Origin of the sequence: Bacillus sp. NEAU-242-2 (assembly GCF_027853835.1) — a bacterium.
Taxonomy (GTDB): Bacteria; Bacillota; Bacilli; order Bacillales; family Bacillaceae; genus Bacillus; species Bacillus velezensis.
Map to the genome: position 1 here is coordinate 1 of NZ_JAPNNY010000004.1, position 226,202 is coordinate 226,202.

248 protein-coding genes, 1 tRNA gene, 2 other RNA genes, 9 pseudogenes and 2 riboswitches (1 of these 262 running past the window's edge) are annotated in these 226,202 nt (G+C 45.1%); of the genes and pseudogenes, 68 read left to right on the forward strand and 192 right to left on the reverse strand.

Annotated features, from left to right (window positions below; genetic code table 11):
• From OWN49_RS13185 to OWN49_RS13200, 4 genes are all read right to left on the reverse strand, one after another.
• A partial coding sequence (locus OWN49_RS13185; protein WP_270908852.1) for a non-ribosomal peptide synthetase occupies positions 1–2,672 on the reverse strand: 2,672 nt, incomplete at its 3' end.
• Between the two features lie 479 nt (positions 2,673–3,151).
• Entirely contained in the window at positions 3,152–4,627 is a 1,476-nt protein-coding gene (gene dacB, locus OWN49_RS13190) for a D-alanyl-D-alanine carboxypeptidase/D-alanyl-D-alanine endopeptidase (RefSeq protein WP_077722423.1), read from the reverse strand.
• 18 nt (positions 4,628–4,645) lie between these two features.
• Positions 4,646–5,614, reverse strand: coding sequence for an aldose 1-epimerase (locus OWN49_RS13195; protein WP_077723164.1), 969 nt, complete (start codon positions 5,612–5,614; stop codon positions 4,646–4,648).
• Between the two features lie 115 nt (positions 5,615–5,729).
• Positions 5,730–7,118, reverse strand: a complete 1,389-nt coding sequence (locus OWN49_RS13200; RefSeq protein WP_077722424.1) for an MATE family efflux transporter — start codon at positions 7,116–7,118, stop codon at positions 5,730–5,732.
• 228 nt (positions 7,119–7,346) lie between these two features.
• Here OWN49_RS13200 and OWN49_RS13205 point away from each other — a divergent pair, with 228 nt between their 5' ends.
• Positions 7,347–7,889, forward strand: a complete 543-nt coding sequence (locus OWN49_RS13205; RefSeq protein WP_077722425.1) for an IseA DL-endopeptidase inhibitor family protein — start codon at positions 7,347–7,349, stop codon at positions 7,887–7,889.
• 145 nt (positions 7,890–8,034) lie between these two features.
• On the opposite strand, the gene OWN49_RS13210 is transcribed toward OWN49_RS13205, so the two are convergent.
• The 3 genes from OWN49_RS13210 to OWN49_RS13220 all read right to left on the reverse strand — a co-directional run bounded on the left by OWN49_RS13210 (position 8,035) and on the right by OWN49_RS13220 (position 9,241).
• Positions 8,035–8,107 (reverse strand) — tRNA-Arg (locus OWN49_RS13210).
• Positions 8,108–8,149: 42 nt separating this feature from the next.
• Positions 8,150–8,695 carry a site-specific integrase gene (locus OWN49_RS13215; protein ID WP_003153850.1) on the reverse strand — a complete coding sequence of 182 codons (546 nt, stop codon included), beginning with the start codon at positions 8,693–8,695 and terminating at the stop codon, positions 8,150–8,152.
• Between the two features lie 315 nt (positions 8,696–9,010).
• Positions 9,011–9,241, reverse strand: coding sequence for an excisionase family DNA-binding protein (locus tag OWN49_RS13220; RefSeq protein WP_003153848.1), 231 nt, complete (start codon positions 9,239–9,241; stop codon positions 9,011–9,013).
• A 243-nt stretch (positions 9,242–9,484) separates the two neighbouring features.
• On the opposite strand from OWN49_RS13220, the gene ggt reads away from it, so the two are divergent.
• Positions 9,485–11,260 (forward strand): gamma-glutamyltransferase, encoded by a 1,776-nt coding sequence (gene ggt, locus OWN49_RS13225; protein WP_077722426.1) that lies wholly within the window; start codon positions 9,485–9,487, stop codon positions 11,258–11,260.
• Positions 11,261–11,306: 46 nt separating this feature from the next.
• Here the strand turns inward: ggt and OWN49_RS13230 are convergent, their stop codons facing one another.
• The 4 genes from OWN49_RS13230 to OWN49_RS13245 form a co-directional block, all read right to left on the reverse strand.
• The gene (locus OWN49_RS13230; RefSeq protein WP_031379059.1) at positions 11,307–12,482 is read right to left on the reverse strand and encodes an MFS transporter; all 1,176 of its coding nucleotides are present in this window, start codon (positions 12,480–12,482) and stop codon (positions 11,307–11,309) included.
• A gap of 143 nt (positions 12,483–12,625) precedes the next feature.
• Positions 12,626–12,928, reverse strand: a complete 303-nt coding sequence (locus OWN49_RS13235) for an ArsR/SmtB family transcription factor (RefSeq protein WP_003153841.1) — start codon at positions 12,926–12,928, stop codon at positions 12,626–12,628.
• 37 nt (positions 12,929–12,965) lie between these two features.
• Entirely contained in the window at positions 12,966–14,894 is a 1,929-nt protein-coding gene (gene thrS / locus OWN49_RS13240) for a threonine--tRNA ligase (RefSeq protein WP_077722427.1), read from the reverse strand.
• A gap of 645 nt (positions 14,895–15,539) precedes the next feature.
• Entirely contained in the window at positions 15,540–16,406 is an 867-nt protein-coding gene (locus tag OWN49_RS13245; protein ID WP_077722428.1) for a LysR family transcriptional regulator, read from the reverse strand.
• 118 nt (positions 16,407–16,524) lie between these two features.
• Here OWN49_RS13245 and OWN49_RS13250 point away from each other — a divergent pair, with 118 nt between their 5' ends.
• Positions 16,525–17,505: a zinc-binding dehydrogenase gene (locus tag OWN49_RS13250; protein WP_176283358.1), complete on the forward strand. Its 981-nt coding sequence runs from the start codon at positions 16,525–16,527 to the stop codon at positions 17,503–17,505.
• Between the two features lie 26 nt (positions 17,506–17,531).
• On the opposite strand, the gene OWN49_RS13255 is transcribed toward OWN49_RS13250, so the two are convergent.
• From OWN49_RS13255 to gltB, 3 genes are all read right to left on the reverse strand, one after another.
• Positions 17,532–17,684, reverse strand: coding sequence for a hypothetical protein (locus tag OWN49_RS13255; protein ID WP_176283275.1), 153 nt, complete (start codon positions 17,682–17,684; stop codon positions 17,532–17,534).
• 196 nt (positions 17,685–17,880) lie between these two features.
• Positions 17,881–19,362: a glutamate synthase small subunit gene (gene gltD, locus OWN49_RS13260; protein WP_077722432.1), complete on the reverse strand. Its 1,482-nt coding sequence runs from the start codon at positions 19,360–19,362 to the stop codon at positions 17,881–17,883.
• Between the two features lie 16 nt (positions 19,363–19,378).
• Positions 19,379–23,938, reverse strand: a complete 4,560-nt coding sequence (gene gltB / locus OWN49_RS13265; protein WP_176283359.1) for a glutamate synthase large subunit — start codon at positions 23,936–23,938, stop codon at positions 19,379–19,381.
• A 145-nt stretch (positions 23,939–24,083) separates the two neighbouring features.
• On the opposite strand from gltB, the gene OWN49_RS13270 reads away from it, so the two are divergent.
• Entirely contained in the window at positions 24,084–24,986 is a 903-nt protein-coding gene (locus tag OWN49_RS13270) for a LysR family transcriptional regulator (protein WP_025852255.1), read from the forward strand.
• A 60-nt stretch (positions 24,987–25,046) separates the two neighbouring features.
• On the opposite strand, the gene proB is transcribed toward OWN49_RS13270, so the two are convergent.
• From proB to OWN49_RS13290, 4 genes are all read right to left on the reverse strand, one after another.
• Positions 25,047–26,165, reverse strand: a complete 1,119-nt coding sequence (gene proB / locus OWN49_RS13275) for a glutamate 5-kinase (protein ID WP_176283360.1) — start codon at positions 26,163–26,165, stop codon at positions 25,047–25,049.
• A 24-nt stretch (positions 26,166–26,189) separates the two neighbouring features.
• Complete coding sequence (gene proC, locus OWN49_RS13280) at positions 26,190–27,038, reverse strand: pyrroline-5-carboxylate reductase (RefSeq protein WP_014418088.1); 849 nt, start codon at positions 27,036–27,038, stop codon at positions 26,190–26,192.
• A gap of 176 nt (positions 27,039–27,214) precedes the next feature.
• Positions 27,215–27,583 carry a replication termination protein gene (rtp, locus tag OWN49_RS13285; RefSeq protein ID WP_003153833.1) on the reverse strand — a complete coding sequence of 123 codons (369 nt, stop codon included), beginning with the start codon at positions 27,581–27,583 and terminating at the stop codon, positions 27,215–27,217.
• A 285-nt stretch (positions 27,584–27,868) separates the two neighbouring features.
• The gene (locus OWN49_RS13290) at positions 27,869–28,585 is read right to left on the reverse strand and encodes a 3-ketoacyl-ACP reductase (RefSeq protein WP_015417604.1); all 717 of its coding nucleotides are present in this window, start codon (positions 28,583–28,585) and stop codon (positions 27,869–27,871) included.
• A gap of 129 nt (positions 28,586–28,714) precedes the next feature.
• Between OWN49_RS13290 and OWN49_RS13295 the strand changes: the two genes are divergently transcribed.
• Together OWN49_RS13295 and OWN49_RS13300 are read left to right on the forward strand one after the other, a co-directional pair.
• Positions 28,715–29,020: a DUF948 domain-containing protein gene (locus OWN49_RS13295; protein ID WP_176283361.1), complete on the forward strand. Its 306-nt coding sequence runs from the start codon at positions 28,715–28,717 to the stop codon at positions 29,018–29,020.
• Positions 29,021–29,085: 65 nt separating this feature from the next.
• A complete protein-coding gene (locus tag OWN49_RS13300; RefSeq protein WP_176283362.1) occupies positions 29,086–29,847 on the forward strand; it encodes a hypothetical protein in 762 nt (253 codons plus the stop codon).
• Between the two features lie 31 nt (positions 29,848–29,878).
• Here the strand turns inward: OWN49_RS13300 and OWN49_RS13305 are convergent, their stop codons facing one another.
• The 3 genes from OWN49_RS13305 to OWN49_RS13315 are packed head-to-tail and all read right to left on the reverse strand — an operon-like array spanning position 29,879 to position 33,649.
• Positions 29,879–31,126, reverse strand: coding sequence for an RbtT/DalT/CsbX family MFS transporter (locus tag OWN49_RS13305; protein ID WP_014305179.1), 1,248 nt, complete (start codon positions 31,124–31,126; stop codon positions 29,879–29,881).
• A 47-nt stretch (positions 31,127–31,173) separates the two neighbouring features.
• Positions 31,174–32,640, reverse strand: coding sequence for an FGGY-family carbohydrate kinase (locus OWN49_RS13310; RefSeq protein ID WP_176283363.1), 1,467 nt, complete (start codon positions 32,638–32,640; stop codon positions 31,174–31,176).
• On the reverse strand, positions 32,633–33,649 hold the full coding sequence (locus OWN49_RS13315) for a 2-hydroxyacid dehydrogenase (RefSeq protein ID WP_094247881.1): 1,017 nt from the start codon (positions 33,647–33,649) through the stop codon (positions 32,633–32,635). Before OWN49_RS13315 ends, OWN49_RS13310 begins: the two co-directional genes overlap by 8 nt.
• A 122-nt stretch (positions 33,650–33,771) precedes the next feature.
• A riboswitch (SAM riboswitch) is annotated at positions 33,772–33,864 on the reverse strand.
• A gap of 146 nt (positions 33,865–34,010) precedes the next feature.
• Between OWN49_RS13315 and OWN49_RS13320 the strand changes: the two genes are divergently transcribed.
• The gene (locus tag OWN49_RS13320) at positions 34,011–36,074 is read left to right on the forward strand and encodes a molybdopterin oxidoreductase family protein (protein WP_176283364.1); all 2,064 of its coding nucleotides are present in this window, start codon (positions 34,011–34,013) and stop codon (positions 36,072–36,074) included.
• Positions 36,075–36,157: 83 nt separating this feature from the next.
• Positions 36,158–36,442, forward strand: a complete 285-nt coding sequence (locus tag OWN49_RS13325) for a hypothetical protein (RefSeq protein ID WP_176283365.1) — start codon at positions 36,158–36,160, stop codon at positions 36,440–36,442.
• A gap of 43 nt (positions 36,443–36,485) precedes the next feature.
• Here the strand turns inward: OWN49_RS13325 and OWN49_RS13330 are convergent, their stop codons facing one another.
• On the reverse strand, positions 36,486–36,701 hold the full coding sequence (locus OWN49_RS13330) for a hypothetical protein (protein WP_176283366.1): 216 nt from the start codon (positions 36,699–36,701) through the stop codon (positions 36,486–36,488).
• Positions 36,702–36,899: 198 nt separating this feature from the next.
• On the opposite strand from OWN49_RS13330, the gene OWN49_RS13335 reads away from it, so the two are divergent.
• Both OWN49_RS13335 and OWN49_RS13340 read left to right on the forward strand, forming a co-directional pair.
• Positions 36,900–37,478 carry a MarR family winged helix-turn-helix transcriptional regulator gene (locus OWN49_RS13335; RefSeq protein WP_176283367.1) on the forward strand — a complete coding sequence of 193 codons (579 nt, stop codon included), beginning with the start codon at positions 36,900–36,902 and terminating at the stop codon, positions 37,476–37,478.
• Positions 37,471–37,752, forward strand: a complete 282-nt coding sequence (locus tag OWN49_RS13340; RefSeq protein WP_102422266.1) for a hypothetical protein — start codon at positions 37,471–37,473, stop codon at positions 37,750–37,752. Before OWN49_RS13335 ends, OWN49_RS13340 begins: the two co-directional genes overlap by 8 nt.
• A gap of 382 nt (positions 37,753–38,134) precedes the next feature.
• Here the strand turns inward: OWN49_RS13340 and OWN49_RS13345 are convergent, their stop codons facing one another.
• Positions 38,135–38,881 (reverse strand): SDR family NAD(P)-dependent oxidoreductase, encoded by a 747-nt coding sequence (locus OWN49_RS13345; RefSeq protein WP_070081958.1) that lies wholly within the window; start codon positions 38,879–38,881, stop codon positions 38,135–38,137.
• A 168-nt stretch (positions 38,882–39,049) separates the two neighbouring features.
• On the opposite strand from OWN49_RS13345, the gene OWN49_RS13350 reads away from it, so the two are divergent.
• Positions 39,050–39,406 carry a winged helix-turn-helix transcriptional regulator gene (locus OWN49_RS13350; protein ID WP_014417586.1) on the forward strand — a complete coding sequence of 119 codons (357 nt, stop codon included), beginning with the start codon at positions 39,050–39,052 and terminating at the stop codon, positions 39,404–39,406.
• A 599-nt stretch (positions 39,407–40,005) separates the two neighbouring features.
• Here OWN49_RS13350 and csaA read toward each other — a convergent pair.
• The 4 genes from csaA to OWN49_RS13370 all read right to left on the reverse strand — a co-directional run bounded on the left by csaA (position 40,006) and on the right by OWN49_RS13370 (position 42,453).
• Positions 40,006–40,338, reverse strand: a complete 333-nt coding sequence (csaA, locus tag OWN49_RS13355; RefSeq protein ID WP_094246856.1) for a chaperone CsaA — start codon at positions 40,336–40,338, stop codon at positions 40,006–40,008.
• 68 nt (positions 40,339–40,406) lie between these two features.
• The gene (locus OWN49_RS13360; RefSeq protein WP_094246855.1) at positions 40,407–41,117 is read right to left on the reverse strand and encodes an AraC family transcriptional regulator; all 711 of its coding nucleotides are present in this window, start codon (positions 41,115–41,117) and stop codon (positions 40,407–40,409) included.
• 50 nt (positions 41,118–41,167) lie between these two features.
• The gene (locus OWN49_RS13365) at positions 41,168–41,734 is read right to left on the reverse strand and encodes a TetR/AcrR family transcriptional regulator (RefSeq protein ID WP_094246854.1); all 567 of its coding nucleotides are present in this window, start codon (positions 41,732–41,734) and stop codon (positions 41,168–41,170) included.
• A complete protein-coding gene (locus tag OWN49_RS13370) occupies positions 41,734–42,453 on the reverse strand; it encodes an MBL fold metallo-hydrolase (RefSeq protein WP_025852283.1) in 720 nt (239 codons plus the stop codon). Before OWN49_RS13370 ends, OWN49_RS13365 begins: the two co-directional genes overlap by 1 nt.
• 223 nt (positions 42,454–42,676) lie before the next feature.
• On the opposite strand from OWN49_RS13370, the gene OWN49_RS13375 reads away from it, so the two are divergent.
• Positions 42,677–43,198, forward strand: a complete 522-nt coding sequence (locus OWN49_RS13375; protein ID WP_025852285.1) for a hypothetical protein — start codon at positions 42,677–42,679, stop codon at positions 43,196–43,198.
• A gap of 29 nt (positions 43,199–43,227) precedes the next feature.
• On the opposite strand, the gene czrA is transcribed toward OWN49_RS13375, so the two are convergent.
• Complete coding sequence (gene czrA / locus OWN49_RS13380; protein ID WP_007407993.1) at positions 43,228–43,560, reverse strand: Zn(II)-responsive metalloregulatory transcriptional repressor CzrA; 333 nt, start codon at positions 43,558–43,560, stop codon at positions 43,228–43,230.
• A 191-nt stretch (positions 43,561–43,751) separates the two neighbouring features.
• Here czrA and OWN49_RS13385 point away from each other — a divergent pair, with 191 nt between their 5' ends.
• Positions 43,752–44,417, forward strand: a complete 666-nt coding sequence (locus OWN49_RS13385; protein ID WP_003153802.1) for a lysozyme family protein — start codon at positions 43,752–43,754, stop codon at positions 44,415–44,417.
• Positions 44,418–44,481: 64 nt separating this feature from the next.
• On the opposite strand, the gene OWN49_RS13390 is transcribed toward OWN49_RS13385, so the two are convergent.
• Both OWN49_RS13390 and OWN49_RS13395 read right to left on the reverse strand, forming a co-directional pair.
• Positions 44,482–45,018: a DUF420 domain-containing protein gene (locus tag OWN49_RS13390; protein WP_003153801.1), complete on the reverse strand. Its 537-nt coding sequence runs from the start codon at positions 45,016–45,018 to the stop codon at positions 44,482–44,484.
• A gap of 144 nt (positions 45,019–45,162) precedes the next feature.
• Positions 45,163–45,945 carry a VLRF1 family aeRF1-type release factor gene (locus OWN49_RS13395; RefSeq protein WP_176283368.1) on the reverse strand — a complete coding sequence of 261 codons (783 nt, stop codon included), beginning with the start codon at positions 45,943–45,945 and terminating at the stop codon, positions 45,163–45,165.
• A gap of 188 nt (positions 45,946–46,133) precedes the next feature.
• On the opposite strand from OWN49_RS13395, the gene OWN49_RS13400 reads away from it, so the two are divergent.
• Both OWN49_RS13400 and OWN49_RS13405 read left to right on the forward strand, forming a co-directional pair.
• On the forward strand, positions 46,134–46,637 hold the full coding sequence (locus tag OWN49_RS13400) for an N-acetyltransferase (protein WP_014305189.1): 504 nt from the start codon (positions 46,134–46,136) through the stop codon (positions 46,635–46,637).
• Positions 46,638–46,700: 63 nt separating this feature from the next.
• Positions 46,701–47,678, forward strand: coding sequence for a S66 family peptidase (locus tag OWN49_RS13405; protein ID WP_077722447.1), 978 nt, complete (start codon positions 46,701–46,703; stop codon positions 47,676–47,678).
• Positions 47,679–47,709: 31 nt separating this feature from the next.
• On the opposite strand, the gene OWN49_RS13410 is transcribed toward OWN49_RS13405, so the two are convergent.
• The 7 genes from OWN49_RS13410 to gerPC all read right to left on the reverse strand — a co-directional run bounded on the left by OWN49_RS13410 (position 47,710) and on the right by gerPC (position 53,384).
• The gene (locus tag OWN49_RS13410) at positions 47,710–48,102 is read right to left on the reverse strand and encodes a hypothetical protein (protein ID WP_172615152.1); all 393 of its coding nucleotides are present in this window, start codon (positions 48,100–48,102) and stop codon (positions 47,710–47,712) included.
• A 161-nt stretch (positions 48,103–48,263) separates the two neighbouring features.
• Positions 48,264–49,136, reverse strand: a complete 873-nt coding sequence (locus tag OWN49_RS13415; protein WP_003153795.1) for a 3D domain-containing protein — start codon at positions 49,134–49,136, stop codon at positions 48,264–48,266.
• A gap of 235 nt (positions 49,137–49,371) precedes the next feature.
• Positions 49,372–51,150 carry a DNA helicase RecQ gene (gene recQ, locus OWN49_RS13420; protein ID WP_003153793.1) on the reverse strand — a complete coding sequence of 593 codons (1,779 nt, stop codon included), beginning with the start codon at positions 51,148–51,150 and terminating at the stop codon, positions 49,372–49,374.
• Between the two features lie 107 nt (positions 51,151–51,257).
• Positions 51,258–51,443: non-coding RNA, 6S RNA (ssrS, locus tag OWN49_RS13425), on the reverse strand.
• A gap of 214 nt (positions 51,444–51,657) precedes the next feature.
• Positions 51,658–52,284: an FMN-dependent NADH-azoreductase gene (locus tag OWN49_RS13430; protein ID WP_003153791.1), complete on the reverse strand. Its 627-nt coding sequence runs from the start codon at positions 52,282–52,284 to the stop codon at positions 51,658–51,660.
• A 144-nt stretch (positions 52,285–52,428) separates the two neighbouring features.
• The gene (locus OWN49_RS13435; protein ID WP_003153790.1) at positions 52,429–52,920 is read right to left on the reverse strand and encodes a TraR/DksA family transcriptional regulator; all 492 of its coding nucleotides are present in this window, start codon (positions 52,918–52,920) and stop codon (positions 52,429–52,431) included.
• Between the two features lie 83 nt (positions 52,921–53,003).
• The gene (gene gerPC, locus OWN49_RS13440) at positions 53,004–53,384 is read right to left on the reverse strand and encodes a spore germination protein GerPC (RefSeq protein ID WP_176283369.1); all 381 of its coding nucleotides are present in this window, start codon (positions 53,382–53,384) and stop codon (positions 53,004–53,006) included.
• Positions 53,385–53,476: 92 nt separating this feature from the next.
• Here gerPC and OWN49_RS13445 point away from each other — a divergent pair, with 92 nt between their 5' ends.
• A complete protein-coding gene (locus tag OWN49_RS13445) occupies positions 53,477–53,710 on the forward strand; it encodes a hypothetical protein (RefSeq protein ID WP_032873431.1) in 234 nt (77 codons plus the stop codon).
• On the opposite strand, the gene OWN49_RS13450 is transcribed toward OWN49_RS13445, so the two are convergent.
• Positions 53,697–54,179, reverse strand: a complete 483-nt coding sequence (locus tag OWN49_RS13450; RefSeq protein WP_003153787.1) for an Hsp20/alpha crystallin family protein — start codon at positions 54,177–54,179, stop codon at positions 53,697–53,699. The two genes, OWN49_RS13445 and OWN49_RS13450, sit on opposite strands and share 14 nt — an antisense overlap.
• 70 nt (positions 54,180–54,249) lie before the next feature.
• Here OWN49_RS13450 and OWN49_RS13455 point away from each other — a divergent pair, with 70 nt between their 5' ends.
• Complete coding sequence (locus tag OWN49_RS13455) at positions 54,250–54,522, forward strand: hypothetical protein (protein ID WP_003153786.1); 273 nt, start codon at positions 54,250–54,252, stop codon at positions 54,520–54,522.
• Complete coding sequence (locus OWN49_RS13460; protein ID WP_003153785.1) at positions 54,519–54,752, forward strand: hypothetical protein; 234 nt, start codon at positions 54,519–54,521, stop codon at positions 54,750–54,752. The genes OWN49_RS13455 and OWN49_RS13460 overlap by 4 nt, the downstream gene beginning before the upstream one ends.
• Positions 54,753–54,796: 44 nt before the next feature.
• On the opposite strand, the gene OWN49_RS13465 is transcribed toward OWN49_RS13460, so the two are convergent.
• The 3 genes from OWN49_RS13465 to OWN49_RS13475 all read right to left on the reverse strand — a co-directional run bounded on the left by OWN49_RS13465 (position 54,797) and on the right by OWN49_RS13475 (position 55,843).
• Positions 54,797–55,141, reverse strand: coding sequence for a PH domain-containing protein (locus OWN49_RS13465; protein WP_003153783.1), 345 nt, complete (start codon positions 55,139–55,141; stop codon positions 54,797–54,799).
• 292 nt (positions 55,142–55,433) lie between these two features.
• The gene (locus OWN49_RS13470; protein WP_003153781.1) at positions 55,434–55,574 is read right to left on the reverse strand and encodes a DUF4025 domain-containing protein; all 141 of its coding nucleotides are present in this window, start codon (positions 55,572–55,574) and stop codon (positions 55,434–55,436) included.
• Between the two features lie 65 nt (positions 55,575–55,639).
• Positions 55,640–55,843 (reverse strand): DUF6501 family protein, encoded by a 204-nt coding sequence (locus tag OWN49_RS13475; protein WP_003153779.1) that lies wholly within the window; start codon positions 55,841–55,843, stop codon positions 55,640–55,642.
• A 182-nt stretch (positions 55,844–56,025) separates the two neighbouring features.
• Between OWN49_RS13475 and OWN49_RS13480 the strand changes: the two genes are divergently transcribed.
• The 3 genes from OWN49_RS13480 to OWN49_RS13490 all read left to right on the forward strand — a co-directional run bounded on the left by OWN49_RS13480 (position 56,026) and on the right by OWN49_RS13490 (position 60,334).
• On the forward strand, positions 56,026–57,513 hold the full coding sequence (locus OWN49_RS13480) for an aldehyde dehydrogenase family protein (RefSeq protein WP_176283370.1): 1,488 nt from the start codon (positions 56,026–56,028) through the stop codon (positions 57,511–57,513).
• Between the two features lie 95 nt (positions 57,514–57,608).
• Complete coding sequence (locus OWN49_RS13485; RefSeq protein WP_176283371.1) at positions 57,609–59,492, forward strand: terpene cyclase/mutase family protein; 1,884 nt, start codon at positions 57,609–57,611, stop codon at positions 59,490–59,492.
• Positions 59,489–60,334 (forward strand): superoxide dismutase, encoded by an 846-nt coding sequence (locus OWN49_RS13490; RefSeq protein ID WP_070081967.1) that lies wholly within the window; start codon positions 59,489–59,491, stop codon positions 60,332–60,334. The genes OWN49_RS13485 and OWN49_RS13490 overlap by 4 nt, the downstream gene beginning before the upstream one ends.
• A 40-nt stretch (positions 60,335–60,374) precedes the next feature.
• Here the strand turns inward: OWN49_RS13490 and OWN49_RS13495 are convergent, their stop codons facing one another.
• Positions 60,375–61,712 carry a sodium-dependent transporter gene (locus tag OWN49_RS13495; protein ID WP_176283372.1) on the reverse strand — a complete coding sequence of 446 codons (1,338 nt, stop codon included), beginning with the start codon at positions 61,710–61,712 and terminating at the stop codon, positions 60,375–60,377.
• A 203-nt stretch (positions 61,713–61,915) separates the two neighbouring features.
• On the opposite strand from OWN49_RS13495, the gene OWN49_RS13500 reads away from it, so the two are divergent.
• Positions 61,916–62,884, forward strand: coding sequence for a bile acid:sodium symporter family transporter (locus OWN49_RS13500; RefSeq protein ID WP_176283373.1), 969 nt, complete (start codon positions 61,916–61,918; stop codon positions 62,882–62,884).
• 27 nt (positions 62,885–62,911) lie between these two features.
• Here the strand turns inward: OWN49_RS13500 and OWN49_RS13505 are convergent, their stop codons facing one another.
• From OWN49_RS13505 to cdaS, 9 genes are all read right to left on the reverse strand, one after another.
• Positions 62,912–63,658: an MBL fold metallo-hydrolase gene (locus OWN49_RS13505; RefSeq protein ID WP_172614753.1), complete on the reverse strand. Its 747-nt coding sequence runs from the start codon at positions 63,656–63,658 to the stop codon at positions 62,912–62,914.
• Positions 63,659–63,731: 73 nt separating this feature from the next.
• Entirely contained in the window at positions 63,732–64,979 is a 1,248-nt protein-coding gene (gene odhB / locus OWN49_RS13510) for a 2-oxoglutarate dehydrogenase complex dihydrolipoyllysine-residue succinyltransferase (protein ID WP_077722457.1), read from the reverse strand.
• Positions 64,980–64,994: 15 nt separating this feature from the next.
• Positions 64,995–67,829 carry a 2-oxoglutarate dehydrogenase E1 component gene (gene sucA, locus OWN49_RS13515; RefSeq protein ID WP_015388115.1) on the reverse strand — a complete coding sequence of 945 codons (2,835 nt, stop codon included), beginning with the start codon at positions 67,827–67,829 and terminating at the stop codon, positions 64,995–64,997.
• Positions 67,830–68,056: 227 nt separating this feature from the next.
• Positions 68,057–69,973 carry a vWA domain-containing protein gene (locus OWN49_RS13520; RefSeq protein ID WP_077722458.1) on the reverse strand — a complete coding sequence of 639 codons (1,917 nt, stop codon included), beginning with the start codon at positions 69,971–69,973 and terminating at the stop codon, positions 68,057–68,059.
• 10 nt (positions 69,974–69,983) lie between these two features.
• Positions 69,984–70,874 carry an AAA family ATPase gene (locus tag OWN49_RS13525; protein ID WP_003153758.1) on the reverse strand — a complete coding sequence of 297 codons (891 nt, stop codon included), beginning with the start codon at positions 70,872–70,874 and terminating at the stop codon, positions 69,984–69,986.
• Between the two features lie 77 nt (positions 70,875–70,951).
• Positions 70,952–71,542 (reverse strand): superoxide dismutase family protein, encoded by a 591-nt coding sequence (locus OWN49_RS13530; RefSeq protein WP_057080768.1) that lies wholly within the window; start codon positions 71,540–71,542, stop codon positions 70,952–70,954.
• 83 nt (positions 71,543–71,625) lie between these two features.
• On the reverse strand, positions 71,626–72,867 hold the full coding sequence (locus OWN49_RS13535; RefSeq protein WP_077722459.1) for a C40 family peptidase: 1,242 nt from the start codon (positions 72,865–72,867) through the stop codon (positions 71,626–71,628).
• 320 nt (positions 72,868–73,187) lie between these two features.
• Entirely contained in the window at positions 73,188–74,399 is a 1,212-nt protein-coding gene (locus OWN49_RS13540; protein ID WP_077722460.1) for a macrolide family glycosyltransferase, read from the reverse strand.
• Between the two features lie 118 nt (positions 74,400–74,517).
• Positions 74,518–75,144, reverse strand: a complete 627-nt coding sequence (gene cdaS, locus OWN49_RS13545; protein ID WP_176283374.1) for a sporulation-specific diadenylate cyclase CdaS — start codon at positions 75,142–75,144, stop codon at positions 74,518–74,520.
• Positions 75,145–75,421: 277 nt separating this feature from the next.
• On the opposite strand from cdaS, the gene OWN49_RS13550 reads away from it, so the two are divergent.
• Both OWN49_RS13550 and OWN49_RS13555 read left to right on the forward strand, forming a co-directional pair.
• The gene (locus OWN49_RS13550; protein WP_077722461.1) at positions 75,422–76,783 is read left to right on the forward strand and encodes an MATE family efflux transporter; all 1,362 of its coding nucleotides are present in this window, start codon (positions 75,422–75,424) and stop codon (positions 76,781–76,783) included.
• 13 nt (positions 76,784–76,796) lie between these two features.
• Entirely contained in the window at positions 76,797–77,645 is an 849-nt protein-coding gene (locus tag OWN49_RS13555) for an STAS domain-containing protein (RefSeq protein ID WP_070081972.1), read from the forward strand.
• A 27-nt stretch (positions 77,646–77,672) separates the two neighbouring features.
• On the opposite strand, the gene bshB2 is transcribed toward OWN49_RS13555, so the two are convergent.
• The 4 genes from bshB2 to rarD form a co-directional block, all read right to left on the reverse strand.
• Complete coding sequence (gene bshB2 / locus OWN49_RS13560) at positions 77,673–78,338, reverse strand: bacillithiol biosynthesis deacetylase BshB2 (RefSeq protein ID WP_070081973.1); 666 nt, start codon at positions 78,336–78,338, stop codon at positions 77,673–77,675.
• A gap of 17 nt (positions 78,339–78,355) precedes the next feature.
• Complete coding sequence (locus OWN49_RS13565; protein ID WP_003153743.1) at positions 78,356–78,706, reverse strand: YojF family protein; 351 nt, start codon at positions 78,704–78,706, stop codon at positions 78,356–78,358.
• Complete coding sequence (locus OWN49_RS13570) at positions 78,703–78,981, reverse strand: hypothetical protein (protein ID WP_003153742.1); 279 nt, start codon at positions 78,979–78,981, stop codon at positions 78,703–78,705. Before OWN49_RS13570 ends, OWN49_RS13565 begins: the two co-directional genes overlap by 4 nt.
• Before the next feature lie 67 nt (positions 78,982–79,048).
• On the reverse strand, positions 79,049–79,945 hold the full coding sequence (gene rarD / locus OWN49_RS13575) for an EamA family transporter RarD (RefSeq protein WP_077722462.1): 897 nt from the start codon (positions 79,943–79,945) through the stop codon (positions 79,049–79,051).
• Positions 79,946–80,042: 97 nt separating this feature from the next.
• Between rarD and OWN49_RS13580 the strand changes: the two genes are divergently transcribed.
• Positions 80,043–80,507, forward strand: a complete 465-nt coding sequence (locus tag OWN49_RS13580) for a hypothetical protein (RefSeq protein WP_031379022.1) — start codon at positions 80,043–80,045, stop codon at positions 80,505–80,507.
• A gap of 34 nt (positions 80,508–80,541) precedes the next feature.
• Here OWN49_RS13580 and OWN49_RS13585 read toward each other — a convergent pair whose 3' ends face one another.
• Positions 80,542–80,781 carry a hypothetical protein gene (locus OWN49_RS13585; RefSeq protein WP_031379021.1) on the reverse strand — a complete coding sequence of 80 codons (240 nt, stop codon included), beginning with the start codon at positions 80,779–80,781 and terminating at the stop codon, positions 80,542–80,544.
• 153 nt (positions 80,782–80,934) lie between these two features.
• Between OWN49_RS13585 and OWN49_RS13590 the strand changes: the two genes are divergently transcribed.
• The gene (locus OWN49_RS13590; RefSeq protein ID WP_003153733.1) at positions 80,935–81,324 is read left to right on the forward strand and encodes a tautomerase family protein; all 390 of its coding nucleotides are present in this window, start codon (positions 80,935–80,937) and stop codon (positions 81,322–81,324) included.
• A 52-nt stretch (positions 81,325–81,376) separates the two neighbouring features.
• Positions 81,377–81,745 (forward strand): hypothetical protein, encoded by a 369-nt coding sequence (locus OWN49_RS13595; protein ID WP_077722463.1) that lies wholly within the window; start codon positions 81,377–81,379, stop codon positions 81,743–81,745.
• Between the two features lie 39 nt (positions 81,746–81,784).
• Here OWN49_RS13595 and OWN49_RS13600 read toward each other — a convergent pair whose 3' ends face one another.
• A complete protein-coding gene (locus OWN49_RS13600) occupies positions 81,785–82,126 on the reverse strand; it encodes a winged helix-turn-helix transcriptional regulator (RefSeq protein ID WP_003153729.1) in 342 nt (113 codons plus the stop codon).
• Positions 82,127–82,255: 129 nt separating this feature from the next.
• Here OWN49_RS13600 and OWN49_RS13605 point away from each other — a divergent pair, with 129 nt between their 5' ends.
• On the forward strand, positions 82,256–82,864 hold the full coding sequence (locus tag OWN49_RS13605) for a nitroreductase family protein (RefSeq protein ID WP_031379019.1): 609 nt from the start codon (positions 82,256–82,258) through the stop codon (positions 82,862–82,864).
• A 43-nt stretch (positions 82,865–82,907) separates the two neighbouring features.
• Here the strand turns inward: OWN49_RS13605 and OWN49_RS13610 are convergent, their stop codons facing one another.
• Positions 82,908–83,510 carry an alpha/beta hydrolase gene (locus OWN49_RS13610; protein ID WP_077722464.1) on the reverse strand — a complete coding sequence of 201 codons (603 nt, stop codon included), beginning with the start codon at positions 83,508–83,510 and terminating at the stop codon, positions 82,908–82,910.
• 2 nt (positions 83,511–83,512) lie between these two features.
• Positions 83,513–84,436 carry a ring-cleaving dioxygenase gene (locus tag OWN49_RS13615; RefSeq protein WP_176283375.1) on the reverse strand — a complete coding sequence of 308 codons (924 nt, stop codon included), beginning with the start codon at positions 84,434–84,436 and terminating at the stop codon, positions 83,513–83,515.
• Positions 84,437–84,621: 185 nt separating this feature from the next.
• Here OWN49_RS13615 and OWN49_RS13620 point away from each other — a divergent pair, with 185 nt between their 5' ends.
• Both OWN49_RS13620 and OWN49_RS13625 read left to right on the forward strand, forming a co-directional pair.
• Positions 84,622–84,822: a DUF3311 domain-containing protein gene (locus OWN49_RS13620; RefSeq protein ID WP_003153716.1), complete on the forward strand. Its 201-nt coding sequence runs from the start codon at positions 84,622–84,624 to the stop codon at positions 84,820–84,822.
• The gene (locus tag OWN49_RS13625; RefSeq protein WP_176283376.1) at positions 84,822–86,324 is read left to right on the forward strand and encodes a sodium:solute symporter family protein; all 1,503 of its coding nucleotides are present in this window, start codon (positions 84,822–84,824) and stop codon (positions 86,322–86,324) included. Before OWN49_RS13620 ends, OWN49_RS13625 begins: the two co-directional genes overlap by 1 nt.
• A gap of 34 nt (positions 86,325–86,358) precedes the next feature.
• Here the strand turns inward: OWN49_RS13625 and OWN49_RS13630 are convergent, their stop codons facing one another.
• Together OWN49_RS13630 and bglA are read right to left on the reverse strand one after the other, a co-directional pair.
• Positions 86,359–87,837 (reverse strand): glycoside hydrolase family 30 protein, encoded by a 1,479-nt coding sequence (locus OWN49_RS13630; RefSeq protein ID WP_167860216.1) that lies wholly within the window; start codon positions 87,835–87,837, stop codon positions 86,359–86,361.
• A 147-nt stretch (positions 87,838–87,984) separates the two neighbouring features.
• Positions 87,985–89,427, reverse strand: a complete 1,443-nt coding sequence (gene bglA / locus OWN49_RS13635) for a 6-phospho-beta-glucosidase BglA (protein ID WP_176283377.1) — start codon at positions 89,425–89,427, stop codon at positions 87,985–87,987.
• A 249-nt stretch (positions 89,428–89,676) separates the two neighbouring features.
• Here bglA and OWN49_RS13640 point away from each other — a divergent pair, with 249 nt between their 5' ends.
• Positions 89,677–90,402 carry a GntR family transcriptional regulator gene (locus OWN49_RS13640; RefSeq protein ID WP_176283378.1) on the forward strand — a complete coding sequence of 242 codons (726 nt, stop codon included), beginning with the start codon at positions 89,677–89,679 and terminating at the stop codon, positions 90,400–90,402.
• A 60-nt stretch (positions 90,403–90,462) separates the two neighbouring features.
• Here OWN49_RS13640 and ctpA read toward each other — a convergent pair whose 3' ends face one another.
• The gene (gene ctpA / locus OWN49_RS13645) at positions 90,463–91,866 is read right to left on the reverse strand and encodes a carboxy-terminal processing protease CtpA (RefSeq protein WP_176283379.1); all 1,404 of its coding nucleotides are present in this window, start codon (positions 91,864–91,866) and stop codon (positions 90,463–90,465) included.
• Between the two features lie 146 nt (positions 91,867–92,012).
• Here ctpA and OWN49_RS13650 point away from each other — a divergent pair, with 146 nt between their 5' ends.
• Both OWN49_RS13650 and OWN49_RS13655 read left to right on the forward strand, forming a co-directional pair.
• Positions 92,013–92,714: a class I SAM-dependent methyltransferase gene (locus tag OWN49_RS13650; protein WP_007407947.1), complete on the forward strand. Its 702-nt coding sequence runs from the start codon at positions 92,013–92,015 to the stop codon at positions 92,712–92,714.
• A 92-nt stretch (positions 92,715–92,806) separates the two neighbouring features.
• On the forward strand, positions 92,807–93,061 hold the full coding sequence (locus OWN49_RS13655; protein WP_003153704.1) for a hypothetical protein: 255 nt from the start codon (positions 92,807–92,809) through the stop codon (positions 93,059–93,061).
• Positions 93,062–93,104: 43 nt separating this feature from the next.
• Here OWN49_RS13655 and OWN49_RS13660 read toward each other — a convergent pair whose 3' ends face one another.
• The gene (locus tag OWN49_RS13660) at positions 93,105–93,923 is read right to left on the reverse strand and encodes a M15 family metallopeptidase (RefSeq protein WP_176283380.1); all 819 of its coding nucleotides are present in this window, start codon (positions 93,921–93,923) and stop codon (positions 93,105–93,107) included.
• An 83-nt stretch (positions 93,924–94,006) separates the two neighbouring features.
• Positions 94,007–94,705: a purine-nucleoside phosphorylase gene (deoD, locus tag OWN49_RS13665; protein WP_003153702.1), complete on the reverse strand. Its 699-nt coding sequence runs from the start codon at positions 94,703–94,705 to the stop codon at positions 94,007–94,009.
• Positions 94,706–94,840: 135 nt separating this feature from the next.
• Between deoD and OWN49_RS13670 the strand changes: the two genes are divergently transcribed.
• Entirely contained in the window at positions 94,841–94,966 is a 126-nt protein-coding gene (locus OWN49_RS13670; protein WP_003153701.1) for a hypothetical protein, read from the forward strand.
• A gap of 54 nt (positions 94,967–95,020) precedes the next feature.
• On the opposite strand, the gene OWN49_RS13675 is transcribed toward OWN49_RS13670, so the two are convergent.
• The 3 genes from OWN49_RS13675 to OWN49_RS13685 form a co-directional block, all read right to left on the reverse strand.
• Positions 95,021–95,341, reverse strand: coding sequence for a YodL domain-containing protein (locus tag OWN49_RS13675; protein ID WP_003153700.1), 321 nt, complete (start codon positions 95,339–95,341; stop codon positions 95,021–95,023).
• A 59-nt stretch (positions 95,342–95,400) separates the two neighbouring features.
• Positions 95,401–96,012, reverse strand: a complete 612-nt coding sequence (locus OWN49_RS13680) for a phosphatase PAP2 family protein (RefSeq protein WP_077722470.1) — start codon at positions 96,010–96,012, stop codon at positions 95,401–95,403.
• A gap of 73 nt (positions 96,013–96,085) precedes the next feature.
• Positions 96,086–96,259, reverse strand: coding sequence for a YozD family protein (locus OWN49_RS13685; RefSeq protein WP_003153696.1), 174 nt, complete (start codon positions 96,257–96,259; stop codon positions 96,086–96,088).
• Positions 96,260–96,376: 117 nt separating this feature from the next.
• On the opposite strand from OWN49_RS13685, the gene OWN49_RS13690 reads away from it, so the two are divergent.
• The gene (locus OWN49_RS13690) at positions 96,377–96,520 is read left to right on the forward strand and encodes a hypothetical protein (RefSeq protein WP_012117771.1); all 144 of its coding nucleotides are present in this window, start codon (positions 96,377–96,379) and stop codon (positions 96,518–96,520) included.
• Here the strand turns inward: OWN49_RS13690 and OWN49_RS13695 are convergent.
• The 15 genes and pseudogenes from OWN49_RS13695 to cgeC all read right to left on the reverse strand — a co-directional run bounded on the left by OWN49_RS13695 (position 96,517) and on the right by cgeC (position 108,280).
• On the reverse strand, positions 96,517–97,197 hold the full coding sequence (locus tag OWN49_RS13695; RefSeq protein WP_003153690.1) for a hypothetical protein: 681 nt from the start codon (positions 97,195–97,197) through the stop codon (positions 96,517–96,519). The genes OWN49_RS13690 and OWN49_RS13695 overlap by 4 nt on opposite strands.
• A gap of 145 nt (positions 97,198–97,342) precedes the next feature.
• Positions 97,343–97,642 carry a glyoxalase gene (locus tag OWN49_RS13700; RefSeq protein WP_245133882.1) on the reverse strand — a complete coding sequence of 100 codons (300 nt, stop codon included), beginning with the start codon at positions 97,640–97,642 and terminating at the stop codon, positions 97,343–97,345.
• Positions 97,643–97,942: 300 nt separating this feature from the next.
• On the reverse strand, positions 97,943–98,167 hold the full coding sequence (locus OWN49_RS13705; RefSeq protein WP_016936640.1) for a YozE family protein: 225 nt from the start codon (positions 98,165–98,167) through the stop codon (positions 97,943–97,945).
• A gap of 74 nt (positions 98,168–98,241) precedes the next feature.
• On the reverse strand, positions 98,242–98,520 hold the full coding sequence (locus tag OWN49_RS13710) for a YokU family protein (protein ID WP_176283381.1): 279 nt from the start codon (positions 98,518–98,520) through the stop codon (positions 98,242–98,244).
• Positions 98,517–99,938 (reverse strand): lysine 2,3-aminomutase, encoded by a 1,422-nt coding sequence (ablA, locus tag OWN49_RS13715; RefSeq protein WP_176283382.1) that lies wholly within the window; start codon positions 99,936–99,938, stop codon positions 98,517–98,519. Before ablA ends, OWN49_RS13710 begins: the two co-directional genes overlap by 4 nt.
• Complete coding sequence (gene ablB / locus OWN49_RS13720; RefSeq protein WP_217904183.1) at positions 99,935–100,807, reverse strand: putative beta-lysine N-acetyltransferase; 873 nt, start codon at positions 100,805–100,807, stop codon at positions 99,935–99,937. Before ablB ends, ablA begins: the two co-directional genes overlap by 4 nt.
• Positions 100,770–102,071: a peptidase gene (locus tag OWN49_RS13725; RefSeq protein WP_003153675.1), complete on the reverse strand. Its 1,302-nt coding sequence runs from the start codon at positions 102,069–102,071 to the stop codon at positions 100,770–100,772. Before OWN49_RS13725 ends, ablB begins: the two co-directional genes overlap by 38 nt.
• Entirely contained in the window at positions 102,043–102,738 is a 696-nt protein-coding gene (locus OWN49_RS13730; RefSeq protein ID WP_003153674.1) for a 3-oxoacid CoA-transferase subunit B, read from the reverse strand. Before OWN49_RS13730 ends, OWN49_RS13725 begins: the two co-directional genes overlap by 29 nt.
• Positions 102,723–103,412, reverse strand: a complete 690-nt coding sequence (locus OWN49_RS13735) for a CoA transferase subunit A (RefSeq protein WP_003153673.1) — start codon at positions 103,410–103,412, stop codon at positions 102,723–102,725. Before OWN49_RS13735 ends, OWN49_RS13730 begins: the two co-directional genes overlap by 16 nt.
• Positions 103,413–103,418: 6 nt before the next feature.
• Positions 103,419–104,750 (reverse strand): aspartate aminotransferase family protein, encoded by a 1,332-nt coding sequence (locus OWN49_RS13740; RefSeq protein WP_003153672.1) that lies wholly within the window; start codon positions 104,748–104,750, stop codon positions 103,419–103,421.
• Positions 104,751–105,017: 267 nt separating this feature from the next.
• A pseudogene (locus OWN49_RS13745) lies at positions 105,018–105,464 on the reverse strand (AraC family transcriptional regulator).
• Between the two features lie 137 nt (positions 105,465–105,601).
• Positions 105,602–105,748: a YjcZ family sporulation protein gene (locus tag OWN49_RS13750; protein ID WP_014418145.1), complete on the reverse strand. Its 147-nt coding sequence runs from the start codon at positions 105,746–105,748 to the stop codon at positions 105,602–105,604.
• Positions 105,749–105,826: 78 nt separating this feature from the next.
• Positions 105,827–106,606: a GNAT family N-acetyltransferase gene (locus OWN49_RS13755; protein WP_063636667.1), complete on the reverse strand. Its 780-nt coding sequence runs from the start codon at positions 106,604–106,606 to the stop codon at positions 105,827–105,829.
• Between the two features lie 38 nt (positions 106,607–106,644).
• Positions 106,645–107,916 (reverse strand): glycosyltransferase family 2 protein, encoded by a 1,272-nt coding sequence (locus OWN49_RS13760; RefSeq protein ID WP_077722477.1) that lies wholly within the window; start codon positions 107,914–107,916, stop codon positions 106,645–106,647.
• A 64-nt stretch (positions 107,917–107,980) separates the two neighbouring features.
• Complete coding sequence (gene cgeC / locus OWN49_RS13765; protein WP_079891442.1) at positions 107,981–108,280, reverse strand: spore maturation protein CgeC; 300 nt, start codon at positions 108,278–108,280, stop codon at positions 107,981–107,983.
• 211 nt (positions 108,281–108,491) lie between these two features.
• Between cgeC and OWN49_RS13770 the strand changes: the two genes are divergently transcribed.
• Both OWN49_RS13770 and OWN49_RS13775 read left to right on the forward strand, forming a co-directional pair.
• The gene (locus tag OWN49_RS13770; protein ID WP_003153666.1) at positions 108,492–108,923 is read left to right on the forward strand and encodes a hypothetical protein; all 432 of its coding nucleotides are present in this window, start codon (positions 108,492–108,494) and stop codon (positions 108,921–108,923) included.
• A gap of 6 nt (positions 108,924–108,929) precedes the next feature.
• On the forward strand, positions 108,930–109,886 hold the full coding sequence (locus tag OWN49_RS13775) for a CgeB family protein (protein ID WP_003153665.1): 957 nt from the start codon (positions 108,930–108,932) through the stop codon (positions 109,884–109,886).
• Between the two features lie 49 nt (positions 109,887–109,935).
• On the opposite strand, the gene phyC is transcribed toward OWN49_RS13775, so the two are convergent.
• The gene (phyC, locus tag OWN49_RS13780) at positions 109,936–111,087 is read right to left on the reverse strand and encodes a 3-phytase (protein ID WP_031379004.1); all 1,152 of its coding nucleotides are present in this window, start codon (positions 111,085–111,087) and stop codon (positions 109,936–109,938) included.
• A 315-nt stretch (positions 111,088–111,402) separates the two neighbouring features.
• On the opposite strand from phyC, the gene OWN49_RS13785 reads away from it, so the two are divergent.
• Positions 111,403–111,828, forward strand: coding sequence for an SDR family NAD(P)-dependent oxidoreductase (locus tag OWN49_RS13785; RefSeq protein ID WP_003153663.1), 426 nt, complete (start codon positions 111,403–111,405; stop codon positions 111,826–111,828).
• Positions 111,829–111,861: 33 nt separating this feature from the next.
• On the opposite strand, the gene sprB is transcribed toward OWN49_RS13785, so the two are convergent.
• Both sprB and OWN49_RS13795 read right to left on the reverse strand, forming a co-directional pair.
• Positions 111,862–112,038 (reverse strand): recombination directionality factor SprB, encoded by a 177-nt coding sequence (gene sprB, locus OWN49_RS13790; RefSeq protein WP_003153662.1) that lies wholly within the window; start codon positions 112,036–112,038, stop codon positions 111,862–111,864.
• Between the two features lie 351 nt (positions 112,039–112,389).
• Complete coding sequence (locus OWN49_RS13795; protein ID WP_232213467.1) at positions 112,390–112,647, reverse strand: DUF3221 domain-containing protein; 258 nt, start codon at positions 112,645–112,647, stop codon at positions 112,390–112,392.
• A gap of 306 nt (positions 112,648–112,953) precedes the next feature.
• On the opposite strand from OWN49_RS13795, the pseudogene OWN49_RS13800 reads away from it, so the two are divergent.
• Positions 112,954–113,186, forward strand: a pseudogene (locus tag OWN49_RS13800) (hypothetical protein).
• Here the strand turns inward: OWN49_RS13800 and OWN49_RS13805 are convergent.
• Both OWN49_RS13805 and OWN49_RS13810 read right to left on the reverse strand, forming a co-directional pair.
• The gene (locus tag OWN49_RS13805; RefSeq protein ID WP_003153660.1) at positions 113,146–113,346 is read right to left on the reverse strand and encodes a hypothetical protein; all 201 of its coding nucleotides are present in this window, start codon (positions 113,344–113,346) and stop codon (positions 113,146–113,148) included. The pseudogene OWN49_RS13800 and the gene OWN49_RS13805 overlap by 41 nt on opposite strands.
• Positions 113,347–113,497: 151 nt before the next feature.
• Entirely contained in the window at positions 113,498–113,641 is a 144-nt protein-coding gene (locus tag OWN49_RS13810; RefSeq protein WP_229873573.1) for a hypothetical protein, read from the reverse strand.
• Between the two features lie 348 nt (positions 113,642–113,989).
• Here OWN49_RS13810 and OWN49_RS13815 point away from each other — a divergent pair, with 348 nt between their 5' ends.
• Positions 113,990–114,364, forward strand: coding sequence for a YoqO family protein (locus OWN49_RS13815; protein ID WP_048367415.1), 375 nt, complete (start codon positions 113,990–113,992; stop codon positions 114,362–114,364).
• Positions 114,365–114,595: 231 nt separating this feature from the next.
• Here the strand turns inward: OWN49_RS13815 and OWN49_RS13820 are convergent, their stop codons facing one another.
• Positions 114,596–115,048: a hypothetical protein gene (locus OWN49_RS13820; RefSeq protein ID WP_077722479.1), complete on the reverse strand. Its 453-nt coding sequence runs from the start codon at positions 115,046–115,048 to the stop codon at positions 114,596–114,598.
• A gap of 343 nt (positions 115,049–115,391) precedes the next feature.
• Between OWN49_RS13820 and OWN49_RS13825 the strand changes: the two genes are divergently transcribed.
• The 3 genes and pseudogenes from OWN49_RS13825 to OWN49_RS13835 all read left to right on the forward strand — a co-directional run bounded on the left by OWN49_RS13825 (position 115,392) and on the right by OWN49_RS13835 (position 118,052).
• Positions 115,392–116,528, forward strand: a complete 1,137-nt coding sequence (locus tag OWN49_RS13825; RefSeq protein ID WP_265958217.1) for a Rap family tetratricopeptide repeat protein — start codon at positions 115,392–115,394, stop codon at positions 116,526–116,528.
• Positions 116,518–116,700 carry a hypothetical protein gene (locus OWN49_RS13830; RefSeq protein WP_003153655.1) on the forward strand — a complete coding sequence of 61 codons (183 nt, stop codon included), beginning with the start codon at positions 116,518–116,520 and terminating at the stop codon, positions 116,698–116,700. The genes OWN49_RS13825 and OWN49_RS13830 overlap by 11 nt, the downstream gene beginning before the upstream one ends.
• A 326-nt stretch (positions 116,701–117,026) precedes the next feature.
• Positions 117,027–118,052, forward strand: a pseudogene (locus OWN49_RS13835) (hypothetical protein).
• Between the two features lie 59 nt (positions 118,053–118,111).
• Here OWN49_RS13835 and OWN49_RS13840 read toward each other — a convergent pair.
• The 4 genes from OWN49_RS13840 to OWN49_RS13855 all read right to left on the reverse strand — a co-directional run bounded on the left by OWN49_RS13840 (position 118,112) and on the right by OWN49_RS13855 (position 121,427).
• The gene (locus OWN49_RS13840) at positions 118,112–118,471 is read right to left on the reverse strand and encodes a hypothetical protein (RefSeq protein ID WP_003153654.1); all 360 of its coding nucleotides are present in this window, start codon (positions 118,469–118,471) and stop codon (positions 118,112–118,114) included.
• A 211-nt stretch (positions 118,472–118,682) separates the two neighbouring features.
• On the reverse strand, positions 118,683–119,141 hold the full coding sequence (locus tag OWN49_RS13845) for an SMI1/KNR4 family protein (RefSeq protein WP_048367419.1): 459 nt from the start codon (positions 119,139–119,141) through the stop codon (positions 118,683–118,685).
• 15 nt (positions 119,142–119,156) lie between these two features.
• On the reverse strand, positions 119,157–120,956 hold the full coding sequence (locus tag OWN49_RS13850) for a T7SS effector LXG polymorphic toxin (RefSeq protein ID WP_077722481.1): 1,800 nt from the start codon (positions 120,954–120,956) through the stop codon (positions 119,157–119,159).
• 36 nt (positions 120,957–120,992) lie between these two features.
• Entirely contained in the window at positions 120,993–121,427 is a 435-nt protein-coding gene (locus OWN49_RS13855) for an SMI1/KNR4 family protein (RefSeq protein ID WP_148661873.1), read from the reverse strand.
• 262 nt (positions 121,428–121,689) lie between these two features.
• Here OWN49_RS13855 and OWN49_RS13860 point away from each other — a divergent pair, with 262 nt between their 5' ends.
• Positions 121,690–122,670 carry a thermonuclease family protein gene (locus OWN49_RS13860; RefSeq protein WP_176283384.1) on the forward strand — a complete coding sequence of 327 codons (981 nt, stop codon included), beginning with the start codon at positions 121,690–121,692 and terminating at the stop codon, positions 122,668–122,670.
• A gap of 128 nt (positions 122,671–122,798) precedes the next feature.
• Here the strand turns inward: OWN49_RS13860 and OWN49_RS13865 are convergent, their stop codons facing one another.
• Together OWN49_RS13865 and OWN49_RS13870 are read right to left on the reverse strand one after the other, a co-directional pair.
• Positions 122,799–123,119, reverse strand: a complete 321-nt coding sequence (locus OWN49_RS13865; RefSeq protein WP_070081995.1) for a hypothetical protein — start codon at positions 123,117–123,119, stop codon at positions 122,799–122,801.
• Between the two features lie 23 nt (positions 123,120–123,142).
• Positions 123,143–123,706 (reverse strand): hypothetical protein, encoded by a 564-nt coding sequence (locus OWN49_RS13870; protein WP_077722482.1) that lies wholly within the window; start codon positions 123,704–123,706, stop codon positions 123,143–123,145.
• Positions 123,707–124,079: 373 nt separating this feature from the next.
• Between OWN49_RS13870 and OWN49_RS13875 the strand changes: the two are divergent.
• Together OWN49_RS13875 and OWN49_RS13880 are read left to right on the forward strand one after the other, a co-directional pair.
• Positions 124,080–125,764: pseudogene (locus tag OWN49_RS13875) on the forward strand (recombinase family protein).
• A pseudogene (locus OWN49_RS13880) lies at positions 125,740–126,360 on the forward strand (polysaccharide biosynthesis protein); the annotation flags it as partial. The pseudogenes OWN49_RS13875 and OWN49_RS13880, both read left to right, overlap by 25 nt.
• A 40-nt stretch (positions 126,361–126,400) precedes the next feature.
• Here OWN49_RS13880 and msrB read toward each other — a convergent pair.
• Complete coding sequence (gene msrB / locus OWN49_RS13885) at positions 126,401–126,835, reverse strand: peptide-methionine (R)-S-oxide reductase MsrB (protein WP_007409536.1); 435 nt, start codon at positions 126,833–126,835, stop codon at positions 126,401–126,403.
• Position 126,836: 1 nt separating this feature from the next.
• Positions 126,837–127,370 carry a peptide-methionine (S)-S-oxide reductase MsrA gene (gene msrA / locus OWN49_RS13890; RefSeq protein ID WP_003153641.1) on the reverse strand — a complete coding sequence of 178 codons (534 nt, stop codon included), beginning with the start codon at positions 127,368–127,370 and terminating at the stop codon, positions 126,837–126,839.
• 128 nt (positions 127,371–127,498) lie between these two features.
• Between msrA and OWN49_RS13895 the strand changes: the two genes are divergently transcribed.
• Positions 127,499–127,924: a MarR family transcriptional regulator gene (locus OWN49_RS13895; protein ID WP_003153639.1), complete on the forward strand. Its 426-nt coding sequence runs from the start codon at positions 127,499–127,501 to the stop codon at positions 127,922–127,924.
• Positions 127,925–127,974: 50 nt separating this feature from the next.
• Here OWN49_RS13895 and OWN49_RS13900 read toward each other — a convergent pair whose 3' ends face one another.
• The 5 genes from OWN49_RS13900 to ilvA all read right to left on the reverse strand — a co-directional run bounded on the left by OWN49_RS13900 (position 127,975) and on the right by ilvA (position 131,674).
• On the reverse strand, positions 127,975–128,538 hold the full coding sequence (locus OWN49_RS13900; protein WP_003153637.1) for a YpmS family protein: 564 nt from the start codon (positions 128,536–128,538) through the stop codon (positions 127,975–127,977).
• Positions 128,539–128,547: 9 nt separating this feature from the next.
• Positions 128,548–129,303 (reverse strand): SGNH/GDSL hydrolase family protein, encoded by a 756-nt coding sequence (locus tag OWN49_RS13905; RefSeq protein ID WP_077722484.1) that lies wholly within the window; start codon positions 129,301–129,303, stop codon positions 128,548–128,550.
• A 77-nt stretch (positions 129,304–129,380) separates the two neighbouring features.
• Positions 129,381–129,962, reverse strand: a complete 582-nt coding sequence (locus OWN49_RS13910; protein ID WP_003153633.1) for an SCO family protein — start codon at positions 129,960–129,962, stop codon at positions 129,381–129,383.
• 99 nt (positions 129,963–130,061) lie between these two features.
• Positions 130,062–130,313, reverse strand: coding sequence for a DUF2535 family protein (locus OWN49_RS13915; RefSeq protein WP_094247854.1), 252 nt, complete (start codon positions 130,311–130,313; stop codon positions 130,062–130,064).
• 92 nt (positions 130,314–130,405) lie between these two features.
• Entirely contained in the window at positions 130,406–131,674 is a 1,269-nt protein-coding gene (ilvA, locus tag OWN49_RS13920; protein WP_031379000.1) for a threonine ammonia-lyase IlvA, read from the reverse strand.
• A gap of 184 nt (positions 131,675–131,858) precedes the next feature.
• Between ilvA and OWN49_RS13925 the strand changes: the two genes are divergently transcribed.
• Complete coding sequence (locus tag OWN49_RS13925; protein WP_077722485.1) at positions 131,859–132,851, forward strand: sigma 54-interacting transcriptional regulator; 993 nt, start codon at positions 131,859–131,861, stop codon at positions 132,849–132,851.
• 16 nt (positions 132,852–132,867) lie between these two features.
• The gene (gene trhA / locus OWN49_RS13930) at positions 132,868–133,506 is read left to right on the forward strand and encodes a PAQR family membrane homeostasis protein TrhA (protein WP_176283385.1); all 639 of its coding nucleotides are present in this window, start codon (positions 132,868–132,870) and stop codon (positions 133,504–133,506) included.
• Between the two features lie 41 nt (positions 133,507–133,547).
• Here the strand turns inward: trhA and OWN49_RS13935 are convergent, their stop codons facing one another.
• The 10 genes from OWN49_RS13935 to OWN49_RS13980 form a co-directional block, all read right to left on the reverse strand.
• Positions 133,548–134,171 carry a lysophospholipid acyltransferase family protein gene (locus OWN49_RS13935; RefSeq protein ID WP_015417675.1) on the reverse strand — a complete coding sequence of 208 codons (624 nt, stop codon included), beginning with the start codon at positions 134,169–134,171 and terminating at the stop codon, positions 133,548–133,550.
• A 15-nt stretch (positions 134,172–134,186) separates the two neighbouring features.
• Positions 134,187–134,672 (reverse strand): dihydrofolate reductase, encoded by a 486-nt coding sequence (locus OWN49_RS13940; protein WP_077722486.1) that lies wholly within the window; start codon positions 134,670–134,672, stop codon positions 134,187–134,189.
• The gene (locus OWN49_RS13945) at positions 134,669–135,463 is read right to left on the reverse strand and encodes a thymidylate synthase (protein ID WP_003153622.1); all 795 of its coding nucleotides are present in this window, start codon (positions 135,461–135,463) and stop codon (positions 134,669–134,671) included. The genes OWN49_RS13940 and OWN49_RS13945 overlap by 4 nt, the downstream gene beginning before the upstream one ends.
• Before the next feature lie 99 nt (positions 135,464–135,562).
• A complete protein-coding gene (locus OWN49_RS13950) occupies positions 135,563–136,171 on the reverse strand; it encodes a YpjP family protein (protein ID WP_031378998.1) in 609 nt (202 codons plus the stop codon).
• 262 nt (positions 136,172–136,433) lie between these two features.
• Positions 136,434–137,204, reverse strand: a complete 771-nt coding sequence (locus OWN49_RS13955; RefSeq protein WP_031378997.1) for a class I SAM-dependent methyltransferase — start codon at positions 137,202–137,204, stop codon at positions 136,434–136,436.
• A gap of 39 nt (positions 137,205–137,243) precedes the next feature.
• Positions 137,244–137,678, reverse strand: a complete 435-nt coding sequence (locus OWN49_RS13960; RefSeq protein WP_003153619.1) for a BrxA/BrxB family bacilliredoxin — start codon at positions 137,676–137,678, stop codon at positions 137,244–137,246.
• 81 nt (positions 137,679–137,759) lie between these two features.
• Positions 137,760–139,436 carry a dihydroxy-acid dehydratase gene (gene ilvD, locus OWN49_RS13965; protein ID WP_007409524.1) on the reverse strand — a complete coding sequence of 559 codons (1,677 nt, stop codon included), beginning with the start codon at positions 139,434–139,436 and terminating at the stop codon, positions 137,760–137,762.
• A gap of 258 nt (positions 139,437–139,694) precedes the next feature.
• Complete coding sequence (locus OWN49_RS13970) at positions 139,695–140,828, reverse strand: conserved virulence factor C family protein (protein ID WP_077722487.1); 1,134 nt, start codon at positions 140,826–140,828, stop codon at positions 139,695–139,697.
• A 68-nt stretch (positions 140,829–140,896) separates the two neighbouring features.
• Positions 140,897–141,505, reverse strand: a complete 609-nt coding sequence (locus tag OWN49_RS13975) for an HD domain-containing protein (protein ID WP_176283386.1) — start codon at positions 141,503–141,505, stop codon at positions 140,897–140,899.
• Positions 141,506–141,516: 11 nt separating this feature from the next.
• The gene (locus tag OWN49_RS13980; protein ID WP_061582158.1) at positions 141,517–141,999 is read right to left on the reverse strand and encodes a glutathione peroxidase; all 483 of its coding nucleotides are present in this window, start codon (positions 141,997–141,999) and stop codon (positions 141,517–141,519) included.
• Positions 142,000–142,282: 283 nt separating this feature from the next.
• On the opposite strand from OWN49_RS13980, the gene metA reads away from it, so the two are divergent.
• The 4 genes and pseudogenes from metA to cspD all read left to right on the forward strand — a co-directional run bounded on the left by metA (position 142,283) and on the right by cspD (position 144,977).
• Positions 142,283–143,188, forward strand: coding sequence for a homoserine O-acetyltransferase MetA (gene metA, locus OWN49_RS13985; protein ID WP_003153608.1), 906 nt, complete (start codon positions 142,283–142,285; stop codon positions 143,186–143,188).
• 224 nt (positions 143,189–143,412) lie between these two features.
• Positions 143,413–144,555: a diglucosyl diacylglycerol synthase gene (locus OWN49_RS13990; protein ID WP_007409520.1), complete on the forward strand. Its 1,143-nt coding sequence runs from the start codon at positions 143,413–143,415 to the stop codon at positions 144,553–144,555.
• A gap of 94 nt (positions 144,556–144,649) precedes the next feature.
• Positions 144,650–144,761: pseudogene (locus tag OWN49_RS13995) on the forward strand (hypothetical protein); the annotation flags it as partial.
• Between the two features lie 15 nt (positions 144,762–144,776).
• Positions 144,777–144,977, forward strand: coding sequence for a cold-shock protein CspD (cspD, locus tag OWN49_RS14000; RefSeq protein ID WP_003153604.1), 201 nt, complete (start codon positions 144,777–144,779; stop codon positions 144,975–144,977).
• A gap of 51 nt (positions 144,978–145,028) precedes the next feature.
• Here cspD and OWN49_RS14005 read toward each other — a convergent pair whose 3' ends face one another.
• Positions 145,029–145,211: a hypothetical protein gene (locus tag OWN49_RS14005; protein ID WP_176283387.1), complete on the reverse strand. Its 183-nt coding sequence runs from the start codon at positions 145,209–145,211 to the stop codon at positions 145,029–145,031.
• 161 nt (positions 145,212–145,372) lie between these two features.
• Here OWN49_RS14005 and OWN49_RS14010 point away from each other — a divergent pair, with 161 nt between their 5' ends.
• Positions 145,373–145,630 carry a DUF2564 family protein gene (locus OWN49_RS14010; protein ID WP_007409519.1) on the forward strand — a complete coding sequence of 86 codons (258 nt, stop codon included), beginning with the start codon at positions 145,373–145,375 and terminating at the stop codon, positions 145,628–145,630.
• A gap of 26 nt (positions 145,631–145,656) precedes the next feature.
• Here the strand turns inward: OWN49_RS14010 and OWN49_RS14015 are convergent, their stop codons facing one another.
• Positions 145,657–145,839: a zinc-finger domain-containing protein gene (locus OWN49_RS14015; RefSeq protein ID WP_003153581.1), complete on the reverse strand. Its 183-nt coding sequence runs from the start codon at positions 145,837–145,839 to the stop codon at positions 145,657–145,659.
• Positions 145,840–145,841: 2 nt separating this feature from the next.
• Entirely contained in the window at positions 145,842–146,513 is a 672-nt protein-coding gene (locus OWN49_RS14020) for a ribonuclease H family protein (protein ID WP_176283388.1), read from the reverse strand.
• 81 nt (positions 146,514–146,594) lie between these two features.
• Between OWN49_RS14020 and OWN49_RS14025 the strand changes: the two genes are divergently transcribed.
• Genes OWN49_RS14025 through sspL form a run of 3 tightly spaced genes read left to right on the forward strand, consistent with a single transcriptional unit; the run spans position 146,595 to position 147,854 of the window.
• Positions 146,595–147,275 carry a queuosine precursor transporter gene (locus OWN49_RS14025; protein WP_176283389.1) on the forward strand — a complete coding sequence of 227 codons (681 nt, stop codon included), beginning with the start codon at positions 146,595–146,597 and terminating at the stop codon, positions 147,273–147,275.
• Positions 147,276–147,281: 6 nt separating this feature from the next.
• Positions 147,282–147,674 (forward strand): reverse transcriptase-like protein, encoded by a 393-nt coding sequence (locus tag OWN49_RS14030; RefSeq protein WP_094247939.1) that lies wholly within the window; start codon positions 147,282–147,284, stop codon positions 147,672–147,674.
• A gap of 51 nt (positions 147,675–147,725) precedes the next feature.
• Positions 147,726–147,854: a small, acid-soluble spore protein L gene (gene sspL, locus OWN49_RS14035; protein WP_003153575.1), complete on the forward strand. Its 129-nt coding sequence runs from the start codon at positions 147,726–147,728 to the stop codon at positions 147,852–147,854.
• 5 nt (positions 147,855–147,859) lie between these two features.
• On the opposite strand, the gene OWN49_RS14040 is transcribed toward sspL, so the two are convergent.
• The 7 genes from OWN49_RS14040 to OWN49_RS14070 form a co-directional block, all read right to left on the reverse strand.
• The gene (locus tag OWN49_RS14040; protein ID WP_070082003.1) at positions 147,860–148,747 is read right to left on the reverse strand and encodes a 5'-3' exonuclease; all 888 of its coding nucleotides are present in this window, start codon (positions 148,745–148,747) and stop codon (positions 147,860–147,862) included.
• Between the two features lie 95 nt (positions 148,748–148,842).
• Positions 148,843–148,986 carry a hypothetical protein gene (locus OWN49_RS14045; RefSeq protein WP_003153570.1) on the reverse strand — a complete coding sequence of 48 codons (144 nt, stop codon included), beginning with the start codon at positions 148,984–148,986 and terminating at the stop codon, positions 148,843–148,845.
• 76 nt (positions 148,987–149,062) lie between these two features.
• Positions 149,063–149,320 carry a YpbS family protein gene (locus OWN49_RS14050; protein ID WP_031378990.1) on the reverse strand — a complete coding sequence of 86 codons (258 nt, stop codon included), beginning with the start codon at positions 149,318–149,320 and terminating at the stop codon, positions 149,063–149,065.
• A gap of 67 nt (positions 149,321–149,387) precedes the next feature.
• Positions 149,388–152,972 carry a dynamin family protein gene (locus OWN49_RS14055; protein WP_176283390.1) on the reverse strand — a complete coding sequence of 1,195 codons (3,585 nt, stop codon included), beginning with the start codon at positions 152,970–152,972 and terminating at the stop codon, positions 149,388–149,390.
• A gap of 182 nt (positions 152,973–153,154) precedes the next feature.
• Entirely contained in the window at positions 153,155–153,250 is a 96-nt protein-coding gene (gene fbpC, locus OWN49_RS14060; protein WP_025284905.1) for a Fur-regulated basic protein FbpC, read from the reverse strand.
• A 72-nt stretch (positions 153,251–153,322) separates the two neighbouring features.
• On the reverse strand, positions 153,323–153,829 hold the full coding sequence (locus OWN49_RS14065) for an isoprenylcysteine carboxyl methyltransferase family protein (protein ID WP_077722493.1): 507 nt from the start codon (positions 153,827–153,829) through the stop codon (positions 153,323–153,325).
• On the reverse strand, positions 153,829–154,929 hold the full coding sequence (locus tag OWN49_RS14070; RefSeq protein WP_077722494.1) for a type III polyketide synthase: 1,101 nt from the start codon (positions 154,927–154,929) through the stop codon (positions 153,829–153,831). The genes OWN49_RS14065 and OWN49_RS14070 overlap by 1 nt, the downstream gene beginning before the upstream one ends.
• A 165-nt stretch (positions 154,930–155,094) precedes the next feature.
• On the opposite strand from OWN49_RS14070, the pseudogene OWN49_RS14075 reads away from it, so the two are divergent.
• Positions 155,095–155,703 (forward strand): annotated as a pseudogene (locus tag OWN49_RS14075) (GNAT family N-acetyltransferase).
• A 29-nt stretch (positions 155,704–155,732) separates the two neighbouring features.
• Here OWN49_RS14075 and OWN49_RS14080 read toward each other — a convergent pair.
• Positions 155,733–156,041: an MGMT family protein gene (locus OWN49_RS14080; RefSeq protein ID WP_146284443.1), complete on the reverse strand. Its 309-nt coding sequence runs from the start codon at positions 156,039–156,041 to the stop codon at positions 155,733–155,735.
• Between the two features lie 221 nt (positions 156,042–156,262).
• Between OWN49_RS14080 and OWN49_RS14085 the strand changes: the two genes are divergently transcribed.
• The gene (locus tag OWN49_RS14085) at positions 156,263–156,526 is read left to right on the forward strand and encodes a hypothetical protein (protein ID WP_031378986.1); all 264 of its coding nucleotides are present in this window, start codon (positions 156,263–156,265) and stop codon (positions 156,524–156,526) included.
• A gap of 346 nt (positions 156,527–156,872) precedes the next feature.
• Positions 156,873–157,456: pseudogene (locus OWN49_RS14090) on the forward strand (DUF421 domain-containing protein).
• A gap of 204 nt (positions 157,457–157,660) precedes the next feature.
• On the opposite strand, the gene OWN49_RS14095 reads toward OWN49_RS14090, so the two are convergent.
• Positions 157,661–158,227 carry a cysteine hydrolase family protein gene (locus tag OWN49_RS14095; protein WP_070082006.1) on the reverse strand — a complete coding sequence of 189 codons (567 nt, stop codon included), beginning with the start codon at positions 158,225–158,227 and terminating at the stop codon, positions 157,661–157,663.
• A gap of 334 nt (positions 158,228–158,561) precedes the next feature.
• Between OWN49_RS14095 and OWN49_RS14100 the strand changes: the two genes are divergently transcribed.
• Positions 158,562–158,837: a hypothetical protein gene (locus OWN49_RS14100; protein WP_070082007.1), complete on the forward strand. Its 276-nt coding sequence runs from the start codon at positions 158,562–158,564 to the stop codon at positions 158,835–158,837.
• A gap of 391 nt (positions 158,838–159,228) precedes the next feature.
• Here the strand turns inward: OWN49_RS14100 and pbuX are convergent, their stop codons facing one another.
• The 5 genes from pbuX to OWN49_RS14125 all read right to left on the reverse strand — a co-directional run bounded on the left by pbuX (position 159,229) and on the right by OWN49_RS14125 (position 165,276).
• On the reverse strand, positions 159,229–160,533 hold the full coding sequence (gene pbuX / locus OWN49_RS14105) for a xanthine permease PbuX (protein WP_014305276.1): 1,305 nt from the start codon (positions 160,531–160,533) through the stop codon (positions 159,229–159,231).
• Positions 160,530–161,114 (reverse strand): xanthine phosphoribosyltransferase, encoded by a 585-nt coding sequence (xpt, locus tag OWN49_RS14110; RefSeq protein ID WP_014305277.1) that lies wholly within the window; start codon positions 161,112–161,114, stop codon positions 160,530–160,532. Before xpt ends, pbuX begins: the two co-directional genes overlap by 4 nt.
• A 99-nt stretch (positions 161,115–161,213) precedes the next feature.
• Positions 161,214–161,313, reverse strand: a riboswitch (purine riboswitch).
• A gap of 133 nt (positions 161,314–161,446) precedes the next feature.
• A complete protein-coding gene (locus tag OWN49_RS14115) occupies positions 161,447–162,949 on the reverse strand; it encodes a carboxypeptidase M32 (protein ID WP_077722499.1) in 1,503 nt (500 codons plus the stop codon).
• A 111-nt stretch (positions 162,950–163,060) separates the two neighbouring features.
• The gene (locus tag OWN49_RS14120) at positions 163,061–164,980 is read right to left on the reverse strand and encodes an ATP-dependent DNA helicase (protein ID WP_167860233.1); all 1,920 of its coding nucleotides are present in this window, start codon (positions 164,978–164,980) and stop codon (positions 163,061–163,063) included.
• 104 nt (positions 164,981–165,084) lie between these two features.
• Positions 165,085–165,276 (reverse strand): hypothetical protein, encoded by a 192-nt coding sequence (locus tag OWN49_RS14125; protein WP_003153550.1) that lies wholly within the window; start codon positions 165,274–165,276, stop codon positions 165,085–165,087.
• Between the two features lie 166 nt (positions 165,277–165,442).
• Between OWN49_RS14125 and OWN49_RS14130 the strand changes: the two genes are divergently transcribed.
• Complete coding sequence (locus tag OWN49_RS14130) at positions 165,443–165,595, forward strand: YpzG family protein (RefSeq protein ID WP_003153548.1); 153 nt, start codon at positions 165,443–165,445, stop codon at positions 165,593–165,595.
• A 58-nt stretch (positions 165,596–165,653) separates the two neighbouring features.
• Here OWN49_RS14130 and OWN49_RS14135 read toward each other — a convergent pair whose 3' ends face one another.
• The 9 genes and pseudogenes from OWN49_RS14135 to OWN49_RS14175 all read right to left on the reverse strand — a co-directional run bounded on the left by OWN49_RS14135 (position 165,654) and on the right by OWN49_RS14175 (position 173,010).
• A complete protein-coding gene (locus tag OWN49_RS14135) occupies positions 165,654–166,802 on the reverse strand; it encodes a THUMP domain-containing class I SAM-dependent RNA methyltransferase (RefSeq protein WP_094247842.1) in 1,149 nt (382 codons plus the stop codon).
• 96 nt (positions 166,803–166,898) lie between these two features.
• Positions 166,899–167,280, reverse strand: an RNA gene (gene rnpB, locus OWN49_RS14140) — RNase P RNA component class B.
• A gap of 55 nt (positions 167,281–167,335) precedes the next feature.
• Positions 167,336–167,635, reverse strand: a complete 300-nt coding sequence (gene gpsB, locus OWN49_RS14145; RefSeq protein ID WP_003153541.1) for a cell division regulator GpsB — start codon at positions 167,633–167,635, stop codon at positions 167,336–167,338.
• 79 nt (positions 167,636–167,714) lie between these two features.
• The gene (locus OWN49_RS14150) at positions 167,715–168,263 is read right to left on the reverse strand and encodes a DUF1273 domain-containing protein (RefSeq protein ID WP_070082012.1); all 549 of its coding nucleotides are present in this window, start codon (positions 168,261–168,263) and stop codon (positions 167,715–167,717) included.
• 88 nt (positions 168,264–168,351) lie between these two features.
• Positions 168,352–168,588: a spore coat protein CotD gene (gene cotD / locus OWN49_RS14155; protein ID WP_003153539.1), complete on the reverse strand. Its 237-nt coding sequence runs from the start codon at positions 168,586–168,588 to the stop codon at positions 168,352–168,354.
• A gap of 83 nt (positions 168,589–168,671) precedes the next feature.
• A pseudogene (locus OWN49_RS14160) lies at positions 168,672–168,779 on the reverse strand (hypothetical protein); the annotation flags it as partial.
• A gap of 121 nt (positions 168,780–168,900) precedes the next feature.
• The gene (locus OWN49_RS14165; protein ID WP_176283391.1) at positions 168,901–170,139 is read right to left on the reverse strand and encodes a ribonuclease H-like domain-containing protein; all 1,239 of its coding nucleotides are present in this window, start codon (positions 170,137–170,139) and stop codon (positions 168,901–168,903) included.
• Positions 170,140–170,158: 19 nt separating this feature from the next.
• Positions 170,159–172,405 (reverse strand): DEAD/DEAH box helicase, encoded by a 2,247-nt coding sequence (locus OWN49_RS14170; RefSeq protein WP_172614774.1) that lies wholly within the window; start codon positions 172,403–172,405, stop codon positions 170,159–170,161.
• A 98-nt stretch (positions 172,406–172,503) separates the two neighbouring features.
• A complete protein-coding gene (locus OWN49_RS14175) occupies positions 172,504–173,010 on the reverse strand; it encodes a PTS sugar transporter subunit IIA (RefSeq protein WP_012117833.1) in 507 nt (168 codons plus the stop codon).
• A 138-nt stretch (positions 173,011–173,148) separates the two neighbouring features.
• Here OWN49_RS14175 and OWN49_RS14180 point away from each other — a divergent pair, with 138 nt between their 5' ends.
• Entirely contained in the window at positions 173,149–173,562 is a 414-nt protein-coding gene (locus OWN49_RS14180) for a hypothetical protein (RefSeq protein WP_003153535.1), read from the forward strand.
• Positions 173,563–173,591: 29 nt separating this feature from the next.
• Here OWN49_RS14180 and OWN49_RS14185 read toward each other — a convergent pair whose 3' ends face one another.
• Entirely contained in the window at positions 173,592–173,993 is a 402-nt protein-coding gene (locus OWN49_RS14185; protein ID WP_176283392.1) for a YppG family protein, read from the reverse strand.
• Between the two features lie 186 nt (positions 173,994–174,179).
• On the opposite strand from OWN49_RS14185, the gene OWN49_RS14190 reads away from it, so the two are divergent.
• Positions 174,180–174,362: a YppF family protein gene (locus tag OWN49_RS14190; RefSeq protein ID WP_003153532.1), complete on the forward strand. Its 183-nt coding sequence runs from the start codon at positions 174,180–174,182 to the stop codon at positions 174,360–174,362.
• 38 nt (positions 174,363–174,400) lie between these two features.
• Here the strand turns inward: OWN49_RS14190 and OWN49_RS14195 are convergent, their stop codons facing one another.
• Both OWN49_RS14195 and OWN49_RS14200 read right to left on the reverse strand, forming a co-directional pair.
• Entirely contained in the window at positions 174,401–174,769 is a 369-nt protein-coding gene (locus OWN49_RS14195; RefSeq protein WP_176283393.1) for a YppE family protein, read from the reverse strand.
• 45 nt (positions 174,770–174,814) lie between these two features.
• Positions 174,815–175,060: a DUF5446 family protein gene (locus OWN49_RS14200; RefSeq protein WP_039063257.1), complete on the reverse strand. Its 246-nt coding sequence runs from the start codon at positions 175,058–175,060 to the stop codon at positions 174,815–174,817.
• Between the two features lie 205 nt (positions 175,061–175,265).
• Between OWN49_RS14200 and sspM the strand changes: the two genes are divergently transcribed.
• The gene (gene sspM, locus OWN49_RS14205; RefSeq protein ID WP_003153525.1) at positions 175,266–175,370 is read left to right on the forward strand and encodes an acid-soluble spore protein SspM; all 105 of its coding nucleotides are present in this window, start codon (positions 175,266–175,268) and stop codon (positions 175,368–175,370) included.
• 43 nt (positions 175,371–175,413) lie between these two features.
• On the opposite strand, the gene OWN49_RS14210 is transcribed toward sspM, so the two are convergent.
• Positions 175,414–176,379, reverse strand: a complete 966-nt coding sequence (locus tag OWN49_RS14210) for a DUF2515 domain-containing protein (RefSeq protein ID WP_176283394.1) — start codon at positions 176,377–176,379, stop codon at positions 175,414–175,416.
• Positions 176,380–176,420: 41 nt separating this feature from the next.
• Here OWN49_RS14210 and recU point away from each other — a divergent pair, with 41 nt between their 5' ends.
• A complete protein-coding gene (recU, locus tag OWN49_RS14215) occupies positions 176,421–177,029 on the forward strand; it encodes a Holliday junction resolvase RecU (RefSeq protein WP_003153521.1) in 609 nt (202 codons plus the stop codon).
• A 38-nt stretch (positions 177,030–177,067) separates the two neighbouring features.
• Positions 177,068–179,851, forward strand: coding sequence for a PBP1A family penicillin-binding protein (locus OWN49_RS14220; RefSeq protein WP_176283395.1), 2,784 nt, complete (start codon positions 177,068–177,070; stop codon positions 179,849–179,851).
• Between the two features lie 78 nt (positions 179,852–179,929).
• Here the strand turns inward: OWN49_RS14220 and OWN49_RS14225 are convergent, their stop codons facing one another.
• The 18 genes from OWN49_RS14225 to OWN49_RS14310 form a co-directional block, all read right to left on the reverse strand.
• Complete coding sequence (locus tag OWN49_RS14225; RefSeq protein WP_046559838.1) at positions 179,930–180,421, reverse strand: YpoC family protein; 492 nt, start codon at positions 180,419–180,421, stop codon at positions 179,930–179,932.
• The gene (nth, locus tag OWN49_RS14230) at positions 180,418–181,077 is read right to left on the reverse strand and encodes an endonuclease III (protein WP_003153517.1); all 660 of its coding nucleotides are present in this window, start codon (positions 181,075–181,077) and stop codon (positions 180,418–180,420) included. The genes OWN49_RS14225 and nth overlap by 4 nt, the downstream gene beginning before the upstream one ends.
• Positions 181,078–181,095: 18 nt before the next feature.
• On the reverse strand, positions 181,096–181,794 hold the full coding sequence (gene dnaD / locus OWN49_RS14235; protein ID WP_003153516.1) for a DNA replication protein DnaD: 699 nt from the start codon (positions 181,792–181,794) through the stop codon (positions 181,096–181,098).
• Between the two features lie 94 nt (positions 181,795–181,888).
• Complete coding sequence (gene asnS, locus OWN49_RS14240; RefSeq protein WP_003153515.1) at positions 181,889–183,181, reverse strand: asparagine--tRNA ligase; 1,293 nt, start codon at positions 183,179–183,181, stop codon at positions 181,889–181,891.
• Positions 183,182–183,315: 134 nt separating this feature from the next.
• Positions 183,316–184,497 carry a pyridoxal phosphate-dependent aminotransferase gene (locus OWN49_RS14245; protein WP_070082022.1) on the reverse strand — a complete coding sequence of 394 codons (1,182 nt, stop codon included), beginning with the start codon at positions 184,495–184,497 and terminating at the stop codon, positions 183,316–183,318.
• Between the two features lie 22 nt (positions 184,498–184,519).
• Positions 184,520–185,005 carry a cell wall elongation/penicillin-binding protein regulator TseB gene (gene tseB / locus OWN49_RS14250; protein WP_014305291.1) on the reverse strand — a complete coding sequence of 162 codons (486 nt, stop codon included), beginning with the start codon at positions 185,003–185,005 and terminating at the stop codon, positions 184,520–184,522.
• A gap of 9 nt (positions 185,006–185,014) precedes the next feature.
• Entirely contained in the window at positions 185,015–185,185 is a 171-nt protein-coding gene (locus tag OWN49_RS14255) for a YpmA family protein (protein WP_003153512.1), read from the reverse strand.
• 147 nt (positions 185,186–185,332) lie between these two features.
• Positions 185,333–188,119: an ATP-dependent DNA helicase DinG gene (gene dinG / locus OWN49_RS14260; protein WP_176283396.1), complete on the reverse strand. Its 2,787-nt coding sequence runs from the start codon at positions 188,117–188,119 to the stop codon at positions 185,333–185,335.
• A gap of 121 nt (positions 188,120–188,240) precedes the next feature.
• Positions 188,241–188,624 (reverse strand): aspartate 1-decarboxylase, encoded by a 384-nt coding sequence (panD, locus tag OWN49_RS14265; RefSeq protein ID WP_003153510.1) that lies wholly within the window; start codon positions 188,622–188,624, stop codon positions 188,241–188,243.
• Position 188,625: 1 nt separating this feature from the next.
• On the reverse strand, positions 188,626–189,486 hold the full coding sequence (panC, locus tag OWN49_RS14270; RefSeq protein ID WP_058906142.1) for a pantoate--beta-alanine ligase: 861 nt from the start codon (positions 189,484–189,486) through the stop codon (positions 188,626–188,628).
• Between the two features lie 3 nt (positions 189,487–189,489).
• The gene (gene panB / locus OWN49_RS14275; RefSeq protein WP_176283397.1) at positions 189,490–190,323 is read right to left on the reverse strand and encodes a 3-methyl-2-oxobutanoate hydroxymethyltransferase; all 834 of its coding nucleotides are present in this window, start codon (positions 190,321–190,323) and stop codon (positions 189,490–189,492) included.
• Between the two features lie 244 nt (positions 190,324–190,567).
• Entirely contained in the window at positions 190,568–191,545 is a 978-nt protein-coding gene (locus OWN49_RS14280; protein WP_003153505.1) for a bifunctional biotin--[acetyl-CoA-carboxylase] synthetase/biotin operon repressor, read from the reverse strand.
• Positions 191,530–192,720: a CCA tRNA nucleotidyltransferase gene (locus OWN49_RS14285; protein ID WP_176283398.1), complete on the reverse strand. Its 1,191-nt coding sequence runs from the start codon at positions 192,718–192,720 to the stop codon at positions 191,530–191,532. The genes OWN49_RS14280 and OWN49_RS14285 overlap by 16 nt, the downstream gene beginning before the upstream one ends.
• A gap of 4 nt (positions 192,721–192,724) precedes the next feature.
• A complete protein-coding gene (bshA, locus tag OWN49_RS14290) occupies positions 192,725–193,858 on the reverse strand; it encodes an N-acetyl-alpha-D-glucosaminyl L-malate synthase BshA (RefSeq protein WP_077722513.1) in 1,134 nt (377 codons plus the stop codon).
• A complete protein-coding gene (bshB1, locus tag OWN49_RS14295) occupies positions 193,855–194,568 on the reverse strand; it encodes a bacillithiol biosynthesis deacetylase BshB1 (RefSeq protein WP_003153501.1) in 714 nt (237 codons plus the stop codon). Before bshB1 ends, bshA begins: the two co-directional genes overlap by 4 nt.
• A complete protein-coding gene (gene mgsA / locus OWN49_RS14300; protein WP_003153499.1) occupies positions 194,561–194,974 on the reverse strand; it encodes a methylglyoxal synthase in 414 nt (137 codons plus the stop codon). The genes bshB1 and mgsA overlap by 8 nt, the downstream gene beginning before the upstream one ends.
• Before the next feature lie 22 nt (positions 194,975–194,996).
• Positions 194,997–195,800: a 4-hydroxy-tetrahydrodipicolinate reductase gene (gene dapB / locus OWN49_RS14305; RefSeq protein ID WP_003153497.1), complete on the reverse strand. Its 804-nt coding sequence runs from the start codon at positions 195,798–195,800 to the stop codon at positions 194,997–194,999.
• Between the two features lie 8 nt (positions 195,801–195,808).
• Complete coding sequence (locus tag OWN49_RS14310) at positions 195,809–196,144, reverse strand: nucleotide pyrophosphohydrolase (RefSeq protein WP_003153495.1); 336 nt, start codon at positions 196,142–196,144, stop codon at positions 195,809–195,811.
• 142 nt (positions 196,145–196,286) lie between these two features.
• On the opposite strand from OWN49_RS14310, the gene OWN49_RS14315 reads away from it, so the two are divergent.
• Positions 196,287–197,159 carry a YitT family protein gene (locus OWN49_RS14315; protein WP_003153493.1) on the forward strand — a complete coding sequence of 291 codons (873 nt, stop codon included), beginning with the start codon at positions 196,287–196,289 and terminating at the stop codon, positions 197,157–197,159.
• A gap of 23 nt (positions 197,160–197,182) precedes the next feature.
• Here OWN49_RS14315 and OWN49_RS14320 read toward each other — a convergent pair whose 3' ends face one another.
• The 33 genes from OWN49_RS14320 to OWN49_RS14480 form a co-directional block, all read right to left on the reverse strand.
• A complete protein-coding gene (locus OWN49_RS14320) occupies positions 197,183–198,358 on the reverse strand; it encodes an oxalate decarboxylase family bicupin (RefSeq protein WP_077722516.1) in 1,176 nt (391 codons plus the stop codon).
• 29 nt (positions 198,359–198,387) lie between these two features.
• Positions 198,388–199,170 carry a sporulation protein YpjB gene (gene ypjB / locus OWN49_RS14325; protein WP_017418030.1) on the reverse strand — a complete coding sequence of 261 codons (783 nt, stop codon included), beginning with the start codon at positions 199,168–199,170 and terminating at the stop codon, positions 198,388–198,390.
• 67 nt (positions 199,171–199,237) lie between these two features.
• A complete protein-coding gene (locus OWN49_RS14330; protein WP_173613007.1) occupies positions 199,238–199,831 on the reverse strand; it encodes a DUF1405 domain-containing protein in 594 nt (197 codons plus the stop codon).
• 107 nt (positions 199,832–199,938) lie between these two features.
• Complete coding sequence (locus tag OWN49_RS14335) at positions 199,939–200,706, reverse strand: menaquinol-cytochrome c reductase cytochrome b/c subunit (RefSeq protein WP_003153486.1); 768 nt, start codon at positions 200,704–200,706, stop codon at positions 199,939–199,941.
• Between the two features lie 31 nt (positions 200,707–200,737).
• Complete coding sequence (qcrB, locus tag OWN49_RS14340; protein ID WP_003153485.1) at positions 200,738–201,412, reverse strand: menaquinol-cytochrome c reductase cytochrome b subunit; 675 nt, start codon at positions 201,410–201,412, stop codon at positions 200,738–200,740.
• Position 201,413: 1 nt separating this feature from the next.
• Complete coding sequence (locus tag OWN49_RS14345) at positions 201,414–201,917, reverse strand: ubiquinol-cytochrome c reductase iron-sulfur subunit (protein ID WP_003153484.1); 504 nt, start codon at positions 201,915–201,917, stop codon at positions 201,414–201,416.
• A gap of 137 nt (positions 201,918–202,054) precedes the next feature.
• Positions 202,055–202,501, reverse strand: a complete 447-nt coding sequence (locus OWN49_RS14350) for a YpiF family protein (RefSeq protein WP_003153483.1) — start codon at positions 202,499–202,501, stop codon at positions 202,055–202,057.
• 54 nt (positions 202,502–202,555) lie between these two features.
• Positions 202,556–203,095 (reverse strand): ReoY family proteolytic degradation factor, encoded by a 540-nt coding sequence (locus tag OWN49_RS14355; RefSeq protein WP_003153482.1) that lies wholly within the window; start codon positions 203,093–203,095, stop codon positions 202,556–202,558.
• 73 nt (positions 203,096–203,168) lie between these two features.
• A complete protein-coding gene (locus OWN49_RS14360) occupies positions 203,169–204,440 on the reverse strand; it encodes a tetratricopeptide repeat protein (RefSeq protein ID WP_070082030.1) in 1,272 nt (423 codons plus the stop codon).
• Between the two features lie 318 nt (positions 204,441–204,758).
• Positions 204,759–206,045 carry a 3-phosphoshikimate 1-carboxyvinyltransferase gene (aroA, locus tag OWN49_RS14365; protein ID WP_176283399.1) on the reverse strand — a complete coding sequence of 429 codons (1,287 nt, stop codon included), beginning with the start codon at positions 206,043–206,045 and terminating at the stop codon, positions 204,759–204,761.
• An 11-nt stretch (positions 206,046–206,056) separates the two neighbouring features.
• Entirely contained in the window at positions 206,057–207,172 is a 1,116-nt protein-coding gene (locus OWN49_RS14370; RefSeq protein ID WP_071392574.1) for a prephenate dehydrogenase, read from the reverse strand.
• Positions 207,173–207,223: 51 nt separating this feature from the next.
• Entirely contained in the window at positions 207,224–208,306 is a 1,083-nt protein-coding gene (gene hisC / locus OWN49_RS14375) for a histidinol-phosphate transaminase (RefSeq protein WP_077722520.1), read from the reverse strand.
• 11 nt (positions 208,307–208,317) lie between these two features.
• Positions 208,318–209,115 (reverse strand): tryptophan synthase subunit alpha, encoded by a 798-nt coding sequence (gene trpA, locus OWN49_RS14380; protein WP_176283400.1) that lies wholly within the window; start codon positions 209,113–209,115, stop codon positions 208,318–208,320.
• Complete coding sequence (gene trpB / locus OWN49_RS14385; protein WP_176283401.1) at positions 209,108–210,310, reverse strand: tryptophan synthase subunit beta; 1,203 nt, start codon at positions 210,308–210,310, stop codon at positions 209,108–209,110. The genes trpA and trpB overlap by 8 nt, the downstream gene beginning before the upstream one ends.
• Positions 210,291–210,944 (reverse strand): phosphoribosylanthranilate isomerase, encoded by a 654-nt coding sequence (locus tag OWN49_RS14390; protein ID WP_102422758.1) that lies wholly within the window; start codon positions 210,942–210,944, stop codon positions 210,291–210,293. Before OWN49_RS14390 ends, trpB begins: the two co-directional genes overlap by 20 nt.
• 4 nt (positions 210,945–210,948) lie before the next feature.
• Positions 210,949–211,701 (reverse strand): indole-3-glycerol phosphate synthase TrpC, encoded by a 753-nt coding sequence (gene trpC, locus OWN49_RS14395; RefSeq protein ID WP_102422757.1) that lies wholly within the window; start codon positions 211,699–211,701, stop codon positions 210,949–210,951.
• A complete protein-coding gene (trpD, locus tag OWN49_RS14400; RefSeq protein WP_176283402.1) occupies positions 211,694–212,710 on the reverse strand; it encodes an anthranilate phosphoribosyltransferase in 1,017 nt (338 codons plus the stop codon). The genes trpC and trpD overlap by 8 nt, the downstream gene beginning before the upstream one ends.
• Positions 212,682–214,229, reverse strand: a complete 1,548-nt coding sequence (trpE, locus tag OWN49_RS14405) for an anthranilate synthase component I (protein ID WP_176283403.1) — start codon at positions 214,227–214,229, stop codon at positions 212,682–212,684. Before trpE ends, trpD begins: the two co-directional genes overlap by 29 nt.
• A 223-nt stretch (positions 214,230–214,452) precedes the next feature.
• Positions 214,453–214,836, reverse strand: a complete 384-nt coding sequence (gene aroH / locus OWN49_RS14410) for a chorismate mutase (RefSeq protein WP_070082038.1) — start codon at positions 214,834–214,836, stop codon at positions 214,453–214,455.
• The gene (aroB, locus tag OWN49_RS14415; protein WP_176283404.1) at positions 214,833–215,921 is read right to left on the reverse strand and encodes a 3-dehydroquinate synthase; all 1,089 of its coding nucleotides are present in this window, start codon (positions 215,919–215,921) and stop codon (positions 214,833–214,835) included. The genes aroH and aroB overlap by 4 nt, the downstream gene beginning before the upstream one ends.
• The gene (aroC, locus tag OWN49_RS14420) at positions 215,921–217,093 is read right to left on the reverse strand and encodes a chorismate synthase (RefSeq protein WP_176283405.1); all 1,173 of its coding nucleotides are present in this window, start codon (positions 217,091–217,093) and stop codon (positions 215,921–215,923) included. The genes aroB and aroC overlap by 1 nt, the downstream gene beginning before the upstream one ends.
• A gap of 71 nt (positions 217,094–217,164) precedes the next feature.
• Positions 217,165–217,935 (reverse strand): protein-glutamate O-methyltransferase, encoded by a 771-nt coding sequence (locus OWN49_RS14425; protein WP_025852698.1) that lies wholly within the window; start codon positions 217,933–217,935, stop codon positions 217,165–217,167.
• A gap of 189 nt (positions 217,936–218,124) precedes the next feature.
• On the reverse strand, positions 218,125–218,571 hold the full coding sequence (ndk, locus tag OWN49_RS14430; RefSeq protein ID WP_003153455.1) for a nucleoside-diphosphate kinase: 447 nt from the start codon (positions 218,569–218,571) through the stop codon (positions 218,125–218,127).
• Positions 218,572–218,691: 120 nt separating this feature from the next.
• Positions 218,692–219,654 (reverse strand): heptaprenyl diphosphate synthase component II, encoded by a 963-nt coding sequence (gene hepT, locus OWN49_RS14435; RefSeq protein WP_003153454.1) that lies wholly within the window; start codon positions 219,652–219,654, stop codon positions 218,692–218,694.
• A 28-nt stretch (positions 219,655–219,682) separates the two neighbouring features.
• Positions 219,683–220,384: a demethylmenaquinone methyltransferase gene (menG, locus tag OWN49_RS14440; protein WP_003153453.1), complete on the reverse strand. Its 702-nt coding sequence runs from the start codon at positions 220,382–220,384 to the stop codon at positions 219,683–219,685.
• Positions 220,385–220,389: 5 nt separating this feature from the next.
• The gene (hepS, locus tag OWN49_RS14445) at positions 220,390–221,145 is read right to left on the reverse strand and encodes a heptaprenyl diphosphate synthase component 1 (RefSeq protein WP_007409455.1); all 756 of its coding nucleotides are present in this window, start codon (positions 221,143–221,145) and stop codon (positions 220,390–220,392) included.
• Positions 221,146–221,301: 156 nt separating this feature from the next.
• Positions 221,302–221,529, reverse strand: coding sequence for a trp RNA-binding attenuation protein MtrB (gene mtrB, locus OWN49_RS14450; protein WP_003153449.1), 228 nt, complete (start codon positions 221,527–221,529; stop codon positions 221,302–221,304).
• A 20-nt stretch (positions 221,530–221,549) separates the two neighbouring features.
• Positions 221,550–222,122, reverse strand: coding sequence for a GTP cyclohydrolase I FolE (gene folE, locus OWN49_RS14455; RefSeq protein WP_003153448.1), 573 nt, complete (start codon positions 222,120–222,122; stop codon positions 221,550–221,552).
• Positions 222,123–222,308: 186 nt separating this feature from the next.
• Positions 222,309–222,587: a non-specific DNA-binding protein Hbs gene (hbs, locus tag OWN49_RS14460; RefSeq protein WP_003153447.1), complete on the reverse strand. Its 279-nt coding sequence runs from the start codon at positions 222,585–222,587 to the stop codon at positions 222,309–222,311.
• A gap of 374 nt (positions 222,588–222,961) precedes the next feature.
• Complete coding sequence (spoIVA, locus tag OWN49_RS14465; RefSeq protein WP_003153438.1) at positions 222,962–224,440, reverse strand: stage IV sporulation protein A; 1,479 nt, start codon at positions 224,438–224,440, stop codon at positions 222,962–222,964.
• Positions 224,441–224,625: 185 nt separating this feature from the next.
• On the reverse strand, positions 224,626–225,360 hold the full coding sequence (locus OWN49_RS14470) for a hypothetical protein (RefSeq protein ID WP_077722529.1): 735 nt from the start codon (positions 225,358–225,360) through the stop codon (positions 224,626–224,628).
• Between the two features lie 19 nt (positions 225,361–225,379).
• Positions 225,380–225,583, reverse strand: a complete 204-nt coding sequence (locus OWN49_RS14475; protein WP_003153435.1) for a DUF2768 domain-containing protein — start codon at positions 225,581–225,583, stop codon at positions 225,380–225,382.
• A 318-nt stretch (positions 225,584–225,901) separates the two neighbouring features.
• Positions 225,902–226,202 carry the end of an NAD(P)H-dependent glycerol-3-phosphate dehydrogenase gene (locus OWN49_RS14480; protein ID WP_003153434.1) on the reverse strand. Its footprint extends 737 nt past the window's final position, so 301 of the gene's 1,038 nt are visible here — the last part of the coding sequence; its start codon lies beyond the right edge, outside the window; the stop codon is at positions 225,902–225,904.

Below are 226,202 nucleotides of genomic sequence, written 5' to 3' on the forward strand. Positions count from 1 at the left end.
GCCGCCTCACGAATGCCGTCAATTCGCCGGATCGCCGCTTCGATTTCTCCCGGTTCAATCCGGTAGCCGCGGACTTTCACTTGTCCGTCTGAACGCCCGAGCCATTCAACAAGGCCGTCTTCTGTCCAGCGTGCGATATCGCCCGTCTGATACATGCGTTCTCCCGGATAAAACGGATCATCGAGAAAGCGCTCCTCCGTCAGCTCAGGGCGGTTCAGATAGCCCCGGGCCACCCCTGTCCCCGCGATGTACAGCTCTCCTGCCACGCCCGCAGGCTGGATGGTTCCTCCGCTATCTAATACATACAGACGGGCACCCGGAACGGGTTTTCCGATCGGAAGCCTTGTCCGTCCGCTGTCCCGTTTTCGGTCACAGACGTAAAACGCCGCATCAACCGTCGCTTCCGTCGGTCCATAGCCGTGAATGAGCACGGTCTCCGGCAGAAGATCGGTAAACCGGGCAGCCGTAAGCGGGGAAAGAGCTTCCCCTCCGGCAAACACGCGTGTCAGTGTTCTGCCGAGGCGTGTTCTTGTTTCTGCAGGCTCTGTTTCCAGCGCGTCTAAAAAGCTGTTGACCATCGCCGGAATAAAATGCGCGGTCGTCACCTTTTCTGAGGCAAACACTTCAATCATCCGCACAGGATCTTTCTCCCAGCCGGCAGGAAGCAGATACACGGAGGCGCCTGACATCGTCCACCAAAACAATTGCCAGATGGAGGCATCGAATGAAAAGGATGATTTCAGCACGATAATGTCCTCTTCCGTTAACGGAAACTGCCCTTGCATCCCTGATAAAAAGGCGGCGGCCTGACGGTGTTCAACAGCCACTCCCTTCGGTGTTCCCGTCGAACCTGACGTATAAATGATATAAGCGAGCGAATCAGCATCCGCTTCTTCAGAGACAGCCCCTGTCTCCGCCTCACTTGTCAGAGAAGAAAGAGACGCTTCTAGCGTTTCACCGGAAAAACCGGAAACGGATAACCCCCGCTGTGCAAGCAGGAGACAAGCGCCGCAGTCATCGAGCATATAGCGCAGCCTGTCCTCAGGATACTCCGGGTCAAGCGGCACGTAGGCGCCGCCCGCTTTTAACACGGCAAGCACTGAAATCACCATCTCTGGCGAGCGTTCAGCGAGCACACCGACCACGCTTTCTTTGCGGACGCCTTTTTGGCGGAGCCGAACAGCGAGTCTGTCTGTGTACCGGTCAAGCTCGGCGTACGTCAGCATACCGTCGGGAAAACGAAGCGCCGGACAATGCGGCGAAAGCGCGGCGCGGCGGGTGAACAGCCCGTGAAGCGTCGGGGCCGGCGGTTCAGCCGTTTCTGTACGGTTAAACGCAGTTAACACCCGTTTCTTTTCTTTTTCATCCGCCATATCAATATGCCGAATCAGCCGGTTTGGATTTCTAACGGCATTTTCAACGATCGTCAGCAAATGAGTTTGAATCCGTTTAATCGATGTTTCAGTAAATAAAGCGGATTGATAATCAAAATTCAGCTCAATCAACCCCGTATCTGTCCGCTCCTTAATTAAAATGGACAGCTCATTTGCCGTATGCCCGCTGAAAAACATCGCCGTTTCATAATCGAAGCCCTCCGCCTGATGCCACGCGAGAGGCTGGTATTGCATCGAAATCCCGATGATATTTTGCAGATCGTGATGAACCTGCCTTAATTCATTGACAAAAAGATTGTAAGGATATTTCTGGTGCCGCATAACAGACAGCTGCTCTTTTCCTACGCTGCGGACAAAGGACAGGAACTCCGCATCAGGATCTGCCGTCATTCTGATCGGCAGTGTGCTGACGAACATGCCGAGCATATCCTTTTCGAGCCTGGAGCCCCGGTTTCCGTAATAAGTGCCGATGGCAATATCTTTTTTAGCCGTCAGACGGCTGATGCATATGTATAACGAAGCCATAAACAGAGAGATGATGCTGATATTATTTTCTTTGCAAAAACGCCGGATAGATTGTTCTAAGGAGTGAGAAAGAGTGATTGTATCTCTGGAAGCCGCAGTGCTTTGTCTAAGATGAGAGGTTCGTTCCGCCAGTGAAAGGTGTTCCGGAACGGTTCGGTATGTTTCAGTCCAAAATGAACGGTCCTTTTGAAAACGGGAAGACTGTAAGTATTGCTGTTCTTTTTCCATGTAGCTGAGATAGGAAGGCCTGTGATGTTCAGCTAAATCCTCGCCCCGCATGATCTTTTGGTAGATATCAATGAGCTGGTTGCCGAGCAGGTTGAGCGAGATGCCGTCCATGATAATATGGTGAAATTTTGAATAAAGCCAAACTTCTTCGTCTGACATGACAAGCAGAGTAAATTGATACAGAGGTGAATGAAACAGCTTGAACGGAACACGGGTCTGCGTGTCAATCCATGCGTCCCGCTCTGAGTTATCAGTATGAGTAAAATCAACAGTCTCTAGAGAAATCGGCCGATGCCCGGCCAGATACAGCTGGGGTTCTGATCCGTCCCCTTCTGTCAGTTGAAACCTGAGCGAATCATTTTGCGAGATAGAAAAATCTAAAGCATGGCGCAGTACGTCAAAATCAATGTCCCCCCTGAATTTGACGCATGCCGCGAGATTGCAGATACTTGTGCCCGGTTCGAGCAGCTCGGTAAACCACACTCTTCTTTGTGCGTGAGTTAAAGAATAAACAGTGTTCTTCAATGGAATCCCTCCGCTTCAATTTAAGAGGATAAGAAAGTGAAATAATTACAATTAAATTTCGACAGCATATGACTAAATCATCCATATAAGCATTATTTTAAAACATATTTTAGAAATCACAATAAAAAATTAAATTTTCTCTAACATTTTTTAGAATATAGTATATATTCCTCACTTCATTTCTTCATTTCTATAATCTTTATACCATGTAAAACGGTATGTATGCACACTGAAAACTAGTTCTTAAACACTATAATAAGGAATAAAATGTATAATTAATTGCGATTTTAAAAAGGTTTTGCCTCCTGAAAAGAAGTTTCATGTTAGAAAATGAAAAATCGGTGAACAAGTAAGAAAGTAGTATGTAAAAAAAAGGAAGTATATTACGATATTACTTTTTGAAAAGATTGATTCGTAATCGCAATATAATGTTTTACAGACATCAAAAAAAGCCGAACCCTCTAAGGATCCGGCCCTTCTTATTGATTTGCCAGCACGACTGCGATTTTGTCTTCAATGTCTTTTCCGTCATCTTCGTCAAGCAGCCCGTTTTGAAGCACGGAAAAAATAAGCGTATCTCCTGTTTTTGTGTCTGCATAGCCGGCAATCGAACTGACTGATGTTAGTGACCCGGTTTTCGCTTTAATTTTGCCCTCTGCCGGAGTATTCTTCAGCCGGTTCCGAAGAGTGCCTCCCGTCATTCTGTCGCTTGCACCGGCGACAGGGAGCGAACGAAGGAAAGCCGGGTACCACTTTTCTTTCTGAACCGCATACAAAAGCTCTCCGATTTGGCCGGCGGATACGCCGTTAATATGAGAAACGCCGGATCCGTCTCTTGCAATCAATTCATCCGGATTCAGCCCGAACGATTTGAGCTCCGATTTCATCACGTCCAAGCCCTTTTCCCAGCTGCCCTCCCCTTTTTTCACTTTTCCCATTTCCTTGATCAGAATTTCGGCGTGCCCGTTGTTGCTCAGTTTCATAAACGGGATCAATAATTCTGAAAGAGGCATGGATGTCCGTGATGTGACAAGCTGGGTGCGGTGCGGCATTCGCCCTGTTCTGATTTTCCCTTTTACAGTTATACCCTGTTTAGTAAGCGCTTGTTTCCATAAATCTAAAGCATAGGACGACGGGTCCCACACTGCCGCCCATTCTCTTGCCTTTGCCGAGCCGGCAGGTATGGTTCCCTTTATCGTAATCACATTGCCACCGTGCTCCCGTTCAACCGTCAATTCTTTCTTTTCATCAGAAGCGACGGTTTTCACTTCATTTTTCACACGAACGACGTCCGTATGGGGAGAAATCGAAATACGCGGCTTTTTACCGGGCTGTTTCGCCGGGGTGATTTCAGCAATCACCGTTCCGGTATCATAATCTTCATTTGGGGAAGCAGTAAGAGCTGATACTTGCGCGCCATAATATTGGCCTTCATCACTCCACGGAAGATCAACTGAATACCTGGTATCGTCATACCACGAATCATCCCCGACCAGATCTCCTTTAATGACATGGATGCCTCTGGCTTTGACCTGTTTAGCCATCTTCTCAAAATCAGAAGCCATTAGGGTCGGATCGCCTTTTCCCCTGAGATAAAGGTTTCCGCGCAGCTGTTTTCCTTTCACGGCGCCGTCTGCCCGTACTTCTGTCTTAAAGGTGTAATCTTCTCCGAGAACGGAAAGCGCCGCAGATGCCGTCAGCAGTTTCATCAATGATGCAGGCCTCAGCCGCATATCTTCCCGGCTGCCGAACAGCACCTCCCCTGTTTTTGCTGACCGGACACTGACGCCCGCTGAAGCCCCCTTTAAAGCGGGTTCTTCATCCAGAATGTGTTCCAGCTCTTTTTGCAAAGTATTTTTTTGTTCAGCCGCCTTAGCCGCATCATCAATATAAGGAACTTCGGCAATGATCAAAAGCAGAATCACCGCGCACAAGCGTTTCACATATGTTTTCAATGTTATCCCGCCTCTTTCCTATTCTTCGTCATGCAAAATGGTGATCCTGGATGACGCAGCCGCTTCTTCGCCCGGTTTCAGAATCTGAAGCCCTGTCAGTGATGCAGGCTGATTCAGATTAAAAGCATCTGTAACGGAAGTATAAGGCTCAAGACTGACAAACCCCTGCTTTCCGTCGCCGTTATATACCACCCAATGCTTGAAAGACGTGTCCGCTTGATACAAAACGGATAATTTCTCATTCGGATGATAAATAACAGCTTCGTTATTGCCGCCATTCCGTCCGGAAGAAAGAAAAACATCGTCAAACTGTTTATTTTTCAAAGACATCCCGTGACGGAACGCTTCTTTATCAGGCACATCCAATAAACGGCCTGTCGGTACGAAACGTTCATTTAATTCCCACATGCGGTCAGCCGTCAAAAATAGACGGGATCGCTCTTCATTGAAAACAAATGTGGAATGATAGCCTAGCCCCCAAGGAAAAGCCTCCGTTCCCTTATTCATAATCAGCGCCCGCTGCGTAAACACATTGTCTTTTAATGTATAGGTCATCCGGACAATGACATCGTGCGGAAATTGTTTATGAACACGGGGAATCTTTGAAAGATCAATTTCTGTTTCGACTGTCATTCCATCGCCCTCTTCTTTCGCTGCCGCCGCTTTCCAATGCTGATTGTGAAGAAAGCCGTGAATATGATTATGTTTATCCTCTTCGTTTATCTCGAATTGATACGCGCGCCCGTCAAAACGAAACGTCCCGTCCGTAATCCGGTTCGGCGGGAATAAAACGGGAATGCCGTACAGCATCGGTTTTTTGAGGAATTCCTCCGCAGTTTCCGGTTCTCTCAGAAGCCGCATACCGGTTCTTTTATCCCGAAGCGATATGACATTTGATCCCCACTCCGGCACAATGATGCATTCAGCCTGATCAGTCTCCGCCTTTATGGCTGAAACTCCTAAATAAGTCGTATGTTCAATCGTCATAAGCACCTGCCCTTTCCTTGTTTTCTAGCATGTATAGGAATTCCATTTTCTAAACTCATTTTCCTTCTCTAAAAAAAACATCGCCCGTATGAATTGAGCGATGTGCGGTAAAACCTTATTGAATCAGCCGGGTAATCTGTTTTTTCTTCCATACAAACCGGTAATATCCGTATTGCAGCAGCAGGCTGACGACAAAAGCCGCCGGATAACCGACCCAAATGCCGAGAATGCCGAGATTCGTATAATGAGAAAGAATAAAGGCCACAGGCACTTCAATTCCCCAAATCGCAAAAATGCTGATAATCGTCGGCCATAACACCGTACCGCTCGCCCGCATTGTTGCTGAAACAATCTGAGCGTGACCGAAAATCAAATAGCTCCAAAGGGTAATCATAATCAGATTGCGGGCAATGCGGAGTGTATCCTGATCTGTTAAAAACAAAGCCAGTATCTGCCGGGAGAAGGTGTAAATCAGCACAATCAAAACCCCGCCGATCAAATAATTCAGGCCGATCCCGACTTTGATGACCTGCTTCAGCCGGCCGAATTGATTAGCTCCTATGGATTGGGCGGCAAAAATTGAAACGGCGATACCGAGGCTTACCGCCGGCATCTGCACATAACTCGCCACTTGGTTGACAACCCCGTAAGCAGCCGTCGCGTTTGATCCGTAATGATTGACAAATGAAATGACCGCAATTTCAGAAAGTGACACGAGAATCATATTGATGCTCGACGGAATCCCGAGACGGAGTAAAAGCGCGAGCAGCTTTTTGTCCATTTTAAGAGAACGGAGCGCAGTCCGGTCAAATGCCAATGGATGTTTCCTTTTCCGCAAATAAACCATGAGTACGATAAATGTCACGATGTTTGAAATCACGGTTGCATACGCCGAACCGTAAATGCCGAACTTCGGAAGTCCGAAAAGCCCGAGAATCAATAAGGGCAAGAGCCCGATGTTTATGACTGTACTGACGATTAACGTATAAAACGGAGTCTTTGAATCTCCCGTTCCGCGTAAAAATGTCGTATACGCAAAATATAAAAACATCAGCGGCATTGCGCAAAACAAAATGCGCGCATATCGGACACTGACATCTATTACGTTTTCCGGCGTTCCCATCAGCCGCAGAATATCAAGCGTAAACACACTGCCGACAACTGCCAGAACAACACCGAGCATAAAGGTAAAAGTCAGTGTAGTGCCGACAATCGCCTTCATCCTCTCTTCGTTTTTCGCGCCGTAAGCCTGCCCGATCAGAATGGAACTTCCCGAACCGATTCCGATCGTAAAGGAGATCAGCAGAAAAAACAGCGGAAAAAAAGACGATACGGCGGCAAGCGCATCAACTCCGAGCCACCTTCCGACAAATACCATTCCGACCAATTGGCCGACAGATTGCAATACATTGCTTAAAAGCAGCGGCACTAAAAACAGTGACATCGATCGCCAGACAGACTGGCCGCGGCCTTCCGCTGTTTCTAAATGATCTTGTACTTCCATATGTAGGACTCCTTTTTTGATTTTCTTCCATTTTATTATTCAGCAGACAGCTTGTAAAAACCTTTTGTTCAATGAAACTCTTTATCTTTTTCTCACGTCTTACATGGAAATAAACCATAAAAATAAAAAGTCCGGAAAATATTTCTGAAAAGGTATTGTAATCTTACCGTAATTATTGTAACATTTGTAACATAAGAGAAAGAGATTGATTGAAGGAGAGATTATATCATGAAAAAATGGCTATTATTCCTCACTACTATTACATTGATTCTGTCATTGGGCACTGCGGCGACCGCCAAAAATGCATCTAATGACCTTACACAAAAACAAGCACTTCAACTGGCCCTGTCAGCGAGAGAACATTTCTGGAACACGATGAGCGGCGGTGCGCTTAAATCAAACGCAAACTGCACATCTGAACCGTTTGAATATCAAAATCTTCAATACGTCTTTATGTGCAAAGACCTCGGAACAAAAGCGAAAGCCGTAAAATATCTGACACCCGCTTTTACAAAGCAAGCGATTGACAAAGGGCTCAAAGATTACCACTTCACTGTAAAAGACGGCAAATTGGCTGTTCCGGTCGGCGACGGAGATAACCTCCTGAATTGGAAAAAAGCAAAAATGACTCTTCTTTCTAAAAAAGGAAGCGTTCAAGCATACCGCTTCACTGTACCGACTCTTGACGGTTCTCCGTCAGCAAAACGCGATGTAACATTCGTAAAAGAAAACAACGTTTGGAAAGTCAATCAATTTGATGCTGTCATATAAGAAAAAGCCCGCTTGCTTACAGCGGGCTTTTTTCACATCATTTCCACCAGGTTCTTGCAAAATATTAAACTCAAAAACCCCTTGTATAACAAGGGGTTTTCTGTTTTGCCGACATTATTAATATGCGCCTATCTTATACAAAAAACGCTCTAGGAGAGATTCGAACTCCCGACCTGCAGTTTAGGAAACTGCTGCACTATCCGCTGTGCTACTAGAGCCTGCTTCTATTATAGTAACGCTGGCGGCCGTTTTTTTCAAGCCTACAGCCCTCCGAACACTTTATAGGCGGCTCTCGTCGTATCTTCATCTATTCCGATATAACGCATTGTAATAGACGGAGAAGAATGATTCAAAATCCTCTGCAGTTCAGCAATGTCTTTTGTCCTCTGATAAAAATGATACCCGAACGTCTTTCTAAGCGTATGCGTCCCGATTTCCTCCAATCCGCAAGCGGCTGCCGCTTCCTTTAATATTCTGTATGCCTGAATCCGGGAAATAGGCTTATTCGTCCGTTTCGATTTAAACAAATAGTCATCCTCTTTCATGTCTTTTGTATAAGCGTATATGTCGGCCTTTAAAGACTCCAGTATCAGAATTTTTCTTTTCTTTCTCGTTTTGCTTTCGGTTGCCCACACATGGTCTTTGTTCCTTACATCCCTCACGCGAAGCGGCAGAACATCAGAAATCCGCAGTGCGCTGTTCATGCCGAAAATAAATAAAAAATAATCACGATCACTTTTCTTCATTAAATACTGTTTGACTTCCTGGATCTTCTCCAAACTTCGGATCGGCTGTACGATATGCATCAAAAAACTCCTTATAATTGGTAAAGTAACATATTGAGCATTATGTTACTATTATAGCCGAAACCTGTTGAATGATAAAGGATGAAGGGCCTTATGTAACATAATATACATAGTGTTACATAAGGGGAATAAGGCACGCAGTTTCATCGAAGTCTTCAAAAACATCATTTTCGACCCGATGACGGGATTTTAAATCAATAGAGACTCACGGTATTAAAAAAGAAAAACAATGCCCTTAAAACAAAATCTGAGCATTCGTTTTTTTGTGAGCAACCGAAAAAAAATGAAAAAAAAGACACAATATGAAATTGTGTCCTAGTCTTCATCTTTTACATCAATGTCTTCAGGAAGCGGCTCATTTAAAAACTCTTGAATCATTTCCTTATATTTTTCCAGCTGTTCGAGATGGGTTTGAAATTGTTCCTTGTTGATTAAATATTGCTGTCCGTCATGTACGGCCCTTATTTTATTCGTCAAAACAAGATTGTGCACATATTCTTCAGGAAGACTGGTAAACTCAGCTGTCTCTTTGATCGTTAAATACATGGCTCACGTTCCTTTCATATGTCATGTGAGTGAATTCTGTTTTGTTTATTGTAGCTTATTTTTTGTCTTTATGCTTGTTTTACAGCTTTTTCAGTCCGGTTTCCCATTTAGCCTATTTGAGACTGATTACATTCACACAGAAACCCCAACTTTTTGCACACCGGACTATTCCGTTTGTCACTTGTGAAAACAGCACATTTTACTTACTCTATAATTGTAAGCGGAAAACAAAGGAGGCAGACTATGAAAAAGAAAAAGTTTATGAATCTCTGTTTTATCGTTCTGCTCAGTACTTTGCTCGCGGCCGGAAGCATCCCTTATCACGCTCAGGCTAAGAAACACCCGTTTTCCTATGACGACTACAAACAGGTAGATGTCGGCAAAGACGGCATGGTTGCCACCGCCCATCCTCTCGCTTCACAAATCGGTGCCGACGTGCTGAAAAAAGGCGGCAATGCAGTTGACGCCGCGGTTGCCATTCAATTCGCATTAAACGTAACTGAACCTATGATGTCGGGAATCGGCGGCGGCGGATTTATGATGGTTTATGATGCGAAGACGAAAGACACCACCATTATCGACAGCCGGGAACGCGCACCGGCAGGCGCAACACCGGATATGTTCCTTGACGAGAACGGCAAAGCCATCCCTTTCTCCGAACGCGTTACTAAAGGGACTGCAGTCGGTGTTCCGGGAACATTAAAAGGACTTGAAAAAGCGCTCGACAAATGGGGCACACGCTCCATGAAACAACTCATCACCCCTTCCATTAAACTTGCCTCAAAAGGCTTTCCGATCGATTCGGTTTTAGCTGATGCCATCTCAGATTATAAAGACAAATTATCACACACCGCTGCAAAAGACGTGTTTCTTCCGGACGGAGAACCTCTGAAAGAAGGAGACACACTCATCCAAAAAGACTTAGCCAAAACATTTACAGCTATTAAGTACAAAGGCACAAAAGCATTCTATGACGGTGCATTCTCCAAAAAGCTTGCGGAAACAGTGCAGGAATTCGGCGGCTCAATGACAGAAAAAGATATTAAAAACTTCAATGTGACGATTGACGAACCGATCTGGGGAGATTACCAGGGCTATCATATCGCAACTGCTCCTCCTCCAAGCTCGGGCGGTGTTTTCCTGTTGCAAATGCTGAACCTCCTGGATGATTTTAAGCTTTCTCAATATGATATCCGTTCTTGGCAAAAATATCAGCTTCTCGCAGAAACGATGCATTTGGCTTATGCTGACCGCGCCGCATTTGCCGGGGATCCAGAATTCGTCAACGTCCCTCTCAAAGGCCTCTTGAATCCAGATTATATCAATGCCCGCAGACAGCTGATAGATATTGATAAAGTCAATAAAAAACCGAAAGCCGGCGACCCTTGGGCCTATCAGGAAGGTTCTGCAAACTATAAACAAGTGAAGCAGCCGACTGACAAACAAGAAGGCCAAACGACTCACTTCACGGTAACCGACCGCTTCGGCAATGTCGTATCTTATACGACAACGATTGAACAGCTGTTCGGTTCCGGCATTATGGTTCCCGGATACGGCGTTGTGTTGAATAATGAGTTAACAGACTTCGATGCGGTGCCTGGCGGCGCAAATGAAGTGCAGCCGAATAAACGTCCGCTCAGCAGCATGACTCCGACTATTTTATTCAAAAATAACGAACCTGTCCTGACTGTCGGCTCTCCCGGCGGAGCAACGATTATTTCTTCCGTCCTGCAAACGATCCTGAACAAAGTTGAGTACGGCATGGATCTGAAAGCGGCGGTCGAAGAGCCGAGAATTTACACAAACAGCATGACATCCTATCGATATGAAAAAGGAGTGCCGGAAGAAGCCCGCACAAAACTGAACGAAATGGGGCATAAATTCGGCAGCAGCCCTGTTGATATCGGTAATGTGCAAAGCATCCTGATCGACCGTGAAAACGGCACCTTCACCGGAGTTGCCGACTCAAGCCGAAACGGAGCCGCAATCGGCGTAAACTTGAAACAATATAAAAAATAACTAGACAAAAAGCCTCGTTTCTCAAGCTGAGAAATGAGGCTTTTGTTTATTCTGCACTGTATTCAGATGAGGATTTTTCAGATGTTAACGAGGCAAGTAAAAGCACGCCGCACATCGCGATGACAACACCCGCTGATCCGATCCATGTCACTGACGCAAGAGACAGATGAGTGACAACAATGCCCCCGATGCCCGCCCCGGCCGCCATAGCCAGCTGCATCACGGACTGGTTGAGGCCAAGTAATACACCCGATGATTCAGGCTCCATCGTTGCCAAATGATACTGCTGAGCAGGTCCTGATGACCAGGCGGCGAAGGACCAAAAAATAAGCACTGCCGCCGCTCCGAAAGCAGAATGTGTGACAAACGGCAATAACATGAGCATGATAGCATGAAGCGCCATTCCGCCGGTTAATGTCATACGCGCCCCCCATTTGTCTGCACTGAAACCGCCTGCTTTAGAACCGGCAAGACTTGCAACACCGAAAATAAGCAGCAATGTACTCAGTATTCCGCTGCCGATATGAGTGACGTTCAGTAAATACGGAGAAAGGTACGTATACGCAACCGAATAGCCTCCGAGCCAAAAAAACGTAATAGCCAGCCCGACAGCCACCTTTCGTTTCTTCAAAAGAGAAAATTGCTGAATGAGCGGCACCGGTTTATCTCCTTTTATCTCAGGCAACGCGAAACGTATAATAAGCATAGCAATGATTCCGATTGCCGCAATTCCGGCGAAAACCACCTTCCAGCCGAAAGCTTCAGACACGGTTCTTCCGATCGGAACACCGATAATGAGCGCCGCCGTAAACCCCATAATGACGGTTGCGAGAGAACTTGCCTGTTTTCCCGGGGGAGCGATTTTTGCTGCGATCGTAAGCGCGGTGACCACCACAGTTCCTGCTCCAAGCGCCATGATCACCCGGGCTGCCGCAAATAAGCCGTATCCCTGTACGAGAAATGAAATGATATTTCCGATTACAAACAATCCAAGAGCATAGATCATAAGCTTCCTTCTATCCAGTTTTGCTGTAAGGGCCATCATGACAGGCGTTCCGATTGCATAAACAAGTGAAAAAATCGTAATCAGCTGCCCAGCTGCTGCCACAGTAACTCCCAAGGAACCTGCAATTTTATCAAGCATGCCGGATATCACATATTCAGACGTCCCCACTAAAAAGCTGATAATTGCCAAAATGTAAATCTTCCAGGTATTTTGCACCTGACACACTCCTTCATTGATGATTTATATAAAGATATATTGTGATATATCGATATAAAGAGTTGAACAAACAGAAACAAATCGCAATATGTCGATGTGTAATCGGAAAAAGAAACTGAATCCCTCTTCTAAAGGATTCAGCCCTACATTTCGCGCTGAAAATAATCGGCCATCGCCTTTATCGCATCTTCATCTCTTTTATAATAGGTGTATTTGCCAATCCGTTTTGTTTGGATAAGGCCTGCCCGCTGAAGGATGGAAAGATATTGAGACGCCGTTGACTGTGTCATCTGAAGCTTATCGGTGATCTGGCTGACACATACTCCGATCTCATTCATATCAATGCCATCATGCGGTGCGAAGTGACGGTCCGGCTCTTTCAGCCACTGTAAAATCTCAAGCCGTGACTCATTAGACAACGCTTTAAAAACATCAATAGGTTTCATACGCTTTATTATATCGTGATTTTACGATATGTCAATGTTATATTTCTTGAATCTCTATTTTTTGTTTTGTCTCTCTTATGATCCGGGAAATAAAATCACTCACATTCTCTTCAAATGTGTTTTCCCGCCCGTATTGCCTTACATGTACAGAATGGTGGCGGCACTCTTGATCTCCCACAACCGCAATATACGGTATTTTTTTCATTTGTGCTTCTCTGATTTTATAGCCGAGTTTTTCATCACGCTGATCGAGCTCAGCCCGGATACCCGCTTTCTTCATTTGCAGGTGCACCTGTTCTGCGCAGTCCCGGTGTGCGGTGTTTGAGACTGGGATGATTTTTGCCTGTACCGGTGCAAGCCATAAAGGGAACGCTCCTGCGAAATGTTCTGTAATGATTCCGAGAAATCTGTCGAGAGAACCGAATACTGCCCGGTGAATGACAACAGGACGGACTTTTTGGTTTTTTTCATCGATATATGTTAAATCAAATTTCTCCGGCATTTGAAAATCCAGCTGGACAGTGGCGCATTGATGGCTCCGGTTCAGCGCATCTTTTATATGAATATCAATTTTCGGTCCGTAAAATGCGCCATCTCCCCGATTAAACCGAAAACGGTATCCCTGTTCTTTTAATACTTTTTCTAATGCGCTCTCAGCCCTGTCCCACAAGCTTTCGCTTCCCATGTAATCTTCAGGCCTTGTTGACAGCTCAATATCATAGGAAAAACCAAATGCGGTGTACACCTCGTGAATCAGCTGCAGCGCCGAAGCAATTTCACTCTCGATTTGATCCTGCGTTACAAAAATGTGTGCGTCATCCTGGCAAAAAGATCTGACGCGGAGCAGGCCATTAAGCGCCCCGCTGAATTCGTGACGGTGCACCTGACCGAACTCAGCCATCCGAATCGGAAGATCACGATAAGAACGAAGCTTTTCTTTAAATATGAGCATGTGGCCGGGACAGTTCATCGGCTTTAACGCGAAGCGCTGATGATCGGCTTCTGAGAAATACATATTCTCTTTATAATGATCCCAGTGGCCGGATTGCTCCCAAAGACGCTGGTTCATCATCATAGGGGTGCGCACTTCCTGATAATGATAGGCATCCTGCTTTGAACGCAGAAATGATTCAAGCGTGTTTCGGATAAACTGACCGTTCGGCAGATAAAAAGGCATACCCGGCGCCTCTTCAGAAAACATAAAAAGTTGTAATTCCGCTCCCAATTTCCGATGATTTCTCATCTCCGCCTCTTTCAACAGCTGAAAATGTCTGTTCAGCTCCTTTTCTGAGGAAAATGCTTTCCCATAGATGCGCTGGAGCATTTTTTGATTGCTGTCGCCGCGCCAATAAGCCCCCGATACATGAGTGAGCGAAAAAGCTTTTATCTGCCCGGCAGACGCCAAGTGCGGACCCCTGCATAAATCAATGAATTCGCTCTGGCGGTATATACTGATTGTATCAGTCTGCGGAATACCTGCTAAGAGCTCAAGCTTCAGCGGTTCATGAGCAAACAGCTGCTCTGCCTCTTCTCTGGAGATTTCTTCTCTGATAATTTCCGGATTTTCCGAAATGATTCGGTTCATCTCTTTTTCAATGACGGCCAATTCTTTTTCTGTAATCGTTTCATCCATATCAAAATCATAATAAAAGCCATTGTCAATAACCGGTCCGATCCCTAAACAAACCTTCGGATACAGACGTTTTACCGCTTGCGCCAATACGTGTGCTGCTGTGTGTCTCATCACTTCCAGTCCTGCTTCAGACTGAAAACTGCACAGTTCAATCGCCGCATCCTTATGAATGCTTCTTCTAAGGTCATATAACGATCCGTTTATCTTTCCGGCGGCAGACGCCTTTTTCAGACTCGGACTGATTGATTGGGCGATCTCTTCTAACGTAACGCCTTTCCGGTATTTTTTTTGTTCCCCGTCAGGAAAAGTAATCACAATGTGTGGCTTCTTCACGGTCTAATCTCTCCTTTATTTTTAATAAAATAAAAAAACACACTCATCCCAAAGCAAGGGACGAGTGTGTGTCAGACCCGCGGTTCCACCCAAATTCCCGCCACTTTAAGTGACGGCTCATTTTTGCCGTAACGCGGCTATACGGTATCGGCTTGCTCTCGTTCACCGATACAGCTCAAAAAGCGGTAAGCTCATTCTTCGTGCCGGGAAGGTCTCAGCCGCGCCCCCCCTCTCTGTATGGCCGGTTAAAATGTCTCATGTCCTTATCATTGCTATTTTTCTTATATAAATATAAAAACACACTCATCCCAAAGCAAGGGACGAGTGTGTGTCAGACCCGCGGTTCCACCCAAATTCCCGTCACTTTAAGTGACGGCTCATTTTTGCCGTAACGCGGCTATACGGTATCGGCTGCTCTCGTTCACCGATACAGCTCAAAAGGCGGTAAGCTCATTCTTCGTGCCGGGAAGGTCTCAGCCGCGCCCCCCCTCTCTGTATGGCCGGTTAAAATGTCTCATGTCCTTATCATTGCAGATTCCTTTATACGAAAAACTTTCTTTTATTATACATAAATTTCCCGAAAAAGAAAGTTTTTTAAGAAAAACCGGAACGAAAAAAATTGGCGTACACAGCTGTTCTGTTTTCTCATTTTCCGTTCGATAATGTTTTTAATCCATTCAGCAGTGCTTCAAACGCCGATGTCAAAAATAAATCACTCCGGTAGATGAATGATATATTCATATTCCGAAAATGTTCAGGAAGCTCATGAAGAAAAAGATTTTTCCTGTTTTGAAAATAACGGACGGCTGATGCAGGCAGAAAGGAGACCCCCATCCCCGCCTGCACCGCCCCAATAATGGCTTCCAACGTACCGAATTCAATGATTTTATGTGCGGGCACTGCCTCTTCTTTCAGTATGTTTTTTATTTTGCGGCGGTGCGAACAGCCCGCGGCAAAATACAGAATCGGCTCTCGCAGCAAGTCTTGCAAACTGCCTTCCCGCTTATTTGAAACCAAGACCAATTCTTCTTGAAATACAGCGTCTTGCTCAAGATCTTCATATTCGACCGGTCCGTAAACAAAAGCGCCGTCCAGCTCATAGTGTAGAACGCGCTGCACTAAGGTATGTGTATCACCGGTTGACAGCGACAGCTGTACTTTCGGGTAGCGGCTGCAATACTCCGTGAAAAATTGAGGGAGATGGACGGCTGCCGCCGTTTCAAGAGAACCGATTCGAAGCGGGCCGTTCGGATCGCCTGCCTCTTGCGCCGTTTTTTGCGCCTCATGCAGCAATTGAAGGATTCTGTCTGCGTCTTTTAATAAGTTTTCACCTGCTGGCGTCAGCGTCATTCCCCGATTTGTGCGGTAAAAAAGCTGTGTTTGCAATTGCCGTTCCAGCTGCTGAATCCGGTTTGTCACATTTGATTGAACATAATGCAGGCTTTCTGCCGCCTTTGAAATACTTCCTTTGCGGGCGACAGCCTGAAAAATCTTTAAGTCTCCGCTTTCCATGTAAGGGCACCTTCTTGCTATGATTTTTATTGATAGCCGGCTATCAATTTTCATTTATTTACTGCAGCTGATACAGCCTGTAAAATTTTTCTCATCAATCATAAAGGAGAGAAGAATCATGAATGCCCTTATCATACACGAAAATGGCTTTGATTTCAGGCAGGCACCTGACAAAAGGCCGGGAAACGGCGAAGTAAAAATAAAGCTGAAAACAGCCGGATTAAACCATCGTGATTTGTTTTTAATGAAAAAACACGAAACCGGAAACCATGAATTTATTCTCGGTTCAGACGGCGCGGGAATCGTAACCGAAATAGGACACGGCGTCCGGTCTCATTTACTGAATGCAGAAGTCATCATCAACCCGGTGCTGAATTGGAAGACTGTTGAGGACGTACCAGCCGTCCCTGATATTTTAGGCGGTCCGAGCGACGGAACATTTTCACCTTATGTCATCGTTCCTGCGGAAAATGCCGTTTTAAAACCCGAACACCTGACTTGGGAGGAAGCGGGCGTCCTGCCGTTATCAGCATTAACCGCTTATCGCGCCTTATTTACAAAAGGACAATTAAAAAAAGGCGAACACCTTATCCTTCCGGGCATCGGAAGCGGCGTGGCAACATATGCCTTATTAATGGCAAAAGCTATCGGAGCGACAGTCAGCGTCACCTCCCGCAGTGAAAACAAAAAACAAACCGCACTGTCATACGGTGCAGACCGGGCGATTGACAGCTACGGTGACTGGAATGAGGCGCTGAATGGCGAAAAAGCAGATATCATACTTGACGGTGTAGGCCCCGCCTTATTTCAACACTATCTTGACATTATTAAACCGAATGGCCGGATCGTAACATTCGGCGCCAGTTCAGGCGATCAGCTCGGATTTCCCATTCGCTCGCTGTTTTTTCCGCAGATTCATATTCTCGGTACATCAATGGGAAGCAATGAGGAATTCGCGGATATGCTGGAATTGATAAACCGCTGCGGCATCCGTCCCATTATCGACCGCATATACCCTCTCAGTGAAGCAGCTGCCGCTTTTAACAGGATGCAGGAAGGACGGCAGTTCGGCAATATTGGCTTTCGTGTAGATGTCTAAAAAAAGGAGCGGACCCGTCCGTTTCCTTATTTGTTTAATAGCGTTTCCGCTTGAAATTCAAAATGTTGTTCTTCATCGATTAAAATCTGCCCGCAAATCGACTGCAGACACACAGAGCCCGTCACGTTTTTTAAGGCGTCATAATAAACGGCGGCGATGACTTCCGCCGTCAGCAGCACCGTGATCGACAGCTCAAGGCTTGCAAATCGTCTCAGTCTCCGGAAGAAAACAATCTCTCCGCTCTGTAAAACAAAATTCCATATTTATCTTCCATTTCCATATTTCCTTTATATGACCAATACAAGAAGAAGGAGGTTCCATTTCAATACGAAAAACCGGCTGTTCCCAGCCGGTTTTATAAATAAACCCCTTTATTTACGGTAAAACAGTGCTCCCCATTAAATAACTGTCGACTTCGCGCGCTGCTTCCCGGCCTTCATTAATCGCCCATACAATCAGGCTTTGGCCCCTTCTCGCATCCCCTGCGGCGAAAACACCGTCAACATTCGTTTTATAATCCCCATATGCCGCCTGAATTTTATGATTTGCCGAATCGACACCGAACTGTTTCAATAATGGCTGTTCTGTTCCTTCAAAACCGATGGCGATGAACACCAGCTGAGCAGGCCAGACTTTTTCTGTACCGGGCAGTTCATGAAATTCATACTTTCCGAATTCGTTTCTGACTTTTTCCATTTGGATGGTGTGGATCTCTTGTAAGCGGCCCTGCTTATCGGCCACCATTTTTGTCGTCTGAATTGAATATTCTCTCGGGTCTTTGCCGAACTTTGCCTGCGCTTCTTCATAGGCGTATTCAAGGGTAAAGACGTGCGGCTGTTCAGGCCACATATTGTCGTTCGTGCGCGTCTGAGGAAGTTTAGGATGTTTCCCGAACTGGTGCACGCTGCGCGCTTTTTGGCGCAGCGCGGTTGCCACGCAGTCAGCTCCTGTGTCTCCTCCGCCGATCACGATGACATCTTTCCCTTTAGCGTCTATAAATTGTTTGTCTTTGAAGTTGGAATCTAAATAGCTTTTCGTCGCCAGTGTTAAATAGTCCATCGCATAATGGACGCCTTTTGCTTCCCGGCCTTCAATCAGCAGATTGCGCTGCTTTTGGGCGCCTGTGCACAAAATGACGGCATCAAATTGTTCTTTCAGCTCATCTGCCGTTATGTCAACGCCGATTTCGGTATTTGTCACAAAATCTATACCTTCCTGCGTCAAAAGCTTAATACGGCGTTCGACGACATTTTTCTCAAGCTTCATGCTCGGAATGCCGTACATCAGCAGGCCGCCGGCTCTGTCGGCACGCTCATAGACCGTTACGGAATGACCGGCTTGATTCAGCTGATCAGCGCTTGCCAGACCTGCCGGGCCTGAACCGACGACAGCGACTTTTTTACCTGTGCGTTTCACGGGAATTCTCGGCTGAATCCATCCATTTTCAAAACCTTTGTCAATGATCGTCCGCTCGATGTTTTTAATTGAAACAGCCGGATCTGAAATGGCCAGCGTACAAGATCCTTCACAAGGAGCGGGACAGACCCGCCCTGTGAATTCAGGAAAGTTATTCGTTTTCAGAAGGCGCTCCAAGGCTTCTTTCCAGCGCCCCCGATAGACGAGGTCATTCCACTCCGGTATCAGATTATAAATCGGGCATCCGGAGGTAAAACCGTTGATATCAGCGCCGATTTGGCAAAACGGTGTGCCGCAATCCATACACCGCGCCCCCTGCCGCTTTGACGCTTCATCTGAAAATGGAGCCGAATACTCTTTCCAATCCTTTAAGCGAGTGAGAGGGTCCCGCTCAGCCGGTTTTTCTCGTTTTTCTTCCATGAATCCAGTTGGTTTCCCCATGTTCCTCTCCCCTTTCTTACTGTACTACCGCTTGTTTTTGATCTTTGGCAGGCGTTTGGAGGACCTTTGTATTGGCTTCAAAAGCATACATAATTGCGTCTTCTTCTGATAAACCCGCCGCTTTTTGTTCTTCGATGCTGAGGAGCATTTGTTTATAGTTTTTCGGAATGATTTTGATAAAGGTTTCTGCGGCTTTTTCCCAATTGTCCAGGAGATCTGCGGCTTTTTTGCTGTTTGTCAGCGCCGCATGCCGTTTGACCATTTCTTGCACTTCTTTGATCTCCGCCTCATCCGTCAGCTTTTCAAATGAAATCATTTCCATGTTGCATTTGCGTTTAAATGCTTTGGCATCTTCACTCAGGACGTATGCGATACCGCCTGACATTCCCGCCCCGAAGTTTTTGCCGACTTCGCCGAGAACGACAACCCGGCCGCCTGTCATGTATTCACAGCCGTGGTCTCCGATACCTTCTACAACGACATTGACTCCGCTGTTACGGACTGCAAAACGTTCACCGGCGCGCCCGTTAATGTACGCTTCCCCGCTTGTTGCTCCGTAAAATGCGACGTTCCCGATAATAACGTTATCGTGTGTTTCACAATTGAAGGCATCAGGCGCTTTCACGATGATTTTTCCGCCTGAAAGCCCTTTGCCTACGTAGTCATTTGAATCCCCGTTCAAATGAAGCGTCATCCCTTTAGGGACAAATGCTCCGAAACTCTGTCCGGCTGATCCGGTAAAATGAAGTCTGATCGTATCATCCGGCAGGCCTTCCGCTCCGTAGCGTTTAGAAATTTCACTTCCCGTCACGGTTCCGGCTACGCGATTTGTATTATTGATCTTGATTTCAGCTTCCGCTTCCTGACCGGCTTCAATTGCAGCCTGCACCGCCGGAAGAATAACCGTCATATCAAGCGACTCGTCGATTTTATGGTTTTGCGCCGTACGGAAAGTGCGTACGCCTTCAGGCTGGTACAGCAGTGTGGATAAATCAAGCTGTCCCGCTTTCCAATGCGCTTTCGCACGTTCACTGACATGAAGAACGTCTGTCCGTCCGATCATTTCATCAAGCGTCTTAAAGCCTAACTGCGCCATATATTCACGCACTTCTTCTGCGACAAACAGCATGTAATTTACGATATGGTCAGGATCGCCCATGAATTTTTTGCGGAGCTCCGGATTTTGCGTCGCGACACCTACAGGACATGTATCTAAATGGCAGGCGCGCATCATGACGCAGCCGAGAACGACAAGCGGCGCTGTAGCAAAGCCGAATTCCTCCGCACCGAGCAAGGCGGCCATCACGACATCTCGGCCTGTCATCAGCTTACCGTCCGTTTCCAATACTACGCGATCCCGTAAGCCGTTCAGCATCAGCGTTTGGTGAGCTTCTGCAAGACCAAGCTCCCACGGAAGACCCGTATGTTTAATACTCGTTTTCGGCGATGCGCCCGTTCCGCCATCGTAGCCGCTGATGACGATGACATCCGCAGTGCCTTTTGCCACACCGGCCGCAATCGTGCCGACACCGGCTTTTGACACGAGCTTGACGCTGATTCGCGCGCTTCGATTTGCATTTTTTAAATCATGGATCAGCTGCGCCAAATCTTCAATTGAATAAATATCATGGTGAGGAGGCGGTGAGATCAGCCCTACACCTGGTGTAGAACCGCGGACATCCGCGACCCAAGGATATACTTTGTTCCCCGGAAGCTGACCGCCTTCTCCCGGCTTCGCCCCTTGCGCCATTTTGATCTGCAATTCATCCGCATTGACGAGATAATGGCTCTTTACGCCGAAACGGCCGGAAGCGATCTGTTTAATCGCACTTCTTCTGTCGTCGCCATTTTCATCCGGAACGAAACGTTTCGGGTCCTCGCCGCCTTCTCCGCTGTTGCTTTTTCCGCCAAGCCTGTTCATCGCTATCGCTAAAGCCTCATGGGCTTCCTTGCTTAATGAACCGAATGACATCGCTCCTGTTTTAAAACGTTTCACGATGGACGCAGCTGATTCAACTTCCTCTAATTTTAAAGGCTTGCGGTCTTCTTTGAAGGCGAACAGATTGCGTAAAAATCCGATTCGTTCTTCATCCGCTGCTTGAGAATACTGCTTAAACAGGCTGTAATCATTTTTTCGGCAGGCCCATTGCAGCGTATGGATGGTTTTCGGGTTGAAAGCGTGGTGCTCTCCCCCGTTCCGCCATTGGAATTCACTTCCCGGATCAAGAGTTTGGCTGTAATCATCCTTGTACGCCGCTTGGTGGCGCTGTTTCGCTTCTTGCGCAATCGTCTCAATATCGATTCCGCCAAGCTGAGATGCAGTACCGGTAAAGTATTTGGCGATAACGTCTTCACCGATGCCGACCGCTTCAAAAATTTGGGCGCCCCTGTAACTTTGCACAGTTGAAATCCCCATTTTTGACATCACTTTCACGACGCCTTCTGTTACGCTCTTTCCGTATTTGCTGACAGCTTCTTCATACGGAATATCAAGCCGGCCTTCATCGATTTCCTGCTTATACGTAGCATAAGTCAAATACGGATTGACAGCATCGGCACCATACCCGATGAGAGCCGCAAAGTGATGAACTTCACGCGCTTCCCCGGATTCAACGATAATGCTTGCTTTTGTTCGCAGGCCTTGACGGATCAAATGCTGATGCAGCGCACTGACGGCCAAAAGCGGCGGAATCGGCGTCAATTCCCTACTCATTGCCCTGTCAGATAAAATTAACAGAGATACGCCTTCCTTGATCGCTTTTTCCGCTTGCTGAAACAAATCCTTCAGGCCTTTTTCCAGGTCATCGGAAAACAGCGTGCGGATGTTCTGGCTCTTAATGTCAGGGTGCACAAGTGTTTTCAGCGCATAAAACTGTTCGTTTGATAATACAGGAGTATACAATTTTATGCGGCGTGCATTTCTTTCACTCGGATGCAGCAGATCGCCTTCAGCTCCAAGCCATGTCACCGTAGAGGTCACAAGCTGCTCGCGGATCGCGTCAATCGGCGGGTTTGTGACTTGCGCAAACAGCTGTTTAAAGTAATGAAACAGTGATTGGGCGCGATCGGATAAAACGGCGAGCGGCGAATCATTTCCCATAGAGCCGAGCGGGTCCTTGCCTTCTTTAATAACAGGAATTAAATACTTCTGAATATCTTCATACGTATAGCCGAACGCTTTTTGACGGACGAGAAGATCATCGAATTGTTCCTCTTCCCGGATTTCCGGGTCAGGATTCACTTGAACCAATTCTTCTTCAAGCCATTTTTGATACGGGAATTCATTGGCGATTTCTGTTTTTACTTCTTCATCTGAAATAATCCGGCCTTCCTCTAAGTCAATGAGCAGCATTTTTCCGGGCTCCAGACGTTTTTTATGAAGAATGTTCTCCTGCTCCACTTCAATAACGCCGACCTCAGATGAGAAAATAATATGGTCATCTTTTGTCACATAGTAACGTGCCGGACGCAGGCCGTTACGGTCAAGGATGGCGCCGATCTGTTTTCCGTCCGTAAACGAAATGGCGGTCGGCCCGTCCCACGGCTCCATTAAAGAGCTGTGATATTCATAAAAAGCCCGTTTCGCTTTAGACATGTGAGTGTTTTCTGTCCATGGTTCCGGAATCAGCATCATTGCCGTATGTGCCGGTTTCCGCCCCGCCATCACGAAAAATTCAAACGCATTATCAAGAATAGATGAGTCACTGCCCTCAGCATTTAAAATCGGCAGCACTTTGTGAAGATCGTCTCCGAAGCTTTCTGAAACGAACTGCTGCTCCCTCGCTCTCATCCAATTGATGTTGCCCCGAAGCGTATTGATTTCTCCGTTATGAATCAGATAGCGGTTCGGATGGGCACGTTCCCAAGTAGGAAAGGTATTTGTGCTGAATCTTGAATGCACGAGTGAAAATGCAGATACGAAGGTTTCATCCTGCAAATCCAAATAAAAAGCGTCAACCTGCTCAGGCGTTAACAACCCTTTATAAACAATAGTCTGGCTTGACAAGCTTGCGAAGTAAAAATCAAGCTGTTCTTGAACGCCCCAATTTTCCGCCTGCTTCCGGATGACATACAGTTTGCGTTCAAAAGCAAGGCTGTCTTTCAAATCGTTTGCGGCTCCGATAAATACTTGACGCACATACGGGCAAGTGCTTTGTGCCACTGTTCCGATTTTTCCGACATTTACAGGGACGGTTCTCCAGCCGAGAACAATCTGTCCTTCCTGCTCAATGAATGCATTCACCTGTTTTTCGATCTTTTTTCTTTCCTCTTCATTTTGCGAGAAAAAGACCATTCCTACCCCGTAACGGCCTTTTTCCGGCAGCTTCATTTCTCCGCACTCTTTCTTAAAAAAAGCATCAGGGATCTGAACCATCAGGCCGGCGCCGTCACCCGTATTCGGATCACTGCCCTGTCCTCCTCTGTGATCCAGCTGGCAAAGCATCTTCAGTCCTTTTTTGACAATGTCATGTGAAGGTTTCCCTTTTAAATGGGCATACAAGCCGATTCCGCATGCATCGTGCTCAAATTCCGGACGGTAGAGACCTTGTGCTTTCGGCATTTGATTGTAAGTCATAATTCCTCTCCCCCGATCAGTTTCCGTTAATTATCGGTCATAAAATCTGACAACTTTAAATTAATTGTAAGTTTTCAAAACAATATAAACAATATATAATTTAGATCAAATACATCTCAAAATGAGATAGATGGGTGTGAACGCAATGGAATTACGCCAGCTTCGGTATTTTATGGAGGTAGCAGAACGGGAACATGTGTCAGAAGCGGCTGATCATCTGCATGTCGCACAATCCGCCATCAGCCGGCAGATTGCAAATCTTGAAGAAGAGCTGAAAGTCACTTTATTTGAACGGGAAGGCAGAAATATTAAATTAACGCCGATCGGCAAACAATTTTTAGAACATGTTAAAACCGCGATGAAAGCAATTGATTATGCGAAGGAACAAATTGATGAATATCTTGATCCGAATCGCGGAACCGTCAAAATAGGATTTCCGACGAGCCTTGCAAGCCAGCTTTTGCCGACTGTGATTTCGGCATTTAAAGAGGAATACCCGAACGTTGAGTTTTTGCTCCGCCAGGGTTCTTATAAGTTTTTAATCGAAGCGGTAAGAAACAGGGATATAGATGCTGCGCTGCTCGGCCCCGTTCCCACGGAATTCCCCGACATAACAGGCAATATCTTATTCACGGAAAAGATTTACGCGCTTGTTCCGCTGCATCATCCGCTTGCCAAACAGAAAAATATTCATTTAATTGATCTGCGCGGCGACCAATTCGTTTTATTTCCCGAAGGGTTTATTCTCCGAAACATGGCGATTGACGCTTGCAGACAGGCCGGCTTTGCGCCGCTTGTATCGACGGAAGGCGAGGATTTAGATGCCATTAAAGGATTAGTCTCCGCGGGGATGGGAGTTACTTTATTACCTGAAAGCACCTTTGCAGAAACCACACCCCGGTTCACGGTCAAAATTCCGATTGAATTTCCTCAAGTGAAGCGCACCGTAGGCATTATTAAACCAGAAGGAAGAGAACTGGCTCCGTCTGCAAATGATTTCTATCATTTTGTCATTCAATTTTTCTCCAAACTTGAACAATATCAATAAAAAACAAACCCGAGCTTCAAAACGAAGCCTCGGGCTTTTTCATATTTTTATAGATCTTTCTCAGCCGATCGGAATGGATAGTTCAACGTGGCAGACAAACGCTTCCGGATCAATGACTGATTGATCGGTCTGTTTGTGCGGCGTTTCTTTAAATGTCTTCAGCTGGGCTGAGGAATAGTTGACGATGCCGAGTCCGAGCTCTTCTCCCTGCTGATCAAGCAGCCTGACAACCGCTCCGCTGCTGAATCTGCCCTTAATCTGTTCGATATCCTGCGGTGACAGTGCCATATTTCCGTTCGCGACATCGTTGCTGCTTTTCTTTTCCATCACAATTTCGCCTTCGGGGCCGGAATTAAATGCAAGCCATTGTTCTTTGTGGTTTAACGGCAGGGTTCCTTCCGCTTCAAAATAAGTTCCTTCAGCCGCCTCATCTACCGCTTGAAGCAGAATGTCCGGGATGTTAGCCTGCCCGAGAAAGCCTTTAATACCGGAGGCCATCACAATTTTAAAAGCATCCAGTTTCGAACGCATTCCGCCGGTTCCCATTTCACTCCCGGCATCTCCCGCGCTTGCTTCTATTTCCGGAGTGATGTCGCTTACATGTCTGATTCTTTTCGCTTTCGGGTTGCTGCGCGGATTATCATCATATAAACCGTCAATGTCTGATAAAATTACAAGCATGTCGGCATCAATTAAACCTGCCACCTTCGCTGCGAGTGTATCGTTATCTCCGAATTTCAGCCGGTTGACTGTGACCGTGTCATTTTCATTAATAATCGGAATAATGCCTCGTTCCAAAAGGACGTTCATCGTATTGCGCACATTATGGTAGCGGTATTCATCGGAAAAGTCGCTTCTTGTAATTAATATTTGTGATGCGACATAACCGTGCGCTAAAAACAGCTTTGAATAAGCCTCCATTAATAATCCCTGCCCGATGGAAGCAGAAGCCTGTTTTTCAGGGAGGCCTTCTGGTTTCTGAATAAATCCGAGCTTCCGATAACCTGCCGCCACTGCGCCGGAAGATATTAAAATCACTTCATAGCCGCTGTCTTTCAGCTGTGCGATTTGATCCACCAATGCTTCCAGCTTTCTTCTGCTGATTTCCCCGTGCAGGCTCGTCAGTGAGCTGCTTCCGATTTTCACCGCGACTCTTTTGATCTTCGTCCGAGACGTCACTGTATCACTCCTGTTTTTTAACGATTATAGTGCTGCCGTTTTTTCAATTGTTTTGCTGATCTCAATAGAACGTTCGGTCGCATGTTTAATGGCTTTGGCAATGGCTTCTCCGCCGCCTTCTGACCTGAGCGCATCGAGGCCGGCTTCCGTCGTGCCGTTTGGAGAGGTGATGTTTTCCCGAAGCACATCCGGTTTTTCACCCGTTTCCATCAGCATTTTAGCAGCGCCCAATAACGTTTGCGCGCCGATTTTGCGGGACAGCCGTTTGTCTAAGCCGGCTTCTTCACCTGCTTTTTCAATAAACTCCATTAAATAATAGAAGTACGCCGGTCCGCTGCCTGCGATGCCGGTGAAAATGTCCATCTGATCTTCCTTGATCACGTACACTTCCCCGAGGCATTCCAAAAGGGATACCGCGGTTTTTGCTGAACCGTAAGAGACATGGTCTCCGAAAGCCGCAGCTGTTGCCGATTCGCCGATCATGCTGGATGTGTTCGGCATCACTCTTACAACTGGCTGACGGTCATGTAATGATTGTTGTATAAATGAGGTTGTTATGCCTGCCAGAACAGACAGGATGATTTGATGAGGTTGAATACGCCGTTTCAGCGTAGCAAGAGCGATTTCAGCATCCTTCGGTTTCATGGCTAAAATAAAGACATCAATGTCTTCGGTTTTCATGCTGTCAAAAGCAATGCCTTGAATTCCGTATTGATGTTCCAATTCAGCGAGTCGCTCTGTATTGCGGCGGTTTGTCACGCAGATGTTTTGGTTGGGAATTTTTTTTGCGCGGACCATGCCTGATATCATTCCTTCAGCCATTGATCCTGCTCCGATAAAAGCAACTTTCTTTTGATCTAAGATCGGTAACATCTCCCTTGTTCGTATTTTGTTCGTATTTTTCACACGTTTTTTATGTTACCACTTCAGGAGTCGATGTCAAGTTTGAAGGTTTTATTGATATGTATTGTTCCGAGCCTGTTATTATGTATAATGAATCACAGAACAAACCTTTAGAGCCCGGGAGGCCGGGTGCGTTCCGGCCGGATTTAAAAATTATCTGAAATGGCTTTTTCTATCAGCTTTTTGCAGCGGTCAAGCTCTGTCTTCAGCTGTTTTTTGTAAAGCTTCGCTGCTTCATAGTCTTTAAATTGATAGAGAACGACTTCCTGGAGTTTGGCTCCCTCCTTTTTCACTTTTACTTGCTTTAAAATCCCGTCATCCAAAAGTTCGTGAAGTGAACGGTACACCTCGGTATGATTCGGCTTAAAACCGATGGGTTTAAATTCCGAACGCAGCACCTCGAGAAGCTTCAGTCCGTAAAGCCGTTCCTGCTCTGTCATTGTAATCATGTAAAGCTTTAAAAAGGCTCTTTGTTTCACTAAAAAACCGGTTGAACTTCTTTTTTCTTCTTTCAATATGTGCACGCCCTTCCTTCTAACAAATTATTCCATGTACTAAATATTCTCTTTATATCCCGTTTTCCCTTTTATTGTTCGGACAGTTTGGTTTGTATTGATTTGTTTTTTGGATGCGGGGAAAAATAATCTTATTGAACATTTGGTACATAGTTTATTTAGTTTAATTATAGCTGATATCGGTTTCTTTTTCACTCTTTTTTCTGCAAAAACGGATCTTTATGCCTATTTAATCGGGTTGCGGAAACAAAAAAAGACCCGTCACGAAGACAGGTCCCCTTTTGTTTAAGGATTAGTTGACCACAAACCGGCCGTTTTGATGAAAATGCGCGGATGTAATTTCAATTGAGCAACCATATATTCTGCAAGATCCTCAGGCTGCATGACTTTTTCCGGATTGCCGTCTGTCAGATTTAATTCAATAGACATGTCGCTTGCAACCGTGCTCGGAGTCATTGCGCTGACACGGATATTGTGTTTTCTGACTTCCTGCATGAGAGATTCGGTCAGACCGAGAACGGCAAATTTAGAAGCGCTGTACGCACTTGTCGCCGCGGCGCCTCTTTGGCCCGCCGTAGAAGAAATATTAATGATATCTCCTGATTTTCTCTCAATCATTTCAGGAAGAACGGCGCGTGTCACGTGGTATACACCCATTACATTAACTTGAATGATGTCTTCCCACTCTTCAGGCGTAAGATCCAAAAATCCGCCGAATTTGCTGATTCCGGCATTGTTAATCAGGATGTCAACCTCACCGAGTTCTTCTTTAATAGAGGAGACGGCTTGTTCAACCTCTTTTTGATTTTTCACATCGGCAGCAGCGAATGATGCCTTTACACCAAGGGCTTTCACTTCTTCCGCAACCTTTTCGACATTTGCTTCTGTACGGCCGATTAAACCGATATTGACTCCTTCTTTTGCTAAAGCGATAGCGGCGGCGCGGCCGATTCCTCTGCCCGCACCAGTGATAAGAGCCGTTTTGTTTTGTAGGCTTTCCATGTCTTTCACCCTTTCTGAATGTCCTTATGTACGATTTCACATTATAAGCAGAAAAAAAACAATTAGCAAATAAAATGATTCAGCACGATCCGTAAAGGGTATCAACTGAAAAAAAGGAGTGAAAAGCAGATGATCATCATTTTGTATATCAGTGCTGCCGTTGCGGCTGCCGCATTAATTTATGCAGCCGTATCCGCCGTGCATTTTAAAAGAAACACAGCGCCTGATATAAAGAAGATTAACGCCGCGACAGCGTCTATGCAGACGTCCGTTGAAGAAATCAAAACAGAAACCCGTTTGTTATCACAAAAGCAGAAAGAACTGCAGGAAGACTTTCTTACTAAAAAAACAGCCGTGCAAACGACGGCAGCCGAAGTTAAAGGAACGCCTCACGTCCTGAAAATGCTCTGGAACGCCGGTAAAAGCGATTTATGAGCCTGCATGTCATCCGACGTTTTTGATGACACTAAGAGAAACTGGCGGATTCAAGGAGGCATAACATGATTTGCGATCGTGAGCGGCTTGCGCATTTTTTGCAGCAGCTTAAAGCATTATCATCTTCGGGAGGGTTTACAAAATCGGATTTGCTGACTCCGGAGTTCCATTTAGCCAAGGACGGATATCTGGATATGTATTATTCGCCTCATAATGAGTATATCAACCCACATGCTGCGGTTGTCATCTCCGGAATTACACCCGGTTTTTTTCAGATGCAGCGGGCTTACAAAGCAGCGGCACAGCTTTTAAAAAACGGCGAATCTCTTGAGGTGATAGCATATGAGACAAAAAAAGCGGCCGGACTTTCCGGTTCCATGAGGCAGCACATCATCGAAATGCTTAATGAATGCGGTCTGCCGGCCGCGCTTCACGTTGAGGATTCATCCCGGTTATTTGATTCAAAACGGGAGCTGCTTCATACGACATCCGTTATTAAACACCCTGTTTTTTATAAACAGAAAAACTATACTGGACATCGGCCGGCAATCAGCAGATCAGCTCTTCTCAGCCGTTATGCGCTGACATGTTTTCCGGATGAAATAGAAATGATGAAAAAGGACATTCTGCTCGTCCCTCTCGGTAAAGCAGCAGAATCAGCCTGCCGCATGCTGAAGAAGAACGGCAGAATGGGCCATGCGGTCATTCTGGAAGGCTTCCCGCATCCGTCCGGAGCAAACGGACATCGTTTCAAACAATTTCACGAAAACCAACAATCGTTACGTGAACAAATTCAGCGGTTTGCCGGGTTTCTTCAGAAGCTGTAAAAAAACGCCCCGAATTTTCGGGGCGCTGCTGTTAAGAAGCGTATTCAGGCAATGCTTTATTGTGTTTTGCCGTTTTCTCTTCAGGTATTTTGATTTGATTTGTCAAGATTGCACTTACGAAATAGAGCGCTGCGAAAATCCATACAACGCCTTGTGCGCCGACAAGCCCGATGAACGCCCAGGCAAGCGCGGGGCCGACAAATGCCGACAGGCCCGCAGCCAGATTTAACACAGACATGGCAGCACCTTTATTGCTGCCGGCCGCCGTCGGCACGATAGCCCCGATCGGAACGAACCCGGCGAGGAGCCCTCCCCATATAAAACCGACTATGCTGACGAAAAGCAAGTTCCCATGTGATACAACAGGAGCATAATATAATAAAAGAGTAAAAATGCCGCAGCCCACTCCTCCGAACCACATGACGGTCTTTTTCCAGCCGAAGGCATCGCCGACTGCGCCGAATATTAAGTTAAAAACGATATTTCCGAGAAAGATCGTTCCCCAAATTTGAAGCCATACATTTGTAGAAATGCCGTGCTGCGCCATATGCATCGGGAGGAATACCGGAAATCCGTATGTTCCGATGCTGTTAATGATCCGAATGATCCCCCCAGAGAGCACGCGCGGATTTTCAGCAAGGATGGTGATTCCCTTCATTAATTCCTGCGCCTTTTCCCGCTTATCTGCCTTTTTCTTTTCAAAGCGGTCCCTATTTAAAATCAAAGCAAAAAACGCGCCGAGGCATACCCAGAAAATTGAACTCCACAGCGTATTCAAATAGCCGAAGGATTTGATGGCCCAGCTTGAATACCAAGCACCGAATACAAACATCCCGCAGCAATATGCAATCCAGAACCAGCCGACCGCCGTACTGAGCCTGTTTTTCGGCGACCGGTAAATCACCCATGTCAAAAATGAATAGGCAAACAGCGGGTAACCCAGCCCTTTAATAAAATACGTGACATACATCACCGGCAAATTAAGATTCTCAAATCCGTATGCGATAAACGCGGCTGTTCCGATGACGTAAAACAACAGCCCCATAAACATCGTCCGCTTTGCGCCGAAGGCTTCGAGGCAGACCCCTGAAAACCACGACGCCACAGCAAGAGAAATACCGTAAACCGTAAACAAGGATGCTGATTGCTGTACCGTCAAGCCGTTTTCAACTAAAAACGGGCTGAGCCAGCCTTGTTCAAGGCCGTCCCCCATCATAAACAGCACGACCCCTAAAAATCCCCAGGCGAGCTGTTTCGGAATTCCTATTTTATTAAGCATTTTTGTTCCTCCTCAGCAATCTTTCATGTTGTCATCTCATCCCCAAGTCAGGCTTTCACCGCCGGCTGAAAATGAGTAAATAATTTTTGCGCATGTTTCCATTCTTCATATAGGAAGAGATCCGTCTGATCCGCTTCCGGCTCAATTATCTTTGTGCGGGTCGAAAGCTCTGCTTTCACACCGAGAGCTTCGTTGCAAATCATCACCGCTCCCATTGCGGATGCCTGGCTGAACCCCTCTCTCTTATAGATTTTCTTTTGAAGAAGGTTAGCAAGAAACTGCGTCAAAGCATCACTTTGGAAACCGCCGCCGCACACCTTCACATAATCTTGTGAAAAGGAAGCCGCCTCTGTTAACGCCTCATAGTTCCATTTGATTGAAAAAGCGATTTCCAGCAGTGCGGCTTTAACAAAATGGGCTCTGCTTAAGTTTTGGGACAGCGGAGCGTCAAATATAAATCCGCCTTTTGCCAGTGCGTTTTTCTCAGGCGATAAATAGGAGCCTAACGCAGAAATACAGGCATGATCATGTTTCGGCAGACTTGCGATTTCCCGTTCCATGACGCTGTAGGATTCATTCGGATAAAAAATGGATTTTAATTTTTGATAATTGAGTCCTGTTACACCCGGATTCGTTTCAAGAAGCCATTGACCTTCTTCTGTATGGCAATTCAGCCATGCATTCTCTAAACTTTCGGTTCCGGTCTCCGCTGTTATCTTTGTAATCGGCGTCGTTGTGCCGGATACGATGACGATATCTCCCGGCTTTGCATCTGCACTTTTGATGGCAAGCTGTGTGTCTCCCCCGCCTGCAATCACAGGCACTCTTTCAGAAAGACCGAGCACCGCCGCTTTCTTAAACGTTAACATTCCGACAACCGTCCCAGATCGGACGAGTGAAGGAAGAATGGCAGAAGGCACACCGAAGATGTTGCATAATTTCTCTGACCACGCCTTTTTCCTTACGTCAAACAGCAGTGTTTCAGCAGCCTGTGACGGTTCATAGCTTAAAATTCCGCTCAGCTCAAATGTCACCCAGTCACTGACGCTTGTGATGTACTTCACTTCTTTCCATAAAGACGGCTGTCTGGCTTTTAATCCGACAAGTTTCATGGCGGAAAATAAAGCGCTCGGAAGACGTCCGGTTTGCTGATGCACTTCTTCTTCTGCTTCAATCCCGCCTTCCCATTCACGCCCTCTGTTATCAATGTTGGGCAGACCGAGAAATGCCTTTTTATCTTTATTGATCAGAACGATTCCCTGCCTCTGGCTTGTTGAGGTGATTCCGATCAATGTAATATGAGGGCTCTTGGCAATAGCCTTTCTTGCCATAGCGCTGATTTGCGTCCATAACCCTTCCGGTGAGAAATATCGTCCGTCCGGATAAAGCGGATCCGTCACATATTCAATGTCTTCCCTTTCAAGCGCGGTCACTTCGCCGCCGGCAGTCACGACCGCAACTCGCGCATTCCCCGTCCCGATGTCAAATACAAGGTAGCCTTTTTGTTCAGCCATTACAGCCTCCTCCTTCCGTTTCAAGTTCTCTTTTGTTATAAAGTTCACGTATTGAGCAGGTTTGATCTTGTTTCCATTTGAAAAGCGCTTCATTTAAAATCTTCACATGATGATCTTCCACTTCAAATGTTGCGCCCGCTAAATGGGGAGTCGCGAACACATTCGGCAAAGAGATCAAATCATAATCAGAAGATTCAGGCGGTTCATGATAAAACACGTCAAGGATCGCTCCCTTAATCCGCCGTTCTTTCAGCACCCGCAGCAGCTCTTCCCTGTCTGTAACCGCCGCTCTTGACGTATTGACAAAAACAGCTTCCTGTTTCATCAATTGAAAGTGCCGGGCGCCGATAAGGCCGATGGTTTCTTCTGTGCGCGGCAAGTGAACGGAAACAATATCACTTTCAGAAAATACCCGTTCAATCGTCGTTTTTTCATACTCCCGGTTTTCATGACGGACAAATGGATCATAGTAAAGCACCTTGCAATCAAAAGCGGCCAATAGCCGGGCGATTCTCTGTCCGACAGCACCGAAACCGATAAGGCCGACTGTTTTCCCCGTCAGCTCATTTCCTCTGAATTTGACGTAAGCCTGCAAATAATCACCATTCCACTTCCCGTCCTTCAGCCACTGATGGGAAGAATACGTATGACGCAAAAATGAAATCACATTTCCGATAAACATTTCAGCAACGGCCTGGGCATTGCGGGCCGGTGTAAAGAAAACGGGGATTTTTCTTTTAGTCGCCGCCGCAATATCCACATTAGACGGCATCCCTCTGCAGACACCGATAAAAGCGGAATCCGGCAATATGTCAATAACACGCTCAGACACCTCATCAAGTTCGGTAATAAGCCCCGACGCGTTTGTCTCTTGAATCATTCGGATTAATTCATCTTCCCGATAGGCCCGGCCGTGCTTCTTCCACGGCCGGTGCACAGTCCGGCCGAACAGCTCAGTCAGCTCCTTCAGCCCCTCGTCGTGATATGGCGCGGTAATTAAAACCGTCATGGTGCAAAACATCCTTTTCACATAAATTTTTTCATAAAAAAAATCTCTTTCCTCAAAGAAGGAAAGAGATTCATATACCGTCTTTATACGCTTGAAGCGCACAAATATGTATAGACCATTCTTTCCTATCTTTCAAGCATACGCTTGCTGGAATTGGCACAATAAATGTTGCCGAGGTTTCATAGGGCCAGTCCCTCCACCTCTCTGGATAGAAAATAAAATGATGAAATTGTCAGGCTGTTTAAAAGAATAAACTCATCATAGAAAAGTCTTTCCGTGATGTCAACACTTTTTTCTGAATTGACGTTCGATTTTGAAATGTTATAATGCTTACATTATAAACAAAGAGGAGAAATGGGCTATGAATTCTGCTGCAACACAGCCGAACGGGGTCTTTAAGTCGGTGTGCTCCCTAGACTGTCCCGATCAATGCGGCTTGCTTGTGACAAAAAAAGACGGAAAAATCATTAACATTCAGGGAGACCCCGATCACCCGGTCACATCAGGGAATATTTGCAACAAAGTCAGACACATGGCTGAGCGTATTTATGATGAGAAGCGCGTAACCATTCCGTTAAAACGGATCGGTAAAAAAGGTGAAGCCGCGTTTGCGCCTATTTCCTGGGAGGAAGCAATCAATACGATCAGTTCGCGCTGGAAAGAGCTTATTGCCGAAGAAGGAGCGGAAAGCATTCTTCCGTACAGCTTTTACGGCAATATGGGAAAACTGGCGGCAGAGGGAATGGACCGCCGTTTTTTCCATCGTCTCGGAGCGAGTCATCTCGAACGGACGATTTGCAGCAAAGCCGGATCTGAAGGTTATAACTATACAATGGGAGAAGGAGCGGGTACTGATCCGGAGGAGACCATACATGCAAAGCTCTTTATTTTTTGGGGGATCAATGCCGTCAGCACGAATATGCACCAAATCATGATTGCTCAAAAAGCCCGGAAAAAAGGGGCTAAAATTGTCGTTATCGATGTACATAAGAACCAAACCGGCCGGCTTGCCGATTGGTTTATTCCCATTCGCCCCGGCACAGATGCCGCACTCGCCCTCGGTATCATGCATGTCTTATTCGACGAAAACCTTCACGATGAAGCATTTCTCACAGAATACACCGAAGGCAGTGAAGAATTAAAAGCGCATGTTAAACACTATGATCCGGAAACAGTTTCTGCTATTACTGGCGTTAAAGCCGACGATATCAGACGCCTTGCGAGAATGTACGGGGAAACCTCCCCTTCCCTTATCAGGATTGGAAACGGCATTCAGCACCATGACAATGGCGGAATGATCGTCCGCACCGTCGCCTGCCTTCCGGCTGTTACAGGACAGTGGCTCAACACCGGAGGAGGCGCAATCAAGCACAACAGCGCGGTATTAAACTATAACAGACAAGCGCTCCAGCGGCCTGATCTGCTTTACGGCCGGAAGCCGCGATCATTTAATATGAACAGGCTCGGAAGCGTTCTTTTAGAAACAAAACCGCCCGTGCGCTCCCTGTTTATTTACGGTACGAATCCCGCAGTGGTTGCGCCGGAAGCGAATAAAGTCAGAAAAGGCCTGCTGCGGGAGGATTTATTTACAGTCGTTCACGATTTATTTTTAACGGAAACCGCCAAATATGCGGATATCGTGCTCCCTGCTTCATCCGCTTTTGAAAACACGGATTTTTACACGTCTTACTGGCATCATTTTATTCAGCTGCAAAAACCGGTGATCGAACCCTACGGGGACAGCAAATCGAATACGGAAGTGTTCCGTCTGCTTGCCGGAGCAATGGGATTTACCGAGCAGGAGCTTCAGGATTCCGATGAAGAATTAATCAGACAGGCGCTGGACTTTCCCGACAATCCGTATATCGAGGATATTGATTACGAGGCGCTCTCACGCCATTCCTTTATGAAAGCCAAACGGAAAAAACCGCTTTTTCCGGGAAAGCTCAAGACACCGAGCGGAAGAATTGAATTATATTCGGAAAAGATGAAACAGGACGGTTATCCGGCGCTGCCGACACACATCCCTCTTGAGAGCGATGACGATTTTCCGCTTTTATTTGTCCCGGGACCGAATCATAATTTTTTAAATTCGACATTTTCAAATAACGAAAAACACGTAAAACTGGAAAAAGCGCCAAAACTTTTTATTCATACAGAAGATGCTGTACGCCGGAACATAGAAGACGGAGAAACCGTTAGAGTTTGGAATCACCGCGGAGAGTGCGAATTGACTGTTTCGGTCGGCGAACAGGTGCTTCCCGGCGTTGCGGTGAGCCAAGGTCTTTGGGCCGATATGGATGATAAAAAACAGCTCGTCAATTCACTCACGCCCGATCGGCTGGCGGATATGGGCGGAGGTGCTGTTTTCTTCTCCGGAAAGGTGCAGGTGGAAAAGCTCAGCAATCAAAACCGTCCGCAATAAACGCCCGGCGGTTTTGCTGAAGGCTGAATCCTTCGGCCGGCTTCACCGCATAAAAAATGATTACGTTTATTGGAGGTTGCTGTATGGATATCATTACCGGCATCGGAATCGCTTTAGCCGGATATTTCATAGGAGACGGATTGAAAAACTTTAAATCATCTGATCCTCATGAACACACTGACCACATTCTCATTAAAGAAAAAGATTTACACTATTATATTGGTTATTATTTAGGAGTAACCAAGGAAGAAGCGAAACAAATCGTGCCTGACACCTCTGACATTCCGCATATCACGAGAAACGGAAAGCGGTATGTGCAGAAGACGGCATTAAGAGAATGGCTGACTTCCATGCTGGAAAAAGAATAACAGCTGCTATGAAAAGCGGGAAGAGTTTTTCTCTTCCCGTTCATTAAGATTTGCCGCCCTGCCTCTCTTCAACCCCAAACATACGACAGATATCGTTCTTACGTAACGAAACATCCCCTTCTTTAGATTTCAAATAAAACCCTTTCTTATATAACCGTATGACTTCCTCATATGTAAGCTCATGACGAAGGAGCGCCATTAAACGCCCGTCTTTTTCATCTTGTTTATTGAACCATTCATACCAGTTCACTTTCTGCATGTCAAACACCTTCTCACTTTGAATTAATGCCTTTTCGCATTTATTATACTTATTTCCCCTTTTGTAAACACTCCGACTGCCTGTGACATTTTTGAAAACAGCCGTACCCGTCCCTATTAGTCACCATGTTGACTTATTTCCCTTTGTGATGTATATTGTAATTGTCAACATGGTGACAATTTAGATGGGAGATAATTTATGGATATTAAATTACTAATGAAGGAACTGCATTTTATACAACAAAGTTACGCATCATTATTTTCGGTTGTCAATAAGGTGCAGACTCGGGGGGACGAATACTTAGAAATGTTAACTTCCCGACAGCATATGGCTCTTATTGCTATTGCCCATTTACCGACGGAAGATGCCACACTTATGAATATCGCTAAAAAGCTGGGCACAACAAAACAAACCGCTAACAAATTAATTTCAAGCCTCGCGAAAAAAGGATATGTTCACACGGTGCCAAGCAAACTGGATAAACGTGCAATCAATATTGAGATTACCCCTGAAGGAAAAAAAGCGTTAATTTCCTGTTCAGAAAGATCCACCTATTTTTTAGCGGATATGTTTCATGAGTTCACAACTGAAGAAGTTGAAACATTCTGGAGGCTATTGCAAAAACTTTATCGTTTTGATGGTGAAGAACAGGATGGTTTTGAAGAAAAAGCACATTTGAAAGTTGAAGACCAGGCACGATTCATCTCAGATGACTATGAAGAAAAAATCATGGCTGAATTTTCAAAACGGAGATATGGGAGTGCAGACGATGAATAATATGCTTTATCGAAAAGTAAAAGAAACAGAGGATAAGATGAAGGAAAAATGCTATGAGCTGAAAGATAAAATTGATCAATTTATTTCTCACACTAAATATAAAATTCATTGCAACCGTAAACTGGACCGAGCCGGCAATTATATATCAATTGCCATTGGACTCTTTATCCTAACTGCCTCATGGCTGACCGGAACACAATGGCTGCTTTGGATAGGCGCGGCGAGTATTTTGAGTAATGCCTGTTTGCTCATTATAAAGCCTGTTAAAAATTGAAAACCTAAAAAAAAGCTCTCTAAAAGAGAGCTTTCTTTTATTAATCGTCCCAGTCTTCATCTTCTTCCCGATTTTCTTTCATCTCATGAAATCTTTCATAAAAGAACTTTATAAAATGCGCAGAATTAAGTTCTTTATAGCCACCGAATTCACTCCAAATAACAACTGGACATTCTCCTTCCCGTTACTTTAAGAACATTTATTCACAAAGTAATCTTTTTTACAGGTCATTTAGTGGTAGCCCAGGAAAATGCGAATTTACAACCTTAATCAAATTCAAACATAAAAAGTCGAATTCCCTGTCCTTTAAGGAAAACGACTTCTTCAAGTAAATCCCCATTAACCTTTTTTGGGGACGATTTGTAATCTCTGCGCAGTGAAATTATACCTGTGCTAGCCCGCCATCTACGAACAATTCAACACCCGTCAAGTAACTGCTTTCGTCTGAAGCAAGGAAAGATACAGCGTTTGCTACTTCTTCAGGTGTCCCAACTTTTCCAGCTGGAACAGTATTTCTGCTATTTTCCATTACTTCTTCAAGTGCATCACCAAAAAGCTCATCGTAGGCAGGTGTAAGAATAGCTCCTGGACTAACCACATTTACACGGATTTCAGTATCTTTTAGGTCAAGAATCCAGTTGCGAACTAGTGCTCTTAATGCTGCTTTAGATGCTCCATATACACTAAACGCTGGGTTGCCAATTGATCCAGCAGTAGAGCCCGTTACAATAATAGAACCTACTTTGTCCGGGAATAGTGATAACGCTTTTTGAACAGTAAAGATGGTTCCTTTAACGTTAATGCCGAACGTTCTATCAACCTGCTCTTCAGTAATTTCACCTAATGGAAGGAAGCTGCCGGTGCCCGCATTAGCAAAAAGAATGTCCAACTTACCTTTTTCCTGCTTTATCATGTCATATAGTTTGTCTAAGTCTTCAAGCTTAGAAATATCACCTTGAACACCGGTTACGTTCTTGCCAATTTGGTTAACAGCTTTATCAAGTTCGTTTTGTCTACGTCCCGTGATATAAACATATGCACCTTCGTTTACAAATTTTTGTGCTGCAGCAAGACCAATCCCACTTGTTCCACCCGTTACAAGCGCTATTTTACCTTCAAATTTACCCATACTTAACACTCCTTTAGAATTAATTTTATTTTATGTCTAGTACCTTTAAGTACTTGAAGAACAACTTACAAGATATAGTATCCTTCAGTAAGCACATTATCGGAAGTACCCACTTTTTTGTGATATAGTAACTAAAAAGTAATAAATGTGGAATGGAGAGCTTTAGACATGAAAAAATTTAGCTGTGGGTTTGAAGTGACAAAGGAAGTTATTGGCGGAAAATGGAAAGGTCTTGTATTATACTTTTTAATGAATGGACCAAAGAGAACGAGTGAATTAAAACGCATTATCCCAAATATAACTCAGAAAATGCTGATTCAAACACTTAGAGAGCTTGAAGCCAGTGGACTTGTGAGCAGAAAGATGTATAATCAAGTACCGCCGAAGGTTGAATATTCATCCACTGAACTTGGAGAATCTCTTAAACCTATCTTGCAGGAGCTCTGTCAATGGGGAGGCCATTATGCGGAGCAAGAGTATGCAGAAGGTGAATATGAAATTGTACAGCCAGAACAACTAAGTTAGGATTGATGTAGCTGCTGAAGTAAATGCTAAACAACTTCAATACCATCACCTGACAGATGAAGAACAGTCAGAAATAAATGAGATATTCAATTTTGAAAGTGAAGTTCTAATAAGAAGTGTCATGGACTATATTCAGGAGAACTTTGATGAAATTCAAAAAAGAGCTGTTTCAAATGTTAAAGAGAAGGTTCAGAAACTTAGCAAAAAGATAAATGAAGACATCAGTAATAACATTTAATGCCTATATGGTCTCTTCGCATGCATTTTTTACACAAAAAGACCCGGATTTTAATTCCAGGTCACACTTCAGGTCACAATTTGCTCAAATTCCCTCTTGCATTTCTCGAACTGCTTTATTCAAGATCATAAAATTTCAAACGAAACCTTACACGAAGGAATCGGGGATCGGCAAAACAAAGCCAGATATAACATATATTAAAAAATCTCTTGCATTTCCACACCCGGCATGCTATATTCATATAGCGATGAGCTGAATTGTGTAAGCCGATGCACATGCCCTTGCGGCACACACGAATGTGGCGTGTGGTGTATCGCCTCAATACGCAAAAGACGTTTGCTTCTGCAAACGTCTTTTTTTATTATCCGATTTTCGTTCCGTTCGGTACTGTCTGCTCTGGCGTAAGCAGGACAACGTCTCCTTTTTCCGGGATGCCGCCGAGAACGAGAACTTCTGACTTAAATCCGGCGATCCGCCGCGGCGGAAAGTTGACAATAGCGGTAACCTGCCTGCCCGTCAGATCATCCGGTTCGTACCGTTTTGTAATCTGGGCGCTTGATTGTTTCATGCCGATCTCTTCGCCGAAATCTATTGTCATCTTAATAGCCGGCACCTTTGCTTCCGGGAATACTTCCGCTTTTACGACCGTTCCTATTCTGAGATCGAGCTTGATAAAATCTTCGATGACTGCCATATCAAAAACTCCTTTTTTACAATCATGATATCAAAAAAAGACGCAGTTTATTTAACCGATTTTCAGGATTATTTATCAGATTGAAAGGTGTTTCGGAAGACGCGCGGCGTTATTCCCTTATGTCTGACAAACCATCTGGTAAAGGAAGACAAATTTTGAAAGCCGACCTCCTGACTGATGTCTGTCAGCCGGCATTTTGTTTCAATAAGCATTTGTTCCGCTTTCTTCATACGGAGCTCAGCAATATAAGCTTGCGGGCTTTTCCCCGTCTGCTTTTTAAACCAGTCGGAATAATACGCCGGGTGGTAATGTTCCATTGCGGCAAGCTCTTTAATTGAAAAAGTCTTTGAGAGATTTCGGCGGATATACGCAATTGAATCATTCGTACGGTTTTCTTGTATCTTTTCAGCAATATATTCTGCAAGCAGACTCAATGAATGAGCCGACTGCTGCTTTGTCTCTTCTGTCAGCAGAAACCGAATCGATGTCCAAAAAGGATCAAGCTTATTCAGTACGCCGGGGTCAAATGAACCTTTGAAAAAATATGCCGGTATGTCGAGAACAAGACATTCATTTCGCTCCAAAGAACGGAACCGATGTTCATGCCCGGGCGGAATATACAGCATTTGATCAGGTTTTAATCTGATTTCACGTCTTTCTGTCTCCAAGTCCAGCTGTCCTTCGAGCGGAAAGAGCATTTGGCAGTATGTGTGTGCATGAGAATCAAAAATATGCGAATAGGTGCGCCGCTCACAGATGATATGTTGTAATGAATCCATTTGTCCCTCCTTTTACATGATGCGTTTTTTATTTAGTTTACATAATAATATTATTGTCCCCTCATCTGTAAACCTCTTAGGAAAGCAACAACTGCAAACTTCCGGCTTTCTTTAATTGATTCGGTTAATTCAAATGCACTCTGTTTTCTCAACACGGCAAATCCGTGAAGAAGACTCCTCAGTCCTCTCGCAGCATGAATCGCAGTGTCAGACTGTGCATAACCGTTAGCTGTCAGCTGCCTGACAACAAGCTCTACAAGCAGGCTTGACAGATTCTCAATCCGGCCGTCTTTTATCTTTTGAAATGTTGCGTCATATAATCCGGGATTGGCTTCGGCGAAATTGATATAGGCATCGGCAAGAGCGAGCAAAGCCGTTTCACCCGTCAGTCCTTCTGCAGAGGCCGCCATTTTTTCATATAACATAGTTAAACCGGAGACAGCCAGCTCTGTTTTAATTCCTTGAAGGCCATTGACAAAATTGTAAAGGGAAGGCGGTTTTACGTTTAAGGACTTTGCAACGGCCGCAAGCGTCACTTCGTTCAGCCCTTTTTCGTCAGCGATACCTGCTGCGGCTCTCAATATCATGTCAAGGCTCATTCCGACTCTCGGTGACATTATGATCGGCCTCCCGGCAGGCTTCGTTCAGCTTCCTCAGCAGCCTCAGCCATCATTTCAACGGGATTGCAGAGAACATTTCCATGTCCGGCGGCCAGACTGCTTGGTTGATGAGCGATAAGCGTTCTTGCTGTTTTTACAGCTTCTTCTTTATTCCACGTAGCAAAAGCCGGAAACGGAAATTTCCATTTCAGCTTCCCTGAAACAGCAAGGCCGCCCCGTACTTGAAAGGCATCTCCGACGATCAGCATATCATTTCTCATATCTTTAAAAGCGAGGCTTCCCGGCGTATGACCGGGAGCGGGAATGACAAGTAAAGATCCGATCCGCTCGCCGCCTTTCAGCAGGCGATCAGGTTCGGTCTGAACATTTTTCGGCACTCCCCCCTTTATCGGCGTTTGTGCTTCATGCTCAAATAAAGAAGTGTCACCTTTCAGCAAGAAAGAATCCCGCTCAGAAATACAGACGGAAGCATCCGGAAATTCCGCAGCTAATGAGTCAAGCGAACCGATGTGGTCCCCGTGCGCGTGGGTGAGTAATATGTCATTCAGCGGCTTCCCAAGCTGCCGCAATGCTTGTTTGATTCCTTTATGACTGTTAGGCAGTCCGGCGTCAATCAGGGTTACTCCTTCTTCTTCTTCAACCAAATAACAATTCACCGGGAAAAGCGCTGGAAAAAAAGTCAGCTGCCAAACCCTTCCGTATTGTAAGATTCTCATCAACATCCCCCTAAAACTAATACCATTAGTTTTATTATAACTAATGCTGTTAGTTTATCAAGCGTTTCTGTCTAAATCCTGAAAAAGGCGCGGGCGCTTCTCTCATGCCAAAAAAAGAAACGCGCATACTGTGATAAAAGATGCTTTCAGCCTGCGAATAAATCAGACTACTAAAACCAGCCGGATAAGCATACACTACTCAACGGAGGGGGAGTTCCACATCATGCATATCACACTTCAAAGCATCTGCCCTGTCTTAATGATTGCCTTTTTTCTGTATAAAAAGGTGAAACGGTCCGTCGGCTTTCAGCCTTTGAAACCCCGCTGGCTTTACACAAGAATGATTTTATTTTCATTGCTGGCCGCCGCTCTGGCGTTTTTCAGCATCACACACCCGGCTTTATACGGGTATCTTATATTCGGCACTTTTTGCGGCTGGCTTCTGGTCCTGTTTGCCAAACGGAACATTTCTTTTGAAGAACGCCGCGGAAAAATGTATTTTCGCACTCACCTGTGGATTGAACTTATTCTATTAACGTTATTCCTATCGAGATTTATTTATCGCGTTATTGAAATATACCGGGTCACAGCGGACTTTACCCATCCGGAGGCATACAGCCAAACGGTCGGGGCCGATCCGCTGACCATCAGTATCTTTTATTTCATCGCAGTTTATTACAGCGGCTTCTCTTTTTATGTTTTAAAAACGAGCAGAGACCAAACCAATAACAGTCAGTACGGCTGACATCCCTGTCTAAAAAGCAGGGATGTTTTTTAATCGTGCCGCGTATGGTGAATCATTTGCTGAAGCACATCTAACACATGTTCATCCTCAGGTGAATAATAGATGGATGTTCCTTCTCTGCGTGATTTGACGAGGCGCAGATTTTTAAGAAAACGCAGCTGATGAGAAACGGTAGACTGCAGCAAATTCAGCTTTTCTGCGATATCATTTACCGCATGTTCACCCTGTGACAGCAAATGGAGAATTCTGATTCTGGTCGGATCAGACAGCGCCTTAAAAGTCTGGGCAACCAAAAATAAAGTTTCCTCATCTAAATCGACAGCGGGGTCATTCGTGTTTCCGGATTCGTGAAATTCAGTCATATACCTCACCCTTCTTTTCTCAAGTAGCCCAATTATACCAAATGTCATTTGATGCAGATACATCCTGCGCCTGACAAAAGAACCGTTATTTTAAATTTATGTTTCAAATACGGGTTTCCGCTTGGTTTCGCGCATTCATCTGTGTCATAATGAAAAAGTCATAATGCTCCTGAAATTGAGGGTGAAACACAGTGGAGAAAAAGAAAAAAGGCTGTTTCGCTGCCGCGGGTCTTATGATGATATGTGTTTTTGTCATGGTTTCCTTCTTCCTCATTCTGTTATTTTCAAATAATGAATGGCTCAAAAGTCTTCCGTTTGATGTCAAACCGATCGTGCTTGAACGGCTGACAGATTACAAACCGCTTGTTGAAGACGAGCTGGATGAAAAAGGACTCACCAAATATACATCGCTTGTACTCGGCATGATATATCAGGAGTCAAAAGGAAGAGGAAATGATCCCATGCAGTCTTCAGAATCTCTGGGTTTAAAGCGAAATGAGATTAAAAACCCTCAAACCAGTATCAAACAGGGAATCAAACAATTCACTCTCATGTACCAAACAGGCAAGAAAAAAGGCGTAGACTTGGATACGATTATACAAAGCTACAACATGGGAGCCGGCTATATTGATTTTGTGGCTGAACATGGAGGATCGCATACTGAGGAACTGGCAAAACAATACTCCGAGCAGCAGGTCAAAAAGAATCCGAAACTTTACACTTGCGGAGGGAACAAAGACAATTTCCGTTATCCCTACTGCTATGGTGATTACACGTACGCAGAAAAAGTAAAAGCAAAAACAAAAACCGTTGAACAATCCTTAAATGTAACAACACTTGAAACGCTTGAAGAGTAAAAGGCGCCCTGATGAGGCGCCTTTTTCAATCAATAGAAAAAAGCCGCGCAGAGCACGGCTTTTTTTAATAATACGGTGAGATCATTAAGTATACAATGACACCCGTCAGACTGACATACAGCCAGAGCGGCATCGTCCATCTCGCGATTTTTTTGTGGCGCTCCACTTGCATGCTGAATCCTCTGATCAGCGTAAACAGCGCAAGCGGCACGATAACGGCGGAAAGACAGATGTGCGTAATCAAAATAAAGAAATAAATCCCCCGAATAATGCCGTGGCCGCCGAATAAAGTATTCTCAGCTATCGAGTGGTACACGACATAGCAGATCAAAAACAGCAGAGTCGTCGTAAACGCCGCCAAAATAAAGCGTTTATGCGCTTGAATATTTTTTTGCTTAATCATAAAGAGCGCTGCCAGCAAAAAGATAAAAGTAAAGCTGTTAAAAATGGCATTTAACATCGGCAGAATATGAATATTGGCAATGCTGACCTGTCCCGATTTCGGCATAAAAAACAGCACCGCAATTAACCCGTTGATCAAAACGGTCAATGTCAGCACGATACCGGTATAACTTTTAGGTTTGTTTTCTGTCTGATTCATCTTATGACCTCTCTCAATTTTACTGACTATCCAAATGGTATGAGAATTCAGCTTTGATGTCAACGGTTTCGTCCGCTTCGTCAGAAATTAGACAAACTTAAGCCCTAAAAAGACCGGGTGTTTGAGACCCGGCCTTTCGTCATATTATGCTTCCTTCAACAGTTCTTCTATCACCTTATGTTCATTTTCATTCAACAGATTTTTTGGAATGATCCGATCTATCGGTTTATTCATATGCTGATCGAGAATATCGGCTGTTTCTTTGTCCCCTGCGATTACGAGACGCTCCCATTGGTGTGAAGCAGCCTTTTGATCTAGGTTTGAAGCCAATCGTTTATACAGCCTGTTTTGGTTTTCTTCGACATGGGCTTTGGCGGCGTCTTCCTCCATCGATGCGGAGCTTCCGCTTACATCCTGCGGTTTCCACGATTCATTGATGACGTCGTATTGATAATGCTCCACCCCTTCAATTTTTCCGAGTACGGTTTCTATGATCTTCACTTCATTCTGCTGGGTGAGAATAAAAGCCGTGCTCGGAAATTGTTCACGGAGAAGTTCTAATTGATCAAGGACAGCCGTTTCTTCCCAATAAAATCGTATTTCGACAGGCACCTGCAATTCAATCGTCTCCCAGATGCCGCCTTCTCCCGATGCAAAAAATACGAGACTTCGCGGCATCTCTTTACCAAGCCCATCGATATATTGATAGACGCGTTCCATGATGCGGACGAGAGATTTTTCTTCTTCCGGATCACTTACAGACAGATACTCTTTTAATCTCCGAAAACCGGTTTTCAAGGCGATTTTCCACTCTCCCCCCTGCTGATCCGGATTTCTCATATCCGTATTTACATATAAGGAAAGCATTTTATCAGGAGATTCCGTCATTACGTACTTCAATTTGCCGATGAGTGAGTCAATTGCCATTATAGATTCCTCCTTTTTCCGCTGCTCACTGTTCCTTTCCCTATCCGCACCGCCTTAAAAACGTCAATCCACATATAAACGGCAGACTTTTCTAAAAAAGTTTTTGCAAAACCCATTTACAAACCAAGACATCATTTACTACAATGGATACTTGTGTTTGACTAAGACTTTTACGCTGTGAAAGGAGTATGATTTTGTTTACTGCAGAAGAAAGAGATCAGAAAGAGCTGGAAAAAGAGCTTCATAAACTTGAATTTCAGATTTTCAGAATGCGGGAAAATCTGATAGATGTATCAAAAGACGCGCGAGTGCTTGGTATTGATCAATCGAACAATGACGATTGGATCATTGTTTCCTCGATTGATGATGGCCAAACATGTAAGATTATGCTGACTGATTGTGAATCAGCCTACCGGGGAAGAGGCTGTTTTTCACTGATCGCCTCTTATTATGATAATGCCATTCATATCGGGGACATTAAAGGGCCGCCGAACCACGGCTACGGCTCGATCTGCATGAAATTTTTAAAACATATCGCCAGAGAGCAGAATATCCCGAAAGTGACGGGCGACATCGCTAAGCGTGATTGGGATCATGTCGACCGGCTCGTTCATTTTTATGAAAAACATCAATTTGATGTCTGGATTGACAATGATACGCAATCAGGCGGCATTAAATGGGTCGACCTGTAAAAAATGATAGATAAACCCTCGTTAATATGGTGTAATAGATTAAACCATTTAAGGAGGGTTTTTTTGTATCCGGAAAAATTGAAAAAAGGCGACGGCATTCGTATTGTGTCTCCGGCCACAAGCATGTCCGCTATGTCAGATGAAAATATAAATGCCGCGAAGACAAAATTGGAGGAGCTGGGCTTTTGTGTCTCTTTTTCAGAGAATGCAAAAGAAATAAATGAATTTCATTCATCATCGATTGAATCGCGTGTACGGGATCTGCACGAAGCTTTCGCTGATCCTGACATCAAAGCGATTTTGACGACACTCGGCGGGTTCCAATCAAATCAGCTGCTCCGCTATCTTGATTATGAAAACATCAAGCGGCATCCGAAAATCCTTTGCGGCTATTCAGATATTACCGCCCTCGGCCATGCCATATATCAAAAAACCGGCCTTATTACATATTCCGGTCCCCATTTTTCTTCATTTGCCATGAAAAAAGGGCTGGACTATACGATTGACTCTTTCTTGGCCTGCTGTGCTTCTGACAACCCGTATGAGGTAAAACCTTCATCCGAGTGGAGTGATGATAAATGGTATTTGAACCAGGAGGACAGACGTTTTTATCGGAATCCGGGACCGCTCGTTATTCAACCCGGATATGCGGAAGGAACACTGATCGGAGGAAATCTATGCACGCTGAATCTTCTGCAGGGCACGGAATACTTTCCGGAGATGGAACAAGTGATTCTGTTTATAGAAGATGATCATATGTCGGACATTCATATGTTTGACCGGGATTTGCAGTCACTCATCCATCTTCCCGCTTTTTCAGCCGTGAAGGGAATTGTCATCGGACGTTTCCAGCATGCTTCAAATGTGTCTGAGGAGGCTCTGCGTACCGTCATCCGTACAAAAGAAGAACTGTCATCCATGCCTGTTATCGCAAATGCTGATTTCGGCCATACCTCCCCTTTGATGACATTCCCGATCGGAGGAACATGCAGGATAGAAGCCGGCTCAGAAGGCGGACGGATATGGATTGATCGGCATTAATACATAAAGACGGGAAAACCGCCCCGTCTTTTTATTTTGACGCCTTATGCCGCGGCGTGCGCGGAGCGATCATAATTCGTCCGCCAGCCGCTGCCGTCACCCATACGGAAGCTCCTTCATAAAAACGGCTGATCTCTTCATTATATACGGCGTGTGTCAGTTCACGTTTATCATTCGTTCCGTCTTGGTTTTTTACGTTTAAAATAAGTACAAGCTCGTGCCTGCCATTCTTCATCACGCCAGTACTTCTCACCTTTTCAATAACGGCTGGCCTTCCTCTCCCTCTGTCAAGCGCCTGAAACAGCCTGACAGCAGGCATAGACAGTCCGATAACGAGCACAATGACGAAAGCGGTGCATATACCTGCTTGAAACACTGGTGATTCTGTGAAGGCATTCCATAAACATATACATTCCGGCTCCATCAGATTCATCATCCCTTCAGATTCCGTTTTCACATCCATTCCTTATTATATTAGAGAAACGCTTTTTCTTTTTCCGCATATAACGATTATATACAGTCAAAAAAGGGAAGAAAAAAAGAACACAAAGCATTTCGCCTTGTGTTCTTCATCTCTATATGAAACTAGTCTAATACTTTAACATTTACAGTTCTGACGCCCCAGTTGTTAGCGTCACTTTTCTTTGCAACAAATACGTCAATTTTATTTCCTTTAATTGCGCCGCCTGTATCTGCTGCTGTTGCCACTCCGTAACCTTCAACATAAACCTTAGAGCCAAGCGGAATGACACTAGGGTCTACCGCGATGACTTTTGCATCAGGGTTTTTGTTTAAGTCAACACCGGTTGCCGTTACACCGGAAATGCCGCCGTCGTTAGCAGAGTAAGCAGTTGCAGTCATTGTCAGCTGCTTTTTAGGCTCTTGTTGGTTTGTATTTGATTGAACAGGCTGCTGTTTTGCTTCGACAGCCTTCGCTTCTTGTTTAGGTTGTTGTTGTTCTTGAACAGGTTCTTGTTTAGGCTGCTCGTTTTTGACAGCTTCCTGTTTCGGCTGTTCTGTCTCAGCAGCTGGTTTTTGTTCAGTTTGCGGCTGGCTGGCTTCTTGAGCCGGCTGTGCAGCCTGAGCCTGACCTTTCACATTTAACGTTGTGCCTGCGTAAATTATATCTGATTGCAAGTTATTCAAGCTTTTCAGATTGCCGACTGATGTTCCGAATTTCTGAGCAATTTTCCAGAGGCTGTCGCCCTGCTTCACTGTGTACTGCCCAGATGTGGTTGTTTCTACTGAAGAAATAGTCAGTTTCTCTCCTTCAATAATTAAATCAGAAGATAACTGATTCCATTCTTTTAAGTCCTTTAGGTTCACTCCGTTTTTTTGCGAGATCCCCCAGAGCGTGTCACCCTTTTGCACCGTGATTTCTTTAGCAGAAGCGTGAGCTCCAAATGCAGTTGTTGAAATTGCTGCAACTGCGACAAAGGACATAATCGTCTTCTTCATAAGTAAATCCTCCCTTGTTAGCTTTTTATTGGCGGCTAACAGGTGATATCGTAACATATGAAAATGTCAGTTCAATAACAAAACGATTTGAATTAGATTACAGTTCCTTTACATGAAACATTTCTCTCGCTTGGTAAGTCTTGCTGAAACCTTGATACAGCAAGGGTTTTCAAGCTTCTGATTTTTCCGGCGCCAATGAAAAACACAATGTGCAAATTTCTAAAAAAACTTTTTTTCACTCTGTTTCTCTTACATAATTTCGGATTTCTTCTAAAAAAACCGCTCCGTATTTCAATCTTTTTTGTTCCCCGACCCCTTTTACGGAAAGAAGATCCTGATCTGTTTTCGGAAGTTTCGCCGACATTTCTTTTAACGTCTGATCTGAGAACACGACAAATGGAGGCACACCCTGTTCAGCTGCAATCTCTTTGCGGAGACGCCGGAGAAGCTCAAATAATTCGTCATTTTCGGTAACTGCGGCGGCCTGTAAGGCTTCTTTTCTCGCGACTGCGCTTTTTCCAAGCAGAACGTCCCTGCCTTTTTGGGTGACCATAAGCGTCGGAAATGTGCCGTCCGCCATTCTGATATATTCATCTGAAATAAGGAATTCGATAAAATCACTGATTTCCGCTGCGGATTGATGCTTCATAATGCCGTAAGTGGACAGACTGCTGAAGCCGTTTTCCAGCACTTTTTTATTTTTAGACCCGCTAAGCACCTGCGCCACCATCGTTTTTCCGAAGCGCTCATTCATTCTGATGATGCATGACAATACCATCTGCGCTTCTTTTGTGACGTCATGGGCGGTCCTTGTATCAGTGCAATTGCCGCATGCTTCGCAAGCTTCCGCCTCATTCTCGCCGAAATACTTCAGAATAAACCGCTGCAGGCAATCTTCCGTATGACAGTAATCCACCATCTGTCTCAGTTTTTTGAGATCCTGCTTTTGTTTTTCTTCTCCGGCGGCCGATTGGTCTATTAAAAAACGCTGCACCATAATATCCTGCGGCGAAAACAAGAGCACACACTCGCTGTTAAGGCCGTCGCGCCCGGCCCGTCCGGCTTCCTGGTAATAGCTCTCCATATCTTTCGGGATCTGCGCGTGTAAAACAAACCTGATGTTGCTCTTATCGATTCCCATTCCGAAAGCGGACGTAGCTACCATCACTTGTATCTGATCGTTAAGAAACCGCTCCTGCTGGTCTTTTCTGTCATCATCCGCCAATCCGCCGTGATAACGGCCGGCATTGATGCCGCTGCGTTTTAATTTCTCATATAAACGGTCGGTTTCTTTTCTTGTCGCTGTATATATAATGCCGGCTTCGTGTTTATTTTTTTCGAGGTACCGCTCGATAAACCGGTCTTTGTTTTCGCCCTTTACTACTTTAAACGTTAAATTCTCTCTGGCAAAACCGGTATATACAGTTTGTTCTTTCTTAATATGAAGCTGCTTACAGATGTCATCATGAACCTCAGGCGTAGCCGTCGCCGTTAATGCGATGATGACGGGCGGTTCTTTTAATTCATTAAAAAGGATTTCGATATTCCGGTAACTCGGCCTGAAATCATGTCCCCATTGCGATATACAGTGAGCTTCGTCAATGGCGACAAGAGGAACCGTAATATTCTGCAGGATGTGAATGAATTCAGAAGAAGTCAAACGCTCCGGTGTGATGTAAAAGAGCCGGTAAGCCCCTTGTTTCAAACCGGTCAGACGCTCATGAATGTCACGGCTTGTCTGGGTGCTGTTAATATAAGCTGCCGCGATACCCGCTTCTTCAAGCGCGTCCACTTGATCTTTCATTAAAGAAATAAGAGGGGAAATAACGATTGTGGTTCCTTCAAACAGCAGTGCGGGAATCTGATAGCAGATTGATTTTCCGCCCCCCGTCGGCATAATGCAGACCGTGTTTTTTCTCTCCTCTGCAACTGATTGTATCGCCTGCTTTTGGCCCGCGCGAAGACTGTCGTAGCCAAAATAATGCGCCAGAAGGGATTGGGCTTTATCCAGCATATGTTGTAAAACCTCACTTTGTCTTTGATTCTTTCATTTTATCATAATGATAAAGTACGCTGCTCAAGGGCAATTCAAAATAAAAAGCCATCTCCGCAAGGGAAATGGCTTTCGCTACGTATGCCGTACGCAAGTAAGAAAGTTTTAAACCACCACTCCTCAAAGTGGGTGTTTGCAGAAGCGTTCCTGTCGTCCTCTGCAATGGAGGCATGACATTCCGGCTTCGATATAAAACTCCCTATTACAGCTTAAAGGTTAAAACTTAATTAACAATACGAACAATGTAGCTTCTCTTATATCCTACACCATCAGTCGTATTTTGGCAAGAGGGTTAATTCTTTTACAGAAAACCTTTTTTCTTTGTAAAAAATGCTTTATTCTATATAAAAATTGTTTTTTCGACAAAATATCAATATATCAATATAAGATCAGATCGAAAGCTTCCGCCAGTTTCTTCTATAATAGAAAAAACTCTCACACCCTGTAGGGGCGCAAGAGTTATGGCAATTAGAATTTTGCAGCCAGATCTTTCGCTTCTTGCAGTCCTTTTTCAATGATCGCTTGAGCGTTATCCGGTGCAGCATTATGACCTTCAACGACAACAGTGTGAAGATCTTGGACACCCCAGAAACCGAGAACGGTTTTCATGAAGTTTAATGACATTTCAAGAGATGCCATCGGTCCTTCAGAATATACGCCGCCGCGCGCGTTTAAGAGCGCTACTTTTTTATCTCCCATCAGACCTTTAGGGCCTTCAGGCGTGTATGTGAAAGTAACCCCTGCGCGAGACAGGTAATCAACATAAGTATGAAGCACAGCAGGCACTGTGAAGTTCCAAAGCGGGAATGCAAACACGACTTTGTCAGCTTTGACGAATTGATTTAAGTAAATGTCAGCAGTTGACGCTTGTTTTTTCTCTTCGTCTGTCATTTCAATTCCTTTTGAAGCTTTGAATGTTCCGTTAATCATATCTCTTCCGAGGTAAGGAAGGTTTTCTTTATGAAGATCAAGTTCGATCACTTCATCATTCGGATTGTTTTCTTTATAAGCAGCCAGAAACGCTTCGTATAATTTTACGGACACGCCTTCTTCAGCCGTACGGTCACTTGATTTTACAAATAATACTTGAGACATTCTAAATTCCTCCCGGTAATCTTTTAATATTTACTTACAAATAGTATGTTACTTTCTTTTTTATATAAAGTCAATGATTTTATTTCGATTCTGAGATTTTTTATGGAATAAAAAAACAGGTACATATGAATGTACCTGCTGCTATTATTGTGAATCCTGCTCGCGATCCAGGATTTCGTAAGTTTGTGAGCTTTTTTGATCAACGGTTTCTTTATTTGAGAGGTCTTTCACCTGCTCGTGAAATTCCCTTTCATATGACGGAGCGTCTGTTTTCACATCCCCTTCTGTTTCTCGCTGCGCTTCGACGGTCATTCTGGCGTACGGAACGGCTTCAAGTCTTTCATAAGGAATTTCTTTTCCCGTTTTCTCACAAATCCCGTATGTTCCTTTATCCATTCGTTCAAGCGCGGCGTTCACCTCATCTAAAAGATTCTGATCGACACCGTCCAGCGTCTGATTCGTGACCCTGTCCAAATAAATGCTTCCGTGATCCGCTAAGTGATTATCTACTCCGTTCGACAATTCTCCTGTGTCTTCGCTCATTGAATGATTTTCTTTTGATTCTCCCTGAAGACTTTCCTTTAAATCGATTAATTTATGATAAAGGCTGTCCTGCTGTTCTTTTGATAATGACATATTCATCATCTCCTTTTTCGTCTGTATTCTTCGCTGCATCTGTTAATACATACCCTCGAAAAAGGAGGATGAAACAATGGGGGTCAATGCTTTCTCCCCCTGATGGTGACATTGGGTGTCTGCTGCTTTGTCTGTCTTTTTTCTTTCGCAGCATCATTTTGCGGGTTGTCCCGACTTTCTTCAGCGCAGGCTTGTTTGAGCCTGTGCGCCGGTGTATGGTAAGTGGCGCCGATATTCAGCATACCGCTCAGCTCTTCTATACTCAGCTGTTCAAAATCAATATTGTATTCAACCTTGTCCACTTTGACGTGCTCAATATGGACATATGCTTTTTCCCCTTCAACCGTTTGCGGCTCAAAATGACACTTATCCTGAAGGTCATCAAGCTGTTGTTCCACTTTCTTAAGCCGGTCTAATTCTTCTTCACACACTTTTTTGAAAATCTCTTTCATTATTTTTTTCAAAGAAAATCACTTCTTTCCCCGTCACTCTTGGAAAGTTCTATGCGTCCCGCATTGCGAATATATAAACATGATATACAAAAAGGAGGCGAATCATGATGTTTTTTCCATCCGTTATCAACTTTGAGTATATAAAAATGAACGGAATCAGCGGCGGAGCGGCTTTTAACACCGGCTCTTCCATTATGGTGAGAAACACAGCCGCCAATAAAAGAAATGAAGGGTACGGTGAACAAAACGGTGATTGCACCGTTGTCGTCATCCCTATCATGAGTATCGATGATTCAGATCTGATAGATGGCACAGCGAACAAGATCAGCCTTCGATAATGATCTGGCTTGCATCCCCCAGATGTTTAGCAATCGATATATATAAAATCCCGTCTTTGAATACCGCCTGCATTCCCTTCGTACCTTGAGCGGAATGCGGAAGATCGAGTTTTTTTTCAAAATCGCCGTATTTTCCGGTCTTCTGTTTAAAATCCTGTTCATTGAAAAAGGATTTTCTCGTGCCTTTTACGACAATATATTCTCCATAGGACAAAAGCTGAACATCTTGTTTCCGGTAGCCGGGCAGATACAGCAAAAATTGGAGCTCATCATGGGTTTCCACAATATCTATAAGAGGAAAAGCATCCTCATTTCTTCTCATTTGCCCATCTCCCTGTTGAAAGGGAAAATGAGAATGGCCGTTTTGAAATGATTTCAGTTGTTCATCATCAAAAACGTTTTTCCAAAAGTCGCCGCCGGACATGTTTTGCGCCATTTCCATCCATTGCTTCATCTTATCGAAATCCATTTTTATCGCCCCCTGTCTAAGCATACGGTCATAACAGCCGGCATACACCTGTATTAAAGGAGGTTTGCCTGTGGTTCAACCAACTCCATATATCAATATTAATATTTTCATGTTGAAAATTAATTCCTTTGAAAATGCTTCAGCGGTGAATGTCGGACAAAATTTACTGGCGGAATGGCAGAATTCTGATAAAAAGAATCAGGGATACGGACAGAACTTCGGAGATGCAAGCGGCTTCATCGGCACGAACGGCAAAGTGGATGACCGGGATCAAATTGATTCTCCATCAACCTTTGAGTCTGCATGCGACAAAATCCCTGCCGGAAAAGGAGGCCCATTATGATGTTTTCGCCGGTTTTGGTAAATGTAGGAGGCTTTAAAGTAAATGCGGTCGACCGCGGTTCTTCCATTACGATCGGCCCGTATCAGCAAATCGATTATTTTTTATCCAATAAGATCAACTACGGATTCGGTGAAGAAAATGGTGATTTGGCGCCGATTTATATCCCCATCAGTTCTATCGCTGACCCGGATCTCATTGATTCGAACTCCGGAAAAACAAGCATTATATAATAAAAAGGCCATCCGCATGCATTCGGATGGCTTTTATGTGATATTTAACTGCATAAGTATTTTGTTAAGATGGCTTGAACCTCAGTCAAGTCCGTTTCTTTTGCAAATTCCAATTCGAAAGTTTTTCCCCTTGTCATTAATACAAGCCCGGTATCGGGATCAAACATTCCCGCTTCTTGAATGGCGAAGCTTTCAATTGTTTTATATGGAAGAAATACGCGCACTTTCTTTTTGGAGAACATTTTATTATCAAAGAAAATCACTCGTTTATTCGTAAAGCATATTTGGTCAACCCGCAGTTTATAAATCGTTTCGATCCGTTCTCCCTCAACGAGCAAAGCCTCCAGCTTTTTTGTGTCGGTTGATCTGCTGACAGAAAAAATTCCCAATGAAGAACCCCACTTTCTGCTTCTATACTATTGTTTTATTACAATCATAAAAAATAAGTTCTTTATCCCTATATAAGAATACGACATAGACGGCATTTAAACCATTACGAACAGATTACATTTTTAGAACGTTCATCAAAAAAGCCCTTCGCGAAAGGTGCCGCTGTTATGAAGTAATACGGTTCAGCGGAAGAAAAGGTTTCAAGAAAACGGTATTTTTTTCGAAAAGTCAGTTTTTTATTTTCGCCATAAAAAACCGCAGCTTCTCCAATGCCGCGGTTTCAACAAAACATCAACGATCCGTATCTTCAATTGTTCCTTCTTTATAGGTATCTGAAATTTGTTCCATCGTCGTGTCGGTGCCTTCTTCAGGTTGCACTTGCTGAAGCTGATCTGATGTTTTATTTTGTTTGTCTTGCTCTGTTTTTTTCATTTTGCAGCCACCCTTTATATGTAGTCTTTTTTAGTATGGCTCAGGCAAAATAAATTCATTCAGCTTTAAACTTCTTCAAAATACTCTTTGTAGAAGCCTCCGACTTTGTTTGTATTGTCTGCAACAAAAATGAATTCTTCTGTTTCATTTTTGACTTCATACTCTTTACCCGGCGTCAGCACATTTTTGACAATGTATTTTTTCGCATCTGTATGTACGCATTTGACCTTTTTGACGCTTTCTTTTGTCTGCCAATTATTATGAATCATTTATAAAACTCCTTTTCTTAATCGATAAGCTTATTGTAGCCGTTTTTTCTTGTGAATTGCAATAACGGTTATCGATTGATTTTACTGGGGGTGTTATTATAGAATGACTGTATGCGCTTACTTTGCGCGGACATCAAGATGCTCAAAACAGACCATAAAAAATTTCGGGAGGTTTGTTACGAATGAGTTCTTTAACGATGCAGATCACAAAAAGGCTGGAAACATTTTTACAGGGTACGAAGAAACTTTATATTGACGGAAAATTTGTTCCGAGCGCTTCAGGATCAACATTTGTCACACCGAATCCGGCAACCGGAGAAACGCTGATGACGCTTTACGAGGCACAGACAGAAGACATTGACAGTGCAGTGAAAGCGGCACGCAAAGCCTTTGATCACGGCGAATGGCGCACTATGCCGGCCGCTTCCAGAAGCAGGCTGATGTATAAGCTTGCCGATTTAATGGAAGAGCACAAAACGGAACTCGCGCAGCTTGAAACACTTGATAACGGAAAACCGATTAATGAAACGACGAATGGGGATATCCCGCTCGCAATTGAGCATATGCGTTATTATGCCGGGTGGTCTACAAAGATAACCGGACAAACAATTCCGGTCGCCGGCTCATATTTTAATTACACCCGCCATGATCCTGTCGGCGTCGTGGGGCAGATCATCCCTTGGAACTTTCCGCTCCTTATGGCGATGTGGAAAATGGGCGCCGCCCTTGCCACAGGCTGCACAATCGTTTTGAAACCGGCGGAGCAGACACCGCTGACCGCCCTCTATTTAGCGGAATTAATAGATCAGGCGGGCTTCCCTGACGGCGTCATCAATATTGTCCCAGGGTTCGGCGAGACGGCCGGGGAAGCGCTGACCAACCATGACGATGTCGATAAACTCGCTTTTACCGGTTCTACAGAAATCGGCAAAAAAATCATGGAAAAAGCCGCAAAAAAAATTAAACGCGTGACACTGGAGCTTGGCGGAAAGTCACCTAACATCATTTTGCCTGATGCCAATTTGAAGAAAGCCATTCCCGGCGCTTTAAACGGGGTCATGTTTAATCAGGGACAGGTATGCTGCGCAGGCTCCCGTGTCTTCATTCACAAAGACAAATATGATGAGGTCGTCAGCGAAATGGTTTCATATGCGAAATCGCTTCAGCAAGGCGCCGGCCTTCACCAAGATACACAAATCGGCCCGCTCGTCAGCCAGGAACAGCATGAGCGCGTGCTTTCATATATTGAAAAAGGAAAAGCGGAAGGAGCCAAAGCTGTCGCGGGCGGCAGCTGCCCGTTTGAAGAAGGGTATTTTGTCTCCCCGACTGTATTTGCGGATGTGGATGACAGCATGACCATCGCAAAAGAAGAAATTTTCGGCCCGGTCTTAGCCGCCATTCCGTATGATACGGTTGATGAAGTCATTGAGCGGGCGAACCGCTCGGAATACGGCCTTGCAGCCGGACTTTGGACTGAAAATGTGAAAAACGCCCATTACATTGCTGACCGTCTCCAAGCCGGCACCGTTTGGGTCAACTGCTACAATGTTTTCGATGCGGCATCTCCTTTCGGCGGCTATAAGCAATCCGGCCTCGGGCGGGAAATGGGCTCTTACGCGCTGAATAATTATACAGAAGTGAAAAGCGTCTGGATCAACCTGGAAGATTGATCCAACAAGAAACTGCTGCCTGTCAGCAGTTTCTTTCTTTTGTCATGCCGTCTTTTACATATGAATATATATGCTTCTGAAGGAGTTGAGCGAGTGTGAGCACAATTCATGAAAACGTCAGAAGCCGCCAAAAGAAAACCATCTCCCTATTAAGAGAAACGCAAAATGCGGACGGCTCATGGTCATTTTGTTTTGAAGGACCGATTTTGACAAACGCCTTTCTGATCCTCCTTCTCACTTCTCTTGGAGACAATGATAAAGAACTGATCGCTGAGCTTGCAGAAGGCATTCGCGCTAAACAGCGCCCGGACGGAACTTTTGCCAACTATCCTGATGACCGGAAAGGAAATGTGACCGCTACTGTACAGGGCTATGCCGGCTTGCTGGCTTCCGGTTTATATAGCCGTTCTGAGGCGCATATGATTCAGGCCGAACGCTTTATCATCTCAAATGGCGGCTTGCGCAACGTACACTTCATGACAAAGTGGATGCTTGCGGCAAACGGCCTATATCCATGGCCCGCGCTGCATCTGCCATTATCTTTCTTAGTCATTCCCCCATCCTTCCCGCTGCATTTTTACCAGTTCAGTACATACGCTCGTATTCATTTTGTACCGATGGCCGTGACGCTTAACAAAAGATTTTCGCTGAAAAATCCCAACGTTCCGTCTCTCGCGCATTTAGATCGGCATATGACTAAAAATCCGTTTACATGGCTTCGTTCCGATCAGGATGAGAACAGAGATCTCTCTTCTCTTTTCGCGCACTGGAAGCGGCTTTTGCAGATTCCAGCCGCTTTTCACCAGCTCGGTCTGCGTACGGCCAAAACGTATATGCTTGACCGGATTGAAGAAGACGGCACATTATACAGCTATGCGAGTGCCACTATTTTTATGGTGTACGGCCTGCTCGCTCTCGGTGTATCGCGCCACTCCCCCGTTATCAGAAAAGCGCTTGCCGGCACGAAAGCTTTGCTCACGTCTTGCGGCGATATACCGTACCTGGAAAACTCAACGTCGACCGTTTGGGATACGGCGCTTCTCAGCTATGCGCTTATGAAAAGCGGCATCTCAGATAACGATCAAATGATAACCGGCGCCGCCCGGTTTCTGCGTGAACGGCAGCAGACGAAAGTCGCTGATTGGGCCGTTCACAACCCGCATGCTGAACCGGGAGGATGGGGTTTTTCAAACATTAATACAAATAATCCTGATTGTGATGACACAGCCGCAGTGCTCAAAGCCATTCCGCGAAAACGTTATCCCGCCTCATGGGAACGCGGACTGAGCTGGCTTTTGTCCATGCAAAACAGTGACGGCGGCTTCTCTGCTTTTGAGAAAAATGTCAATCATCCGCTGGTCCGCCTGCTGCCGCTGGAATCGGCTGAGGAAGCTGCCATCGATCCTTCAACAAGCGACTTAACCGGACGGGTGCTGCACTGTTTAGGAGAAGCGGGGCTTTCTTCTGATCACCCTCAGATTGAAAAGGCCGTCCAATGGCTGATCCGCCATCAAGAAGAGGACGGATCGTGGTACGGCAGATGGGGTGTCTGCTATATTTACGGCACATGGGCAGCGCTGACAGGGATGAAGGCTTGCGGCGTGAGCCAAAACCACCCGGCCGTGAAAAAAGCGATCCGCTGGCTGAAGTCCATTCAAAACGAGGACGGAAGCTGGGGAGAATCCTGTAAAAGCGCAGAAGTCAAAACCTATGTTCCGCTTTCTTACGGGACGCTTGTACAGACGGCTTGGGCGGCCGAAGCTTTGCTGCAATACGAAAAACCTCATCATCAAGCCGTCACAAAAGGCATATCCTTTCTTATTGAAAACCGGCATTACGAAGGAGACGCTTTCAGCTATCCGACCGGAATCGGCCTGCCGAAACAGTTTTACATCAAGTATCACAGCTACCCGTATGTGTTTTCTTTGCTTGCGCTCAGCACTTTTATGAAAGTGAGTGAAAAGGAGGAAGAAAAATGAAACGGCACGCTTATCAAACCGAAATGCTGAATTGGTGTGAAACCTTGAAGGAACAAGTCATACAGCAAGGTCGGTTCGATCGCTTCGCGGCACAAATCGACCGGATTTTTCACACCCTTCAGGATGATGGATTAACGGAGGCGGAATGGTACGAACAGGCATCAGCACTTTACCGGGACATTACCGAACCGGATGAGCCGGATGAGCGCAGAGCCTATGTGCCGATCGGCAAGCATGTCCTCCCTAAACTGCCATACAGTTATTCCGCACTGGAACCGTATATTTCAAGAGAGATTATGAAACTCCATCATACAAAACACCATCAGAGCTATGTTGACGGTCTGAATAAAGCAGAACTGGAGCTCAAAAAAGCGAGACAAACGAAACAGTACGACTTAGTGGCGCATTGGGAGCGGCAATTGGCGTTTCACGGGGCCGGCCATTATTTGCACAGTATTTTCTGGTTTTCCATGAATCCAAACGGAAAAAGACGGCCGACGGGTGCGCTCTTTCAAATGATTGATGTGTCATTCGGAAGCTATTCTGCTTTTAAAGAGCAATTTTCTCAAGCGGCGAAAAAAGTCGAAGGAGTCGGCTGGGCTATCCTAGTCTGGGCGCCGCGCGCCGGGCGGCTGGAGATTTTGGCCGCTGAGAAGCATCAGCTCTACAGCCAGTGGGACGTCATTCCTTTGCTTCCGCTGGATGTGTGGGAACACGCTTATTATTTACAATATAAAAACGACCGTGCGGCTTACGTGGATCAATGGTGGAATGTCGTTGATTGGCGGGAGGCGGAGAAACGGTTCGAACAAGCGCACCGCGTGATATGGCCGCTTTATTAAAAAAGCCCCCGTCTTGAACGGGGGGCCTGCTTCTTTTGGTCTAAAAAATACCAAGCACGTGCAGAAAAACGATAATAATGGCTACAGGAGCCACATAACGGATTAATAGGAGCCAGACTGCAAACCATTTTCGTTTTATACCGGAACCGCTTTTCAGTTCGTCAAACAGCATCTGTTTCGAAATTTTCAGCGGTACGAAAACGGCAATTAAAAGCGCGCCCAGCGGCATTAAGACATTGCTGACCAGAAAATCCGCAGCGTCAAAAATACTGCGGTGAAAAATAGAAACATCACTCAAAATTCCGTACGACAGCGCCGAAGGAACCCCGACAATAAATATAGCAAGTCCCCCGATCCATGCATACCGCTTCCGTTTTGCCGAATCGCCTTTTGACAAAACAGCAACTAAAATTTCAAGCATTGAAAAAGCCGATGTCAGCGTCGCAAATAAAAACAGCAGCAAAAAGGCGAGTAAAAACACGATGCCCAACGGCATTTGGTTAAAGACTGTCGGCAGCACGTTAAATAAAAGCTGCGGACCTTGATCCGGCTTGAGGCCGAATGCAAATACCGCCGGAAAAATCGCCACTCCCGCCATCACGGCAACAAGGACATTTAATACCGTCACCGATACGGCGGATTGAACAATATTTTCTTCTTTTTCTAAATATGCGCTGTATGTAACCATTACGGACACTCCGACGCTTAACGAGAAAAATGATTGTCCCATCGCATATAAAATGGTATTGGCATCCATCGCGCCAAAATCAGGCATGAAGAAGAATTTTAATCCCTTCGCTGCATCATGCAGCGTAACGGAACGGATCATTAAAAGAATAAACAGAATAAACAGAGCCGGCATCAGCACCTGGCTTACCTTTTCGATGCCGCTGCTCACCCCTTTTGCCACAACTAAAATCGTCAGCACGATAAACAGCAGCTGACCGAAAACCGCTGCATAAGGGTTGGAAATGGTATCGATAAATAACGTATCAAATCCCGAAGAAAGCGATAAACCGCCTGTAAAGCCTTTTATAATGTAGATTAATATCCATCCCCCCACTACGCTGTAGAAGGACAATAGAATAAAACACGTAATGATTCCGAGATATCCGATCCAGTGCCACTTTTTCCCCGGCGCCAGCGCCTTATAGGATTCAACGGCGTTTTTTTGTGTTTTTCTGCCGATAATAAATTCAGCAAGCAAAAGCGGCAGTCCGATTAAAACAGTAAATAAAATAAAAACAAGCAGAAAAGCGCCGCCTCCGCTGGTTCCCGCTACGTAAGGGAACTTCCATATTGCGCCGAGCCCGATTGCAGAGCCGGCCGTAGCTAAAATAAATCCCAGCTTAGATGACCATTGATTAGCTTCTTTCACTTCAGCACTCCCAATTCATTTCAGTATAAAAATCAATTGTAAGAATATATGTCTGAATAGTCAAGAAGATATTAGTTTACATAATAATTTTATCGAAAACTTATATTTAATATTGAATTATTCAGAATATTATTTATAATGGAGTACAGAAAAGTCAGTCATATTTTCTGACTGATTGATTGGATATAAAAGGAGCTGTGTTTATGGAATGGCTGAAAAAAATAAGCGGGTTTGCGGGCCAAACCTTTGGCTTGTGGGTTATCGTCTTTGCCGGTTTGGGATTCGCCTGCCCTGATTTGTTTACTTGGATCAGTTCTTATATGACGATTTTCCTTGGTATTATTATGTTTGGGATGGGGCTTACTCTTCAAGCAGACGATTTTAAAGAATTAATCAGAAAGCCTTGGCTTGTCGTGATCGGGGTCGCTGCCCAGTTTACGATTATGCCGCTTACGGCTTTCTGTTTATCAATCGGGCTCCGCCTCCCCGCAGAAATCGCCGCGGGCGTCATTCTGGTCGGATGCTGTCCGGGCGGTACGGCATCAAATGTCATGACGTTTTTGGCGAAAGGCAATACGGCACTTTCTGTTGCGGTCACCACGATCTCAACATTGCTTGCTCCTATTGTAACGCCGGCACTTATTATGCTGTTTGCGAAAGAGTGGCTTCCCGTTTCTTTCGGTTCACTGTTTGTTTCCATTATGCAAGCCGTGCTTTTGCCGATCGTCCTCGGGGTGATTGTGAAGCTGTTCTTCAAAAAACAGGTCGGACAAGCCGTGCACGCGCTTCCTCTCGTATCGGTAATCGGCATCGTAGCGATTGTATCCTCTGTCGTCAGTGTAAATCGTGAGCATCTGCTTCAATCCGGACTGCTGATTGTGTCTGTCGTCATCTTACATAACGGAATCGGATATTTGTTAGGATTCCTGACTGCAAAGCTGTTCAGAATGGATTATGCTTCACAAAAAGCGATTGCGATAGAAGTCGGGATGCAAAACTCCGGACTGGGCGCAGCGCTTGCGACAGCGCATTTCTCCCCTTTGTCAGCCGTGCCGAGCGCAATTTTCAGCATATGGCACAATCTGTCGGGGTCTGTTCTTGCCACCTACTGGTCTAAGAAAAAAGAGAAAAACAGCGCCGAAGAAGAAACGGCAAAGATTCCGTTTTCATAACTGAACAAGGATAGGCTGCTGCAGCTCCTATCCTTGTTTATTCTGCAGATCACGAAACAGGCGCAAAAGCGCTTTTTTTACATCCCCCTGAAATAAACCTCCATGATAACAAATCAATTGGCGGATATCGTAATCGAGCAGCCGCTGCACAGAACGGACCGCATCATCCATATGTAACGTATAGCCAGGATTAGCAAGGTTCAGCTTTCCGTCTTCAATGACGACCGCATCACCTGTGATCATTGTTTTTTCGGCAGGCAGATAAAGACTGATATGGCCGGGTGTATGACCCGGCGTGGCTACAACGCGAATGCCTCCGCACCAAGGCAGCAGCTCACCGTCAGTAACTGTCCGGTGAACTGGAGCCGATTCGACTGATTGAAGCGAGCGGATGAACTGTTTTGCATAAGGCTTTGCATCCTCTGGCAATGAACTAAACGTTGATTCAGCCTGCTCAAGCCGTAAAGATTTTTTAGAGCCGTCAATATACGGCGCTTCACGCTCATGTACTGTCACGCTGATATCCGGGTGCAAACGGTGTAATGCAGCGAGTGAGCCGATATGATCTATATCGTGATGCGTTACAATGATTTTTGTCAATGAATGAAGCGACATTCCATGCCGGGCAGCAGCATGTTGAAGATGGTTTGTAAAACCGGGATATCCGCAGTCTATTAATATCGTGTCATGTTCGTCTTGCAGAAGAACCGGAGTGATTGAATGCAATTCTTCATTATATTCAAATTCGATCTCAAGCGGATAACAGCTTTTCATATAAATTCTCCCCTTCGCTCAATAAAAAAAGTACACTGCTTGTAAGGGCAGTGTACTTTTTGTCTGTCTCAAATTATCCTTCCAGCAGCAGCTGTTCCGGATCTTCAAGCAGGTTTTTAATGGTGACAAGGAACCCGACCGCTTCTTTACCATCTACAATTCTGTGATCATATGATAAAGCGATGTACATCATCGGACGGTTTTCAGAGCGCTCCGCATCAATTGCTACTGGGCGCAGCTGAATTTTGTGCATACCTAAGATCCCAACCTGAGGGCTGTTTAGGATCGGTGTTGACATAAGCGATCCGAATGTACCTCCGTTTGTGATCGTGAAGGAGCCTCCTTGCAGCTCACCTAATGTTAATTTATTGTTTCGCGCTTTCTTCGCAAGTTCGCCGATCTCTCTTTCAATGCCGGCAAACGTCAGGCGGTCAGCGTCACGCACGACTGGGACGACAAGCCCTTCTTCAGCCGCGACAGCGATACCGATGTCATAGAATTTTTTCACGATCAGCTCATCGCCTTGAATTTCAGCGTTAAGGAGCGGGAATTTTTTCAAAGCAGCCACGACGGCTTTTGTAAAGAACGACATGAAACCGAGTTTTACATCGTTTTGCTCAAGGAATTGGTCTTTACGGCGTTTTCTTAGATTCATAACAGCCGTCATATCAACTTCGTTAAATGTTGTCAGCATCGCAGAAGTCTGCTGCACTTCAACCAATCGTTTCGCGATCGTCTGTCTGCGGCGGGACATTTTTTGCACTTCAACAGGTTTGTCAAAGCTTTGCTGTGTTTTTTGAGCCTGCTGTTTCGGCTGTGCCGCAGGTTTTGAAGCCGGTTTTTCATAAGCTTCCACATCTTGTTTGCGCACGCGGCCAAGCGGGTCCCCCGTCGGAATTTGTGATAGATCAATTCCTTTTTCCCTTGCCAGCTTGCGTGCAGCCGGAGACGCTACCGTTTTGGATTTCGCTTCTGATTGTGCTTCCTGGCTGACTTCTTGTGCAGCAGGTTCAGCTTTTGCTTCCTCTTTCGTTTGTTCATTGGCTGGAGCACTTTCTGAAGGGGCGGGTGCAGAACTTTCGCCAGCGCCTTCTGTAATGGTACCGATAATTTCTCCTACTTGGACGGTATCACCCGAATCTTTCAATACCTCTTTTAGAACACCCGATTCTTCTGCTGTCAATTCAACATTTACTTTGTCCGTCTCCAGTTCAAGCAAGTACTCACCCTGTTCTACATAATCACCGGGCTGCTTTAACCATTGGGCTATCGTTCCTTCTGAGATTGATTCTGCTAATTCAGGTACCTTAATTTCCGCCATTTTTACATTTCCCCCTTAGTTTTTGCGAGTCAAGCTATCAGATACAATGCGTTCCTGTTCTTTTTTGTGGACTGTCGGATCTCCTTCTGCGGGACTGGATCGTCTTCTTCGGCCGATGTATTGGACATTTACTCCTTTTGGCGCAATTTCCGTCAGATACGGGCTGATATAACTCCATGCCCCCATGTTCTGCGGCTCTTCCTGAACCCAAACGATCTCTTGCAGGTTCGGCAGTTTGGCGAAAAGCTCCTTCGTATCTTTTGCCGGGAACGGATACAGCTGTTCGATTCTGGCAATATGAAGCCAATCCTTATCGCCTTCCATTTTGTTGAAGTGATCGCTGATATCAATTGACACTTTTCCGCTTGATAATACGACGCGAGTCACTTTTTCGTAAGCATGGGAAAGACCGGACTGCTCATAGACAGGCTTGAATCGGCTTTCGCTCAGTTCCTGCACTTCAGATACCGTATTCGGGTTGCGCAGCAGGCTCTTCGGCGTCATGATCACAAGCGGGCGGATTTCCTCACGAAGCAGCATTTTCGCTTGTCTTCTTAAAATGTGGAAATACTGAGCCGCACTTGTCAGGTTGGCCACTGTCCAGTTGTTTTCCGCCGCCAGCTGCAGGAACCGCTCGACGCGGCCGCTGGAGTGTTCAGGGCCCTGCCCTTCGTAACCGTGAGGCAGCAGCATGACCAGCCCTGATTTTTGTCCCCATTTTGCCCGTCCTGCAGATATGAATTGATCAAAATAGACTTGAGCCGCATTGGCAAAGTCTCCGTACTGCGCCTCCCACAACACAAGCGTTTCAGGCGAATACACGTTGTATCCATATTCAAAGCCGAGAACCGATCCTTCAGAGAGCGGGCTGTTATGCACCGTAAATGAAGAAGCGCAGTCGTCTAAGTGATGGAGAGCAACAAATTCTTCTCCTGTTTCGCTGTCATGCAGCACAAGGTTTCTTTGAGCGAACGTTCCGCGCTCTGAATCCTGCCCGGTCAGCCGGATCGGCGTGCCGTCTTTCAAAATGGAAGCAAACGCAAGCGATTCAGCCAATGACCATTCAACTTTACGGTCATCATCAAACGCTTTTGCACGTCTTTCCAGGATTCTTTTCAGCTTGCCGAACACGTTAAAGGATTCCGGCCAGTTGATAAGTTCGCCGTTCAGCTTGCGGAGAACATCAAAATCAATGGCTGTGTCAACGTCTGGAAAACCGTTGGACACCGGTTCCGGCAATTCAATTTCCCGTACGGCGTCTTCTTTTTTGGCGGGCACCTTTTTATAGGCGTCTTCAATTCGTTTTGTCACTGCCATTTCGATGTTTTGCGCTTTTTCCTCGCTGATCAGTCCTTCACTTACGAGTTTTTCCGCAAAGATCCGCTTGACAGTCGGGTGTTTTCTGACGGCATCATACAGCATCGGCTGTGTCGTTGACGGCTCATCCATTTCATTGTGGCCGTATCGTCTGTACCCGATCAAATCGATTAAGAAATCTTTATTGAACCGCTTCCGGTATTCAACCGCAAATTTAACGGCTGACAGGCATGCTTCCGGATCATCCGCGTTGACGTGAACGATCGGAATTTCATAGCCCTTCGCCAAATCACTGGCATATTTCGTTGATCGTGATTCATCGCTTTCAGTGGTAAAGCCGATCATATTATTGGCGATGATATGAATGGCCCCGCCGACCTGATAGCCTTTCAGAGAGCTTAAGTTCAGCGTCTCGGCGACAATGCCTTCTCCCGGGAACGCTGCGTCACCGTGAATTAAAATGGCGAGCGATTTTGTTTCATCTTGAACCGGGTACCCCTTTTGCGTTCTTGTTTCCTGTGCCGCCCGCGTGCTTCCTTCAACAATCGGATTGATGAATTCCAAGTGGCTCGGGTTATTTGCAAGCGTAATCCGCGCGCTTTTGGTTTCAGCATCCTGAAGCTGTCTGTCTGCACCGAGGTGATATTTTACATCGCCCGTCCAGCCGTAGCTGATGCCGGTCGATCCTTCAGATGGCACAAGGTCTTTATTCGGTGCGTGCTGGAATTCTGAGAAAATAATTTCATACGGTTTGCCGAGCACATGCGCAAGCACATTTAAACGGCCTCTGTGCGCCATCCCGATATTGACATTGGTTGTGCCCGCTTTCACAGACTGGGCGATAATGTCGTCAAGAACCGGCACAAGCGCGTCTAATCCCTCAATTGAGAAACGCTTCTGACCGACGAATGTCCGGTGTAAAAATTGTTCAAATCCTTCTACTTCCGTCAGTCTTTCTAAAACGGCTGACAGTTTTTCCGGTGAATTTTTCCGGAACAGTTCTCCGGATTCGACCATTTTTGTAATCCATGCGCGCTCTTCGAAATCATGCACATGGTCAAACTCGAAAGAGATGGTTCTTTTATAGGTATTGCGTAAATGCTGGATGGCTTCTAAGCCGTTTGTTATATTGGCAGGTGCGTCTTTACAGATGACAGACGCGGGTATTGCTTTCATTTCTTCTTCTGTAAGCCCGTACTCGGATAACGGAAAGAGCTCGCTCTTTTTCGGATCCTTTCTGAGCGGATTGACGGAAGCGTTCAGATGGCCATAGGTTCGAATATCTTCTGCAAGTTTAACTGCTGCTGCGATCTTTTGAATCAGATCTGCGGTGACGCGTCCCTGTTCCTTTGTTTCCGATGCCTCTTTTATTTGGCTTGGCGGAGCGCCGAGTTCGTCAAACATGTCTTTCAGATCCGGATCAATGCTGTCTGGATCTTCAGCATATTGGTCGTACAGCTCCAGTGCGTAGCCGAGGTTCGGTCCGTAAAAATCTTCCCAATTCATTCTTTGTTTCATATTATTTTGAAACATTTGAATATTACCCCCAACCTAGATAATCAAGTGATCAATTCACTATCTTGAAATAACTTTTGAACACTGTGCCCAAAATTATGTAATAAAAACGCTTCCAAGGATATTTTACCACTGATTGCGTTTGGATTCTACCTTGATTGTTCACAAAATAGTAAAAAAAACAGATCAATACCGAAAAAATTAAATCATTTTAAAATAAAAAGCGAAAAAGCATAGGAAAAAGCCTATCCTATGCTTTTATGAAGCAGTTTTTTCAAGAGCGGATACAGCACATCGGGCAGCTGATCGACATCGGGAACAAAAATACTGTACTTTCCGTACATATCCTGAATGGTTTTCATCTGGGATTCTTCTATCGCAGTATTGGACAGAAAAACATTTATGACTTCTATCCCTTTTTTTCTCGCTTCGATGACAGCCTCGCTCGTATCGACGATGCCGTTTTGTTCGTATCCGAATGCTGCCGGCTCTCCGTCTGAAAACACGATTAAAAATTTTTGCGCCTCACTCCGCCGCATCAGCTGTTTCGTCATTTGTCTGATGGCGTATCCGTCTCTGTTATCTTCTTCAGGCGCAAGCTGCATGATTAGCGGACCCGCAGCCTGCAGCAGCGACTCTTCAAACGGAATGACGGTATTGAAGAAATTCGGCTGGCTCGTTTCGGTTGCTTCGTTTGTATCCTCCCAAAATCCGACGATTTGGTGAGGGACGGACACTGATTTCAAGGCTTCATGAAAAAGAACGATCCCTCTTTTTGTTTCATCCATTTTGTCAAACATGCTGGCCGAACAATCGACAAGCAATGTAAAAACGGCGTCAATGTCTGAAGACGGGTCCTGCTTTTTATAGAAAAGGCGCGGGTTCCGTTCCGTAAAATAGCGGATCAGTTTGCGATTCAGCCGGCCTGCGTGAAGGTCGGTCCGCGGGAGTGTTTTTTTGTGCTCAAGTGTTTTTTGTATCATCTGCTTCAGGCGTTTTTGATATGATTCTATCGTTTTTGCCTGTTCTTTATAAGACTGCTCCTCTTCAGGAGACGCTTTATGAGGCGTTTGATAAACCGGGAAGGCAAATTTGTTTTCTTTTCCGTCAGCCAGCCCGGCGCCCTCATGTTCATCCTGAATGGATTCAAGCGCTTCCAGTTTGGAGTAATCCTCTCTTTTCGTCTGACGTGCGGAACCTTGAACGGAGCCGAGCGCCTGGTCACCGTCATCGCCTTCTCTGGCCGCGTCTTTCCCAAGATCTGATTTCGCGCCGTGCTCAATATCAAATTGAAGGAAGCTTTTTGACGGCGCTTCGGTTTCCCGGTGCCACGTATTCATTTTCTCTTCAAGGATCTCTTCATCTCCGTCGGAAGACTCAGGGAGCGTGAGATCGTCACTTAATGAAGGCGCTTTTTTTACGCTTTCGAATAAAGGCTCTTCAGCAGCTTTTTCGTAATCAAGTTCCGGCAGAAAAAAGTATGTGTTCAGCATATCTTTCTCAAGCACTTCATCAAGGCCTTCCATGAGGTCTTCCGTTATTGTTGCGATTTGTTCAGTAGAATCCGCCTCATACACCCGGATGAGCTGACGTTCAATATACGGTATCATCATATCAATATTTTCATGCATGGAAGGAATGCCTTCAAGCGGAGACTCAGCCGTCAGCTTGACAAACATCGCGCAATACAAAGCGTCGGTGAAAATGCTCCGTTCTAAATTCAGTGTCAGCTGCGTCGTGAAATATTTCCTGTACATCTCTCTCCGCTTCTGAAAAACACGTTTCGTTCCCGGCCGTTCTTTTTTGATCAGCTCTTCAATTCTGATATCCTCAAGCAGCATAAACAGCTGCTTGGCAAAGCTTTGGCGGGTGAAGTGCCGGTGAACGTCATTTAAAAACCCCGCAAATACCCGAAATGAGCTGCTGCGTGTCCCGACAGCGCGCAAATAGACATCGCTTTTCAGGCCGGCTTCCATATCCCCGGCTGATCGGTCTTGCCAAAAGTGGCTCATGTAAATTTTCTTTTCAAAGGGATTGTAGTAAGACTGCACGCCGTATTCCACTTCAACTTCACTGCTTCTGGTCAGTGTTTTGGCAAGATCAGTCAGCATCATGAACAAAAACGAATCAATCGTGCTGTCGTTAAATTTGATAAACTTCATTGTATATCCCTCATTCGAACAGCGTTTCTGCAATATTTCTGACAGCGGCTTTTTCCCTGTCATCGTCAAGTTTTTCCACGATGCCTCTTTCAATCGCCCGTTTCGGCGGGATGTACGCAGCCAAGTCGCACGTATCAATGAGAGCCCTGATGGATGCCGCTTCTTCTGACACTTGTCCGTTATGCGCTTGTGCGATTAAATCAGAAGACAGCGTCATAAAGCGCTCAATTAATTTCTCATCTTTTAAGACAGACTGAGAGGTCAGCACCTGTTTCAGGAGGCTTCCTTTAATATACGGAACATCAATGATTACAAAACGGTTTTTAAGGGCTTCGTTCAGCGGAACGGTGCCGACGTAGCCTTCATTAATCGCGGCGATAACACCGAATCCTTCGCTTGCCTTAATCACTTCTCCTGTAAAGGGATTTGTCATCATTTTTCTGTAATCAAGCACGCCGTTTAGAATCGGAAGGGTTTCAGGCTTTGCCATATTGATTTCGTCAATGTATAAAAAATGTCCCTCGTTCATTGCGGTTGTTACAGGTCCGGGAACGAATTCAATTGTCGCCTGCCCCTGTTCATTTTCAATCGTTTTATAGCCGACAAGCGCTTCTGCATCGAGGTCTACGGAGCAGTTGACGCTGTGCATCGGTTTATGAAAATAGTTCGAAAGCGTTTCCGCCAATTTTGTTTTCCCCGAACCCGTCGGTCCTTTTAATAAGATATTTTTTCCCATTGTCAAAGCGATGACGGCATCGAATACAATCGCTTTATCTTCGGCCTCATAGCCTGATGATCCGATTAAATCCCGGAATTCTTGGGAAACGGGATGATTTTGATAAGCCTGCAGTTTGTTTTGTATATCTTCCGGAAGTGATAGGTGCTGTAATTCTGAAGTCATAGGTGATGTTTCCTTTCCATTTGTATTCCATAACCGAGTATACTAAAAAAGCCCTTGTATACTCAATACAAAAGGGCTCATTCCCTGCGGGCGCTTTTTGTCAGGGGAGCGCAGGCGATTCTGGCTCCGGAATTTCCGCTCGGGTTTGTTAAATAATCGTCCGTATGTTCATGAATGACGAACGCGCTTCCGTCCCGGTCGAGCAGGCTGAGTCTGCTCCCTTCTTTTAATGAAGTTTGCGGCGCGTTCATAATGACATCCACTTTACCGTCAGCCCCCACTTCAAGATTGGGGAGATCCCCGGCGTGATGACCCATCGGATTGTTGAAGCCGTGTTCTTTGTTCAAAGGGTTGAACGGACCGCCGGCTGATTCGAAATCAGGTGCCTGACATGTCCCTTTTTCATAAATATGAAATCCGAGAGAAGCGCCGGGCGGCAGATGTCCCGCTGATATATGAATGTCTGACCCTTCATCATCAGATTCCCTCACTTCGATATATCCGATCGTTTTTCCGTTTTGATTGATGAGTCCGGCATGCTCACGGTATGCAGATGCTTCCAATGCGCGGCTTTCCCCATGTTTTTTGGGCGGAACAGGAGCGGGTCTCCCCCCGCAGCCGCAAAGCGTAATTGATGCGAGCATGAGAAAAAGCAAGAGACGATTCATGCTTCCTCCCCCTTATTTTTTTACCCATCAGTCTTGTCAAAACGTGAAAATGGTAAACAAAAAAAAGCCCCGAAAGGCTTTTTTTAAAAATAACTGCGCGCTCCTAAATAAGCTTTTTTCCAATATGGATTGCTTAAGTTTGAAATTTCAACCCCGGAGGAGCTTGCGTGAATAAAGTCTCCTCCGCCTAAATACATTCCCATATGAGAAGGGCCCGCTTTATATGTCGTAAAGAAGACAAAGTCGCCTGCTGACGGCTGGCTGATATGTTTCATCGTATTCCAATATCCGGCCGTGCTCAGACGGGAAACAGAGCTTACCTTATTTAAAAGGTAATAGATGTAACCGCTGCAATCGAAGCCCGCAGGCGTATTGCCTCCCCAGCGGTAAGGTACGCCGACATGTTTTTTCGCCTCGCCTATCATTCTGTCAATCTTTGACCCTGTCACCGGAGGTTCGGGAGTATTTGGCTTGTTTGGCTTTTCCGGTTTGTTATCCGGCTGACGCACAGGATCTTCTGTTTTTCCCGTTCCGTTAATCACCAGAACCTGTCCGATTTGAAGAACATCAGTTGTCAGTTTATTTTTGTCTCTGATGAGCTGAGCGGTGATACCGAACCGATTAGCAATTTTCCAGAGGGAATCGCCTGCTTTTACTTTGTAAGTGGATGGCTTCTCAGAAGGATTTGAATGAGATGGCGGTGTTGTGCCGCTGTTTCCGTTATGTGAAGAACCTTTGATCTTTAATACTTGATTCGGATACAGCATGTCTGATGTTAATTGATTCAGCTTTTTCAGTTCGGCGATGGTGATGCCGGTTTGATTGGCGATTTTCCACAGCGAGTCACCCGGCTTCACAGTGTAAGTCCCTGATGCGCCTTTATCAGGCTTTGTCTGTCTGCCGCCTCCGTCCGTGCCGCCGGCAGACCCTTTAATTTTCAGTTTTTGGCCCGGATAGATGACATCTGAACTCAAACGGTTCAGGCTTCTCAGTTCAGAAACGCTCATTCGGTATTTTTTTGCGATCACCCATAATGAGTCTCCGTATGTAACTGTGTAGGCACCCGTGCTTGGTTTTCCCTTTTGCCCCGTTTTATGTGTGCCGCTGCCGTCGGGAATGTGCAGCCGCTGTCCTGGGTGGAGTATCGTTGATTTCAGTTTATTTTCCGCCTGCAGAGCTGAAATACTTGTATGATATTTCCGGGAAAGCTTCCAAAGAGAGTCGCCGCTTTTTACTTGAATGGTTTTTGCTTCAGCGGGATGCACGGCGAAGGTTGAAGTCATTACTGCAGATACAGCCAGTCCGGCTGCGATTTTTTTCTTCATATAACGAAAAACCTCCTATTTATCATTGCTGAAAGGGACGTCCCTTTTCTTTGGACGCCGCCTGTTATGCAGGATTCATTCAGAAGTCGACATTAATTCCGATTCATTTGGTCTTAGATCATCACCAATGCCACACATTTTACATAAATTGAGAACATTTCACAAAAGACTTTGGAATCATTTTCATAACATGGCTTTTTTCCGCGACATTCCACCTTTCTTGTCTGTTTTTCATACAATTCTCTTTACGGCGTGGAAAATCCTCCCGAAAAACAATCAAAAAAAGCCCGCTTCCTTTAAAGGAAGCGGGTGACGGCTGATTACAGAACCCGGGTCTCGGCAGTTTTCACGTCTTCTGCTATCAATTCCGCTGCACGCTGTGCTCCGCCGGCCGCTTTCAGGGATTCTCCGATTTCAGAAGCTTTTGTCTGATATTCAGGATTTTCGCTCAATTCTTTTATTGCTTCAGTGAGCAGCTCCGCTGTTACATCTTCTTTTTTAAACATCTTGCCCGCGCCCGTGTTTTCCACTTGGCTTCCGACGGCGAACTGATCTGCGCCCATCGGAATGACGATCATCGGAGTTTTGTAGTAAAGCCCTTCGCTCGTACTGTTCATTCCGCCGTGAGTGATAAATAAGTCCGCTCTCTTCAGGATCTCAAGCTGCGGAACATAAGGCTTTACAATGACATTCTCAGGAATTTCATCAAGCTCCGCCGGATCAAGATGTTTGCCGATTGACATGACGGCTTTTCCGTTAAAGTTTCTGACCGCTTTTAAGCATTTATTAAACAATTCCTTCTGATTGTTAAAAATCGTGCCCATTGAAATAAACAGGACTTTTTCTCCTTCAAGCTGGTCAAACGGGAAATCCTGAGCCGCCGGCCTTTCAGTTATGGACGGACCGACAAAGAGATAAGAATCGCCAAACTCTTCTTCTTTCGGCTGAAACGCTCTTGAAGTAAATACGATGGTTTTTCTGCCGTCATTTGAGAAAATATCATACGGCGTTTTAATGTCTGCGCTGAATTCTTCATTGAGCCGGCTGACCGCTTCGGTATAAGCCGGATAATGAGATGATTCCTCTGATACAAGGTTTGTATTTGAAAACACTTCTTTAATAAATGCTTCATTCATTGCAAATGTCGTGCAAAGTGAATATGCCGGCAGTTTCAGCTTATTTCTCACAAGCCTTCCTGCCAGAAAATGATGATCATACAGGATGTAGTCGTAGGACTCATCTTTTACTTCCTCAAGAATACGGAGTGCGGCTTTTTCGGAAGTCTCAATCATTAATAGCAAAAACTCGGTAGCGTCCCGCTGTTCATCACCAGTTGCGTTTTTTCCGAATTCATCTTTTCGGAAATCTTCATATTCACGGAATTCCGCTCCGCTTGACGCGATTTTGTTCTCATATTCCTTCACGCCGTAATATACGACATGTTCCCCTTTTGCCTTCAGTTCTTTTACGACGCCTAAAGACGGATTGATATGGCCTTCTCCCGGAAAGCCGATCATCAATACATTTGCCATCTTTCCACTCCCTATTCTTTTAAATTTTATGTATATTTAAACGATAACATCAATACAGAAAAAGGTAAAGATGTTCACCTTATTAATATTAAATGGGTACAATATTCCCATTTTCTTATTATTTCGTATGAAGCGCCCGCGGCGAAACAAGCGGATACAGTCCGCCGTCTTTAGCAAAGGACATTTTCCCCGTTTCTTCTGAAACAACGAGCACGAGTGCATCAGTCACGGCCGAAAGTCCCATCGCGGCCCTGTGGCGCGTCCCGTATTTGAGATTGACATGTTTTGTTGTGAGCGGAAGCACATTGGCTGCTGATACAACCCGGTTTTCTCTGACCAATACGGCTCCGTCATGAAGCGGATTGCCGGGATAAAAAATACTCTCAATTAAAGCTGAACTGATCTCGGCATGCAGGCTGGTCCCTTTTTGTATCATTCCGTCCAGCGGATCTGCACGTTCAATCACAATCAGCGCTCCGTGCTTTTCTTCCGCCAGATGCTGCACGGCCCTCGCCAGCTCTGTATAGGAAGGCGTAAAATGTTCGATATATGACTGCAGGTAAAACGACGAAGCGACAGCCTGCATTTCCTGAAACGTATGTCCCAGTTCATCTAATTCGCAAAGAAGGCATTGGTCTTTTTCATCCAATGTCCGCAGTATCATTCCGGCATCCTCCGTAATTTGTTTCAAATACGTTTGAACGGCAGCGGTAAACGCGCTTTCCGTCATTTGAGTGTGGCGCATGTCACATCATCTCCTTTCCCTTATTTTCTGCATCGCGCGCATGGATATGCGCCGCTGTGTACACCATAATCATGAAAGGAGGCGCACATCATATGGAATTCGCACGGCTGATGCAATATATCTGCACCTTTTTAGGGGTCATTTCACTTTCATTCATTTATGCCAAGATGTTTAAAAAGCCGAAACCGGACAAAAAAGAGTAGGCCGGCTTTCATTGCTTTTTATACATAAAATGTTATAATTTCTCTCGTTAAAATAAAGAAACGGGGAACCTAAATTGAGAGAAACGAACACGATCGGCCAAAAGGTCAGACAGCTGTTACATATCTTCATTCCGATTTTAATCACGCAGGCGGGCCTTTCCCTGATCACCTTTTTGGATACGGTGATGTCAGGGAAAGTGAGCGCCGCCGATTTAGCCGGTGTTGCAATCGGTTCAAGCCTGTGGACGCCGGTGTATACGGGCCTTGCAGGAATATTAATGGCCGTTACGCCCGTTGTTTCGCAGCTGTTTGGAGCCGGCAGACGAAAGGAAGTGCCGTTTTCCGTCATCCAGGCCGTTTATGTAGCGGCCATTCTCAGTGCGGCGGTTATCCTGATCGGCTTTTTCACCGTTGATATGATCTTGGGACATTTGGGCCTGGAACCTCGTGTCCGGACGATCGCCAAACACTTTTTAGGCTTTTTATCCCTCGGTATTTTTCCTTTGTTTGTGTACGCCGTTTTGCGCTCGTTTATTGACGCACTCGGCAAAACGCGAGTCACGATGCTTATTACGCTTTGCTCATTGCCTATTAATTTTGTTTTAAATTATGTATTTATTTTCGGGAAATTCAACATGCCGGCATTGGGCGGAGTCGGTGCGGGGCTCGCTTCCGCCCTGACTTACTGGTGTATTTGCGCCATCAGCTTTTTTATCGTCTTCAGATTTGAGCCGTTTGCCGGGTACTCTGTTTTTCGGAAACTGTACCGTTTTTCTCCGTCTGAATGCAGAAAACTTTTGAAAATCGGTTTGCCTATCGGTTTTGCGGTATTTTTTGAAACGAGCATTTTTGCGGCTGTCACACTTCTAATGAGCCATTTCCGGACGGTGACAATTGCAGCCCACCAGGCGGCAATGAATTTTGCTTCCCTCTTGTATATGCTGCCGCTCAGCGTATCTATGGCCATGACGATTTTAGTCGGCTTTGAAGCAGGGGCAAAGCGCTACAGGGATGCCCGGTCATACAGCTATATCGGCAATGTGATGGCCCTTTGTTTTTCTTTATGCACGGCGGCTTTCATTTTACTGTTCAGGCCGCAAATCGCCGGAATGTATACATCAGATCCGGAGGTGCTCATGTTGACGCAGCACTTTTTAATCTATGCGCTGTTTTTCCAGCTTTCTGATGCCGTAGCAGCTCCGATACAAGGCGCCCTGAGAGGATATAAGGATGTCAACTATACACTCGGTGCGGCTTTTGTTTCGTATTGGATTATCGGGCTTCCGCTCGGTTACGCAGTCGGCACTTACACGAGCCTCGGGGCATACGGCTACTGGATCGGGTTAATTGCAGGACTTGCCGCAGGAGCTGTCGGTTTATTCTTCAGACTGATGAAGCTGCAAAAGCGTTATGTGAAAAAAATGATGATTTTATAAAGGAGGAGCAGCTATGCCAAAACATAAACTGCTGTACGATTATTTAACCGAACGGGCGGAGGACATCAGTCAGACATGGTTTGATACCCTTCATGATACGGATCCTGATTCTGTTTATGCTTCTACTGACCCGGCTGTTCTCACAAATTTGAAAAAACAAAATCTGGCGTTTAATTATCAACTCAATCGGATTTTTTCTGAAGAGAAGGAAGTATATACAGCGGCATTGGAAAAGTGGGCGTTTGAAGCCGCACGGGATAAAGAACATTTAAAAACTCCCATCCATTACATCATTCGCGAGTTTATCAGAGTTCGTGATTTGTATGTCGGCCATGTAAAGCAGTTTACCAGACTTCATTCAGACACCGTGACAGAAGAAGATGCCGAAGATATATTCCATACGCTGATTAAATCGTTTGATGTGGTCATTCATATTTTCATAGAGGAAATGTATAAAAACACAAACATTCAGCTTGAAGCGCAAAAAGAATTGATTACCGAGCTGAGCTCGCCGGTCATTGTGCTTTTTGACAATGTCGGACTGCTGCCTCTGATCGGGGATATTGACACGGCAAGAGCCAAAATGATTTTGGAGAATACGCTGCACCAGTGTTCAGAGAAGCGCATCACGCAGCTGTACATTGATTTATCAGGCGTAGCCATGGTTGATACGATGGTTGCCCAACAGCTTTTCACCTTAATTGAATCACTCGGAATGCTCGGCGTGAAAGCGACATTATCCGGAATCCGCCCTGAAATCGCCCAAACCGCGGTACAGCTCGGACTGAGTTTTTCAAATTTATCAATACGGTCTTCGCTTGCGGAAGCGATCGCTTCCGATCTGACACAAAAAAAGGGATAAGGCATTTCAGCCTTATCCCTTTTTTTATCAGTCTTTCCACGGATATGTCCAATACACTTCTTCTTCAAACCATGTCTGAAGAACCGGCTCGTTATTTTTAATTTTTTCTTCCAGCTCTCTCAGCATGCCTTCCGTTTGGGTGCGGTGCGCTTTTAAGGCATTCATTTTAATATCGGCAACCTCTTTAATATCAAGAATGACATCAGGCTTGCCGACGGCTTCCTCCCTGTTGCGGGTGATTGCCATGCAAAGCGTGCGCGGGCGGTCCTCTTTTTTCTTTCTGTAAAGCGCTCTGATGACCGCTTCGCCGCATGCATCATGATCCGGATGGACGCCGTGCTCCGGATAGAATGTGACAATCAGACTCGGTTTTACATCGTCGATAATCTCTTCCATCATATCCGCGAGCCACTCGTCATCTTCAAATTCAAGTGTTTTATCACGAAGCCCGAGCATTCTCAGGTCAGTAATGTCCATTGCTTTACATGCGTCAATCAGCTCTTGCTTTCTTAACAGCGGCAGTGTTTCACGGTTCGCGAAAAAGGGATCTCCCATGTTCCGGCCCATTTCGCCAAGCGTTGCGCATGCATACGTAACGGGAATATTTTTTTGTCTGTGTAAAGCAATCAGTCCTGCCACTCCGTATGATTCATCATCAGGGTGAGGCAGGATGACGAGTACATGTTCTTTCATGATTTTCACCCTTTTCTTTAAACTGTAAACGGCTTTTCGCTGATTTGAAGCGAAATCGCCAATTTTCCGCCCGGCAGATGCCCCGCCATTAACAAACGGTCTTCTTCATCTACTGTATACTCAGTCAAACCTTCTGCGTAAATCCAGCCCTCTTCTGTTTTCAAACCGACGCGGTACGGGCCGTTTCCTTTGATTTTCGCCTGATGGTACGTCACTTTTGCATTGCGTATATAGGCTACAACCGTCATGTTTTTCTCATTCAGATGCGCTGAATAAGAACCGGTCGTTGTTTCCAAATGGATATATACAGGACGATCGGCATATCGCTCTAAAGAAGTTTGCACATCTTCTTTTATGATCGCTTTCATAGCTGCTCCCCTCTTTCTTCTTTTAAAAATTGCAAACGCTTCGTATGTAGTTCAACCAATTCATATTTCTCAATCGGCCGCAGCCGGGAATCTACAATTCGCTGCACCGCCAGAGCAAACTTTTCCTCGGGTGACTTCCGGAGCCTCGGATGTGTTCTTTGATCAAGCAGTTCAAGATCAATCGCCTTCTCCGCTTCTTCAAGGGTTGAAGCCGGGAGAGTGCGGTTATTCCACAGTGCCTGATAGGCTTTTGCTATGTCTTTATCAGTGCCCATTGTACAGCTCCTTTACATACTCGTAATGATTATACATAATTTAAGCTATCGCTGGAAAGCGAAAGGCTTAGCGGCTTTTTATCGGCCGCTTCCATTTTATCTGTGAAAAGGTAAACAAAAGCAATGCTGCCCATATACAAATGAAGGTAAACGCTTTTTGCCCGGAAAACGGTTCATGATACACAAACACGCCGAGCATAAGGGTAATGGTCGGCGCTATATATTGCAAAATGCCGACTTGATACAGCGGCAGACGCTTTGCCCCCTCTGCAAACAATAACAGCGGCAGGGCCGTAAATACGCCTGCGAAAAATAGGAGCGCCCATGTTCCTGCCCCCAAGGAGCCAAAAGTGCTCCCGTCAGCTGTAAATCCTAAATAAATAAGTGCAGCCGGGGTAATCAAAAGCGTCTCCAGCGTCAGCCCGATCGTGCTGGACATGCGGGTTCTTTTTTTACATAAGCCGTACAGGCCGAAGCTGAATGCAAGCAGCAATGCGATATAAGGAACCGCGCCATATTGAAACGCAGATATGAGCACGGCCGCCCCGGCAATAGAAACGGCTGCTGTTTGCATCTTGTTAAGCTTTTCTTTTAAGAATAGGATGCCCAAAAGAACGGAAACGAGCGGATTAATGTAGTACCCGAGACTTGCTTCAAGCAAAAAGCCGTGATTGACGGCCCATATGTACACAAACCAATTAACGGAAATTAAAACGGAAGCGAAAAAAAGCGCCAGCAGGCCCCCTTCCGATTTCAAAAGACGCAGTTCACGCCATCCGGTTTTCCACTTCTTAAGCACAGTTAAAAGCACACACATGAAAACAAATGACCATAAAATCCGGTGAGCTAAAATGTCCAATGCGGGTATTTGTTCAAGAAGTTTCCAATAGACCGGAAACAGCCCCCACATGGCGAAAGAACAAGCGGTATAAATGATTCCTTTTCTTACGTTATTCCCTTGCACGGCCTTCCCCTTCCTTTCTGTAAACAGATTATATTATATCACGGGAAGCTTCCGGCGGGCATATACTATGTTGTCCGTTAAGAAAGGGTGAGATGCCGTGTTTGATTGGAACAGATATTTTCCCTTCCAAAATCAGTTCTCTAAAGAAACGTTTAAAAATGCTGATCCGAAAGATGTCGAGACATATGTCAACCGAGTGATGGAAAGCGTATTCGGCGCCGGTTATGCCGGACAGTTCCCTTTTCGCGACCCGATGTCCAAAAAGACCGATCCGGTCGAAGCGGAACCGCCCAAGCCGGAAATTGACCTGTTTGAAACATCCGATCATGTTTTTGCGAAAATTCCCGCCGAACAAGAGGAACTCGACCGTATCAGGATTAAGCATACGTCACACAGCCTCGTTGTAGAGAACAGCAGCCTGGGAGAAGGAAAAAAAGAAATCATACTTCCGAGCCTCGTCAAACGGAAAGGAACAAAAGCAGTCTATAAAGACGGGATGATTGAAGTTATGTTTTCAAAACAGGAAGACTACAATCTATCGGAAGTGGAGATTTTAAGATAAAAAAACGGCCCGCGCGATGCAGGCCGTTTTTTCTTTAATAAAATGGCGGATAACCGCCGGCTCCCGGCCCGAAACCGCCGTATGGGACGCCTCCGTATCCGTAACCGGCGAACCCGTACGGAAAGCGGGGTCTTGTAAAACCTGTGGCAATCACGCCTCCGAGAAGACCGCCTAAAAATCCGCCGAATAAAGGAGCGCCGAACAAAAAAGGACTTCTCGCCGGAAATCCGGCAGGACCGAAATTCCCGCGATACAATGCATGACGAGGGTACATGTTTTTCCTCCTTTATGTCTGCCTATTCTTAAGCGTATTCATAAAATGAGGAAATTGATTGGGCGGTTGTAACAACTTGTGCCTCTCTCTGATATTGCTGTTATACTTTTTTTACAAGTTGCGACATTATAAAACTGTCAGGGGGAATAAAATATGCCATTACTTCGTTTTGACGTTATTGAAGGCCGGGATGACGCAGCATTAAAAAAATTACTGGATACCGCCCATTACGCCATGGTTAAAGCTTTTGACGTCCCAGTAACGGACCGTTATCAGATCGTTCACCAGCATCGGCCTCATGAGCTTATCATTGAAGATACCGGGCTCGGTTTCAAAAGAAGCAAAGATCTTGTCATCATCAGCATTGTCAGCAAAGCGCGCACCGAACATCAGAAAGAAACGTTATATCAACTGATGGCTGATCAGCTTAAAACAGAATGCGGCATATCACCCGAGGACGTCATGATTTCCATTACAGAAAACGGGAACGCCGATTGGAGCTTCGGGCTCGGTGAGGCTCAGTTTTTAACCGGGAAACTGTAAAAGGCCTCCCCGCTTGTTCTGAATGATTGCAAACTGAATAAAAGAGGGATGTATGTTGGTTAGTGAGTTGTATCCTTGTTTGATATGCGGATTTAAAGGATTAGAGACAAATCCCGTTTATAACGGCGAATATCAAAAAACATTTGATATCTGCCCTTGCTGCGGGTTTGAATTCGGCTACAGTGAGGACCATGACGTAAGCTTAGGGTTTATTGTAACGCCTGATCATTTAATTGAAGCGGCATTTCAGTTATACCGGAAACAGTGGATTGAGGGAGGAATGGAACTATTTTCTCCAAACGATGTTCCGGCGGAATGTAAAAATGATCATTTCCTTACATTCGATGCTTTATTAAAGCAATTAAAAGGCTTGAACCTCAATCTGAACAATTTTGATATTAATGGTTTTTATGACGATTAAACATTATCATTAAGAAAAGGCTGCCTTGGGCAGCCTTTATTATTCATCACATGTGTCGTTCGCAGATCCCCCGGGCTCGCAAAAACTGTCTGCCCATTTTTGCATTTCCTGAAAAACGGCTTGCAGGGCCATGCCTTTATCAGTCAGTTTATAAATGACTTTGACAGGTGTTTCAGGCAGCACCTGACGCTCGACGATTTCATTTTGTTCCAGCTCTTTGAGCCGCTCCGCGAGCATTTTTTGGCTGATTGTCGGTATCGTTTCGGTCATATCTTTAAATCGTTTCGGCCCGTCCATCAGTACATGGATAATGAGGCCGTTCCAGCGCTTTCCCAAAAGAGAAAAAGCGGATTCCATTTTAGGACACATTGTATATCCCACGTGAGTTCATCCCTTCATCTATGAATTGACAAGTTTTTTGTGATCCATTAAAATTAGTTTTCGAGTTACATTTAGTAAGCTTCTAACTTTTCTATTATGATAACACGTTTATCCGAAGGAGGAAACATGATGACATCCGTATTAGACGTTTTAAAGGAACGCGCATCTGTTAAAGAATACGATAAAGACGCGGTCATTACAAAAGAGGAATTGACAGAACTCCTTGAAATCACAACGCAAGCGCCTTCCGCCTGGAACCTTCAGCATTGGCATTTTCAAGTCTTTCACAGTGATGAAGCAAAAGCTGCCCTGCTTCCGGTTGCTTTTAATCAAAAACAGATTATTGATTCATCAGCAGTTATTGCCGTATTAGGCGACTTAAAAGCAAATGAAAATGGTGAAGAAGTTTATGCTGAACTGGCTGAGCAAGGCAATATCACAGAAGAGATTAAACAAACGCTTTTAGGCCAGATTAACGGTGCATACCAAAATGATCAGTTTGCCCGCGATTCAGCATTTTTAAACGCTTCTTTAGCAGCGATGCAGCTGATGCTTGCCGCTAAAGCAAAAGGCTACGACACTTGCGCGATCGGCGGATTCAATAAAGAGCAATTCGTTAAGGAATTCGACGTGAGCGAGCGTTTCGTGCCCGTCATGCTGATTTCAATCGGTAAAGCCGTTAAGCCGGCGCATAAAAGCAACCGGCTGCCTGTATCTAAAGTGTCAACTTGGCTGTAAGATGAAAGAAACCCTTAGTCCGCTTAAGCGGACTAAGGGTTTTTTATAGGAATCGCTCACTGTACCAGGCTCGTGCCTGCTCGGCTTCCTGCTGTGTGAGCTGATGACCGCCCTCCTGCCATTCAAGAGCAACGGATGCATGAGCATCTTTCAGATACTGATAAAGCTCCTCCGATTCTTCTTTTGTACATAGGGGATCGCGTTTTCCCGCACCGATAAACACAGGCAGCCCTTCCATATCAGGCAGCTTCACTCCGCGTATCGGCACCATCGGATGATGCAGAACCGCTCCTTTCAGTACATCTTTATAATGAAACAAAAGACTTGCTGCAATATTGGCGCCGTTTGAATAGCCGGCAGCAATCACGTTTTCTCTGCTGAACCCGTACATTTGCGCCGCTTCATCAATGAAATTCTTTAATTCTTCCGTCCGTTCAATTAAATCTTTCTCGTCAAATACGCCTTCTTTCAGCCGCTTAAAAAAACGGGGCATGCCGTTTTCTGACACTGATCCTCTGACCCCTAGCAGACTTGCGTTCGGATCGATAAAACGTCCGAGCGACAGAAGATCATGTTCATTTCCTCCCGTTCCGTGCAAAAGCAGCAGAACATTTTCTGACGTTCCCTGTTCAAACACATGTTTCATCATCATTCTCCTTTCTCCATTTTGGGCAGAACAGCTGTAATCTGACTGCGATGCTCTTCCAGCCATTCCGGAAGCTTCAGCTCTGTTCCGAGATTTTCAAAGGATTCATCCGTCATAAAGCCCGGTTCATCGGTTGCCATTTCAAATAAAATGCCGCCGCTTTCTCTGAAATAGATTGAAGTAAAGTAAGACCTGTCAAGAATGTCAGATGAAGCAAGATGAGAATCAGCAAGAATGTCCTTCCACTCCGCCTGCTCTTTTTCGCTCGTGCGGAAAGCGACATGATGAACTGTCCCGTAACCGCCGGTACCTGCTTCTTTCGGCGCAAGGTCAACATCTATAATATGTCCGATCCGTGCCTCCGATTGCAGCCTGACAATCTGATTTTCTTCTCCTGTCTTTGAATAACCGAAGCGTTCTATGAGAAATTGAATGGTTGCTTCAGGACGGTACGAGTACAGAAGAACACCTCTCATGCCTGTGATCGCTTCTTTTTCAGTAATGCCCGAAGGAGTCCATTCACTCTGTCCGCTTCTTTCATCTTCCATTATGGCAAGCGGCAGGTCTTCTGTATCATTAAAGAGAAGGACTTGTTCAGACAGCATGATCTGTTCTTTTACAGACAAGCCGTTTTCTTCAAGCCGGCGCTTCCAAAACGCGAGTGCTCCTTTCGGCACGGAAAAATAAATTCTTCCGGCCTGCCCTTTTCCCACGGTTCCCGGGCGGCTTCCCTGAAAAGGAAAAAATGTAATGATCGTGCCCGGCTCTCCGTTTTGGTTGCCGAAATAAAAGTGATAAGTGGCCGGGTCGTCAAAATTAACGGTTTTTTTAACAAGCCGCAAACCCAGCACTTCAGTATAAAACCGAAGATTTTCAGCAGGATCTTTTGCAAATGCGGTAACATGGTGCAATCCTTGTGTATTCAATGTATTCACTCCTAAATATCTTGAGTTCGAGATATTAACTATTCTAATTTAATATGAATGAAGATGCAACTAAAGTGTTTCAGTTAAAAAAGTAATAGAATTCTTTTTTTTCTGAAAAATATCTTGTGATCTTATCTGACACCTGCTATGATAAGGAGCATTATCAAGTTTCAGGAGGAAAGTAAATGGTCAGAAAAGCACTAATTTTCGTTCTCATCTTAATCCCTTTCAGCCAGCTGGCCCTGCTGTCAGTCGCTAATCGGGTTCATCCGATCATTATCGGGCTGCCTTTTTTTCATTTCTGGCTGCTTTTATGGATCGCAGTCACTCCATTATGTTCGTTTCTTATTTATAGGCTGCAGAAGAAACAAGGAGGACTGGACTGATGCCCGCAAATATAACAGCATTGATCATTACAGCCGTCATCGTTTTAACCGTTGTCTGTATCGGCTTTATAGCCGGAAGAGACAAATCATCACGTACTTCTGTTGAGGAATGGTCTGTCGGCGGCAGACGGTTCGGAGGGCTCCTCGTCTGGTTTTTAGTCGGCGCGGACCTCTATACGGCTTATACGTTTTTAGGCTTGACAAGCACCGCCTACACAGGGGGAAGCGTAGCTTTTTTTGCAATTCCGTATTCTGTTTTGGCGTATTTTATTGCTTATTTCTTTCTGCCGAAGCTGTGGAAAGTGGCAAAAATCCATAAATTAACGACGCTTGCCGATTACGCCCGTGAGCGTTTTGACAGTAAGCTTTTGGCCAGTCTTGTCGCCATTGTCGGCGTTCTTATGCTCATTCCTTATATTTGTCTCCAGCTGAGCGGGATTCAAGATACGCTTCAGGTGGCCGGAACGGGTGTCATTAATGTCAATATGGTCGTCATCATCTCTTTTATTCTTGTAGCGCTGTATACTTTTTTCAGCGGGATTAAAGGGCCGACGTTTACGGCGATTATTAAAGACATTCTGGTGTGGGTGATTATGCTGTTTATGGTCGTCTCACTTCCGCTGATCCATTTTCACGGCTGGACGCCGATGATTCACACTTTGGCTGAAAAAGCGCCGCAAATGCTGACGATTCCGGACTCGGGGCCGAAAGGAATTCCTTGGTTTATCACAGCTTCCATCGTATCTGCGCTGGCGCTCTTTATGTGGGCGCATGCGGCAACCGGTGTATTTACGGCAAAAAGCGCAGATGCCGTCCGCAAAAACAGCATGTTTCTGCCGCTTTATAATATTGTTTTGATTCTTGTTATCTTTCTCGGCTTTATCGCGTTTCTTGTCCTGCCGGAAGATACCAATCCGCGGCTCGCTTTATTGAAGCTGATTCAAACGTCTTACGGAGGAGTCGCGCAGGGCTTTGCTTACTCCACGATCGCCCTTGCGTCATTGATTCCCTGCTCTATCATGGCCATCGGAGCATCAAACTTATTTGCGAATAACTTATATCGGGATTTGATTCACCCGAATGTGTCACCAAGCAAGCTGACGTTGATCACCCGTTCAATGGTATTTGTCGTCATCGGGCTCGCGCTTTTATTCGGTATGCTGTTCCCGACTGCGCTCGTTACCCTTCAGCTTCTCGGTGTTTCCGGCATGGTTCAGATCTTTCCGGCTATCGCCGTCAGTCTGTTTTGGAAGAATCAAACGAAAGAAGCGACAATTATCGGTCTTCTCGTCGGTCTTCTCGTCGGTCTTCTCGTGACATTTACGGTAAATATCACCCAATCCGCCCACGGTATATATGAAGGGTTTTGGGGTTTGACCGCTAACATGGCAGCCGTTATTATCCTTAACCCGTTTTTTGTAAAAAAAGCGTCTTCAAACGCCGTCAAAGACGGTTTATTCAATAAAGCGCCCTCTGATAAACTGAACCAAAAAGGCGCTTAACAGAAAGAAGCCGGCACGTAAATGTGCCGGTTTTTTACTTTTTGTGCTGCCATTTGTAGGTGGCGACGGTTTTTGCCGGGATGACGGCTTCAAACTGCCGATTTTCTGAAACGACATGGAATTTTTGTTCTGAAGATGTCTGGTTGATTACGACTGTCACAATGGATTGATCAGGATTAAGGAACGATACATTCGAGACTGTGTTTTTGGAGCCGTAATTACTTTCTATCCGCTTTGCTCCCCGGTCGATAAATTTTGAAAAGTTGCCTGTCATATGAAAGATCGGGATATTCCAATAGCGGTCAGGGTTTTTAGCATCCTGAATAAACAGCGTCGGGTCTGGGGTGCCTATCCAATGATGCGTCTTAATTTGACTGTCGAGCATCGTCACCCACGCATTGTAGCTCGACGCGCCGTTGCGGAAATACTGTGCGATCCGATCCGCCCCTGCCGTCCCCCAGACAGACCGCTCCGTTAAGTGAATAGATTGATCAGGATATCTCTTTCCGATTTCCGACATGACAGAAAGGTCACCGTCATAATCGTGAAAAGCGATGCCGTCTGCCGCCCGGTTTCCTTTTTTATCATCTAAAATCGGCGGAATATAGTTCCACGCCCCGCTCGCATTGTGATCATAAATCCAAATTTTCGTGTCAATTATGTGTTTTTTCAATTCTTTTTTCACGGCTATCGCCAGTTTGCGCTGCTGAGACGGCGGCATGTACATGCTCGGATAGTCGATTTCCAGCAATGGTTCATTTTGAAGGGTCATCGCATAAATCGGAATTCCCTGCTTTTCGTACGCCTCAATAAATTTGCGGAAGTAAACGGCCAGTGCGCCGATATATTTATCTTTCAGCTTTCCCCGCTTGAGGTTTTCATTCGTTTTCATCCAAGCCGGCGGGCTCCACGGTGAGGCGATGATTTTCAGTTCCGGATTTATCGCCAGCGCTTCCTTGATGGTTGCTGTAATGTGTAAATCAATATCCTTTTGGATCGAGAAATGACGGAGCTTAGGATCTGTTTGGCCTTCAGGCATATCGTCATACGTATAAAATTCCTGTGCCGTAAAATCAGATGTCCCGATCGTTATGCGCATAACGTCCATGCCGATACCATCTTTGGGATCAACCAATTTTTTCAGCACTTCTTTTCTTTTTGCGGGTGTCATTTTTGATAAATTATGGATTGTGGATTCTTCCAGGGACGATCCTACGCCCAACACACTTTGATAGCGGCGCGACGGATCAATATACACGGCGGCGGAGTCAGAAGCCTTCTTTTTTGTCCATGTAAGCGGTGTTTGTTCGTCTAAGGCGTATTTCACTTCCAGCGGCCCGTCATACCACGTACGGGAAGCCGGATCTTTTTCAGAACTGAACCACACCCTTACTTTGTTTTTGTCTGAAGCCTTCCGATCAGCTGCATACACTTCGGTTTGCATGCTGCTTGATATGAAAAAGAAAAACATAAGAAAAACCAGGGTCATGTGCAGACTTTTTTCAAAAAACATGAACCACCATCCCTTTCCTTATTTTTATAAGCGATTCTAAATGAAAAGCCGGACAGTCACCTCCTTCCCGCTTAAATGAATGCGCTTTCAAAACCACTGATAAAAAGCCGGCTTCACACAACGGTGAAGCCTTCCCTTTTTACACCTTTAGGATACATATGCGCCGTTTGATTCAATCACTTTTTTATACCATTCAAATGAGTCTTTCTTAAGCCGCTTCATTGAACCGTTGCCTTCATTATCCCGATCAACATAAATCATGCCGTAGCGTTTTTTCATTTCTCCGGTTGTAAATGACACGATATCAATAATTCCCCATGGGGTATAGCCCATTACATCCACGCCATCATATGTGACTGCTTTTTCCAAAGCTTTTATATGTGACGATAAATATTCAATTCTTGAAGCGTCATGAATTGAACCGTCCTCTTCTAATGTGTCAATGGCGCCGAATCCGTTTTCCACGATAAATAATGGAATCTGGTAGCGGTCGTATAAGCGGTTTAATGTGTACCGTAAACCGGTCGGGTCAATCGCCCAGCCCCAATCACTCGCTGTAATATAAGGATTTTCCACGCCGTTTGGCAATCCTCCGTTTACGACATCCCCGGTATTATCGTTTGATACGTCACTTTTTACGGTAGTGGACATGTAATAGCTGAATCCGAGGTAGTCCACTCGGCCGTTTTTCAAAATCTCTTCATCACCGTCTTCAAAGTGTATCTGATAGCCTTCTCTTTCAAACTCTTTTAACGCATAGCTTGGATAATATCCGCGAACCTGCACGTCCGGGAAGAAAAAACGCTGTCTCATCGTTTCTTCAGCCAGCATCACATCATCGGGGTGAGATGAGTACGGGTAAATCGGGACATGTGATACCATCGCGCCGATCCTGAACTCGGGATTGATCTCTCTTCCCTTCGAAACAGCCAATGCGCTTGCCAGCAGTTCGTGATGGCCGGCCTGATACATGACTTCTTTTGCGTTTTCGTTTTCTTTAACGGCGACGCCCGAGTTCGTCCATAAAAAGATCGGATTATTCACATCCATCTTATTGTTGATTTCGTTAAACGTCATCCAATATTTCACCTTATGTTTATAACGTTCAAAACACACTTCAGCGAATTTCACAAAAAACCCGACTGTTTTTCTGTTTCTGAAACCGCCGTATTCCCTCGCCAAATGCAGCGGCATCTCAAAATGTGACAAGGTGATTACCGGTTCAATCCCATGTTTCAGCAATTCATCAAACACCCGGTCGTAAAAAGCCAATCCTTCCTCATTGGGCTCGGCTTCATCACCTTTAGGAAAAATTCTGCTCCAGCCGATGGACGTTCTTAAACATTTCAGGCCCAACTCGCTGAATAATGCGATGTCCTCTTTATAACGATGATAAAAATCGATCGCTTCATGATTCGGATAAAATTCCCGCTCTTCAATTGTATCTGTTATTTTCCGGGGCACACCATGCGCGCCTGCCGTCATGACGTCCACTACACTCGGCCCCTTGCCGCCTTTATTCCATCCCCCTTCAAATTGGTGGGCGGCCAGAGCGCCTCCCCATAAAAAATCTTTTGGCAATGTCCCCATCGTGTATATCCTCCTTTATTTGACTGCCGCTTGCATGCCGAATAAATGCACTGCAGCAGCTTCAACCATCCGCTTCACAAGTGTAGAAGAATTCCTGCCTTCATTTTCATATTATACGTTTACATTATAATTGTACCGGTATAATTTATCAATACATAAACAATTATAGTTAATTTACGAAATGGCTTTTAAAAACGATTATGCTATAATTCTGAAAGAAGCGGGACAATAAATGAATGAGGAATGTATATGTTAAAATACCAGCAAATCGCGTTAGATATTGAAAAATACATAGAAGAACATCAGCTGCAGCAAGGGGATAAACTGCCTGTTCTGCAAACCTTAATGACCCGGTTTAACGTGAGCAAAAGCACAATCACCAAGTCCTTAGATTTATTAGAAAAAAAGGGGATTGTGTTTCAAGTGAGGGGAAGCGGCATTTTTGTCAGACGGAATAAAAGACAAGGGTATATCAGCCTGCTTTCTAATCAGGGATTTAAAGAATCACTTGAAGATTTTAATGTCACTTCCAAATTATTAGCGCTGGAAGTGAGAAAACCCACGCCTGAGGCTGCCCAAAATCTGAATATGCCGCCTGACGGCGACGTGTATTATGTCAAGCGAATCCGATATATTGACGGGCTGACATTGTGTATCGAAGAGTCATTTTACAACAAATCGATTATTACGTATTTGAATAAAGAGATCGTGGCAGAATCAATATTTGATTATATTAGAGAAGGTCTCGGGTTAAAGCGCGGTTTTTCAGATTTATATCTGTACGCGGGGATGTTAAATGAGGAAGAAGCGGAGTACTTAGGTCTGTTTACAGGAGCGCCTAAGCTTTGCGTTGAAACGATTTTTCATTTAACAAACGGCCAGCCGTTTGACTTCTCAAAAGTCACCTATCACTATGAGCAATCACAGTTTTTCATTCAGGCGAACAGCCACCTTTTTGAACAGGAAACGACATAAGGCGGGCTTTTCGCAAACAAAAAACACCCCATGCGCGAGCGGCGCATCGGGTGTTTTTTACTATTTCATATTCTTATTTAATGTTTCAACGGCTTTTTTCATTTGTGTATCGTTGTCCGCAAGCTGTTTTTGCAGATCCGTCATCAATTTTACCGTTGTGTCTCCTGTTAAAATGCCTGTTTGTTTCAGTTTCTCTTTTGCTTGGAATTGTTTGACTGCTTGTTCAAATGCTTTATCATACGTGCCGTTTACATTCACGCTGTACCCCAGCGCTTTCAGCATTTTTTGCGCATTGGTGACGGTCGTTCCGGAATCCCCGTATTTGTATGTTTTTTTCGCATCTAAATACGGCAGGTTCGCATATTCAGGAAGCTTAACCTGATATTGCGGTTTGATTCCTTTTTTATGAATCCACTCTCCGTCCGCTGTCAGCCATTTTGCGATTGTCAGTTTAACGGTAGAACCGTCGCTGTAATCTTTTGCCGTCTGCACGGTTCCTTTTCCGAACGTTTTCTCGCCGATCAGCGGAATTCCGGATGATTCATGCAGCGCAGCCGACATGATTTCCGCGGCGCTCGCGGTGCCGTCATTGACGAGGACGACTGTCGGTTTTGTCACTTTGCGCTCTTTCGTCGCTTTCATGACCTCTTTCGTGCCGTCTTTGTATTCGACCTGCATGATATTTTTCCCTTTATCGATAAACATGTTGCTCATTTTGATAGCTTCATCCATCAGGCCGCCCGGGTTGCCCCTTAAATCGAGAATGTATCCTTTCGCTCCTTGTTTTTCGAGGCTGTCAATGGCTGAATTCAGCTCTTTTGCCGTCGATTCGGAGAAGGATGTGATTTGGATTTCGCCGATGTCTCCTTTTTTCATTTCAGAGTACACCGTTTCAACCGGGATGGTGTCACGTTTGATCGACAGGTTCAGATCGCCGACACCCGCTCTGTGCAGCACAAGCTTGACGTTTGTTCCCTTTTTGCCGCGGATTAATGCGACGGCTTCGTTTACATTAAGGCCTTTAACGCTTTTGCCGTTGACCTTCAAGATCTGGTCATTCGGTTTAACCCCCGCTTTTTCCGCGGGTGACCCTTTAATCGGCGATACGATCAGGATGCTGCCGTCCTTTTCTTCCACTTGTGCGCCGATGCCTTCAAACGAAGCGGAAATTGTTTCTTCAAACGACTTTCCTTCCTGAGGATCCATATAAGAAGAATACGGATCATCCAGGGAACTGATCATGCCTTTTATCGCTCCGTCCACTAATTTGCTGTCATCTGTTTTTTGATAGTAATCACTTTTAATCTGCTCATAGGCTTTATTGAATTTCTCAAATTTGCTGTTCGTCAAAGCAGCCGAGCCTTGCCCGAAAATGGTCGTATTGCCCGTGATAAACAGCGTAAGCGCCGAGGCTGCGACCGCAGTGATCAATATAATAAAAAACAGTTTAAATTGCCGCTTCAAGAAAACACCACCTTTTTATTCTTACATTATTATCATAGACGAACGCTCATTCGTCAACTTCAAACGTGAGGCGCCCTTCTTTCCCGTTTACCCAAACCTATGCTTTTCTCTCAACATATGCTGAGGAAAAAAGGAGGATTCGGCCTTTGAGCAAATATTTAGAAATGCTGTCCTTATTCGGAGTCGGAGGGGCTCACCCGGGCGGGCTCGCTTTTTCCAAAGCCGTTCTCACAAAAGCGGCTCCTCCTCCTGGCGAACCGATTCTTGACGCCGGCTGCGGAACGGGACAGACGGCCGCTTATCTCGGCCACCTGCTGTATCCCGTCACCTGTGTGGATAAGGATCCCCTTATGCTTGAAAAAGCAGCAAAACGATTTGCCGCTGAAGGCTTAACCATTCCGGGCTATTTGGCGGAGCTTGAGCGGCTTCCGTTTGCTGAAAATCAATTTTCCGCCGTTCTTTCCGAATCAGTTCTCACCTTTTCAAATCTTGATTCATCGCTGTCTGAAATCCTGCGGGTCCTTAAACCCGGGGGCATGCTGATCGGCATTGAAGCTGCTTTACAAAAGCCCATGCCGGAAAACGCCATCACACAGATAAAAGACTTCTACGGTTTTACCGTATTGCAGGATGAAACGGCATGGAAACAGAGATTGCTTCAGCAAGGATTTCAGAAAGCGGATTTCATTCCCGCTGTCTATGAAAACAATGCGCAGGAGCCGACTACAGAAATGGATTTATCGCCTGTTATTCAGCCGGTTCACTACGATACGCTGACGGCTCATTACGAGCTTATGCAGACGTACCGTGAATATATGGGACACTGCGCTTTTGTCGCTTACAAGTAAAACGGCAATTGTCCTCCTGTTTTCGTCCAACCTTTTTACCGCACTCTATCATAAGCTGACATAGAAAGATAGGTTGGATAGGAGGAGAAAAGATGCAAAACTATTATCATCTTTGCCGGCAGCACCAAGGAAAAGTAGCAAGAATTACAGAACGAAACGGCAGAGTCCACGTCGGAAGAATCGTACGGGTGACTAACAGCAAAGTGTATATCACCCCTGTCGGCGGCCGTCACAGAGGGTACGGATTCGGTTATTGGGGAGGAGGCTGGGGAGGCTGGGGAGCAGCCTACGGTATCGGCCTTGGTTTCATTACCGGATTTGCGCTTGGAGGTCTGCTCTTCTGGTAATAAAAAAAGCCCGCTTTCTATTTTTCAAGCGGGCTTCTTCTCATTACACTTTCTTTACTTCATTAAAATATTCTTCAAGCGTTAATTGATGGTCATGGATGGCTTTTGCCGCTTTTTTGCCTACATAGCGTAAATGCCATGGTTCATACTCATACTTTGTAACATTTTCTTTGCCTTTAGGATAGCGGATGATAAAGCCGTATTCATACGCATGGTCTTTCACCCATTTGCCGTCCGCCGTGTTTCCGAACGCTTCATTCAGCTCATATCCGTTGCTTTTGCTGGAGATGTCCATGGCAAGCCCCGTCTGGTGTTCGCTTTGCCCCGGATATGCGACGGCTTCTTTCGCCTTTTTTTCACCTTTCAGACTGACTTCATTATCGAAAATAACTTTCTGTCTGTCATAAGAGCGGTATCCTGAAACGGCAACCAGGTCATAACCTTCTTTTTTCCCGGCGCTGAATAGTTCCGCCAAAGCATCGGCGGCAGGTTTGCGGATATATCGTTTCTCGATCTTCTCAGTAAAAGAAAATTCGACTTTCGGGATCACGAGATCATTCGGTTTATAATCTCCCGGCAGCGTATATGTCTTATTCACGAGCGCAAGTGTATTTGTCGGGTTTTGAATGGTCTCAAGCCCGTTCACTTCTTTAATATCATTAAAATATTTGCTCTCCAATACAAAATCGCTGTTTTCTGTCTTCGTTGTTTTTTTGCTTGATGTGTCATCTGATTGTTTTGTTTCAGCTGCTGTTTTTGTGTCCTTATGGCTGTTGCCGCCTGAAATGCTGCAGCCGGTGCCCACGATTGCGGTTACGCTGAGAGCGGCAGCGAGCGAGAACCATTTAGTGGATTTCTTCATTTTACCCTTACCTTTCTTTTTTTGAATCAGGGCGATGCATAAAGAAGAGGGCTGCTTTAATCAGCATAACCCTCATCTCAAGTTTACGATACAGTATGCAGCGCCAGTTTAATCATATCATGAAAAGTCGTTTGACGCTCTTCTGCCGTTGTTTCTTCTCCCGTTAATACGTGATCGCTTACAGTCAGGATAGACAGCGCTTTTTTGCCGTATTTAGCGGCAAGCGTATATAAAGCAGTCGTTTCCATCTCTACGCCGAGGACGCCGTATCTGGCAAGCTTTTCGATTTGGGAGTCTTCATTGTAAAACTGATCGGCGGTGAATACGCTTCCGACCGCTACGGGAAGATTGTTTTTTTGCGCTTCCTGGTACGCTTTATGAAGCAGTTCGAAGTCTGCGCAAGGAGCATAATCTACACTGCCGAAGGCGACACGGTTCATCTGTGAATCCGTTGAAGACGTCATCGCCAAAATCACGTCACGCACCTTCACGTCATTACGGATGGCTCCGCATGAGCCGACTCTGATTAAGTTTTGAACATCATAGCTTTGAATCAGTTCATTCACATAAATAGAGATAGACGGAACACCCATGCCGGTGCCTTGGACTGATACTTTTTTGCCGTTATATGTACCCGTAAATCCGTACATTCCTCTGACTTCATTATAGCATTCCACATTTTCAAGATACGTTTCCGCAATAAATTTCGCTCGGAGCGGATCTCCCGGCAAAAGCACTGTATCCGCAATTTGGCCTTTTTCTGCGTTTATATGTACACTCATTTCCTTTTCCTCCTGCCTATTCAAACTCCCACCCATTGTACACTGAATAACGGTAAGAGACAATCATCAGCATGATCAGGGCGATCTTGGGCAGAATATGCGGGATGACAGCCTAAAGAAAAAGGAGTGAACATAATGGGCAAAAAACAGCGCAACCGGGTGACCGGCCAGAAAAAGAACAATCACGTGCCCGTTTCAGACGTCATTGCAGCTGATGAAGCGCATGGAAAAGAGCATTCCGCCGCTAAACGGAAGCCTTAACACTGTCTTTCCCAGACAATACGGAAGCCGGCTGAAGATTCAGCCGGCCCCGTCTTACCTCGGCTGGACGAGCAGCCGGTTAATTTTGCTCCATCCCGCAGGGTTAAGCCTGTAATAGGTCTTTCCTTTTCTTCCTTCGTCTATGAGTATGACGTCTCCGGTCGCTATGAATCTGGCTTGATAGTCGTTTGGGACCGTATCAGGCACATTAAAAACAGAAAATGCCCTTTCCAGTGCGTCTTGATGATTGTCAGCGGCCAGCTCTGTCCGATAGACGACCCTGTATCCCTTTTTCTCGCCGTAGCGGGGTGTTTGAAAAATCGTCACATCATAGGCACAAGTCTTTTTTTTAAACACGGGCAGCGATAACAGCATCAAGATCCCTCCTTCTTATTTCTTAATAGTATTAGCGTTTTTTCTCAATTTTCCTGTCTCTATTTTTGTCGAAACGGATGATACTTTTCGTCAAAGAGCGCAAAAAGCGAAACGAGGCAAAGTCCGAGACTGAATCCGGCAAGGACATCCGTCGGAAAATGCGCGCCCAAATAAATTCTGCTGAATCCGATCAGAATGACGAGAACTCCGGTAAAGACGGTGACGGCCCTCTTTCTTTTCGTGAAAAACGGAACATGCTTGATCAAAAAGTAAGCGATGACGGGATACATCACTGCCGAATTCATGGAGTGGCCGCTCGGAAAACTGTATGAGGTTTCATGGACGAGCGGTTCAAAAGCGGGTCTGGCTCTTTCAATCAATTCTTTTATTTTTATGTTTACAATCCGTTCAATGAGAAAAAGAAGCGGCAAAAAAACAACATCCGGCGTTTTTTTGTACATATACAGAGCTGCGCCTGTCAAAAGAAGAAGCGGCAAAAGCACCGCGGTCGTGCCGAGCTCCGTTATCCATAACATCAATTCATTCAGCCAGACAGACCTGATCCTGACAGCCGCTTCTATCACACGCTCATCAAAAGCCCGGACCGCTTCTATCCGGATCGCTGCTGCGAGCAAAATAAACAATGTGAAAAGACTTGCTGGCTTGTACAACGTTTTCCCCCCATGTTTCATTCTCCCGAGCTGATTGAAAAAACCGAAGCTTTTTCACTTCGGTTCCGCAGTTTCAGTCTTCATCAAGCTCTTCGTCTATCATACATTTTTCTAATAAATAATCAAAGGTGATGTCGGCTATTTCGAAGATTTCCTCTTCACTCGGTATGTACCCGCGCATAGCAAGCTGACTGTAAAAATAATCAGCTATTTCTTCTGTGTCAATCACAAGATCTATTTCTTTCATGCAAACACCGCCTCCTTTTTTATGTTTTATGAAAAAACCGTTCAAATTATACCCGAAAGTTCTAAACGTTTTGTCCGCTCATATACTTTTAAAAAACAAGCCCCGGAGGGAGAAAAGATGATGACGAAAATGATGGCTTTATTGGACGGAGATGGATTTGATATCGTATTGGAAAAAGTGCTGAAAGGAATGTCGTTTGTCATCTTTGCCGGCTGTCTGCCCTGGTTTTTATATGTCACCGTCCGTTTTTTTGCCGGCTAGCTGAAATGCTCCCGCAGGCTTTCCAGCACAAAATTCATCATATCTTTATATTCTTCGTCACCGAACAAATGATAAAGAATCTTATAATCGTTATAAATATCAAGCAGCTCATCTACAATCGATACCGCCAGCACATGCAGGGCATCGGGATCATCAGCATCGCCTTCAAACTGAAGAAGAGCAGACGCGACGGTATCCTCGCCGATCTCATGAGATGCTTCCCCAACATAGTGGACAAACAGCAGCTGATGCACAAACTGATCCATTTCATATTTTCTCAGAACCAGCGTGAGATCCTCTTCCTCCGTTTCAAGCCACTCTCCGTCTTTCAGCCGAGTCAGCTCATAAATAATATCCTCCCAGCCATCCTCTAAATATCTCCAAATTTCAGTTCTGTGACCGATAACTCGGAATAATTCCTTTCCGTAGTCCTTTACATATACGACATCGCCGATCAAAAATTCATATTCAATATCTAATTTTTCCATATCGACGATCACGCCCTCATAATCTTTATAAAGCTGGATGGACGATTCAAAATAAAGCACTTCATTATGATTGACTTCATAAAGATAATGTTTATCAATTTGATGAACCTTCGTAATGGTGCCGACGGTTCCGTACATCACGACGACCACGATGTCTCCCACTTGAAATTTCGGTTTATCTGGCTTCATGCTGTCTCCCCCTTGCCGCGGACTGTCATACGCTATCGTATGCCGGCCGCCATCATTTCGCATGGGCATGAAAACCACAGGAAATATCTATTTCTGCACCTGTTCAAAATGTCAAAAACCGCAACATGCTTGTGCGTTTTTTCACTTACCGTAACAGAAGCGTCTGATGGCATTGCGCTCTCGATCGAATGAGCAGTAACAAAAAGCGCCTGTTTTGAATGAGTTTTTGTTTATTTCTCCATGACGCAAAGATAAATACCCGGCCCGAAGGCATGTTGACAATATCACCGCCGTGATGTTCAAAATTTGCCGTGAAACACTTCATCGAAGGTGTATGGTGATCCAATTCCGGCTGCATATTCGTAATGGCTTGTTTATCATGAAGAACCAAACTCGTTTCGGCTTTCAATGAAGCCACAACTTCAATCCGCTTCAACCTTGTCACATAAAATCACCTTTTCCGTCCAAACGTCAGTGCTTCACCATAGATCATTTGATTCCTCTCACTTCATTTAAATGTTTGATGATTTCTCCGTGAAAAGAGCTCCTTACACGGAACCCCGCCTGCAGCAGGCCTGATCCGGTGAACTCTGCAGCTATACATTCTATTGCCTTATGATCCGTGCCGTCAGGAAGATTTGTTTACGTGCTGATCAAAACGGACGGCATTGCGGGATTTGATCATACGGCACCTCATAAGCGAGTGATTTCAACAGAAAAAAACCGCACAATGTGCGGTTTTTCGTCAGGCGTGATGCACCTCGGTCTCATATTTTTCCCAAGCTTCATCAAATGTCGACATCGTTTCTAAATAGTCGGCGCTCAGTTCTAAATAAGAACTGAGCTCGTGATAATCGCTTGACGTTTTCGGAAAGCCGTGATCTTCGTATGCCTGATTCGCAAACCGGCTGATTGCGTCCTGCGGTTTGGGATGCCTGTATTTCATCAAATAGTGATAAAAGGATTTCATGGGTTTCCCCTCCTGATGACTGTCTTTTGTTGTACTATTATACAATTCAAGTGTGAAATTACAACAAAAGAAGACTAGGAGAAGTCAAAATAATTCCGTTTCAAGATCCGTTCTGTCCTCATCAGCTCTTGATATGTGAGTGTTTCCGGTAATTTTTTTGCATTGACTAAAAAAAGCTGATTTTCGATTTCCGCTATGACCGCTTCCTCCTGATACGTCATGCCGCAGGAGGAACAGGCGAATGCGGGTGTTTCTGTAATTTCTATGGCTCCCGTACCGTCAGGAAGCTCCCAGTACACAGCCGCCTGACAAGCTGACGCCTTCTGATTGCCGCACCACTCGCATGGCTTCACGGCGACTCACCTCCGACTTCCGATCCTGCTTTTTGCTCTTTCTTTTGCTGTGCAATAAATTTCTTTTCTTTCAATTCATCTCTCTTTTCCCTGCGGTCTTTCAGCGTTTCATGATCAGGGTTTGATGTAAACGTTTTCCTTCTGTCGATTCTCGATACATTTTCCGGTGTGAACGAAACCTCTTTGTCCGCGAAAATGGCGCTCAGTCCGACCGGCTCGCGTTTGGCCATTGTTCCCGGAAAAACAGATTCAAAATAGTCGTCGGCTTGATTCGGGATATAGTTTTCCGGCTCGGGATAAGATGTAATCACCCCTTCGAAGTTTCTGATCACTACTTTCTCCGGACTTTGGGAGAGCAAGTAGTTCGGCTGCAGGGCGATTTTACCGCCTCCGCCCGGGGCGTCGACGACAAAGGTCGGCACGGCAAAGCCTGTTGTGTGGCCTCTCAGCCCTTCAATGATTTCCAATCCTTTTGAAACAGGCGCTCTGAAATGGCCGATTCCCTCTGACAAATCACATTGATAAATATAGTACGGACGCACGCGGATTTTCACTAAATCATGCATGAGTTTTTTCATAATCGGCACCGAATCGTTAATGCCTGCTAAAATAACGGCCTGGTTACCGACCGGAACACCTGCGTTAACGAGCTTTTCACACGCCGCAACCGATTCTTCCGTCAGTTCGATGCTCGTATTAAAATGAGTGTTCAGCCAGACCGGATGATATTTTTTCAAAATCTGACAAAGGTTATCCGTTATCCGCTGCGGAAATACGACGGGCGCTCTCGTTCCGATCCTGATAATTTCAAGGTGGGGAATGTCACGCAGTTTTTTCAAAATATATTCCAGAATCTGATCGTTGATTAAAAGCCCGTCTCCGCCGGAAATCAGGCAGTCACGGATTTCCGGCGTTTCCTGGATGTAAGCGATTGCCGCATCGAGCTGTTTTTTCGGCACCCCCATTCCGATCTGTCCGGAAAAACGCCTTCTGGTGCAGTATCGGCAATACATCGAGCATTGATTTGTCACCAGAAAAAGAACGCGGTCGGGATAGCGGTGCGTAAGACCGGGAACCGGTGAATCTTCATCTTCAAACAGCGGATCTTCAAGGTCATATTTCGTTTTGTGCATTTCTTCTGACAGCGGCACGGACTGCATGCGGATCGGACATCTCGGGTTATCGGGATCCATTAAAGAAGCATAATAAGGCGTAATGTTCAGGGGAATGGTTTTTACAGACATCCTGACGCCTTCTTCTTCCTCTTCGGTCAAATGAATGACTTTTTTCAGGTCATCGACGGTTCTTACAGTATGGGTGAGCTGCCACAGCCAATCATTCCACTTGTCTTCCGGCACATCTTTCCACAATTCAATCTCCTTCCAATGACGCTTCGGCTGAAACCATTTGTTTGTCAAACGAATTCCTCCTTATGAATGGCCAAACGTAAAGTCTTGCACCATATATTCATATTTTCGAGCCCTTCTGAAATGCGGCAGTTGTTCACAAGCCTGCCTCTGTAGCCGTATCCCGCATGATACAAAACGGCGTTCATCCCGTAAGACGCTGCACGGGCCAAGGAAAAAAGATGAATGATTCCCCGGCCAGCGAGTTCCTGCTCCAACGCTTTAAACAAGTGTGCCGTTACGGAGTTCCCCCTGTAATCTGACAGAACCGCGCAATCGGTCATTTCAGCGTGCCCCAATACCGGATTGATATCTGCGCTTGCCGCCCCAATGAGACGATCCTGATCGAATGCGGCATAATAGATGGTGTTTTCTTTCATTGTTTTTTTAATATAAAGGGAATTAAAGACAGGAGTCGGATAGGTAAGAAAAACATGTTTATATAAGTGCGATAAGCAGTCTGCATCATCTTCGTCCGCTTTTCTGAACATCAGCGTGCTTTCTGTTTGAGTCAGTCCCCGCCGCGGTGTCTCATATAAACAGTCAACAGTCGAATCTTCTGATACATATGAATCTGACCGTCTCCGTTCCTCTGATAAATAGCGCACCATCACAACAGCCTCATGCCCGTTGTAATACCCGTCTATGACACCCTCAACAATAAAAAGATGCTTGACAAATTCCGGCTCATCGCCGCGCTTGGCAAAGAAAATCACCTTTTGGGCTCCTTCTTGCTTTGCTTCTGCCAAAACGGCCGGTATAAGCGCCGTGATCTGTCCGTCATAACGAATGACCCTGATCCGCTCATTGAAACGGTCTGCATCAATCTCGGCCGCTCCGCTTTCAGCCCTCAGTTCCTTTATCAGCTCCGTCACCCCCATCTGCCACCCCGCACCATTCCATGATAAAAAGAGAAATGATTTTGACGGCATCGATTAACGCCCGGACTTCAATGTATTCATTCGCCTGATGCGCCGCCTTGACTTCTCCCGGACCGAAGACGATGACCGGTGTCTGTCCCGCGTGCTGCAAAAGCCCTCCGTCCGTTCCCCACGGGGACGCTTCACGAACTGGTTTTGCCCCTTTCATTTTCTCAAAAGAAGATTCCAGAGCGGAAATCAGCGGATGCTCATCCGGGAGATCATTCGGAAGCCACTGAGCTCCAAACCATTCTATTTCCGCGGGGTGGTGTTTAAACCATTCATCCCGGTACTCCAAATCTTTCAGCCAGCTTGCCAGCTCTTCTTTTACTGCTTCGGGCGTTTCATCCGGCGCTATTCCGCACCTGCCTTCTATCACCACACGGTCAGCTACCGATGATGGCCACGTTCCCCCTTGGACGGTGCCGATATTAATGGGAACCGGAATCGGAACGTCCCGATAAAGCGGGTCTGTGATACGGGCGTTGCGGACGTGTTCAAGCTCTTTAAGGGCTGTGATGACATGCAGGCTTTTTTCAATGGCGCTCACCCCTTCATAGCGGGTGCCGCCGTGTGCGGACAATCCTCTTACCGTAATGCGGAACCACATAGACCCTTGCTGCTTAACAAACAGCTTTAAATTAGTCGGTTCGGGAATAAGCGCCCCGTCAGCCTTGTAGCCCCTCATAACAGCCGCCAGTGTTCCCGCGCCGCCGCACTCTTCATCTACGACACTTTGAAACAGAACATCTCCTTTTAACGTAATCCCGCAGGCTTCAAGCGCTTCTAACGCAAACAAGAGGGCTGTATTGCCGCCCTTCATATCCGTTGAACCGCGTCCGTAAACTTTGCCGTCCTTTTCAACAGCGGTAAACGGTTCATACGTCCATGCGGCGGGATTTCCTTCCGGGACAACATCAATATGTCCGTTCAGTATCAGTGATCTTCCGCCCCCGGCCCCTTTCTTTACGGCTGTGATATTCGGGCTTTCATGGAAGTCTTCGCGTTCCGATACAAAATAAGGATGCTCTTTCAACTGTTTGACACTCGGCTCCCAGACATCAATATCCATGTCAAACTGTCTCAGTTTTTCTAAAACGACTGCCTGTGCGTTAAATTCATGGCCGAACGTGCTTTTTTCCCCGATCAGCCGTTTCAGCAGGCTCACCGCTTTTGCTGTGTTTTCTTCCGCCCACTCAGTGACTTTCTTTTCTAATTGATCCATGGACAGACCCCCTTTTAAGAAAACATTCTCCCAATCTGATTTCGGCATCCGTTGTTTGAATGACATCGTCTATGGTCGTGCCATTCAGCAGTTCCTCAAGAACAAAAGCTCCCTCATCTATGCTGATGACGGCTTTCTCTGTAATGATGAGATCTGCACAGCCCGCTGCTGTAAGCGGCAATGAACAGCTTTCGACCAGCTTCGGCCGGCCTTTCTGATCGGTGTGGCTCATGACGACAACCACTTTTTTCGCGCCTTGGGCAAGCTCCATCGCCCCGCCCATTCCGGGCACTTTTTTCCCCGGCACGAGCCAATTGGCGAGATCACCTGTCCTGCTGACTTGGAGCGCGCCTAAAATGGTAATATCTATCAGCCCTTTTCTGATCATGGCAAAAGACAGAGCTGAATCAAAATAGGAAGCACCCTTAACTGTACTGACAGGAAATCCGGCCGCATTGCATAAAAGCTCATCCTCCTCTCCGCGCTCCGGACTACCGCCGATCCCGAGGACGCCGTTTTCCGCCTGCAGCATTACCTCCATGCCGGCCGGCAGAAAGTCCGGCACTAAAGAAGGAATGCCGATCCCCAGGTTGACAATCATACCTGAGGTAATTTCACTGGCGGCCCGCCTCGCGATACTCTCTCTTTCCGCTATTCCCAAGCCCATCTCCACTTCACTCCTTCACTTTGCACGACACCCTCTACGAAAACGCCCGGCGTTACAATATGCTCGCTGTCAAGTTCGCCGGCAGGCACAATCTCTGCCGCCTCAGCAAATGTTCTTTCGGCCGCAGCAGCCATCAGTGGGTTCATGTTGCGCGCCGTTTTGTCAAACGTCAGATTTCCGAATTCATCTGCAATATGCGCGGACACAAAAGCGAAATCAGCCGTCAGCGCTTTTTCAACTAAATAGGACTTTCCGTCAATCGTTACGGTTTCTTTGTTTTCACAAACGGTTGCGTTATCAATGCCGATATCAGTTAAAATACCGCCTAGCCCCGCTCCGCCTGCGCGAATCCGTTCAGCAAGCGTCCCTTGCGGCGAAAATTCCACCTCAAGCGCTCCGTCAGTCATTTGTCTGCCTGCGACAGGATTTGAACCGATATGGGAAGCGATCAGCCTTTTTACCCGCTTATGAACGATAAGCGGGCCGATACCGATTTCCGGAAATCCGGCATCATTGCAGATGACGGTCAATTCTTTAACGCCGCTTTCCAAAATCGCTTCGATTAATGACGGAGGTGAACCCACTCCTCCAAAACCGCCGAACATGATGACAGATTCGTCCTTGACATCGGCAATTGCTTCATGAATATCGATTTTTTTATGAAAAATAGACATATCAGCTCAATCCTTCTTCATCATTTTTTCAGCTTCTTCTGCGGACTGGGAAAATAGATCTGACAGCTCATCCAGCTCCGCATATGAAATCGTGAATGGCGGGGCGATGATGACGGCGTCTCCTTCTCCGCTGTCAATACCGGGCTTTGCAGGGTAAATAAGCAGGCCCCGTTTTTTTGCCGCTTTAATGATTTTTTCGGTGAAGGCCTGTTTTTTCGAAAAAACGTCCTTCGTCGTTTTATCCTTAACGAATTCAACCCCGATCAGGAGGCCTTTACCGCGGACATCCCCGATCACCCCGCTGCGGTCTTTGATTTCTTCTAATTTCCGCTTCAGCATTACGCCTTTTTCCTCTGACTGCCGAAGCAGCTCGTGTTTCTTGACATAGCGAAGCACTTCAAGCGCCGCTCTTGCACAGTATGGGTTGGCACTGTACGTATGTCCGCTCATAATGACCCCGGAGCCCCGCTTGATCGTTTCAATGATGTCATCAGACGCAACAGCTGCCGCAATCGGAGCGTAACCGGCGCCTAACCCTTTTCCGAGCACCGCGATATCAGGGGCGATCCCCCAATGCTCAGAAGCAAGCATCCGCCCTGTTCTCCCGAGCCCCGTCATGACTTCATCCGCAATAAACAAAATACCGTGCCTGCGGCAGACAACCTCAAGCGCTTCATAATAACCTGCCGGCGGAGTGATGGCCGCCCCGGCTGCTCCGACAATCGGCTCTGCGACAAAACCCGCGATAAATGAGGAACCGATCCGCTGAACAGCCGTTTCCAGTTCAGCCGCCGCAGCTTTCACAAATTCCTCTCCCTTCAGCTCTGAACGATACATATTAGGCGCTGAAACGGCCGGAAACCGTTCAAGCAGCTGGGTGAAGCGGTATCTCCGTTCGTAGAACCCCGATAATGAAAGCGCTCCCAAAGTAATGCCGTGGTAACTGCCCCATCTTGATAGAAAGACGGATTTTTGGTATTGCCCTTTTTCCTGCCAATATTGAACGGCTATTTTCATCGCTGTTTCGACTGCCTCTGAGCCGCTGTTTACAAAAAATGACCAATTCAGCCCGCCCGGCAGATGATCGGCCAGAAATAAAGCCAGTTCTTCTGCCGGAGTACTGGTGAATTGCGAGCGATACACAAACGAAACGGAGTCAAGCTGCTCTTTTAAAGCTTGTATAATATCCTCCGTGCCGTGACCGATATTGCAAGTGACCGCCCCCGATGCTCCGTCAAGATACTTGTTCCCCTCCTGATCATACACATATGATCCCTTTCCATGACTGACTGACGGATAATTTGCGTCAAGCTCCGGTTTGATTAAATAGCTCCCCATATCTTTCCACCTCGAAAACCCATTTGCTTCATTGTATGAACAGATGAATAACCGCATTCTTTCCTTCAAAAAGTTTTTTGCAGAAAATACCTTTCTGTAAAACAGGCTGCCGGAGATGTCCCGACAGCCTGAAGAGCGTTCTGGAAATTCTATTACTACTGTTGATTTTATTCTTTCTTCGGTTCTGCTATTTATCTGCTCAGCTTATCATCACATCATTTTTGATCTGAATCAGTATAAGCAGAAGGCGGAAAATTCCCGTCTTCTTTACTGTATGGGAATCAATATTTCACACAAATGATGATTCACCTTTTGTAAAGTATACCTTTCGATAATGGGCTGTTCTCTGATTGATAAATTATTTTTTTCGATCTCAGAAAAAACAGTGTTCCAAAATCCGCTGACTGCCTCTTTTGTATGATCAAGCAAGAAAACAGCGTACTTCCCTCCGGAAAATGTACCGATCCGGGCTGGTTCAGGCACATGGTCTTGATTGATAACAAGACAAACATCATAGCGGCATTTCTCTTTAGGAGTACGATTCGGATGATCTTGCGGAATTCACAAAATGACAGAATGATCAAGCAGGCCATTCAATTGCGCCCAGTTTTCAAATGACTCCATCAGTTCTTTGTTTTGCTTTCCGCCATACTCTCCGACGTTTCGGAAATAAGCAATTCTGGATTCGGGTAATTCTTCAATCGTTATGTTCACATTTTCTCCCCCTTCTCCAGAAAGGCAATATGTATTAAAATGTTTTTCAAGCTGATTTTTCAGCATGGAAATAACAAAAAGCCTGCAGAAAGTGATGTTCTCTGCAGGCTGATTTTCATTATAGGATTTTTTTCAGTCTAACAAATAAAAGCCGCACCGACGATGATTAATAAAATAAACAATACAACGATCAGCACAAAAGTGCTGGTTCCGCCTCCGCAGCCGCCGTGCCCGTAACCATAGCCAAAACTGCCGCAACCGTAGCCATATCCGTATCCGTACATACGCAAATCATCCTTTCTTCTTACGATATACGGCATTGTATGCGGGCCAACTCCCAATTGGTTTATGCGAATGCCCAACTATGTAAGAAAATAATGAAAAATTGTATGCACGCGCCGAAATCTTTTGAAACCGAGTTTTTCATAAAAGCGGTTTACACCGTCCATCCCGGACGTCACAAGGTATACGGTTTCCATGCCGTTCAGCTTTGCCGCCGCCATCAGCTCATTCATCAATATCGATCCGTAGCCTTTTCGTTGGAATTGATCCAGAATTGCGACTTCTTCTATTTTTGCGGTTTTATCTGCTTTGTTGATGAAAAGCTCTCCGCAGCCGATCGGAATCGTTTGCGAGGCGTCGCTGTAGCACACGACAAGCATAACCGTTCCGTCCTTATACAAAGGATATTTCCGCTCAAGCTTTTGTTCGGCCGCCGCCTCGCCAATGTAAAGGGCATCATAGATGTTCATAATAGACGACCCGTCGGCGAGGCTTTTTTCCGTCCCCCAAGCAGTGAGCGGGTGTCCTGCCTGCAGGTCCCCATTTGCCAGTTTCCTTGCAAAAAACAGCTCATCTTCCACTACGCAGCCCTGCTTTACCAGAGTTTGTTTCAGAAGAAGCGGAAATGCGTGCTCCGGAGACGCTTTCACATGAATATAATTGGCTTGAAGCATGCCCGGAACGGACGAAAAAAACGGCAGCAGTTTGTCTAACGGAAATGTACGGTGCAGCTGAACAAAGTTATGCGAAAAAATCTGCGGCAAAAAAGGGTCCGTATATACACTGAAATGCTCGAACCTCTGAATGCCGGAAGTAAGCTCTATATACTGCTTCTCGGTTTTATCAAATTGATCGGTCATAAAAGCTCTCCTTTTCCTTACACATCCGACTGCATCTCTCAACCTTTTGTTATATTGAGATTTCTTATAATTTCATCGTACACCGGATAGAACGGCATTCCAATTGGTAATTGTTTAAATTGTTGAAAGGAAATGGGTATCGCCTTCTGATTCGCAAAAAAGCGTTTCGCTACGTCATGACTGATCGGATGGAGAACCCCTCTCAAATAAACATAAAATTTCCGTTCAATGCGAAACAGCATTCTCCCGGGCAGATGTTGAATACAGCCCGCTGTCCCCCGGCTGATCGGCGGACCGTCCGGAAGCGATTGTATTTCGGCCCGTTCTAAAGCCGGAATGTCATGCCGTTTAAATCGGTAAAAGCGAAATGCGCTATGATCAACCAGCCTTTTCTCCCCGTCTTCTATAAAATAAACATGAAACTGATCCCTGACGAGCTGAAAATTCGGAATACTGGCGGAGTCCTCTTCCTCATATTGAAATAAAAACGGATCCGGAATGACGACGGTTCGGCCTTCATATAACGTATGCCAGCGCTCGTTTACAGGCTTCCTTTTATTTCGGTCAAGCTGATATACTTTCTGATCCGTCCCCTTTACAAAGGATCCGTCGATCAGGACAGACGGAAGCGATTGATACGTGTTCTGAAATGAGTGGGGTGTTTTATAGGTCGTATCCAACACTTCTTTTATCGGCAGAAATGATGTAAATGTGTTGAGCCTGCTCCAAAAAACAGAGTCTCCGTGATTCCAATGGATAACATCTTCGTCCCAAAAGCTGCCGAACTTCTCTTTCACACGCTCAAGCAATGATCTCCGGTGCATCACTGAACAGTGATCAACGAGAAAAGCGGCCTGATCAAGCACCTCTTCAGCGAAACGATAGAAGTGGAATTGTTCTGTTCCGCGCCCGTTTACATGTATCACCTTCTGGCTGGAATAGACGGCATCAAACTCGCTGCATTGATTAAGCGCTTCCGCCATGCGGCTGAGCCTATTCGGATGAAATACGGTGTCGTCTGTCAAATAAGTGATGTATTCGCCTTCGGCCCGTGAAAGCGCATCATTAATCAAAACGGCATACCGGGTCGACTTCAGCCGTTCGGCCGGATTGATAAAACTGTTGTCATAATATATGCGATGATCTTTTATATACGTACTGATGGCAGCCGAGGTTTCTTCATTTGAATGATCATCCATCACAAACAGCTCCCAATTGCTGTAGGTCTGATGCAAAACACTTTCAATCGCCTGTTTCACAAGATCCGGTTTGTTGTAACTCGTTAAGATAATTGAGATCTTCTTTTCCATCCCATCACCCCTTCTGTAAAACGTAAAAAACGGCTCCGAAAGAGACAGAGCCTGATATCCGTTATTAAAAAGCACCCCAGCTGACGATGCTTGAAATCGCGACGTTTGATCTCGTATTATTGAGCGGATTTTGAAAAACGGCCAAATCTGACAGCACTTCTTTGACAATTACGTTCTGCAGTGTGCTGCCGTTAATCAGATTGACGCGCGGTACAGGAACCCCAAGCTCTTTTGCCATTATAAGCTGACGCCGCAAATCTGAATGATCTCCGGACGGCTGATGAGATAACAAAAGAAGAAGAAGCAGTACGAGCTGAAATTCCTCCTCAAAACCCCCGTGTTTTACAGTTTCTCCTGAATCCAAAATATTCCTCTCCTTCATTTTTTTAATCTATACAACGTATGTCATACTCTTACAATCCGCATAGGCAAACAAAGCCTGATTCGAAAATTCAGCTGTTTGATTAAATATTGAAAAAAACACAAGCAAAACGGCATTCGACTTATACCAATCTCTTCAATCAGGAATATGAATAAACGTGAGGTTGAAATTGTTAAAGGAGGTGTATGTCCGCATGAGCGAGGATCGTTTGGAGCTTAAAAAGAACTTATTGAAAACTCTTTTAGCCCCTGTATTTGACAACAGCGCTTTATCTGGCGGCACAGATGGAGGAGATAACGTGAAAAACAGCGTAAAAGAATTATTGGAATCGGCAATTGATGCAAAAGTAGATGAAGCAGCGGCGAAAGACAGTCTCAGCGCACAATCAGTATTGGGAAGCGGTATTTCATTAGCGGCGAGATGGATTTTTGCAAGAATTCAGCCCGGCACTGTCATCAGCATTGTAATGGATTCAGGAGACATGATCGGCCCGGTTCAATTTGTTTCCTTTGACGAAATTCACGGAATCGTTTTTGTTACGCAGGAAAATTCCGTTACACCGGCAGGCTCTGCTACAACATTGCTTGACGTCGACAAAGTTGAAAGTGTCACGTTCACTTCGTAACAGCATATGAACGTTTTATATATCCGTTCAGGATATAAAGGCATATACACGTATTTTGACCGCTGGATCGAGGAAGGCTTTTTACAGTCTTCCGTCCGCTTTTTTTCTGTTTCTGAGTTTGAGGAAGATACCATCCGCAGTATACGGGCATTCAAACCAGACATCAGTCTGATGATGACGGGAGACCGTATTCCGTCTGAATGGCTTCAATGGCTGAAGACAGAACAGATTCCCGTTTATCTATGGATGACGGAGGATCCTTTTTATTTCGATGTGAGCATGACAATCGCCCCGCTTGCCGATGCCGTTTTAACGATAGAACAAAACGCGCTTGATGCTTACCGGCAAATGGGCTTACAGCACGTATATTATGTCCCGATCCCCGTTAATCAGCGGCTTTTTAAGAAACAACCTGCTGAAGCCTCTCTTCACACAAATCTGCTTCTGATCGGATACCCGTATCCGAACCGCGTTGAACTGGTGAAAGCAACGGCGAAGCTTCCGTATACGCTTCGTATTATCGGGAAGGGATGGCGCAGACATCTGCCTAAAAAAATCGCCAGGCAGCAAAATGTGCTCGTAATGGATGAATGGATTGAACCCGAACATGCCGCATTATATTACAACAGCGCAGACGTGGTCTTAAACCCTCACCGTTCTTATCGGTTTGCGCTCAATCAGAACGGACGCGGCATCGAAAATACCAGTTTAAATACGAGAAGCTTAGACATTGCGGCTTGTCAGGCCTTTCAGCTGACAGACCTTTCTCCCGCGCCCCCGTTTTCATCATTTGTTTCTTACAGCGGGTTTGCGGATTTTGCGGATAAGATCCATTTTTATATGACAAACCCGGGTGAACGTAAACAAATCGCGGCGCTTAATTATCAAGAGACAGTACCGGCGTACACGTATGACCGGCTGCCGGCTGTGCTTACGGCTATCCGTTCCAAGACTTTCTCATGAAACGCTCTTCACATCAAAAAGCAGCTTGGATAAGCTGCTTTTTTCATGTTTATTTTCCGCTTCTGTCAGTCAGTTTTCTCGGGTCAACCTGTTTATTGACCTGCGGATGAAAGCCGATTTTATCAGCGATTCTTTCCCATGGCACCATTTTAAAATTTTGATTGGCCTTTTGGCCGTGATCTATATTCTCTCCGTCCTGTGCGACAAAAAGGCCGAACGGATACTCAGGCCCCAGCCCGAAACCCAGAACGTCAATTCCGTCTGTATCGCTTGTGCCGTCTGTTTCAGGCCCGTCTGTTATCTGAAAGTCCGCAACATATTTGTTCTGTCCCTGTCTTTCATAAATCGCGTAGCTGCTGTTACCCTGGCTTGAGGCAAGCAGATAACCTTTCCCGTCAGCAGCGTAGTAAATCGTCAGTCCTTCAATATCAGGGGTTAAATGCCTGCCGTCGGCACGATCGATAACCGTTCCGTTACTGCCGCCGTCCGGCTCAGCACTGAACTTCCAGATGGCCTCATCTTCTTCTGCGATATAAAGACTGCCGTATTCATCGTCTGCTGCCATTCCTTCTGTCTGAGAATTCATTTTAAACGCCCTTACCTTTTTGCCGGATATGTATCCATTTTTATCCGCATTTAATTCGTATTGTTCAAATTCGCCTTCTTTCCCTGTCACCATCGCGTAATATTTTCCTGTTTTTTGACTGTGGTACAAGCTGAAACCGTATACTTCATCAATTGCTGATGCAATCGGGCGGTCTGGATCCGTAATGCTTTGTAATGTGCCGTTTTTCCCGTCAATGGCGTAAATCTCAATGGTATTCTTTCCTTCAGACCGATTGGATGCCGCCGCAATATCGACTTTTTTTCCGTTCAACGGAAAATCATAGCGGATATCAACATTGTTCAGCTTCCCGGTATGATAGGAATGAAGCATCTTTCCCTCTAGGCTGTACACGACTAAGCCTGATTTTTTATTGGTTGTGATCAATTTGCTGTTCTGAGGATTCTTGGGGTCCAGCCAAATCGCAGGATCATCAGCTGCATCACCGGCTGTATCAACAGGCTCCGTTTCCGCCGCCGCATTCACGGTAAAATGATAAGGATCAGACAGCTTATGTTTGGCCTGGGAAGAAACCGCACCGCATGTGAGCATCAATCCGGCTGCCGCGGTTAACAAAAGTGTTTTTGAATGATTCATTTTCCATCCTCCTTTTATGAACGTGCAATTTAATTGTAAAATACATACAGGAAGTTCAGTGTTAAGTTTTTGTGAAGATTGTCCGCATGTGAGAATTTATGGAGAGAAAAAATTGACGTGGACAAATATTTAAAATGAATATTTAGTACAATGTTTTATTTGTGATTTCTATTCTATTAATCGGGTAACGCGATATGAAAGCGCATCAGATTAATGTTTTTCTCTAATTTTTGATTTATTGGTTTCTTTCATTAACTCGCTGAAATTGTTCAACATATGATGCATGGTAGAGAAACGAGAGTTGGAGGATAAGCCATGCCTAAACAGCAAGCAGTAGAGCTACAACCGTTTTTTCACGATAAAACTGTTCTCGTCACAGGCGGAACAGGATCAATCGGAAGCCAAATAGTAAAACGCCTTTTGCTCTTAACCCCTAAAGAAGTCATTGTGTTCAGCAAAGATGACAGCAAACAATATGTGATGAAACAAAAATACGCGGATGAACAAAGACTGTCGTTTGTGCTCGGCGATGTTCGTGACTACAGAAGAGTCAACCAAGTGATGAAAGGTGTTGATATTGTCTTTCACACAGCTGCGCTGAAGCAGGTTCCGACATGTGAGGATAATCCCTTTGAAGCCATTCAAACCAACCTTATCGGCGGACAAAATGTCGCAGAAGCCGCTTTGCTGCAAGAAGTGACGCATGTGATTAATATCAGTACCGATAAAGCCGTTTATTAAGATACTTACCACAAACAAATCAAAAAAAGAAGCTTACTCTGCACTCCTTTCCAAAGCAGCCTCCAATAAATGCTGAGCAAATTGTTTATAAAATTCATCTAAGTCATTACTCGCTTCATCCTGTTCTATATAGCGGATACTGTAATTATCTTTATGGACAACCTTTATTGTTTTCTTCTTTAATTCCTCATAACGTTGGTAAGGTTCCAAAACTACACCCCCGCTTTCACAGGAGTATTATATGTATGTAATGGTTCGTCTCTTGACTGTTCTTTCTTTATCAAAGCCTCGCAAGCTTGTTCAAATGTATGATCCAGCGTTCAGTACCGATCTCTTCGCATATGAATATGAGAATGCTGGCTTTATTCAAGGTGCCCAGTAATTCAAAATGTGTTCTTGACATATGCCTTCTCTGCACCTGAGTCAACAATCGTCAAATAAATCCCGGGGCAGGAATAAGCCACCGCGAATGAAGAATGACGTGAGGTTTGAAGACATTATTTCGGTTCAATATGCCGCTTCAGTTTTGCAGCGGTATTTCTGAGAATTAAAGAATAGGTACTAAATCCTTTCAAACTTTGAGATATTTGTTTTTAGCGGTGAAGATTCATTTAATTTTTTATACCAAATACGAATTTTTTGTCCTTTGCTTAAGTCATCTTTATTGTTAAGCTGACTAAGTCCCAGTAAAACTATATCCGATCTATACTTTTTAATAATCTCTTTTTCACTAAGATTTTCATAGTCTTTAACATCAGCTTTTTCATTAGGTATGAGAATTGCTTGATTCTCTCCTTTTAAAATGACATAGCCGACCATAGTTTGCTCAGCCTCCATAAAATGTTTGTTATGTTGGTTTTGACACCCTAATGTTATACATAACAAAATTAACAGCATTATAAACACTCTATACAAGTTCAAACCGCCCTTCTTGCATATTTGTAACAAGAGTAAAACACTGTTTTAGGAAATGACAGACTAAAACGACTCATTCTTATGGAACACGGCGAGGTCTTCACCAACATAGAACCGCACAATTGCATCATGAAATATTCAATTGGCTGATCAACCACAACACCTTCTTTAAGCGGTCTAATGTGGAATACGTGTAAGGAGGCGGTTTATTTGAAAAACGATCAGAAAATAACACTTGACTCTTCTTTTGCGTTATCCACTCTTATTGTCTTACTTATTGCATTGTACCCGTCCTATTCTTCTTGGTTTGTCACAATATTCTTTTTAGGATTTGCACTAATATACACATTTGAAAAAAGAGCAAATCTTCAAAACTAATTGCTATTATCTCTTATCCATTATTTATTGTTGCGTTTGTTTACAGCATAATAAACAGCATGTAATAATCCTCCCACCTAAGGCAGGATTATTTTTATCACATTGCAGCAGCTTTTGAGCCGCCTTTGTCTGTGATGTTAAAGCTGTCACTCCCGATTTTTTCTTTCGATCCTTATCTTCATAAATCGTTACATGGTCTTTTGTCATTAAAATTGCCACTGCCATCTTACATTCCTGCCTATCCTTAAAGTAAACAATTTTACATTCACCTAGAATGATCATTATTAGCTAATCCGGCTAATCAGATGACCAGCCCCCTGTAGGCAAATTAAAAGCAAATCCTAATGTTTAAACGACAGTAGCAGTTGAGTATTTGTCAAAGTTGATCGTAGACGTTGCTTTCAGTATCATTCCAAGTCTGAGTTATCTCTTTCGCCTTAACTCCTGCCCCAAAATCATAAAGCAAACCACTCTTCAGCAGAATTCCAAAAATTCCAATTTTACCAATGTTGTTTCTCAAACCTAATTCTCCCTCTGAGTGTTTTAATAATATTACACTCAGACGTTACCCTGAAAATATTCATAAAACCATATTGTATTTAATTTTTCCTGGACTGCAAATAAATCAGAAAGCTTTCTTTCTGATACTTTGATATCAATTTTATATAAGGTATCAAACAATTGTTTGATAGCTCGTCTTACTGGTGCTTGCTATATCAAGATTCCTTCTTTTCATGCTGCTCTTTTCCTTGGCCTCAATTCTTTAAAATTACGATTTTAAGTTAACTTTAAACTGCATTATGTTGAGAATATCACCTTTAATTGGTAAGCTGACACCAGATCATACTTATCCAATGAAGGTGAAATCATGAATAAAATAATCGGAATGACCGGATTAATTATCTCCTTACTTGTGCAAGGGTTTTCAGCAAGTGATTCATTGACTCATAAGATCGCCATGGCTTGTCTATTTTTGTTCTTATTGGTTTATAATTTTAACCATACTAAGGAGTTCTCTAAAAAGTCTCTCGCTATTATAGGCGCTTCCTTTGTTGTGCTGATGCTTGGAATTTATCAATTGCTCTTTTTTACTGAGGATTACTTTGAAAGGCACGGTTTGAATTTTGGGTTTATCCTCTTACTTGAAATTGTTTTAGTTATTGCATTAGTGACTGCTGCGCTGAGTTTAATTAAGCATATTGCAGACCGCTTAAGGAAAACACCTGATGGTAAAGAGCGTTGACTCTTTGCCTTTTTTTAGCTAACCACTTCTTTTTATGCCGTCTTTCTATGTACAAAATCAAACACAATATCGACTTTTGCCGGCTCTCTTCTGTCAAATGATGAATTGACTTCAGGCATTCCATCTTAACGGACTCTTCATCATTTTTTACCATAATTTCTCAAACAATTACCTTTTTTGACAATTTGCAAAAGATCAAGCGCACTGCTCTCTTTTAAGAGCTCTACATTTCTAATAGCAAGATTGGATATTGTTTGTTAATACACTCGGCCCCAACTTTTGTGTCTTAGAATTTGAAAGGCGTACTTGCACTTTAACATTTGTCATTTCAGCTGATATAGAATCAATCCTTCCAGCCCAATTAGGGCTCTCTTCCTCGGGAGTCGGATATAGTTTAAATCGCCAACTGATCTCCCCTGTTTTGAAGGCAAATCCTTCATAACCGTCGTAGCTTCCATAAGAAGATGGCTGAGGAAGGTGGACAGCAAGAATACTTATATTCGTTCTTGCAGCACTTGGCGGGTATAACTGCACTTTATAGATTAGTGCCGCACCCTTCGCATTTTTCAATTTTTGATTCACCGGTTCGAGTACTGCACTACAAGGCATTGGACTTGCTTTTATTTGAGTTGGAGAGACAATAACAGCAGCCAATAAAGGTATAACCAAGATAAATCGTTTCATCTAAATCCCCTCACATTTTTTTGTTAATTTCCCTTACTCCCGCCTTGAATATTCATCACTTTTGAATGGTTAGCTTCATTAAAAAGGCAGTACTGGAGCTACTAACGCTGCCGGTGAAGATGGAAAATCAGCATATGAATTAGCCGTTCAACAAGCAGAACATTAGATGAGTGGCTTGCCTCACTGAACGCAACAGCAAACTGATCATGTACCCTTCTCTAACGAGGGGGGTTCTATCGCATTCCACACCGAATTGAGAAATTAAGAAAAAACACCCTTCCCAACATATTACATTATGATAAAATATTACATAATCAGACGGAATACTAGGAGGTTGATTTTTTTGGAGCAATTGATCTCTTCTTCAAAGGTTGGCTTAAAAATCAATGAATGGTACAAATATATAAGATTATTCAGTGTTGCAGATGCAGAAATTCTAAAGGGTGAAGTTGAACAAGAAATAGAGCATATGGAAGAAGATCAAGATTTATTGTTGTACTACTCGCTCATGTGTTTTCGACATCAATTAATGCTTGATTACCTTGAACCAAAAACCATGAATGAAGAACGACCTAAAATTTCAGACTTATCAGAAGAGATCGAAAGTAAACAAAGCGATCTAAAAGGAATTCTTGAATATTATTTTAACTTTTTTCATGGGATGTATGAATTTGAACAGTACGAATATCTTAAAGCAATAAGTTTTTACAACCGAGCTGAAAAGAAGATATCTATTGTCCCCGATGAAATAGAGCGAGCTGAATTTCACTATAAAGTTGCTGAAGTGTACTATCACATGAAGCAAACCCACATGTCTATGCATCATATTGTTCAAGCAATAGAAACCTACAAAGCACACGAGACATACTCAATAAGAGTAATCCAATGTTCATTCGTCATCGGTCTGAATTATTTAGACATGGAGTATCCAGAAAAAGCAATACCGCATTTCATGAATGCATTAAAACAAGCACAAGAAATTGATATGCCACGGTTAATAGGACCTTCTTTGTACAATCTCGGTTTATGCTCATTTACAACAGGACATATGGAGAAGGCATTGGAGTATTTTAAAGAAGGCGTCTCAATTTATCAAAGTAATTCTCTTCACAATTCTAGCCGACTGCTTGACATACTTCTAATGTTGGCAAAAACGCACTTTAAATTATTCAACACGGTTGATGGAAAACAGGTTTGTGAACAAGGTCTTATGCTGTCAAAGGAGTTGAACGATGACGTATTAGGAAAAATGTTTGATTTTCTTATGGGTTTATTCGTTGAGAATGACAAAGAACGACTTTTTAAAATCTTAGATTACTTAGAATCAAAAGCTATGCTTTCAGATGTGGAAGACCTAGCGACTGATGCAGCAATGTATTATAATGTAAATGAAGACCATAAAGTAGCTACAGCCTTTTATGAGAAAGTGCTTTATGCCCAAAAACAAATTCAGAGAGGGGATTGTCTTTATGAAATTTAAATTTGCATCGGCTTTTATCTTTTTGGTTATCTTACTTGGGCTTGTTGGACATTATCTTCTTGACGGCCACAAAGTTTTTAAAGAAGCCCGAAGAGGCCACACAGCCAGTATCCATATCGCGCTTGATCACCATAATGACTTCTCAGCGGAACGCCGAGGGCAAACCGCATAAATGTTTTGGCACTCCCGCATAGGGGGTGTTTTTTTATGATCTGTGTTCACCTGTAGAGCTCTATGCAATGCTGTCCTTCATAGTAAAACAGGTAAGCCTTATTCATAGCTGCAACCAAAAAAAGCACAAATAAATAGTATTGCTCTAATCTTGTGTGGCAATCATACAAAAACACAAAAGGAACCGACCTAGACAGTAATGGAGGCGCACTTTTCACACCTGCAGATATTGACCGCTCATCAAAAACTGTCTGCTCCTAATCATTTACTTTGCAGATTTATTCTGCAAGTGTCTTTTTATTGTATATAAAAGATAAGGAGCGTTATATGAAAAAGTCTTATGTTTTATATGGGATTTCAGGAGTTCTAATTGGTGCAATAGTTATATTGTTGATCAATGCATTCTTTATAAATAAAGGTGAACACTCTGTACGTACTTCTAAAATTAATCCAACCGAGGATAAAATCTTTTTTATCTATTCAAATCCACTCATCAAGAAAAGCGTACTCATATCCACATCCCAAGGAGAAAAATTCAATAAACGATACTTTAAGGTACCGGATATACCATATATCCAGAAAAAAACCCCCTCTTCAGACGATATCGTCTTGTTAGCTGAACATGAACCATATTATTACACATTAAAAAACAACACCATTAAAGAACATAAATTATCCAATCCATTTGCTTTTTGGTATCAAGGAGAAGATATTTCTGTAAAAGCCTATAATGTCGACACCAATGGAAATGAACTGAAAGTAAATGATAAAAAGTTCAATAAAAAATATAGCCTGACTTTGCCTACCCTCGTAACCATGGGAGGAAGCGATGATAATGATAAGTATATTTACGTCATTCAAGGAATGTCTTTGTACGTCATTGATAGAAAAACAGAAGAGATTATTAAAACGATTGGATTAGCTTCCTATGGAGATGTATTTGATCACTCTGAAAAATATGTTGTGGCTAGCTCAGAACATGAACTAACTGTAATCGAAAAAGGATCATGGAAAGCAAAATTCATAAAATATCCTGATGATCTCGAACAAGCGGACGCTATGTATTACGACAAAAAAAGCGGTAAATTTTACGTTACATATATTAACAAATTCGGATAAACCTGCTTACTTGAGTACGATAAAGATTTTTCTTTTGAAAAATTCGATTTAAAATTTCCGTATTATGAATGCAAAGTTTAAAGATCAAAAACTTTATGTGATTTCACAAGAGGAAAACAAAAAAGGCATTGGCGGCTATATGGGGATTTTTGATATCCGTACTAAAAAGAAATTTAATGAATTTGATTTGCCTAAAAAGAAACAAAAGTGCAGGACTTTATGGTTTTAGATTAAACATCAAGAATGAGTTGCAAAGCAAAAGCCCCTTCCTGAATAGGGGCTTTAATTTTAAATTAAATAGATGTTTTATACGCGTTAATGGCTTGATTTCTCAAAAGCATATTATCTCTCGTCACCATTCCAAGATTGTATGCTTGTTTGATGATATCCAGCACTTGATTATCAGTTTCAGTTACAGCTCGTCCCCCAGTTATTCTGGACTTCCAGTAATCAAACTGGTGATTTAATTCCGAACTGCTTTTAAGGTTTTTATTATCAACTACTTTGCCATTCTCCAGCGCTTCTTTGAATTCATTAAAACCAATTGAACATTGCTGATTCGAACTAATTCCTGCACCTTCTGTCGCTAAACTGCAAAACGCTAAAAACTTCGGATCTTTCGTGATATTGTAAGAGTTATTTAGACCTTCCATAGCATTCACCCTCTCTCAAATTTTGACGGGGTGTGACCAACACCATGCTCTTTTTATTTTATGCATTTCTTATTAAAAAGATACACTATAACCAGTTTGTATTTTACAGTTTGATTATAACAGATCAAATGAAACCATTGGAAGATTTACAAAAAATTTGTTTTTTGGATAAAAACATTTTTTATAGATTACACAAGTGTAATACTTTTGCTTAAGTGTCCCAGTCTTCATCCTCAATCCAGTCGTCTTTCGCTTCTTCTAGTTCCTCTATTAAAAACTCTAGGAATGTGCTACTAACTTGTTTACCATATCCCTCTTGGTTATCCCAAAGAATGACGGGGCATTCACTATTTTTCATCTTGTTAGTATCAAGACAATAAGAAAATTCATCTACATATTCGATAACTACGAGACCATCGGAAAGGTTATAATACTTTTTATATTCATTGGTCTGCTCGACAACTTCAGCACCGTGAGAGTCATAACCGAGTATCATAGTCCCGTATGCTCCCCCTGAACCATACTCAGTCAAAAACCATTTATAGCTGCCTGGAAGGGTTACATTGAGATCCTCTTCTATTTCTTTAATCTGATCTTCAGTAACACCTCCTGTGAGAATTGAATTTTCTTTATTTTCATTGAAGAAAGTTTTCACTTTTGAATAATCCATTAAACCTTCACCTCATTATTTTTGGTTCTCAAATTGCTGAGCTCTCCATCTCCAATACTTTCTTCTGAAACTTTTATATTGTTTATCAAGTACTGGGTCATTTCTAAAACTCTGTCCATTCCCTTTCAAACCATGTAAAACATCACTGTACTTATTATGCCAGCTTTCAGGTATCTCGAGCATATTTCCAGGTTCTTCTTGAATCAAGTGATGCAAATTAATTTGGGTTCCATCTTTTGCAAACGGAGCGTTACCATTTTTCATCAGTTGAAGATTCGTAAGGCCTTTCCGATTTTTTTGATTAAGATCAATATCTTTCATTGTATATACCCTACGGCTTACATCTCTAGGCTGTCCTTTAACTTTTACCTTACCGTCTATTTCGTATGCTTCATATTTTTCTTTATTTAACCAAGGGACATTCACTTTCTGGCCTGTAAATGGCTTTCTTGTTTCATCTAATTTCTTTGCATTAATAAAAAGTTCATTTTTAAGGTTTTGGCTGTCAACCACATTGTATGGTACGTCACCCGACAGAGCAAGATCATACTTAGAGTTATAAGGAAGCAAATCTGCAATCTTAACGTCTTTAATTTTCTTCCCTGCCTGTCCTGCTTTGTTTATGACCTTCCCCGCCGCATCTGCTTTGTTAACGGCTCCTGCGCCTTTCGTTCCGACGACAGCCACAGCTGCTGAACCAATTGCATATGTCACCCATCTTGATCTGGAGTAAGCATCTCCGTTCACCATATCTTTTTGATACGATTCCTCGATTGCTGCTGAAACAGCATCATATGTTTTAACTGGATGAAGTACTGCGTTTCCCAGTGCTGACAAGGTTTCTCCCGGATCGGTTATGAAGTCCCATAGACCGGTTACCGTGTCTTTCCCGACATCATATAAACCAACGCCGGCTCCTTTTAATATATCCCAAGTCACTTCTCCGGCTTCTTCCAGCTGTTTTGCTTGTTCAAGCTGAATGACATATTGCTGCTGGGAAGGTTCAAGGCTTTCATAGCCGATCTTCTTCGCAATTTCCAAATATTCATCCGGATCAGTTACAACGTCAGCGAGCTTTTTCTTCAGATTCTTGATTTCCTGCTCTTTCGCCTCTTTCTTCTTAACCGTCAAATAAGCATCTGAATGTCTTGCAATCTCGCCTTTTTTCTTATGTATATCGCTTTCCTTGTACGCCTTGGCGTTATAGTGAAGTGGTGTTGCGTTTTTCCCTTTACCCGTGGCATTTTGGAGCTGTTGAAAGTCGGCTTGGATGAAATGCTCGTTCGCTTCGGTTTCTGCATATTCTTTCGTTAGATCATGATCAAGCTTGCCGAGCTTATGTATGGCCTCATCCCGTTTTTTATCTGCTGAATCCAGCTTTTGATCGACATCTTCTGTCGAGAAAACTTCTAGTTGAATGATATCACTGATTTCATCAAGGATACCTTTCATTTCATTGCGCTGCTCCTGCATGATGGCTTGTGATTTATTCTTCGCATGAATCAGCTCATGTTCTAAAAATGACTCTTCCACAAACGAATCGGTCAATCCGGCATCAGCTACTTTTCCTGAAATGCTGTTAAGAAAAGCAATCTTCATATCGATCAAATCAAGCCAGCTGTCTGTGACACTAGCGTGATCTTGGAAAAAAGCTTTAATGTTGTCAGCGCCTTTGCCTGAAAACTCATTGTCATCTAAGTCAGCCATTTCCTGAAAAGCTTTCCTGAGATTGATAAATTGTTCTCTAATCTGATCGTATTCTTTCGCCCGCTTTTCCGCCGCTGAAATGAACGAGGCTGCTTCAAATACTTTCATAGCTGTCTCCTTCCCACTTGATTTTATCTAAACTTTCTATTCTGAAACATATTTATAATACTCTTGAGTTTTCGGGCTCACTTCCCAGTATTTTGTTCCATTTGAAGACACTAACATGTCAAACCATACCTCAAAGTTAGAGTCTAAATATACCGTATCTTCAATGTCATCAATTGAATCTAGATACAACATATACTCTAATCCCTTATTTGATTTGTTTGTGTCAATAACATACCTGCCATCATAGTGGTATCCAATTAGGACATAGCCTTTAGGGAAATCTTGAACTTCATTAAATTCAATTATCCCTTCTGTGCTAAGAAGCTCAATACCATTAAACATTTCCATTCCGTTGTGATTGAATAGGAACTCTTTATAATCATTAGGCAAAGTTACCCCTAACATCTTTTCTAAACTATTAATTTCTTGAGGACTGGCCGGATCTCTGAATTGAAAAGCAGCGTCTTCCATGACATGCCCCCCATGTTGGAACATAGGAAAAGTTCCGTATTTAGAAACAGCATCCTTTATTCCATTAAGAGTCATGTGAATTAACTTCCCTTCTTCCATATAAATTCCCTCCTCTAATGTTTAGACCACTAAATTTTACCTCAAAACTGTATTTGAGTGTCTTAAAATGCCAAAACAGAATTTACAATCTTTGGTTTTATATTTATAATTAGGAAGGTTTGTCCGATATAGAGACAGAACAAACAAATTTGGGGGAATTACATTGAAGAAATGGTTATTAGGTATTTGCGCATTATCTTTAAGCTTTTCTTTGGCCGCGTGCGGGTCTGATTCTGATTCTTCAGATAAAACAGATTCAGACAAAGCTAAAACAACGCAGCAAGAAGAAAAGGATGTAAAAGAGACAAAGGCAGACACTCAATCAAATGACAAAAGTACTAATGACAACAATGAAAAAGCCGAAAATGCTTCAAAGAAGGATTCGTCGGATAAAAAGGCGTCTGACAAAAAGAAAAGGCTGGTCGATGTAACACTTAACAGAACAGTTGATGGGAATACGATTAAAGTAAACTATAAAGGCGAAGTCAAAACGGTTCGTTATTTACTTGTTGACACGCCTAAAACTAAGAAGCCAAACTCTTGCGTACAACCATATGGTGAGGAGGCTTCAGCAAGAAACAAACAGCTGGTTAACAAGGGAAAACTTCAACTGGAGTTTGATAAAGGAGATCGTACAGACAAGTATGGCAGAATGCTGGCTTACGTTTATGCAGATGGCAAATCAGTACAAGAAACACTGCTTAAAGAAGGATTAGCACGAGTAGCTTATGTATATGAGCCAAACACGAAGTATTTAGACACGTATAAGAAAGATGAGCAAGCTGCGAAAGATAAAGACTTGAAGATTTGGAGTAAGAATGGGTATGTGACTAATAAAGGATTTAATGGCTGCGCAACGAAACCGAAGAAATCAGTAAGTGTATCTAAGCCGGCTCAAAAGTCAGTTACAACACACCAATCCGAGACACATAAATCGAACCCCAGCAATTCAAATTCAAGCAGTTCAGCATCAAGCAGCTCTTCTAACTCTGCACAAGCCTCCCCTTCTGCTGGAGGAACAGAACACTTTGCAAACTGCACAGAGCTGAGAAAGAAATACCCGCATGGCGTACCAAGCACTCACCCTGCTTATACATCTAAGATGGATCGCGATAATGACAACTTTGCATGTGAGAAGAATTGATAATTTTAGAAGTCCTCTGAGGCTTCTTTTTTTATTTGGATACATTCAAAAAAACCACAGAGCGTGTGAAGGACTCTGTAGTCTATAGTGGCTGATTAAACCCCTATGATACATCAATTAGGATTTTATCAAAACTTTTCTTTTAAAGATAACATCATCTCTGTCTCAAATAATGCCTGCAGCAGTTCATCTATATTAATTTCGTTCTGCTTGTAATTATTCTTTTCATAAGTACGAATAATTTCTTCATATTCTGATCGATTATCTCCTTTAATGGAGCTAATTCCAAGCTCTTCACCATATCGGGTAATGAATAATTGCTTACTCATTTCTTTCGCTTTATCATTTTCATAATTACAAAATGCACCTGACAACTGGACGAGAAAAGTTTCGTCTTCAGAATTTAGGTTATTTTCGTTACACCAGTCTACAAAACGATTTCCAGTCATGGTATCACCTTTAATTTTAGTATTTAAAGAACAAGATAATCTGCAGCAAGGATGATATATTCTACCGCCATGCCAATTGTTTCAGCAACTCCTGCGCCAACTGCACCTTTAATAGCTGGTGGAATTTGTTTTCTTGCCATAGCAGCAACCTCTTTAGGAGCTCCGGTTATACCTTCGAGAACCTTACAAATTTTGTTTGTGTTTTTAATAATCTTGTTTACCGTGGACTTTCCGAACATTGTACCTAAAATGTCTTTTGCCCAAGCATTATTCGCTAGTCCTCTAATAACCTTAATCGCTTCTTTAGCTGCGGCGCTTTTAGCTCCCATAGTACTCATTTGATCTTGTGAGTTACCATTTTCGAGACCTTTTAATTCTTCAGTCGCATTTAAAATGCCTTTTTCTTTAACTGACGGGACTGAGTATTCTTTAGCAAGTTTTTGAAGCTCGGTTGGATTATAAGTAAATTGCACATCCTGTTTAGAAGTACTCGCTTTTTTCACTTCCGAGGCCGAAGCTCCAACAGTTGGGATGGCTATAACGGCTGCAAGCAACATAAAGAGAATTTTAGCAAATAGACTTTTCAATTTGAACTCTCATTTATCCCTAATTTTATTGTTTAACACATTGAACACCATACCATAAAACATTTATATTTTTTCCTGTTTTTATTATATTCGTTTAAAAAAGGTAAGGCAGTCCTACGTTTGAAACCGTTCAAAAATCACTGCGGTGATCAAATATTCATTCACAATTTAAGATATATTTACTACACAAAAAAGGCTGTTTTTGAGACAGTCTTAGATGTTTTTAATCTATATATCCGTTAGAATAGATCAAGATTCAAACAATACAATCCTTACAATATATTACGTTATTTTCGTATTCAATGTCAGACAGAATATTGTACGAATACTTCTGTTTTTACAGTAAATACAATAAAGAGGAGGTGCTGATTTTTTGGAGTTAAAAAACATCGTTCATTCTTACAACATTACAAATATTTTGGGTTATCTTAGACGCTCTCGTCAGGATATGGAGCGGGAAAAAAGAACAGGCGAAGATACGCTAACAGAACAAAATGAACTCATGAATAAAATACTGAAGCCGATTGAAATCCCCTATGAATTAAAAATGGAAATCGGGTCAGGAGAAAGCATTGAGGGTCGCCCTGTTTTTAAAGAATGTCTTAAAGACCTCGAGGAAGGCAAGTACCAGGCAATTGCTGTTAAAGAAATAACAAGACTCAGCCGCGGGAGCTACAGTGATGCGGGACAAATTGTTAACCTTCTTCAAAGCAAGCGATTGATTATCATTACACCATATAAAGTTTATGACCCTCGAAATCCTGCAGACATGCGTCAGATTCGTTTTGAATTGTTTATGGCCAGAGAAGAATTTGAAATGACCAGAGAGCGTATGACAGGCGCTAAATACACATATGCGGCACAAGGGAAATGGATTTCCGGACTAGCGCCTTATGGATACCGGTTAAACAAAAAAACATCCAAACTAGTCCCAGTCGAAGAAGAAGCAAAAGTCGTTCAATTCATCTTTAACATCTTTTTAAATGGGTTGAATGGAAAAGATTATAGTTATACAGCGATTGCTTCTCACTTAACAAAATTACAAATACCGACTCCATCAGGAAAAAAGCGCTGGAATCAATACACAATTAAAGCAATTCTGCAAAACGAAGCGTATATCGGAACTGTTAAATATAAGGTTAGGGAAAAAACAAAAGACGGTAAACGAACAATTAGACCTGAAAAGGAACAAATTGTAGTATCGGATGCACACGCCCCTATAATAGATCAAGAACAATTTCAACAATCACAAGAGAAAATTGCAAACAAAGTTCCCTTGCTGCCTAATAAAAACGCATTGGAATTAAGTGAATTGGCAGGCGTATGCACTTGTTCTAAGTGCGGTGAACCATTATCTAAATACGAAACTAGGCGAACGCGAGAAAACAAAAACGGCACGGAAAGTGTGTATCACGTTAAATCACTCACTTGCAAAAAGAATAAATGCACTTATGTGAGATATAACGATGTTGAAAATGCCATTTTGGATTACCTCTCTTCTTTAAGCAACTTAGATAATAAGACTTTAACAAAACATATCATTTCGATGATTTCTAAATACGAAGACGTAAATAGTAATGTGAAAACAAAGAAGCAAATGTCTGAACATCTTTCACAAAAAGAACAAGAGTTAAAAAACAAAGAGAATTTTATCTTCGAGAAATATGAAAGCGGCATTTACACTGATGAACTTTTTTTGAAAAGAAAAGCTGTTTTAGATGAAGAATTTAAAGAACTCCAGATTGCCAAGCATGAACTCAATGGAACTCAAGAAGCGCAATCAGAAATAGACAGTAATACAGTCAGAAACAACATAAATAAGATAATTGATCAATATCACATTGAAACAAGCACAGAGAAAAAGAACTCACTATTAAGAATGGTCTTCAAAGATGTTATCGTTACGATGACACAAAAAAGAAAAGGGCCAATTCCGGCTCAGTTTGAAATCACCCCTATCCTGAGGTTTAATTTTTCGCTTTCGATCTCACCGCCACTGATAGTTCCTCAAAATGCAGTAAATATCTTAAAAAACCGATAAAGCCGTTTCCCCGGTAAACACAATGGGGGCTACGAAGCTGTTGTCCGAGAAGCTGTTTCATCAGGCAAATCATCATGTTCAAAACCGCGGTACGGTGTTTTGTTCGGTCCGCTTCGGCAATGTGCTCGGTTCACGCGGTTCCGTTATTCCTATTTTATTTGAGCAGTTGATGGCAGGCGGTCCGCTCACCATTACGGATAAAAACATGACGAGGTTTTTTATGTCGATTGATGACGCCGCAACGCTCACCCTGCAATCTGCGGCGATTACAAAGGGCGGAGAAACGTTTATTTTTAAAATGGAATCCCTGAGGCTTGAAGAACTGCTTCACGGGTTTGAAGAATATGCGTTCCGGCATGGACTGCCGCGGCCAGCCGCTGTTGAAGTGGGAAAACGCCCGGGTGAGAAGCTTCATGAAGAACTGACCTCTCCTCATGAGACGGAATCTTTATATGAATGGGGCAATCTTTACGCGATATTGCCGGATCCCGCCAAACATCCGGAATTTCGGAAGGTCAATCTCCCCAGATATCAATCCGATCAGGCGCCGCTCATCACAAAAGACACAATCGTAAAAATTATTGAACGATTACATGAAGAAAAAAAAACATAGAAAAAAGGCCTGTCTGATAGGCAGGCCTTATTGCTGAGCTCTATTTTTCAAATAAATGCAGGCAGGCTTCATAGCCCTCTTCCTTCAGCTTGTCTTTCGGAATAAACCGGAGTGCCGCAGAGTTAATGCAATAACGGAGACCGCTTGGCCCCGGGCCGTCATTAAATACGTGGCCTAAGTGGGAGTCCGCTGTTTTGCTTCTCACTTCCGTCCGGATCATCCCGTGGCTTGTGTCCAGTTTTTCGTCAACCTCTTCTTCCTCAATCGGTTTTGTAAAGCTGGGCCAGCCGCAATGAGAATCGAATTTATCCAGAGATGTAAACAAGGGCTTTCCTGATACGATATCAACATACAGCCCCTCTTCTTTGTGATCCCAGAATTCATTTTGAAACGGCGGCTCCGTTCCGTTATTTTGCGTGACTTCATATTGCATGCGGTTTAATGATTTGATTTTTTCTTCTTTATTAAAAGCCATCTTATCTGTCCCTCCAATGCTCATCCAGAAAGCCTTGACGTCCGGAACCTACACGGTAGCGCCCGTAGTGATCAGGATTTTTCTTATAAAAGTGCTGATGATAGCCTTCCGCTTCATAAAAAGGCTCAGCCTTTAAAATGTCTGTGACGATCGGCTTTTTAAATATGCCGCTTTCTTCAAGCTGTTTTTTTGAGGCTTCAGCGATTTGTTTTTGCTCATCATTATGGTAATATATCGCCGCCCGATATGAACTTCCGCGGTCTGCAAACTGGCCGCCTGCATCAGTCGGGTCGATCTGCTGCCAAAACAGCTCGACAAGCTTTTCATACGGATAAATGTCAGGTTGAAATGTGATTTGAACGGCTTCTCTGTGTCCGGTCGTTTCACTGCACACTTCTTCATAAGTCGGATTCTCAGTATGACCTCCTGTATAGCCGGACACCACCTTTTCAATCCCGGGCTGTTCGTCAAACGGCTTCACCATGCACCAAAAACAGCCGCCTGCAAATGTGGCGATTTCTTTTTTTTCTGACATACGGGTGCCCTCCTTTGTTCATACGTGGTATTATTATATTATAGCATGTATAAACAGAATAAAAATAATTCTGCTCTCAGGGGAAGCTGAACGAATGCCACGCTGACTACATATTGGAGGTTCATGATTTGAAAGTAAGGACACAAATGATGTATGATATGGAAGCTTTGCTTCGAAAAGTGTTTAAACAAATCAGAAATGAAGTTAATGAAATTCTAGATAAAGAGCTGTCCAGGAACGAATTCACCATTTTGCGGATTCTCAGTGAACAAGGGCCTAAAAAAGTAACGGAATTCGCCCCTATTCTTGAGGTCTCCGCAAGCCACATTACCGCAGTGACCGACGCTTTAGTAGAAAAGGAATGGATCACCCGCATCCGTTCTAAAGAGGACAGGCGAATTATCAGAATCCATATTACGGAAGCCGGGGAGAAAATTGTCGATCATTTCAACCAGAAAAAAACAGAATACTTTTTTAAACGGTTTGACTGCTACTCTGATGAAGAGCTTGCGACGTTAATCAAACTGTTCAGCAAGCTAGACAAAAAACGCTGACACAAAAAAACACAAATCCCTGAAAGGATCTGTGTTTTTTTTATGAAAACTTATTGTTTCGGATGATAATAGGAAAATTCAATTTCATCCGTATCGAGATTGATTTTATCCGCTTTTACATACATGCCGTTGTCTAAAGGCATTTCTGACAGACGGATCTCGATGCTTTTATCCCCGGAATGAACGTGCACAAATGACGGGAGTTCGTAAAAGCTGTCCATATAATTCAGCACAAAGCTGATCGGCAGGCTTAATTCGCCTAATGAAAACTTCGTCACTTTCAAAACCACATCTCCGTTCTCCTGTACGGACGGTTCAAATGTGACGACCGCGTTAATGGAGGTTGAGAATGCTTTGATTTTACCTGCCACGTGCACATCGTTATTGATGTCCACTTTGTAGTCAAGCTGATTCGATGCCTTCTCTTTTAAGTACGAATTCACAAACCTGGCAAGTGATTCTTTGGAGCTTGTGATATGAAAGCCGTACTCACTTTTTGTCTGATCTTGTATTTTCGCCTGCTCTCCCGGCATAACCAATAATGTCACAATTACCGCGGCGGCAATCACATTGAGTGCGAGAAGAACAAAAAACAGCGATTTCCACTTTTTCATCATTTCACCCTATTCTGCTGGTAACCCTTGTTTTTCTATGATGCCGTATAATCGGTCGGCGATGAGTGCATACCCTTTTGCGTTCGGATGAAAATCATCATCCTTTGAAATCCGTCTGCTGCCGCTTTTTTGACTGAACAAGTCTTCAACATTCACCGCAGCGGCGTGGGGATCTTTTTCCAGCTCTTTTGCGGCGATCTTGTTCCAATCCGTCACAACCCCATTAATTTCTTTTAATTCAGGCAGCGTAAACGTGAACGGATTATACATGCTGACATACACCAGCTCTGCGTTTTCATTATATTTGCGGATTTTTGAAATGATCGCCTTGAACCGTTTTTCAAAAGGTTTCTCTTCCTTTTGGAACGGCTGAACCGTCAGCTGCATCATATTCTGGCGGAGCACCTTCATTAAGTCATTGCCGCCGATGGTAAAAAAGATATAGTCGGCGCTCTTTAATGATTTCTGCACTTTTTTATTATCAAGCTTTTCCAGCAGGTCCGACGTTTTGTCGCCCTGCACCGCATAATTTTTAATATCTACCGTTTTCACATGTCCCTTTTTCTTAAGAGACTCCGCTGTCTTGCCGACGTATCCTGAACCGTCAGGATCTCCTACTCCTTCAGTCAATGAATCACCGACCGCAGCTATGACAATATGATCTTTCGTTTTCGGTTCTTCAGCGTCAGAACCGGTGCGCTGGACAGAACAAGCTGATAAAAGCAAAGCCAGTCCGGCGATCAATGAGAACATTCGCAGCTTCAATCTGGTTGCTCCTTCCCCGTCTACTAGTGGAAAGTGTAACATGTTTTTTCAGTTTTGAAAATGTCTAATCTGCCAGTTTACTTGAGCTCCTCAGCCGCTTTGACATCTGAGAGGATATCATCATACGGAACCTTCTGCACGCCGTCATAATCTTTAAGCACCTTGCCGTCAGGTCCGACTAAATAAAAAGAAGTTTTATGTATGACCTGATCCTCTCCCTCCGGCTTTTTGACGATTGCTTTAAAGCTGTTCAGCGCAAAATCTTCAATGTCCTTTTGGCTGTAACCGGTCAGAAAATCCCAGTTGCGAAGCGAAAGCGGATATTTGGAAGCAAAGGCTTTCAGCTGTTTCGGCGTATCATTTTCAGGATCTACACTGAATGACACAATCCGCACGTCCAGGTTCTCAGCCTTCAGTTTTTTTTGCAGTTCGGTCATGTGGGCCGTCATCGGCGGACAGACTGTATTACAGTTTGTAAACATAAAATCGGCAATCCAGACATGCCCCTTCAGGCTTTTCAGTGACACTGTTTTCCCGTCTTGGTTCTGATATGAAAACGGCTCAATCTGATAGTTCAGCGGGTCTTTTATCGTTTTCCCCCCGCAGGCGCACAAGAGCAGCAAACAAAAGACGGCAGCGAAGCTTTTCATTTTTTTCATTTCCATTCCCCCCCATAGATAAAACGCTTACAGCGTTCATCATAAAAAAATTCCCGCACCCTCCCTTATCAAAAGGAAGGCGCTAAGGAATGTGCACCGTTATGCGTTATGTTTTAAAATCTCTTGGATGAAAACGGCCTCATAATCTTTCCACTTCATACGGCGCTTGACATATTGTCGGAATGAATACACTGTTCTCACACTTTGTGAAGCAAAAACTTCTCTCAAATAAAGCTCAAGGTGCTGATGAATTTGAAAAAAATAATGTTCACCTTCCGTGACAACCGGTATTTCTGTCACTTTTACCTGAATCCCGTCCTGTCGTTTGAACTCTAGGCTTTTGAGTAACAAGATATCAATCCTTCTTTTTCGATTGTTTTCTTTTTATTATATACAATCTGAGAAAGCGTGTCTGTCATTTTGCGCGGCCGTTCTAAAAAAAGTCAGATTAACAGGTGGAACAGATCCTGATCTTTATTCACCTCTACGTAATGAAATCCTTTTTGATTCATCCGGGCAATGAGCGCGCCGTAATCTTCCCGATGCTTAAGCTCAATGCCGACCAATGCGGGGCCGCTGCTTTTGTTATTTTTTTTCGTGTATTCAAACCGGGTGATGTCATCATCAGGACCGAGCACCTCATCAAGGTATTCGCGAAGCGCTCCCGCCCTTTGCGGGAAATTAACGATAAAATAATGCTGCAGCCCCTCGTAAATCATGGAGCGCTCCTTCATCTCCTGCATTCTGCCGATGTCATTATTCCCTCCGCTGACCATGCAGATGACGTTTTTCCCTTTAATCTCTTCTTTGTACAGATCAAGTGCTGACACGGACAATGCACCCGCCGGTTCAGCCACGATAGCGCATTGATTATATAATTCAAGAATCGTGCTGCACACTTTTCCTTCCGGGACAAGCAAAACGTCATCGACGATGGTTTCGAGCGTTTGAAAGGTTTCAGCGCCGATTTTTTTTACGGCCGCCCCATCGACAAATTTATCAATTTTCTCAAGTTCAACCACTTGTCCGGCTTTTTTCGATTCAAAATAGGAGGCTGCGCCCTTCGGCTCTACCGCTATGATTTTTGTATCCGGCGAGATGTTTTTCATGTACGTGCCGAGCCCGGACAGGAGTCCCCCTCCCCCTACGCCTGCAAAAAGAAAATGCGGTTCAACATCAATGTCATTTAAAATTTCTATGGCAGCCGTTCCCTGTCCGGCCATGACATCGGGATCGTCAAACGGATGAATAAACGTGCGGTTTTCTTTTTCACAGCATTCCGCAGAACTCTTATACGCATCATCGAAAGTGTCACCCGTCAATATGATTTCAACAAATTCTTTTCCGAACAGCTCCACTTGGGATACTTTCTGTCTCGGTGTAGTTGACGGCATAAAAATCTTGCCGTGAATGCCGAGGTGTTTGCATGAAAACGCAACCCCCTGCGCATGGTTTCCCGCACTTGCGCATACAATTCCGTTTTCAGTCTGCTCTTTTGAGAGCTGCCTCATTTTATTATAAGCCCCTCTGAGCTTAAATGATCTGACCACCTGCAGGTCTTCTCTTTTCAAATAGATATTGCAGCCATACCTCTCAGAAAGTCTGTCATTCCTCTGCAAAGGCGTATGTATCACCACGTCCTTTACGTTTTGGTGCGCTTTTAAAATGTCTTTTACCTGGATGAGAGAGTCTTCTTTAAGCAACGGTTTCATTTACAGAGTCCTTTCTTATTTAAATCCCTATTTAATATGCCATTATAACATGAATATTCGAACAATAAGATAATTATTTTAATTTTGTAAATAAAAATAAATGAACCGATACAAGAGAAAAAGATATTTTCGATCGCATAAACGTGTTATACTTAAACCAATTAGAACCAAAAGGAGCCAATTCATGAGTGTAATTGAACAAACTGATCCTTTTTATCAGCTAGCCGGCGAACATCACACCTTTTCAGAAGCGAAACGATTGGCCTCGCAATTTGCCTTATCTGATTTGCCAGTCTTCATAACAGGTGAAGTCGGAACCGGAAAAAAACAAATGGCCAGAGCGATCCATCATAAATCCCGCAGAAACAGCGAACTATTTATTACCGTTCACTGCAGCCAAAGCGAAGATCGGCTCGAATATGAACTGTTCGGCGCTGAAGGTGCATTAAACAGAGCCCGCCGCGGAACATTATTCTTATATGAAATCGGAGACATGCCGCTCTCGGTACAGGCCCGCCTTCTTTCCGAGCTGGACGCCGGGCTTTCCGCCCGCATCATTGCAAGCAGCACGGCGAATCTTGGCGATACCGGCGCGGAAAACACGTTCAGCATAGATTTATTTTACAGGCTTCACGTGTTATGCCTTCCGCTCCCTGCTTTATCTGAACGAAAGAGCGATATACCGCTTCTTCTGCAGCATATGCTGACAGCCTCGGGACAGCATATTCATATCGACCCGTCCGTTTATCCGCTGTTTGAGCGGCACACCTTTAACGGCAACATCAGAGAACTTCAAAATGCGGCGCACTATATGGCCGCGGCAGCATCCGGCAGCACGATTTATCCCGAGCATGTCCCGCCGTATATCAAAAACAGCCAGAAAGCGAAAACCGCTAAGAAAAAAGAAAAACGGCTGACATTGATGGAGAAAGAAGAGTTTTTGTTTATTTTGGAAGCAATTAAAGACTTAAATACAAAGGGCGAACCCGCCAGCAGACGGAGCATATCCGAATTAAGCGAAAACAGCACAATGACATTAACGCCCCAGCAAGTCAGAAATAGGCTTGATTACTTAGAAAAGATGAACTTTGTGACAAAAGGCCGGGGACGCGCAGGAACAAAAATCACATTAGAAGGGTTGACCTTTTTGCAGTCACTGCAAAAACAAATCCTTTAAAAAGGAGGACATTTGATTGTTCACAATAAAAGAAGAAATCGCAAATGCCGTCACACACGGAATCGGTGTATTGCTGTCGATTCCGGCGCTTATTTTTCTCATTATCTTCGCGGTGAAATACGGCTCGCCGACAGACATCGTCAGCTTTTCAATCTTCGGCACTTCAATGCTCCTGCTGTATCTCAGCTCGACTCTTTTGCACAGCATCCAGCATAAAAAAACGAAAGACATTCTTGAGATTGTGGATCATTCCGCGATATACGTATTAATAGCCGGAACATATACGCCATTTTTATTAGGACCCCTTAAAGGGGCGCTCGGTCTGACCCTTTTAATTATTGTTTGGTCGCTTGCCATCGGAGGCATCGTGTTTAAAATCTTTTTCGTGAAGCGGTTTATCATTTTTTCAACGCTTGTCTATTTAATGATGGGCTGGCTGATCATCATCGCCATTAAACCGCTGTACGCTTCGCTGTCAGGCCCCGGTTTCGGTCTTCTTCTTTTCGGCGGCTTATTGTATTCCGCCGGCACAATATTTTATATTTGGAGAAAAGTTCCGTATCATCACGCCATTTGGCACAGTTTTGTTTTAGGCGGCAGCGCCTCGATGTTTTTCTGTATTTTGTTTTATTGCGTCAAAGTTCCCTTTATCTGAAATAAAAAAGCACAGCCTCTCGTATAGAGACTGTGCTTTTTTTATGCACGGAGCCGTTTCTGACCGGCCGGATAATAAGCGGGCTTTATATGTAATTCAATGTCAGCCGGTTTCAGCCGTTTCAATAATCTGCCCCGCAGCAGCCGGTCTGTTCCCGAAGTGCTGACGGGCACAATCGGGAGATCGAAACGTAGGGCCAGTTCCTCCGGATTGATTTTGCCGTCTTCGGACAGAATCAGACTTTGCCCTTTCTGCAGACGGACTTCCGCCTCCTGAAGCACTGCATCCCGGCTGTCTCCGCCACAAATGACACCCATCAGACGCAGCCAATTTCCGAGAAACGGCATCCGGAAAGCTTTCTCGCCAGCGATAAAACCAGCCGGCTCTTCAAGATGTCCCGCGAGCAGCAGAAGATCAGCCGGGCGCAATTTGGGATGCACATACAATACGGGGCCGTCCGGGATCGGCTGATCATGATGAATGCCGATTGTCGATCCCGAGACGTCAATACAGCCTCTCATAAAGGCTTTCGGCCGTTCATACACCAGCCTCATCTGTTTTTGAAAAGAAAGCCGCGGGTCAAGCTCTTTTTGATTGATATATTCCTGAATATTTTTCATGAACATAAATACAACGTACATCACAAGGCAGCCGTAACGAATCAATTCTTGTCCCCCTGCTTAATTCTTTTTCTCGTATACAAGGTACTCATAATCGTAAGGATTTTTTTCATTTTTTACTCCCTGTTTGCGGGAGGTCAATTCCCATTCGGCTTCATTAAATTCCGGAAAAAAACGGTCTCCTTCAAAGACATGGTGAATTTTTGTCATGTAGAGTCTGTCCGCATAAGGAAAGAGCGCACTGTACAGCTGGGCGCCGCCGATTACAAAGCATTCTTCATCCGCCGGGATCAGCTTGAGCACTTCCTCAGCCGAGCGGGCGGCAATACAGCCCGGGAATGAAGATTCGTCCCGTGAGGTTACAACGATGTTACGCCGGTTCGGAAGCGGGCGTCCGATTGATTCAAACGTTTTCCGCCCCATTACAATGGTGTGGCCCGTCGTCACTTTTTTGAAATACGCGAGATCATCGGGAAGGTGCCAAGGCAGATCGTTATCTTTTCCGATCAGCCGGTTCTCATCCATCGCAAAAATAAACGAAATCATACGCTGACAGCTCCTTTTATGTGCGGATGCGGGTCATAATCCTCGATGATAAAGTCTTCAAACGTAAAATCAAAAATAGAATCAACATTTCGCGCAAACCGCAGTTTCGGCAGCGGACGGACATCCCTTGTCAGCTGCAAATTCACCTGCTCCACATGGTTTTGGTAAATGTGGACGTCTCCGAATGTATGAACAAACTCACCCGGTTCAAGCCCCGTCACATGCGCGATCATCATTGTTAAAAGCGCATAAGACGCAATATTAAACGGCACGCCGAGAAAGACATCCGCTGAGCGCTGATAAAGCTGACACGACAGTTTTCCGTCCGCGACATAAAACTGAAACAGGCAGTGGCAAGGCGGAAGCGCCATATGATCAATTTCGCCGACATTCCAGGCGCTGACGATTAAACGTCTGGAATTCGGGTTTGTCTTGATGTCATGAATCAGCCGGGAGATTTGATCAATGGTCTCGCCGTCCGCTCCGCGCCACGAACGCCATTGAGAGCCGTAAACCGGTCCGAGTTCTCCGTTTTCATCCGCCCATTCGTTCCAGATGCGGACTCCGTTTTCCTGAAGGTAGCGGACATTCGTATCTCCTTTTAAAAACCAAAGCAGCTCATGCGCGATGGATTTAAAATGGAGCTTTTTCGTCGTAAGCATCGGGAAACCTTCCTGAAGGTTAAACCGCATTTGGTAGCCGAACGTGCTGATCGTACCCGTTCCCGTACGGTCTCCTTTTTTTTCTCCGTTTTCTAACACATGACGGCACAAATCTTTATATTGTTTCATTTTTTTCATCCTTTTAAAGTAGTCTTTTAGTAGTGTAACACAATAAAAAATCATTTCTGCAAAATTTCTCAGAAATGATTTTTTTATTTCTTCTCGCTATTACACGCTCATCCAGTCAGGCGGCGTATTGCGGTCCCAGTAAATGCTGCCGAGCTCATGATGTGATTGAAATCCGTCTTCAGCGGTATGGTAATGAAAATTAAACCAGTAGCCGTCTTGCGGAGGATGATCCCGGCGGACGTGGAACCTTAAAAGATCTTCACCTGTCAGCCTGTTATACACATGAAAAATTTTTTCGGTTTTTCCGGCCGACGGTTTACTGGAAATAACCACATCCTGATACGCTTCATCATCTTGAAACTTGGCTAAATGTCCTGTGATCACATCTTCGATTTTCGGCAGAATTTCACTTCTGTAATCATCTTCAATGACCGGAGAGATTTTGCTGCCGAATTTTAAAAATGATTGATTTTCAGCATCACCGAGAAGCTGCTGCTGATACGATTGAAACAGTAATTCAGGCTCCCGCCCTGCCTTCGCTTCTCCCGGCAGGGCGTGTTCATCATAAAAAGCGGTGTAATCATTCTGCTCAAGACTGCTCGACTGTCCTGAAGGCTTGTCTGTCATCAAAGCAGCCGGAGGAGACACGAGTCCGAACGTTACAATGGTAAACAGAACCACAAGGGTCTTTTTCATCCACAATTTCATGATAGATTGTTCCCCTCTGTTTTATTGTCCTCTTTTCCTTTATTTTAGCATAGATTAAAGCACGGCGTCATGCCCGGCAGCGTATTATCATGCAATATGGGAAATTGGTAACTGTGACCGAGCGGATAAACCGCTTACAATAAGAAGGAGAAAAAGGAGGGGATGAGATGATTAACGCTTTATTTGCGACTGTATCACTTCTCACGCTGCTTTATTTTGTCGTTATAGAAATCACTGATTAACGAAAAAGAAGCCCATGATATCATGAGCTTACATGGATGACACCGAAGTGGAAAAGCGCCGTCTTTCTTTTCAGCACCTTGAAGCCGTGTCGTTCAAACCGCGGGCTTTTCCAATGGTCTTTAAGCACTACGCATTTTTTCGCCGCCCGGACGGCTTGCGTGATGCACTCTTCGTTAAAACCCTCTTCTGCCAGCGCGCGGAGCGGTGCAATGCCGTCTGACGTTTCAACAGGTTCGTGAAACATCGGGTCAAAATAAATGACATCCACCGATGAATCAGGAAGCTCCCGCAAATAATCGGCGCAGTCGGCATGTTTAACCTGAATGCGTTTCATGGCGGTTTGGAGCGGCTCCATTCCGGTTTCCCACGTTTGAAGTCCTGTTTCTACAAGCAATGAGACAAGCTTGTTTTTCTCCAGGCCGATGACTTGTCCGCTTTTTCCGACTGCCAGACTTGCCAAAATCGCATCGGATGCCAGGCCGAGTGTACAATCTAAAAAGGAATCCCCCTCGCGTAATCCGGCTGCTTTTAACAACGGCTCGGCTTCCCCTCTCAAAAACCGCTTTGCGCGGAACATCGCTGTATTCGGGTGAAAAAAGAACTTCTCCCCTTGCTTCGTGTAAAGTTCGAACCGTTCCTTTCCGATAACTAAAAGATCGCTAGCGGCTCGTTCCAGCATTTTTTCAATGGGCTGTTTATTGCGGCTGCAGTAAGTGTCACCCAGCCTGACACTGAGTGACTGCGCTGTGTGTATCGTATATTCGCTTGGTCTGTAACTCGTTGTAATCATCTTTTTCTCCAAAAAGAAAATGCCCGGAATTCGGGCATTTCAGCAGTGCGCATCGAAGGCATCCGTCAGATTTTTCATAATTTCCTCCATGTCATGCCCTTCGATTTCGTGGCGGGGAATAAAATGAACGACCTCTTTCCCTTTTAACAGTGCCATTGATGGCGAGGAAGGTTCCTGCCCCGTAAAATATTCACGCATTTTTGCAGTTGCGTCTTTATCTTGACCGGCAAATACGGTAACCGTATGATCAGGCGCTTTTTCATGCTGTAAAACAGCCTGAGTCGCAGCCGGACGGGCAAGACCTGCAGCACAGCCGCACACGGAGTTGACAACGACCAATGTCGTTCCCTCTGCCTGTTCCATAAAGCTTTCTACTTCTTCAGCAGTCGTTAATTCCTGAAAACCCGCACCCGTCAGCTCACGGCGCATCGGCACGACCAGCTGGCGCATATATTCTTCATAAGCCATTGACATAAAAAAGCCCCCTCTAAAATCCTTATATGAAGTCAAGGATACTATAGAGGGGGCCGGAATTCAATTGTTCAGGCCTCTGTTTTATATTTTCATGATTCCGCCTGTATTGGCGCTTGTTACGAGTTTGGAATACCGGGCTAGATATCCTGTTTTTACTTTCGGCTCGAAGCCTTTCCATTCGGCCTTGCGTTTTTCCCATTCTTCTTCAGGCACTTGTACGTCCAAAATCCGTTTTTCTATGTCAACGATGACATGGTCGCCGTTTTCTACGAATGCGAGCGGGCCGCCTTCAGCCGCTTCAGGTGATACGTGCCCGATTGAAAGACCCCGGGACGCTCCTGAAAAACGGCCGTCTGTAATAAGCGCCACTTTCGGGCCAAGCCCCATTCCGACAATCTGAGACGTCGGAGCAAGCATCTCCGGCATGCCCGGTCCGCCCTTTGGCCCTTCATAACGGATAATGACAACATCTCCTTCTTTTACTTTGCGGTTTATAATGCCTTCAAGCGCGGCATCCTGAGAATCAAAGACGACAGCGGGACCTTCATGTCTTGTAATCCCGTCCTGTACGCCGCCTGTTTTGATAATGGCGCCGTCCGGAGCCAGATTCCCAAACAGGACGGCCAAACCGCCTTTTTCGGTAAACGGATTGTCAAGCGGATGAATCACGTCATAATCCTTTACTTCATGACCCGCAATTGTTTCTCCTAGTGTGCGGCCTGTTACAGTCAGCGCGTCAAGATGAAGCGCCCCTTCTTTTTTCGCCAATTCATTAAGGGCCGCCGAGACTCCGCCCGCTTCGTGCAGATCTTCAATGAAGACGTCCGAGGCCGGCGCCAATTTCGATAAGTGAGGCACTCGTTCAGCCACTTCGTTAATGCGTTCTAAAGAGTACTCAACCCCAGCTTCATTGGCAAGCGCAAGCGTATGTAGCACTGTGTTGGTTGAGCCGCCGAGAGCCATGTCTAACGCAAACGCGTTGTCAATCGCTTTTTCGGTGACAATATCACGCGGCTTAATGTCTTTTTTGATGGTCTCCATCAATTGGGCCGCTGATTTTCTCACAAACTCTCTTCTCTCCGGTGAAGTTGCCAGAATTGTTCCGTTTCCCGGAAGCGCCAGACCGAGCGCTTCAGACAGACAGTTCATGGAGTTTGCCGTAAACATGCCTGAACAAGATCCGCACGTCGGACAGCCGAACTGTTCCAGCTCCTGCAGGTCGCTTTCACCGATTTTCCCGGCTTGATATGCGCCGACGCCTTCAAATACTGAAGAAAGCGAAATTTTGCGGCCATCGCTTGTACGGCCGGCTGCCATCGGCCCCCCGCTGACAAAAATGGTCGGAATATTAATCCGCATAGCCGCCATCAGCATTCCCGGCGTAATTTTGTCGCAGTTCGGAATGCAGACCATTCCGTCAAACCAGTGCGCCGAGACGACCGTTTCAACTGAATCGGCAATGATTTCACGGCTCGGCAGCGAATATCTCATGCCGATATGTCCCATCGCGATTCCGTCATCTACTCCGATCGTATTAAATTCAAAAGGCACACCGCCCGCTTCCCTGATTGCTTCTTTTACGATTTTTCCAAATTCCTGCAGGTGAACATGCCCGGGAACGATATCGATGTATGAATTACAGACCGCGATAAACGGCTTGCCGAAGTCTTCTTCTTTTACGCCGGCAGCGCGAAGAAGGCTGCGGTGCGGCGCTCTGTCAATTCCCTGTGTGATCATGTTGCTGCGTAATTCTGCCATGGTGATCCCCCTACTGTTTTTAGACTGTGCATTATTTTTAAAATTTTCAGTTTATTCTAGGGCGCGTTCTGCAAATTACCTGTTTACAGTGTCTTTGCCCTGTCTCGCTTTTCTATTCTTTCTGTATTTCGATAAAAACCCTCCAACAATTAATATTGTACTTACTATATAGAGTTTTGAATCATTTTTCAACAATATTCTAAATAATTTTTATAAAAAGTGAATTCAAATAAAAAAGGTGCATGGCGCACCTTTTTGTTATAACTGTTCTTTTTTTCTGCTTTCAGTCATTTGTTTCCAGACTGAACCTTTCGCCTCTTCTCCGTGCTCAATCCGTTCAATCGCCATTTTAACTTGCAGGCTGACTTCGAATTCCGGATCGTCTTCCGCCGCTTTTAATGCTTCCAGCGCTGTTTCATCGCCGACTTCATATAAAAACATGGCCGCGCGCCAGCGCACGAGCTTGCTTGAGTCACTGAGCGATTTTATCATTGCCGGGATGGCGCTCGCATCGCCGAGATCCGACAGACAGTCACCCGCCGTCCTTCTGACCGTCACCGTTTTGTCTTCAAGCGCTTTGTATAACAGCGGAAGCACAGACGGCTTTTCGATCATTCCCAAATAAACGACGGCTTGTCTTCTGATCGAAGTCTTCGGATCATGCAGCGCCTTTTCCAATACTGGTAAATCGTCTTCATCCGGATCCATTTGCTCAAGATGGGCATAGCGCTGTTTCCAGTCTTCATCATCGAGCATTTCCAAAGTCACTTTATAAGCTTTCCGCTGCACTGCCGGTTTGGCCTCACCCTTTTGCTGTACGGCTGCTTCTGTCAGGCGTTTGAGCCGCTCATCACTGTAGGCGGCCTGAAGCTCTTCTGTGACATCGTGTCCGATTTCGGTAAAATCCCCGAAGCGCACGCCTTGTTCTTTCCAAGCCCGCTCAAATACAACATTTGAAGCTTCGGAACGCAGCTTTAAGATGGCTTCTTGGAAACGTTCCGGAAGGCCGAAGCGCTCTTCACGTTCGCCGTCCGTCAATTTGACCTGCATCGGGATTCCGCTGAACATTTGTACGAAAACCTTCACTTCACCGAACGATTCCTGTTCAGAACGGCTCTCAGACTGCTCCGTATGTTCCATTCCGAAAGCGGAACGGACCTGAGGCAGAATGTCCTTCCAGTCAAAACGGGCGTTTCTCTCCACAGCCAGGAAATCGGCAACGTGATAAACGCCCTTTACTCCTTCAATGTTTAAAATATCACGTACGACGGCCGGAGCATCATCTGCCTGATCGGGCTTGTAATTGTTGCTTTTCCCCGCCGGAAGCTCTTCAGTCAAAATCACTTTCATCGTGTTCGGACTCGGCGTCGGTTCTATTGATTTAATCTTCATATTGGTCCTCCTATGCGCAATCTGACACTTATTCTAACATAGTCGGCACAAGCGTTCTATTGCGCCGCTTAGCTTTTGCCGATGCCGGCCTCTTTTTGGATACGGGCGGCGAACTGCAAAAGAAATTGATGCCGCTCCTCTGCTAAACCGGCCCCCGCTTTTGTATTCATTAAGCCTTTAAGCTTGATTAATTTATCCTCTATATGGGCCAGCACACTTGTTTGAGTTCCGTACATCGGGTGACCCTTCGCGCCGGCAAACATAAAAGCCCTGCCGATGCCCGCTGCGCCGATCGCATCAAGCATGTCTGCATCCTGAACAACTTTCCCCTCCAATGAAAGCGGCCGCTTTATCAGCAGTTCCCTGTGTCTGAATGACATTCTCGTGATGATATCCGCGATCTCCTCAATGGAGCCAGCCGCAATGTTGAAAGCAGCCAGCCGTTCTGTCACTTCGCCTGCCGTCAGCCTTTCGCTTTTTTCGAGCTTGGTGTCAATCAGATCATGAACCAGCGCGGCCGTCTCAGTGATAAATAAGTCGGCGCCTTCTTCTTTTGCCATATAAACAGAAAGTGCTGCGACCCGGGAAATATGAAGCCAGTCATGGCCCGTACGTTCATTGATAAGCTTTTCTCTGACCCAATTCCTGACGCTTTCCAGCTGCTCTTTTTCGTTCACCGTATCACCTCTTATTGGGCCAAAAGCCTCTGCACCGTATCTTCAAGCTCTTTTGGGTTGACGTTAGGTGAAAAACGCCCGGTGACTTCACCGTTTCGGTCCACAATAAACTTAGTGAAATTCCATTTGACCGCTTTTGTGCCGAGCATCCCCTTCGCCTGCTCCGTCAGATATGTGAAGAGAGGATGAGCGTCTGCTCCATTGACATCAACTTTCGCAAACATCGGGAATGTGACTCCGTAGTTTTTCACACAGAACTCTTGAATTTCCGCTTCGTTTCCAGGTTCTTGGTTCATGAATTGGTTGCAGGGAAATCCCAATATTTCAAGACCTTCCTCCCGATATGTATCATAGAGCTCCTGAAGCTGCTTGAGCTGGGATGTAAACCCGCATTTGCTTGCTGTATTCACAATGATCATCACCTTGCCTCTGTAAGCCGATAGCGTCATGTCTTCGCCTGTTATGGTCCGTACGTTTATATCGTAAATTGTCATCTGCGGCCCTCCTTTTTACATTCTTCATTTATTTTACCTGTTTTACACTGCAAAACAAACGGTAACCGCTTTTTCCTTCCACTTAACGGAAAACGTATTTTCCGAGGAACCATACGGCTCTTTACCCGTCATAATAAAGAGCCGCTCCGAATTTATGTCCATTTACCGCTTTTATCCCTGTCATTATGCGTTAAATGCGGTTTATTACGCCGGGATGGATTGAAAAATGGCTTAAAAATTTCTATAATGAAGAAAATTAACGGGGAATAACGGAGGTGGCATGTTGCCTATTAATATACCAAATCACCTGCCCGCTAAGCAGGTGCTTGAAAGTGAACACATCTTTGTAATGGATGAAAGCCGGGCTTTTCATCAGGATATCCGGCCGCAGAAGATCGTGATTTTAAATCTGATGCCGAAAAAAATCCAAACGGAAACCCAGCTCCTCAGGATGCTTGGGAATTCACCTTTACAAGTTCACTTTACGTTCTTAATTCCGAGCACACATACTCCAAAAAATACGGCAAGGCAGCATCTGGATGAATTTTATACGGATTTTTCCAGCATCCGCCACAAACGGTTTGACGGAATGATTATTACCGGGGCTCCGATTGAGCACCTGCCGTTTGAAGATGTTTCTTACTGGGAAGAATTGAAGGAAATCATGGAATGGAGCAAAACGAACGTCACTTCAACACTCCATATCTGCTGGGGCGCTCAAGCCGGTTTATACTATCATTACGGCATTGAGAAAGTGGAGCTGCCGAAAAAAATCTTCGGTGTGTTTGAACATACCGTTCTTAAAAAACATGAGAGATTGGTAAGAGGATTTGACGAGCTATACTATGTGCCCCACTCACGGCATACAGATATTAATACGGAGCAGCTGCAATCGGCTTCGGATCTGGATGTGCTCAGCGTTTCAGAGGAAGCGGGGGTCTGTTTAATCGTTTCAAAAGACGAAAAACAGATTTTCTTAACGGGTCATCCGGAATATGATACCGATACGCTGCTTCAGGAGTATGAGAGAGACATAGAGAGAAATCTTTCAAACGTAGAAGCTCCTAAGCACTATTTTGCGCCCGGCGGGAAAGAACCTGTTAACCGCTGGAAAGCTCATGCAACGTTATTGTTTATGAATTGGCTGAATTATTACGTATATCAGGAAACCCCATATGAATGGGATTAATTTTTGTTTTGAGTGATACGGTGACAAAAATATGATAAAATACTCTTGATTCAGTATGCGTATAACAAAACTTTAAAATAATGGAACATATCAATTAAATTTAGTTTAAATATGTTGCCGCGCTTATTATAAAATGATGCACTTGTGTTATGTTTATCTATAGACAATAACTCCTTACGATGCATGAAGCTTGCTTGTTGTTGATTACATTGAGGTGAATTTACTTGAATACCAATAAAAAAGTATTAATTTTGACTGCAAATTACGGAAACGGGCATGTTCAAGTGGCCAAAACGCTCTACGAACAATGTCTGCGTCTCGGCTTAGATGTGACGGTTTCCAATTTGTATCAAGAGTCAAATCCGATTGTTTCAGAGGTTACTCAATACCTTTATTTAAAAAGCTTCTCAATCGGGAAACAGTTTTATCGTTTGTTTTATTACGGAGTTGACAAAATCTATAATAAACGCAAATTCAATATTTATTTTAAAATGGGAAATAAACGTTTAGGCCAGCTCGTCGAAGAGCATAAGCCGGACATTATTATCAATACATTTCCGATGATTGTCGTACCGGAATACAGACGGAGAACCGGAAAAGTGATCCCGACGTTCAACGTTATGACCGATTTCTGCCTTCACAAAATCTGGGTTCATGAAAATGTTGATAAATATTATGTCGCCACAGATTACGTGAAGGAAAAACTGATTGAAATCGGCACTCACCCGAACAACGTAAAGATCACAGGCATTCCCATCAGGCCTCAATTCGAGGAATCGATGCCGAAAGAACCGATTTATAAAAAATACAATCTCTCTCCCGACAAAAAAGTTCTTCTTATTATGGCGGGAGCGCATGGTGTGCTGAAAAACGTAAAAGAACTGTGCGAAAATCTCGTTCATGACGATCAGGTGCAGGTTGTGGTGGTATGCGGCAAAAACAGCTCGCTGAAAGAATCCCTCAGCAGCTTGGAAGGTGACAATGCCGACCGGCTGAAAGTGCTGGGCTATGTAGAAAGAATTGACGAGCTGTTCCGTATTACGGACTGCATGATCACAAAACCAGGCGGCATCACACTGACGGAAGCGACGGCGATCGGAGTACCCGTTATTTTGTACAAACCGGTTCCCGGACAGGAAAAAGAAAACGCCATTTTCTTTGAAGATCGCGGTGCGGCTGTCGTGGTCAACCGCCACGAAGAAATTTTAGAGTCTGTCACCTCCCTTCTTGCGGATGAGGAGAAGCTGAACCGGATGAAGGACAATATTAAAAGCCTACACCTCCCCAACTCTTCTGAAGTCATTTTGCAGGACATTATAAAAGAATCTGAAATGATGGCCGGGAAGGCGGATATGGCATTATCGTAAAAGAAAAGCACACGAACGATTCGTGTGCTTTTTGTTTTTTTCCGGTTAAGCTTTGTTACTGGAAAAATAAAGATAAAAAATAGGGAGCGGCCGCTTGACGCCCGCTCCCATATGGTGTATAGTTGAACCATCATTTAACAACGTTTACATACGTACGGTTGGATGATGACAAAATTTTTTTTAGCACGAAGGTGCTACAGTACTAGGAGGAATTAAGCAATATGCAAAACGGTAAAGTAAAATGGTTCAATAACGAAAAAGGATTCGGCTTCATCGAAGTTGAAGGCGGAGACGACGTATTTGTTCACTTCACTGCTATCGAAGGAGAAGGATACAAATCATTAGAAGAAGGACAAGAAGTTTCTTTTGAAATTGTCGAAGGTAATCGTGGACCTCAAGCTTCTAATGTTGTAAAACTCTAAACTCAATACATGTTGATCAGATGACAAATAGAGGAGAGGCGTATGCCTCTCCTATTTGATTGCCGTCTGAATCTCAATTGCGACAAGATTCTGCTTACAGCGCTGCTCGATTTCTTCTATTTGCTTCTCCTTTGACGGCATTCCTTTTTTTGCCATTTTCGCTAAACTTCCCAAATCACCGTATATTTCTTTAAATGTCTGCTGAAGGATTGTTTTTAAATCATTATCATTCACGGCTGGTTTTTCCCTTCTCTCCCAAGATACCCTGAATAATAGTAAATAAGCCCTAATTAATCAGGTTCAATAGTTATATCGGCTTATTTTCTATATTTTTTTCTATTTTCCGTACATATTTCTAAAAAAAATCTCCAAACTATTTGCGGAGGTGTTTTTTAATGGACTCTGAATTTTTCCCAAACGGACTGACGGATAAACGCCAGCTTGAATTAGCAGTGGAAACTGCCCAGAAAACAACGGGAGCGGCTACCCGGGGCCAAAATTCAACTTTGGTGGAATCTGCTTACCAAGCGATTCAGGATGCCAGAACGATGTCACAATCCAGTGAACTGCAAGCTCTCGACCAGGATTTTCTGCAAAAGCAGCGAATGCTTCTCGACGATTGCCAGCATCAGCTTGATGAATTCGAAAAATAAAACCGCAGAAGCTGCGGTTTTATTTTTTATTGATTTGTCAGCACCTTGCCGTAGGCTTTCAGCTTCTCCCCCACCGTGCATTGGTTGATACAGAAAGAATGAGCGTGCGTTTTTCCAAACTCTTTGCGGAAATGCTTTTTCACGAAACAGTCTTTGCAATATTCATCCTGAAGCTCTGTCAATTCTTTATAAATGCTTTTTTTATCCAATATCAGTCATCTCCGTTACCTTCTAATGTTATGCGGCTTTCAATTTGCCGGTCCGAGAGAATTTTTCTGGCAAGGTCATCCGCTTCTTGATTTTCCTTTCGGTTTACGGCTTCATATGCCGGTGTCAGCTTTAAGGATTCGAGCAGCGCTTCAATTTTATCCAGCCATTCGTTTTGCGTTTCATCATAACACGGCCAGCTGCCGTCAAGCTGATGCAAAACGACGAGGGAATCCCCTCTTATCGTGATTGAATTTCTGCTTGCGCCAAGTTCCTGCACTTCCTTAAGCGCTTCGTACAAAGCGGCATATTCCGCCTCATTGTTCGTCTGAAGCGTTAAGCTTTTGTTTTTCCGTATGCGATGCCGCTTGCCGCCGAGAGAATAATACACGACAATTCCGAGTCCTGCGCGTCCGCTTGTTTTGTCAAAGCCGCCGTCGAAATACACTGTAATGTCGTCAGGTTCGTACGCAAGTTCTTCAGTAAGCTTTTCTAATTCTTTAAGCGTCCAGCTCGCGCCTTTTTCATCCTCAAAATAAATGTTTTTTATATAAGGAAAGCGGCTGACTTCTCTTGCAAGCATGCGCGCTTTCGGAACGGTCAGCCAATCTTCGGAAAAAAACGCGACAGAGCCTGTTCCTTTTGCTTCTATTTCGATATACGGCTTAAGATTCATTGAAATCACCTTACCATTCATTAGTTGACGGGCGTGTGCTATAATCAAACCATTCTCAAATTGAAAGGAAGTCAGCAGGTTTTGTTTAACGATGTGTTATGGAGCTTATTTGCGGTCATTCATTTTATCATTGTTCTTCTGTTTTATAAAGGATTTGGCAAAACGGGCCTATTCGTATGGATCGGTTTCGCCACGGTGTGCGCCAACTTGCAGGTTGTCAAAACAGTTGAGCTGTTCGGGCTCACGGCAACACTGGGAAATATCATGTACGGCACCGTTTTCTTCGCAACGGATGTGCTGAACGAAAAATACGGTCCCCGGGAAGCGCGCAAAGCCGTCTGGCTCGGCTTTTCCACTCTGCTCGCTTTAACATGCGCCATGCAGGGGGCTCTTTTATATAAACCGGCTGCGTCAGATATCGCACAGCCTGCCCTTGAGACGATTTTCGGTTTTCTGCCGCGTGTTGCGCTCGGAAGCCTCTTGGCTTTTATTTTCAGCCAAACGATAGATGTTTATGTATATTCAACCATTCGGAGAATCTTTCCTTCAGATAGGCTTCTCTGGCTCAGAAACAGCGGAAGCACGGCCCTCAGCCAGCTGCTGGATACATTTATCTTCACTGCCGTGGCCTTTCTCGGCGTTTATTCCGCGGGCGTCTGGTTCAGCATCTTTATTTCGACTTATCTGATTAAATTTGCGGTATCACTCATTTCTGTCCCTTATGCGTATGCGGCAAAACGAATGACACCGAAGGGAGAGTGAGGGATGATGCCCGCTGAAATTTACGTGGACGGTGCAAGCGCCGGAAACCCGGGCCCGTCCGGTATCGGTATTTTTATTAAACATGACGGGAAAACAGAATCTTTCTCAATTCCGATCGGCGACCATTCAAATCAGGAAGCTGAATTTCTCGCTTTAATTGAAGGAATGAAGCTGTGTGCCGCCCGCGGATTTGAGTCCGTGTCATTCCGGACGGATTCGGATATCGTGGAGCGGGCCGCAGATCTTGAAGCGGTTAAAAACAAGGCTTTCCAGCCGTTTGTTGACGAAATCATCCGCTTAAAGACCGGATTTCCATTGTTTTTCATTAAGTGGATTCCCGGCACACAAAACCAAACAGCCGATCAGCTCGCAAAAAAAGCGATTCGGCTGAATAAATAACCGGAATGAAATTGCGTCTCACTGTTCATCCTACAAATGAGGTGAACAGCTATGAGAAAAGAAAATAAAGGCCGGCTGACCGGGGGCGTGAATCCTCAGGGAAATATGGAAGGAAATGCGCATAAAGACCCGAAATCAGCCCTTGAAAACAACGCAAAAAAAAGCAATACAAAACGCTAGAGGGATCAGCTGATCTCTCTGGCGTTCAGCTTTTCGAGCATTCTTTCAATTCCTTTTATCTGATGGCGTCTGAGCATTAAGGATGCTTCTTCCATCTTCAATGAAAAAAGTGCTTCTTCAAGCGTACAGACTAACGGCACCTCGCAATGTATTTCAGCAAGCTGCCTTGACAGCTCCAATTCTTTCAAGCTTTGCTGAATTTTCGTTTGCTGGCCCTTCGGCAAGAGAGCGAGGCTTTCTAATAACCGTTCTATGTTTTCGTATTCACGGATCAGCTTGTACGCCGTTTTTTCCCCGATCCCTTTAACGCCGGGATAGTTATCGCTCGTGTCTCCCATCAGCGCCTTAATGTCAATCAGCGCTTTTGGCGGAACTCCCGTTTCTTCTCTGAATATCTCATCTGTATATACCTTATAATTGCCGATACCCTTTTGCAGCAGCGCTACTTGAACTTGTTCATTCAGCAATTGAAGCAGATCTTTATCACCCGTTACAATCGTAATTTCCGCTTCCCCGGCAAATAGGGCAGAAAGCGTACCGATACAGTCATCCGCCTCATAGCCTTTTATGCCGATGTTTAAAAACCCGAGCTCTCGCGCTGCTTCTTTCGCTAAATCAAATTGCGGGATCAGCTCAAGCGGCGGTTCGCTTCTGTTGGCCTTATAATCTTGAAACAAATCATTGCGGTACGTTTTGCTCCCCATATCCCAGCAGCAGACGACATGTGTGGGCTGAAACGTATCAACCGCCGTAATGAGATGCTTTAGAAAACCGTTGACGCCGTTTGTCGGGATTCCGTTTTCATTTATCATAAAATTGCGATGAACAGCCGTCGCGAAAAACGAGCGGAACAAAAGCGCCATGCCGTCAACGAGCAGTAATTTGTTATTCATATATCGAAACTCCTTTTTTTATTCAATGTTCCTATTTTACCAAAGAAGGCGGTAAAAAAACAGCATCCCCCCATTTGGAAGATGCTGCCGTCACGTTACTCACCGTGTCTTTTATTGCTTGCCATCAGCTTTTCAGCTTCACGGCCGGCATAGGAATCAAATTTCTGTCCGAAGCCGTTTTTCTTTTTGGCATTGTTATTCTGCTGAGCATTTCTGTTTCCCAGTTTTGTTCTGCCCATGGTCATATCCCCCTTTAGAGAAGATACGGATAGTATGTACAGCAAGCGCTGATGACACACGCGGCAGGTTCATCCATTACTGTCTGCTGACGAATTCTTTCACCATCTCTTCACTTACGAATCGTCTTTGCGGCACGATGCCCTTTTTCGCCAGCTGGTTCATTTTTGCGGTGATGCCATTAATGGCATCTGTCGTGAACGGTTCATTCTGTCTGCATTTTACAATGGCTTCTTCAATGGCCTGTTCACGCTCATAGTCAAGCTGTACAAATGTTTTGACGTGCTGATGCTGTTTTGCGGAATGTGCTGAAATTGCTTTATGGACTTCTGACATAAAAGGTTTCATCTCGCTTTTTTCATTTTAGTCTACCACGACTGTTATCTGCCCGCCAACCGGATTTTTAAATTTTCAGCATTTCATCTTTCTTTTTCCATGCTTTTTCGGCCTCGTAAAGGTGTTCAATTTCCCTTGCACTCGTATTTTCCGCCGCAAGACCTTGTAAATAAGTGTCCCGCTGCTCGCGGATCTGGGACAGGCTTTTATCCGCCATGTCTTCTTGCAGACGGCGCACCTGCTCAGTATATCGCTCTGAAAGGCTTTCTTTCTCCTGCTCAAGCCACTTTTCTGTCACTTTTTGCAGGCTGAGCCTGAGCCCTTCCACAAACGCTGCTTTTCCGTTCTGTTCAAAAAACTGCTTCGGCGATTTAACTTCTTTTATGTGATGTGTGAATGCCGAGACGTCAATGACCGGAGCGACCTCTTTCAGCTGAACGGCAAATTCGTTTTCGGCGCTCACATAAATAGAGAAATCTCCGTCTTCCATAAGCTTCTTCTGACAGTTTTCCATCCATTCCTCAGTCATATGACGCTCAATAAAACCGGTCATCCGGATATCGAGCGTTTTCAGCTCTTGAATATATTCAAAACGGAATTCCTTGAGCGCTTCATTCAGCGCCGCTGATATATTTTGTTTCCAATCACCGTTTTGAAGACCCGGATGGAAGGCGGTTTTCAGCATATCATTCGCATAAAACGTCAGGCGATGTTTAATGTGATAGAGCTGCTCTTCCGTATCTTTCATCACTTTTCGAATGATGACCTCAGACGTACGGCGCTTTGAAATGTCAGCGAGAGCTTTTTCATAGGAAGACTCCAGACGCTGTTTCTTTTTCTCTTTTTCTTCTGCCGACTGGTGAAGAGATTCGTGAAGCTGTTCCACCATATCGCACAATTTGTCGGCCTCTGTTTTCAGCTGGGCGCAGCTTGCCCTCATTACATCTTCCTCAATAAAGTGCTCAAGCCCGGTTCTTACATCAGAGAACCTGTTATAAAAAGCTGCTTTTTTACCCGCAAGCTCTTCTTTACTTGAGACATGATATAATTTCGGCCGGTTAATTCCCTCTTTTGAGAGTTCTGAGCGGACATAGTCTTTGACGGTTTCCAGCTCGCTTTCGGTTTTGGCCAGATCTGCGGCGTTAATGACAAAAAACATTTTATCCATGCCGAATGATTCTTTGACGAGGCCGAGTTTCTTCAGAAAAGACCTGTCTCCTTTTGAAAAAGAATGCTGATAGTACGTCATATAAAAGAACGCGTCAGCATCTTTTATATATTGAAAGGCAAGTTCCGTATGGCGCTTGTTTATACTGCTTGCTCCCGGCGTATCAACAATGGTGATGCCTTTTTGCGTGAGAGGCGAATCATAATACACGGTGACTTCTTTTACGCAGCAGGCCGTTTTTTCTTCCGCTGCATACGGTTTTAAATCTTCAACCGGCACCGTCAGTGTCAGCCTTTGACGGATCTGTTCTTCATACGTATCAAACGCCTGCAGCATCGTCTGAATCACCGGGATAAGTTCATCCGGAACTTTTCCCTTTTTAATGGCATAATTCCATCTCTCTTTCAGTGAACGTCCCTTTACATCAGCGTCTTTCAGCTCAGTCAGCTGAAGCATTTCAGCGTCCAGCTCCTCCTCCGTTTTAAAAACGATCTCCGCAGATTTATGCGGTTTGCCGTCTTGCGGTTTCGTTATTTTGTTGATCGTAGCCGTTGTGGGCGTCGGTGATGACGGAAGCACGTATTCACCGACAAGCGCATTTGCAAATGATGATTTACCGGAACTGAATCCGCCGAATAACGCCAAGGTAAACTGGCGGTTTCCAAGCCGCTCAATCCTGCTTCGAAAGGCTTCTGCCTGTTTTCCTAATATGCTCGAGGATTCAAGAATCCCAGCAAGCTCATAGAATCGATCAGTCTGCTCTTTTATAGAAAGTTCCTTCATCGCATTTTTTTCGGGCTTGTTTACTTCATACTGTACAGTCTCTTTTGGTTTCTCTATTTGGACGGGCGCGTTTGCAAGACGTTTTTTTCGCGTATACCAGTCGCCGCTTCCAGTATCACAGGTCAATTCTTCTTCCCACAAAGCGCGGACTCGGGCTGCTTTTTCCAAGGCATTGCGTTCTTCTTTTGCCGATTGCGCGAGCTCATCCCTTATCTTCTTTTCTTTTTCGAGCCGTTTTTTCAAGTTCTCAATGAGCGGTCCGTTTTTTGCCTGAACATAAGCGGTCAGCTCCTCAATGAGTTCCGCTGTTTGTCTTTTGGCTTCCCTTCTGATCATCTCAGCGAGGTCTTTCGTATAAGTTAATACGTATTCAGATGAAAAGGCCGCTCCCTGCTTAATGGCCTGAGCGGTGATATCATCAGAAAGCGGTGTGCGGTACGCCTGGATTTTCTTGATCAGTTCGTCCGAATCCGCTTCATACCGCTTGGCCGCTTTCGTAAATGTGTCGATAATATGCCAATCCGCTTCCCCTTCCGTTCTTTTTTTAATATCGGCAAAAAATTCAGCATGCCTTCTCTCTTTCTCCTGAGCCGTTTTCGCTTTTGAAAAGAATAATCCGGTTTTAAATGAGGGCTGCTGTGATTCAATATAAGCAGATGCAAGCTCCCTCATCTCAAAAGGTGTCAGATTAGCGTTCTGCAATATGTTCTGCACGTCTTTTCTGATGTCTTTCTCTGCTGTTTCAGCCTGTTGAACCGCTTTTTTAAGCTCATCTTCAACAGAACGGACAAGTGCTTCTTGTTTGTCAAACTGCTCTCCGCTGCCGTTTTTATCTTCTTTTACGAGCATCTCTGTATGCTCTTTGACTAAGTGTGCGACTTTTCTCTCCGTTAAGGACCATAAATTTGATTTTGCCTGCTGTTTCAGCTTCTGCAGATGTTTTTTCAGCTGTTCCATGCCGTTTAAAGGATGGTCAGGCTCAGTGACAGACGTAAAGAAAAGCGATTCTTTCGGTATTCCCGCGCCTTCAAGCATATCTTCCACCTGCCTGCGGTACTCTTCAAACTTCGTTTCGGTTTCATCATGCCTGTCAATTTGGTTGACGATCAGAAACAAATTCGGAATACGGTCTTTGATGGAGCTGAGAAACAGCATATTTTCTTCTGAATGAACGTGATTATAATGAACGACGTAAAATAAAGCGTCAGCCTGATGGAGAACCGAAGCGGCAGATAAAAAATGCGCTTCGTCCGTCGAATCAATTCCCGGTGTGTCAATGTAGGCCGCATAAGGCTCTGACTCCTTAAAGCCGGCATAGACTTCCACCGTTTCAATTTGCTCACCGTCTTTACAGAATTGCTGCACTTGTTTTTTATCGTAACTTCCTTTAATTTCAGCATAAGCCCCGTCCGTCGTATGAAGCACGACTTTATCTTCACCGTGCCGGATGACAACGAGGTTGGCGCTTGTGGGAATCGGGCTTGTCGGCAGTATGTCTTCACCGAGCAATGTGTTTAATAAAGAGGACTTTCCGGCCGAATAATGCCCGGTAAACGCGATATAAACCTCTTCATCAGCCGCTTTTTTCATAATGGCTGCGAGCTGATCGGCCCGTTTTTCATCTTGATGATCTAAAAATTGTGCGTATAAGGCACCCGTTCTGCTGAAAATCTCCCTGTTATGGCGTTCTTCTTCTGTCATGTGTCTTTACCCCTTTGTGTCTGTCGCATCAAATGACGTTTTCATTTTTAGAAAGCTCTGAAAAAAACCTCTCCCCCATTTTACACAAGAATGGCCCACTTTTCTTCAGGAAACGTAAAAAAGCCGCCGATATCGGCAGCTGATAAAGAAAAAACACCCGCGGCATTAAAAACCGCAGATGTTTAAGAAGACATCGATTTATTCGAAACTTTTTTCAATACGAAACCAATTAAAACACTGTATGTACAAACGGCTGCAAATAAAAATAACATTGTCATTTTCGGCACCACCTTGAATGAGAATCATTTTCATATTTACATCTTATCATGAGTGAGAATGATTTTCAATCTCTATTTTGCGGTGTTTTCTTCTAGCGCTTTCTCTTCGGCGCGAATCCTCACAGTGAGCATGCAGGCATTGAGAATCGAAAAGAGAAATAGTGTCCAATACGCTCCGTATAACAGCGGCAGAAAAATAAATTCTAAGATGACGACCATGTAGTTCGGGTGTTTCATCCACCTGTACGGCCCCTTTCTGACAAGCTCCGCATCCGGCACGACAAGAATTTTCGTATTCCAATACCGCCCTAATGATAATAGAGCCCAATACCTGATCCCCTGTACAAATAAAATAATACATATAATGGCGGCCCACCTTGGAGAAAGCGTTTTTTGAAACGCCGCCACCTCAGCTGTAAGAGAGACAAAAAAGAGCACGTGCATCAGGACGAGAAAGGGATAATGTCCTTCTCCGTATTCGACTGCGCCTTGCTCTTTCACCTTTTGCTCATTGCGCCGGGCCACGATCATCTCCGCAATCCGCTGGGCCGCAAGCAGCATGATAAACAGCCAAAACATTAAGAAGCCCCCTTTTCCCAGCTGAACAGCAAAAGCTCAGACGAAAATCCCGGCCCGAGAGCGCCGATCAGCCCTTTTTCGTTTTCTTTCTGCCGGCCGCGGAGCAACTGTTCTTTTATCACGTGAAAAATAGTTGCGGAAGACATGTTGCCGTGTTTTTGCAGCACCTTCCGAGATGCCGCAAGATGACCGGAGTCCATTGAAAGACTCGTTAAATAGGCGTCAATGACCTTTTTCCCGCCTGGATGGGCAAGAAAGGTTTTAATGTCGTGAGGATCGACACCATATTCTAATAAAAATTCATCAACATTGTCCTTCAGCCACTGTGAAACCAGGGTGGGAATATCTCTTGAAAAAATGACTTGAAAACCGCTGTCGGTGAATTCCCAGCCCATCACATCTTCCGCATCCGACATCATCACCGATTGAGTGGCAAATATCCGCGGAAGAAGCGGCTGTTTGACGTCGTTTCGGTTCGCCTTTTCCCCTCCGATTAGTACTGCGGCAATTCCGTCCGCAAACAGGGAAGTTCCGATTAAGTTGCTTTTTGACTTGTCGTTCGGCTGAAACGTTAAGCTGCAGAGTTCAGCCGCGATGACAAGCACGTATGCTTCAGGATATGCGCGGCAGTATTCGTACGCCCTGGACAGGCCGGCCGCTCCGCCCGCGCATCCTAAGCCCCAGATCGGTATCCGTTTTGTTTTCGCAGAAAACGGCAGCTGATTCATCACTTTCGCTTCAATGCTGGGTGTCGAAAGCCCGGTGCTGGAAATAAAAAAGATCGCATCCACTTTTTCATATGGGAAGGGATTTGTTAAACAATCCGGGTTTGTTAAACAATCAAGCGCCGCATCCGCACTATGCTTAACGGTTTCTTCCGTATACAGCCGGTTCTTTTCTGAAAAACCCCGCGCCGTTTTATACCATTCAATCGGCCGGACAAACTGCCTTGATTCAATTTCGCCGTTTTGAAAGGCTTTTAACAGCCGATCAATATCCTTAAATGAATCGGCAAACATCCCTCTCGCAAAATCTGCCGCCGTTTCTTGCGAGACATGATACTTCGGAATGCTCGTTCCGACCGACAACACATATGCCATGCCCATCACCTCTTCACATAAAGGTTTCCGCTTTTTTCCTGAATGTATGCATAAGTTTGAATCGAGGATTTCACTGACATGCCATTTTAATTTAAAATTGGCCCTTTTGAATGATAAACCGTTCGACTATACTTGACCCATTCATAAAAAAAGGTTGTGATAAGCATGCTGAAACCCGTCATTCTTAAAGGGTCACTCGTTCAGTTAGAGCCGATGACGATTGATCACTCTCAGGCACTTTGTGAAGCTGCTTCAGAAAATAGGACGACTTACGCTTACACCCATGTTCCTGACGGAATCGAAGAAACAAAGCGTTATATTGAACGTGCGCTTTCCGATTATGAAAAAGGACTTGCATTGCCATTTGCAGTACGGAGTCTTGAAACAGACCGAATCGTCGGAAGCACGCGGTTTATGGATGCGGAAGTGTTTACGCGGCCGGCGGACGCAGCCCCGGAAGTGTGTGAGATCGGCAGCACATGGTATGCCTCTGCCGTACAGCGGACCGGTGTCAATACGGAATGTAAACTTCTGTTGCTGACCCATGCGTTTGACGCGTGGCAAGCTGTCAGGGTGACGTTGAAAACCGATGTTCGCAACCAGCGCTCATGAACTGCGATTTTGCGGATCGGTGCCCAATTTGAAGGAATCCGCCGCGCGCATATTCCGGCTGTCGACGGCGGCCTCAGAGATACCGCCTACTACTCCATCCTTCGGGCGGAATGGCCTTATATCCGGCAAAACCTTTCTGGCCGGCTTGCAGCATATAACTGAAAAACCTGCCGATATATACGGCAGGTTTTTTACATATTCGGATCATGGACGTATAAATTGAGATCGATCCGTCCGTCTGAGGTGACCGCTACCCCCTCAGCTTCAAGAGACAGCTTCTGTACAGAAAACATCTCTTCATCTCTTAATCCGATTTCACCCTTTGCATTGATGACCCTGTGCCAAGGAAGACGATGCTTTTTACTCATGGAGTGAAGAATCCTCACAACCTGCCTCGCTCCCTGCGGACTTCCCGCAAGACCGGCAATTTGACCATACGTCATCACTTTTCCTTCAGGAATCTGTTTGATAATGGCTACCGCCCGTTCCGTAAATGTCATGTAACTCCTCATTTCGCAAGAGCAGATGATTTTCGAGAAAATCAGCCACTTCCTGTTCTTATTTTTATAGATGATAATTGCTTCATCATCATACTTATTACATCTCTGCGTTTAAATAGATTATCTGTTTGTTCACAAAAAATTAACAAAGATAGGCATGTACATGTTTAACATAATATGTAATAATACAATTGTATTAAAAAAGAAAAGGAGTGTTTGCAATGAAAATGAAAAAAGCTTTAGCCGGCTCAGCCCTATCACTCGCTTTACTCTGTTCTGCCGCCCCTGCTTTTGCCGCAGGTCCTGCTGATACACCTTCTGCAGAAAGCAAAACGAAGGAAGTATCTGCTTTGGCGACGTTCATACTTAATGGTTCTGGCCCTGATTATCCTACTTCAATTTACCAGAATGGAATCACCTATTATTTAGACAACATCACCTTCCATGGTGCTGATGGCACTTGGACAGCCGTCTACAAAAGCTGATTTTTCATGACGGCGGAATGATTGTCTTAAGTAACAACTAAAAAGCTGCTAATATAAGGGGGCTTTGCCCCTTTTTTTAGTTTCACTGCCTTTTATAATTGATCCAGCATATAGCACCTAGGTGCGTAATTTCATTTCACCCGATGATCATTATCAGTCGTACTGTTTTCTGCTTTTAGACGCAAAAACACATAATCTAAAATTCTCTCCCGCGTGTCTATCCAAAAGCCGAGTCTCAACTCTATCAATCCGGAACATTTTATCGACGCCTGAGTTCCCCAGCTAACGTTAAGAAACCTCTTACTTGCTCTTTTATTTTTGATAAAACACCATCCAGGGTGATAACATGAGATTTGCTTGGGAAGAATTAATTATAATTGCATTCGGAATGATTTTACTGAGAATTTCAGGGAGAAAATCCATTGCACAAATGACCATCGCACAGACAATGGTGATGATTTCAATCGGTACGATTATCGTTCACCCCATTTTAGAAACTAGTTTATTGAAAACATTAATCACTGCGTCTATCCTTTTAGTGCTTTAATTTTGATGGAATGGTTTCAAGTAAAAGTAAACTGGATTGAATTTTTTTTAACCCGAAAATCTAAATTCGATATAGAAGACGGCCAACTCAATATAGAAAACTTAAAGAAGCTGAGACTGACAGCAGATCAACTCGAAATGCGTCTAAGGCTTCTTGGCATTTCAAAAATAAACACAATTAAATATGCCACTTTAGAAGCTAATGGACAATTAGGCTACGAATTAAAAGATGACTGTAAGCCTTTAACCATCAAAGATCTTAAAAATGTGATCGATCCAAAATTCCTTAACAATGAGTCTCCATCTCAAACAGAGGGTCAAGCCAATCTATTTGAGGAAATCAAAAGACATCAGACTCAGCACAAGCCAAAAAATCTTGAATAATTCGCTGATTAGTAAAACCTTTTGTTATTCAAAACCGAAGCCGGATCCAGACCGTTAACCGCCGATCATTTTTTACCGAAATCGGTTTATAAGAAACAAAAAAGCATCTGAAGCAGATGCCTTTTTTCCGACGAGGTCCTTGTATGCGCCTGAATATGCTTTTCAGCCGCCTATACCCACCGTCGGCCTTAGCCATAATGTTAATCAGTTTGTTTTTATAAAATCATTGATTAATTGATCAGTCGTTAATATTGTGGCAAATTCATCATGCAATGTAGCCAGAGATATATTGTGAATAGTCTCTGCATCATAATATGTATCATTTTGGTCTCTCATCCCGAAGGCTGCTGTTGCATCTGAAATCAGGTAGGTATCAAATCCTAAATTACCGCTCATTCTTGTAGTTGTTGAAACACAATGGGGCGTAGTCAAACCAGTTATTACGACAGTTGTTATATCATTTGATTTTAAAATCTCTTCTAGATTAGTCCCGATAAAGCTGCTGTTTACTTTCTTGGTTATAATGACTTCTTTATCCATAGGTTTAACGATTTCCTTTATAGCAACCCCCTCATTTTTTGGATAAAATAAAGAACCAGGTTTATCAGAAATATGTTGTATGTATATGACTGTCCATCCTTTTTCTCTCCATAATTTCAGTATTTTACTAATATTTTCTTCCGCTTTTACGTTATTTCGTTCTCCCCATTTTTTATCATCGAAAGCTATTTGTACATCCACAATGATTAACGCTTTTTTCTTTTCTGCCACCAGATAACCTCCTATATTGAAAATTAGTATTTATAACATTTTAAATAAAGTTTTTACTTTTGTACAATTGTTTCAGTTTTAAATTTCATATCACACCTTTCCCGTTGGAAAAGCGCTGGAATAGCTAAAGCAAACACTCACTCAAAGGCTGCAGTTCACCAGAGGCCAGCAATAATCAACTCTTTTTCTCTATATACTTATCAGTATCCCTTTTGCCATCCACTCCCCTAACAAAATTCACGCTACGCTCACAAAATATTAACAAAAAACCCCTTGGTTATTTTTGTATTTCATGTAATAATACAAGTGTATTAAAAACAAAGGAGTGTTTAAAATGAAATTAAAAAAAGTTTTAACTGGTTCTGCCTTGTCTCTCACTTTACTCGTTTCCGCTGCCCCTGCTTTTGCATCCAGCCCTGGCAATACAAATAGCGACTCAACTCAAACAAAATTTTCGACACAAGCGACCAAAGATTCTTTTACAATGGATTACCTTCATAGATGGGATATCCCAAATACAACTGTTAAAAATGGTGTTACTTATTACCTTAAGAAAGTAGAGATAATCGAAGGGTTCTATCGCGCAACTTTTGAAGGATGGATTAATTAGAAGAAGGGGCTTTCCCTTCTTTTACTCTCTTTTGTAAGGATCGGTGCACAAGACACTCCCCCTCAGTGCCCATCCTGCAGTTTCATTTCGGCATCAGGCATTTCATTCCATGTCTCAACCAAGTTTCGTGTCATCACAGTGCGAGCAATGATATTGTTTACGATATGATCCCCCATTCTCCTTTTTTTTCTTACATTTAGTCATATGTTCACGTACATATAGTTCGGGACGGTTTTTCGGCGAAATAAGGCGGATGCCGCATCACTCAATTTGTTTTTTTTCAAACAATGAAACTATTAAAAAAAGAGGATGCCTCGCAAAAAGTTCAGCAACTTTCGGAAGCATCCTCGATCTGGATAAAATAAGATGTTATTTTAAAGAAAACGGATCACTAACCCTCTTGAACCCTTGTCACATCAAGGGTTTTTTTCGTTTTAGGAATCATATTATAAACTATATTCAAAAGCACGGCGGTAAAGCTTCCGGCGACGATTCCGTTTGTGGTCAGCAAATTTAAGTAAGACGGCAGGTGCTTAAACATATCGGGAACGACAGTTACACCGAGTCCCAATCCGACCGAACACGCGACGATCAGAAGGTTTTCCTGCTTTTTAAAGTCAATTTGACTGAGCATTTTAATGCCGTAGGAAATGACCATGCCGAACATGGCCACCATCGCGCCGCCCAGTACTGAAGACGGGATGATGGTCGTGAAGGCTGCGATTTTCGGAAAAAGGCCGAAGAGCATTAAAAGTGCGCCCGTGACACCGATGACCGCGTTTTTCTTAATCCCCGTCAGCTGCACGAGACCGACGTTTTGGGAATAGGCCGTATACGGAAAAGCATTGAAAATGCCGCTGATGAATACCGCCAGACCTTCCGCGCGGTAGCCTTTTGCTAAATCACGTTCAGACAGGCGCCGGTTTGTCAGGTCACCGAGAGCGAAATAGACGCCGGTTGACTCAACAAGGCTGACAATGGCAACGATGGACATCGTAATAATCGGTGCCGCATGAAATGTCGGCGTCCCGAAGTAAAACGGTTTAATCATTTGAATGGCGTCAGCATTCGCCACATTGTCAAATTGCACTTTTCCCATAAAATAAGCGATGGCCGTCCCGATGACAATGCCGATTAAAATCGAAATGGATTTCAAAAATCCTTTTGTAAACCGATAAAGCAGCACGATAATGACGAGCACCGTAAATCCGAGGGCAAGGTTAGCCGGATCACCGAAATCCTTGCTGCCTTCCCCGCCGGCAATATGATTCATCGCGACCGGCATTAAGGTCATCCCGATAATCGTCACGACAGATCCGGTTACGACAGGCGGAAAAAAGGATACGAGCTTGCCGAAGAAAAATGACAGCAGAATGACAAGCAGACCCGATGCCAAAATGCTTCCGTAAATGGCTGAAATCCCGTACTCCTTACCGATGGAAATAATCGGCGCTACCGCGGTGAACGTACAGCCGAGCACAACAGGCAAGCCGATGCCGAAACATTTATTCCTCCATACTTGAAGCAGCGTAGCAGCCCCGCACATAAAAATGTCAATTGATACGAGATATGTCAGCTGTTCTGCGTTCAGTCCCAATGCCGCTCCTACAATTAAAGGAACAACGACGGCGCCGGCATACATGGCAAGCACATGCTGGATACCGAGGGAAAGTGTTTTGGCATAGCCGTTTTTCATAAACGGACCTCCTGTACAAATGTCACTTTTCCGTCTTCAAGCGATTGAATTCTCGCCAGTGATTCGACCCGGCATCCTTTTTTCACCAGCTCGTCTCTTCCCGGCTGAAATGACTTTTCAATGACGATTCCGATCCCGCAAACCGCTGCGCCTGCTTGTTTTACGATGGACAAAAGCCCCTCTGCCGCCTGTCCGTTCGCTAAAAAGTCGTCAATGATTAACACGCGGTCTTCTTTCGAGAGATGATTTCCGGAGATTGCAATCTGACTTTCTGTTTTTTTCGTGAAAGAATAGACGGACGCCGTCAGCAGATCATCCGTTAACGTGAGAGACTTCCTTTTTCTCGCAAAGATGACGGGAACGCCGAGTTCAAGACCGGCCATTACCGCAGGGGCAATGCCCGAAGATTCAATTGTGACGATTTTGGTTATCTCGTCTTTTTCAAAACGGCTCGCAAATTCCCGGCCGATCTGCTGCATGAGAACCGGATCAATTTGATGGTTTAAAAAAGAATCCACTTTCAGCACTTGATCAGAAAGAACGATTCCGTCTTCTGCTATTTTTCGTTTTAATGCTTCCACAATGATTACCCCCGCTTATAAAAAATAAAAAAAGCATTGCCCGCTCTCCAAAAAAAGAGCAAGCAATGCCGAATGATCTACACGTAACGGCCGAATAAAGCCGTCCCATTGCTCACTCATAGTCGGACATTTACGGTGACCGGTAGAAACTTGCGTGCCATATCCACGCGATTATATGAGTGTTCGTATGATATTAATCAAATTATAACAAGATACACTTCTTTTGCATAGTGAAATTTGAATATTCCCGAACTTTTACAAAGAATTAGTTTTCGATTATTCGTCTTTTTAGAATTTTTAGAAAAACGCCCGGTGTATGCCGGGCGTTTCGTTTATAAATATAAATTTGAATATTTGCCGACGAGATACTCAATGAGATATTGAACGTTCAATTCTTCTCCCGTTGCATCTTTTATGATATCAAGCGGCATTTTGCGTCTTCCGTGCTGATGAACCTTTTCTGTCAGCCATTGTTTGATCGGCTCAAAGTCGCCCCGTTCTATTAATTGATCAAATTCAGGCAGATCCTCAAGCATGGTATGCTTCAGCTGTGCCGCATACATATATCCGAGCGCATAGGAAGGGAAATAGCCGAAATCGCCGCCCGCCCAATGTACGTCCTGCAAAATGCCTTTTGCGTCAGATGGCGGCGTAATGCCTAAATAATCATGATATTTTTGATTCCACAATGCCGGCAGTTCTTCCACTGTCACTTCATTGCTGAAAATCGCTTTTTCAATTTCATAACGGATAATAATATGAAGCGGATATGTCAGCTCATCGGCTTCAATTCGGATAAAGGACGGTTTCGCCTCGTTTACGGCGCGTACAAAATCCTCTCTTTTTACATTTTGAAATTGATCAGGTGAAGCCTCAACCATTTTTTCATAATAGGCGGTCCAGAATTGTTGATTTCTGCCGATAAAGTTTTCATAAAATAACGATTGGGATTCATGAATTCCCATGGATGCACCGTCAGATAAGTTCGTTCCGCTCAGGGCTTCGTCAATATTCTGCTCGTAGATCGCATGCCCGCATTCATGAATCGTTCCGAAAATCGCCGTGCGGAAATCGTTTTCGTCATATCTGGTCGTCACCCGCACATCGCCGCGGTTGATCGTCGTCATAAACGGATGAACCGTTTCGTCCAGGCGGCCGCCGTCAAACTCATACCCAAGTTCTTTTAAGAAATACAAGGAGAGATCTCTTTGTTTTTCTTTCGGAAACGTTTTCGTTATAAAGGAAGTGTCCGGTTTATTTCCGGATGTCGTCACTTTTTTGACAAGCGGAATGATCGCTTCCTTCAATTCAGAAAACAGCTGATCCAGCACCTTTACCGTAACGCCCGGTTCGAAAATATCGAGCAATGCGTTGTATGGATGATCTTCATAGCCCCAATACGAAATAAACCGCTTATTAAAATCAATCAGCTTCTCAAGGTACGGAGCAAACATAGAGAAATCAGAGGCTGCCCTTGCCTCCTCCCAAGCCGTTTCCGCTTTCGATGTCAAAATGACATATTCTCTATACTCATCTTCAGGTATTTTTTTATTATGATCATAATCTTTTTTTGCAAGTTCCGCAGCTTTCACTGTATCTTCAGAGAGCTCTTCTGCATGCGCGAGAAGGATGTCAATCAGCTCTTTCATCCGGTCGGATGTCTGGATTTGAAAAACGTCAGCCGACAGCTGCCCGATGCTTTCCGCCCGGTCATCAGAACCTTTTTTCGGGGCTCCCGTTCTTGAGTCCCAATGCATGAGCGCAATGGCTTCTTCATAGTGGGATACTCTTTTTAACAGATCAAAAAACTCTTTTTCATATGTATGTAAATCCATATCCGTTCCCCTCCCTTTTCACTATCAATTACAGGCTAATGGAACGCCGTCATAAAGTCAACTTCCCGGATTTAAAAAAGCCGCAGGATAAGATTCCTGCAGCTTTTGTTTTTATATGATTTTCGGTGTAACAGGCAAGACCTTTTTGACTTCGGCCAGGACCCGTTCACTTTCTCCGCCCGCATAAATGGATATGGTTCCGCTGTCCTGATTAGAACGGATGAGGCGGCCGATTCCCTGCCGGACTCTCAAAAGCATGTACGGCAGATCAACTTCCTCGAACGGATCTTTTTTCGCTCCGTTTCGCTTTGCGGTAAACACAGGATCATGAGGCGGATACGGCAATGCCCAAATGGTCACATTCCGGAGCGAGTCACCGGGAATGTCAAGACCTTCCCATAAGTGGACGGAACAAAGCACGGATTCTTCATCCCGCTGGAATTTTTCGACCAGACTGCTGATCTCTTCGTCACCTTCGTAGTAAATCGGATACGGCAGCTCCCACGCGGCAGCCTGTTCTTTAAATTCCTTCATGTCTTCAAAGGAAGGGAAAAGAACGAGAGTGCGTCCTTCATTCTCCTTAATGGTTTCAATCGTTTCGGCTGTTTTCTGCTCAGACGTCATGTCACCGTGAAGCGAAACAGACATTTGCTCCTCGTAATCGTACGGAGATTCAACGGTAAATGATAAAGGATCACGGATTCCGAGACTGTCAGCGATATAATCAAATGAACCGCCCTCAGAAAGAGTGGCCGATGAGAAGATATAAGGAATCTTTTTAGAAAAGACCTTTTCTCCCAAAACTTCGGCTACAGTTCTCGGCATAACGACAAACGTTGAGTCTGTATCCCGCGTTTCAAGCCAGCTGATGGCATCCTTTTGATACAGCGACAGCGAATATGCCATTTGTTCGACGTATTCTTCTACGACTGACAGCTCGTACTTATCGATCGTATACATTTCCGATTCAAATACGAGCGCCTCGCCGATTTTATCGAGCAGACGGCACAGTTCGTCAGCCGCACGCTTAACACGCTGGTCGTTTTGGATGTCCAATCGGTGAGAGCCGGCGATTTCCTTCGATTCCTCTGACAGCACATAGAAAAACTCATCGTTTGCGGCAAGGGCATCTTCAATCAGTTCGGCGAATTCCTCTCTGATGTCATTTTGAAGCAGACGCTCTAAAAACAGCTCGAGCGTCGACTGCTTCACACGATACGTTAACGCTTTTTGCGCGGCGAATTCCAGCAGATGTCCTTCATCAAACACGACGGCGCTGTGATCCGGCAAAAGCGGCAGCTGCCCTTCCCTTTTGCGTGATTCTTCCGTCCATACATGCTCCATGTAGAAATCATGGGAGCAAACAATCAGATCCGTTGATTTTCTGTAATGATCTCTTGAAAGTGTTAAACCGCATCTATGTCTCATATCACATGTTAAACAATCTTGGAAGGAATCATAGCTGACGCCTGCCCACTCTTCATTTGTCAAATCAGCGTACTGTTTGCGGTCGCCGTACGGATAAAAGCGCTGCATCGCTTGTGATTCGTGTACGAATGAAGGCAGCGACTCATAAAGATCCAGCCACTTTTCATCATCAGAACGCTGCATCGTTTTCTCAAGCTTTTTCAGACACAGATACTGCTCATGGGATTTGGACAGCCGTGTATCAATCTGCAGATCCAAATGTTCTGTCAGCTTGGAAATGTCGCCTTCTTTTTTGACAAGCTGTTCTATTAACGTTTCATCGGCGCATGCGATAATGGCCGGTTTACCCGTATATCTGGCATAGCTGATGGCAAACAGCAGATACACCAGCGTTTTCCCCGTACCGACTCCTGCCTCAGCGAACATGACCTTTTTCTCTTTAAAAGCCCGTTCAAGCTGAAACGCCATAAATACCTGCTCATCCCGAAGGTCAAAGCCTTTCTCGGGAAGGATATCGTAAAACACGTCACCAATCCAATTGTTCAATTCTTCGTAAAAATTCTTTTCTTTTGTTAAAGCAAAAGGCAAACGTGATGTTGTCACCCAACTCCAACCCCTAACTATTCGGCATTCAGACCATCTATAATATCATTTAACCCTTTTCAATACAACAAAAAAACTTGGCCACGCCAAGTTTTTGTCATTACTCATTTCCGGTTAATGATATGTGTACATAGGAACGGATGGTCTGTTGAATGTGTATGTTTTACCGCATTTTCAAGTTCTTCCTGTGCGTGTGTCATGGCGGAAGGACCGAACTCCGCTCCGGCTTCCTCCAGCCGGAAAGCAGTTGCATCTAACGCCTTTTGTATTTTACTGAAGTGCTCGCTGTTCAGCATAAAATAAGATCACCTCTCAAATAGAAATAATCATCATTCTATGCCGATGCTTCACTTTCTATACATGCCATCCTGAATGATCCGCACCTGACCTGCACAAACTACAACAGATATTCGATCGAATATCCATCTTCACAAAATTATTCTATCCGGGAGTGATGGTTACATGAGTTATAAAGATCGATTAGATCAGCATTCTGAATTGTTTCATCACAATTGGACGCGGCCGAAACGCTCTAAATCGCAGGTGAACGGCCACACCGAAATGTCCCAGACCAACATTATTTTACGGAGCAACGCAAAAGCGCACCGCTGGTAATGGCAGAATAAAACGTAAAGATGCCGGAGAAGACGCTGTTTCAGGCGTCTTCTCTTTGTTACGGCTTTTTCCGCTGCGGCCGCACTTTAGCCCAGTACTGATAATAATCCGTTTTGATAAAACCGTTAAAGAGCTTCCGTTTTTTTGTTGCTTTTCTTCCGTAGACCTCTTCAAATTGTTCATTTGACGTTAACATGTAGACAGACCATGTATCAAGAGATTCAAATGCCCGGCCCATTTCTTTATACATCTGCTCGACTTCCTTTTTTTCGCCGAGCCGTTCGCCGTACGGAGGGTTTCCGACGATAACGCCGAATTCGAGTTTCGTCGTAAAATCCTGCACTCGCATCTGCTTGCATTCGATCAGGTCCCCAAGTCCCGCTTCTTCTGCATTTTCTTTGGCGATGTTTACCATCCGGTGATCTACGTCACTGGCAAAGATCTGCAGCGGCTGATCATAGTTCGCCTTTTCTTCCACTTCAAGGCGCGCCTTGTCCCATAGTTCTTTTCCGATCCATTCCCAGTCTTCTGAAGCAAAATCACGGTTAAAACCCGGAGCAATGTTTTGCCCGATTAAAGCGGCTTCGATGGCGATCGTGCCGGAACCGCAGAACGGATCGACGAACGGACGGTCAGGCGTCCAGTTGGTTAACAGAATTAACGCGGCAGCGAGCGTTTCTTTAATCGGAGCTCCGCCCTGATCAACCCTGTATCCCCGTTTGTGAAGGCCTGTTCCTGATGAATCCAGCGTAAGCACCGCTTTATCTTTTAAAAGGGAAATCTCTACCTTATACTCGGGTCCCGTTTCTTCAATCCATTCATTTTGTTTTCCTGATTGAAGTTTCAGCTTTTCCGCTATCGCCTTTTTGACGATCCGCTGGCAGTCGGGCACACTGGCAAGCACTGATTTCACGGACTTTCCGATAACGGGGAACTTTGCGTTTTCGGGAATGTACGCGCGCCAGTCAATCGCTTTTGTTTTTTCAAACAGCTCATCAAACGTTTTTGCCTGAAACTCGGCGACCTGTACTTTAATGCGGTCAGCCGTCCGCAGCCATAAGTTAGCGCGGCAGATCGCAAGCGCATCTCCTTCAAAAATGACTTTTCCGTTGTCTACTTTGCATTCATAACCTAAATCACGCACTTCTTTGGCGACGATCGCTTCAATTCCCATCGGCGCCGTCGCTATTAGTGTGTACTTCTTCATCGTATCACCCTGTCTCTTTTAAGCTTTCGTTTCATTCAAGATAAAAGCTCCCCTTTAAAGGAGAGCTCTAATTTGTCATATCAATAATGTTTAACGTTCTGTAAGCCATGTTTTGTTCCGTCGTACTGCAATCGGCTCATCACCTCGTACTCAGGCGGCAATCATCTATCTACAGAAAGTATTCTGTCCTTCTATCTGTTCAGTTCCTTCAAGAAGGTTCCCCTACCAAAATTTGGGTTTCTCGCTCGAGGGGTTTACCGCGTTCCACTCTCACCATTTCTGATGAGACTTCGTCACTGTGGCACTTTCAAGGATACTCAGCCATATCCGGAGACGTAGGCTTTTTTCCTGCCGTCAGCCTATCAAGGCTGCCCTAGCTTATTTCTTCGCTAGGCACGAACACTACGGGCATCTCAGCACCGTGCGAGCATGGACTTTCCTCTACAGATTCAAAGATCTGCAGCGATTACCCGAACGTTAAGAACACTTGTTCATTATAAAGCAACTTGTCTCATTTGACAAGTGCATCTGCCTTATTCGTCATAAAGTTTGCTGCCGAATACATGTTTCTCAAGGTTGGACAGCCTTTTCAGAATGTCAAAGTTGGTCGTATTGGACTGCACCGGCTGTTTTTTGCTTGCTTCTTCAAGCTGTTTTTTCAGCTGCAGATTTTCCTGCTGCAGTTCTTCAATTTCTTGATGAAAGGTTTCATAATCCTTAATAATCATATCTAAAAATTTGTCAACGTCTTCTTGTCTGTAACCTCTAACGCCTGTTTTAAATTCTTTTTCCAAAATGTCTTTCGCAGAAAGCTTTACTTTATCAGCAAGCATCTTTTTCACCTCATATCGTGAATCATCATGTTATATTTTATTCAGAAACACGTCCCGTTGTCAAATATTCTCTGACGTGTTATGTAAAGAAATCTTCTTCTTCAACGGCGGCACGGAGATCATCCATCGTAATCGAATAAATCGGATATCCGTCGGTTTCACGGCGTTTTTCTGCCTGCTGCAGCATATATTTCGGCGACCCTTCCACCTCCGGATCATATAAAAGCAAAAGCGCATCTGACTTTTCAATAAAGAACGCGTTTTTCTGCCGGAATTGGAGCGGACTTTCGTACGGCCGATGCGTCAGGCTCTCCTCATAATCTGCCTGAGCAAGCACCGCTTCATACATTTCTTTATTCGGCTCCTTCCACTTTTCCTCCTGGCCGTAGAAAGGCGTGATAACGGCAACCTTTAATTCCGGATACTCTTCTCTGAGATCGTACGCCGTTTCTGCCGCCCAAAGCTCAGTCCCCAGCTGTCCGGATATGAGAATCCATTCCAAGCCTTCGTCAATAAAGCTTCTGAGTCTGGTTTCTATCGCCTTTTTTATATAAACAAGCGCCCGGTCATCCCGTTTAAAAATCCCGAGTTCAAACGGCTTGTACCCCGTTACGGCTAATACTTTCAATTGATCACCTGCTTAAAAAATGGGGCTCCCCATCGGGCCCCATTTTGATTTGCTGATATCCTAACCGATCTTGCTTAAGCATTCAATACTAATGATCGCAGCAAGGGCTTCCGCACTGAAAATGCTGGTGAGTTGTCGGGTCAACATTTGAAAAAGTGTGCGGATAGTAATGAACGTGCTCAAAGTTGTGGTGATTTACGTTAGTTGTATGTTGCGGATGAATATGCGGCACAACCGTGTTAGAAAAGCAATGGTGTTCACAGCAATGAGTCGGATGGACAATCGGCGGCATCACGTTTGGTCTGCAACAATGATGATGAAACATGCTAAATCCCCTCTCCATTAACTTTTATTACACTGTTAGGTTATGAAGAAAAGAGGGTGCATGTTCTAATTCAATCACCCAATTTAAAAGTGCGTCAGCAAGCTGTCTTTAAAATTCGAAAATACAAACGCAATCAAAAAAACCACGACAAAGAACAAGTAAAAAACACCTTTATACATACCAACTCTCCCCTATAAATAACTAACGCTATTTTACAAGATGCGGCACCATTCTACAACAAAATCGATGCGGATTCAGAAAAAAATATTTTTGGCGAAACAGCTCGGCTTTTGCGCTTTCCCGGGCAATATTTTAAGAGGAATATTTCCTCTTGAGCCGGGCAATTCTTACATGGAGCTTCTCGGCTTCTTTTTCCGATATTTCCCCGTCTTCTGCTGCCTGCTGTGCGGCCTGCAGAGCTTTTTTGTAATCTTTTGCATGATGCTCAAAATAGATCGCCAGCTCAACCGCTGATTGGTGTCTGCATGTGTGAAGATCAGAGCCCGTCAGTTTCTCCCAAAGGGACACGGCGTCTTGCCTGCGGTTTTGTTTTTTATAAAGCATCGCTAAGTCAAAAAGGGCCCGATCCGAATCTTTAAAGTCTTTGCCTTGCAGCGCTTCCAGCTGCGAAACGGCGCGATCGGTTTCTTTATGAGCGATAAACCATTTCGCCATGGCGTATGCTTCCTGACGTTCTGACGTCTGATCAGAAGATGCAAAAATCTTTTTTGACATATGGATGTAAAGAGCGATGAGGGAAAGCACATCTTGTTCATTATGCGAGAGCACTCCCTTTAAAAGAGCCGGGTCCTCCGCCTTTAAAAATTGAAAATACAGCATCGGCGCCAAATAACCAGGGGTGTCTTCGTCCCTTTTAAAAGCAAGCTCTTCATTTTCAACCGCCGAAAGCGATACACGCTCTAATTTATGTTTCCAAAGCCGTCTCGCCCCGTGCAGAAGATCAAAGTGCCCGAAGTCAGGAAGTTTCGGAAGCCTGTCCCGCAGCAATGTATGCCTGGTTTTTACCTGCGGCCAGTCAAAGGCTTTTCCGTTATACGTAACAAGGGACGTAATGTCAACCTCACTTAAAAAGCTTTTGTAAAGAGCTGTCTCGTTTCCCGGTTTAGGGAGCAGATGCTGTTTAACCGCGACACGGTCTTCATACACTCTTGCATGGCCGAGCAAAAAGATCATATTGCCGGCCCCGCCGCCGAGGCCGGTCGTTTCAGTATCAAAGAAGAACAGCTGGCTTTTTTCGTATCCTTCTGCTGATAAAGTATGTGTCAAACCGCCTTTATTCCATAATGCCATGACGTCATCAAGTTCACTGAAGCTGTACCGTCCGTGGCGGTGCGAAAGCGGATAGACGGTTTCGCGGATAAGACAGTATTCATCCTCAAAAAAGAAAGGCTTCACTCCGAATGCCTCCCATTCTTCTCTAAACGGGACTTGAATATCCGGGACCGAAAGTTGTGAAGCTGCCGGCTTTTTTTCAGCTTCCGGCACATTCAGGTGGTTTTTCATCCGCTTTAATTTATTTTTCAAGGACATCTTTCGTCCCCCTTTTCTTTTACACGTAATTCAAGAGCTTGAGTATCGCTTTCTTTGCATCTATTCCTTCTATTTCGGAGCCGATGCAGGAAGGACATCCGTCTTGACATGGACATTGTCTGATCAGGCGCTCAGCCCCTTCATTGATTTCATCAAATCGCTTATATACTTCATCGGCAAGTCCGATTCCGCCCGGATAATGATCATACAGAAAGATTGTCGGAAGTCCCGTATGTGCGGCTTTGATTTGCGGCACGACATGCACGTCATTTCGGTCGCACATGACGTATACAGGCACGATATGCTGCAGGACGTGGGCAATGCCTAAAAGCAGCTGTTCAAGTGTTTTTTCGCCGATCTCCGAATCCGTTTCTTTTAATTCAAGCCAGGCTGCACTGGTATGCAGTTCTTCTTCAGGAAGATGAATCGGTCCTGATCCTATATTTTCAAATGTCGTCATTTTAATTTTTTTAAATATTGTCGGAAGTGCGTTCACGGTGACGTCGCCGAAATGTAAGGCCGTTTTCTTTCTGCTGTCCGTTCTGTCAATGTCCAGCACTTTCAGCTGCACCGCTAAATTGGCATCTGTATAATATTCGACATCGACCTTTCGCACGTACGCTTTTTTATGATCCCAATCAAGCTTTTCAACCTGATACTGCACCCCTTCATGAAGATAAATCGCTTCATCATGAAGAAGCGTCATCGCGCTGAAGCGGTCCATTTCTCCGATGATTTTTACATCAGCCGTCTCTGAGCGGTCAACGATGACCACGTTTTCCTGTGACGCTGAACGGAGACTGATGTTGGAGGCGGGAAAAGATTCGCTCGCCCAGTGATAGCGTTCGCGGTTTTCGTGAAGCACCCCTTCTTCCTCTAAATACTCGAGAATGTCTCTCGCATCATTTTCTCCGAATGTTTCATCGGCTCTGAAAGGCAGCTCATACGCGGCGCATTTCAGGTGATCGACTAATATAATGAGATTATCAGGATTAATCCTTGCAGATTCAGGCGAGCGTTTAAAGAAATAATCAGGATGGCGGACAATATATTGGTCAATCGGATCAGAGTTCGCCACCATCACGATAAGCGCCTCACCCTGCCGCCGTCCGGCCCGGCCCGCCTGCTGCCATGCGCTCGCGACACTGCCCGGGTACCCCGTCATCACGCAGACCTGAAGCTGGCCGATATCAACGCCGAGCTCCAGCGCGTTTGTGCTGACAACGCCGAGAATGCTGCCGTCTCTTAACCCCCGCTCTATTTCTCTTCTTTCTTTCGGAAGATAACCGCCGCGATAGCCTCTGACAGACTTCGAGCCGATTTCTTTTTTTACGATCTCCTGAATGTGGCTTAAAATAATTTCGACCCGGACACGGCTTCTGGCAAAAACAATCGTCTGGATCTTATTTTTTAAAAAAGTTTTGGCAAGTTCGTTCACTTCCACGGTGGCGCTTTTTCGAATATGCAGCGGTTTATTTACAATCGGAGGATTGTAAAAAGCAAAGTGCTTTCTTCCTGCCGGGGCACCGTTGTCGTCAATCAGGCGCACGGATTTCCCCGTCAGCTGCTCCGCCAACTCCCTCGGATTGGCGATTGTGGCGGATGTACAGATAAATGACGGCGTGCTTCCGTAAAAAGCGCAGATTCTCATTAAACGGCGGATGACGTTCGCCACATGGCTGCCGAATACACCGCGGTACGTATGTAATTCATCAATGACGATATATTTCAGGTTTTCAAACAGACTCACCCATTTTGTATGGTGGGGAAGAATGGCTGAATGAAGCATATCGGGATTTGTGATCACAATATGCCCGGCCTTTCTGACTTTCTGCCTGATAGCCGGAGACGTATCTCCGTCATAGGTGAAGCTTTTAATATCCATGCCCGTCTCGTCTATGATTTCATTCAGCTCGCTTTTTTGATCCTGCGCGAGCGCCTTTGTCGGAAATAAATAAAGTGCGCGGCTTGAGGCATCTTCCGCGATAGACTGAAGAACCGGAAGATTATAGCACAGTGTTTTTCCGGAGGCCGTCGGTGTGACGGCCACAATGCTTTCTCCGTTTTGAACCGTCTGAAAAGCGGAGTATTGATGTGTAAAAAGCCGCTCGATCCCCCTCTTTTCGAGAGCCGCCCGAATGTTCGGATCTACTTGCTCCGGCATCGGCATGGTTTTCGCCTCCCGCGGTTCCTCTTCATGCCAATGCACAATATTTTCATGATTTTTTAATTCCTGAATCAGTTCGCTCAGTGATTTTTTCTTCATCGTTCACACCTCTTTATGAGGTACAGTTTACCGAATATTTGTTTGCCTGGCTAGATGAAAATCCTGCACAAGAAAAAAAGCAGGGAATCAGCCCCTGCCTACTTCATTTTTATCGTAAAAAGCTCTGTTTGTCCTTTTTTCGCTTCATTTGCGCCTGCAAATTGCAAAGGTTCTGCGGCATCGCCATTCATAATCACCATAGGGATGACGGTGCTGCTTGCTTTTTCTTTTATTAAATCCAGCCGGCACGTTAAAAGCAGATCGCCTGTTTTCACTTTGTCTCCTTCTTTTACATGCGCTTCAAAGCCTTCGCCGTTCATATTGACGGTATCCAAACCGACATGTATCAAAAGTTCCGCTCCGGAAAGGGTGCGGATGCCGACAGCGTGTTTTGTATGGAACAGCTGAATCACTTCTCCCTCAACCGGTGAAACAATGTCTCCGTTTGCAGGCTCGACGGCGATCCCGTCCCCCATCATTTTTTGTGAAAATACAGGATCCGGCACTGAAGCCAAATCCATCACCGCTCCGTCAGCCGGAGAAAAAATCACTTCCTCGGCCGGCTTTTTCCGGCTGTCTCCCAATCCGAATAATTTTTTCAGCAATGTGTTGTGCTCCCCTTCCTAAATGTGAATCCGTTACCAGTTTATTCTCCACTATTTAACCATACTTTCTTTTTTCCTTCAATTCTTAACCATACGGCATAGCATCGCATAGTCTGTTTGTAAAAAGGCGGTGGTCATATGGATCAATCACAAAACGATAAACTTGATCCGCAAAGTAATGAGGACATCATCAGCCATGCGATGGACCAATTTTTTCACTCAGGTCCCTTCGCAGAATTGATGCAGGGTTTTCAGCACCTTGTCAATTCGGCTTTTACTGAAGCGCAAGTGACGATTGACGTCAGAGAAGAGCCGACGGGGCTCGCGGTTGATATCGGCGTTCCCGAGACGTTCCGTGACGGGGATATGCTGGTGGAAACGAAAGGGTGCTACCTTCACGTTACAATCCGCTACGATCATAAACAGGCTCAATCATCCCATGTGTCTTCAAGCATGACAAGAACCGTTGTCCTCCCGTATAAGGTAAGTGAAGAAGATATGGAAACATCCTGGAATGAACAGACGCTTACCCTCTTTTTCCCTAAAAAATAAGCATGAATGATGAATATCATTCATGCTTTTTATTTGAAGATACTGGTGAAGCCTTTCACCAGCGATCCGACCTGATTTACGGCGCTTACCATCTGCCCCGTTGTATCCATCATTTTATTAAAGTCAAACTGTCCGTTCGTTTTTTTAAACTGGGAGAGTATGCCTGAGAATTGGGAAGACTGCTGCTGATTCGGTCTGGGAACGGGGTAAGGATTCACAAACTCCGGCTGGCCCCCGGGCATGCCTGCCTGAGGAGGAGCAGGAGCATACGGCGGCTGCATATGACCGTATTCCTGATTCGGATAAAATTGCTGCGGGTACTGCCCTTGCTGATGATATGGCGGCTGCTGCAATGGCTGTATCTGCTGCGGGTAGAAATATCCCGCCGGCTGCTGGTACATATTTTGATATGGCTGCGCTCTCCATTGCATATGACATTCCCCCTTGTCTCTTACTAAGTTTCTACTATATATGTATGAATTCCGCCTTGGTTATGTGCTTTCGGTGATTCTGATCTTTGTCAAATGCTGTCGAAAGTCTTAATTTTTTAAAAACAGAAAAAAGTCGAATCGTTATGTTAACATAATCTCAACATACATGAGAGGGGATGCACCATTATGAACGTATCATACTTAAGAAAGCGTTTTGCTGAAGTGAAAAAATATGAAACAGATTGTGCAGATAAACTGATGGACTTTGCAAAATTTCTCTATATTCAAGGCCATCTCACCGCAACCGAATTTCGAAACAGTATGAAGGTTCTCGAAGCAAGTGGAGCAGAAAACCCGGCGTATGAATAACATACCCGACCCCTTTATATAAAAGAAGGCAGCCGTTTTCAGCTGCCTTCTTTTTCAATTTCATCCCTTAATATACGAAGCGTATATAAAACAGATTCAGTTAAATCCCTGTATCTTTTTTTATGAATATGATGAACATATGATTGGAGCATCAGCTCCCCGAAATTTTCTGTAACGGCCAGAATTTGTGCATGATGAACGTATTTCGGACGGTTTTCCTGAATAAACGCAAGCGCTGCTTCTGTCCAAAGCGCGCAAAGCCGGTCTCTTTTTTCAACATCGGGTTTAATCGTCTCAAAAAAATCATATGAACGGCCTGACTCTTTTCCATCCTGATACCTTTTTTCGGCTTCCAGAACCGCCTCTATCATTTGTTCTGTCAGCTCCAATAACGACTGTGTCTGCAAACGGACTCACCTCAGTACATATGGTACCAAAGTTTTTGCACAAAATCAGCTTATCCGGCAGGCTCTCGGCAAATCCTTTTTACGCCGGTCAGTCAAAAACAGGTCATCAATACAAACATGAAGCTCCCGCGCCTCTTCCTCAAGACGGGAAAGTTTCTCCTGTCTGATTTCTTCAGCTTCCGCCTGACAGGATCTGACTGCTTGGGTAAGCGTTTTTTCAGCAGCAGAAATCCGGATTTCAATATCAGAAAGCAGACGGAGAATATCAGCCTTGCTCGTGTAAACAGACATTCATGTTCCTCCCTTTTATCACTTGCGTCTCTTTCAAATATAATTCTCGTTTTCATACCGCTCTCCTCTGCACATGACAAAACTAGAAGCAGTTCGGCAAACAAACAGAGATTATCCTAAAAGGCGTGCCTTTCGACAAAAAAGTGCCGCAAACTTTGTATGAACCGGCACGTTAATGCAAACGATACAGTTGAGGAGGTGCCGTATGAAAACGAGACCGAAAAATGCAGGTAAACAGCAAAAAACCGAAGCAAAAACAACTGATACGCTTGATAAAAAATTAGGCGGCCCAAACCGCCCTTCCACGTAACACACCAGCAGCCCGAAACCCCAGCGAACGGTTTCGGGCTTTTTCATTTCTTCAGCCACTCTTTAACCGCGAAGAGCGCATGGAGCTCCCGTCTTTTCTGGAAGTACCAGTCCGTCAGTTCAAGCTGTTTCGGCATTTTCTCCTGTAAGAAAGCCCCTTTTCTTAACCTTTTTTGAAACCAATCCGCCCTTTCGCCGTCTAATGGGTGGGCAACAATGGGATAGGTTGTCCTCAGCATGGGTGATGTTCTTTTTTTGATTCCGATCATTTTCTCCATATCAAAGCGTGAACCGGTATGAGGAACGGTATCAAGAAAACGGTAAAAAGAAGCGTGAAGATCAGGGCTGAACAGAAGGCGGGCCAGCTGTTTTCCGAGCGTAATTCTCTCTTCGGTTTTTGAAAACCGTTTGACGGAAATTCCGTATAAATGTCCGTCGTCAAATGAAGGGAATATCACCGTATTAAAGTGAAACCAATCACTTAAATAAAAAGGAATCGTGCCAAAAACATTCTTTTTAAACGAAGGATTTTGTATAATAGGTGCTTGGATAGTGTTTTGTTCATTTATAATAAGAGCATACATGAGCCGTTCCGTATCTCCGTCACGCCAAAAGCGGAACCATTCTTCCTGCATAAAAGCCGAGACGCGGAAATGAGGAAGATGACGGAAAAGAGGTTCGCCGATTTGTTTTGACCACTGGTAGACCAGAAGCTGAGGATAGGCATCAGAAAAAATCAGCCAATTCGCCCTTTCATACGAAAGGAAAAACCAGTTTTTCTGACTGCTGTCAAGGCCCTCCTGATAAAGGACGCCTCTTAAATCAGTCATCGACCAGCCCGCATTGCGGGACACAAAGGATGCCAAAAGCGGCCACTTGATCTCAGGATGGCGGTCATAATATGCTTTATAGGCATTCGTCCGGGAAATATTATCGGCATTTTTTATTTTCGTCTCTTTTTCGATCAGGCGAAGAATGGCGGTTACGGTCTGTCGTTTATGCACGTTCATTCACTTCCGTCACTATTAGTTTGATAAGGAGGATGGAAAAAGTGATTCGGTACCCGAATGGAAAAACTTTTCAGCCGAACAAAACGGTTTCATCCCAAAACAGCCAGAAACGGTCTCATTCATACAGTAATCGCGGCATGACCCTCGAAGACGACCTGAATGAAACGAATAAGTATTATCTGGCTAACCAAATTGCTGTCATTCACAAAAAGCCGACACCCGTCCAGATTGTAAACGTCCACTATCCGAAAAGAAGCGCCGCAGTCATTAAGGAAGCTTATTTTAAACAGTCTTCAACAACTGACTACAACGGCATTTATAAAGGACGCTACATTGATTTCGAGGCAAAAGAAACAAAAAACAAAACGGCATTTCCCCTGCAGAATTTTCATGATCATCAGATTGAGCATATGAAGCAGGTGGTCAGGCAAGACGGCATTTGTTTTGTTATTATATCCGCTTTCGGAAAGGTTTATTTCCTCGAAGCCGACAAGCTGTTTGTCTTTTGGGAGAGAAAGGAGAAGAACGGCAGAAAATCAATTCGCAAAGACGAATTAGAAGATGCTTCCTTTCCGATTTCCCTTGGATACTCACCGAGAATTGATTATATTAGTATTATTGAACAGCTTTATTTTTCGCAGGAACAGTAGACTGAGCGAAAGGTTGATAAACGAAAGGTTGAGATGTTATGTCAGATCAATTTACGAGCCGTGAAGAACGCCGTAAGGCAAGGCAGACGAAAAGCACTAAGCCCTCTTCACCGAAAAAAGGCAAGAAACAGCGTAAAGGCGGTTTATTCAAAAAGATTGTGCTGTCCTTGGTTATTCTGTTTGTCCTTGGCATAGTCGGCGGAGCCGCGGCATTTGCCGTTTTGGTTTCCGGCGCGCCGTCTTTGGATGAAGCCAAGCTGAAAACGCCTTACTCTTCAACGATTTACGACAAAAACGGAAAAGAAATCGCGGAAGTGGGCGGTGAAAAACGAACCTACGTCCCGATTAAGGATATACCCGATGTTGTGAAAGAAGCATTTATCGCAACTGAAGACGCCCGTTTTTATAAGCACCACGGTATAGACCCGATTCGGATCGGAGGCGCCTTGGTCGCCAACTTTACGGATGGGTTCGGTTCAGAGGGAGGAAGCACAATCACCCAGCAGGTTGTGAAAAACTCGCTTTTAACCCATCAGAAAACGATTAAACGGAAAGCACAGGAAGTGTGGCTTTCACTGCAGCTGGAGCGCCATTATTCTAAAGATGAAATCTTAGAAATGTATTTAAACAGAATTTATTTCTCACCGCGCGCCTACGGCGTCGGTAAAGCGGCTGAAGAATTCTTCGGCGTAAAAGACTTGAGCAAGCTTACGGTTGAACAGGCGGCGACGCTTGCCGGAATGCCGCAAAGCCCGACCGGATATAACCCGGTTAAAAACCCGAAGGCTTCCGAAAAACGCCGAAACATCGTTCTCAGCTTAATGGAAAAACAAGGATTCATTTCAAATGCTGAATACCAAAAAGCGAAGAAAGTGTCCATGAAAGATGAAGGCGTCGTCAGCCAAAAGGAATACGATAAAAAGGACACAAATAAATACAGCGCTTTTGTCGAAGAAGTTATGAAAGAAATTGAGACAAAAGAAAAGAAAGACGTCGATATTTCAACTGACGGACTGAAAATTTATACGACTCTTGATACGAAAGCACAAGATTATCTTGATCAATTGATGAACGGCGACACAGCCGGCTTTACCGAAGGCATGCAGGGCGGCGTCACGCTCCTTGATACGACAAACGGAGAAATCCGCGCCATCGGAGCAGGACGGAACAGAACTACCGGGGGATTCAATTATGCAACACAAGGTAAAACCCAGCCCGGTTCAACGATAAAACCGATTCTTGATTACGGCCCGGTCATTGAAAATAAAAAATGGTCGACGTATGAGCAGATTGACGATTCTGCATATACGTACTCTGACGGCACACCGATCCATGATTATGACAATAGATACAGAGGCCAGATATCAATGCGAGAGGCCCTCGCAGACTCACGTAATATCCCTGCTTTAAAAGCATTCCAAGCAGTTGGAAAGGATAATGCCGTGGACTTTGCAAACGACCTGGGATTAGGTTTAAACAAAGATCAAGTATATGAGCCCTACTCTATCGGGGGATTTGGTGAGGGTAACCGCGGTGTATCTACTATGACCATGGCAGGCGCCTACAGCGCTTTCGGAAATAACGGAACGTACAATGAACCGCATGCGGTCACATCGATTGAATTTAATGACGGCACTAAGCTTGATTTAACACCGAAACCGAAAAGTGCTATGAGCGATTACACGGCATTCATGATTACCGATATGCTCAAAACAGTCGTGCAGTCAGGAACAGGCAGACTGGCTCAAGTACCGAACGTGGAAGTCGCCGGTAAAACGGGTACGACCAACTTTACTAAAGAGGACATTCAAAAATATAACATTGCTCCAGGCGGAGTTCCGGACTCCTGGTTTGTCGGATACACCCCTCAATATACTGCGGCGGTTTGGACTGGTGTAGAATCTGGCAACAAAGCAGGCAAGAAATCACTGTCTTCTGCAGACCAGCAAGTCGCAAAACGGATTTTCCAAAAGCTGATCTCATACGTTGATGACGGTAAAGGAAGCTTCAAGCAGCCTGACAGCGTCGTAAAAGAAACAGTTGAGAAAGGCTCGAATCCTGCCGCTTTAGCCGGACCGAATACGCCGGATGACAAAAAAGTGACGGAGTACTTCGTGAAAGGAACGCAGCCAACTGCCGTTTCTAAAACGTACACGAAAGAAAAAGCCGATAAACCGACAGGATTGCAAGTGAAATACGACAAAGATAAAAAATCATTAACCTTAAGCTGGAATTATGACGGTGATGCAACATTCAATGTCAAACAATCCGTTGACGGCGGAAGCTACAGTGACATTCAAAACAGTTCGGCAAAAGAAGCCGTCGTCTCAGATGTCACGCCAGGCTCCACATACAGCTTCCAGGTGACAGCGGAAAACGATGACGGAAAAAGCGATACGGCATCAGCATCTTTCAAAGTCCCGAAAGATGAAGAAGACGATGCGGATAAAGATAAAGCGACTGACGATGAACAGAAGACTGATGAAGATAAAGATAAGGACAAGACGCAAACCGATGATTCAAACAAAGATGACGATCAGACAGATACGTCTGACGGATCAGATCAAACACCAACTGATGACCCGGATAAAAATCAGGATCAATCCGATAAGGATCAAACAGATAACAACAATCAGAATCAGCCCGGCAACGGGACCGATAACAACGGACAGCAAGATAACGGCTCTGATAATGATTCCGATTCCGGTTCAGACGGCTCAAATAAACCTGACAGCGGTCAAACGGATAAAAACCAAGACTCATCTTCAAATATCAACGGGCAGTCCAATTCGTCAACCATCCAGTCAAATCCCGCTCATTAGCGGACGAAATCCTTCACCCCAAACAGGTGAAGGATTTTTTTCATACAAAAAAAACCTCCTTATAAGAAAAGGAGGTTTTTAACATTTGTTCATGGCTTCATATTTATGATATTGCTTCTTCATCTCCGTCATCAATTCATCCAGCTGAATAAACGAGTGAAATTGAGTCGGTTTTGTTAAAATAAACGCCATTCGCTCCGCCCAATTGATCGGTTCCGCGGGAAAATGCTTTGTTTCAAGCACAGTCCAGTCGAGTGATGTGACCCGCTCCCCTGCCGTCCAATGAAAAGCGGCAATCAGACAGGCTATTCCCTTCAGCATGTCATTTTGATCACATCTCGATTTTCTTGTTTGAAAAACGGGGAGCAGCGTTTCTTTCGTTTCATTCCAAATCTGAAACAGAAACGGGACATATTCGCCCCTTTCCCTCCATGGCTGCACTGTTGGCTGACCGCTGAAATCCATATACAGCGGATGGCGGCGCAGCGCCGCTTTGATCTCGAAGCTTTCCAAGTCCGTAAGGCTGCGCAGGTATGTTTCATAGCCTGCCAGAATGTCAATCGCCGTCACCGTTTCACCAGCCCTTTTTTGTCACGCTTCTGCCCTTCTCTGCATAGCGGAAGCAAAGGACATTCCGCACAGCGGGGAGATTGCGCTTTACAGTGATACCGGCCGAAAAATATTAATCTGTGATGCGTAACAGACCAATCCTCTTTCGGCACTTTTTTCATTAATGTTTTCTCTACTTCCAAAACAGAGTCCTTCCAGCGGCAGATGCCGAGCCGTTTAGAGACCCGCTCCACATGAGTGTCTACTGCGATCGCAGGTACGCCGAAAGCAACAGACACGACCACATTTGCCGTTTTCCGTCCGACACCCGGCAGCTTCACAAGCTCATCCCGGTCTTTCGGCACTTCTCCGCCGTACTCTTCGATGATCATTTTGCTCAGCTTTTGAATATTTTTGGCTTTATTACGGTACAGACCGATTGATTTAATATCCTGCTGGAGTTCTTCCAGCGATACGGCAAGATAATCTTCGGGCCGTTTATATTTTTGAAATAGCGTTTTTGTCACTCTGTTGACGAGAGCGTCCGTACATTGCGCGGATAATGCGACTGCCACAACCAATTCGAAAGGATTTGAATGGACAAGTTCACATTCTGCGTGCGGAAACATATCGCCGATTTTTTCAAGACAATATTCAATCTGCTTTAAATTTAACACGTTTCTCCCCTTCTCATGTTATTGTTCCAGCCAATTGTAAAAAGGCACCTGCCTCGTATACTCTTTTTGCGGATCATTCTGTTTCGTTTGAACACGCCGGAATTTTTGGCTGTGCGCCTTCGCCTGCTCAACCGTTTTGAAGCCGTTCTTTTTCCATTCAAATAAAATCCGGTCAATATAGCGAAAACTGAGTTTCCCCGATAAAACGGCTTCTTTTAAGGCGTGTTTAATCAGAATCGCATCATGCTGATCCTGATCCTGCCATATGGCCAGCGTCTCGCATTCAAGCGGCGACAGCGGTCTTCCGAACTCTTCTTCAAAGATGGTATACAGGCTTTTTTGTTCTCTTTCTGACGTTCTTTCCTGCGTTTCATTTTGAGAATGCTGCATGTAATCATACAGCTTCGCCCATAACGGCTGCAGAGAATATTTTTCAAACTTTATGCCGTTATGGTCTTCACATTCTTCAATAAACAGAAAACCTTTTTGAATAAACATTCTCAGGCAGCTTGTACATTCTTCAGCAGAGATGGACATGCCTGATTGAAGTTCAAACGGCGTCGGAAAATAAGAGCCCTTTTCCAAATGCATTTTAATCTTCAAAAGCAGGATCAATTCGGTTTCATTCAGCCCGAGCTGCCGGTAATGTGTCAGCAGCAGGTTGGGAATGCTTGAAATGCCGAGTTCCTGCATATCTATAAATTGCTGTTTTTTCATCCTTACACCTCTTACTGTAAAAGGTTATCTCCGGGAGCTTTCCCCTTTACTTAGAAAAAGTCTCCCTTGCAGGAGACTTCGTTTTTCATAACTATTACGGATACAGACGGTTCAGAAGTCTCGGGAACGGAATCGTTTCACGCACGTGAGGCGCTCCGCTGATCCAAGCCACTGTCCGCTCAAGTCCGAGGCCGAAGCCGGAGTGCGGAACAGAACCGTATTGTCTGAGTTCAGCATACCATTTGTAAGCATCTGAATCCAGACCGTGTTCTTTTAATCTTTCTTCCAATAAATCCATATCATGAACGCGTTCTGAACCGCCGATGATTTCCCCGTAGCCTTCCGGAGCGATTAAGTCGGCACATAACACGACATCGTCACGATCTTTGGCAGGCTGCATATAGAACGGTTTTAATGACGTCGGGTAATGAGTGATAAACACCGGTTTGTCATAGCTTTCTGCGATCGCTGTTTCATGCGGCGCGCCGAAGTCATCTCCCCACTCAATATCGTCAAAGCCTTTTTCTTTCAAGAATTCGATCGCTTTATCGTACGTAATGCGCGGGAATGGCGCTTTGATTTGTTCAAGCTTCGATGTGTCTCTTCCTAATGTGTTCAGCTCGATCTTACAATGTTCCAGCACACTTTGTACGATGTATGCAACATAATTCTCCTGAACTTCAAGGTTTTCTTCAAATTCAACAAATGCCATTTCAGGCTCAATCATCCAGAATTCGATGAGATGGCGTTTCGTTTTCGATTTTTCCGCTCTGAACGTCGGTCCGAAAGAGAATACTTTTCCGAGCGCCATTGCAGCTGCTTCCATATACAGCTGGCCGCTTTGAGACAAGAAGGCGTCTTCATCAAAATATTTCGTCGCGAACAGCTCAGTCGTGCCTTCGGGAGCGCTTCCCGTCAAAATCGGCGGATCAACTTTCACGAAGCCTTCTTTGTTGAAAAATTCATAAGTCGCACGGATGATTTCGTTGCGGATTTTCATAATTGCATGCTGGCGTTTCGAACGGAGCCATAAATGTCTGTGATCCATTAAGAATTCCGTACCGTGCTCTTTAGGCGTAATCGGATAATCAGTCGCTTCGTGAATGACTTCAATGGATGTAACAGCAAGCTCATAGCCAAGCGGTGAACGCTCGTCCTCTTTCACAATTCCTTTTACATAAAGTGACGTTTCCTGCGTCACTGACTTCGCAATTTGGAAGATGTCTTCTTCTACTTCAGCTTTGACGACAACTCCCTGAATGAAGCCGGTACCGTCTCTCAGCTGTAAAAATGCGATTTTACCGCTTGAGCGTTTATTAGCGACCCAAGCTCCAATCGTTACTTCCTCGCCTGTGTGTTTATACACTTGGTTGATTGTTGTTTTCAAACTCTTTCCCTCCAGAACAAGAAAGACATTCAGGAATCTGCCTGAATCTCTTTTTTCATCACTTTATTATACCCGTTCTACTCTAACGGGGTCAATGCAAGTGAAAAGCGGCTTTAAAAGCCGCTTTTTCAGAATCAGCTGTGTTTTTCCGTAAAGCGGCGGATTCTCTTGACCGCTTCTTCTAAAAGATCGAGTGACGTTGCGTAAGATAAGCGGACGTTGTCCGGTGAACCGAAACCCGAGCCCGGCACGATGGCGACTTTTTCTTCTTCCAGAAGCGCCTTGACGTATTCATCGACATCTTTGAATCCGCAGTTTTCTGCGGCCGCTTTGGCGTTAGGGAACAAGTAAAACGCTCCTTCAGGTTTGACACAGGTGAATCCGGGAATCTCACTAAGCTGAGCGTAAATGGTATTCAGTCTGTGCTCAAATGCCTGTCTCATCTCTTCCAGCGGCTCAGCCGGCCCGTTATAGGCCGCAATGGCGCCGTATTGAGCGATGGACGTCGGATTTGAGGTGCTGTGGCTCGCAAGGCTCGTCATCGCTTTAATAATCGTCTCCGAACCCGCTGCATAGCCGATCCTCCAGCCCGTCATGCTGTGAGATTTCGAAACACCGTTAATGATGATCGTCTGCTCTTTCAATTCACTTGAAAGCTGTGCGATTGAGACGTGTTTTTTTCCTCCGTATGTAAGCTTCTCATAAATCTCGTCAGAAACGATCAGAATGCCATGCTCCAGACACACTTTTCCGAGTTCCGCAAGCTCTTCTTTCGTATACATAACACCTGTCGGGTTGCTTGGTGAATTGATAATGAGCGCTTTTGTTTTCTCGGTGATAGCCTGCTTCAGCTGCTCCGGTGAAATTTTAAACTGATTGGATTCCAGCCCTTCTGCATAGACGGGACGCCCCCCTGCCAGTTTCACCTGCTCAGGATAGCTGACCCAGTAAGGAGTCGGTATAATCACTTCATCCCCTTCATCGAGAATGACCTGAAATAATGTATACAGAGCGTGTTTCGCTCCGGTGCAGACAATGATTTCTGACGGCTTATATTCAATCCCCTGATCGTTTTTGAATTTTTTTGCGATACTGTCTTTCAAGGCCGGCAGACCGCCTGAAGGCGTATATTTTGTGTGGCCTTCATTCATGGAACGCACCGCGGCATCTATAATGTGCTGAGGCGTATTAAAATCCGGTTCTCCTGCTCCGAGGCCGATGACATCATGGCCTTCTGCTTTCAGCTCTTTCGCTTTTGCAGTAATTGCAAGTGTTGCAGACGGTGTTAATGCGGATACTCTTTTTGCCAATTTCAACTTGAACTCCCCCTAATACGTCTCACGGTGTGATGTTTTTGAGAATCTTGCCGCTTGTAAAGTCCACATAGCTAAAGCTATACTGCCCGCTTTTGTTGATATAGGTCACTTCCCATAACGGAACATTGTTTTCTCTCGCCGGGTGAACACCATTCAGCTTGGAAACAAGCCCTTCGTCCCGAACGATCTTGGCAGCCTTGCCGCTTGAAATGCCGTCACTGGCTTTTTTTGAGAGAATTTTTGCTTTTTTGTCGGCCGGAACCCATACATACATATCTTTTCCATGTTTATCCGTTCCGGTAACAACATAATATTTCTGTTTGCCGACAAAGGTCTCCACTTTCTCAGCATCTGTCAGATTCGTTTTTTCTTTAGCGGCTGCGGCAGCTGTTTCGTGGCCTTCTTCTTTTTGAGCCATTGCAGATTTAAAAATGCTGGCCGAAAATAAAAGAACTGCTAAAAAAATAATACCAAATACGGCTGTAAATATTAATGCTTTTTTTCTCATCTTTTTCACCTATGTGCGATAAATGGTGAAGACCGCTTCATTTTGATTTTCTTCGTCGAGCGCAAGGCCGAACATCAGGTTGTCCCGTTTCAAAGTCCGGTTTAATGTATCGACGATTTTATATAAATCATCTGAATGCTCCACATTAATCGTTGACAGAATTTCAATTTTGCTTTCCATTTTTATACCCTCCATCGGTCGAACAAATTTTGTTAGTCATAACGGGATGCGCCCGCGGCATAATAAAATCACAAGGCGGCATGAACCCGCTTTTACTATAAAAACAATTCCTCATCCCACACCACGAAAGCCGCGTTTATGCGGCTTTTATTCCGTTTGGCTGACATAAGCCCCCAGCTCGGCATCCGTCAGCTCCAAAAGGGATGAAGTCGGGAGCGCTTCAAGAAACAGCCGTCCGTATCCCGCCGTCTTTACACGCTGATCTAAAAGAACGATCGTTCCCTTGTCTCCCGCCGTACGGAGCAGGCGCCCGATCCCCTGTCTGAACGTTAACACGGCCTCAGGCAGGGAAATCGTCTGAAACGGATTTTTCCCCTGCTTCTTGGCAAATTCGCATTTTGCGGCGTGAAGCGGATTATCAGGTGCCCTGAAAGGAAGTCTTGCGATCATGACGGTTGACAATTCATCCCCCGGAAAATCAACGCCTTCCCAGAAATGATTCGTCCCGAGCAAAATCGCCCGGCTTGCCGTTTTAAAGGTTTTCATTAATTTACCGGGACTCCCGCCTGAAATACCTTGGGCGAGAAGCTGAATGCCTGAGATCTCCATACTGAGTTTCAGTTCCTGATACACTTTTTTCAGCATATCATGAGACGTAAACAGGACAAGGATCTTCGGCTGTTTTCCCTTTGACATGATTTCTGCATACTTGGCAATATGCTCAATGACTTCCCGCTCCCCGTCATATTTAACGGATTTCATCTCTTTCGGAATGATGACGTTCATCTGATCATCGTAAGAAAAAGGAGACGGGATGCTTTTGGTGCGCGGATAAAAATCCGAAAGTCCGAGCCTTTCAATCATAAATTGAAAAGACTGCTCCACCATTAAGGTCGCTGATGTGAGCACAACGCTTTTTTTGCGGGCGAAAAACTGGTCTGCCAGCATTTCACCGGGCTCCAAAGGCTGCGCATAGATGCTGACGGCATTTTTTGCGCCCTTCGCATCAATTTCAACCCAAACGGCTTCTTTCTCATCATTTTCAAACAGCAGCCTGCTGAACGTATCGCGATATTCTTTCAGCCCCCTGATACACTTTACATATTCGCCCGCTAAAAAAGCCGCTCCGCTTTTCATCTGATCAAGCTTTTGATGTAACAGTTTCTCCTGTACGGAAAACATGTCAAGCAGCTGATCCAGCATCGCACAAAGCCGCTCCGCTCCGTCCGTTATCATGTGAAACCCCTTATCCTGGCTTTTATGATTGAGACTATAGACGAGACGGTTCAGATCGTCTTTAGGTTTTCTTCGTTTGACAAAAGAATGCACTGAACTGAAAAATGCGTCGCTTTCCGATTGAATATGCTTCATCCACTCATCGGCGTCAAAAAAACTTTCCGCCGGCAGTTCATACGTATAAAACAGTTTTCTCATCCGCTTTAACAGTCCGTGTTCCTTTAAGGTTCCGATTCGGCTGAGCTTTGTGTGCAGTCCGATGTATGAAGCTCTCTTCCCCAGGTGCTCGCTGGCAGCGCGTTCGAAATGATGCGCTTCATCAATGATGACCGTTCCGCTTGCAGGCAGTTTTTTCGTTTCACTGCTTTGATCTGAAAACAGCAAAGCATGGTTTGTGATAATCAGATCTGCGGCCTGCGCTTTTTCTTTAGCCCGTTCATAAAACCCCGCAGCCGAGTCCTTCCCTTTTTTCATAAAAGAATTCTCATCGTAAGCCATGCGCTCCCACAGCAATCTGCCGCCTGATGGAAGATTCAGCTCAGCGGCGTCGCCCGTTTCAGTCTCCGTCAGCCAGACGAGAAGCTGCGCTTTCGTCAAAACCGCATCATAGTTGTCATCTTCCTCATGCAGAATATGTTCAAACTTCGGCAGGCACAGATAATGTGATTTCCCTTTTAAAATAGCGGCTTTGACCGGCCAAGGAAACATACGCTCCAAAAGCGGAAGATCTTTAGACATGATCTGCTGCTGCAAAAGAGTAGAGTACGTGCTGATAATGACGGGAGTTTGTTCCGCTTTGGCAAATAAAACAGCCGGAACGAGATAACCGATCGTTTTTCCGATGCCGGGCGCCGCTTCAATCAGCGCATGCTCCCGATTGCGGAAGGCGCCAAGCACTTCATCCATCATCGTAAGCTGTCCTTTCCGCTTTTCATAGCGGGGGATGATGCCGGACAAGATCTGTTCTTTTTCTTCGTTCCACTTTTCAAGGTCAATGGCCGCATTCACCGGACGGGAAACCGGAATTTGATCGGGCTCTTTAATTGAAAAAGAGGCGTATGGAATGCAGCTCTTTTCTTCCGCCGGCCTGCTTTCATGTATAAAGGAATCCAAAAGCAGCGTCAAATCGCTGATAAAATGCTGTGAAAGCCTTCTAAGCTGCTTTAACGTCGGTAAAGGCAGATGTTTCAGTTTATGTAAAATGTCTAAAAAGACCAGTCCCGTAACCTCCGCATCGCTGTCTGCGCGGTGAGGGCGGTCATGAACAATATTCAGCTCTGCGCACAACTCACCGAGCTTATATCCTTCAAACCCCGGGAAAACAATACGCGAAAGCTCAACCGTATCAAGCACTTCACAATCCGGCAGCTCATAGCCCGCTTCGCTCAGTTCATGCCGGACAAATCCGAGGTCGAAATGAATATTGTGGGCAACAAAATACGCGCCGTCAAGCAGATGAAAAATCTCCTCTGCGACCGCTTCAAACGGCAGTTCATTTTCAACCATTCCGGACGAAATTCCGGTCAGCTGTTCAATAAACGGCGGGATGGCCTGATTCGGATTGATATATTTTGAAAACCGCTCAGTTATTTGTCCATTTTCAATGACAACCGCTGCGATTTGAATGATTTTATCGCCCTTTTTCGGCGAATTTCCTGTTGTTTCGACATCTATGACAACGAACCGTTGTTTGTTCATTAAAATGGACACCTCAATTCTTGCTTACGAGAAAAGTGTAACACGTTTTGTTGAGAAATGGAGCGGAAAAACAGCTTTTGCCCCTAAATCTTAAAAGAAAACCCCCATGAAGGGGGCTCTTTTACAAAATCGTGTGTGCCGGTTCCTGGCCCAGCATCTGCTCGATTTTATTCTGATCATCCAGAACGGCCACCTTCGGCTGATGGCTTTTTGCTTCCTGATCAGACATCATTTGATAAGAAATAATAATGACTTTATCTCCTTCTTGGACGAGACGGGCGGCAGCTCCGTTTAAACAGATGACGCCGCTCCCCCGCTTACCGGGAATAATATACGTTTCAAGTCTCGCTCCGTTGTTATTATTCACAATCTGAACTTTTTCATTAGCGAGCATTCCGACGGCATCTAAAAGATCTTCATCAATCGTTATGCTGCCGACATAGTTTAAATTGGCTTCCGTCACGGTAGCGCGGTGCAGTTTTCCGGCCATCATAGTGCGGTACATATTATGATCTCTCCCATTCATCAATATCAATAATGATATTATCAATCAGTCTGGCTTTAGAAAATTGGACGGCGCAGGCCAGAATGACCTTGCCGTTTAATGTTTTAAGCGGAGTCAGCTCCGGATAAGCGTACAGTTCGGCATAATCAATGACGCCGCTTGTGTTTTCGATGATACCGGTGACGGTTTTTATAACGGTTTCCGGATTTCTTTCACCGTCTCTGATCAGTTCGGCACCTTGCTGCAATGCTTTATAGATCATCGGCGCTTCTTTGCGTTCCTGCTCAGTCAGATAGACGTTGCGAGAGCTTTTGGCAAGTCCGTCTTCTTCTCTGACCGTGTCCACTGCAACCAATTCGATATCCATAAAGAAATCCTCAATCAATCCGTCCACAACCGCTGCCTGCTGGGCATCTTTCAGGCCGAAGTAGGCGCGGGTCGGTTTAACGAGATTGAAAAACTTCGTCAGCACAGTGGCCACTCCGTCAAAATGGCCGACGCGGGAGGCGCCGCACAACACGTCAGTTCTCCTTTTCACTTGCACGGCAACATTTTGCTCGCCTTTATACATGTCACTTGGAGACGGCGTAAACAAAACATCTGCTCCCGCCTGTTCTGCAAGCCGGGCATCGCGCTTTAAATCTCGCGGATATGCTTCGTAATCCTCGCCCGGTCCGAATTGAGTCGGATTGACAAAGATGCTCATCACGACAATATCGTTTTCTTTGTTTGCTTTTTCAACCAGCGTCAGGTGTCCTTCATGAAGAAAACCCATTGTCGGGACGAATCCGATCGTCCGGCCTTCTGAGCGGTATTGTGCAATTAATTCTTTCAGCTGTTGAGTTTCTGTCAGTTGTTTCATCGCTTACTTTCCTCCGTATAAGCCTTGCAGCACAGTTTGGTTTATCTGAAAGGAATGCTTTTCTTCCGGGAAAACCCGTTCTTTCACATCACGGACATAATCACTGAGGGCCGACTCAATCGTGCCGTCGATTTTGGCGTATTGCTTCACGAACTTCGGTGTTCTGTCCACGCCGTGGCCGACGACGTCATGATAGACAAGGACTTGGCCGTCCGCTTTTGAACCGGCTCCGATACCGATGACGGGAATGGATACTTCTTCTATTATTTTAGCAGTCAGTTCAGCAGGCACACATTCAAGCACGAGCATCATCGCTCCCGCCTGCTCGCATTTGATGCTGTCTTCAATGAGCTTTTTCGCGCTTTGCTCATCTTTTCCCTGCACTTTATATCCGCCTAATACGCCGACAGACTGCGGTGTGAGGCCTAAATGGCTGACGACGGGAATTCCGCCGAGAGTCAGCGCGCGGATGGATTCGAAAACGCCGTCTCCGCCTTCCAGCTTTAACGCGTCCGCGCCGCTGTCCTGAATAATGGCCGCGGCGTTTTTCAATGTATCCTCTTTTGAAAGGTGGTAAGACATAAACGGCATGTCAGTTACGATAAACGTATTTTTCGCACCGCGTTTTACCGCTTTTGTATGGTGAATCATGTCCCTGACCGTTACGCCGACGGTTGAATCGAGTCCGAGCACGACCATTCCGAGCGAATCCCCGACTAAAATCATGTCGACTCCCGCCTGTTCCGCAAGCTTTGCCTGCGGATAATCGTAAGCGGTCAGCATCACGATCGGCTCTCCGTTTTCCTTCATTTTCATGAAATCCAGTTTTGTTTTCATTCTGTTTCTCCTCCTCTAAACGGTGAGGAGATGAGCCGCCAATTCTTCGCAAGCAAAAAAGCCTTCTGTAAAATAAGAAGGATTCCCACTTGTTTAACGTTCGGCGAATGTCATCCCTCTGTCCCAGTCCTTTTTTGGATCAAGGCAGACTTTTCGTAATCTCTGTTCTGCTGATCAGGTGCAGTTCATTATGATACTGCCCATAGGAAGTATACCAAATTCACGAGGCTTGTACCAACTAAGATTAATTGAGCTCAATATCGGCAGAATAGATCTTCTTTATACCGTCTCTCGTTTCCAAAAGAAGAACTCCCTCATCATCAATGCCGAGCGATTTCCCGTAAAACGTTCCTTGCAGCGTTCTCGCTCTGAGCTCGTTCCCCAGTCCGACCGCATAGCTTTCCCATAGCAGCTTGATCGGTGTAAAGCCGTGGTTCAAGTAATCCTGATAGCGTTTTTCAAAAGTCAGCAGAATCTCTTGTATCAGACCCGCTCTGTCAATTTTTTCGCCGGCTTCCATGCTCAGGCTCGTCGCAATGTCCTGAAGCTCGCCGGGAAAATCGGTTTCCTGCTGGTTCACGTTGATGCCGATCCCGAGAATAACCGAACGGACACGGTCCTCTTCCGCCTGCAGCTCAGTTAAAATCCCGACGGCTTTTTTGCCGTGAATCATTAAATCATTCGGCCATTTAATGGCGGCCTGTACGCCTGTAAAAGCCTCGATGGCCTGTACGACCGCAACGGCGGATAACAGGGTGAGCTGCGGCGTTTTTTGCAAAGGAACGTCGGGTCTCAGAATGAGGCTCATCCAAATCCCGTTTCCCTCCTGTGAATGCCATACTCTGGCCATTCTTCCTCTGCCTGCCGTTTGTTTATCGGCGACTACGAGGGTCCCTTCCGGCGCGCCGTCATTGGCAAGTTCATGAGCGGTTTTTTGGGTGGACGGCAGGACGTCCCGGTAATGAAGCTGTTTGCCCAAAACTTCTGTTTTCAGTCCGAAACGGATTTCGGATTCACTGAGTTTCCCCGGTTTTTTAATGAGCCTGTACCCTTTTCGTCTGACCGCCTCAACCTCATACCCCTCTTTGCGGAGCTCCTCTATATGTTTCCAAACGGCGGTTCTCGAGCAGCCGAGCGCGTCACTTATTTTCTGCCCGGAGATAAAGCCGTCACCCGCCTCAGAAAATAAATCAATTAATCGGGTTCTTAATGTTGATCCCATGATGCGAGCCACTCCTTTATGTCATGTTTTCGGTTAGGGAGCTTCCCTGCCAATACCGCTTCTTCAATCCGGCGAAGTTCTTCGGCCACCCATTTACCCGCGCGGCGGTTTCTGAGCTCCATCAGATCAGCGCCTGAAATGTCGAGGTCTCGAAGGCTTTTGATCGGCAGCTGCTCATACAGGCTCTGAACTTCTTTCAGCTTTTGTTCATCAATCGTCCTATGCTGTTTCAGCATCTCGATTTTAACGGCTGAAAACAGCGCCTCTCCCGCCCGGTACATCGCTTCTGCTTCCAGCTGCGCCGGATAAACGCTTATGATCTGCACCGCTTTTTTTATGACTTTTCCCGGCAGTTTCCATTGTTTTAAAAACGCCTCGGCGCTTTTCGGACAAAGACCAAGAAACAATAACAGCGCTGCCCAGCGTTCTTCGCGTGCATCTAAAGAAGAAAACGGAAAGCCGCTTGCTTCAAGCATTTGCTGCTCATAACCGGAAAGGACGGGCAGCTCTTGTATCAGACCTGTCTGCACCATCGTTTGAATCGCTTCTTGTGAGAAAGCGCCCTGCATCAGCTTTTCAAACTCGACGGTCTTTCGTTCTACTGATACATGTGCCATAAGCTCCCTGTCTTTTATGACGGCCTCTCTTGTATCTTTTTCTAACAGAAAGCCGAGCTGACTCATAAAGCGGACGGCTCTCATCATCCGCAGAGCGTCTTCCCGAAAACGGTCTTCAGGGTTACCCACCGTACGGATCAGCTTTTGTCCGATATCATGTGCGCCTCCGAAATAATCAAGCAGCTCTCCTTCGGCAGACATCGCCATCGCATTAATCGTTAAGTCTCTCCGCTTTAAGTCTTCTGATAAAGAAGTAATGAACCGCACAGCTTCAGGGCGCCGGTAGTCCTTATATTCTGATTCGGCACGAAAAGTGGTGACTTCATAGGTTTCATCTTCCCACAGGACGATGACGGTGCCGTGCTCTTTTCCTACATCGACAGTCCGCTTAAAGAGACGCTCCACCTCATTCGGCAAAGCGCTGGTTGCGATGTCCACATCACCTATTTTTCGTTTCATATAGCTGTCTCTGACGGCTCCCCCGACAAAGTACGCCTGATGGCCCGCCTTCATCAGATGATGAAGGATGGGGAGGGCTTTGACAAATTCCTGTTCCATAAGATCACTCCGGTCCTGCCAATTCGTCATAAATCCGTTCATACTGACTGACGATTCTTTGCGAAGAAAAGGCGGTCTCCACCATTTTGAGCGCATGATCAGTCAATCGTTTGCTGAGCTGTTTATCTTCTAAAACAGCAAGCGCTTTTTCAGATGCTCCCTGAATATCGCCGACTTCCACCAGAAAACCGCTTACTTGATCTTTAATCACTTCGGGGATGCCGCCGATATTTGTTCCGATACACGGCACGCCGCAGGCCATCGCCTCAAGGAGGACGAGTCCGAAACTTTCTTTTTCAGACAGAAGAAGCTTAAGATCGCTGATGGAATACAGCTCTTCCACCCTGTCCTGATTTCCGAGGAGCAGCACTTGATCCTGCAGTCCGTATTTTTCGACAAGCTGCCAAGCGACGCACTTTTCCGGCCCGTCACCGACAAGCAGGAGCTTCGCCTTTGTGTTGGCTGCGATATTACGGAAAACGCGGATGACATCTTTAACACGTTTTACTTTTCTGAAGTTCGAAACATGGATGACGACCTTTTCATCCGGCAAAATACCATGTTTCTCTTTTATACTCTCTGTATTTTTCTTAAGATAAACACGTTCATCAATAAAGTTGTAGATGGTCTCAATTTTTTTATCCGGCTTGATTAAGTCATACGTTTCTCCGGCAAGCGCGGTTGATACCGCCGTCACTCTGTCGGACGCTTCGATGGCAAAACGGATTAAATCTTTTAATGACGGATCATATCCTAAAACGGTGATGTCCGTACCGTGAAGCGTCGTCACGATGCCGATGTCACGCTTGAGCATCTGCTTGGCGAGATAAGCGCATACCGCATGCGGCAGCGCATAATGCGCGTGAATGATATCAAGATTTTCCCTCGCGGCCACCTCGGCGATTTTGCTCGCCAGCGTAAGGTCATAAGGCGGATATTTAAATACCGCGTATTGGTTGACTTCCACCTCATGAAAATGAATATTCGGATGATATGTATTTAATCTGAACGGGATGCTTGATGTGATGAAATGAACCTGGTGCCCTTTTTCCGCAAGCAGCTTGCCGAGTTCCGTCGCAATAATACCCGAGCCTCCGACACTCGGGTAGCATGTAATCCCTATTTTTAATGGTCTCATTGTCCGCCCCCAAAAACATCATCATTCAAAACGGGAAGCTGTTTTGAAAAGAAGCCTTCAGCATACCCCGTCCCGGCTTCTTTGCCATACAGTCTTTCCCGCGCTTCCACCATTTCGATATAACCGTTGGTCAGCGGTGTGTTCACTGACTGCGCCGTAGGAATAAACTGGCTTTGATAGGCGTGCAGGCTTTCTTTTTTCAGATCGATGGTTTCCGTTATGTCGATTACAAAGTCCGGACGGTGAAACCCGTTGATCATATAATAGTATACGCGCTGAGCCTTATGAGCCGGCAGTTCCTGATGATCTCTGTATTTATGAATTCCCGCCGAGAACACCGCCTCTTCGACCAAAGCCGCCGCATTGCCGTGGTCAGGATGGCGGTCTTTCGGATAAGGCATGAAAACGGTTTTCGGCCGGCAGGCTCTGATGACACTGACAATCCGGCGGATGCCGTCCTCACTTTTCAAAAGCCCGCGGTCGGGAAGCGTAAGCTGGATTCTCTCTTTTACGCCGAGAATTCGTGCCGCCTCTGCCGCTTCTTCTTTTCTTATCCCTACCGTTCCGTTAGATGATAGTTCGGCCTCGGTCAAATCGCATATCACCGCGGTTTTTCCTTGAGCCGTAAATTTTGCGATCGTGCCGCCCATACCGATCTCGACATCATCACTATGAGCGCCGAACGCCAGAATATCAACGTGTTCAGACATTCGGCTCTCCTCCGCGCACAAGATTGCGGAAATCAAATGCCCCGCCGTCCAGCGTCCGGACGAGGATTTCCGCTGTTCCCATATTTGTGGCGAGCGGGATCGCGTATACGTCACACAGCCGGATCAGCGCCGAGACATCCGGTTCGTGAGGCTGCGCAGTTAACGGATCGCGCAGAAAAATGACGAGATCCAGGGCGTTTGCCGCAATCAATGCGCCGATTTGCTGATCTCCGCCGAGCGGGCCGGATTGAAAACGTTCAACGGACAATCCGGTCGCTTCCTGGATTTTTAAGCCTGTCGTACCCGTCGCGTATAACTCATGATGGCTCAATATATCTTTATATGCGGTCGTAAACTGAACCATATCCTGCTTTTTTTTATCGTGAGCAATCAAAGCAATTTTCATTGATGTTCTCCCCCTTGCCGATTCAGTCGATAATATTTTCGAGTCCGTATACAAGCTGGTCGATTTTCATCACTTGCTCCACTGACAGCTTCACTCCTGACATAAAGGAAGCCCGGTTATAGGAGTCATGGCGCAGTTTCAGCGTTTGGCCGTCCATGCCGAACATGACTTCCTGGTGGGCGATAAGGCCCGGCAGACGCACGCTGTGAAGGCGGATGCCGTTTAATTCAGCACCGCGGGCGCCCGGCAGAATTTCTTTTTCATCAGGATGGCCCTGCTGCTTTTCTGTACGGACGCTTGAAATCATTTCCGCTGTTTTCAGCGCCGTTCCGCTCGGGGCATCCAGCTTTTGATCATGATGAAGCTCAATGATTTCTACATCTTCAAAATAGTTGGCGGCCATTTGTGAGAACTTCATCATCAGCACCGCGCCCAATGCAAAATTCGGAGCGATGATGGCGCCGATTCCTTTTTCTTCAGTCAAAGCTTGAAGCTCCTCTAAATCCGCTTCAGAAAATCCGGTCGTTCCCACAACGGGGCGGACGCCGTGTTCAAGAGCGGCTTTCGTATGTTTTTTGCCGATTTCAGGCGTTGTCAAATCGATCAGCACATCCGGTTTTGTTTCTTGGAAACATGCGCGGATATCCGTATAAATAAGAGCGTCTGAATCAGCTGACATCACTTCCCGCAATGTTTGCTGATCGTATGTATGGTCAATAGCGCCGACAAGCTCAAAATGAGGCGTGCGGACGGCAAGTTTTACGGCCTCCTGGCCCATTCTGCCTCTCGGTCCGGCAATGACGACTTTAATGGTTTCATTTGACATGGTTTCTCCTACTTTCCTTCTTCTTTTCTAGTCCAGCGGTCTTTATCACGTGTATTAAATTTATGCATGACGCGGTTATGAGCTTCCTCCAATGAAATATCAAGGGAGTTGGCGAGGCAGATCAGGACGAACAGCACATCGCCCATTTCCTCTTCCATGCTTTTCTCATTTTCCGTCGTTTTCTTCGGCTTTTCCCCATAATAATGGTTGACTTCTCTTGCAAGTTCGCCCAGTTCTTCCGTGAGACGGGCCATCATGGCAAGCGGGCTGAAATAGCCTTCTTTGAATTGGCCGATATATTCATCGACCTCAGCTTGTAAGTCTTTCATCGTTTTGTCACTCACTGTGCGAATACCTCCTGTCATCTCTTCCATGTTAGCTAATTCAAGTACATTTGACAAATGTTAAAAACGGCAGTTTGCTGTTTTCTTTTGTATCCACTATAATATTTACGCAATCTTATGGAAGGAAAAGGGGTTTGATGCAATGCTTGGAGAAATCAGAATCAAAAACATTTGCTTTATTTTAATCGGCGCCGCTGTTTTTTCATTCGGACTGGTTCACTTTAATATGCAGAACAATTTGGCGGAAGGCGGATTTACCGGCATTACGCTGCTTTTATATGCGTTATTCCACATCAGCCCTTCTATTTCCAACCTGGTATTAAACATTCCTATCTTTTTCATCGGCTGGCGTATGCTCGGCCGGACGATGTTTGTCTATACCCTGATCGGCACCGTCTCTCTTTCCGTTTTTCTGAGTGTTTTTCAGCGCTACGAAATTCATATGCCGCTGTCGCATGATTTAGCGCTGGCCGCCTTGTTCGCCGGTGTTTTTATCGGCGCGGGTCTCGGCATTATTTTTAAATACGGCGGCACGACGGGCGGGGTCGATATCATCGCCAGGCTGATCAACAAATTTTTCGGAATCCCGATGGGCCGGACGATGTTTGCCTTTGACGCCTGTGTCATTCTGCTTTCTTTGTTTACGTATCTTTCTTACAAGGAAGCGATGTACACGCTTGTAGCCGTTTTTGTCGCTGCGAGATTGATTGATTTTATACAGGAAGGCGGCTATGCCGCAAAAGGGGCAACGATTATTTCTTCGAAAAACGATTTGATCCAGCAAAAAATCATTGAAGAGATGGAGCGCGGCGTCACCGTTTTAAAAGGACAGGGATCATATACAAAAGAAGACAGGGACGTTCTTTACTGCGTCGTTCCGAAAAACGAAATTGTGCTTTTGAAAAGCGTCATCACTTCCGTTGACCCGCACGCCTTTGTTGCAGTAAGCGACGTCCATGATGTGCTCGGCGAAGGATTTACGCTTGATGAAAATAAAAATCCGATCAGACGATAATAAAAAGGCGGCTTTTGCCGCCTTTACTGTTCGTGTTTCCATTTGACAACCGGTGATTTTTTCTTTTTCAATCGGCGGGCGAATGCCGGACTGACATTGAGCGTCTGCTCGACAAAGCGCTGCGGCGTCAGTGCCAGCCATTGGTTTAAGGAGACATCTTCGAAACGGTCGCTTTTGAAGATTTCCAGAAAGCGAAGCACGGTGTCACCGGTATTCTGAACATAATGTCCCATTGCAAAAGGAACATATCCTACGTCACCCGCTTGATAGTTAAATGTCCGCGCTCTTCCCTCCGCCGCAAACACCGTCATTTTCGCTTCTCCTGAAAGATAATACTGCCACTCGTCCGTATTGGGATGCCAATGCAATTCTCTCATGCCTCCGGGTTCGACCTCCACAAGAGCTGCGGCAATCGTTTTTGACACCTTAAACGTTTTTGAATCGACAATCTTTACTCTTCCCCCGCCGGTAACAAGAGGCTCCTGCCGGGAAAGCTTGTAGCTGAATGGCTCCAAAACGGGGCCTTCCGGGGAAGAAACTGCTGCCCGCTCAATAGGGGGAGGCGGTTCCAGCTGGAACATGTAACGCTCTTTCTTGTGAATGTAAGCCAGCTCATAACCCGGAACACCGAAGTTCGCCTCCAGCACGCTGCGCGGGGTATGGGCAAACCAGTCCGTTACTGAAAAGGTGCTGTTTTCTGAAAAAGAGCCGTCATCAAAGACGAGCAAAAACTCACTTCCCTGCTCTAATCCTTGAATGGAATGAGGAATGCCGGAAGGAAAATACCACAGGTTCCCTTCACTTACGTTATCAATAAAATTCCGCCCATTTTGATCGACCGCAGTTAAACGTACTCCTCCGTTAATCACATATCCCCATTCGGCTTCTTTATGCCAATGAAGCTCCCGCACAGCTCCCGGTTTCAGTCTCATGTTCACCGCCGCGATGTTTTTGGATACCGGCAGTTCCCTGACCGTCACCTCTCTGGACCATCCGCCGTCTTCAAGCCTCATATGCGTATCAGAAAATGAGAATTTCAAGTTTTGAACCGTTCCTGCATCCGTTGAAGGCGGAACGAGCATGTCAGGATTCTGGAAGTCACGCGCGAGGTTTCGCGGTCCTTCGTCAGTCGCCCCTTTTCTGCCTCTGATCGGCTGCGGGAGGTGTTTTGAAGCCAATTGCTGGATGAGTTTTTTCACTGGCTTAGCTCCTTTACAGCAATTTGTGTTTATTTAGACTTAGGATACTCACGCTTTTTCTCTTTCTTTTTTTCCGCTCTGTATTTTCGGTAGCCGACATATGTCAGCGCAGTAATAATGATACCGCCTGTTGTCAGAATGACCCAGAGCAGCGAAGGGTCAGCGTCATCCCGCTCCACCTTGTCAAAAACCCGCTTTAAATCCTGCTGCAGGAGCGTCAGACGCTCAAGCTTTGTTCCTTTTGTCATCTGCTGAAACCCTTCCTGCTCAATCACCTCGATATGTTTCGCCACCGTATCAAGCTGGCCGGCCGACACATCCATTGTCAGGCTGGGATAAATTAAATCATATAATGATATAAATTCATTCCACTTTTCATTGAAATTTTCACTTCCGTTTCCGCTGACATCTTCTTTTAAGGCGCTGAATGTCGCCATAATCGGTCTTTCAAGCGAACCCCACAGCGGATCGGAGTGGTCTTCCATCGCATCCATTACCAACCTGAACTGGGCGGCTGCCCGGATTTTTTCGGTATCTGAGGCGTCTGCCTGTTTCAGGACGCGCACTAAATCATTAAAGCCCAGAGTCACCTGCCTGACTTCGGCGCCGCTCAGTGAGTTTACGTGTGTCATTTTTTTCTTAAAGTAGCCAAGCACTTGCAGAGCCTCATCATACTGCGAATGCCGCGTCATTTGGAAAACGGTATCCGAAAGGTCGTTCAGTTCCTTGAGACCGCCCTCATCTTCAGCTTTGGCAGTTGTGATGAAACACATAAGAGCAAGTAAAAGACAGATCGTCAGCTTTCGTTTCATAGAGGTCCCTCCCACTCCTTCTCTTTACAGAATATGAGGAGCGGGACAAGGTTAGACCAAGATTCTATCAGTGTAAGTCAAGCTTTATCCGTCTTTTGGAAATCACCAAATAGTATGCAAGGCCGAGTGAAAATATGCTCAGCCAGAATGTAGCATAGCCGATCTCTTGCATATAGTCATTGAGCATTGAGTAGCGGGGCATCATGCCGAAAAGATAATCAATGACATCATTATGAAGCGTCCAAACAGCGGCAACGGCAAGATGCCATAACCGGAACCGAAAATACGGGCTGTATAAAACGCCTTGAACGGCCATGGCAAAATGTGAAGCAATCAGCATGTACCCTTCCCAAGGCATCTGCCCCATTTTGACCAGCACAAAGACATTCATTCCGACCGCCCACAGCCCGTATTTTACAAGGGTTACAAGAGCCAGCGCTTCAAACAGCGGCGCGTTTCTTCCCATGAGAAATGCCAGAAGCACAAACAGGAAGAAAAACGTCGCCGTCGGGCTGTCAGGCACAAATATCAGAAATCGGAACGGCGTGTCCAAAAGCTGCGGCACATACCAATAATAGCCGTACACCGTACCGATAAAATTAACGGCAAGAACAAGCAGAAGCATGCCGCGCAACCCTAAAAGATAAGAAATCCACCTCATACCATCAACTCTCAGTCCGTAAAAAGTATGTATCATGCAAAAAAAGCTGACATCCGGTCAGCTCTTTTCATAAAAGTATATCCTGCTGTTGTCTTCTTCACAATACGTTATTTCGCTGTCGTTTCAGAAATGAACTTCGCCAGCTGATCAAGCTGTTTGTCATTCCCTTTAAAAATACCGGCTGGCATCTGCCCTTTCCCTTTGACGGCGATTTTTTTAATTTCTTCCGGGCTCAGCCCGTTATCGACCAGGGACGGACCGGCGCCTCCCCCTTGAAGATTATCCCCGTGACAGGAAATACAGCCTTGTTCTTTAAATACCTTATAACCGTCTGATTCAGTATCAATGGCGGCTTCTTTTTTAATTTTCCCTTGCTCCTCCGCCTTCGCCCAGTCATGTGTCGCGACTGACTGCCACGTTAAAAAGACCGTAGCGCAAAGCGCCAAAAGCATCATCCCGACGGCAACCGGACGCTTCCACGGCCTTCTTTCAGACCCCCTGTCGAGAAACGGAGCCAAAAGCAGCGACCCGAAGGCAAGCCCCGGTATAATCATCGCTCCGATAACGGTGTAGCTCCCTGCGGCATATTCATATTTTAAAAGCTGGTATAAAAATAGAAAATACCAATCCGGCAGCGGAATATACCCTGTATCCGTCGGGTCCGCCACCCGTTCTAAAGGCGGCTCGTGCACAATCGTTAAAACGAGAAATCCGACGAGGAAAACGGCTCCGACCATCCATTCTTTCAGCAGGAAGTTCGGCCAAAACGCCTCTGTCTTTCCAGGATACTCTGAATAGTCTTTCGGTATATTCGGTTTTTTTTCAGCCGGTATCCTTGAATCTCCTACAAACTTCATTCCTTTCCCCCGGTGCATGTCATCCCCTCCCTTTTATATCAGATTTGTATTAAAGCGGTCCTGAAATTCCCTGCTTGCGGATCATGACAAAGTGGGCGCCCATGAGCGCAAACAAAGCGGCAGGGAGAAAAAATACGTGAATCGCAAAAAATCTCGTCAGCGTTTGAGCGCCGACAATATCGTGGTGGCCGGCAAGAAGAGTTTTCACCTGCGCTCCGATCAAGGGCGTCGCCTCCGCAATCTGAAGACCTACCTTTGTCGCAAACAGCGCCTTCATATCCCACGGAAGCAGATACCCTGTAAAACCGAGACCGAGCATCACAAAAAAGATCAGAACACCGACGATCCAGTTCAATTCCCGAGGCTTTTTATAAGCTCCCTGAAAGAAAACCCGCAGCGTATGTAAAAACATCATCACGATGACTAAACTTGCGCCCCAATGGTGCATACCCCTTACAATCTGCCCGAAAGCGACTTCATTCTGCAAATAATACACAGATTCCCACGCGTTTTTAATATCCGGCACATAATACATCGTTAAAAACATCCCGGACAGCACTTGGATAACGGTTACAAAAAACGTCAAACCGCCGAAACAATAGACAAAAGCCGAGAAATGGTGAGCGGGATTTACATGTTCCGGCACTTCATGGTCGGCGATATCCCGCCACATCGGCGTAATATCGAGACGTTCATCCACCCAGTCATAAATTTTATTCAGCATGTCACCCTTCCCCCCTAGGCTTTGCTTTTCCAAGATACAAAAAGCCGTCCTTTACTTTTTGCTCATAACGGTCAAGAGGCGCGAGCGGCGGCGTGCCCGGAACGTTCGTGCCGTCTTTTTCATACAGACCGTAATGGCAGGGACAAAAGAATTTGTTCGGATTTTTAGGATCATTGTTCCAGTTTACGGTGCAGCCTAAATGCTTGCAGATCGGAGAAAGCGCTATAATTTCATCCCCATGCTTGTAAACCCAGGCTGATCTGGATTCTTCCGATTCGTACCAGGCGTCGACTTGATGAATTTTAAAGTCAAACCGCTTCGGCTCCTTCGTCAGCTCATCCACACTGACAACCTGCACCATTTTTTGATCTCCCGTCGGTTTTAATACCGGATCCAGCGCAAAACGGACCATAGGCATAAGCGCACTGGCGGCCATAAATCCCCCCACGCCGGTGAGCGCATAGTTTAAAAATTGTCTTCTTGATATATCTTGTTTTCCGCCCATCTCTTCCCCCCCTAAAGATTGACCAAAAATTAACTAAAATAGAAAATAATTCTGAGATTTGACACCCTCATAATATATGAATCTTTCAGCAAGGTCAACAGAGGCAAAACGGGTGTTTTGCAGGATGCCTGGAGTTTTTAAGAATTGTTCCACTTCTGTAACAAAACGTTCAAAATTTCTCCGCACTTGTCATCCGCAATTTTTCTCTTTAAAGAGTCTTTCATATGTTCAAACGGGACGGCAGGTATGTATATGACATCAGACCCTATTTCAGAATCCTTCCATTTTTCGTCTGCCGTCAGGAACAAGGCGTGCCGGAAGTTGGTCATCACCTCTTCTTTGAGTTTTTGAAGCAGGGCGATTTGTGATTGGTCTATATCAACATATGTATAAGAGGGGAATAAATATACCCGTCCCTTCAATTGGCGCTCAAGCTCTTCAGAAAGCAATTGGGTGCTTTCCCCCTGTTCAACGGCCTCTTTTAAGCCTCCTGAAGACGTTATGGAAATTAACGGAATGACAGCGGTATCAATGTAATCCGCAGATTGTAAATAGGCATCGGCATCAGCGGCTCTCCATCTCATGTCTCGTTCCTCCTCTTTACGCAACAAGCCTTGCATATTCTGCAAGGCTGTCATTTATGTGAGCTGATTCAATTGGCGGGAAAGCTTTTCAAATGTTTCTTTGTCGTGGCGGTCCAGCGCCTCGTCGATATCTTTAAGCAGCTTTTCCCGCTGGAAAGTGGAAATGGCATGTTCTAATATTTTTTCAGCCATCCCCTGATCCTGTTTATTTTCAAACAGGTCTTTCGGCAGATGCGGATTTGATTCAAGAACAGCGGCATATTCCGGTGAGCTGTAGGCCGAACGGAAATTCAGCTGGATAAATAAATCCTGCTGTTTATTTAACCGGATGTCGTGAAAAGATTTTTCCGCGTCCGTAGTCATGACATTTTCTTTGTAAAACCTAAACGGCACCTCATCAACGCAATGAGTAGACATGATAATGCCTCTCGGGCAAAATTCGGCTTGTTCTACAAAATGGACTTTTTCCATTAATGAATCATGACTCATTAAATAATTTAAAATCCAGACGCACTCCCGGCGTTTAAGCTGATAATGATTTAAAAACCAACGGATAAAATCCTTTTTTTCATTGACAGAAACAGGGGTCTGCATGTAATTCCCTCCTCTATCGATCGTATAATCTGACATCACTTATACATTCAGCAAGCATGGTCCAAAATCCTGCTTATCTTAAAAATTCATCCTCTATCCGTAAGATTGTTTCTTCAAGCTCTTCGTTTATTCCATCCATTGAAAGCACTTGTTTTAAAAGCGGCAGCGCTTCTTTCTGGAGACCCTCTTCCAATAAGAAGTGAGCGTATTCATATAAGAAATCCCGATCATCCTGATAATGGAGATACGCAGCTTCGAAGCTTTTTTTCGCTTCAGCGTATTGCTCAAGGCCTGTATAGGCCCCCGCCAAATACCAATTGTATTTCGGATCTTCTTCCCCGTAGCCGCGGACTTCCTGAATCAGATCAATAATCTCTTCAAAGCTTTCTTCTTTATGATAGACGGCTAAAAGCGTATGGAGCGCTTCCACGTAACCCGGATCGAGCGCCAGCGCTTCCTGAAGAAGCTTTTTGCCTTCCTCTTCGCTGCCGAGCTTTAACGCCATTTTCGCCGCATAGAGAAAAAGCTCTTTATTGTATTCATCGTAAGTAATACCTTCTTTAGCGGTTTTTAATGCATCTTCATACATGCCTTCTGCCTCGTAGCTTTTTGCAAGCGGCATATAAAGCGATGAATAGGAAGGATCAAGCCCTTTTAAATCAGACAGCTGCTTGATGGCTGTTTTGACCATTCCCGCCTGATAGGCTGTGAACCCGTACCCGAAAATCGTATTCGGTTCTGTATGTTCTGCCGCCGCTTTTTCATACCATGAAATCGCTTCCTCAAATTCACCCGCCGCGCTCAATGACTCAGCCAGCCTCTGATGAACATTTACGCCGCCGATTTCGTGCCGTTCTTTTGCCGTCTCTTCATAGTAAGGAACGGCTTTTGCGTATGATCCCTGAGTGAAGTATAATTCCCCCAGAGCGAAATCAATAACTGGTTCATCTTGTAACATTGCTTTCGCCTGTAACAGCTTTTGCTCACTTACTTCAAATAAGCCCTGCATCTGATACAGATCAGCCATTAAAAGAAGGCTTTCCGCGTAAGACGGATCTTCCGGAGAAATCGTCTCCAGCACCTCAAGAGCTTTTTCTTCTTCATCAATATCTATTAACAATTCGGCGTAAAAATTCGTCAGCTCAGACTCATCCGGATAAAGGTCATGCAGATCACTGATCAGCGCTAACGCTTTTTCGGCGTTTCCCCATTCATAGTAGAGCTGGGCTGCAATGGCTTTGTCTTCGTCATGAAGCTCTGTTTCAGCTTTTGAAAGCGCTTTGAGTCCCTTTTCGGTTTCACCTGCTTCAACTAATTTTATGGCTTCTTGAATCAATGTATTCAAATCAGACCGGTCCTTTCTTTTCCTATACCTCATCAACCAAATGAAAAGGGTTTTTATTCGGGTTATTCTTATCATAATTCAGACAGGGCCTGCCCGCAAATAAGATGCTTCACCCGGCATTATAGTTTATCAGAAAATGGTTAAGAGGAAAACGGCAAAAAAGGGGGCGGCATCTTTATACGCAAACAGCGCAATTTGTTCCGGCTGTTTCTGTAACGAAAACGCATTCCCCCTTTCTGTTATTTTTCTGTTTAAGACAAGCTATGTCAAAGCCCAAGATTTTATGACACATGAAGAAAAAAGCCCGAAGAACAGTCTTCAGGCTTTTTTGGCTAATTGATCTAAATGCTCAAAAAATGTCGGATATGAGACATGGATCGCCTCTGTATCACGGATGTCAATCGGCTCTTCTGTCAGGCATGAAGCGATACCGAGCATCATGCCGATGCGGTGGTCGCCGTGGCTTGACACTTCGGCTCCGCCCGCAAGCGTTTTTTTGCCGTGTATTTTCATGCCGTCTTCAGTCGGTTCAATGTCTGCGCCGATTTTCCGGAGCTCTGATACGACGGTGTCGATCCGGTTCGTTTCCTTCACCTTCAGCTCCGCAGCGTCTTTAATGACAGTTGTGCCTTCAGCCTGCGTTGCCAAAAGGGCGATAATCGGGATCTCGTCAATTAAACGGGGAATGATTTCTCCGCCGATTTCTGCCGCTTTCAGAGCTGAGGTTTCAATAACCAGGTCTCCGTAAGGCTCTGCGCTGTCCGCTTCTGAAGGAATCACTTCAAGTGAAGCCCCCATTTGCTTTAAGACATCAATCATCCCCGTGCGTGTCGGGTTCAGGCCGACGTTTTTCAGCACAATCCGGCTTCCGGGAACGACAGCGCCTGCCGCGAGGAAAAAGGCCGCTGAAGAAATATCGCCGGGCACGAAAATATCGGCTCCCCGAAGCTTCTGACCGCCCGTTACGGAAGCGCTCGTCTCCGTTTCCGCAAGCTCGACGCCAAAAGCGTTCAGCATCCGTTCCGTATGGTCTCTTGATTTATGGGGCTCAGTGACGGTCGTCTTCCCTTCAGCCTGCAATCCGGCAAGCAGCACGGCAGATTTGATCTGCGCGCTTGCAACAGGGGAGACGTAATCAATGCCTTTCAATTGTCCGCCTCTTACGGATAAAGGTGTAAACCCTCCGTCCGCTCTTCCGTCAATCGCGGCTCCCATCTGTTTTAAAGGCTCCGTCACCCTCTTCATCGGGCGCTTTGCAATACTTTCGTCGCCCGCTACCGTACTGTGAAATGGGCGTCCGGCTAAAATGCCGAGCATCAGGCGGATGGTCGTGCCGGAATTCCCGACATCAAGAAGGCTGTCAGGCTCACAAAGTGCGTCAATGCCCTTTCCGTATATCGTTACATCACTTCCGTTTTGTTCAATGGAGACACCCATTTTTCTGAAGCAGGCAATGGTGCTCAGACAATCGGCTCCGGGCAAAAAGTTTTTTACCGTTGTCGTTCCTTCCGCAAGCGCTCCGAACATAACAGAACGGTGGGAGATGGATTTATCCCCCGGAATATGAATTTCACCGTTTAAAGACGTCACTTTTTCTCTTTTCAATGTTTTCCACCTCAGTCAGCGTAAAATGTGTCATATTTGGCGCGGGATTGAATGCAGGTTTCCGCGCGCTTCCGGTCATCATCAGTCTGGAAACTGATTCTGAGAATTCCGTTAATATCTTCTCTTGTTTCGATAATGCGGATGTTGGTGATACTGATTTTTTCTTCTGCCAGTATCGCCGTAATTTCCGAAATGACCCCCGGATGATCAGGAACATCGACATAAAGGTCATAAAAGGACGGGATCGCTCCTTTTTGACGGAGCGGCAGACCGTCGCGATAATCTTTCGCTTTTTTAAAATATCCGAACAGGCTGTCCGCATCTTCATTTTCTACATAAGATTCGATCGTGTCAATCTCCCGTTTCCATTCTTTGAAGCGGTCAAGCAGTTTATCTTTGTTATGAAGAAGTATGTCTCTCCACATCGCCGGACTGCTTGAGGCGATTCTGGTGATGTCCCGAAAACCGCCGGCTGCGAAACGCTTCAAAAACGGATAATCTTCTTCAGAATGATGAGCCTGATGGACGAGGCTTGCAGCAACGATATGAGGGAAATGGCTGATAACGCTCGTTACGCCGTCATGCTCCTCGGGAGTCATCTCCACAAAGTGGGCGTTTGCCGCTTTCAAGAGTTCCTTCAGATGCGTTACTGACTCTTTAGAAGTTGATTTTCCGGGTGTTAAAATGTAAAACGCATTTTCGAATAAAAATTCTTTCGCCGCAGCGGCCCCGGATTTATGAGATCCCGCCATCGGATGGCCGCCGACAAATTGATAGTGAGCCGGAAGCACTTTGTCGGCGTAGCTGACGACTTTCTGTTTCGTGCTGCCCACATCCGTAATCAGGAGTTCATGGGTGATGTCTGATGCGGCCAGCATATCGAGCATTTTCAGCGTTTGGGCGACAGGCGTGGCGATAATGACAACAGACGCTTGCTGCGCCCCTTCCGTCAATGAGCCGGCCCGCTCGTCAATAATTCCGAGCTTCAGCGCGGCAGTGAGCTGTTCTTCCGAAATATCCACACCGATAATCCGTTTATGCGGATGCTCCTTTTTGATGGCCAGTGCGATCGATCCGCCGATCAGTCCGATCCCCGCAAGCAATATGGTATCCTTCATTTCACTCATTTCCTTTTTCATCTATTTTAATAGAGCAAAGAGGTGATGCTTGATCACCTCTTATAATATTTCAGCTAAAATTGTGAGAATTTCCTCATTCTGCTCTTTCGTACCGACCGTAATCCTTAACGCTGTCGGAAATCCGAGCGCCTGTCCTGAGCGGACGATATATCCTTTTTCCAACAGGGCTTGGAACAGTTCATCCGCCGGACGGTTAAAATCAATGAGCACAAAGTTGGTTTGTGAAGGATAACAAGTTAATCCGTGAGTTTCCGCAAAATCATAATACTGCTTAAGGCCGGCTTTATTTTTCTCGACGCATTCCTGGATAAATGTCTGGTCGTCAAGCGCTGCCAGTGCCGAAGCCTGACCGATTCTGCTCGTATTGAACGGCTCTCTCGCCGGTTCAATCTGGCGGATCAGCGCTTCGTCCGCAATGCCGTATCCGACGCGCAGCGCGGCAAGTCCGTACGCTTTAGAGAAGGTGCGGAGGATCATGACATTCGGATATTGCTTTAAAAGCGGAATGCTTTCTGGGTAATCTTCCGCCGTAACATACTCGTAGTACGCTTCATCAAGGACAACGAGTATATGCTCGGGAACTCTGTTTAAAAAGGCAATTAGCTCTTGCTCAGAAGTATATGTCCCCGTCGGATTATTGGGGCTGCATACCCATATGACTTTCGTCTCGCCGTCAATTGCTTCCAGCATCCGGTCCAAATCATGAGCGCCGTCACTGCGGAGCGGCACCTCGCGCACCTCAGCGCCTTCAATCACCGCATTGTGTCTGTATTGCGGGAAAGTCGGGGCGGCGGTAATCGTGTTTGCCTGATCATTTAATAAAGAACGGCAGATAATCTGCACTAGCTCATCAGAGCCGTTGCCGAAAATGATCGAAGATTCACTGACCTGCAGATGCTCACTGAGCCGCGTTCTCAAAGCGGCACTGTAACCGTCGGGATACAGCGCAAGCTGCTCAATCTCCCGATGCAGCGCATCTTTTGCGGCCTGTGAACAGCCGAACGGATTTTCGTTAGAAGCGAGTTTTACTACTTTTTCAAGCCCGTATTCCATTTTCACTTCTTCTATTGGTTTGCCCGGCTGATACGGTTTCAGCTGCCGCAGCTGTTCTTTAATCTGCAAATCCAGTCACCTCATTTTACACTGTACAGTCGTCCGAACGTCTTTGCGTATTCTTCAAATTCAAGAAGCGCATCAGCTCTTGTGCCGGGATTCACAAGCTTTGTTTTAAGCTCTTCAACTTTTTTGACAAGCGCGCTGCCGACAACGACACCGTCAGATATTTCATTCATCCCGTCAACCTGTTTGCGGTTTGAAATGCCAAAACCGACCGCCACCGGAACAGAGCTGAATTCTTTCACCTTACGGATGAAAGAGTATACAGAAGGATCGAATTCGCTGCGTACGCCCGTCACTCCTAAAGAGGATACACAATACACAAAGCCGCAGGCCTGTTCAGTAATTATTTTCAAACGGTCTTCACTTGTCGGCGCAACCAGTGAGATATAAGCGATGTTCTCCTTTTTGCATGTCATTTGCAAAAGGGCGCTTTCCTCTAACGGAAGATCCGGAACAAGCAGACCGTCTATGTCGTTTTCCCGCAGTAAAGCGAAAAAGTATTCTTTTTCTAATTGTAACACAGGATTATAATACGTAAAGAGGATAATTGGAATATGAACGCCGTTTTTTTTCATTTTGCCGCCAAGTTCAATGGCTTTTACGATATTCATTCCGTTTTCCAGAGCCCGTTTTGAAGCCCGTTGTATGACGGGTCCGTCCGCAAGCGGATCTGTGTAAGGAACGCCGATTTCAAGGGCAGAAGCGCCTGCATTCTGCAATGAAATTGCCAGTTCAACAGAAATGTCAGGAAGCGGATCGCCCGCTGTGATAAAAGGGATAAACAATTTTTCAGAACCTCGCAGATTAAACATGTGTCTCCACCCCGTTTTCCAAAACATTCATCAGCGTATGAACGTCTTTATCTCCTCTTCCCGACAAACTGACGAGAATGATTTTGTCTTTATCCATGTCCTTTGCCATTTCAAACGCTTTTGCCAGGGCGTGGGCAGATTCAATAGCCGGAAGAATACCTTCTGTTTCAGAAAGCAGGCGTAACGCGGCAATCGCTTCATCGTCTGTCACGCTTTCGTACGTTACACGGCCACTTTTGTGCAGATAGGCGTGCTCAGGGCCGATCCCCGGGTAATCAAGGCCGGCTGAAATGGAATACGGTTCGATAATCTGCCCGTATTTATCTTGTATTAAATAGGTCATTGATCCGTGAATCACCCCGAGCGTCCCTTTTGCGATCGTTGCCGCATGCAGCGGCGTATCAATCCCTTTTCCGGCCGCCTCGGCGCCGATCAGCTCAATATCTTCGTCTAAAAAGGCCTGAAATATGCCCATCGCATTGCTTCCGCCGCCGACACATGCAACAACCTTATCCGGGAGCGTTCCTTCAACCCGGCGGAGCTGTTCTTTCGCTTCCTCGCCGATGATTTTCTGAAATTCGCGAACGATATACGGATACGGGTGCGGACCCACTACAGAACCGATAAGATAGAAATGATCTTCACAATGCTGGACCCAATACCTGATTGCCTCATTCGTCGCATCTTTCAGCGTGCCGTTGCCGCTTGTGACCGGCACCACTTCCGCGCCGAGCAGTTTCATCCGGAATACGTTCAGCGACTGGCGCGCAACGTCTTCTTCACCCATAAAAACCGTACATTTAAAACCGAATTTTGCGGCGGCTGTCGCCGCAGCCACACCGTGCTGTCCCGCGCCGGTTTCGGCGATGATTTTCGTTTTGCCCATCTTTTTAGCAAGCAGAATCTGGCCTAACGCGTTGTTAATTTTATGAGAGCCGGTATGGTTTAAATCTTCTCTTTTCAGATAGATTTTCGCCCCTCCCAAATACTCTGACACCCTGTCTGCGAACGTTAATGCAGTCGGTCTTCCGGAGTAATCAAACAATAGTTTTTGATATTCGGCATGAAAAACGGGATCATTCTTTAATTCTGTGAAAGCCGTTTCGATTTCCTCAAGGGGCCGCATCAATGTTTCAGGGACAAATTTGCCGCCGAATTCGCCGTATCTTCCGATTTCATTTGGATATGGATACATAGTGGTTCATCCTTTCTTCTAAAAGCCGGATCAGTGTTTGATCCTTGTGTCCGTTTTTTTCAATTCCGCTGGCAAGATCTATACCGCACGGACGCGATCTCAGTAAGCCGGTAATCGTCTCAGGATTAACACCGCCCGCAATAAAACAGCGCTTGCTTGCATTTTGAGCCTGCTTTCGGTACAAGGGGACACGGGCCCATGAAAACGCGATTCCCGTCCCGCCTCTCATTCCTGTCACTGAAGAATCAATGACATAGCCGTCGACAGCAGGTGCAAATTGAGCCATCTGACGGAGCGTCCCTTCCCCGTGATGGAGCGCTTTCCATATTTCCGAGCTCACAAGCGGACGGAGACGGAGGGCATCCTCAGGCGATTCATCACCGTGAAGCTGGATGACGTCAAGTGCCAGATCAGAGGCAATTTGCCCGATGTTTTCTATCGTTTCATTTACAAATACTCCGACATGTTTCTTTTCTGTCCAGACCTGCTCTTTCCATTTCCGGACCTCATCCGGCGTTACTCTCCGTTTGCTTGGGGCAAAAATAAATCCCAGATAATCCGCTTCTGAAGCTGCCGCAAGTTCATAATCACGCTTCGATCGTATTCCGCAGTACTTTAACTCAGGCTTTTTCATATCGTCACTCCCCGAACAGTCCGCGGATCGCCTTTTGCTGTGAATCCTCTCTCATTAAGGATTCTCCGACCAATACAGCCTGCGCCCCGTGCTTGTTGACGAATTGCAGGTCAGCCAAAGAACCGATGCCGCTTTCACTGACCAGCAGGCAGCCGTCCGGTACAAGCTGCGCTATTTTTTCCGTTTGCGTAACAGAAGTACGGAACGTTTTTAAGTCCCGGTTGTTTATGCCGAGAATGTCCGGCTGAAACACTTGTAAAATCCGTTCAAGCACAGTTTCACCATGGACTTCAACGAGAACGTCCATGCCCTTCTCGCGGGCTTCCAGATAAAGCTCATAAAGCTCTGAAGGTTCCAGCGCTTCCCCGATCAGCAAAATGGCATCGGCGCCGATCCTGAACGATTCCTCCACCTGAAGGGAATCAATAATAAAATCTTTTCTCAGCACGGGAAGAGACACGGTTTGTTTCACATCTGTCAGAAATTGATTTCTCCCCTGAAAAAAACGGGTATCCGTGAGAACCGAAAGGGCGTCGGCTTTAGCCGCTTCATAATCTGCCGCAATCGTTTCCGGAACAAAATGCTCTTTAATCAATCCTTTAGACGGCGAAGCTTTTTTCACTTCGGCAATCAGCCCGATAAAACGGTTCGGGTTCAGGAGTGCTTCTTTAAAGGATCTCCGTTTAATTTGACAGGTTTCCGGCAGCACGATGGATTTGATTTCTTCTTTTTTCTGCTGAATGATTTGATCAAGCATACATTTCTTCCTCTTTCTGTTTCAGACGTTCGAGCTGCTTTTTGGCATCTCCGTTTTGAATCGCTTCTAAGGCTGTTTTCGTTCCTTCTTTCAGATCGTTTGCAAGACCTGCCGTATAAATGGCCGCGCCCGCATTTAAGGCGGTAATATGCAGAGCGGATGACGGAGCTTTATTTGCAAAAATATTCTGAATGAGAAGCGCGCTTTCTTCCGATGAACTCACTTGAATATCCTTCAATGAACCTTCTGCAAAACCGAATTGTTCAGGTGAAACGGAATATTCCAGACGTTCACCGTTTTTCAGTTCAATGATATCGGTCGGTGCTGTGATGGACAGTTCATCTAATCCGTCACGCGCCGACACAAGCATGACGTGTCTGACATCAAATTGTTCCAAAGCGCTTGCCATCAGGCGCGCTTTATCAAATGAATAGACGCCGATCACCTGCCGCTTCACCTGCAGCGGGTTGCTGAGCGGGCCCAGCAGATTAAATACGGTTCGGAAGCCAAGCTCTTTTCTTGCGGCGGCGACGTGCTTCATTGACGAATGAAACAGCGGCGCAAACAAAAAACCCATTTGTTTCATTTCAATGCTGCGTTTGACGCTTTCTGGAGTGGCTTGAATGGAAACCCCCAGCTTTTCCAGCACATCCGCGCTGCCGCTTTTAGACGAAACGGAGCGATTTCCGTGCTTGGCAACTTTAGCTCCGGCGGCAGAAGCTGTAATCGCCGCTGCCGTGGATATGTTAAACGTAGAAATCCCGTCTCCGCCTGTTCCGCACGTATCAACGACATCCGCCAAGCCACCCGCCGTCTGTGCCCGCGCCCGCATCACTTTTACAAATCCGGCAAGCTCCTCCGCCGTTTCACCCCGGTGGGCTAATACCGATAAAATCCCGCCGATCTCAGACTGCGACATGTCCCCGTTCATCATCATCTCCATCAGCTTTTCGGCTTCTCCGGTTTTCAGTGTGCGGCCATTAACGCACGATTGCAGAAATTTGTTCATCCATCTTCTCCTCCCCGCCAGAAAAGATGTCTTCTGCGATTTGAATCGTTTTTAAAAGCGCCCCCGCTTTGTTACAGCTCTCTTCATATTCGGCTTCCGGGACCGAATCAGCGACTATTCCCGCGCCCGCCTGCACCGACGCCGTACCGTTTTTGATACTCATGGTGCGGATGGTGATACACGAATCAATTGACCCGTCAAATCCGATATACGCAATACATCCGCCGTAGGTTTCTCTGGAAGTCGGTTCTAATTCATTTAAAAGCTGCATCGCGCGGATTTTCGGAGCGCCCGAGAGTGTTCCTGCCGGGAACGCCGACATCAGCGCATCAACCGGATGGACGCCCTGTTTTAAACGGCCGGTTACAACAGAGATGATGTGCATCACATGTGAAAAAGAAACGACCTTTGTGAATTCCGGAACGGCTACGGAACCGTACTCCGCAACTCTGCCGATGTCATTGCGCGCAAGATCGACGAGCATGTAATGTTCAGCTTTTTCTTTTTCGTCATTCATCAGCTCTTTTTTCAGGCGATCGTCCTCTTCTTTTCCGGCGCCCCTTCTTCTCGTTCCGGCAATCGGATGAATTTCCAAGTGCCTGTCATGCACGCGGATCAGACGTTCTGGCGAACTCCCGACAATGTCTCTGTCAGGCAGTTTGATATAGTACATATAAGGTGAAGGATTGACGATGCGGAGCACCCTGTACAGCTCAAATGAATGTCTGGATATCGGAATGTCAAACTTTTGCGAAAGCACCCCTTGAAAAATGTCTCCGGCTTTTATATATTCTTTCAGTTTATCGACGCCGGCCATAAACTCTTCTTTCGTATAATTGGATGTCACATCGGCAAAACTTGGCGTGTCAAATGTTTCTTTAGAAAAAAACGGCTCTTTCATATCTTTCGGTTCTGTCAAAATACCGATAAGCTTACGAAGCTCCGCGCAATTTTCTTTAAAAACGGCCCGCTTTTTTTCCTCCGTCTCCCGGCCGTTAAGCGCCGCATATTGAATAAAATGCACTTGTTTCGTTTCGTGATCGTACGCGATGATTTTCCGGCAGACAAACAGCATGCATTTTTCGAAATCTGTTTCTTTCGCGTGGCTCGGCACGGAAGGCTCAATCAAAGGAATCATGTCATAGCTCAGATAACCGACGGCCCCTCCCGAAAACGGGATATCAAGCTCGGGTGTTTTAATGCGGAAGCTTTCATTCATCCAATCAAGCACGGCTTTTAATTCTCCGGCTTCAAACAGCGTATGCCCGTTTGGATCAGCGGCAGTGAATGTGTGATGACTCTCCTTAATCGTGATAAAAGGATCAAGGCCGATAAAAGAGTATCTCGACCAGCTTGACGACTCATCCTTGCTTTCTAAAAGATACGTAATGTTTCTGTCCAGTTTTTCAACCATCTGAATGGGTGTGATCGTGTCGACCGTAAAAGTCTCTGCGATTGGAATGGTGCGGTGTGTCAGACTGTCCTTTAAAAATAAAGAAACATCCGATTGTAAATTCATGATTCTCCTCCTTACGGTAAGGAGAATGAGATGAAGAGTGAGAGGAGTCTTGCGTATAAGAAATAAACCCAAAAGAAAGGCTTCTTTTGGGCAGAATAAAAACGTGTTTATCTCAGCTCAGCTAAACTCATTCTCTGCTACCCTATTCTAAACTCAACTGTTCAATATCTTACTTACCAGCTCTATACACACTCTTGTGTATTTCTAAGCTTTGTTTATCGTATTACATGTCAGTATTTTTTGTCAATGATAAATCCGGCCTTAACACAACGGCTTTTTCTAAATAGACATGCTTGATTTCATCCTGAGGCATATCCGTCTGAACCGTCATCAGGACACGGATACACTTTTGCAGAGCGCCGGTGACATCCATTTCCTGCATGCACGTCACCGGGACGTACTGCCACCCGGAAAGGCGGCGGACCGCTTTTGCCGGAAATACGGAATGGATATCAGGCGTGGCGGATAACAGGATCTGCACAACGTCTTCCGGCTTGCATCCATTTTGTTCAATGATTTTTTCAAGCAGCTGCTGTGTTTTTTCTAAAATTTCTTGTTCGGTGTCTTGTTCCACCGTTGTTGCTCCGCGAATGCCGCGTATCATCATGCTGTTTCCTCCATTCGCCATTTGTTCAGCAAATTTTCGAGCTCATCTTTTGAAAGCATGCAGTCCCGCGCTTCGCCTAATTCTTTTAACACGATGAACTGTGTCATGCCTCCGCGCGTTTTTTTATCATTCATCATCCGGGCGGAAAGAACCGGCGTTTCAATATCTTGTCTGATGCTTCCCGGGTAGCCGAGCCCAATCAGCCATTGTGTGAGTTCTTTCCTGTTCATCTTGCAACCCGCAACCTGTTCACTCACGTAAAGGGCAAACTGCATGCCGAGGGCGACCGCATCTCCATGAGTAATCCGGCCGTAGCCGTATTCCGCCTCAATTGCATGGCCGAGCGTATGGCCGAAATTCAGAAAAGCTCTTATCCCCTCTTCCTTTTCGTCCTCACGCACGACGGCCGATTTGATTGAAATTCCTTTATAAATCATTTCATTCAGCTCAGCGCTTGTCAGTCCTTGCAACGTGTCAAACGTGAGAAGCTTTTCTAAAAAAGCATGATCGGCGATAAACGCGTGTTTGATCACTTCAGCCATGCCCGATCTCAGCTCTTGTTCTGGCAGGGTTTTCAGAAGCTCCGTATCGTAAATCACCGCTTTCGGCTGATAAAACGCGCCGATTAAGTTCTTTCCGAGTTTATGGTTGACGGCCACCTTGCCGCCGACCGCACTGTCATGGGCAAGCAGTGTCGTCGGCATTTGAATGAAATCAATTCCGCGCATAAATGTTGCTGCGCAAAAGCCGGTCAAATCACCCGTCACGCCGCCTCCGAAGGCGATCATACATGAGGAGCGGTCCATATGGAAAGCGATCGCTTCCGTTTGAATCCGTTCATACTCTTTTAGAGACTTCGCTTCTTCTCCGCTTGGAACGATTACTTTTTTCACGGGCCATGTTTCGCTTAAAAGCCGGAACATCTCATCGCCGTAAAGCCGGTCAACTTCAGCATCGATGACGAGAAGGATCTTTGTCAGCGGCCTGTTCAGTGAAGACAAAAGAGCAGCGGCCTGTTTCCTTATGCCTTCACCGATATACACGGGATATGCGGAGGAAGCTGTCCGAACCTCAAGCTCTTTCATCAGAATTCCCTCGATAGTTTTTTCATGTTTTCAACATTTTCTTTAATGCGGTCGATCTGGTCAAGCCCGAATTGTTCTACGACGGCATTTGCGATTTCCCAGGCCACTGCTGCTTCAGCCACTACGCTTGCTGCCGGAACCGCGCAGCTGTCTGAACGTTCAATGCTCGCTGTAAACGGTTCTTTCGTTTCAATGTCGACGCTTTTCAGCGGCTTATACAAAGTAGGGATCGGTTTCATAACGCCGCGGACGACAATCGGCATTCCCGTCGTCATACCGCCTTCTAATCCTCCGAGCCTGTTTGTGGCGCGTGTATAGCCTTTCTCTTCATCCCATACGATTTCATCATGAACTTCACTGCCGTTTTTGCCGGCCGCTTCAAAACCGATGCCGAACTCTACGCCTTTAAACGCGTTAATCGACAGAACGGCAGCAGCGAGCTTGCTGTCCAGCTTACGGTCATAGTGGACATAGCTTCCGACACCGACCGGCATACCTTCGACGATCACTTCAACGATTCCGCCGATCGAGTCACCGTTTGCCTTCGCTTCATCAATGGCTGCCATCATTTGACGGCCTGCTTCTTCATCGTAGCATCTGACCGGTGATTCTTCCGTTACCCGTTTGAGATCCTCAATGGATGTGTAATCGGTTTTCTCTGCTTTTACGCTGCCGATTTGCAGGACATGTCCGGCGACTTTAATGCCAAGCTCCACTAAAATCTTTTTAGCGACGGCTCCGGCAGCCACGCGAACCGTTGTCTCACGCGCGGAAGATCGTTCTAACACATTTCTCATATCGCGGTGATTATACTTAATAGCCCCGTTCAAATCTGCGTGTCCCGGTCTCGGTCTTGAAATCTGGCGTTTCATTTCACTTTCTTCTTCTTCTGTAATCGGTGCGGCGCCCATGATTTTTGTCCAGTGAGTCCAATCTTTATTTTCTACAACGAGCGCGATGGGTGAACCGAGTGTCCGGGCATGCCGCACGCCGCTTGTGATCTTCGCTCTGTCCGTTTCAATCTGCATACGGCGTCCGCGGCCGTGCCCTTTTTGACGTCTGGCAAGCTCAAAATTAATATCTTCTTCAGTTATATAAAGCCCCGCAGGCACACCTTCTATAATTGTCGTCAGCTGCGGACCGTGTGATTCTCCGGCTGTTAAGTATCTCATTTCTTTCTTCTCCCTTCATCGCATTAACGCTTTTAAGTAAAACTATACCACAAGTTTTCATTAAATGTCTTCTATCTTTTTTGATAAAAAAATGTATCAGTGCTCTCAAGGCCGAATTTTTCCGGGCTGAAAATCTGCTCTGTGCTTCCGACAAACAGAATTCCGTTCTTTTTCAGACTGCCCGCCATTTTCACATACAGTTCTTCTTTTGCTTTTTCAGTAAAATAAATAAAGACGTTGCGGCAGACGATCAGATCAAAATCCTGTTCATAGCTGTCGGCGAGCAGGTTGTGCCGCTTAAACCGGATGTTTTTTTGAATCTCTTGTTTTACTTGATAACTGTTGTCAGCCTGCTTAGTGAAATAACGGCTTTTCACGGAAGCCGGCACCTCTTGCAGCGAGCGTTCCTGATAGATGCCCCGCTTGGCTTTGCCAAGCGCCTTTTCATCAATATCTGTCGCCAATATATCAAATCCGGCCAAACCCGCCTGCTGACTGAGAATCATGGCCAAGGTATAGGGTTCCTCCCCCGTTGAACAGGCCGCACTCCATATTTTTAACGGTTTGTTATGCTTTATTAACGGAAGAATTGAGGTTTCAAGAACTTCCCACCGTTTATAATTTCGGTAAAATTCAGAAACATTGATCGTCATTCTGTCCAATGTTTCATTTAATAAAAGCTTGTCTTTCTCCAAAGCGGCGGCAAATTCCTGAAAATCTTTGAATCCCTTTTTTTCATAAAGGGACGTCAGCCGCCTTTTCATTTGTGCTTCTTTGTATAAAGATAAATCAACACCGGTTATTTGTTTCCACTTGGTGATAAAAATGTCGTAAGGCTCCATTGCTTCTCTCCCAATCTCGCTGTCTTTTGTCCTAGTATAGCCTGTTTTCTTTCTAATTTGTACGATTTCAATAAAAAAATCAGCCCGCAGGCTGATTTGTGAGAAATGAAAAGACAGGGCAGCGCAGCCTCTGTCTTTCTTAAAATATGTAAACCTTTTCATAACAAGAGAAAAAGAAAGGCTGACGGCTTAGTACACCCAGTCGGCCATTAATTTTTGATACGGTACAAGCTCTTCCTGTTTGAAGAAAATGTCAATTTCCCGCTCAGCGCTTTCTAAGGAGTCTGAACCGTGAATGATATTTTTGCCGACAAACATGCCGTAGTCACCGCGGATCGTGCCCGGCAGTGCATCTTTCGGGTTCGTTTTTCCGATCAGCTGTCTTGTGATCTCTACTACATTTTCCCCTTCCCATACCATTGCAAATACGGGTCCTGATGTAATGAATTCCACAAGCTCGCCGAAAAACGGCTTCCCTTTATGTTCAGCATAATGGTTTTCAGCCATCTGTTCTGAAACTTGCATTAGCTTGGCTCCTGCCAATTGTAAGCCCTTACGCTCAAATCTGGATAAAATCTCTCCGATCAGCTGGCGCTGTACGCCGTCCGGTTTTACCATGATAAAAGTTTTTTCCATAAGATTCTCCACCCCATCATTATGTATAGGCTTTCAAGTTGCACACCGAAATCGTAACATCTTTCTGACAATTAATCAATCCAGGGCGGAGAATGTTCACATCTTGTTCGTAAAAGGAATTTAAAATTTCCGTTTGCCGATATATTTGGCGATGGCGGCCAATGATGAGCGCGCCCGTCCTCTCGGCAGTGTATTCAGTTTCTCAAACGCTTTTTTTAAGTACCTGTCACTGACAGCCATTGATTTTTCAATCGCGTCTGTGCGTTTAATATTTTCAATAATGGGGGCGAGCTGCTCCTGTGTTGTTTCACTGTTAATTAATTTCAGCTGATTTTTCAATTCAGGCTGACGGAGCGCGTACAAAACGGGCAGAGTGACATTTCCTTGCAGCAGATCCCCTCCGACCGGTTTTCCCAGTTCCTCTTCCGTTGAAGTGAAATCAAGAATGTCGTCAATAATCTGATAGGACATGCCCACGTAATAGCCGAACCAATATAATGCTTTGTGAATCTTCTCATCAGCTCCCGAAGCGATGGCGCCGAGCTGACAGCTGACGGCAATGAGAAGAGCCGTTTTCCGTTTGATGCGGCGCAAATAGGTTCTGAGGTTTTGTTCCATATTGTATTTATCTCTGATCTGTTCAATTTCTCCGAGGCATACTTCTACGATGGTTTTGGACAGGATCCGGTGGGCTTTCGGCTCATCCAATCTCGTCATCATCTCAAGTGAGCCCGCAAGCATATAATCACCGGTATACATGGCGATACGGTTGTCCCACTTGGCTTTGATGGTCGGCTTTCCCCTCCGCAGCTCGGCGTCATCAATGACGTCGTCATGCACGAGGGACGCCATATGAATCATTTCCAGCGTCACCGCAACATATTTTATTTTATTAATGTCATAGTCGCCGAACATGCCGGAAAGCAATACGAAAACAGGGCGGATCCGCTTGCCTCCCGCCTGGAGCAGATGGAGCCCGGCTTCACTCAGCAAGGGATAGTCTGACCGCACCGTTTGCTCAAGCTCCCTTTCGATCACATCAATATCGTCATTTAAAAAAGAATAGGCCATTTTAAATTTCATATCATTCACCCAAACATCTGTATATTCATCATTTCCAACCGATATGCGTAGCGGCCACTCCGCCGGTAAACGAATGGTATTTGACATTCGTCAGGCCCGCTTCTTCAAACAGACGCGCAAGTTCTTTCATACCGGGAAATTCTCTTGCCGATTCTTGAAGCCAAGAATATTCTTTATAGCTCTTCGCAAACATTTTTCCGAAGAAAGGCATGATGTATTTAAAATAAAGAAAATATGCCTGTCTGAATCCGAACATTTCCGGCTGGGATGTTTCCAGACATACGACCTGCCCGCCCGGTTTGACGACCCGCCGCATTTCTTTCAGCACGGTCAGATAGTCGGGAACGTTCCGCAGCCCGAAGCCGATGGTGACAAAATCAAAAGAATCATCAGCGAAAGGAAGCTCCATCGCATTTCCGTGCAAAAGTTCAATTTGGCTGTAACCGCCCTCTTTCACTTTTTTCTCGCCGATGCTCAGCATATTTTTGCTGAAATCCAGTCCTTTGATTTCACCGCTTTTTCCGGCTGCTTCTGCGAGGGCAATCGTCCAGTCAGCCGTTCCGCAGCAGACATCAAGCGCTTTTGCGCCTTCTTTTACATTCATGATCTGCATCGTTTTATCGCGCCATTTTTTATGCTGCTGAAAACTGATAACAGAGTTCATTTGGTCATAATTTTTATAGATTTTTTCAAACACGCCGTGTACGCGCTGTTCTTTTGACTCCTGCATGTTGATTACCCTTCTTCCACTTTCTGATGATATGTTTTGTCCTGGCTGATCGCCTTAAGCCGGTTCAGCATTAGGTTTTGGATTGGTGAATTGAGCGGCAGCAGCGTTTCAATGCTTTGCTTTGCCTTTCGGAAGCTATCTTCCATTATGTCAGCCTTTGATTTCCCTGACTTTACAATATTGCCGATGACATCGAGAAATATAGCATTGCCGTTCATCAGCCGCTTATATACAAAAAAATCACTCGCCAGCTCTTTCCAGCGCGGAAGATTAAAGTGGTCTGACACTCTGTGAAACAGGGCCGCTTCCACAATCGCCATGCTTTCGATCAATTGATTCAAGTCATTGACAGACCGATCGTACAGACGGATTTTATGCTCATTGATTTCTTTAATTGCCGTAGCGAGCGTCCGAATCATATAGATATCCTTCATTTCAGATAAAAGCGAATAATACAGTCCGCTGAAATAGTCGCCGGCAAGCACGGTGAGCTGCCGGTTTTTATTTTCGTCTCGCTTTAACGCTCTGGCTGTTGTCACTTCATCGTGGGTATCAAGGGCGCTTTGGACAAGCATCGCAGTTACTATGTAATTTTCTCTGTCGTTGTTCTTAATGTCCGCCTCTTCAAACAAAGCGTGAAAAAGAAGAAGCTTATCCTCATCGATTTTAGGCGCGGAAATATGTTTCGCTAAATAAGGATGAGACAGCTTTTGTTTTAATTTCGTATTTAGATTCGCTAAAGTTCCGTAGATGTCTTGCAAAAATATCACCCTTGTCCCCAAATTCACATTTATTCTAATATGTATGAGATTTACTCGTCATTATTATACGCAGGTATCATTATAGCATAAAAAAAAGAAATTGGCTGTATTCTCCCGCCGTTTGCGGGCATTTGGCAAAAGCGGGAAACAGCCGGCTTATTTTTTTTCGCTGTTCATTTCTCCGTAAGCGGTCTGGATGAGGGCGTTGCCTCTCACTTTGATGGCAGAGGTATGCTCAGTAAACTGAGCGATAATCACTTCGCCTTTGTCCAGTTTTTCGGAATGGTGAAATTTCGTATCCGTTCCTCTCGTTAAACCGATGACGTTCACGCCGTCCTCGACCGCTTTAATGACGACAAAATCACTTGAATGCTTTGAATTCATATCTGCACCCTCTATCATTATTAATCCGCACGTTTAATATGTTCTAACACTTCGGAACGCGCCGCTGCGTCATCTTTAAAAATACCTCTTACAGCGGAAGTCACTGTTTTTGCGCCCGGCTTTCTTACGCCCCTCATCGTCATGCACATATGCTCAGCTTCGACGACAACCATGACGCCGTGGGGATCTAAGGTCTCTACGATGCTTTCTGCAATCGTTGAAGTAATGCGCTCCTGCAGCTGCGGGCGTTTTGAGACGGCTTCCACCGCCCGCGCCAATTTACTCAGGCCCGTCACTTTGCCGCCGCGCGGAATGTAGGCAATATGCGCTTTTCCGTAAAAAGGAACAAGGTGATGTTCACACATGGAATGAAACGCGATATCTTTTACAAGAACAAGCTCCTCATGGTCTTCTCCGAAAACGGTTTTAAAGTGTTCTTTCGGGTCTTCATTTAATCCCGAGAATACTTCCGCGTACATTTTTGCCACGCGTTTCGGCGTATCTAAAAGCCCTTCCCGGTCCGGATCTTCTCCAATCGCCTCTAAAATCTGGCGAACCGCCTGTTCAATCTGTTCTTTATTAACTTCTTTCATTGTCTGTGTCCTCCACCATTGAATACATTTAATTTCGATTCTAGCACATTTGCCGCGCCAAAAGCAAAACGAAAGTCCTGCCCGGTGACCGGGGCTGCTTAAATATGAAAAGCCCCTTTATCAAGGGGCTTTTCTGTGAAGAAACAAAGTGTATGTATCAGATGCATACACGATCTATATTCACAATTATTTTCCTGCAACAGCGTCTTTAAGAGCTTTACCTGGTTTGAAAGCAGGTACTTTGCTTGCAGGGATTTCGATTTCTTCACCTGTTTGCGGGTTACGTCCTTTACGTGCAGAACGCTCGCGCACCTCAAAGTTACCGAAACCGATCAGTTGGATTTTATCACCGTTTTTAAGTGCATCTAAAATCGTATCAAAAACAGAATCAACTGCTTTTGTAGCGTCTTTTTTAGACAATTCGCTTGCTTCAGCAACCGCATTGATTAGTTCTGTCTTGTTCATGCCTTTCACCTCCTCCCAAAAGGGTATCAAATCAGCAGTTTATTATCATTTCTTCACAGTTCAGCCTGATTCTAAACCTGTCTGATAAAAAATCAAAGCAGGGAAGAACAGACAAGTAAACGGCTTTTCATAAGAAAACAGACACTTTGAGGAATGTTTGTCCAACAAAGTGAAGATTTTCTGTATGTAGAGTAACACATATAAAAAGCCATATCAAGCATTTTAAAGCCTCAATCCCTTGCTCGTCAAGGTTTTCACGTGTTTTACCGAACAAATATTCCTTTTTTTGCTTTTTTCCTCCTAATCCTTGATTGATTTCCAGTATCTAAAAAGAATAAAAAAAGACCCCCCGTTTCAGGAAGAGGTCCTTCAGCTTACAAAATAATGGCGATCAGGCCGCCTGAGCCTTCGTTAATAATTCTCTCAAGCGTTTCTTTCAGTTTGTATCTCGCATTTTCCGGCATGAGTGACAGTTTTGCGGAGATTCCTTCTCTTACGATAGAGCTCAATGATCTGCCGAAAATATCGGAATTCCAGATAGAAAGCGGATCATCTTCAAAGTCCTGCATTAAGTAGCGGACAAGCTCTTCACTTTGTTTTTCTGTCCCGATGATCGGTGCGAATTCACTTTCCACATCCACTTTGATCATATGAATGGACGGAGCGACCGCTTTCAGCCTTACTCCGAACCTTGATCCCTGCCTGATGATTTCCGGTTCATCCAGGCTCATATCGGTTAAGGCCGGGGCGGCAATGCCGTAGCCGGTCTGTTTCACCATTTTCAGCGCATCTGATACCTGATCATATTCTTTTTTCGCGTGGGCGAAGTCCTGCATTAATTCAAGCAGGTGGTCTTTCCCGCGGATTTCAACGCCGACCACTTCTTTTAAAATCTGGTCATATAAATGATCCGGCGCATACAAATCAATTTCTGCCACACCCTGGCCAAGTTCGATTCCGGCCAATCCGGCGCTTTCAATAAATTCAAATTCACTGAAGTGGCCGACAACCCGGTCGACATCGCGCAGGCGTTTAATATCTTTTACGGTTTCTTTCACTGATTCCTGGTAGCTCTCTCTGAGCCAATGATTTTCTTTCAGCACCATGACCCAGCTCGGAAGGTTGACATTGACTTCCAGCACAGGGAACTCGTAAAGCGCTTCTCTGAGGACGCTTAACACATCTGTTTCCCGCATGCTTTCAACACTCATGGCGAGGACAGGAATATCATATTTCGCGCTTAATTCAGCTCTGAGCGCTTCTGTTTCCGGGTGGTATGGTTTTACCGAGTTGATGACCATAATAAACGGCTTGCCGACTTCCTTCAGCTCGTCGATGACTCTTTCTTCCGCTTCCACGTAATCGCCCCGCGCAATATCGCCGATTGAGCCGTCTGTCGTAATGACGACCCCGATTGTGGAGTGTTCCTGGATGACTTTTCTCGTACCGATTTCCGCAGCCTCATGAAAGGGAATCGGTTCTTCGTACCAAGGTGTATTGATCATTCTCGGGCCGTTTTCATCCTCATATCCCTTCGCCCCGGGAACCGTATATCCTACACAATCCACAAGACGGATGTTGACATCAAGCCCTTCCGCGACATGAACGGACATGGCTTGATTCGGGACAAATTTTGGTTCTGTGGTCATTATCGTTTTTCCTGCTGCGCTTTGCGGAAGCTCATCCTGCGCCCGCGCTCGGTCGGCCTCATTGCTGATATTCGGGAGCACCACAAGCTCCATAAATTTTTTAATGAATGTAGATTTCCCTGTACGGACAGCGCCAACGACTCCTAAGTATATATCGCCTCCTGTTCGTTCAGCGATATCCTTGAAAATATCGACCTTTTCCAAGTGATCCCCTCCCGGACTTCCTATCCTTATCATTTTTCATTCACCATTCTCCAATCAAATACAGGACACTATATGTGTATGACGTTGTCCTATTTCAATATGACATCTTTAGAAAATTTTCAGGCAGTCTTTTCTATCAAAATCAAAAAAACCTTTCTCCCTATTTGTATGCGCGGGAAAAAGGTTCATTCCTGTTTCGTTTGACTTTCTAAAAAAACGGGTTCCTGTTTTTCATTTACGGTGTATGTGACTGAAAAGGCCGGGACGAAAGGAGTCTCTTTCCATAAAATATCCTGAATTTCCGCCCCCGGTTTGATTTTCTTTTTGGTTTCCTTCAGGCAGCGGGCGAGATCGACGCGATAGTCGGCATAGATTTCTCCGTCAGCGCCGATTAAAAGCGGCAGAGACGTGCCTGAAACCGGACTTTTGACCGAAGGAGAGTCTTTCATGCCGAGCTTTTTTTCATTTAAAGTGAACAGCCCTTTTGAAACGGCGTCCTCATAGGGAGGATATGTATGCTTTTCCTGATACATTTTGACACGCAGCTTCATGTCGCGGATTGCTTCCGCCATTTGGAGATCGACCAGCTTGACGGTCGGCTTATTTTCCACATCGACAAGCACGTATTGGTACATTCCTCCGCTTTCATAAGCTGAGGCCGGCGGCTCCTCTATGTATCTGGGCGCGAGCCGCTTAAAATCTATCGGATATTTTTGATAGAGCGGTGTTTTCATATCTTTTGTCTGAATCGGCAGAAGTCCGCCGTTCGCCTTTTTAAATTCATCCACTGCCGCTTGCACCTGCTGAAGCTGATGTTTGTAGGATACTTTATTTTCAGTTTTTTTCGCTTCAGGGTACAGACAGCCGGACAGCAGAAGCACCGCCATTGCCGTTATGACGGCCATTTTTAACTTATGCATTCCGCGCCCCCTTTTTGCTTTATTCATTGACAGGCCCGCTGAAAACGACCATTAACACGATCAATCCCGAGATGACCATGCAGGCATAAGCGAGTGAAGAAACCGCTGCTTTTATCAGTTTGTTTTTCACTTTGTACCTGCTGACATAAATAGAGGCGACCGCAACAAACATTAATCCCATAGCACCAAGCGCAAACCACATTTTCATCAATGCCACACTCACGTTCGTGCCCCCCGTCCCATCATTGTAAGCGTTATATTTCATTTTAATATACAAATGTTGAAAAGATCAACAGGTTTTCCATCTATTGAAAAAACAAAAAAACTGAAGCAAAGAGGGGGACTTTGCTTCAGTCAAGTTGACTATATTCACCTGTACGTCTGAGATACACTCTCTTGGACTTCGATGCTATAGTATGCTTAGATGCGTACGTCTGCATCCTCTTCTGCCTAAATCAGCAAATGTTTTAAGCGATTTCAGCCGGAGAGTTCTGCGTTTTGGACTTTCGTCACTTCAGAATATGCTGACGGCATGTTATTGTCACTTCACCCGGTTTTCGAATGTGTTGACCAAGTCTTCCATCTCATGGGTTTTCACTCTGGCCATTAAGGATTCTACGGCCGTTTCTACCTTCTGCCCGTTAAATAATACTTGGTGAAGCGCTTCTGTGATCGGCATTTTCACCTGATATTTTTGAGACAGCTGATACGCAGCTTTCGTCGTCCGCACGCCTTCAACAACCATGCCCATCTTATCCAGGACAGCTTCCAGCTTGTATCCTTTGCCGAGCAGGTTGCCGGCGCGCCAGTTTCGGGAATGAACGCTTGTACACGTCACGATT

What these genes read in the sequence shown, in the direction of transcription:
- OWN49_RS13470 (WP_003153781.1), bottom strand. Translation starts at nt 55,574, where the DNA reads ATGAAAAAAACAGAGCAAGACAAACAAAATAAAACATCAGATCAGCTT.
- OWN49_RS13250 (WP_176283358.1), top strand. Translation starts at nt 16,525, where the DNA reads ATGAATGCCCTTATCATACACGAAAATGGCTTTGATTTCAGGCAGGCA.
- OWN49_RS14370 (WP_071392574.1), bottom strand. Translation starts at nt 207,172, where the DNA reads ATGAGTGAAATGAAGGATACCATATTGCTTGCGGGGATCGGACTGATC.
- OWN49_RS13565 (WP_003153743.1), bottom strand. Translation starts at nt 78,706, where the DNA reads ATGAAAGCGATCATAAAAGAAGATGTGCAAACTTCTTTAGAGCGATAT.
- OWN49_RS13395 (WP_176283368.1), bottom strand. Translation starts at nt 45,945, where the DNA reads ATGGCAATTGACTCACTCATCGGCAAATTGAAGTACGTAATGACGGAA.
- OWN49_RS13735 (WP_003153673.1), bottom strand. Translation starts at nt 103,412, where the DNA reads ATGTCTATTTTTCATAAAAAAATCGATATTCATGAAGCAATTGCCGAT.
- OWN49_RS13605 (WP_031379019.1), top strand. Translation starts at nt 82,256, where the DNA reads ATGACATCCGTATTAGACGTTTTAAAGGAACGCGCATCTGTTAAAGAA.
- OWN49_RS13480 (WP_176283370.1), top strand. Translation starts at nt 56,026, where the DNA reads ATGAGTTCTTTAACGATGCAGATCACAAAAAGGCTGGAAACATTTTTA.
- OWN49_RS13290 (WP_015417604.1), bottom strand. Translation starts at nt 28,585, where the DNA reads ATGGAAAGCCTACAAAACAAAACGGCTCTTATCACTGGTGCGGGCAGA.
- OWN49_RS13370 (WP_025852283.1), bottom strand. Translation starts at nt 42,453, where the DNA reads ATGAGAATCTTACAATACGGAAGGGTTTGGCAGCTGACTTTTTTTCCA.
- phyC (WP_031379004.1), bottom strand. Translation starts at nt 111,087, where the DNA reads ATGAATCATTCAAAAACACTTTTGTTAACCGCGGCAGCCGGATTGATG.
- OWN49_RS14220 (WP_176283395.1), top strand. Translation starts at nt 177,068, where the DNA reads ATGTCAGATCAATTTACGAGCCGTGAAGAACGCCGTAAGGCAAGGCAG.
- OWN49_RS14350 (WP_003153483.1), bottom strand. Translation starts at nt 202,501, where the DNA reads ATGAGATGGAGAGCCGCTGATGCCGATGCCTATTTACAATCTGCGGAT.
- msrA (WP_003153641.1), bottom strand. Translation starts at nt 127,370, where the DNA reads ATGTCAGAAAAAAAAGAAATCGCCACATTTGCAGGCGGCTGTTTTTGG.
- OWN49_RS14285 (WP_176283398.1), bottom strand. Translation starts at nt 192,720, where the DNA reads ATGGAACAGGAATTTGTCAAAGCCCTCCCCATCCTTCATCATCTGATG.
- OWN49_RS13410 (WP_172615152.1), bottom strand. Translation starts at nt 48,102, where the DNA reads ATGGAGCCGGAATGTATATGTTTATGGAATGCCTTCACAGAATCACCA.
- OWN49_RS14080 (WP_146284443.1), bottom strand. Translation starts at nt 156,041, where the DNA reads ATGACATTTACGGAACGGGCGGTAGCCATTATCAAACAGATTCCTGAA.
- OWN49_RS13270 (WP_025852255.1), top strand. Translation starts at nt 24,084, where the DNA reads ATGGAATTACGCCAGCTTCGGTATTTTATGGAGGTAGCAGAACGGGAA.
- OWN49_RS13910 (WP_003153633.1), bottom strand. Translation starts at nt 129,962, where the DNA reads ATGAAAAAAATGAAAAGCTTCGCTGCCGTCTTTTGTTTGCTGCTCTTG.
- OWN49_RS13350 (WP_014417586.1), top strand. Translation starts at nt 39,050, where the DNA reads ATGAAAAAATTTAGCTGTGGGTTTGAAGTGACAAAGGAAGTTATTGGC.
- csaA (WP_094246856.1), bottom strand. Translation starts at nt 40,338, where the DNA reads ATGGCAGTCATCGAAGATTTTATCAAGCTCGATCTCAGAATAGGAACG.
- OWN49_RS14330 (WP_173613007.1), bottom strand. Translation starts at nt 199,831, where the DNA reads ATGAGGTGGATTTCTTATCTTTTAGGGTTGCGCGGCATGCTTCTGCTT.
- OWN49_RS13525 (WP_003153758.1), bottom strand. Translation starts at nt 70,874, where the DNA reads ATGACTTCAGAATTACAGCACCTATCACTTCCGGAAGATATACAAAAC.
- OWN49_RS13760 (WP_077722477.1), bottom strand. Translation starts at nt 107,916, where the DNA reads ATGGAAAAGAAGATCTCAATTATCTTAACGAGTTACAACAAACCGGAT.
- odhB (WP_077722457.1), bottom strand. Translation starts at nt 64,979, where the DNA reads ATGGCGGAAATTAAGGTACCTGAATTAGCAGAATCAATCTCAGAAGGA.
- ndk (WP_003153455.1), bottom strand. Translation starts at nt 218,571, where the DNA reads ATGGAAAAAACTTTTATCATGGTAAAACCGGACGGCGTACAGCGCCAG.
- czrA (WP_007407993.1), bottom strand. Translation starts at nt 43,560, where the DNA reads ATGACTGAATTTCACGAATCCGGAAACACGAATGACCCCGCTGTCGAT.
- OWN49_RS13235 (WP_003153841.1), bottom strand. Translation starts at nt 12,928, where the DNA reads ATGAAACCTATTGATGTTTTTAAAGCGTTGTCTAATGAGTCACGGCTT.
- gltB (WP_176283359.1), bottom strand. Translation starts at nt 23,938, where the DNA reads ATGACTTACAATCAAATGCCGAAAGCACAAGGTCTCTACCGTCCGGAA.
- ablB (WP_217904183.1), bottom strand. Translation starts at nt 100,807, where the DNA reads ATGGGGGTGACGGAGCTGATAAAGGAACTGAGGGCTGAAAGCGGAGCG.
- OWN49_RS13740 (WP_003153672.1), bottom strand. Translation starts at nt 104,750, where the DNA reads ATGGGGAGCTATTTAATCAAACCGGAGCTTGACGCAAATTATCCGTCA.
- OWN49_RS13750 (WP_014418145.1), bottom strand. Translation starts at nt 105,748, where the DNA reads ATGTACGGATACGGATATGGCTACGGTTGCGGCAGTTTTGGCTATGGT.
- OWN49_RS13430 (WP_003153791.1), bottom strand. Translation starts at nt 52,284, where the DNA reads ATGTCTCAAGTATTATTTGTAAAATCAAGTGACCGTACGGCTGAAGAA.
- cotD (WP_003153539.1), bottom strand. Translation starts at nt 168,588, where the DNA reads ATGTTTCATCATCATTGTTGCAGACCAAACGTGATGCCGCCGATTGTC.
- OWN49_RS13900 (WP_003153637.1), bottom strand. Translation starts at nt 128,538, where the DNA reads ATGAAAAAGTGGAAATCGCTGTTTTTTGTTCTTCTCGCACTCAATGTG.
- OWN49_RS13490 (WP_070081967.1), top strand. Translation starts at nt 59,489, where the DNA reads ATGAAACGGCACGCTTATCAAACCGAAATGCTGAATTGGTGTGAAACC.
- OWN49_RS13400 (WP_014305189.1), top strand. Translation starts at nt 46,134, where the DNA reads ATGATTTTGTTTACTGCAGAAGAAAGAGATCAGAAAGAGCTGGAAAAA.
- gpsB (WP_003153541.1), bottom strand. Translation starts at nt 167,635, where the DNA reads ATGCTTGCTGATAAAGTAAAGCTTTCTGCGAAAGACATTTTGGAAAAA.
- OWN49_RS13585 (WP_031379021.1), bottom strand. Translation starts at nt 80,781, where the DNA reads ATGTACCCTCGTCATGCATTGTATCGCGGGAATTTCGGTCCTGCCGGA.
- OWN49_RS13705 (WP_016936640.1), bottom strand. Translation starts at nt 98,167, where the DNA reads ATGAAATCCTTTTATCACTATTTGATGAAATACAGGCATCCCAAACCG.
- OWN49_RS13340 (WP_102422266.1), top strand. Translation starts at nt 37,471, where the DNA reads ATGAATAATATGCTTTATCGAAAAGTAAAAGAAACAGAGGATAAGATG.
- OWN49_RS14355 (WP_003153482.1), bottom strand. Translation starts at nt 203,095, where the DNA reads ATGCAGACCCCTGTTTCTGTCAATGAAAAAAAGGATTTTATCCGTTGG.
- cspD (WP_003153604.1), top strand. Translation starts at nt 144,777, where the DNA reads ATGCAAAACGGTAAAGTAAAATGGTTCAATAACGAAAAAGGATTCGGC.
- trpE (WP_176283403.1), bottom strand. Translation starts at nt 214,229, where the DNA reads ATGAATTTACAATCGGATGTTTCTTTATTTTTAAAGGACAGTCTGACA.
- dapB (WP_003153497.1), bottom strand. Translation starts at nt 195,800, where the DNA reads ATGTCAAATGAAACCATTAAAGTCGTCATTGCCGGACCGAGAGGCAGA.
- OWN49_RS13980 (WP_061582158.1), bottom strand. Translation starts at nt 141,999, where the DNA reads ATGACAATTTACGATATAAACGTACGGACCATAACAGGCGAAGACATG.
- OWN49_RS13570 (WP_003153742.1), bottom strand. Translation starts at nt 78,981, where the DNA reads ATGGGCACTGATAAAGACATAGCAAAAGCCTATCAGGCACTGTGGAAT.
- OWN49_RS13695 (WP_003153690.1), bottom strand. Translation starts at nt 97,197, where the DNA reads ATGAAGCCAGATAAACCGAAATTTCAAGTGGGAGACATCGTGGTCGTC.
- bglA (WP_176283377.1), bottom strand. Translation starts at nt 89,427, where the DNA reads ATGGGGACATTGCCAAAAGATTTTTTATGGGGAGGCGCTCTGGCCGCC.
- trpC (WP_102422757.1), bottom strand. Translation starts at nt 211,701, where the DNA reads ATGCTTGATCAAATCATTCAGCAGAAAAAAGAAGAAATCAAATCCATC.
- folE (WP_003153448.1), bottom strand. Translation starts at nt 222,122, where the DNA reads ATGAAAGAAGTTAATAAAGAACAGATTGAACAGGCGGTTCGCCAGATT.
- OWN49_RS13655 (WP_003153704.1), top strand. Translation starts at nt 92,807, where the DNA reads ATGCAAAACTATTATCATCTTTGCCGGCAGCACCAAGGAAAAGTAGCA.
- OWN49_RS13520 (WP_077722458.1), bottom strand. Translation starts at nt 69,973, where the DNA reads ATGAAGTTTATCAAATTTAACGACAGCACGATTGATTCGTTTTTGTTC.
- OWN49_RS13505 (WP_172614753.1), bottom strand. Translation starts at nt 63,658, where the DNA reads ATGAAAAGCTGTTATCCGCTTGAGATCGAATTTGAATATAATGAAGAA.
- OWN49_RS13500 (WP_176283373.1), top strand. Translation starts at nt 61,916, where the DNA reads ATGGAATGGCTGAAAAAAATAAGCGGGTTTGCGGGCCAAACCTTTGGC.
- OWN49_RS14040 (WP_070082003.1), bottom strand. Translation starts at nt 148,747, where the DNA reads ATGAATAACAAATTACTGCTCGTTGACGGCATGGCGCTTTTGTTCCGC.
- OWN49_RS13390 (WP_003153801.1), bottom strand. Translation starts at nt 45,018, where the DNA reads ATGAATCAGACAGAAAACAAACCTAAAAGTTATACCGGTATCGTGCTG.
- OWN49_RS14390 (WP_102422758.1), bottom strand. Translation starts at nt 210,944, where the DNA reads ATGAAAAAGCCTGAGTTAAAGTACTGCGGAATACGATCGAAGCGTGAT.
- sspM (WP_003153525.1), top strand. Translation starts at nt 175,266, where the DNA reads ATGAAAACGAGACCGAAAAATGCAGGTAAACAGCAAAAAACCGAAGCA.
- mtrB (WP_003153449.1), bottom strand. Translation starts at nt 221,529, where the DNA reads ATGAATTCAAAGCATTCAAGTGATTTTGTCGTCATTAAAGCGGTCGAG.
- aroC (WP_176283405.1), bottom strand. Translation starts at nt 217,093, where the DNA reads ATGAGATACTTAACAGCCGGAGAATCACACGGTCCGCAGCTGACGACA.
- bshA (WP_077722513.1), bottom strand. Translation starts at nt 193,858, where the DNA reads ATGAGACCATTAAAAATAGGGATTACATGCTACCCGAGTGTCGGAGGC.
- OWN49_RS14115 (WP_077722499.1), bottom strand. Translation starts at nt 162,949, where the DNA reads ATGGATTTACATACATATGAAAAAGAGTTTTTTGATCTGTTAAAAAGA.
- OWN49_RS13205 (WP_077722425.1), top strand. Translation starts at nt 7,347, where the DNA reads ATGAAAAAATGGCTATTATTCCTCACTACTATTACATTGATTCTGTCA.
- OWN49_RS14200 (WP_039063257.1), bottom strand. Translation starts at nt 175,060, where the DNA reads ATGTCTGTTTACACGAGCAAGGCTGATATTCTCCGTCTGCTTTCTGAT.
- OWN49_RS14425 (WP_025852698.1), bottom strand. Translation starts at nt 217,935, where the DNA reads ATGGAGCCTTACGACATTTTTATCACCAAGTGGAAACAAATAACCGGT.
- OWN49_RS13535 (WP_077722459.1), bottom strand. Translation starts at nt 72,867, where the DNA reads ATGAAGAAAAAAATCGCAGCCGGACTGGCTGTATCTGCAGTAATGACT.
- trpA (WP_176283400.1), bottom strand. Translation starts at nt 209,115, where the DNA reads ATGTTTAATCTGCGAGGTTCTGAAAAATTGTTTATCCCTTTTATCACA.
- OWN49_RS13940 (WP_077722486.1), bottom strand. Translation starts at nt 134,672, where the DNA reads ATGATTTCGTTTATTTTTGCGATGGATGAGAACCGGCTGATCGGAAAA.
- OWN49_RS13970 (WP_077722487.1), bottom strand. Translation starts at nt 140,828, where the DNA reads ATGAAGATTAAATCAATAGAACCGACGCCGAGTCCGAACACGATGAAA.
- OWN49_RS13845 (WP_048367419.1), bottom strand. Translation starts at nt 119,141, where the DNA reads ATGGATTATTCAAAAGTGAAAACTTTCTTCAATGAAAATAAAGAAAAT.
- OWN49_RS13360 (WP_094246855.1), bottom strand. Translation starts at nt 41,117, where the DNA reads ATGGATTCATTACAACATATCATCTGTGAGCGGCGCACCTATTCGCAT.
- OWN49_RS13865 (WP_070081995.1), bottom strand. Translation starts at nt 123,119, where the DNA reads ATGACTGGAAATCGTTTTGTAGACTGGTGTAACGAAAATAACCTAAAT.
- OWN49_RS13660 (WP_176283380.1), bottom strand. Translation starts at nt 93,923, where the DNA reads ATGAAGAAATCCACTAAATGGTTCTCGCTCGCTGCCGCTCTCAGCGTA.
- OWN49_RS14315 (WP_003153493.1), top strand. Translation starts at nt 196,287, where the DNA reads ATGCTTGGAGAAATCAGAATCAAAAACATTTGCTTTATTTTAATCGGC.
- panB (WP_176283397.1), bottom strand. Translation starts at nt 190,323, where the DNA reads ATGAAAACAAAACTGGATTTCATGAAAATGAAGGAAAACGGAGAGCCG.
- OWN49_RS13815 (WP_048367415.1), top strand. Translation starts at nt 113,990, where the DNA reads ATGAATAAAATAATCGGAATGACCGGATTAATTATCTCCTTACTTGTG.
- menG (WP_003153453.1), bottom strand. Translation starts at nt 220,384, where the DNA reads ATGCAGGAGTCAAAAGAACAGCGCGTACACGGCGTGTTTGAAAAAATC.
- OWN49_RS14050 (WP_031378990.1), bottom strand. Translation starts at nt 149,320, where the DNA reads ATGTCAGAAGTCCATAAAGCAATTTCAGCACATTCCGCAAAACAGCAT.
- OWN49_RS13330 (WP_176283366.1), bottom strand. Translation starts at nt 36,701, where the DNA reads ATGCAGAAAGTGAACTGGTATGAATGGTTCAATAAACAAGATGAAAAA.
- OWN49_RS13830 (WP_003153655.1), top strand. Translation starts at nt 116,518, where the DNA reads ATGAAATTTAAATTTGCATCGGCTTTTATCTTTTTGGTTATCTTACTT.
- OWN49_RS13950 (WP_031378998.1), bottom strand. Translation starts at nt 136,171, where the DNA reads ATGAAATTGTGGATGAAAAAGACCCTTGTGGTTCTGTTTACCATTGTA.
- OWN49_RS13690 (WP_012117771.1), top strand. Translation starts at nt 96,377, where the DNA reads ATGATGACGAAAATGATGGCTTTATTGGACGGAGATGGATTTGATATC.
- OWN49_RS14065 (WP_077722493.1), bottom strand. Translation starts at nt 153,829, where the DNA reads ATGTTTTGGCTGTTTATCATGCTGCTTGCGGCCCAGCGGATTGCGGAG.
- cdaS (WP_176283374.1), bottom strand. Translation starts at nt 75,144, where the DNA reads ATGCGCCACACTCAAATGACGGAAAGCGCGTTTACCGCTGCCGTTCAA.
- OWN49_RS13785 (WP_003153663.1), top strand. Translation starts at nt 111,403, where the DNA reads ATGCCTAAACAGCAAGCAGTAGAGCTACAACCGTTTTTTCACGATAAA.
- fbpC (WP_025284905.1), bottom strand. Translation starts at nt 153,250, where the DNA reads ATGACAATGTTATTTTTATTTGCAGCCGTTTGTACATACAGTGTTTTA.
- OWN49_RS14345 (WP_003153484.1), bottom strand. Translation starts at nt 201,917, where the DNA reads ATGGGCGGAAAACAAGATATATCAAGAAGACAATTTTTAAACTATGCG.
- OWN49_RS14125 (WP_003153550.1), bottom strand. Translation starts at nt 165,276, where the DNA reads ATGCTGAACAGCGAGCACTTCAGTAAAATACAAAAGGCGTTAGATGCA.
- OWN49_RS14255 (WP_003153512.1), bottom strand. Translation starts at nt 185,185, where the DNA reads ATGGAAAGCAAAATTGAAATTCTGTCAACGATTAATGTGGAGCATTCA.
- OWN49_RS13365 (WP_094246854.1), bottom strand. Translation starts at nt 41,734, where the DNA reads ATGTCACCGAGAGTCGGAATGAGCCTTGACATGATATTGAGAGCCGCA.
- OWN49_RS13795 (WP_232213467.1), bottom strand. Translation starts at nt 112,647, where the DNA reads ATGGTCGGCTATGTCATTTTAAAAGGAGAGAATCAAGCAATTCTCATA.
- OWN49_RS13375 (WP_025852285.1), top strand. Translation starts at nt 42,677, where the DNA reads ATGCATATCACACTTCAAAGCATCTGCCCTGTCTTAATGATTGCCTTT.
- aroH (WP_070082038.1), bottom strand. Translation starts at nt 214,836, where the DNA reads ATGATGATACGCGGCATTCGCGGAGCAACAACGGTGGAACAAGACACC.
- recQ (WP_003153793.1), bottom strand. Translation starts at nt 51,150, where the DNA reads ATGCTGGATAAAGCCCAATCCCTTCTGGCGCATTATTTTGGCTACGAC.
- OWN49_RS14045 (WP_003153570.1), bottom strand. Translation starts at nt 148,986, where the DNA reads ATGGGCAGAACAAAACTGGGAAACAGAAATGCTCAGCAGAATAACAAT.
- OWN49_RS13555 (WP_070081972.1), top strand. Translation starts at nt 76,797, where the DNA reads ATGCCAAAACATAAACTGCTGTACGATTATTTAACCGAACGGGCGGAG.
- OWN49_RS14335 (WP_003153486.1), bottom strand. Translation starts at nt 200,706, where the DNA reads ATGCACCGGGGGAAAGGAATGAAGTTTGTAGGAGATTCAAGGATACCG.
- trpD (WP_176283402.1), bottom strand. Translation starts at nt 212,710, where the DNA reads ATGAACAAATTTCTGCAATCGTGCGTTAATGGCCGCACACTGAAAACC.
- sucA (WP_015388115.1), bottom strand. Translation starts at nt 67,829, where the DNA reads ATGTTTCAAAATAATATGAAACAAAGAATGAATTGGGAAGATTTTTAC.
- sspL (WP_003153575.1), top strand. Translation starts at nt 147,726, where the DNA reads ATGAGAAAAGAAAATAAAGGCCGGCTGACCGGGGGCGTGAATCCTCAG.
- pbuX (WP_014305276.1), bottom strand. Translation starts at nt 160,533, where the DNA reads ATGAAAAACGGCTATGCCAAAACACTTTCCCTCGGTATCCAGCATGTG.
- OWN49_RS14085 (WP_031378986.1), top strand. Translation starts at nt 156,263, where the DNA reads ATGAAAATGAAAAAAGCTTTAGCCGGCTCAGCCCTATCACTCGCTTTA.
- OWN49_RS14190 (WP_003153532.1), top strand. Translation starts at nt 174,180, where the DNA reads ATGAACGTATCATACTTAAGAAAGCGTTTTGCTGAAGTGAAAAAATAT.
- hepT (WP_003153454.1), bottom strand. Translation starts at nt 219,654, where the DNA reads ATGAAATTTAAAATGGCCTATTCTTTTTTAAATGACGATATTGATGTG.
- ilvA (WP_031379000.1), bottom strand. Translation starts at nt 131,674, where the DNA reads ATGAAACCGTTGCTTAAAGAAGACTCTCTCATCCAGGTAAAAGACATT.
- OWN49_RS13960 (WP_003153619.1), bottom strand. Translation starts at nt 137,678, where the DNA reads ATGTCAATGGCTTATGAAGAATATATGCGCCAGCTGGTCGTGCCGATG.
- OWN49_RS13320 (WP_176283364.1), top strand. Translation starts at nt 34,011, where the DNA reads ATGAATTCTGCTGCAACACAGCCGAACGGGGTCTTTAAGTCGGTGTGC.
- OWN49_RS13955 (WP_031378997.1), bottom strand. Translation starts at nt 137,204, where the DNA reads ATGATTACAACGAGTTACAGACCAAGCGAATATACGATACACACAGCG.
- OWN49_RS13460 (WP_003153785.1), top strand. Translation starts at nt 54,519, where the DNA reads ATGATGTTTTCGCCGGTTTTGGTAAATGTAGGAGGCTTTAAAGTAAAT.
- OWN49_RS13840 (WP_003153654.1), bottom strand. Translation starts at nt 118,471, where the DNA reads ATGGAAGGTCTAAATAACTCTTACAATATCACGAAAGATCCGAAGTTT.
- OWN49_RS13625 (WP_176283376.1), top strand. Translation starts at nt 84,822, where the DNA reads ATGCCCGCAAATATAACAGCATTGATCATTACAGCCGTCATCGTTTTA.
- OWN49_RS13335 (WP_176283367.1), top strand. Translation starts at nt 36,900, where the DNA reads ATGGATATTAAATTACTAATGAAGGAACTGCATTTTATACAACAAAGT.
- OWN49_RS13315 (WP_094247881.1), bottom strand. Translation starts at nt 33,649, where the DNA reads ATGACGGTTTTAATTACCGCGCCATATCACGACGAGGGGCTGAAGGAG.
- OWN49_RS13310 (WP_176283363.1), bottom strand. Translation starts at nt 32,640, where the DNA reads ATGGCTGAACAAAAAGGCTACCTTGTATTTGACATCGGGACGGGGAAT.
- bshB2 (WP_070081973.1), bottom strand. Translation starts at nt 78,338, where the DNA reads ATGAAAGAACATGTACTCGTCATCCTGCCTCACCCTGATGATGAATCA.
- panC (WP_058906142.1), bottom strand. Translation starts at nt 189,486, where the DNA reads ATGAAACAACTGACAGAAACTCAACAGCTGAAAGAATTAATTGCACAA.
- qcrB (WP_003153485.1), bottom strand. Translation starts at nt 201,412, where the DNA reads ATGCTGAATAAAATTTATGACTGGGTGGATGAACGTCTCGATATTACG.
- aroB (WP_176283404.1), bottom strand. Translation starts at nt 215,921, where the DNA reads ATGAAAGAGCTTGAGGTTCGGACAGCTTCCTCCGCATATCCCGTGTAT.
- OWN49_RS13675 (WP_003153700.1), bottom strand. Translation starts at nt 95,341, where the DNA reads ATGCTGTTATCGCTGCCCGTGTTTAAAAAAAAGACTTGTGCCTATGAT.
- OWN49_RS14280 (WP_003153505.1), bottom strand. Translation starts at nt 191,545, where the DNA reads ATGGGATCAACATTAAGAACCCGATTAATTGATTTATTTTCTGAGGCG.
- OWN49_RS13245 (WP_077722428.1), bottom strand. Translation starts at nt 16,406, where the DNA reads ATGGAAAGCGGAGACTTAAAGATTTTTCAGGCTGTCGCCCGCAAAGGA.
- OWN49_RS13300 (WP_176283362.1), top strand. Translation starts at nt 29,086, where the DNA reads ATGATTTGCGATCGTGAGCGGCTTGCGCATTTTTTGCAGCAGCTTAAA.
- OWN49_RS13925 (WP_077722485.1), top strand. Translation starts at nt 131,859, where the DNA reads ATGAGTGTAATTGAACAAACTGATCCTTTTTATCAGCTAGCCGGCGAA.
- OWN49_RS13450 (WP_003153787.1), bottom strand. Translation starts at nt 54,179, where the DNA reads ATGGATTTCGATAAGATGAAGCAATGGATGGAAATGGCGCAAAACATG.
- OWN49_RS13445 (WP_032873431.1), top strand. Translation starts at nt 53,477, where the DNA reads ATGATGTTTTTTCCATCCGTTATCAACTTTGAGTATATAAAAATGAAC.
- OWN49_RS14055 (WP_176283390.1), bottom strand. Translation starts at nt 152,972, where the DNA reads ATGACAGAAGAAGAACGCCATAACAGGGAGATTTTCAGCAGAACGGGT.
- OWN49_RS13725 (WP_003153675.1), bottom strand. Translation starts at nt 102,071, where the DNA reads ATGGATCAATTAGAAAAGAAAGTCACTGAGTGGGCGGAAGAAAACACA.
- OWN49_RS14100 (WP_070082007.1), top strand. Translation starts at nt 158,562, where the DNA reads ATGAAATTAAAAAAAGTTTTAACTGGTTCTGCCTTGTCTCTCACTTTA.
- OWN49_RS14165 (WP_176283391.1), bottom strand. Translation starts at nt 170,139, where the DNA reads ATGTCCTTGAAAAATAAATTAAAGCGGATGAAAAACCACCTGAATGTG.
- OWN49_RS13820 (WP_077722479.1), bottom strand. Translation starts at nt 115,048, where the DNA reads ATGAAACGATTTATCTTGGTTATACCTTTATTGGCTGCTGTTATTGTC.
- OWN49_RS13540 (WP_077722460.1), bottom strand. Translation starts at nt 74,399, where the DNA reads ATGGCAAATGTATTGATGATCGGCTTTCCGGGAGAAGGCCATATCAAT.
- OWN49_RS14210 (WP_176283394.1), bottom strand. Translation starts at nt 176,379, where the DNA reads ATGAACGTGCATAAACGACAGACCGTAACCGCCATTCTTCGCCTGATC.
- OWN49_RS13630 (WP_167860216.1), bottom strand. Translation starts at nt 87,837, where the DNA reads ATGTTTTTTGAAAAAAGTCTGCACATGACCCTGGTTTTTCTTATGTTT.
- hbs (WP_003153447.1), bottom strand. Translation starts at nt 222,587, where the DNA reads ATGAACAAGACAGAACTAATCAATGCGGTTGCTGAAGCAAGCGAATTG.
- OWN49_RS13730 (WP_003153674.1), bottom strand. Translation starts at nt 102,738, where the DNA reads ATGGGCTTGGGAATAGCGGAAAGAGAGAGTATCGCGAGGCGGGCCGCC.
- OWN49_RS14185 (WP_176283392.1), bottom strand. Translation starts at nt 173,993, where the DNA reads ATGCAATGGAGAGCGCAGCCATATCAAAATATGTACCAGCAGCCGGCG.
- OWN49_RS14180 (WP_003153535.1), top strand. Translation starts at nt 173,149, where the DNA reads ATGGATCAATCACAAAACGATAAACTTGATCCGCAAAGTAATGAGGAC.
- OWN49_RS14170 (WP_172614774.1), bottom strand. Translation starts at nt 172,405, where the DNA reads ATGAAGAAAAAATCACTGAGCGAACTGATTCAGGAATTAAAAAATCAT.
- ypjB (WP_017418030.1), bottom strand. Translation starts at nt 199,170, where the DNA reads ATGAAACGAAAGCTGACGATCTGTCTTTTACTTGCTCTTATGTGTTTC.
- OWN49_RS13415 (WP_003153795.1), bottom strand. Translation starts at nt 49,136, where the DNA reads ATGAAGAAGACGATTATGTCCTTTGTCGCAGTTGCAGCAATTTCAACA.
- OWN49_RS13595 (WP_077722463.1), top strand. Translation starts at nt 81,377, where the DNA reads ATGTTGGTTAGTGAGTTGTATCCTTGTTTGATATGCGGATTTAAAGGA.
- OWN49_RS14010 (WP_007409519.1), top strand. Translation starts at nt 145,373, where the DNA reads ATGGACTCTGAATTTTTCCCAAACGGACTGACGGATAAACGCCAGCTT.
- OWN49_RS14130 (WP_003153548.1), top strand. Translation starts at nt 165,443, where the DNA reads ATGAGTTATAAAGATCGATTAGATCAGCATTCTGAATTGTTTCATCAC.
- OWN49_RS13295 (WP_176283361.1), top strand. Translation starts at nt 28,715, where the DNA reads ATGATCATCATTTTGTATATCAGTGCTGCCGTTGCGGCTGCCGCATTA.
- OWN49_RS13850 (WP_077722481.1), bottom strand. Translation starts at nt 120,956, where the DNA reads ATGAAAGTATTTGAAGCAGCCTCGTTCATTTCAGCGGCGGAAAAGCGG.
- OWN49_RS13775 (WP_003153665.1), top strand. Translation starts at nt 108,930, where the DNA reads ATGAACGTTTTATATATCCGTTCAGGATATAAAGGCATATACACGTAT.
- OWN49_RS14020 (WP_176283388.1), bottom strand. Translation starts at nt 146,513, where the DNA reads ATGAATCTTAAGCCGTATATCGAAATAGAAGCAAAAGGAACAGGCTCT.
- OWN49_RS13685 (WP_003153696.1), bottom strand. Translation starts at nt 96,259, where the DNA reads ATGAAAGAAATAGATCTTGTGATTGACACAGAAGAAATAGCTGATTAT.
- trpB (WP_176283401.1), bottom strand. Translation starts at nt 210,310, where the DNA reads ATGTATCCATATCCAAATGAAATCGGAAGATACGGCGAATTCGGCGGC.
- OWN49_RS13435 (WP_003153790.1), bottom strand. Translation starts at nt 52,920, where the DNA reads ATGTCATTATCAAAAGAACAGCAGGACAGCCTTTATCATAAATTAATC.
- OWN49_RS13610 (WP_077722464.1), bottom strand. Translation starts at nt 83,510, where the DNA reads ATGAAACATGTGTTTGAACAGGGAACGTCAGAAAATGTTCTGCTGCTT.
- OWN49_RS14470 (WP_077722529.1), bottom strand. Translation starts at nt 225,360, where the DNA reads ATGCATAAGTTAAAAATGGCCGTCATAACGGCAATGGCGGTGCTTCTG.
- tseB (WP_014305291.1), bottom strand. Translation starts at nt 185,005, where the DNA reads ATGAGAAAAAAAGCATTAATATTTACAGCCGTATTTGGTATTATTTTT.
- OWN49_RS13220 (WP_003153848.1), bottom strand. Translation starts at nt 9,241, where the DNA reads ATGTATTTAACGATCAAAGAGACAGCTGAGTTTACCAGTCTTCCTGAA.
- OWN49_RS13475 (WP_003153779.1), bottom strand. Translation starts at nt 55,843, where the DNA reads ATGATTCATAATAATTGGCAGACAAAAGAAAGCGTCAAAAAGGTCAAA.
- proC (WP_014418088.1), bottom strand. Translation starts at nt 27,038, where the DNA reads ATGTTACCGATCTTAGATCAAAAGAAAGTTGCTTTTATCGGAGCAGGA.
- dnaD (WP_003153516.1), bottom strand. Translation starts at nt 181,794, where the DNA reads ATGAAAAAACAGCAATTTATAGATATGCAGGAACTCGGCATTTCAAGC.
- OWN49_RS13530 (WP_057080768.1), bottom strand. Translation starts at nt 71,542, where the DNA reads ATGAATCGTCTCTTGCTTTTTCTCATGCTCGCATCAATTACGCTTTGC.
- bshB1 (WP_003153501.1), bottom strand. Translation starts at nt 194,568, where the DNA reads ATGTCTGAACACGTTGATATTCTGGCGTTCGGCGCTCATAGTGATGAT.
- OWN49_RS14030 (WP_094247939.1), top strand. Translation starts at nt 147,282, where the DNA reads ATGCCCGCTGAAATTTACGTGGACGGTGCAAGCGCCGGAAACCCGGGC.
- OWN49_RS13805 (WP_003153660.1), bottom strand. Translation starts at nt 113,346, where the DNA reads ATGGCAGTGGCAATTTTAATGACAAAAGACCATGTAACGATTTATGAA.
- deoD (WP_003153702.1), bottom strand. Translation starts at nt 94,705, where the DNA reads ATGAGTGTACATATAAACGCAGAAAAAGGCCAAATTGCGGATACAGTG.
- OWN49_RS13215 (WP_003153850.1), bottom strand. Translation starts at nt 8,695, where the DNA reads ATGCATATCGTACAGCCGATCCGAAGTTTGGAGAAGATCCAGGAAGTC.
- OWN49_RS13620 (WP_003153716.1), top strand. Translation starts at nt 84,622, where the DNA reads ATGGTCAGAAAAGCACTAATTTTCGTTCTCATCTTAATCCCTTTCAGC.
- OWN49_RS13345 (WP_070081958.1), bottom strand. Translation starts at nt 38,881, where the DNA reads ATGGGTAAATTTGAAGGTAAAATAGCGCTTGTAACGGGTGGAACAAGT.
- OWN49_RS13200 (WP_077722424.1), bottom strand. Translation starts at nt 7,118, where the DNA reads ATGGAAGTACAAGATCATTTAGAAACAGCGGAAGGCCGCGGCCAGTCT.
- msrB (WP_007409536.1), bottom strand. Translation starts at nt 126,835, where the DNA reads ATGGCTTTTAATAAAGAAGAAAAAATCAAATCATTAAACCGCATGCAA.
- OWN49_RS14135 (WP_094247842.1), bottom strand. Translation starts at nt 166,802, where the DNA reads ATGAAGAAGTACACACTAATAGCGACGGCGCCGATGGGAATTGAAGCG.
- OWN49_RS14070 (WP_077722494.1), bottom strand. Translation starts at nt 154,929, where the DNA reads ATGGCATATGTGTTGTCGGTCGGAACGAGCATTCCGAAGTATCATGTC.
- mgsA (WP_003153499.1), bottom strand. Translation starts at nt 194,974, where the DNA reads ATGAAAATTGCTTTGATTGCTCACGATAAAAAAAAGCAGGATATGGTT.
- dinG (WP_176283396.1), bottom strand. Translation starts at nt 188,119, where the DNA reads ATGAACAAACAACGGTTCGTTGTCATAGATGTCGAAACAACAGGAAAT.
- OWN49_RS13770 (WP_003153666.1), top strand. Translation starts at nt 108,492, where the DNA reads ATGAGCGAGGATCGTTTGGAGCTTAAAAAGAACTTATTGAAAACTCTT.
- OWN49_RS13640 (WP_176283378.1), top strand. Translation starts at nt 89,677, where the DNA reads ATGTTAAAATACCAGCAAATCGCGTTAGATATTGAAAAATACATAGAA.
- gltD (WP_077722432.1), bottom strand. Translation starts at nt 19,362, where the DNA reads ATGGGGAAACCAACTGGATTCATGGAAGAAAAACGAGAAAAACCGGCT.
- OWN49_RS13590 (WP_003153733.1), top strand. Translation starts at nt 80,935, where the DNA reads ATGCCATTACTTCGTTTTGACGTTATTGAAGGCCGGGATGACGCAGCA.
- panD (WP_003153510.1), bottom strand. Translation starts at nt 188,624, where the DNA reads ATGTACCGCACTATGATGGCCGGAAAACTGCACCGCGCTACCGTGACG.
- OWN49_RS13755 (WP_063636667.1), bottom strand. Translation starts at nt 106,606, where the DNA reads ATGACCGATCAATTTGATAAAACCGAGAAGCAGTATATAGAGCTTACT.
- OWN49_RS13670 (WP_003153701.1), top strand. Translation starts at nt 94,841, where the DNA reads ATGGGCAAAAAACAGCGCAACCGGGTGACCGGCCAGAAAAAGAACAAT.
- OWN49_RS13195 (WP_077723164.1), bottom strand. Translation starts at nt 5,614, where the DNA reads ATGACGATTGAACATACGACTTATTTAGGAGTTTCAGCCATAAAGGCG.
- OWN49_RS13325 (WP_176283365.1), top strand. Translation starts at nt 36,158, where the DNA reads ATGGATATCATTACCGGCATCGGAATCGCTTTAGCCGGATATTTCATA.
- ilvD (WP_007409524.1), bottom strand. Translation starts at nt 139,436, where the DNA reads ATGGCAGAATTACGCAGCAACATGATCACACAGGGAATTGACAGAGCG.
- OWN49_RS13945 (WP_003153622.1), bottom strand. Translation starts at nt 135,463, where the DNA reads ATGAAACAATATAAAGATTTGTGCCGTCATGTGTTAGAAAACGGAGAA.
- OWN49_RS13855 (WP_148661873.1), bottom strand. Translation starts at nt 121,427, where the DNA reads ATGGAAGACGCTGCTTTTCAATTCAGAGATCCGGCCAGTCCTCAAGAA.
- OWN49_RS13305 (WP_014305179.1), bottom strand. Translation starts at nt 31,126, where the DNA reads ATGCTTAATAAAATAGGAATTCCGAAACAGCTCGCCTGGGGATTTTTA.
- ggt (WP_077722426.1), top strand. Translation starts at nt 9,485, where the DNA reads ATGAAAAAGAAAAAGTTTATGAATCTCTGTTTTATCGTTCTGCTCAGT.